The following is a 230,686-nucleotide window of genomic DNA, read 5'->3' on the forward strand; positions in this document are numbered from 1 at the left end:
GCTGCTCGACCCGCCCGGTGTCCGTGATCAGCACGAGCATCAGGCGTGCGGGTGCGAGCGCGAGCAGTTCGACATGGCGCACGGTGGAGCGGGTGAGCGAGGGGTACTGCACCACCGCGACCTGCCGTGTGAGCTGCGCGAGCAGCCGTACGGTCCGCGCCACCACGTCGTCGAGATCGACGGCGCCGTCGAGGAAGTTCTGGATGGCGCGCCGCTCGGGCGCGGTCATCGGCTTGACGCCCGCGAGCTTGTCGACGAACAGCCGGTAGCCCTTGTCCGTGGGGATCCGCCCGGCACTGGTGTGCGGCTGGGCGATGAACCCCTCGTCCTCCAGGGCCGCCATGTCGTTGCGGATCGTCGCAGGAGAGACGCCGAGACTGTGCCGCTCGGTGAGGGCCTTGGAACCGACCGGCTCCTCGGTGCCCACGTAGTCCTGGACGATGGCGCGCAGCACCTGAAGCCTGCGTTCACTCAGCATCGCGCACACCTCCAGAAGTCGTTCCCGCTGTGCTTGCCTGGCACTCTGTCCGTCCGAGTGCCAGCATCCCCCGGCCCAGTGTACGGCGGTGGGGTACCGCCCGGGCAAGGTCGGTCCTGCCGCGACCGCTCGTACGGCTAGCGTCGCCGTATGACGGTGACTTGGGAAGAGCTGGGGTGGGAGCGGGTTGCGACCGGGGTCGGGCGGTGCCGACTGCCGGGCTGGGACTGCACAGCGGGGCTGGTCGTCGGTTCGGGGACCGCTCTGCTGATCGACGCCGGATCGAGCCTCGGCGAGGGCGCGCGGCTGCGGGCGCAGGCCGAATCGCTCGCCGGGCAGCGTGTGACTCATCTCGCGCTGACCCACCCCCACTTCGACCATGTCTTCGGGGCGGCGGCGTTCGCGGGGGCCGAGGTGTACGGGCCCGTGGGCATGGACGCCCTGTTCGACCAGCACCAGGCCCGCGAGGCGCTGCGCGCGGACGCGATCCACAACGGCCTGGACCCGGCACTGGCCGACGAGGCCGTCGACGCCCTGCCCCGCCCCCGCCACCATGTCTCCGGCGAGTGGACCCTCGACCTCGGCGGCGGCCGTCAGGTCCTGCTGGCGAACGTCGGCCCCGGCCACACCGGCCACGACCTCGTGGTCCTGGTCCCGGGCTCCCCCGAGGTGGTCTTCTGCGGCGACCTGGTCGAGGAGTCCGGCGAACCGCAGGCGGGCCCCGACGCCGTACCGTCGCACTGGCCGGCGGCGCTGGACCGGCTGCTGGACCTGGGCGGCGAGGACGCGCTGTACGTGCCCGGTCACGGAGCGGTGGTGGACGCGGCGTTCGTACGGCGGCAGCGCGACGCCCTGGCGACCCGCTTCGGCGTGTCGCGTTAGGTGGCGGCGGGCTTCTCCTATCGTCATCCGAATGCGCCAGTACTCCGCCGACCTGACTCCTCCCTGGAAGAAGCCGAAGCCCGTCCCCGAGGTCGCGGCGGAGCCCGGCCTGGTGGTCGAGGAACCCGGCACCGGTTTCTGCGGTGCGGTGATCCGCTGCGAGGCGGGCACGGTGACCCTGGAGGACCGCTTCGGCAAGCACCGGGTGTTCCCGATGGAGCCGAGGGGCTTCCTGCTGGAGGGCCGGGTGGTGACGCTCGTACGTCCCACCGGTCAGGCGCCGCTACGTCCCACCCGTACGGCATCCGGCTCGGTGGCCGTCCCCGGCGCCCGCGCCCGCGTGGCCCGCGCCGGCCGGATCTACGTCGAGGGCCGGCACGACGCGGAACTGGTGGAGAAGGTCTGGGGCGACGACCTGCGCATCGAGGGCGTGGTCGTGGAGTACCTGGAGGGCGTCGACGACCTCCCGTCGATCGTCGAGGAGTTCGCGCCGGGCCCGGACGCCCGGCTGGGCGTCCTGGTGGACCACTTGGTACCGGGCACGAAGGAGTGGCGCATCGCACAGTCGGTGACCAGCGACCACGCCCTCGTCGTCGGCCACCCGTACATCGACATCTGGGAGGCGGTGAAGCCGTCGTCCCTGGGCATCGATTCCTGGCCACGCGTCCCCCACGGCCAGGACTGGAAGACGGGCGTATGCCGAGCCCTGGGCTGGCCCTCGGAGAACACGGGCGCGGTGTGGCAGGCGATCCTGAAGCGAGTGAACTCGTACAAGGACCTGGAGCCGGAGCTCTTGGGCCGAGTAGAGGAACTGATCGACTTCGTCACGGCGTAACAGACCGAACTGCACCCACCCAAGGGGCGCGAGGAACTGCGCGACCAGCCACCACGAACCCGCAGCCGCCAGACGACACTGCCCCGCACCCCACTAGGCGCCTAGTCCACCAGGTCCCGAACCACCGCATCCGCCAGCAACCGCCCCCGCAGGGTGAGCACCGCACGCCCCGCGCCATACGGCTCCTTCTGGAGGAGCCCGTCCGACAGCGCCCGGCGGGAGGCCCGGAGCCCCTCCTCCCGCAGCAGCGACAACGGCACCCCCTCCAGAAGCCGCAGCTCCAGCAGGATCCGCTCGACCCGCCGGTCCTCCTCGGACAGGAGCTCACGGCCCGCCCCCGGTGACCGACCCGCCGCCAGCGCCCCGGCGTACGCCCCCGGATGCTTCACGTTCCACCAGCGCACCCCGCCCACGTGGGAGTGCGCGCCGGGGCCCGCGCCCCACCAGTCGGCGCCGCGCCAGTACAGCTCGTTGTGGAGGCAGCGGCCCGCCTCCGAGGTGGCCCAGTTGGAGACCTCGTACCAGTCGTAGCCCGCCTCGGACAGCACCGACTCCGCGATGAGATAGCGGTCCGCGTGGACGTCGTCGTCGGTCATCGGGACCTCGCCGCGGCGGATACGACGGGCCAGCTGGGTGCCCTCCTCGACGATCAGGGCGTACGCGCTGACGTGGTCCGGGCCCGCGCCGATGGCCGCCTCCAGGGAGGCCCGCCAGTCGTCGTCCGACTCACCGGGGGTGCCGTAGATCAGGTCCAGGTTGACGTGCGAGAACCCGGCCGCCCGGGCCTCCGCCACGCACGCCTCGGGGCGGCCCGGGGTGTGAGTGCGGTCGAGCACCTTCAGCACGTGCTGACGGGCGCTCTGCATGCCCAAGGAGATCCGGTTGAAGCCGCCCTGGCGCAGGGTGGCCAGATATGCCGGGTCCACGGACTCCGGGTTCGCCTCCGTCGTGATCTCCGCGTCCGGCGCCAGCCCGAACTCGTCACGGATCGCCGCCAGCATCCGTACGAGGTCGTCCGCGGCCAGCAGGGTCGGCGTACCGCCGCCGACGAACACCGTGCGGACCTGGCGGGGGTCGTCGCCGAGGACCTTGCGGGCCAGCCGGATCTCGTCGATCAGGGTGTCGGCGTAGTTGTCGCGGGAGGCCAGCACACCGCCCGTGCCCCGCAGCTCGGTCGCCGTGTAGGTGTTGAAGTCGCAGTAGCCGCAGCGGGTCGCGCAGTACGGAACGTGCAGGTAGAACCCGAGGGGGCGGGCGTCGGCCCCGGCGAGTGCGGACGCGGGGAGCGCGCCGTCGTCGGGGACGGGCTCGCCGTCGGGGAGTGCGGAAGGCATGTCCTCCATTGTCCAGGACCGTGGCGACTGCTCCGCCTACTCCGCCTGAAGCACCAGCAGCGCGAGATCGTCCTCCGGCGGTCCTACGCCGAACTCGTGCACCAGCCGTCTGACGCGCTCCGCGATCAGCGGGGCGGTGAGCCCGGCACAGTCGGCGAGCGCCGTCGCGAGGCCGTCGCCGTCGTCGAACTGGCGGGGGCCGCAGCGCCGCTCCGTCACCCCGTCGGTGACGGCGAGCAGGGTGTCGCCGGGTCGCAGCTCGAAGGTCTCGCTGGTGTAGGTCTCGTCCTCGACGACCCCGAGCAGGGTCTGCGGCCGGGCCACGGTGCGGACCTCGCCGCCCGCGCCGAGGAGCAGCGGCAGGGGATGCCCGGCGGAGGCGAGGGTGCAGCGCACACCGCCGTCGAAGGGTGCCAGCTCGCCGTAGAGGAGGGAGAGGAAGCGGGTCTGGGGGCCGTCGCCGGTCAGGGACCGGCCGCCCGCGGCGATCAGCGCGCGGGCGGCGGCGTCGGCGGCCTCCGTGGCGTCGTCGAGGAGCAGCTGGTTGAGGCGGTCCAGGACGTCGGCGACGCGGTAGCCCTCGCGGGCGAGGAGCCGCAGCCAGGGGCGGGCCAGGCCGATCACCACGGCGGCTTCGGGGCCCTTGCCCTGGACGTCGCCGACGGCGAAGCACCAGCGGCCGTCGCCGGCCGGGAAGAGGTCGTAGAAGTCGCCGCTGGGGCCGCCCTTGTCGCACGGCTCGTACACCAGCGCGCTGCGCATTCCGGGGATCTCCGCGACGGCGCCGGGCAGCAGCCCGCGCTGGAGGATGGCGCTGATGGTGGCCTGGCGGGCGTACTGGCGGGCCGCGCCGATGGCGAGGGCGACCCGGCGGCCGAGGTCCTCGACCAGGCCGGTGATCTCGTCGGGGAAGCGGAGCAGCCCGGACCGTCCGATGACGAGCGTGCCGAGCGGCCGTCCGCCCGCGATCAGCCGGTACGCCAGTGCCGTGCCGCGCGCCCCGCGCCCGCCCAGCGCGTCGCCGGGCCAGGGGAACGGCACGGGCCCGGAACGCGGCGGCTCCACCGGTCTGGGCGGGTCCTTCTCCAGGGCCTGGCGCAGTTCCTCGATACGGCTCTCGTGGCCGTGCCAGACGCGGGCGAGCCGCGGCCCCGCCCCGCCGGTCCCCTCGCTGCCCCAGACGCCACCGCGCCCCATGTGCTCGTCCTCCAGCCACACCGCGCACCAGTCGGCGAGCCGCGGCACGATCAGCTGTCCGGCGAGGGCGGCGACCAGGTCCTCGTCGAGCTGTCCGGCGAGCAGGTCGGAGGCCTCGGCGAGGAAGGACAGGGCGCCGCGGTTGAGCCAGTCCCGGTCGCGTTCGGTGCGCCGGGGCTCGGGGGCGAGGACTCCGGCGCTCTCCAGGCCGTTCACCCCCACGTACGCCTCGTCCTGCCCGGCGTACGGTCCGCTCTGCCCGACGGCCGCGCTGTCCTCCTCGGTCAGTCGCGCCCACACGGTCTTGGTGCCCTTGCGGTAGGTGATGCCCCAGGACTCGGCGAGGGTGGCGACGAGGCGCAGTCCGCGGCCGTACTCCGGTGTCCCGTACGACGGTTCGCCGGTGCCGTCGCGCGGGGCGCGCGAGGGGTGCTGGTCGGCGACCTCGACGACGAGGGCACCGGTCTCCGTCTCCAGACGGCACTCCAGATCGACGTCGGTGCCGGCGTGCACGACCGCGTTCGTGACGAGTTCGCTGACGACCACGACGGCGTCGTCGGCGAGGCGGTCGGTGAGCGGTGCCGTGCCGGGCAGGCCCAGTTCGGCCCACTCGGAGAGGGCGGCGCGCAGCAGGGCGCGGGCGGCGCCCGGTGCGAGGGAGCTGCCCGCGAGGGTGGCGTGCGCCCGGGCGTACGGAAGCACACTCCTGCGCACGGGGGCGTCACAAGCACCGGGATCGGTCTCCCGTTGTGCCGGAATGGCCCCCATGTCCCGCTCCCCGAGCAGTTCGGACGAATACGCCTCGGTCAGTGCGGACAGAGTGACAGACTGGCCCCGCCCATAAGCGCCGAGTTACTGAAGTGGGCCGCCATGAGTGAGAACAGTGCTACGCGTGTGCTCGAAGACGGACAGAAAGATGACCAGATTCGAGCATCGGATCTGCGTCCGCTGCTCGCCGCGATGACGGCCGCCCGGGACGGGCACTTCGCGAAGGTGACGGAGACCGGCGACCATGGCGTCACGGCCGAACTGGCCGCGATCTTCAATCAACTGGTCGACCGCAACGTCCACTTCACCACCGAGGTCCAGCGGGTGAAAAGGGAGCTGGTGCGGTACGGCCGGCTCGACGAGCGGCTCTCGCCGAGCCCCGGCGCGGGCGCCTGGGCGTCCCGGGTCACCGATGTGAACCAGCTGCTCGACGCCCTGGTGGCCCCGGCGGCGAACGCGACCCGGGTCCTGGACGCGGTGGCGGGCGGCGATCTGACCCAGCGGGTCGACCTGCACGACGGCAACCGCCAGTTGCGCGGTGATCTGCGGCGGCTGGGGCGGGCCGTGAACAAGATGGTCGACCAGTTGTCGTTGTTCACCGGCGAGGTGACCCGGGTGGCGCGCGAGGTCGGCACCGAGGGGCGGCTGGGCGGCCGGGCCAAGGTGCAGGGGCTGTCGGGAAGTTGGCGGGATGTGACCGAGGCGGTCAACACCATGGCGTCCCGGCTGACGGCCCAGGTGCGGGACATCGCCCTGGTGACCACGTCGGTGGCGCGCGGCGACCTGACCCGCTCGGTCACCGTCGAGGCGACCGGTGAGCTGCTCGAGCTGAAGCTGACCGTGAACACGATGGTCGACCAGCTCTCCGCCTTCGCCGACGAGGTCACCCGCGTGGCCCGCGAGGTCGGCACCGAGGGCCAGTTGGGCGGCCGGGCGCAGGTGCGGGGCGTGTCGGGGGTGTGGAAGGACCTCACCGACAACGTCAACTTCATGGCGTCGAACCTGACCTCGCAGGTGCGCAACATCGCCCAGGTGACGACGGCCGTCGCCAACGGCGACCTGAGTCAGAAGATCACCGTCGACGCGCAGGGCGAGATCCTGGAGCTGAAGTCCACCATCAACACCATGGTCGACCAGCTCTCCGCCTTCGCCGACGAGGTCACCCGCGTGGCCCGCGAGGTCGGCACCGAGGGCAACCTCGGCGGGCGCGCTCAGGTGCGGGGGGTGAGCGGTGTCTGGAAGGACCTCACCGACAACGTCAACTTCATGGCGGACAACCTGACTTCGCAGGTGCGGAACATCGCCCTGGTCTCCACCGCGGTGGCCCAGGGCGACCTCGGCAAGAAGATCACGGTGGAGGCGAAGGGCGAGATCCTGGAGCTGAAGTCCACCATCAACACGATGGTCGACCAGCTCTCCGCCTTCGCCGATGAGGTCACCCGCGTGGCCCGCGAGGTCGGCACCGAAGGCAACCTCGGCGGCCAGGCACAGGTGCGAGGGGTGTCGGGCGTCTGGAAGGACCTCACCGACAACGTCAACTTCATGGCCCTGAACCTGACGTCACAGGTCCGCAACATCGCCCAGGTGACGACCGCCGTCGCCAACGGCGACCTCTCCAAGAAGATCACCGTGGACGCGCGCGGCGAGATCCTCGAACTCAAGGACACCGTCAACACGATGGTGGAGCAGCTGCGCGCCTTCGCCGACGAGGTGACCCGGGTGGCGCGCGAGGTCGGCACCGACGGCCGGCTCGGCGGCCGCGCCCAGGTGCTGGGTGTGTCCGGGGTGTGGCGGGACCTGACGGACAACGTCAACTACATGGCGGACAACCTCACTTCACAGGTCCGCAACATCGCCCAGGTGACCACGGCCGTCGCCAACGGCGACCTCTCCAAGAAGATCGACGTGGACGCCCGGGGCGAGATCCTGGAGCTGAAGACCGCCATCAACACCATGGTCGACACGCTGTCCTCCTTCTCCTCCGAGGTCACCCGCGTGGCCCGCGAGGTCGGCTCCGAGGGCCGGCTCGGCGGCCAGGCCCGGGTCGAGGGCGTCTACGGCACCTGGAAACGTCTGACGACGAACGTGAACGAGCTCGCCCTGAACCTGACCACCCAGGTCCGCGCGATCGCCGAGGTCGCCTCCGCGGTGGCCCAGGGCGACATGTCCCGCTCGATCACGGTGGAGACCCAGGGCGAGGTCACCGAGCTCAAGGACAACATCAACCTGATGGTGGCCAACCTCCGCGAGACCACCCGCGCCAAGGACTGGCTGGAGTCCAACCTGGCCCGCCTGGCCGCGCTGATGCAGGGCCACCGGGACCTGATGGAGGTCGCCGACCTGCTGCTGCGCGAGCTGACCCCGCTGGTGAACGCCCAGTACGGCGCGTTCTTCCTGGCCGACCCCGACGAGGACAGTGCGGCTCTGCGGACCGCCGTTCCCGCGAAGGGGCTCGCGTTCATCGCCGGTTACGGCTCGGCACAGGGCGCGACCGTGGAGACCGGGGGCCTCCCGGTGCACGGCCTGGTCCGGCAGGCCGCCCGCGAGAAGAAGCGGATCCTGGTCGAGGAGGCCCCGCCGGACTACATCAAGATCAACAGCGGGCTCGGGGAGGCGGCGCCGACCAGCGTGGTCATCATCCCGATCCTCTTCGAGGACAAGCTCCTCGGTGTGATCGAGCTGGCGTCGTTCTCCCGCTTCTCCGACGTCCATCTCGCCTTCTTCGACCAGTTCGTGAACACCATCGCCGTCGCGATCAACACGATCATCGCCAACTCCCGTACGGAGTCCCTGCTCGGCGAGTCCCAGCGCCTGGCCCGCCAGCTCCAGGAGCGCTCCGACGAACTGCAGAAACAGCAGGCGGAGTTGCAGCGCTCGAACGCCGAACTGGAGGAGAAGGCGGCCCTGTTGGCGACCAGCTCCCAGTACAAGTCGGAGTTCCTGGCGAACATGTCGCACGAGCTGCGCACCCCGCTCAACTCCCTGCTGATCCTGGCCCGGCTGCTCTCCGACAACCCCGACGGCCATCTCTCCGACCAGGAGGTGCAGTTCGCGACGACGATCCACCGCTCGGGCTCGGACCTCCTTCAGCTGATCAACGACATCCTCGACCTGTCGAAGATCGAGGCGGGCCGGATGGACGTACGCCCGAAGAAGCTGCCGCTGATCAAGCTGCTCGACTACGTCCACGCCACCTTCCGCCCGCTCACCATCGACCGGGGGCTCGCCTTCGAGGTGGCGGTCGGCGAGGACGTGCCGCGCGAGATGTACTCGGACGAGCAGCGGCTCCAGCAGATCCTGCGCAACCTGCTCTCCAACGCGATCAAGTTCACCGCGTCGGGCCGGGTCGAGCTGCGCGTCAACCGGGTCACCGACACCGAGCTCCATCACGTCCGCGACAGCGGCCAGGTGATCGCGTTCACCGTCAGCGACACCGGTATCGGCATCGCGCAGGAGAAGCTGCCGGTGATCTTCGAGGCGTTCCAGCAGGCCGACGGCACCACCAACCGCAAGTACGGCGGCACCGGCCTCGGTCTGTCGATCAGCCGCGAGATCGCCGGTCTGCTCGGTGGCCGGATCGTCGCCGAGAGCGAGCCCGGCAAGGGCTCCACGTTCACGCTGTACGTCCCCGTGGTCAGCCCCGGCCACTCGGCGACCGGCCCCACCCCCGAGGAACACACCCTGCCGGTGCCGGAACAGCTGTCGACCGAGCCCTTCACCTCCGCCGAGGTGGACGACTCCTGGCCGACACCCACCAAGCTGGAGGCGTGGAAGAGGGGCCGGGCGGGACAGGTGCTGCCCGGGCGGCGGGTGCTGATCGTCGACGACGACATCCGCAACGTCTTCGCACTGACCCATGTCCTGGGCCGGGTCGGCATGCCCGTCCTCTACGCCGAGAACGGCCGGGAGGGCATCGAGACGCTGGAGCGCAACCCGGACGTCGAGCTCGTCCTGATGGACATCATGATGCCGGAGATGGACGGTTACGAGACGATCGCCGCCATCCGCCGCACCCCGCGCTGGACGGGCCTGCCGATCGTCGCGCTGACCGCGAAGGCGATGCCGGGCGACCGGGAGAAGTCGATCGCGCGGGGCGCCAACGACTACGTACCCAAGCCGGTCGACGTGGACCAGCTGCTGACTGTCGTGTGCGCGCTCCTCGACCCGGAGGGCCCGCAGGGCGACGATGGCACCCAGGGGCCCGCGGCCGACGCGGTGACCGACGCAGCGGAACCGGGCATGACAGGGGAAGTGCCGGTCCCGCCGACGACCGAATGAGGCACAGTCACCATGAGCGCTGAGGCAACGACCGAAGAGCGCGCCAGCATCCTCCTCGTCGACGACATGGAGGACAACCTGGTCGCCCTGGAGGCCGTCCTGGGGTCCCTCAACGAGCCGCTCGTCCGCGCACGTTCGGGCGAGGAGGCCATGAAGGCACTGCTGCGGCAGCAGTTCGCCCTCGTCCTGCTCGACGTCCGGATGCCGGGCATGGACGGCTTCGAGACCGCCGCGAACATCAAACGGCTCGATCAGACCAAGGACGTCCCGATCATCTTCCTGACCGGCGCGGAGGACGACTCCGGCTATGCCTTCCGCGGCTACGCCACCGGCGCCGCGGACTATCTGACCAAGCCCTTCGACCCCTGGGTGCTCCGGGCGAAGGTCACCGTCTTCCTGGACCTGCACCGCAAGAACCAGCAACTGGAGCGACTGCTGGCCCAGGACCAGGGCGAGGTGAACACCCGGCTGGCCGAACTGGAGAAGCAACTCTCCGGGGAGAACCCCCCGGACCTGGCGGCACTGCGCACTCAGGTCCGGGAGATACGTCTGCTGGTCAGCAGAGGGCGCCTGTAACGCCCCCGCCCCTACGCCTCGCGGGCCCCGGCGTACATCTCGTCGATGAGGTGCTTGTACTCCCGCTCCACCACCGGCCGCTTCAGCTTGAGGCTCGGTGTGATCTCGCCGTGCTCGACGTCCAGGTCACGCGGCAGCAGCCGGAACTTCTTGATGGTCTGCCAGCGCTGGAGACCCTCGTTGAGCTCCTTGATGTGGCCCTCGATCATCTCGACGGTGGCCGGCGCGGCCACGACCTCGGCGTACGACTTGCCCTCCAGGCCGTTCTCCTTCGCCCAGCCGAGGATCGACACCTCGTCGAGGGCGATGAGGGCGGTGCAGAAGTTCCGGTCGGCGCCGTGCACCAGGATGTTGGAGACGTACGGGCACACCGACTTGAACTGTCCCTCGACCTCGGTGGGCGCGATGTACTTGCCGCCGGAGGTCTTGAAGAGGTCCTTCTTGCGGTCGGTGATGCGGAGGTAGCCGTCGGGCGACAGCTCGCCGATGTCACCGGTGTGGAACCAGCCGTCGGCCTCCAGCACCTCGGCGGTCTTCTCCGGCAGCCCGTGGTAGCCCTCCATGATGCCGGGCCCGCGCAGCAGGATCTCCCCGTCCTCGGCGATCCGCACCTCGGTGCCGGGCAGCGGCTTGCCGACCGTGCCGGTGCGGTACGCCTCGCCCGGGTTCACGAAGGAGGCGGCCGAGGACTCGGTCAGGCCGTAGCCCTCGAGGATGTGGATGCCGGCGCCGGAGAAGAAGAACCCGATCTCGGGGGCGAGGGCCACGGAGCCGGAGACACAGGCGCGCAGATTGCCGCCGAAGGCCTCGCGGATCTTGGCGTACACCAGCTTGTCGGCGACCGCGTGCTTGGCGGCGAGGCCGAAGGGGGCGCTCGCCGTGCCGGTGCGGCGGAAGTTGTCCTGGGTGACCTTGGCGTACTCACGGGCGACCTCGGCGGCCCAGCGGAAGATCTTGTACTTGGCGCCGCCGCCCGCGCGGGCCTTGTTGGCGATGCCGTTGTAGACCTTCTCGAAGATGCGCGGGACGGCCGCCATGTACGTCGGCTGCACGATCGGCAGATTCTCGATGATCTTGTCGACGCGGCCGTCGACGGCGGTGACGTGACCGACCTCGATCTGCCCCGAGGTGAGCACCTTGCCGAAGACGTGGGCGAGCGGCAGCCACAGGTACTGCACGTCCTCGACGCTCACCAGGCCGGTCGCGGCGATCGCCTTCGCCATGTACGCCCAGTTGTCGTGCGGCAGGCGGACACCCTTGGGGCGGCCGGTGGTACCGGAGGTGTAGATGAGGGTGGCGAGCTGGTCCTTGGTGATCGCGCCGACCCGCTCCTTGATCAGGTCGGGGTCCTTCTCCAGGCGGGCCGTGCCACGGGCCTCCAGCTCGGCGAGGGTCAGCACCCAGTCGCCGGTCTCCACGCCCTCGGCGTCGATGACCACGACATGGGTCAGGTCGGGCAGCTCGGCGCGCTTGTCCTGCGCCTTGGCCAGCTGCTCGGCGTTCTCCGCGAACAGCACGCGGCTGTCGGAGTCGGCGACGATGAACGCGGACTCGTCGGCGTTGGTCTGCGGATACACCGTGGTCGTGGCGGCGCCGGCGCACAGGATGCCGAGGTCCGCGAGGATCCACTCGATCCGGGTCGCGGAGGACAGGGCGACCCGCTGCTCGGGCTGCACCCCGAGCTCGATCAGGCCGGCGGCGATGGCGTAGACCCGCTCGGCGGTCTGCCCCCAGCTCAGCGACTTCCAGTCGTCGGGACCCTCGCCGGAGGCCGAGGGCACGGGGTAGCGGTACGCCTCGGCGTCCGGAGTGGCCGAAACGCGCTCCAGGAAGAGGGTCGCCACGCTCGGCGGACGGTTCTCGATCAGGGTCTGTGTGTCGCTCACGACATCCTCCGGGGCCCGCGACGATGCGGCGGCTGGCTCAGTGCGGCTGGTGACTCGAGGGGGTGTTGTTTAACTCACGAGTAACTATCGAGTGGAGATCAGAGTAGAACGCGACCGACGCCGATGTAAGGGGCGGCGGCCTGTCACTTTCTACAGAGCGCGACGCTACGCACGCGTAGGGGCCCGTCGCTCTCATCCGCGACAGGCCCCTGTTTTCACGGGAAAACGGCGCTACTTCTTGCCCTTGCCGGAGCCCGCGTTCTCGTCGCTGCTCAGCACGGCGATGAAGGCCTCCTGCGGAACCTCCACAGAGCCCACCATCTTCATCCGCTTCTTGCCCTCCTTCTGCTTCTCCAGCAGCTTCCGCTTACGGGAGATGTCACCGCCGTAGCACTTGGCGAGGACGTCCTTGCGGATGGCGCGGATGGTCTCGCGGGCGATGACCCGGGAGCCGATGGCGGCCTGGATGGGGATCTCGAAGGCCTGCCGCGGGATCAGCTCGCGCAGCTTGGCGACGAGCCGTACGCCGTACGCGTAGGCGGCGTCCCGGTGGGTGACGGCGGAGAAGGCGTCGACCCGGTCGCCGTGGAGCAGGATGTCGACCTTCACCAGCTGGGCGTCCTGCTCGCCGGTGGGCTCGTAGTCCAGGGAGGCGTAGCCACGGGTCTTGGACTTCAGGTTGTCGAAGAAGTCGAAGACGATCTCGGCGAGCGGGAGCGTGTAGCGGATCTCGACGCGGTCCTCGGAGAGGTAGTCCATGCCGAGGAGGGTGCCGCGACGGGTCTGGCAGAGCTCCATGATCGAGCCGATGAACTCGCTGGGAGCGAGGATCGTGGCCCGGACGACCGGCTCGAAGACCTTGTCGATCTTGCCCTCGGGGAACTCGCTCGGGTTGGTGACCGTGTGCTCCTTCCCGTCCTCCATGATCACGCGGTAGACCACGTTGGGCGCGGTGGCGATGAGTTCGAGGTTGAACTCGCGCTCCAGGCGCTCACGGATGACGTCGAGGTGCAGCAGCCCGAGGAAGCCGACGCGGAAGCCGAAGCCGAGGGCCGCGGAGGTCTCCGGCTCGTAGACCAGCGCGGCGTCGTTGAGCTGGAGCTTGTCGAGGGCGTCGCGCAGCTCGGGGTAGTCGGAGCCGTCCAGCGGATACAGGCCCGAGAAGACCATCGGCTTGGGGTCCTTGTACCCGCCGAGGGCCTCGGTGGCGCCCTTGTCCTTGCTGGTGATCGTGTCACCGACCTTGGACTGACGGACGTCCTTCACGCCGGTGATGATGTAGCCCACCTCGCCGACGCCGATGCCGTCGGCCGGTGTCATCTCGGGGGCCGAGACGCCGATCTCGAGGAGCTCGTGGGTGGCGCCGGTCGACATCATCCTGATGCGCTCGCGCTTGTTGAGCTGGCCGTCGATGACACGGACGTAGGTGACGACGCCCCGGTAGGAGTCGTAGACCGAGTCGAAGATCATCGCGCGGGCGGGGGCGTCCTTGACGCCGACCGGCGCCGGCACGTCCCGGACCACACGGTCGAGCAGCGCGTCCACGCCGACACCGGTCTTCGCCGAGACCTTGAGCACGTCCTCGGGCTGGCAGCCGATGAGGTTGGCGAGCTCCTCGGAGAACTTCTCCGGCTGGGCGGCCGGCAGGTCGATCTTGTTCAGTACGGGGATGATCTTGAGGTCGTTCTCCATCGCCAGGTACAGGTTGGCGAGAGTCTGGGCCTCGATGCCCTGCGCGGCGTCGACCAGGAGGACGGTGCCCTCACAGGCGGCCAGCGACCGGGACACCTCGTACGTGAAGTCCACGTGCCCCGGGGTGTCGATCATGTTGAGGATGTGGGTGTTGCCCGGCTCCTCGGTCGGGGCCCAGGGCAGTCGGACCGCCTGGGACTTGATCGTGATGCCACGCTCACGCTCGATGTCCATGCGGTCGAGGTACTGAGCACGCATCTGGCGCTGATCGACCACTCCGGTCAGCTGGAGCATGCGGTCGGCGAGCGTGGACTTGCCGTGGTCGATGTGCGCGATGATGCAGAAATTACGGATCAGAGCCGGGTCGGTACGGCTCGGCTCAGGCACATTGTTAGGGGTCGCGGGCACGCAGGGTCCTGTCTCTTGAGGCGCCTTGTGCCTCGGGTCGGATCGATACGTAGGCTCCATGGTCCCATGGGCGGCGACCGGAGGCCGTTTTGGGCCGTCGGTCGGCCCACTGGTACTGTGGGTGGCTGTGCCTCCTGCCCTCTCAGCACGAGGCGCACCCCAAGAAATCACCTGGCCCGGGTCCCTTGTGGTCCCGTGCCTGAACCTGAAAAGGCTCAATCAGTGGCGAACATCAAGTCCCAGATCAAGCGGATCAAGACCAACGAGAAGGCTCGGCTGCGCAACAAGGCCGTCAAGTCCTCCCTGAAGACCGCCATCCGCAAGGCCCGTGAGGCCGCTGCCGCGGGTGACACCGAGAAGGCCACCGAGTACCAGCGCGCTGCTGCGCGTCAGCTCGACAAGGCCGTCGCCAAGGGCGTCATCCACAAGAACCAGGCCGCCAACAAGAAGTCGGCGCTTGCTTCGAAGGTCGCTTCCCTCAAGGGCTGACACCTCTATCTGATCTGATCTTTTTGATCTGACTGCCGGAAGGACCCAGAGCGGGCCCTCTCTCATCCGCTCCCACCCGGCACCCAGAGCTCGTACGCGGCCTGCGTTCGCCACGCGGGTATGAGCTCGAAAGCTTGGTCCGAAGGCCCCGGAGCCCGCCCTTCCCCAGGGCGGAAGCCGGGGCCTTCGGCATGCGCTGTGAGGCTGCGCGGCTCGGCGCTCATCGTGCCGTCGGTCTCCTCGAACAGCCGGCCGTGACCACCACCTACAGCCCGTCCGGCGTCTGAGGACAAGGCCCTTTCGGGGCCGACGGGGGTCTGGGGGCGTAGCCCCCCAGGGACCGGGGTCGAAGGGGCAGCGCCCCTGGAGGACGGGACGGGTAGGGGCGGCGGGGGCGAGAACAGCCCCCGCCGGCCACGGACGTACCTCAGCGAGGCCCGCTACACCCGCCCTCGCGACCGCGCTGCCCGAGCGATCACCACGACCGCCTTCTCCAGGGCGTATCCGGGATCGTCCCCCCCGCCCTTCACCCCCGCATCCGCCTCGGCAACGGCCCGCAACGCATCAGCGACCCCATCCGGCGTCCACCCCCGCATCTGCTGCCGCACCCGATCGATCTTCCACGGCGGCATCCCCAGCTCCCGCGCGAGATCCGCCGGCCGCCCGCCCCGAGCCGACGACAGCTTCCCGATCGCCCGCACCCCCTGAGCCAGCGCACTCGTGATCATCACCGGCGCCACCCCCGTGGCCAACGACCACCGCAACGCCTCCAGCGCCTCCGCCGCCCGCCCCTCGACCGCCCGGTCGGCGACGGTGAAGCTCGACGCCTCGGCCCGCCCGGTGTAGTACCGCCCCACGATCGCCTCGTCGATCGTCCCCTCGACATCGGCGACCAGCTGCGACACGGCCGACGCCAGCTCCCGCAGATCACTCCCGATCGCATCGACGAGCACCTGACAGGCCTCGGGTGTGGCCGACCGCCCGGTCGCCCGGAACTCCTGCCGCACGAAGGCCAGCCGGTCCGCCGGCTTGGTCATCTTCGGACAGGCGATCTCCCGCGCTCCCGCCTTCCGCGCGGCGTCGAGCACCCCCTTGCCCTTCACCCCGCCGGCATGCAGCAGCACGAGCGTGATCTCCTCGGCGGGGGCCGAGAGATACGCCTTCACGTCCTTCACGGTGTCGGCCGACAGATCCTGCGCGTTGCGTACGACCACGACCTTGCGCTCCGCGAAGAGCGAGGGACTGGTCAACTCGGCGAGCGTGCCGGGCTGTACCTGTTCCGGGTTCAGATCCCGTACGTCCGTGTCGGCGTCAGCGGCCTTCGCGGCGGCCACCACCTCCCGCACGGCACGGTCGAGCAGCAGGTCCTCCTGCCCCACGGCCAGCGTCAGCGGGGCAAGGGGGTCGTCGTTCGCACTCTTCTTTGCCATCGCCGACAAGCATGGCACGGGCCACTGACAGCGAGCCCCGCCCCTACGGCTCCTCCCGCCACCCTTCCCACTCCCCCGCGAACTCGTCCAGCGCCCCGGGATCCAACCGCCCGTCCTCGTCCCGCAGCACTACGAGCCACTGCGCGTCCTCGGCATCGTCCTCCCCCGCCAGCGCGTCGCGGACGATGCGCGGCTCCTCAGCCACCCCGAACCGCTCCCTGAGCGCCTCCGCCACCTCCTCCGCGGCATCCCGATCAGGCAGCACCAGCACATGTCTCACATCGCTCACCCGGCCATTGTCCGGCACCCGGAAAGCGCCCGAACCCCAGTTCGGCCCACGACCACCAGGACCTCACCCAGCGTCCCGGCCCATCCGCGTCACCCCGTCTTCCGCGCCACCGGCACCCGATCGAGCTCCACCCCGAACCGCTCCCGGTACACCCCCAGCACCTCCTCGTCCGTCCCCAGCTCCCGCACCTCGCGGGTCCCGTCCGCCCCCGTCACCGTGAAGCTGCGCCCGCTGAGCGTGATCCTGCCGCCGTCCTCCGTGACCCGCGAACACACCGGCGACCGTGTGAAGTGCGAGGCCGGCGAGGTGCTGTGCCACCAGGCGCCCGCCACGAAGTCACCGAGCACCCGGGGCCGCACCTCCAGGCGGTACTGGGGCTTGCCGCCCATGACGACGTCCAGGTCGGCCGTCTCCGCCCCCACGTGCCCGCCCCGCACCCCGGCCGCGTCCGCCCCGGCCTCGACGATCCGGAACGTGCCCCCGGGATCCACCTGTTCCCCCCGCGCCCCCATCGCCAGGGGATGGTGGCTGTGCGCCCCGAAGCCGACGTCGGCCAGCCAGTCGCCCCCGTCCACCGTCCGCACCCGCAGGGCGAGATGGTCGTAGGGGATGCCGAGCCGCCCCTCCTCCCCGTACACCCGGGCCGCGAGCAGCGTGACCTCGAAGCCCAGCGCGGCGAGCAACGCCCCGAAGCAGCCGTTGAGTTCGTAGCAGAACCCGCCCCTGCGCGCCCCCACCACCTTGTCCAGCAGCCGCTTCTCCTCCAGCACGATCTCCTCGCCGAGGTGGATCGACAGGTTCTCGAAGGGCACGGTCTGCAGATGGCGCAGTTGCAGTTCGCGCAGGACGTCCACGGTGGGCCACGCCGGGTGCTCGGCACCGAGGCGGCGGAGATAGGCATCAACCTGTGCGGAATTCATGCCCTCAGTCTCCCGCCACCCGCAGTGACTCACCCGTTCCCAGGACCGCCAGCGCCCCGTCCTCGTCCGTCCGCAGCACCATCGCCCCCTGGGCCCGCAGCGCCGCGACCGTGCCGGGGGCCGGATGTCCGTACGTGTTGTCCCTCCCCACCGAGATGAGCGCCAGCCGCGGAGCCGCTCTGCGTATCAGTTCCGGATCCTGGTAGGCCGAGCCGTGGTGGGCGACCTTGAGGACGTCCACGCCGCCCAGCAGCGTGCCCGCCGGGGATCTCAACAGGGCCCGCTGGGCCAGGGGTTCGAGATCGCCGAGCAGCAGGAACCGCAGTCCGCCCGACCGCACGAGCAGGGCGACGCTGGCATCGTTGGGTCCTTCCGGTTCCATCGCGGGGGCCGGAGCTCCCGGAGCTCCCCCGGCCGGCGGCGGCCACACCACCTCCCAGTCCAGCCCTCCGGTGCGCCGTCGCTCCCCCGCCACGGCACGGGTGAGCGGAATCCGCTGCCGCGCCGCCTGCCGCCGTACGAACTCCACCTGGTCCACCGGTTCCTCGAACCCGGTCGTCTCGATCGCCCCCACGCTCCGCCCGCGCAGCACGCCGGGCAGCCCCGCCACGTGGTCGGCATGGAAGTGGGTCAGCACGACCAGCGGGATCCTGGTGATGCCGAGGGTGCGCAGACACCGGTCGACGCGCGTCGGATCGGGCCCCGCGTCCACCACCACACCGGTACCGTCGCCCGCGGCGAGCACGGTCGCGTCCCCCTGCCCCACATCGCACATCACCAGCCTCCAGCCGGGCGGCGGCCACCCGGTGATCACGCGGGCCAGCGGCGGCGGCTGCACCACCACCAGCAGGAGCAGTACTCCGCAGACCCCGCACCACGCGGGATGCCGCGACAACCGCCGCCCGGCCGTCACCACGGCCACCGTGACCAGGGCGAGCAGGACCGCGCCGGTCCAGCTGCCCGGCCAGTCGATCCCGGCACCGGGCAGGGACGCCCCGGTACGGGCGACGTCCGCGATCCATCCCGCGGGCCAACTCGCGCACCAGGCCAGCGCCTTGGCGACCGGCATCACCAGGGGTGCCGTCGCCAGCGCGGCGAAGCCCAGCACGGTGGCCGGCGCCACGGCGAACTCCACGAGCAGATTGCACGGCACCGCCACCAGGCTGACCCGCGCCGACAGCACCGCGACGACCGGCGCGCACAGTGCTTGCGCGGCACCCGCGGCGGCCAGCGCCTCGGCCAGCCGCGGTGGCACCCGCCGCGCCCGCAGGGCCGCGCTCCAGCGGGGCGCGAGCGTGAGCAGGGCCCCGGTGGCCAGCACGGACAGCAGGAATCCGTAACTCCGGGCCAGCCAGGGGTCGTACAGCACCAGCAGCAGGACGGCCGTCGCCAACGCCGGGATCAGCGACCTGCGGCGCCCGGTCGCCAGGGCGAGCAGGACCACGGTTCCGCAGGCCGCGGCCCGCAGCACGCTCGGGTCCGGCCGGCACACGACGACGAAGGCGAGCGTGAGCGCCCCGCCGAGCAGCGCCGTCGTCCGCAGGGGGATGCCGAGCCGGGGTGCGAGCCCCCGGCGCTCGACGCGCTGGGCCAGTCCGGGCGGCCCGATGAGCAGGGCCAGGATGATCGTGAGGTTGCTCCCGGAGACGGCGAGCGTATGTGCGAGGTCGGTCTCCTTGAACGCGTCGTCCAGGTCCGGGGTGATCCGCGAGGTGTCCCCGACGACGAGCCCCGGCAGCAGCGCCCGCGCATCTCCGGGCAGCCCGTCGGTGGCCTCCCGCAGCCCGCCCCGCAACCGCCCGGCGAACCGCTGCACCCCCGACGGCCCCGCCACGACCTCCGGCGCCCGCTGCCCCCGCACCCGCACCACGGCCGCGACCCTGTCCCCGCCCACCATCACCGGCGCCAGCCGCGCGGAGACACGGAACCGTGTGGAAGGCAGCAACCGCAGCCAGGGCGAGGAACCGGGCCCGCCGACCAAGGAGCCGCCACCACCCGCCGCCCGGTCGGCGAAAGGACTCCCCTTTGCCGACCCGTCGCCGAAGCCGCCCCCATCTGCCGCCCCGAGGCCAGCTCCGCCCCCGTTCACCACCCCGCCGGAAGAGCCCACGCCTCCCTCTCCGCCCCCGGCAGCGGCACTCGGACTCCCCAGCGCCCCGGCCCCTCGGTCCGCACTCCCTCCGGTCCCGGTCACGTCGACCATCACCAGCACCGGTGTCCGCGTGTCCACCACCTCCCCGCCCGCCTTCTCCACCCGCCGCACCTCCCCCTTGATCAGCACGGAGGTCGGCGCCGGACGGTCTCCCTGGACCCTCGGCCGGGTGAGCCGGGGATCGGAGGTGACCTCGATCTCGGCGGTCGCGGTCGCGTAGTTCCGCGCCAGCCCGGGTACCGGCCCACGGCGCAGATCGGCTCCGTGCAGTCCGGCCGAGACGGCGGCCGCGGCGACGCAGAGCAGCGCGGCGGCGACCGGGACCCGTGGCCCCGCGCGTCCCCGGGTCAGCAGCAGCACGCCCGCTGCCACCAGGCACAGGACGGCGATCCCGGTGACCCACTCGGGAGCGGCGTCCAGCGTCAGCGCCGCCGTCGCCCAGGCGGCTAGCGCGGGTGGGACGAGTCGTAGGTCCGCCGGCCCTTCCTGGCGGGGGTTGGCGTCCCCGAGCCGTGTGCCGGAGGCGGCGTGCACGGCTCGGCGGGGCCGGGGCATCGGGGGTGGAGACGGGGAGGAGGGCGGACCCTCGGGTACGTGACTCATGGCCGTACGAGATTCCGCAGGTCGGCGAAGCGGCGTTCTCCGATGCCGTTGACCTCGCGCAGTTCGTCCACCGAGCGGAAGCCGCCGTGCTGGGTGCGGTAGTCGACGATGTGCTGGGCCAGGACCGGGCCGACCCCCGGCAGGGTGTCCAGCTGGTCCACGGTGGCCGTGTTGAGGGAGACCGGTGTCGCGGGTCCCGCTCCCGGCACGGATCCGGCGGAACCGACCGGACCGCCGCCCGCCGTACCGCCCTGGCCGGCCCCGGGCGCGGCAGGGCCGCCGACCACGACCTGCTCGCCGTCCACGAGGAAGCGAGCGCGGTTGAGCCCCTCGGTGTCCGTACCGGACCGCACCCCACCGGCCGCACGCAGCGCGTCGGCGACACGCGAACCCGCGGGGAGCCGGTGAACGCCGGGCTCGCGGACCTTGCCGCTGACGTCCACCACGATCTCGGCCGCTGGCGAGCCCACCGCGTTCGGCGCACCGGCCGACGCCCCCGGACCGGCCTGCTCACTCCGCTCCGCGAAGGGGGCGGCCACGACTTCGGGTGGCCGCACGGCCTGCGTCCGCCCCGCCCAGAAGTGCTGCACGGCAAAGCCCGCGGCGACGACGAGCACCACCGCCAGCGCGACCACGCTCCGCCGCTCCAGGCCGCACCTGGTCTGCAACCACACCGGCATCCGCTCCCGCAGAGCCAGCCCGGCCCGCACCCGCCGGTCCCCCGTCGCAGGGGGAACGTCGGCCCAGTCCCCCTGCGCCGGCCCGTCGTCAGGGCCGAAGTCCGTGTCCGCGCCGATTCCGTCGGCTTCCGCACCGGGCACGCCACCCCCGTCGAGGCCCGGCGGCCCTGTCCCCGCCTCGCGTCGCTCCCCGACGCGATCGGCGAACATGACCTCCGCTCGCCGCCGGAGTTCCTCGGCCGAGGCGTACCGGTGCCGGCCCCGTGGCGTCCGGTGCTGGCGTGGGTGGTGGCGGGTACGGACGTCGGAGGCAGGCCCACGGCCCGGCCCACTGGTCGGAGTCGCTGTGCGTGAACGTGATCGAAGTGCCATGCGACGAGGATCGGGCACCCGGCGCTCTGGCGATAATCTTGCTCAATTCCCGGGGACGACACCCCGGTTGTGGACAACTCCGCCACCCACACGAGTGGCGGCCGACCACCCGCGGCCCTCGACGACGGCGTCACCGCACCTTCGCGTCACCGCCTCACCGCGGCGAGACCACGGTCCCCAACAGCCCGGGCCCCGTGTGCGCCCCGATCACCGCACCGACCTCACTGACATGCAGATCCGCCAGCCCCGGCACCCGCGCCCGCAACCGGTCCGCCAGTGCCGACGCCCGGTCGGGAGCGGCGAGGTGGTGGACAGCGATGTCGACCTGCGCGCTGCCCGCCCGGTCGGCCACGATCTCCTCGAGGCGGGCGATCGCCTTCGACGCGGTGCGCACCTTCTCCAGCGGTTCGATCCGCCCGCCCTGCAACTGGAGCAGCGGCTTGACGGCGAGCGCGGAGCCGAGGAGTGCCTGTGCGGCGCCGATCCGGCCGCCCCGGCGCAGATAGTCGAGAGTGTCGACGTAGAAGAAGGCGGACGTCCCGGCGGCCCGCTTCTCCGCGGCGGTGACAGCCTCGTCCACCGTGCCGCCCGCCTCGGCCACCTCCGCCGCCGCGAGGGCGCAGAAGCCGAGCGCCATGGCGATCATTCCGGTGTCCACGACCCGTACCGGCACCGGTGCCTCGCGCGCCGCGAGGACCGCGGCGTCGTAGGTGCCGGAGAGCTCGGCGGACAGGTGCAGGGAGACGATGCCGGTCGCGCCGGACTCCGCGACCCGCCGGTAGGTCTCCGCGAAGAGCTGGGGGCTGGGGCGCGAGGTGGTGACCGGGCGCCGCTTCTGCAGTGCCTGGGCCAGGGACCGGGTCGAGATCTCGGTGCCCTCTTCGAGGGCCTGGTCGCCGAGGACGACGGTCAGGGGCACCGCGGTGATGCCGTGACGCTCCATCGTCCGCTGCGGCAGGTAGGCCGTTGAATCGGTGACGATCGCGACATGGCGGGACATGAGCTGGAGGTTACCTGCCGTAGCGCCAGGGCGGCAGCCCGACCCCTGGCACCTGGGACAGCCTTGACCGGATCAAGTCGTGCTCTCGGGACGGGGCTTCTTCTGCCACGGGTACGCGGGGCGCTGTGCCGGCGGGGTGATGGCGGGCCGGGTCGGTTCGTCGGTGGTGCGTGACTTCGGGGTCTCCGGCCAGGTCTGCTGGGCCGTGGTGGCGTCGGCGACGGGTGCCTCGGGCCACGGGGGCGGGGACTGCGCGGGCTCGGTCGGCTCCGCTGTCGTCCAGTGCCGCAGCGCGCCGGCCTCCATGTCGATCTGGGAGCTCAGCGAGTCCAGGTCGTCGTCCGCGAAGCGGCGGGCGCGGTCCCGGGCCGCCCAGCGCAGTGAGTCCGCGGAGTGCGTGATCTGTTCGGTCCGCTCGCGCAGCCCCGGCAGTCGCTCGGCGAGCGTCGCCCGGTCCGGTTCGGACTCGAGGCGCCTGAGTTCGCCGTCCAGTTCGTGTCCGTGGGCGCTGAGGCGCTGGAAGAGGGCGAGGGACTCCTTGAGGGACTCGTCCTCGGCCACGCCCGCGTGCAGGGCGTCCTGGGTGGCGCGCATGGAGGTGCGCAGCTTCAGCCGCAGTTGCGCCAGTTCGCCCGCCGCGCCGGGCTGGGCGAAGGACTTGGCCCGCAGTGTGTGGTCCTCGACCGTGCGGCGGGCCTGGGTGATGGTGCGGTCCACGCCGCGCTTGGCCGCGCCGACCACCTTCACCGTGGCGTAGACGCCGAGCACCAGGAAGAGCACGAAAAGCAGAGCGACTATCGCCATCAGTGCCTCCACGATGCTCCTCCTCGGACCGGGCGCGATGTTCCGCGCCGCTCTTCAACGGTAAACGCAACGGGCAGGCGCGGAGTTCCGGAAGAACCCCGAACCTGCCCGTACGGGACCCCTAGGGGGTGCCGCGTCTCACGACGGGACGATGTTCACCAGCTTCGGCGCGCGCACGATCACCTTGCGGATCCCGGCCCCGTCCAGCGCCGCCACGACCTTGTCGTCGGCCAGCGCCACCTTCTCCAGCTCCTCGTCGGAGATGGCCGGGGACACCTCCAGACGGGCCTTGACCTTGCCCTTGATCTGCACGACGCAGGTCACGGTCTCGTCCACGACGTACGCCGGGTCGGCGACCGGGAAGTCCTGGTGGACGACCGAGTCCGTGTGGCCCAGCTTGCGCCACAGTTCCTCGGCGATGTGCGGGGCCAGCGGCGCGACCAGCAGCACCAGCGACTCGGCGACCGAGCGGGGCACCGGGCCGCCCGCCTTGGTCAGGTGGTTGTTCAGCTCGGTGACCTTGGCGATGGCGGTGTTGAACCGCATGCCCTCCAGGTCCTGACGTACGCCGTCGATGGCCTTGTGCAGGGCACGCAGGGTGTCCTCGTCGGGCTCGGCGTCGGTCACCACCAGCGAGCCGGTCGCCTCGTCGACGACGTTGCGCCACAGCCGCTGCAGCAGCCGGAACTGGCCGACCACCGCGCGGGTGTCCCACGGCCGGGAGACGTCCAGCGGGCCCATGGCCATCTCGTACAGGCGCAGGGTGTCGGCGCCGTACTCCTCGCAGATCTCGTCCGGAGTGACGGCGTTCTTCAAAGACTTGCCCATCTTGCCCAGCAGCCGGGAGACCTTCTCGCCCTGGTAGTAGTACGCGCCGTCGCGCTCCTCCACCTCGGCGGCCGGCACCGCGATGCCACGGCTGTCGCGGTACACGAAGGCCTGGATCATGCCCTGGTTGAAAAGCTTGTGGAACGGCTCCACGGAGGAGACGTGCCCCAGGTCGAACAGCACCTTGGACCAGAAGCGCGCGTACAGCAGGTGCAGCACCGCGTGCTCGGCGCCGCCGACGTACAGGTCGACACCGCCGTGCGGCTGGCCCTCGCGCGGGCCCATCCAGTACTGCTCGATCTCCGGGTCGACCAGCTGCTCGCTGTTGTGCGGGTCCAGGTAGCGCAGCTCGTACCAGCAGGAACCGGCCCAGTTGGGCATGGTGTTGGTCTCACGGCGGTACTTGCGCGGACCGCGCCCGTCGCCCAGGTCCAGGGTGACGTTCACCCAGTCCGCGTTGCGCGACAGCGGCGTCTCGGGGGAGGTGTCGGCGTCGTCCGGGTCGAAGGTGCGCGGCGAGTAGTCCTCGACCTCGGGCAGCTCCAGCGGCAGCATCGACTCGGGCAGCGAGTGGGCGATGCCGTCCTCGTCGTAGACGATCGGGAAGGGCTCGCCCCAGTAGCGCTGCCGGCTGAACAGCCAGTCGCGCAGCCGGAAGTTGACGGTGCCCTCACCGACGCCGGAGCGCTCCAGCCACTCGGTGATGCGCGCCTTGGCCTCGACGACGCCCAGGCCGTCCAGGGAGACGCCCTCACCGCTGGAGTTGATGATCTTCGCGTCGTAGGACGCGAAGGCGTTCTCCCACGTGGAGGTGTCGGTGCCCCGGCCGTCCGTCGGCTCGACGATGCAGCGGATCGGCAGCTCGAAGGCGCGCGCGAACTCGAAGTCGCGCTGGTCGCCCGCCGGGACGGCCATGATCGCGCCGGTGCCGTAGCCCATCAGGACGTAGTCGGCGATGAAGACCGGGATCCGGTCGCCGTTGACCGGGTTGGTGGCGTACGAGCCGATGAAGACGCCGGTCTTGTCCTTGGCCTCGGCCTGACGCTCCACGTCGGACTTGGAGGCGGCCTGCGCGCGGTAGGCGGCGACGGCCTCGGCCGGGGTCGCGTGACCGCCGGTCCACACGTCGTGGGTGCCTTCGGGCCACTCCTGCGGCGTGAACTTCTCGACCAGCGGGTGTTCCGGCGCCAGCACCATGTAGGTGGCGCCGAACAGGGTGTCCGGGCGCGTGGTGAAGACGGTGATGTTCTCGCCGTCGATGGGGAAGTCGACGCGGGCGCCCTCGGAGCGGCCGATCCAGTTGCGCTGCTGCAGCTTGATGGCCTCGGGCCAGTCCAGCGCGTCCAGGTCGTCCAGCAGCCGGTCGGCGTAGGCGGTGATGCGCATGTTCCACTGGCGCAGCTTGGCCTTGAAGACGGGGAAGTTGCCGCGCTCGGAGCGGCCGTCGGCGGTGACTTCCTCGTTGGCCAGCACGGTGCCCAGCCCGGGGCACCAGTTGACCGGCGCGTCGGAGGCGTAGGCCAGGCGGAACTCGCCCAGGACGTCGGCCCGCTCGGCGGCGCTCAGCTCGTTCCACACGCGCGTGTGTCCCGGTACGGCGCGCTCACCGGACTCGAACCGGTCGATCAGCGTGGAGATCGGGCGGGCCTTCTTCGCCTCGTCGTCGTACCAGGAGTTGAAGATCTGCAGGAAGATCCACTGGGTCCACTTGTAGTACTCGGGGTCGATCGTGGCGAACGACCGGCGATTGTCGTGGCCCAGACCCAGCCGGCGCAGCTGGACCTTCATGTTCTCGATGTTGGCCTCGGTGGAGACACGCGGGTGCGTGCCGGTCTGCACGGCGTACTGCTCGGCGGGCAGGCCGAAGGCGTCGAAGCCCAGGGTGTGCAGGACGTTGTGGCCGGTCATCCGCTGGAACCGAGCGTAGACGTCGGTCGCGATGTAGCCCAGGGGGTGGCCGACGTGCAGACCCGCACCGGAGGGGTACGGGAACATGTCCATGATGAACTTCTTGGGCTTGGCGACCAGCTCCGGGTCACCGGCCAGGTCACCCTTGGGGTTCGGCGCGGCGTACGTGCCCTCGACGTCCCAGAAGTCCTGCCAGCGTGCCTCGATCTCGGCCGCCACGGCGGCCGTGTAGCGGTGCGGCGCGGCCACCTCGGCAGCGGGGTTCGTCTCGCTCATGATCCTTAAGCTCCATCGATCGTCTCTGCCAGCGGCTGTGTCGTTCAGGAAACGAAAAATCCCCTCGCACAGGAGGGGACGCCGCGCCGATTCCGACCCAGCCGGTTCACCCGGCGGTCGGGACTGATCAGCGCGGCCCGCTAAGCAGAAGGCGTACGGCACGCATGGCGTCAGAGTACCGCAGCCGTTGAGCAAGCCGCGACGCGCTTACGTATGCCTCTTCGGCACCGGGTGCCGTTCGCTCCAACCCCGCAGAGCACTCCAACATCACCCGCCTAGAACTGAACAAGAGTCAAAAGTTACTTCGCGTAACGACTAGTAAAGGACATCACAACAACCGCATAGTCCTTTGGTAACAACGCAATAACTCAAACCTCGTACCGATCGGTATGGCTCCACTTAGAGTGCGGCAGCGGGACCGCTTTCCCGAACTGCTCGGAGTTGCCCCCATGAACGCTCGTCGTAGTAACAGCTCGCTCCCCAGGACAGGCCGCTCGGCCTATGGCGTGGTGTCGGCTGTCGTCCTGCTTTTCATACCCGTGTTCGTGCTGGTCGGAGGTGAAAGGGTCCGCGACTTCCTGAACTTCGGCGCGGGCGTGCTCTCCCTCGTCTGCCTCACCTGCTCGGTGATCTGGGGCCTGGTCGCCCAGGACCGGATCTTCCTCAATCCGCAGCAGCGGATCATCGGCCAAGCGGTGCACCGGACGACGGCGGTCGGCTCGATCGCGTTCCTGCTGCTGCACATCACCACGAAGGTCGCCCTCGACCACACCTCGCTGATCTCGGCGATCATCCCGTTCTCACTCGGCGTCACCGGCAGCGCCGGTCTGATCGGCCTGGGATCACTGGCCGGCCTGCTGATGATCTTCGTGGGCATCACCGGCGCCCTGCGCAGCCAGTTCGCCTCCCCGGCCCCGGTCGCCGCCCGCTGGCGCGCCATGCACATGCTGGCCTACCCGGCCTGGTGCTTCGCCCTGGTCCACGGCCTGTACTCGGGCCGCGAGGCCAAGCCGATCTTCGTGATCCTCTACAGCCTCTCGCTGGCCGGCGTCATCGGCGCACTCGCCCTGCGCTCGGCACCCCGCCCGATCAAGCGCAAGGTCGCCGACCGGATCCAGACCGTCCTGGGCACCGGGGAGCGCCCGGGCCGCGAGGAGCTGGACGCGAGCCGCGCCAGGAACGCGGAGGCCTCGTCCGCCCTGCCGGGCTACGAGAACAAGCGCGCGGGACAGTCGCGTACGGCCCAGTCCTACGAAGCCCCCGCGCCGCCCGCCCCCGAACCCGCCAACGGCTTCGCGGCCGCCTACCGCGCCGTCACACCGACCCCGCGCATCCCGCAGCAGCCGTCCTACGGCGCCGACCAGACCGCCCGCATGGACCTGCCGATGGACATGCAGGCCACGGAGGCGATCCCGCGCTACGACACCGGCGGCAGCACCTCGGGCAGCTGGCCGATCCCGTCGCCCCCGCCGGTCGGCGAGGCACCTCCGTCGGCCTACGACCCGCTCCAGGACACCGGATACAACATCCCGACCTACCGCAATACGGACACATCCGGATACGGCACGAGTGATGTGTACGACACCGGTGAGTCGAACAACTCGTCCGGCGCGTACTACCCGAATGACACGTACAACAGCGGTCCCGCCACTGATCCATCGCCCGGTGATTCGTATGACTTCGGCACACCGGGCTCGGGCGAACCTTGGAACATGCCTTCCGGAGGCTATAGGTGAACGAGGCCCTGCCCGACGTCCCAGAAGTCCGCGTGGTCGGTCTTCCTCAGCTCACGTCGGGTTTCGACCTTGTCGAAAGACTGGACCTGCCCATGCACCTGAAGGTGCATGGGCCGCTCGAACCCCTGGGCGGCGAACAACTCGCGAAGCTGGCCGAGAACATCAACCTGAAGGGCCGCGGCGGCGCGGGCTTCCCCTTCCACAAGAAGCTGCGCTCGGTCGCCGAGGCGGCCATCAAGCGCGGTGTGCGCCCGGTCGTCGTCGTCAACGGCAGCGAGGACGAACCGGCCTGCCGCAAGGACACGGTGCTCATCAACCGTGCCCCGCACCTCATCCTCGACGGCGCCCTGCTGGTCGCCGAGGCCCTGGGTGCGCGCACGCTCGTGGTGGGCGTCACCCGTGAGTCCACCCAGCGGTCCATGGAGGCCGCGCTCGCCGAACGCGGCCTCAGCAACGGCCGCCGGTCGGCGCTCCGCGCGCGCGTGCAGCGCAATCCCGTCCGTATGGTCACCGGAGCGGCGGCCTCACTGATCCGCTCCATCGACGGCGGCCCGGCGATCCCGCCCGGCCGCAAGGTCAGCGCCTCGCAGAACGGCGTCGGCGGCGCGCCCACCCTGCTGTCGAACGCGGAGACGTTCGCGCAGCTGGCGATCGCCGCCCGCATCGGCCCGGAGCGCTACGGCAACACCGGCCTGTACGACGAGCCGGGCACCGTCATGCTCACGGTCTCCGGCGCGGTCGCCCGCCCCATGGTGATCGAGGCCCCCACCGGCGTGCCGCTGCGCTACATCCTGCAGCTCGCCGGCGCCCCGCCGGTCCCGCAGGGCGTGCTGACCGGCGGCTACCACGGCAAGTGGATCGACGCCGCGACGGTCAACGAGGCGGTCGTCTCGCGCAACTCCCTGGACGCGGTGGGCGGTGCGCTCGGCGCGGGCGCGATCCTGCCGATCAGTCAGGAGACCTGCCCGCTGGGCGAGTCGCTGATGGTGGCGAAGTGGCTGGCCGAGGAGAGCGCGGGGCAGTGCGGTCCCTGCTACCTCGGTCTGCCGGCCGCCGCGCGCGGCCTGGAGGACATCCTCAACGGCGGCGGCCCGGCCGCCCTGGAGGCCCTCAAGCAGGTCGCCAAGAACGTGAAGCGGCGCGGCGCGTGCTCGCACCCGGACGGCTCCGCGATGTTCCTGGAGTCGACCATCAAGGCGTTCACCGACGACCTCGCCGCGCATGTCCTCGGCAACGGCTGCGGACGGCCCGTGGAGGGCGTTCTGCCGCTCTTCGAGGGCGGCATCACACCCGCGGGCCTCCCGAGTGGCGCCAGCGCCGAGGAGAACGGCCCCAGCCGCCAGAAGATCTACGTCGACTGGACGCTGTGCCGCGGCCACGGCCTGTGTGCCGACATCCTCCCGGAGGTCTTCGAACTCGGCGCCGACGGCTTCCCCACCGTCGCCCAGGCCCAGGTGCCGCGTTACGCCGAGGCGAAGGCACTCCGCGCGGTCCGCCGCTGCCCCGCCCTCGCCCTGCGCCTCGAGGAGGCGGCACCGCGCGACAACAGCGCGTCCCGCAACCTCCCGGTCCTCTCCCAGGGCCGCGGCCGCCGCGCACTGGGGCGCTGAGCCGGCATCACGAAGGGGGCCGCCCGGATCGGGCGGCCCCCTTCGTCGTCAGCGGGGACGCGGGACAACTGCCCCTGGAAACGCAAGAATCCCGCCGGATCGGATGATCGGGCGGGATCTTTCTGTGGAGCTAAGGAGAATTGAACTCCTGACCTCCTGCATGCCATGCAGGCGCTCTACCAACTGAGCTATAGCCCCTTGCGCTGGCCCCGTGGGTTTCCCCCCGGCGGCGACGCCAACATTACACGCTCCCCCGGGTGGAACACCAAATCGTTTCCCTGAGGCCCGCCACCGACGGGCCTCACGCAGTGACGAACGAGTAGAACCGTTTGAGCGTGCAGTGTTCCTCGAGGAGCCGGCCGTAGATCGGCTCGCCCTCGAGTTCACGGTACGTCTCGATCGGGTCGCCTTTTATGATCAGCGCCCGCGCGCACTCCTCGCACCAGTACTGGTAGTCGGGATTGACCGGCTCCATGTCCCGCACGATCGGCGTCCCGCTGCCGCACCAGTCGCACTTTCGCCTGTGTGCACCCATCGATCAGCTCCAGCTGTGGCCGCAGGCCGTGCACACGTAGGAAATCCCGCCGTTGTCACCGAGGACTTGGGCGACATGGAGGGAACCGCAGGAAGGGCAGGTGAGCCGGGTGACCGTATCCCGTGTCGACGCTGCTTCAAGGAGGTGGCCCACCTCCTTGAGGATGCTCGCAGGCATCACTGCTCCCTCCCGTCGGGCCGCGCCCCCTTCCGGCCGTTTGATTCTGCCACGGCCGGACCAATACGGTCAGCGACGCCTCAGTACCAGTCCGGACACGGCACCCACCGCCGCCGTCCCGGCCAGCGCGAACATGCACGCCGAGAGCGCCTCCGCAGAGGTATACGCCTCGAAAGCCCCGAGTGACTCAAGCCGGTTCAAGAACAGTGTGCCGAACGCGGCGACTCCGGTCAGCTGACCGAGCTGGGTGACCGTGGCGAGCAGCCCGCTGGCGTCCGCCGCGTCCTCGGGCCGCACCGTGGCCAGCGCCCTGGTCAACGTGGGGCTGAAGGCCAGCGCGAGCCCGACACCCACGCACGCGTACGCGACATGTGCCCACACCCCGCCGTCACCGCCGCCCTCCAGCGCGAGACCGACCCCGGCCACGGACAGCGCGGTGATCAGGAACCCGGCCGGCGTCAGCGCGCGCTGCCAGGCCGCGGGCCACCTCCGCCAGGTCAGGCCGACCAGGCCGAAGACGACCGCGGTCGGCGCGAAGGTCAGGCCGGCGCGCAGGGCGCTGTAGCCGAGACCGCCCTGGACGTGCAGCGTGAGCACGAACAGGAAGCCGCCGTTGACCGCCATGACGGCCATGATGCGCAGGACGGCCAGGCCCATGCCCGGATGCCGCAGCACCCTCGGCGCGATCAGCGGATCGCCGCCGCGCCGGGCGAGCCGGGCCTCGTACGCGCAGAACACCGTGAACAGCACCGCGGCGGCGGCCAGCGAGAGCCAGGACCACAGCGGCCAGTCCTCCTCCTGCCCCAGCACCAGCGGCACGGTGAACAGCGACACGGCCGCACCGAGCAGGACCAGGCCCGGCAGGTCCAGGCCGCGCCGGCGCTCGCCGCCGTGGTCGCGCGGCAGCACACGGCGTCCGACGATCAGGAGGACGACGCCCACGGGCACGTTCACCAGGAACACCGGCCGCCAGCCGGTGCCGAACAGGTCGGCGCTGACCAGGACTCCGCCGAGTATCTGTCCGGCGACGGCACCGACCGCGAGGACCGCCGAGTACGCGCCCAGCGCCTTCACCCGGGCCTCGCCGACGAAGTTCCGCTGGATGAGGCTGAGCACCTGCGGGATCATCACGGCCGAGCCGATGCCCTGGACCAGCCGGAAGGCGATCAGTTCGGGGGCGCCCTGCGCCAGGCCGCAGGCGAGCGAGGCGGCGGTGAACAGGCCCATCCCGACGAGGTGGACCCGGCCGTGGCCGTACCGGTCGCCGAGGCGGGCACCGGTGATCAGCAACACGGAGTAGGTGATGGTGTATCCGGCGACCACCAGCTGCAACTCGGCACCCGAGGCGCGGAGTTCGGAACCGATGGTGGGAGCCGCGACGTTCACGATGAAGACGTCGAGCAGGGCCATGAACGTGGCGGCGAGCACGACCGCGAGCAGCGGCCGGGGCCCGTTGTCAGTGCCGGGTGTTTGACTGGTCGCAGGACTTGGAACGGGTGCGATACCCGCTCCGGAACGGGGCGTTGTCGTCATGCCGTCGAGCGTGACGCCAGCGCGGTACGGGTGCCGAGAGCCCACCGATGCTGGTACTGACAGCACCTGGCAGGGCACGGGCCGGGCGGCGAGGATGGGGGATGTGACGATGGGGACGACACAGCGCCGCCGACCCGAGCTGGCCGCGTTTCTGCGCACCAGGCGCGCCCGGGTGACGCCGGCGGACGTGGGGATGCCGCCGGGCTTACGCCGCCGTACGCCGGGACTGCGCCGCGAGGAGGTCGCCCAGCTCTCGGGGGTCGGGATCACCTGGTACACCTGGCTGGAGCAGGGCCGCCCGATCAACGCCTCCGCGCAGGTCCTGGACGCCGTGGCGCGCACCCTGCGCCTGGATCCGCCCGAGCGTGAGCATCTGTACCACCTGGCCGAAGTGCCGTACTCCTCCGCGCCGGAGGCCGTCGCGCAGTCCGTGGGCCCGGAGGTCCAGGGCATCATCGACGCCCTGGAACCGCGCCCGGCGGTGGTCTACAACTCCCGGTTCGACATCGTGGCCGCCAACGAGGTCTACCGGACCCTGTTCGGCGTACCGCTGAGACAGCCCAGCGGCCGCCTGCCGAACGCCCTGTGGGCCATATTCACCGCGTCGGACGAGGACTGCCCGCTGATGTTCCGGGAGACGGAGCTGCCGGTGATGGTCGCGACCCTGCGCGCCGCCTACGGACTGCATGCCGGCGAGCGGGTCTGGGAGGACTTCATACGCAAGCTGTCCGGGGTGAGCCCGCTGTTCGCCCGGCTGTGGGAGAGCGGCGACGTGGCGGAGCCGGGACGGCGGGTGAAGGGTTTCCGGCATCCGGCGGTGGGCGAACTGCGGATGACCTCGTTGTCGCTGTCGATCCATGGGATGCCGGAGTGCCGGATCGTCGTCTACACACCGGACGACGAGCAGACGGCACAGCGCACGGCCCTGTTGACGGCAATGAAAAATCCCGCCCTGTGAGGACGGGATCTTCGTCTGTGGAGCTAAGGAGAATTGAACTCCTGACCTCCTGCATGCCATGCAGGCGCTCTACCAACTGAGCTATAGCCCCTTGCTGAGTTCTTCCCGCTCGGCGGGGCGAACAAGAAGAACTTTAGCCTGCGACCTGCCAGAAAGTGAAATCCGCTCAGTCGTCGTCGCCGAGCACCGGTTCCGGCAGCGTGCCGGCGTTGTGCTCGAGGAGACGCCAGCCGCGGGCACCTTCGCCGAGGACGGACCAGCAGCAGTTGGAGAGGCCGCCGAGGCTCTCCCAGTGCCGGGTCTCCAGACCGAGGAGCCGGCCGATGGTGGTGCGGATCGTGCCGCCGTGGCTGACCACGACGAGCGTGCCGTTGTCGGGGAGCTTGTCGGCGTGCCGGGTCACCACGGGGGCGGCGCGGTCGGCCACCTCGCTCTCCAGTTCGCCGCCGCCGCGGCGGACCGGCTCACCGCGCTTCCACGCGGCGTACTCCTCACCGTGCGCGGCGATGATCTCGTCGTGCGTCAGCCCCTGCCAGACGCCCGCGTAGGTCTCGCGCAGGCCCTCGTCGTGGCTGACGTCGAGACCGGTGAGCGCGGCGAGCTCGGCGGCCGTGTTCGCGGCCCGCTTGAGGTCCGAGGCGACGATCGCGTCGGGCTCCAGGGAGGCGAGCAGCCGGGCGGCCCGGCGGGCCTGGGCCACGCCGGTCTCGGTGAGCTCCACGTCCGTGGTGCCCTGGAAGCGGCGCTCCACGTTCCAGGCGGTCTGGCCGTGCCGCCACAGGATGACGCGGCGGCCCCGGCCGGGCCGCCCTGCCGTCACCTCACCGGTGGCGCTCATCGCCAGTCACCACCGAGGTCCTCGGCGTCCTCGGCGGCCTTCAGCTTGGCGTGCTCCTCGGCCTTGCCGCGGGTGGCCTTGGCGTCCTCGGGCAGGTCGAGCTCGGGGCAGTCCTTCCACAGCCGCTCCAGGGCGTAGAAGACGCGCTCCTCGCTGTGCTGGACGTGGACGACGATGTCGACGTAGTCGAGCAGGACCCAGCGGGCCTCGCGGTCGCCCTCGCGGCGCACCGGCTTGACGCCGAGCTCCTTCTGGAGCCGCTCCTCGATCTCGTCGACGATCGACTTGACCTGGCGGTCGTTGGGCGCGGAGGCCAGCAGGAAGGCGTCCGTGATCGACAGTACGTCGCTGACGTCGTAGGCGATGATGTCGTGCGCGAGCTTGTCGGCGGCCGCCTGTGCGGCGGTGTGGATGAGCTCGATGGAGCGGTCAGTGGCGGTCACTACACGGCTTTCGGTCGGCGGTCACTTGACATCAAGGGTCTCACGGACCGCCGACGGCTCCCCATTCCTTTGACGATCACGCCGTGGGGCCGGGTCGCGGACGTCCGCGACCCGGCCCTGTGACCCGGTTCCCGCCGGTCTTCCGGCCGGTTACGACGCCGAGGGCTCGTAGTCCTGGCCGAGGACCACGGAGACGTTCGCGTTGGAGGAGGTCTTGCCCTTGGTGACGGCGCTGGTGGGCAGGCCCAGGGTCTTGGCGACCTCGGTGGCGTTCTCCTTGTCGGCGGCGTCGGTGTAGACGACCTCGGAGGCGCTCCGGGCGGCGGACGCGGTGCCGCCCTCCAGGAAGGTGAAGCCGCCGTTGAGGAGCACGATGCGGGCCTTCTCGGAGTTGCCCTTGACGCCGCTGGCGTTCTGGACGGAGACGCGGACGGCGGCATCCTTGTCGGGGCTCTTCGCGGTGCCGCCGAGGACGTCCTTGACGACGCTGTCGCTGGCCTGGGCGCTCAGCGTGCCGTCGGTCTGGACGGGCAGCAGGGCGGTCTTGTAGTCGCCGCCCTTGGCGAGGTCAGCGAGCTTGGCGAGGAAGGTGCCGAGGTCCTTGTCGGTGAGCGAGGGGTCGAGGATCTGTGCCAGCGTCTGGACGGTGACCGTGGCGCCCTGCGCGTCGGAGGACACCTTGCGCAGCACGCCCTGCATGACCTGCCCGAACCGCTCCAGCTGGGCGTTCTGGGCCTCGCCGGAGGCGCGGTAGGTGGCGTAGGCGACGGCCGCCTTGCCGCCGAGGGTCCGGTCCTTGCCCTTGCTCACCAGGGGCGCGGTGCCCTTCTTGCCGTCCGGGTCGGGCACGTCGGCGTTGGTGTCGACCTCGATGTTGCCGATGATGTCGACGAGGTTCTGCAGGTAGGGGGTGTCCAGGCGCCAGGTGCCCTGGATCTCGGTCCCGAGGACCGTGTCGATGGCCTCGCGGGTGCCGGAGGAGCCGTCGTCCTCGACCGACTTGGCGAGCGTGGTCGTGGAGCCGTCGTCGTCGGCCACGGCGAGGGAGTTGGGGAGCAGGACCGTGGTGCCCTGCTCGGTGGTGGTGTTGTCGACGAGCAGCGCCGTGGAGGTGCCGCCCTTCTTGGTGTTGTGCAGGTGGACGACGATCACGTCGCGCTTCTGGGCGGCCGCGGAGGTGGCCGTGCCCGTCTTGGAGTCGGAGGAGGACAGGCCGGGCAGCTTCCCGGCGTACCAGAGGTAGCCGACGCCGCCGACCGCGGTCAGCGCCAGGACGACGACGAGGGCGACGAGGCGGCTGCGGGCGCGGCGCTTGGCCTCCTCGCGCCGCTCGGTGCGGTTCTCGGTGAAGTTCAGCCAGTCGATGACGTCCTCGGAGTCGGTGTCCGGCTCCTCGACGAAGGCGAACTGCCCGGTCGCGTAGTCGCGTTCGGACCGGCCGTCACCGGCGGCAACGTCGGTCTCCTCGGCCGGGCCGGCCTGCTGCGGGATGTAGGCGGTCTGCTCGGCGACCCGGGGCTGCTGCCCGCTCGCGGCGGCGTGGCCGTAGGGGTCGTACGACGTCCCGGGCGCCCCGGGCGCTCCTTGCGCCGCTCCGTTCCCGTACGGGTCGTAGGACGGCACGGGAGCCTGCTGACCGGTGCCGTACGGGTCGTACGACTGCCCGGGGTACTGCCCTGTCTGCTGTCCGCCCGCCGCGTACGGGTCGTAGCCGTAGCCCTGTTGCTGTGCGTACGGGTCGTACGGCTGCTGTTGCGGCTGCTGCTGGGCGGCCGGCTGGTAGATGGGCCGGCCGTACTCGTCGTAGCCGACGAGCTCGTACCGGTCGTCGTGGTCGCCGCCGTGTCCCGCGTCGTATCGGTCGTTCACCGGTGCCCCTCTCGGCTCACTCGCCGCGGTACAGCTCGCGCTTGTCGATGTAGCGCACGACTCCGTCCGGCACCATGTACCAGATGGGGTCCCCCTTGGCGACTCTCGCACGGCAGTCCGTCGAGGAGATGGCGAGCGCGGGCACCTCCACGAGGGAGACACCACCCTCGGGGAGCCCCGCGTCCGTGAGGTGGTGGCCGGGGCGGGTGACCCCGATGAAGTGCGCCAGGGAGAACAGTTCCACGGTGTCGCGCCAGGTCAGCAGCTGGGCGAGAGCGTCGGCGCCGGTGATGAAGAAGAGGTCCGTGTCGGGGTTGAGCGCACGCAGGTCGCGCAGGGTGTCCACGGTGTAGGTGGGACCGCCCCGGTCGAGGTCGATCCGGCTCACCGAGAACTGCGGGTTCTCGGCGGTCGCGATGACCGTCATCAGATAGCGGTCCTCGGCCGGCGAGACGCTGCGGTGGCTCTTCTGCCACGGCTGCCCGGTCGGCACGAACACCACCTCGTCCAGGTGGAACTGCGCGGCGACCTCACTGGCCGCCACGAGGTGCCCGTGGTGGATCGGGTCGAACGTTCCGCCCATGACGCCGAGGCGGCGCTTGCCGGGGTTCGACGGGGCGTTGCCCGGGCCGGTAGGCATGTCCTGCTCTCCCATGCGTGCAGACCCTACCGGCCCGTCCTGAGGACACCGGTCGGAGGAGGCCCGGAGTGCCCTGTTATGGGCACCGGGTGCCTCAGCGGTCGCGGTTGAAGCGGGTGGTGATCCACAGCAGGAGCAGCAGGACGACGAAAGCGCCGCCACCGGTGAGAAGGGGGTTGAGGCTCTCGTGGTTGCCGCCGTGCTCCTCGCCCTCGGCGGCAAGGGTGACCAACTGGGCTGCGGCGCTGTGGAAGCTCATCTTCGGCAGGACCTATCCGGTGGGCGGGATAAAGATGTCGGCCCATCGTAAGCGGGCGGCTCCGCGCCGATCACGCCGACTCCGCCGCGAGGGAACTTCCGCGCTCTTTCAGTCGTCTTTCTGCCTGTAGCCACGCAGCAGGAACCACGCGGTCAGGGCACAGCCCACCAGCATCACGACCAGTACGACCCGGAGCAGGTTTCCGGCCCCTTGCTGCTCGGCTGCGCCCGCGGCTCCGGCGAGCCAGGCGGACGCGGGGTTGTGCTCCATGACGGGACTCCTTCGCTGTACTGCCCGTCCACCGTATCTCCGCCTAGGCTGGGCTCTGCTTCGGGGGCGCAAAGGACCGCACAAGGGTCCGCAAAGGGTCACTCTCACGCACATGGGGGAAGACATGTCCGACGACGGACACGAGCAGAACGGGCACGAGCAGAACGGGCACGAGAACGTGCCGAGCAGGCAGCGCAGGCGCTTCCCCGGAATCTCCTCGCGTGCGTACGAGCACCCTGCCGACCGCTCCGCCCTGGTGGCGCTGCGGAAGCTGAGCGGGTTCGACACGGTCTTCAAGGCGCTCAGCGGGCTGCTGCCCGAGCGGAGCCTGAGGCTGCTGTTCCTGTCCGACTCCGTACGGGTGTCGGACCAGCAGTTCGCGTACCTCAACGACATGCTGCGGGACGCCTGTTACATCCTGGACCTGGAGAAGGTCCCGCCGATGTACGTGAGCCAGGACCCGAAGCCGAACGCGATGTGCATCGGCCTGGACGAGCCGATCATCGTCGTCACCACGGGCCTCGTCGATCTGCTGGACGAGGAGGAGATGCGGGCGGTCGTCGGGCACGAGGTGGGGCACGCCCTGTCCGGCCACGCGGTCTACCGGACCATCCTGCTGTTCCTGACCAGCCTCGCCATCCGGGTGGCGTGGATCCCGCTGGGCAACCTCGCGATCATGGCGATCGTGACCGCGCTGCGCGAGTGGTTCCGCAAGTCGGAGCTGTCGGCGGACCGGGCGGGGCTGCTGGTGGGGCAGGACCTGAGGGCCTCGATGCGGGGTCTGATGAAGCTGGCGGGCGGCCACCATCTGCACGAGATGAACGTGGACGCGTTCCTGAAGCAGGCCGAGGAGTACGAGGCCGGGGGCGATCTGCGCGACTCCGTGCTGAAGATCCTCAATGTGCTGCCGCGTTCCCACCCCTTCACCACCGTGCGGGCGGCCGAGCTGAAGAAGTGGGCCGAGTCCCGCGACTACCAGCGGATCATGGACGGCCACTACCCGCGCCGCACCGAGGACAAGGACACCTCGGTCACGGACTCCTTCCGTGAGTCGGCGGCCAGCTACGCGAGCAATGTGAAGAGCTCCAAGGACCCCCTGATGAAGCTGGTCAGCGACATCGCCGGCGGCGCGGGCGACCTGGGCGGCCGCGTCCGCCGAGGCTTCGGCGGCTTCACGACCACGACCACAAGGGACGACCAGCCTCCGACGGACACGGACACACCGCCCCGCAATGACAACTGACGGCCGCTGAAGACGCCCAAAGGGGCGCGGGGAACTGCGCGAGCAACCACTGACGGCCCGCAGCCGCCGCACAACCGCACCCCTAATGCGAAATGGCGTCAAACCTTCGGCTGAGCCCCAGTGGCCAACGTCCCGCACACCGCCGTCGCCCGATCCGTGGCGAACGGATCCGTGCCGGCCGGCCCGCCCGTCTTCGCGGTCTGGCCGGCCAGCAGCGGACTCAGCACCTCCGCCACGTCGCCCCCGCAGGACATCGGCCCGGCCTGGACGTACGACACGGTGAGCTGGGCCTGGTGCAGGCGCACGTCGTTGTGGTCGAAGCGGAACCGCATCTCGCGCCGCACGGTGAACAGCGACGCCTCGGCCTTGGCACCCGCCCCGACGGGCCGCAGCGCGTACACGAAGGTGTGGTCCGCGGTGACCTCGAGGAACGTCGAGTCGGTCTCGGTGGCCCGCAGGGTCCCCTGCACCCGGATCCTCGGGTCGGCCAGCTCGACGCTCTTGGCGTCGAAGCGCACCAGCCATCCGGTGACCGTGTGGCGCCCGTCGGCGGCCGGATGGCTCAGGCTCTCGTCGAACTGGAGGTGCTGGTCCGCCGGCAGCAGCACCCGCACGGGACGGGTCTGCCCGCCGGTGAGCACCTCCGGGTAGAGCGCGGAGCGGACGAGGTACTCCTTGACGGTGTCCAGCGCGCTCGACACCTGGGTCTGGGAGAAGTGCGAGGTGTCACGGGCGGCGGGCATCGTGATCCCCGCGGCGCCGATGCGGAACCGGGCGGCGGGGCTGTGCGCGTACAGCTGCTCGGGGTCGGTCGCGCCGGGCACCTTGCCCTCGGGGGCGAGCGGGACGACGGTCGCCCGGAAGAGGCTCGCTTCGACATCCCTCATCGCGGCGGGGCTCTCGTAGGGGTGCCGTACGCCCATGTAGATCGCCGTGCCGAAGGCCAGGGCGATCAGCAGGACCAGGACGAGCGCCTGCCGGGACAGTCCGCCGCGGCGGACCGGTGGACGGCGGCGGACGGCGGGCGCGTGGTCGGCGATGCGCTCCTGCGCGGAGAATTCCTGGAGCCGGGCAGCACGGACGAACGATTCGTCGAAGACGACGGATCGGTACTCGTCCTCTCCACCAGCGGGGCCGCCCTCGGGTGCCCCCTCGGGTGGTTCTCCAGGCCCTCCCATATCTTCAGAGTAGGTCTCCGGGAGCTCAGGTAAACGCCCCGCTGCGCGACAACTTCTGACAGGTTCTCACCAGGATCGTCAGCCGGTGGGCCGGTAAAGGCTCACGGCATCCGCGGGGTCGCCGAGATGGCCGGCTGGGAGTGGTCGGCGGAGGCCGAGGGTGCCGACCCGGTGCCCTGCTCCAGTCCGGTGGAGGCGGGGGCGGACGGACCTTGGTCCCGGCTGTTGGAGGAGGCGCCCCGGTAGACCGCGGTGAAGGCCAGCGCGACCATGCCGATGCCCATCACGAGGGCCAGCATCCAGGCGACGGGACGGTGCCAGCGGACCTGTTTGCCGTACGTCCCCGGGGCGCCGTAGCGGCCCTCCAGGACATCGGTGTCGTCCAGCTCGTCGAGCTCGGGATCATGGCCGAAACGGTCGTGCCCGTCGGGGCCGTACCCGTCCTCGTAGCGCTCGCCTCTGCCGTGGGTCCGGCGGGCCTCGGCCTCGGAGGCCTCCGCTCTCGCCTGCGCGGCGGCCAGGAGGCGTTCGACGGCGGTCGGCTCGTGCACCACGGCCGCTCGTACGAAGGCCTCGTCGAAGACCACGGAGGCGAACTCTTCGTCCGACACCCCGCGGTCGTGGTCGTCGTCGGGCTCCCAGCCGTCAGGGAACGGCGTGCCCCCCACGTCCTCCGGCACGGATCCAGAGTAGACCTGGGGGGTCAATTTGGGCAGACGGTATGGAAATTCATCCGCCTGGTGAGACACCTCTCGTGCGGCACCGGCGCGCACCGGGAGCGCGTGCCGCACGCATATGCGCGGACGCGCGCCTCAGCGCCGTACGTGCCCGTCGCCCGTGACGATGTACTTCGTGCTCGTCAGCTCCGGCAGCCCCATCGGGCCGCGCGCGTGCAGCTTCTGCGTGGAGATGCCGATCTCGGCGCCGAAGCCGAACTGGCCGCCGTCGGTGAAGCGGGTGGAGGCGTTCACGGCGACGGTCGTGGAGTCGACCAGCTGGGTGAAGCGGCGGGCGGCCTGCTGGGAGGTCGTCACGATGGCCTCGGTGTGACCGGAGGTCCACAGCCGGATGTGCTCGACGGCCTTGTCGAGCGAGTCGACAACCGCGGCGGCGATGTCGTAGGAGAGGTACTCGGTGTCCCAGTCCTCGAGCGTGGCCTCGACGACGGTCGCCTTGCTGTCCTTCGCGTACGCCAGCACCCGCTGGTCGGCGTGGACGGTCACCCCGGCCTCCGCGAGGGCGTCCAGGGCGCGCGGCAGGAACTCGGGGGCGATGTCCTGGTGGACCAGGAGGGTCTCGGCGGCGTTGCAGACGCTGGGGCGCTGGGCCTTGGAGTTGATCAGGATGTCGATCGCCATGTCGAGGTCCGCCTGGGCGTCGACGTAGACGTGGCAGTTGCCGGTGCCGGTCTCGATGACCGGGACGACGGACTCGGTGACGACCGTCTGGATCAGCGAGGCGCCGCCGCGCGGGATCAGGACGTCGACGAGGCCGCGGGCCCGCATCAGCTCGCGCACGCTCTCCCGGCTCTCGCCGGGCACCAGCTGGACGGCGTCGGCGGGCAGCCCGGCCCCGCCCACGGCGTCGCGCAGCACCCGCACGAGAGCGGTGTTGGACTCGTACGCCGAGGCCGAGCCGCGCAGCAGCACCGCGTTGCCGGACTTGAGGCACAGCGCCGCCGCGTCCACCGTCACGTTCGGCCGGGCCTCGTAGATGATGCCGACGACGCCGAGCGGGACCCGGACCTGGCGCAGGTCGATGCCGTTGGGGAGGGTGGAGCCGCGGACGACCTCGCCGACGGGGTCGGGCAGGGCGACGACGTCCCGCACGTCGGAGGCGATGGCGCGGATCCGCTCCGGGGTCAGCGTCAGCCGGTCGATGACGGTCTCGCTGGTGCCGGCCTCGCGGGCCTTGGCGATGTCCTTGGCGTTGGCCTCGACGATTTCGCTCGTACGGACCTCCAGGGCGTCCGCGATGGCGAGCAGCGCGTCGTCCTTCTCGGCCCGCGGGAGCGGGGCGAGGTCGGCGGCGGCGGCCTTGGCACGGTAGGCGGCCTGTGTGACCGGGGACATGGAGTCGTACGGCGAGAGCGTGGTCATGAGGGAAGGGTAGTGCGCCCTACGGAGGCGACTACCGCTCATCCCACACCCCGAGACACCTGTCCACCGGCCGTCAGAACGGGTGAACCCCCACCGGTGTCGCCGGCAGCGGGCCGTACCCCTCGGAGATGCGCTGGTGGTAGGTCTCGCGGTCGATGACCTCCAGGCCGACGATCTCCCAGGGCGGCAGCCCCGCGGTCAGGCGGTGCTCGCCCCACAGCCGCAGCGCGACGGCGGCCGCGTCGTGCAGATCGCGGGCCTCCTCCCAGTAGCGGATCTCCGCGTGGTCGTTGGCATAGCGGCTGGTCAGCAGAAAGGGATGGTCGTGGGCGAGCTGTTCGAGGCCGCGCCGCACTTCCTTCAGCGGGGCCTCCTTCCCGGAGACACTGAGGGTCACGTGCCACAGGCGGGGCAGGTCCCGCGGCTCCTCGTACCGATCACCGGCCGCGACGCTCGTCAGGGCGCGCTCCTCACCGGCCGCACGCGACGGGGCCTCGGCGGCACCGCTGCGGGACCGGTCCCCAGGGCGCACTCGTCTCACGACGGCCTCCTTTACGCAGTGACCGACCCGGTGGTCGTGCGGAATGTGTCCCTGAGACAAAGTTGAGCAGGCCGCAAGGGTTCGCGTGGCGCTTTTGCGGAACGTCCACCTGAGGGCGACGGTCTTGGCAGGGCGTTCACCCCGTTTTCGGCTACGACGTGGCCTCTGCGGCCTGCTGCCGCGCTCAGGGCTGCAGGATCACCAGGTCGTCCCGGTGCACGACCTCGCGCTCGTACGCCGGACCCAGCTCGCGCGCCAGCTCCCGCGTCGAACGTCCAATCAGCTGAGGGATCTCCTTGGCGTCGAAGCTGACGAGCCCCCGGGCCACCGCGCGCCCCTCGCCGTCCCGCAGTTCGACGGGGTCGCCGGCGTTGAACTCGCCCTCGACGGCGGCGATCCCGGCCGGCAGCAGCGACTTGCGGCGCTGGACGACCGCCCGGACCGCGCCGTCGTCCAGGGTCAGGGAGCCCTGCGGGGTGGAGGCGTGCTGAAGCCACAGCAGCCGGTCGGCGGAGCGCTTGCCGGTGGGGTGGAAGTAGGTGCCGGTATCGCCGCCGAAGAGCGCGTCGGCCGCATGGACCGCACTGGTCAGCACCACGGGGATGCCGGCCGCGGCGGCGATCCGGGCGGCCTCGACCTTGGTGACCATGCCGCCGGTGCCGACGCCGGCCTTGCCGGTGCTGCCGATGTCGACGCCGGCCAGGTCCGCGGGCCCGCGCACCTCCGCTATCCGCGAGGTACCCGGCTTGCTGGGGTCGCCGTCGTAGACCCCGTCGACGTCGGACAGGAGCACCAGGAGGTCGGCCCGCACCAGATGGGCCACCAGCGCGGCGAGCCGGTCGTTGTCGCCGAAGCGGATCTCGTCGGTGGCGACGGTGTCGTTCTCGTTGACGACCGGGAACGCGCCCATCGCCAGGAGCTTGTCGAGGGTGGTGGAGGCGTTGCGGTGGTGGGAGCGGCGGCTCATGTCGTCGCTGGTGAGCAGGACTTGGCCGACGCGGACGCCGTAACGGGCGAAGGAGGCGGTGTAGCGGGCCATGAGCAGGCCCTGGCCGACGCTGGCGGCCGCCTGCTGGCGGGCGAGGTCCTTGGGGCGGCGGCGCAGTCCCAGCGGGGCGAGTCCGGCCGCGATGGCGCCGGAGGAGACGAGGACGACCTCCTTCTCCCCGCCGCTGCGGCTCTTGGCGAGAACATCGACGAGCGCGTCGACCCGGTCGGCGTCCAGGCCGCCCGAGGCGGTGGTCAGCGACGAGGAACCCACCTTGACGACGATCCTGCGGGCCTCGCTCACGGCCTGCCTCACGCTTGCCACCTGCACTGTCCCCACTTCCTCGCGCGTGGCAGCAATCTACGCGAAGGAGCCGGTGCGAGACGTATCGGTCCAGCCCCCGGACACATCAGGAGGTAACTGTTTGCTCACCCTTCGCATACGGCAAAAAGGTTGTAGAGGTTGCTCATAGAAATCAAAGACGATCCAAATTTATTCTGAAGTTTGTGTCACCTAAAGTTCACAGCGTGAAGCGCATCCTGATCCGGTCCGGCAAGAGCCCGTTCGACGTGGTCCCCGTGGAAGAGTCCCTCCAGCGGGACATCATCGCCACCAACTCGGGCAACTTGATCTTCAGCGACGCCACCCACAAGCTGCTCGAGGCCCCGGACACCGAGGTGGTTTCGAACGGCATGCGGACCGTGGTGGCCGAGGCTGACCGGATCAACCAGGAGTACGACGCATTCGTCGTGCCTCTGGCCAACGCCTTCCGACCGTCCTTCGAGACGGCGCTCAAGCGGATGACACGACTGATCACCCGGCTGAAGATCCCCGTCGTCGTGGTCGGCGTCGGCGCACAGACCGGGTTGAACTACGACCCGGCGCGGCTGAAGCCCATCGAGCCGTCGGTGCGCGAGTTCGTCTCGGCGGTGCTCGACCGCAGCGCCTCCATCGGGGTGCGCGGCGAGTTCACCGAGCAGTACCTCAAGGACATGGGGTTCCGGGACGTCGAGACCATCGGCTGCCCCTCGCTGTTCATGTACGGCAAGGAACTCGACGTACAGAAGCGGTCCGCGGAGCTGACCGCCGAGTCCCGGATCGCGGTCAACGGGTCGCACAACGCGGTCCAGAAGCAGGGTCTGGGCAAGATCATCGAGCGGGCCCACGCCCGCTATCCGCATCTGCGCTTCATCGGCCAGAACCTCTCCGACGCACGGCAGTTGCACTGGCGGGACCTGTCGGACCCGAACTCCCGGGTGAAGGCGATACCGACGCACCCCGACCACCCGATGTACCAAGAGGACAAGGTCCGCGTCTACGTCGACCCGATCACCTGGATCGACGACCTGCGCGACTTCGACTTCTCCTTCGGATCCCGCATCCACGGCAACATCGCGGCGCTGCTCGCCGGCACGCCCGCCACCGTGCTCGTCGGTGACTCCCGGACCCTGGAGCTGTGCCGCTACTTCGACATCCCGCACGTCAGGATCGACAAGGTGCCAGCGGACCTGGACGCGGCGCGGCTGTACGAGGAGGCCGACTTCGGCAAGCTGGTGAGCGGTCACCACGAGCGCTTCGAGCGGTTCACGGCGTTCCTCGACCGCAACGGCCTGCAGAACACCTTCACGCACGGCGACGGCGGCGCGGCCTTCGAGAAGCGCATGAGCAAGCTGTCCTTCCCGGCGGGCGTCCGCCCCTGGCTGGAGGCCGATCTCGCCTCGCTGGCCACGCGGATGGCGTGGATGCAGCACCACATCACCGAACTGACCCTGGACAACGAGCGTTTGAAGCGGGACCTGGCCCAGGCGAAGGGCGGCTCCAGACCGGGCGTGGGCACTCCGGCGACGGCGGTCTACCGCCGGGCGCGCCGGGTCGTGGGCGCACCCATCCGCCGGGCCCTGGGGTCGGGCCGCCAGTAGGGCGGCAGGCAGAGGTCGGGCACTACCACTCCACGGTCGCCGTAAGGCACCCGGGCACGCGCGTGTCGTCCAGAGGTCGGCGGGCGTTAACCCGGGCGACGTCCTGCGACGACCTTGGAGTGACGCAGTGCCCCCTTCCCTCCCCCGCCGGCGCTCCACCAAGAGGCCGAAGAGACCGAAAAGGCAGAAGAGACTCCGCCTCGGACGCGCCCTGAAACGTCTCTTCAGGCGCCCCCGCAAACCCCTCCCCCTGCGTCGCAGGGCGGCCCAGGTCCTCGTCACGGCCCTCCTCGCCGCCGCCTTCGCGGCACAGGCCGTCGCGGCCCTCCTCCCCGACATCCCGCTGCTGCTCGCCGCGACGGCCGCCTCGGTGGCCGGGGAGGGCGTGCTGTACCGGTGGCAGCGCCCCATGATGTCGGTGTTCGCCAAGTCGCACGCGGACATCACCGTGCGGCACGTGCTGCGGGACCTGCTGCTGGTGGCGGGGCTGCTGCGGGTGGGCGAGCAGGAGCGGGAGTCGGTGTACGCCCCGCTCATCGCCGGTCTGCTGGTCTTCTACGGCCTGCACTTCGCGATCCAGGCGGTCTCCGTCCTGGTCCGCCGCACCCGCACCCTGCCGGTGGTGACCCGGAACATCGACGCCTCCGCACTGCGCCTGTCGACCGCGCCCCCCGCCCTGCTGCTGCGCCGCCCCGGGCACCGTCTGCTGCTGTTCGGGCTGCCGGCCACCGCCGGTCTCGCGGCCACGGCGTTGACGGACCTCCCGGCGGCCGCAGCGGCCGGGGTCGCGCTGTCGCTCCTGCTCGCCCTGCTGGGCCTGGGCGAGCTGCTGCTGCGGCTGCTGCCGAGCCGGCGTCCCGCGGGCGAGCAGGAGGTGCTCGACTGGTTCGACGCGTGGCTGGCCGACTACCGGCCGACGGTGGGCCTGTACTTCTCCGGGGGCGCGTCCTCGGCGTATCAGGCGAACATGTGGCTGGATGCGCTCGCCAAGCTCGACGCCCGGCCGGTGGTCGTGCTGCGCGAGCGCTTCATGGTGCAGAAGATCGCGGCGACCGACATCCCCGTCGTGTGTCTGCCCAAGGTCACCACCCTGATGCGGCTGGAGCAGTCCACGCTCCAGGTCCTGATCCACCCCTCCAACTCCGGCAAGACCTCCCAGGTCCTGCGCATCCCCACGCTCCGGCACACGTTCGTCAACCACGGCGAGAGCGACAAGCTGTCCTCGTGCAACCCGTACGCGAAGGCCTACGACGAGGTGTGGGTGGCCGGCCCCGCGGCGCGCGAACGGTACGCGATGGCCGAGGTCGGCGTGGACGACCGCGACGTGGTGGAGACCGGACGGCCCCAGCTGGACGCCGTACGGCCGTACGCGGGGCCGCCCTCCGGTCCGTACATGACCGTCCTGTACGCGCCGACCTGGGAGGGCTGGGACGGCAACCCGGGCAACACCTCGGTGGTCGAGGCGGGCGAGAACCTCGTACGGGCGCTGCTCGCGGACGACGGCGTACGGCTGCTCTACAAGCCGCACCCGCTGACTGGCTCGGTCGATCCGCGGGCTGGCGCGGCCGATCAGCGCATCCGGGAACTGATCCGGAGCGCCAACCGGCGGCGGACGGGGCCGCGGCCCGCCCCCGACGGCGAACTCGCCCGGTGTACGGCGGAGTTGGAACGGCTCACCACGGCCGCCTTCCGGACCAGCGCCGACCAGGTCGAGCGGATGCTGCTCCAGTCGGCACCGCAGAAGGGGCGGGCGAAGGCGGTGGAGCGGGCCACGGCCGCCTGGGAGGAGGCGTACTGGGCCTCGCTGCCGCAGTGGGAGCACCAGGTCGTCACGGACGCCCGGCCCACGCTGTACGCCTGCTTCAACCGGGCCGACCTGCTCATCAGCGATGTGTCGAGCGTGGTCAGCGACTTCCTGGCGAGCGGCAAGCCCTACGCGGTGGCCAACACCAGCGGGCTGTCCGAGGACGTGTTCCGCGAGAGCTTCCCCACGGTCCGGGCCGCCACCGTGCTGACGCCGGACGCGAGCGGGGTGCCGGAGCTGCTGGAGGCCGTACGCCGGCCCGAGAAGGACGGACTGGTCGAGGCGCGGGCCGAGTTGAAGCGCCATCTGCTGGGCCCGGCGGAACCGGCCTCACAGGTGCGCTTCAACGCCGCCGTACAGGCGCTGTGCGCGGAGGCCCGGGAGCACCGCGCACGGATGCGGGAGCGGCTGGCCGCGGAGATCCCCGGGCAGCGGCAGACCGAGGGCGAGCCCGAGACCGAATCCGAGTCCGAGTCCGAGGAGCAGCAGACCGCGGCTCCCTAGGCCCTCACGCCACCGCCGTCGGCCGGACGTCCCGGGCGGGCAGCATCCGGCGGGCCTTGCGCAGCGCCCGTCGGACGAAGGAGTCGAGCCCGCCCTCCCGGTACCCCGGGAACGCCCTGGCCTCGCGGGGTTCGGCGAGGTAGACGGAGTCGGGGATGCCGGCGGCGGCGTCACGGAAGTGGGGGTAGGCGAGATACACCCGGCGGCCGCGCTTCTCCAGCAGCGCGGCGGCCTGCTTCTTGGCCCGCAGGAACTCCAGGACGTCCGCGAGGAGCTCGGGCCGCTCCTCGGCCACGAGATGGAGGCGCAGGCGCTCGTCGACCCGGAGTCGGCGGGCGACCTCGTCGGTCCAGTAGGCGTCCATCAGGGGCTTGGCCAGCTCCAGCTTGTGCCGTCGGACCTCCTCGCTGTCCCGCAGGTACCTCGGGCCGAACTGCGGGAGCAGGGTGACGAGGAAGGGCCGGACCATGAGCATGTCGCGCCGCGGGCCCGCCGGGACCATCTCCGCGACCAGGTTCATCAGGGCGCGCGCGGAGTCGAAGCGCAGGGTGTAGCTCCCGCTCTTCGTCACGTGCTTGCCGTCGTCGCGGCCCACCAGGTAGTAGCAGGTGTAGTCGTCGATCAGGGAGACGCCGTCGGCCCGCAAGTAGGCCTCCATGGTGAACAGCGCGTCCTCGCCGGTCCACAACGACTCGTCGAACCGCATGCCGTGACGGTCCAGCAGGTCGCGGCGGAACAGCTTCTGCGCGCTCAGCGTGAACTTGATGTTGGACGACCAGACGTCGGTACGCTCCAGCGTCTGCCCCCACATCGACTGCGGCGGCTTGCGGTTGATGCCCTCGACGCGGCCGAGGACCACGTCGGTGCCGTTGCGGTCGGCCATCGCGACCATCCGCTCGAGGGCCTCGGGGCCGAGCCGGTCGTCGGCGTCCAGGAAGAACACGTACCGTCCGGCGGCCTTGCCCAGCCCGACGTTGCGCGGGGCGCTGGGGCCGCCGGAGTTGTCCTGGCGGATCACCGTGACCGGCATGTCGACGCGGTCGGCGAACTCCTCCAGGCAGGCGCCGGTGCCGTCCGTGGAGCCGTCGTCGACCGCGATGACCTCGATGCGCGTGTGGTCGATGGTCTGGGCCTCGACGGACGCGAGGCACTCGACCAGGTACGGCATCGCGTCGTACGCCCCGATGATCACGGTCACATCAGGCTGCGTCACGGTCACACTTCCCCCAGATCATGAGGAACCCTTGGTCATAGGGCATTCCCCCCGTATTGGCTTATTCGCAACTTAGTAGACGGACGAGGACGGGAAGCGGTTGCCTGCTCATAGCTTTTTTGTGGCGCAGGTCACGACCAGTGAGAACGCTTCCCTCATGACGTACGTAAAAGGGCCCTGTTTTCGAGGATCATTCCTCGAAAACAGGGCCCTTCTTGACGACGCGTTGGTCAGGCCTTGGTCGTGGCCTCCGCGGCTCCGGACGCCGCCCGTGACTCCTGCCCGACGTTGCGCGCCTCGGCCTTGAGGGCGAGGTTCGCGACGGCGGTGTTGAACTGCTCGATGGACGTCGGCTCGTCCGGGCCCAGCAGATACTGCTTGAGCTCCTTGCGGTCCTCCGCCAGCGGGTCGCCCGCGGGGTCGCGGACCGCGTCCAGCAGCCCGCCCAGCTCGGCCGCGCTGTTGGACAGGATGGTGGCGGCACGCACCGCGGTGTTCTGCCGCTTGAACTCCTCCACACCCAGCTCGGCGGAGTCCGTCACCGCGTACGGCTTGCCGCTCGCGATGAAGTCGGAGACCACGCTGGAGATGTCGGAGACCATCGCGTCCGAGACGTTGAAGCAGTCGTACAGCCGCGGCTCGGCGCCGGTGATGACCCGGTGCTCCCAAGCGGGGAACGAGCGCCAGTACGCGTCGTTCCACTCGTTGCGCAACCGGGCGATCTCCGCGTGCTTCGCCGGATCGATCACACCGTCACGCGTGGCCTCGGCCTCGTCGCCCTTGTCGCCGCCGCGGCCGGACAGCTCGGCGATCCGGGCCTCGATCCGGACCAGGTCGGCCTTGGCCTGCGCCTGGGCGGTCGCGTCGGCCGTGAAGCGGGCGTCGGCGGCCCGCTCGACGGCGGCCTTCTCCACCAGGGCGGTGATCCGCGCGTGCGCGGCGCCCGCCTCCTTGCTGACGGTGCCGGTGAAGGGGTGCGGCTTGTACAGGACCCGGACCGGCGGGTCGGCCGTCACCAGCCTCTTCACGATGTTCTCGCCGGCCAGCACGATCGAGGTGTTGCCCGGGTCGCCGTCCCAGCCCTCCCAGGTGGGCGCGTACAGCACGGTCGGGCCGTGTCCGTCGGCGGCTGCGCCGCGGGGACCGTCCGGCACGCCCTGCCAGGTCTGGATCGGCGCCAGCTGCGGGCGGCCGACCTCGGCGATGTCCTCGTCACGGACGCCGACGTCCGCGATGGCGTAGCGGTCGCGGCCCGCACGGCCGGCCGTCCACACCTCGTCGTACACCTTGCTGAACGGGTTGACGCTGGCGAGCTTGTCGCTGTCGCCGTGGCCGATGAAGACGTGCTTCATGGTCGGGACGCGCAGCAGGTGGATGTTCTTGCCGACGTTGGCCGCGTACAGGGCGACGCGCACGCTGGACAGGTCCATGTTCATCAGGTGCACCCCTCCGGGCACGCAGACGACGGGGACCGTGGTGGGGGCCAGGTTGTTCAGGATGGCCCGCTCGCGCAGGATGATCAGCGGCTTGGAGTCCAGCTGCTCCATGGTCTCCAGCCACATGTTGACCTGGTACGCCGAGTCCTTGGAGCCGGAGAAGTACAGCACCGTCTCCGGCCGGTAGCCCGCCAGCCAGTCGTCGACGGCGGCCAGCACGGTCTCCGCGTTCGGCGGGGTCTTGCTGCCGCGGACGTACGGCATGAGGGCGACGACGTACAGGGTGCCCAGCACTATCGTCGCGCCGATGCCGACGAACGCCGCGAGGGTGTCCTCCGTGGCCGCGGAGACCAGCACACCGACGACGGCGGCGAGGTCCAGGTGCAGCATCTTCTCGGCGGAGCGGTTGAGCAGCCGGCGCGGCGGGGCGTCGGGGATGCGGATGCGGGACTTCAGGTCGACGTTGCGGGTGGCGACCGGCATCCGGCGGCGGTTGCGGATCAGGGTGACCAGCGCGCCGTGCGGGGCCTGCAGACCGTAGAACGCGATGAAGCACGCGACGGCGCCGTAGAAGACCAGACCGTCCGCGAGGTCGAGCCGGGCCAGCAGCAGGACCAGGAGCAGCTGCCGGATCAGGAAGCGGATCGACAGACCCGCACGCACCTTGCTCAGGCGGTTGATCAGATAACTGCCCTTGCGGTGCAGATAGTGGTCCGCCAGGTACGTCACCGCGGCGGCGGCCGTGAAGGCGGGAACGCTCGGGACGAGCGCGGCCAGCATGAGCGCCGGGAAGCCCAGGATCATGAGGGCCGCTGCGGCCAGCTCGGCCGCACTGCCCACCCGGGCGACGCGAATGGCTCTGGTTATCACAGAGGAACCTGCTCTTGGAGGGGGAGTGCCGGTGTGGTTCTGATATGCAGCGAAAATGTGAGAAATTCGCGAGAGGTACTGATTCAGGCCCCTGCGAATGCTCCGATAACGGGCAGCCACAGAGGCCTGAATAGCAGATGTCTAATTGCCGTTGATTATGCCACGCCGTCCTGACGGTCCAGGACACTGGCAAGTGCCTGCTCGAACCCGGAGGCCCTGCCCGCGGCGGCCGTCGGGTCCTGCTGGCGCACGTCGATCACATGGCCGGTGAGCTCGGACAGCAGCACGTCGAGCGAGGTACGGGCGACGGCCTCGGAGGAGAGCAGGGTGCCCGAGGGCTCCTGGCCGAACGCCTTGGTGCGCATCGGGGTCGCGGTGCGCTCCGGGTTGATGCAGTTGACGCGGACACCGTCGCCGGCCCACTCGTCGGACAGGGCCTGGGTGAGGTTCACCATCGCGGCCTTGGTCGAGGAGTAGAGGCTGTACTCGGCGCGGCCGCGGGTGTAGCTGCTGGAGGTGTAGAGCAGCAGCTGACCCTTGGTCTCCGCCAGGTACTTGTAGCTGGAACGTGCGATCTGCACCGGCGCGAGGTAGTTGACCTTCAGCGCTTCCTCGATGGTCGCGTTGTCGGTCTCGGCCAGCTTGCCGATGCGCAGCACTCCGGCGGTGTTGACGACGTAGTCGATGCGCCCGGTCTCGGCGTACGCCTTGGACAGCGCGTCGTCGACCTCCTCGGGGTTCTCGACGTGCGTGCCGGTGGTGGAGCGGCCCAGCGCGTACACCTTCGAGCCGTAGGCCTCGGCGAGTTCGGCGATGTCCTTGCCGATGCCGTAGGAGCCGCCGAAGACGACGACGGTCTTGCCGGTCAGCAGCTCGCGGTAGGCCTCCTCGGAGACCTGCTCGGGCGCGGCGGTGGAGGCCAGCTGGAAGAGCTTGTCGGCGATGAAGACGTCGACGGGCTGCGTGACCTTCATGTTGTACTCGTCGCCCGCGACGACGTGGATCGGCACGTCCGGCAGGTACTTGAGCACGACCGAGCAGTCGTCCGTGGCCTGGAAGTTGGGGTCACCGGCGGCGACCTCGTAGGCCCGCTTGATCGTGGACAGCTTGAAGGCCTGCGGGGTCTGGCCGCGGCGCAGCCGGGAGCGGTCCGGGATCTCGGTGATGAACTCGCCGTCCTCACCGTGGGTGCGGGTCACGATGATGGTGTCCGCGGACGGGATGGCGACGTCGACGGCCTGGTAGCGCTCCAGCGCGACCACGCAGTCGTCGATGACGCGCTGCGCCAGCAGCGGGCGAACGGCGTCGTGGAACAGGACGTTGAGGTCCTCGCCCTCGGCCAGGCCCTCGCCGAGCGCCGCGATGGCGCGCTCGGTGGTCTCGTTCCGGGTCGAACCGCCCTCGATGACCTTCTTGACCTTCGTGAACCCGGCCTTGGCCACGATCTTCTCTATGTCCGGCACGTAGCCCGGCGCCATCAGGACGATGATGTCGTCGATCGAGTCGGCGTTCTCGAAGGTGGTCAGGGTGTGCTCGATGACTGCCTTGCCGGCGATCTTCAGCAGCTGCTTGGGGATCGAAAGACCCACTCGCTGACCGGTACCGCCGGCCAGGATCACTGCGGTGGTACGGGGCTTGGCGATGTGCTGGGACACAGATGACCTACCTCGGGGCGACAGGGAACTCGGAAATGGTCCCACTTGGGGTTACCGCAGTGCAAGGTGAGCGCCGTCCGTCGCATATGTGCGCGCCATCTGTCATTCACCTTGTACTCCTGGTGATTGAGGAGACCGTTGTGACGAGTGCCTGGAATTGCTGTGAGTAACTCCACAGGGAGTTCTGTATTGCTGTGCGTGACGACCGTACCCCTCAGCGCCGCCGCAACCGCTTCAGGCAGCGGTGCCCCAGCACCTTCACGAGTTCTTTGGACGAGGTCTGGTGCACGGTGCGCGAGGTGACCGGCGCCGTGTTCCGGATCGGCGTGGCGGCGGCTGCGGCGAGCGCTCCGTACAGTGCCTGCGCGGCCACCTCGGGGGCGATCCGCGGTTCCGCCGGGGCCTGCGCGGCGGGCTTCGGTACGGCGGACAGCAGGGCCGGGTCGCCGAGGACGCGCACGCCCATGGTGCCGATGCGCCGCGCCATCCCGGCGCCGATCTCCGCCGCGGCCTCGACGGCCCACTGCGGGGTGCCGATCTTCACGTCCTGCGCGGTCGGACTGCACGTGTTCTTCATATGCATCACCGCGCCGTGCCGTACGAGCTTGGAATACAGCTCCTCCGGAAGGTCATTGCCGCGGAATTCCTTATTAAGATTCCGCAGCATTTCGGTCTCGGCGAGCGTCAGGGAACGGTTCGCGGCGTCCGGGACCTCCTGGAGCAGCTCCGCCGGCAGCCCGAGCAGCGACTCGAAGGTGCGCATCAGCCCGCCCCGGTCGCGGTCGTCCACGACGACGACGGTGACCCGCTCCGGGCCGGCCGCCCGGACCCAGCGCTCGACTAGCCGGTCGTGCCGGTGGCGGTGCCAGAAGCTCGGGTTGGGCTTGTCGTAGGGGGCCTTCCTGAGCATGTGCTCGAGCCAGTCCTCGTAGCCCATGCGCAGACCGTTCTGGACGTACTGCTGCCACTGCGAGGGCATGATCTTCGCGAGCGGGCGCAGGGTGACGAGGATGTGCACGGACTCCCGCCCGAGCTGCTCGACGATCCGTGCGACGGTCGCGTCGTCGGGGGCGTCGGCGAAGAACTCGCTGCTGATGACCGAGGTGCGCCGGCCCGCGCCCCGCGCCCTGTCGACGAGTCGCAGCCACTGTTTCTCGCTGGGCCCGGCGTCGCCCATCATCCCCGGACGGGCACAGGCCGCCAGCACGGCCTCCATGGGGTGCCGGGTGGCGGCCGGCCAGTCGACCCCGTACCCGCCGAGCCGGTCCTTGGCGGCGAACAGCGCGCCCTGGATCGAGGTCGTCCCGGTCTTGTGGGGGCCGATGTGCAGCAGGCGGGTGCCGGCGGGCAGCGGGGTGATGACGCCGCCGTTCGCCGCGGGCTCATGTCTCGTACAGTCCGTCTCCATGGTCAGAGGACGGTAAGAGGGGTTCCTGGGACGGTGCTGAGAGAGACCTGGGACACAGCTGAGTCCCAGGCCCCCGTCACACGGAATTCATCGTCGACCGGTCACGCGAGTTCGACGCCGGGGCGGTCCGCCTCGACCCGCAGCGTGGCCAGCGTGCTCGCCGTGGCCGTCGGCTGCCGGACCGTGTCGACGGTCCTGACCCGGGCGTCGATGCCGTGGCGGTCGACGTCGAAGAGGTGGTAGCCGCGGTGGGCGTCGAGCAGCTTCCAGTGCGGGTTGTCCGCCATCAGCGGGTCCCACTGCTGGTGGAAGGCGTCCTGGTCCTGGTCGCCGTTGCTGGAGATGGACGTCCCCACGAACTCGGCGCCGACGACGTCGGATTCCGGGTCGCCGAAGTCCTTCTTGAGGTCGCTGATCATCGTCAGATGGCGGTCGCCGGTGAACACGACGGGGTTGCGGACGTCCTCGAACTCCCGCATGAGCTGGTTGCGTTCGGCCTGGTAGCCGTCCCAGGCGTCGTAGTACCAGAGCTTGCCCTCGCCGACCTTCAGATCGGTCTCGGCCATCATGATCTGCGAGGCGATGAGGTTCCAGCGGGCCGGTGAGTCGTGCAGCCCGTCCAGGAGCCACTCCTTCTGCCCGGCGCCGAGCATGGTGAGCGCGGGGTCCTGGGCGCCCTCCTGGCTGGTCGCCTGGTCGCTGCGGAACTGCCGGGTGTCGAGCACGTTGAGCCGGGCGAGCCGGCCGAACTCCAGGCGGCGGTACATCTGGATGTGCGGTCCGTTCGGGACCGAGCTCGCACGGACCGGCATGTGCTCGTAGTACGCCTGGTAGGCCGCGGTGAGCCGGGCCACGAAGGCGTCGTGCGGCTGCTTGGCGGGGTCCTGCGGGATCTCGCCGGCGAAGTCGTTGTCGACCTCGTGGTCGTCGAAGGTGACGATCCAGGGGGCGCCGGCGTGCATCGCGGCGAGGTCCGGGTCGCTGCGGTACTGGGCGTACCGGTTGCGGTACTGGACCAGGGTGTACGGCTCCCCCGTGCCCTCGTGCCGGCGCACCCCCGTCGACGCGGGCGACGACTCGTAGATGTAGTCGCCGACGAAGAGCACGAAGTCGGGGTCCTGGGCGAGCATGTCGGCGTACGGCGTGAAGTAGCCGTGCTGGTAGTTCTGGCAGGACGCGAGCGCGAAGCGCAGGCTGCCGCCCTTGCTGTGCGGGTGGGGGGCGGTGCGGGTGCGGCCGGTGGGCGAGATCTGTCCGCTCGTGCGGAAGCGGTACCAGTAGGTACGGCCCGGGCGCAGCCGCCGTACATCCACGTGAACGCTGTGCCCGTACTCGGGCCGCGCCTGGGTCACGCCCCGGCGTACGGGCTTTCTGAACCGTTCGTCCTCCGCGATCTCCCACTCCACCGGCACGACCTCGTCGGGCATGCCGCCGCCGTTCAGCGGGTCGGGGGCGAGCCGGGTCCACAGCACGATGCCGTCGGGCAGCGGGTCGCCGGAGGTGACACCGAGGCTGAACACGCCGTCGGGCAACGTCGTGCCGGCCGCTCGGGCGGTGGTCGGCAGCCACAGCTGGGTGGAGGCGGCGGCGCCGATCACGGCGGCCCCGGCGGTCAGAAAGCGGCGTCGGTCGGGCGATGTTGCTCCGGTCATCAGTGAACTCCCCTGCCTCACTGGCCTCTTGGACACTGGGAAGCTCACGCCCATGGACGGTCCGCCCGCTGAACCGTGAGCTTCGGGTGCATGACAACTAGACAGACAACAGAAGACCCGCCGCGGCACACGAACACCTCGATGCCGCAACAGGCCTGACGGGTGGTCAGCGGCTCAGTGCGGGAAGTCCGCGCCCAGCCGGGCGGAGTCCGGGTTCGTGCCGAAGGCCTTGGCGCCGAAGGCGAGGGACCCCTTGGTGGTGACTCCGGCGGCGGTGGAGCGGAAGGCCCACACCGAGCCGGCGTCGGCGTTCTCCCCGGGTGCGCCGACGATCAGGTCCGCGCGGCCGTCGCCGTCGGTGTCGAGCAGGGTGACGGCCTCGCCGAAGCGGTCCCGGCGCTCGGCGGCGCCCGGGACACCGGCCGTGTTCTGGCTGAACACCTTCGAACCGGCACCGGTGGGCCCGGACGCCCCGCCCGGGATCACGGCGACCGTGCCCGCGTCCTGCACACCGGCGAAGTCCTCGAGCGGGACGCCGGCCACGATGTCGGCACAGCCGTCGCCGTCGACGTCCCCGACCGCGACGGACGCGCCGAACAAGTCGCCCGGCTCACCGGCGCCCGGCACCCCGGGGGTGTCCTGGTGCAGCATGCGCGGGTCCCCGGTCTTCGGGCCCTGCGCGGTGCCGAGGACGACGCCGACCCGGTCGCCGTACTGGCTGGGGTCGTTCGGCTCCTCGTTGCCGTTGGCCGGGAAGGGCCTGCCGAAGACGATGTCGTCACGGCCGTCGCCGTTCACGTCACCGAGCTCGATGTCGCTGCCGCCCTCGATCTTCGCGCCCCGCGCGTTCCGCAGCGCGGAGAGCGGGGCGAGGCCCTGCTCGGTGCCGTGCAGGTAGTTGAGGTGGTGGCTGGAGCCCTGGTCGCCGGGTTCCCAGTCGGCGGGCATGGTCAGCGAGACGAGGTCGGTGATGCCGTCGCCGTCGACGTCCCCGGCGGCCGTGTCGAGCACCGAGTCGTCGCTGTCGTAGGCGGGGATCTCCTGGGTGCGGGCGGGCGCGCCGTCCCGGGTGAAGGGGCCGAAGCGCACACCGCCGGACATGGCCAGGTCGGTGTGGCCGTCGCCGTCGAAGTCGCCGGGGAGGCTGGAGTAGGCGTCGAGGAGCCGCCCCGGCTGCAGGAGCGTTCCGCCGGACAGGCCCGTGGCGGAACCCCACAACACGGTCTGGCTCTGGACCTGTGCCTCGCCGCCCGACGTCCAGTGCTCCCCGGTCGCGGGCACCACCAGGTCGGTGTAGCCGTCGCCGTCCAGGTCGACGGAGCTGACGTGGTCACCGAAGCGGTCGTCCGCCTCGGGCGAGCCGGGGACACCGGGCGAGGCCTGCGAGTGGACCTTCCTGGTCGCGAGGTCCAGGCCCTTCGCCGATCCCAGGACGACGGCGACGTAGCCGGCCGCCTTCTTCCCGCCGACCGTGGCGTACGGCACCCCGACGGCGAGGTCCTCGTAGCCGTCCCCGTTGAAGTCCTGCAGCGCCCCGGCCTTCGGCTGTGCCTGTGCCTGTGCGACGGGAAGCGCGCCGCACGTGGCGGCGATCAGGGCGATCGCCGCGACGACGGCGCGCCGGGTTCTGTGCGAGGCGGACAAAGCAGGCAGGGGCACGTGAACTCCGGTGGCCGTAAGGACAGTTGACCGTGGAGAGGATCAAGATCCTCGTCCACGCTGCCCCGTACGACTCACCGGAACGACGCTTGGTTGCCCTGCCGTACGCCGGAGGTTCTCCCGGCGTACGGCACCTCAGCCTGCGACCGGGGTCACCGGCCGGCTCACTGCTCGAACGGCTCGAAGTCGTCGAACTCCCGCGACGCCTCGTCCCGCTCGGCCTCCTTGTCGCGGCGCCGCTGAGCCGCGGGGCGCGGAGCCTCGAAGCGGTGGTCCTCACCACGGCGGCCGAGCATCTCGGCACCGGCCATCACGGTCGGCTCCCAGTCGAAGACCACGGCGTTGTCCTCGGGGCCGATCGCGACACCGTCGCCCGAGCGGGCGCCCGCCTTCATCAGCTTCTCCTCGACACCGAGGCGGTTGAGCCGGTCGGCGAGATAGCCGACGGCCTCGTCGTTGCTGAAGTCGGTCTGGCGCACCCAGCGCTCCGGCTTCTCGCCGCGCACCCGGAACAGCCCGTCCTCCTCGCGCACCACGGTGAAGCCCGCGTCGTCCACGGCCTTGGGCCGGATGACGATCCGCGTCGCCTCCTCCTTCGGCTTCGCGGCGCGTGCCTTGGCGACCACGTCGGCCAGCGCGAACGACAGTTCCTTCAGCCCCATGTGCGCCACCGCGGACACCTCGAAGACGCGGTAGCCACGCGCCTCCAGCTCCGGGCGCACCATCTCGGCGAGGTCCTTGCCGTCCGGGACGTCGATCTTGTTCAGCACGACCATGCGGGGCCGCTTGTCGAGCCCGGCGCCGTACTGCCGCAGCTCCTCCTCGATGATGTCGAGGTCGGAGACGGGGTCACGGTCGGACTCCAGGGTCGCCGTGTCCAGCACGTGCACCAGCACGCTGCACCGCTCCACGTGCCGCAGGAACTCCAGGCCCAGGCCCTTGCCCTGGCTGGCGCCCGGGATCAGACCCGGCACGTCGGCGATGGTGTAGACGGTCGAGCCGGCGGTCACCACACCGAGGTTCGGGACCAGGGTGGTGAAGGGGTAGTCGGCGATCTTCGGCTTGGCCGCGCTGAGCACCGAGATCAGCGAGGACTTGCCCGCGCTCGGGTAGCCGACCAGCGCGACGTCGGCGACGGTCTTCAGCTCCAGGACGATGTCCTGGAGGTCACCGGGCACACCGAGCAGCGCGAAGCCGGGCGCCTTGCGCCGCGCGGACGCCAGCGCCGCGTTGCCGAGGCCGCCGCGGCCGCCCTGGGCGGCGACGAAGGAGGTGCCGTGGCCGACCAGGTCGGCGAGGACGTTGCCCGCCTTGTCCTGGACGACGGTGCCGTCGGGCACGAGCAGGACCAGGTCCTGGCCGTCCTTGCCGGAGCGGTTGCCGCCCTCACCGGGCTTGCCGTTGGTGGCCTTGCGGTGCGGGGAGTGGTGGTAGTCCAGGAGCGTGGTCACCGACTGGTCGACGGTCAGGATGACGTCGCCGCCCCGTCCGCCGTTGCCGCCGTCGGGGCCGCCGAGCGGCTTGAACTTCTCCCGGTGGACGGAGGCACAGCCGTGACCTCCGTTACCCGCGGCGACATGCAGTTCGACGCGGTCCACGAAGGTGGTCATGTGAGGTGCCTCCAGCACTTGAAATGTTCGTACGGTTCTCTACTGCTGTAACACGCGAAAGGCGGACCCGCCTTCCCACAGGGGAAGTGAGGTCCGCCTCGCGAAACGTTCGGTCTGAAGCCCTAAGCCTGAGCTCAGGCGACCGGGACGATGTTCACGACCTTGCGGCCACGGTGGGTGCCGAACTGCACCGAACCGGCCGCGAGGGCGAACAGCGTGTCGTCGCCGCCACGGCCGACGCCCGCGCCGGGGTGGAAGTGGGTGCCGCGCTGGCGGACCAGGATCTCACCCGCGTTGACGACCTGACCGCCGAAACGCTTCACGCCGAGGCGCTGAGCGTTGGAGTCACGACCGTTACGGGTGGACGATGCGCCCTTCTTGTGTGCCATCTCTCCTCAGTCCCTTACTTCGCAGCCGCGGGGATCTCAGTGACCTTGATCGCCGTGTACTGCTGGCGGTGGCCCTGACGACGGCGGTAGCCGGTCTTGTTCTTGTAGCGAAGGATGTCGATCTTGACGCCCTTGTGGTGGTCCACGACCTCGGCCTGGACCTTGATACCGGCCAGCACCCACGGGTCGCTGGTCACGGACTCGCCGTCGACAACGAGCAGGGTCGAGAGCTCGACCGTGTCGCCAACCTTGGCAGTGGAAATCTTGTCAACCTCAACGATGTCGCCGACAGCAACCTTGTGCTGGCGACCACCGCTGCGCACGATGGCGTACACGCGGATCTCACTCTCTCGCTCGGGACGGCACCCCCGCAGTCCAGCCACCCGGCACGCGGACGGCCTCTCCACAACACCCAGGTGTTCCGGAGGAAAGGGTTTACGGGGATGTGACGTGTCAGTCGACACGCCGACAGTGAAGGTTACGGGGCCACGGCCGAACGGGTCAAACCGGGCCGGGGCTCCCGGGTGTGCGGCTGATCACTCGGGACCAGCCGCACACCCGCGGTGAGCCGGAACTCAGCTCTCGTCGGCGGAAGCCGAGACCGAGGACACCGTCTGCTCGGCCGCCGCGGTCTTCTTCGCCGTCGTCTTCTTGGCGGCGGCCTTCTTGGTCGTCGCCTTCTTTGCGGCCGTCTTCTTGGCCGCGGTCTTCTTGGTGGCGGCCTTCTTCGCCGTCGCCTTCTTGGCCGTCTTGCGGGCGGCCGTCTTCTTGGCCGGAGCCGTCTCCTCGGCGGACTCCTCGGCGGCCGGGGCCTCCGTGGCGGTCTCCGCCGCCGGGACGACCACGACGGCCGTCTCCTCGGACGCGGTCGGCGCGGTGGCCTTGCGCACCGCACGGCGGCGCGGACGGGCCGGGGCGGCGCTCTCGGCGGGCGCCTCGGACGGCTCGGCCTTGGCCGGAGCCTCCTCGGCGACCGGCGCGGGCGCCGCCGGGGCCTCGGTGACCGTCACGACGGCCGCCTCGGCACCCGCGGGCGATCCGGCCGGCGCGGACACCTTGCGGGTCGCACGACGACGCGTACGCCCCCTGGGCGCGGCGTCCTCGACGACCGGGTCCTCGACGGCGGCCGGCTCGGCCTGCGCCTGCACGGCCGGCTCGACCTGCACCGGACGCTCGACCTCTTCCTCGGCCGTCACGTCCTGAGCCGTCGGAACCTCGGCCCGCTCGCCCCGCTCCCGCCTCGGCGCACCGGCCGGAGCCGACGACCGCCGGCTCGCCCGACGCCGTGAACGGCCCCGGCCCACCGCGGCCTCCGCCTCGGCGACGCTGCTGTACAGCTCCTCGTCGGGCTCGTAGACGGGCTCGGCCAGCGCGACCGGCTCGGCGACCTCGGCGGCCACCTCCGCCTCGGTCTCCACGTCCAGCTCGTCGGCCTCGGCGCTGTCGACGGACTCCGCCGCCACCGCGGCCTCGTGCACGTGCTCGATGCCGCCACGCCCGCGCTTCTTGCGCTTGCCGCCGCCTCCGACGGAGGTCGGCTGCTCCATGTGGACGATGACACCGCGGCCGTTGCAGTGGACGCAGGTCTCCGAGAACGACTCCAGCAGGCCCTGGCCGACCCGCTTACGGGTCATCTGGACCAGGCCCAGCGAGGTGACCTCGGCCACCTGGTGCTTGGTCCGGTCCCGGCCCAGGCACTCCAGCAGGCGCCGCAGCACCAGGTCCCGGTTCTGCTCCAGGACCATGTCGATGAAGTCGATGACGATGATGCCGCCGAGGTCGCGCAGCCGCAGCTGGCGCACGATCTCCTCGGCCGCCTCCAGGTTGTTCCTGGTGACCGTCTCCTCGAGGTTGCCGCCCTGGCCGGTGAACTTGCCGGTGTTGACGTCGACGACGACCATCGCCTCGGTCCGGTCGATCACCAGCGAACCGCCGCTGGGCAGCCAGACCTTGCGGTCCAGCGCCTTGGCGAGCTGCTCGTCGATCCGGTAGGTGGCGAAGACGTCGACCTCTGAGGTCCACTTCGACAGCCGCTCGGCCAGGTCGGGCGCGACGTGCGAGACGTATCCGTGGATGGTCTCCCACGCCTCGTCACCGCTGACGACGACCTTGGTGAAGTCCTCGTTGAAGATGTCGCGGACGACCCGGACGGTCATGTCCGGCTCGCCGTACAGCAGCGTCGGCGCGTTGCCGTTCTTGGCCTTCTTCTGGATGTCCTCCCACTGCGCCTGCAGTCGCTCGACATCGCGGCGCAGCTCGTCCTCGCTCGCGCCCTCGGCGGCGGTGCGCACGATGACGCCCGCGTCCTCGGGGACGATCTTCTTGAGGATGGTCTTCAGCCGCGCTCGCTCGGTGTCGGGCAGCTTGCGGCTGATGCCGGTCATGGAGCCCTCGGGCACGTACACGAGGTAGCGCCCGGGCAGGGAGACCTGGCTGGTGAGCCGCGCGCCCTTGTGCCCGATCGGGTCCTTCGTCACCTGGACGAGCACCGGCTGACCCGACTTCAGCGCGCTCTCGATGCGCCGCGGCCCGTTGGCCATGCCGAGCGCCTCGAAGTTGACCTCACCGGCGTAGAGCACCGCGTTGCGGCCCTTGCCGATGTCGATGAAGGCGGCCTCCATCGACGGCAGCACGTTCTGGACCTTGCCCAGGTAGACGTTGCCGACGTACGAGGTGGCCTGCTCCTTGTTGACGTAGTGCTCGACGAGCACACCGTCCTCGAGCACGCCGATCTGCGTGCGCTCACCGCTCTGGCGGACGACCATCACCCGCTCGACGGCCTCGCGGCGGGCCAGGAACTCGGCCTCGGTGATGATCGGGACCCGGCGGCGGCCCTGCTCACGGCCCTCACGGCGGCGCTGCTTCTTGGCCTCCAGACGGGTCGAGCCCTTGATGGACTGCACCTCGTCGGACGGCTCGGAACCCTTTTCCCGCAGGGGACGGGGCTCGCGGACCTTGACGACCGTGCGCTCGGGGTCGTCACCGGGCTCGATGTCTGCGGAGCTGTCACCGGTACGACGGCGACGGCGACGACGGCGACGGCTGCTGGAGGATGAGGAACCACCCTCGTCGGAGTCCTCCTCCGCGTCGTCCTCGGCCTGCTCGGCGGTGTCCTCGGCGTCCTGGTCCGCCTCGGCGGCCAGCTCGTCGCCCTCCTCGCCGTCCGCCTCGGCGGACTCACCGCGACGACGGCGACGGCCACCACGACGACGACGGCGGCGCGAACCGCTCTCCTCGGCGTCCTCCGCCTCGGCACCGTCCTCGGCGTCGGCGATCTCCTCGGCCTCGTCCGTCTCCTCCTCGGCGACGGGCTCGACGACCGGGGCGGCCTCGGCCTCGGCGGGCTCACCGCGGCGACGGCGCCGGCGACGCGGGGTCTGCTCCTCCTGGACCTCCGCCTCGGGCTCCTCGTCGACCTCCACCTCGGCGGCGGCTGCCTCGGCGGCGGCCCGCTGGGGCGTCTGGAACTGCGGCTCGGCGAAGACCGGCGCCTGGAACACGGCCACGGCGGGCCGCGCCGGCCGACGCGAACCCTCGTCCTCGGCGGTCTCCTCGGCGCCGGACCGCGCGGCGGGCTCGGAGAACCCGGTGGCGGCACGACGTACGGAACGGCGGCGCGCACGGCGCGGGCCGGCCTCGTCGGCGGGGGCTTCGGCGGCGGGGGCCTCGCTCGCCGGCGCCTCTTCGGCCGCCTGCGGCTCGACGGCCTCGACCGGCTCGTTCTCCTCGACAGCGCTCACGGGCGCCTCCACGCTCTCGGGCGCCGCGGTGGGCGCGGTCACGCGACGCGTGGCGCGACGGCGGCCCCGGCGCGGGGCCTCTTCCTCGGCGGCAGCCTCTTCGGCGACGATCGGCTCCGGCTCGGCCTTCGCCGGAGCCTCGGCGTCCTGGGCGGCGGGCTCGGCGGCCTGCGGCGCCTCGACGGGCGCGGCCGTCCGGCGGGTGGCACGACGGCGGGTGCGTGCGGCGGGCGCGGCCTCCTCGGCGGGCGCTTCAGCCGCTACGGCCTCTTCGGCGGGCGCGGCGGCCTCGTCGGCGGCCGGGGCACCGGCGGGCGCGGACGCCCGGCGGGTGGCACGACGACGCGTACGAGCGGCGGGTGCGGCCTCCTCGGCGGGCGCCTCTGCCACCACGGTCTCCGCGGCGGGCTCCTCGGCCTTCACCTCGGCCGCGGCGGGCACGACGGTCTCGGCGGCCTCGGCCGCGGCCGGAGCACCGGCGGGCGCGGACGCCCGGCGGGTGGCACGACGACGCGTACGAGCGGCGGGCGCGGCTTCCTCGGCAGGTGCCTCGGTCTCCGCAGCGGCCTCTTCGGCCACCGCCGGCTCTTCGGTCTCCTCGGCGGGCGTGTCCTCGGCGGCCGGTATGGCCGGCGTCGCCTCGTCCGGCGTCTCCGCTGCGGCGCCGACCGGCGGGCCCGCCGGTCGGGATGCGGCCCTGCGCCGACGACGCGGCGGCAGGGTGTCGCTGGGGGTGTTGAGTTCGGAACCCTCAGTGGGTTCGGTCGGCTCGAGCATGCGGGCGTTTCTCCCGTCAGGCTCCCGGGCGCCGCACCTGGTCCGGCGATGCCGGTGACGTCCGCGGCTCGCGCGATGCGCGGTGCCGCCGTCCGGGGCGCGGGCGCCGCACGGGAGCTCTCTGTGTCCTGTCTCGCCGGTTCCGTACACCCTGTTGGGTACGGCCTGGCGAAAGTCTTCTGGTCGGTGTGCTGCCCGACCCAGGTGGCTCCCGAGTACGAGGGCGGCGCTACGACGTCCGTCCTTCGCGGGACCTTCCCTACGCCGGCGCCTTCGCGGCGGCAGCGGCCGTTGTGGGGGCCTCAGCTGCCTCGCGGTCGGGCGCGAGCGGGTCGGTCACCGTGCCGGTCTCTTCATCGAACAGCCCCTGCGCCAGCCTGGTCACCGCAGCGGGGACCGGCGGCGCCAGGTCGGCCACGGCGCGGAGACCGGACAGGGCGTCGTCGGGTCGAACGGCAGGCGTCACGTGCCGAACAACCAGCCGCAGTATCGCACAAGGCTGGTCGGTCGGCCTATCAGCCTGTGGACCGTGCGTCTCGAGCTGTACGACTGCGGAACGGGCGTCGAAGGTACGGATGCCGTTCTTGGTCTTGCGCTGGACCTCTACGGACTCGGCGGCGGTGAAGGCCGCGACCGCGCGCTCGGCGTCGGCCGGGTCCACTCCGTCGAGCCGCAGCTCCCACACCGAGGCCGTGAGCCGGTCGGCGAGCCCGGAGGTGCGGGCCTCGACCGCGTCGATGATGTCGAGGCCGGTGGGCATCGACTCGTCGAGCAGGATCCTGAGCTTCTCGGGGTCCCGCGCCTGGGTGAGGGCGATCTCCAGATACTCCGCCTCACTGCCCGTGCCGGTGGGTGCGGCATTGGCGTACGACACCTTCGGATGCGGCGTGAACCCCGCCGAGTACGCCATCGGCACCTCGGCACGGCGCAACGCACGCTCGAAGGCGCGCTGGAAGTCACGGTGGCTGGTGAACCGGAGGCGGCCGCGCTTGGTGTAGCGCAGTCGGATGCGCTGCACCGCGGGTGCGGGCGGCGGGCCTTCGGGCTGTCGCTTGCCCAGTGTCGTTCAGTCCTTCGTGAGTGCGGTCGTACTACTACCAAGAGTACGTGTTTCGCCGCCCGACGGTTCCCGTAGGGCCGCCCCGATCCTCTCCCGGGGCTCCCCGAGAAGCATCCGGCGGAAGTCGGCGCGGGCCTGCCGCACGGTCTCCCGGGCGGTGGTGAGCGCCTGCCGCGTGGCCCGCCCCACACTGCGCGCGGCCTCGGCGACGGGCCGCAGCACGAGGTCGCGCACCACATGCCCGACCGGTGTGAGCAGCGTCCGGTACACCCACCGCACCGGCTCCACGAAGATCCACCGGAAGAGGGCCCCGAGGAACCGCCCGACGGCGAGCGAGATGTGCCCGGCGATCCGCCAGGCGTGTCCGAGCGCGTCCCCCACCTCCCGCCCCACGACGGCCAGGAACCGGCCGACCGGAGTGAGCACCCACCGCCACAGCGCGAGCGCCGGCAGCACGAGGAGCACGCGCGCGATCCAGTACAGACAGATACCGATGCCCCGGAGGATCCAGAGCATGCCGTGACCGACGGGCGTGAGGATCCACTCGTACACCCACAGGGCGGGGACGACGACGAGGTAGCGCGCCAGCCAGGCCACGGCGGTGTACACCCCGAGCCCGATCCCCCGCGTCACCCACATGACGCCGTGCCCGATCGGGGTGAGCACGCGCGCGTACACCCACGCGAGACCGGCCCCGATCCCCCGCGCGACCCACCCGAAGCCGTGCCCGACGGGAGTGAGCACATACCGGTACAGCCACGCCAGGGGCACGACGACGAGGTACTTCCCCAGCCACCCCAGCCCCTTGCCGAGCGGCACGACCACATACCGCCACAGCCCCACGAGCGGCCACACGAAGACAGCCCGCCCGACCCACAGCAACGCCCTCCCGAACGGCCGCAGCACGGTGTCGTTCAGGAACCGCCCCGCCACCACGAGCGCGTCCCACACCATCCGTACCGGAACGACCAGCACGAGCACGACGATCCGTACCGGGATGCGGATGGCGACGGTGAGGCAGCCCTCGGGCTGCCGGGGCTGAGGCAGCGGCTTCTGCGGTTCCATACCGGCCAAGACGCGGCGGCCGACGCCGTGGATTCGTCCCGCGGGTTGCGATGCCGTCACGTCTGCTCACCCGGATCCCGCAGTTCGTTAGACCGTCCTACTTACACAACGGCGCGTTCCCCCAGGACAGAGGCACTGCCGTGGGGCGCTCGGGTCACCCTCGCACTGAGGCCGGGACGTCCCCGGCCTGCTGTGCGCAAGAGGAGCATGCCTATGAGTTCCCGACAGACGCCCTCGCTGCTCGGTCCGCTGGCCCGCACGAGATTCCGGAAGGCCGGGATGCTGGCCTCCCTCACGCTGGTCCTCGCGACCGGAGTGGTCTCGCCCACCGCGGCGGCCGCCGCCTCCGTGTCCGACGACAAGCCCACTGCCACGCTGCAGGGCGGCAAGGGCAAGAGCTGCCGCCCCCACAAGTCGCGGTCGGCCGCGGAGTCGTACGTCCCCGAGACGAAGCCGAAGCCGAAGGACAAGTGCAAGGGCGCGACCGGCGCCACCGGTGCGACCGGCCCGAAGGGCGCGACGGGTCCGAAGGGGGCGACGGGAGCCACCGGGGCGGACGGAGCGACGGGGGCCACCGGAGCAACGGGAGCCACTGGAGCGTCGGGAGCCACTGGAGCGTCGGGGGCCACCGGCCCCAACGCGTGCGTCGAAATCGACTCCACCCAGGACAGCAACAACTTCGAGCTGCGGGCCGCGCTGACCCCGCCGGTCATGGGTGGCCCGAACAGGACCTACGCCGGTATTCGTGACCTCACGGGGAACACCCCCGGGCCCTTCCTGTGGACCGACCTCACCGAGCACACCGGCTACCCGCAGGACGCCTGCGGGATCTCCGTCGAAGGGCATGCCCAGGGCAACCAGGACGAAGGGGACATGCGGATCGACGTCATCACCACCGCCGGACAGATCTACGAGACCACATGCGCGGTGGACACCAGTGACCGCACTCTGGACTGTGACGACAACCCCTGGGTCCTCGTGAACATGCAACCGGCCCCGGACCAGGAGAACGGCGGGATCCCCGTCCCGTAAATCCCACCGCCCGGAGCCCGGCTCAAGGGGTGTCCCGCAGGTCGTCACGACTGCCGGACACCCCTTGCCGCGTCTGTCGGCTGCCCGTGCGCTCCAGCAGACTCACCGTCATCCCCGTCACCGGCCTGCTCTCGGACACCGTGTACCGCCGCTGCAAGGCGCTCGCCTGCGCGGGGGCGATGGCGTTGAAGGGGAATCCCGTCCCCTGCGTCAGCAGCCACACGCGCGGCTCGTCCTCGACGCACAGGTCCGGCGCGGAGCACTGGACCGCGTACAGGTCGTCGATCGCGGCCGGTGTCCTCGCCAGGAAGACATCGCGCAGTCTGAGGTCGCGGGGCAGGTAGTACCGCACTCCGCCGTCCAGTTTCCAGGTGTCCGCACGGTCGTAGACGACGGCGTCCCCGGGACGGTGGAACCGCTTGATCACATCGGCCGCCGCCGCGTAGTCGACGGGCACCGGGGCGTCGTGTTCGAACGGCTGCCGCATCTGCCTCTGGTCGGGCAGCGTGAGCACGGCCAGCGTCGCGACCAGGGCCGCGGCGGTCTTCCGGGAACGCGAGGCCGCGGCGACCCCCGCACCGGCCAGGAGAGCCCACGCCGGGAGGGTGAAGAGGACGTAGACACTGCGGAAGTAGGACACCTCGCCGTGAGAGGCGGCCCAGACGAGAAGGGGCGGCAGCAGGGCCCAGACACCGCACATCACCAGCGGCGCCCTGCGCTGCGATCGGGCCAGCACAGCCAGCGCGATCACGGCTCCGCCGCCCAGCGCGGAGGCGAACAGGCCCTGGGCGAGGGAGAGAAGGTCCCAGCCGTCGGGCGCCGGCACCCAGTACAGCTGACGCTGCGCCTGGGACCTGCCGAGCACGGCGAGCGGGGCGACGCACCCGGCGACCGCCGACAGTGCCAGAGCGGCCTTCCACCACAGCGAGCGGTCCTGCCGCGCGTGGGCCACGAGCAGACAGGCGTGGGCGAGTACGACGGACAGCGCGATCAGGTGGAGGAGTCCGGTCAGGACCAGCGCGAGTGCGTAGCCGGCCCAGCGCCAGGGGCCGCGCGGACGGTCCAGGGCCCGCAGCAGCAGAAGCGTGGCGAGGGCGACCGCGAGCATCACCAGGGCGTAGCTGCGGGCCTCCTGGCCATAACGGCTCACCGCCGGTGAGATCGCGAAGAGAAACCCGGCCAGAATTCCGGCGCGATATCCGAAAAGCCGGTCCCCGATCAGAGCAATCACCGCCGCCGCGGCCGCCACAGCCAATACCGACGGCAGCCGCAGCGAAACAACGGAATCCCCGAACGGCTCCACCCATCCGTGCATCAGCAGGTAATACGTGCCGTGTACGGCGTCGACGTTTCCCAGCGTGGCCAGGATCCGTCCGGTGTCCCGGCCCACCATGTCCCAGGTGACCAGTTCATCGCGCCCCAGCAGGGAGTCGGTCATCCCGTAGCCCGCCACGGCGAGCGCGACGGCGAACGGCCACAGCCACAGCATCGACCCCCGCCGCACGGACCGGGCCGATTCGGCGGGCCGGGGTTCTTCGCGAGCCGTGGGGAGCTGCGCGGTGATTACCATAGGAATATCTCCGGTCCGGCGGCGGGAACTCCCCACTTATACATCCCGACCCACCGGCGCCCCCTTGTACGGACCGCCAGGGCTCGATAAATTCACCAGCCGCCCCATTCCGCCGGAGAAAAGAAAAAGCCATGAAAACGGTCTGTCTTAATATGATCGTCAAGAACGAGGCGCATGTGATCCGGCGCTGCCTCGAATCCGTGCTCCCCCTCGTCGACACGTGGGTGATCCTCGACACGGGCTCGACCGACGGAACCCAGGACATCATCCGCGAGACACTCGCCGACCTCCCCGGAACGCTGTACGAGAGCCCGTGGAAAGGCTTCGACCTGAGCCGCACGGAGGCGATCGAACGGGCGCGGGAGAGCGCGCGCTATCTCCTGTTCATCGACGCCGACGACGTGATGGAGACCGACCCCGGCTTCACCATGCCGGAACTCACCCACGACTGCTACGACTTCGCGGTGCACCACGGCCCGGTCATCCACTGGCGCCCGACGATGGTGTCGACCCGGCTCCCCTGGCGGTACGTCGGCGTCCTGCACGAGTACCTGGAGTGCGACGGCCGGTTCGACCGGGCGCCTCTCGACGGCGTACGCATGGTCATCATGGGCGGCGGGGGACGGTTGCAGGGCAGCGAGCGCAAGAAGTACCTGCGGGACGCCGCGATCCTGAAGGACGGTCTCGCCAAGGAACCCGACAACGCCCGGTACGCCTTCTACCTCGCCCAGAGCTGGCGTGACGCCGACGAACCGGCGAAGGCACTCGCCGCCTACGACCGGCGCGCGGCCATGGACGGCTTCGCCGAGGAGGCGTTCTGCGCCCGTCTCTACGCCGCCCGACTGGCCCGGACGCTGAAGCGCAAGACGCCCGAGGTCATGGCCCGCTTCCTGGAGGCCCACGAGTACCGGCCCACCCGGGCCGAACCGCTCGGCGAGCTCGCCCACCTGTGCCGCGTCCAGGGGAATCGCTGGCCGCTCGCCTACCTGTTCGCGCGCCGCGCGACGGAGATCCCGCGGCCCGACGACATCCTCTTCGTCGAACACGGCTGGTACGACTGGCAGGCCCTGGACGAACTGGCGGTGGCGGCCTACTGGATGGGCGCGTACCGCGAGTCACTGGAGTGCTGCGAGCAACTCCTGGACGGCGGAAAACTGCCCGAAGCCCACCGCGAACGCGTCACCGCCAACCGCGGCTTCGCCCGCGACCGCCTGACCGTGGGCGCACCCCGCCCCGAGCCGGTATGAGACAGGGGCCCTCCCCGCCAGGGAAGGGCCCCACACATCCCGCGCCTCAGTGGGTGTGCCCGGCCGGGGCCGGGTCAGCGTTCTTCACCGTCAGCGGCAGCAGCTTCTTGCCCGTGGGGCCGATCTGGATGGACGTGTCCATCTGCGGGCACACCCCGCAGTCGAAGCACGGCGTCCACCGGCAGTCCTCGACCTCCGTCTCGTCGAGCGCGTCCTGCCAGTCCTCCCAGAGCCAGTCCTTGTCGAGGCCGGAGTCCAGGTGGTCCCAGGGCAGGACCTCCTCGTACGAGCGCTCGCGCGTCGTGTACCAGCCGACATCGACGCCGGAGCCGGCCAGCGCCTTGTCGGCGCACCGCATCCACCGGTCGTACGAGAAGTGCTCGCGCCAGCCGTCGAAGCGGCCGCCGTCCTCGTAGACCGCGCGGATGACGGCGCCGATACGGCGGTCGCCGCGGGAGAGCAGGCCCTCCACGATGCCGGGCTTGCCGTCGTGGTAGCGGAAGCCGATGGAGCGGCCGTACTTCTTGTCGCCGCGGATCTTGTCGCGGAGCTTCTCCAGGCGGGCGTCGGTGTCCTCGGCGGAGAGCTGGGGCGCCCACTGGAACGGTGTGTGGGGCTTGGGGACGAAGCCGCCGATGGAGACCGTGCAGCGGATGTCGTTGGCGCCGGAGACCTCGCGGCCCTTCTGGATGACGTTCATCGCCATGTCGGCGATCTGCATGACGTCGTCGTCGGTCTCGGTGGGCAGACCGCACATGAAGTACAGCTTCACCTGGCGCCAGCCGTTGCCGTACGCCGTGGCCACCGTCCGGATGAGGTCCTCCTCGGACACCATCTTGTTGATGACCTTGCGCATCCGCTCCGAGCCGCCCTCGGGAGCGAAGGTCAGACCCGAGCGGCGGCCGTTGCGCGTCAGCTCGTTGGCCAGGTCCACGTTGAACGCGTCGACGCGGGTGGAGGGGAGGGACAGACCGACCTTGTCCTCCTCGTACCGGTCCGCCAGGCCCTTGGCGATGTCGCCGATCTCCGAGTGGTCCGCCGACGACAGGGACAGCAGGCCGACCTCCTCGAAGCCCGTCGCCTTGAGGCCCTTCTCGACCATCTCGCCGATGCCCGTGATCGAGCGCTCGCGCACCGGGCGGGTGATCATGCCCGCCTGGCAGAAGCGGCAGCCGCGGGTGCAGCCGCGGAAGATCTCCACCGACATGCGCTCGTGGACCGTCTCGGCGAGCGGGACCAGCGGCTGCTTGGGGTAGGGCCACTCGTCCAGGTCCATGACGGTGTGCTTGGACACCCGCCACGGGACACCGGACTTGTTCGGTACGACTCGGCCGATCCGGCCGTCGGGGAGGTACTCCACGTCGTAGAACGCCGGAATGTAGACCGAGCCCGTCTTCGCGAGGCGGAAGAGGACCTCCTCGCGGCCGCCCGGCCGGCCCTCCGCCTTCCACTCGCGGATGATCCGCGTCATGTCGAGCACGGCCTGCTCGCCGTCGCCGATGATCGCCGCGTCGATGAAGTCCGCGATCGGCTCGGGGTTGAAGGCGGCGTGGCCGCCGGCCAGCACGATCGGGTCGTCGAGACCGCGGTCCTTCGACTCCAGCGGGATGCCCGCCAGGTCCAGCGCCGTCAGCATGTTGGTGTAGCCGAGCTCGGTGGAGAAGCTGAGCCCGAACACGTCGAAGGCCTTCACCGGCCGGTGGCTGTCCACCGTGAACTGCGGGACGGCGTGCTCCCGCATCAGCGCCTCCAGGTCCGGCCACACGCTGTACGTGCGCTCGGCGAGGACGCCCTCCTGCTCGTTGAGGACCTCGTAGAGGATCATGACGCCCTGGTTGGGCAGGCCCACCTCGTAGGCGTCCGGGTACATGAGCGCCCAGCGGACATCGGTGGACTCCCACGGCTTGACCGTGGAGTTGAGTTCTCCGCCGACGTACTGGATCGGCTTCTGCACATGCGGGAGCAGAGCTTCGAGCTGCGGGAACACAGACTCGGCGGCCGCAGCGTCTTCGGCAGGCATCTCGCGAACCTTCGTGGTGGGCTGGACTGACAGGGGTGACCATCTAGCGTAACGCGATCGTGGACCGCCCCTGTCCTTCCGCTCAGACCCCCATCGCGCTCTTGATCGACGGCCACGTCACGGGAAGGTCCAGCTCGACCAGCTCGGCCCGCCGCTCCTCGCGCCCGTACAGCACCCCGTACGTGAACCCGCTCTCCCCCGCCGCATGGGCCTGACCTGCGATATCACTCAGGGCCTCGCGGGTCATCACGCTGTCCTGGTGATCACCGAGCAGGCCCTGGAGGGACTTCATCGAGCGGGCCAGGTCGACGGCGGGCTCGCCGAGGGCCGCGGCCGCCGCCTCCGCCGAATACCTCGTCCGCTTGCACTTCTTGCGCGCCTCGTGGATCGCGAGGTCCCGGTCGGCGCCCGGCGACAGCTTCACCGCCCGCTCGACCAGCTCCGTCAGCTTCCCGAAGTCCTTCCGTACGGCCGTGGAGATCACCTCCGACGGCTGCCCGCCGGCCGCCTTCAGCAGCGGCGGCCCGTCCACCACGGCGTCCAGCACGGCCAGCAGGTCCAGGTACCGCTTTCCGTCGAGTACGGCGATCAGACGGCTGCGCGAGCCGCCGGGCCGCGCGTGCGACCAGGTGCGCAGCCGGGTGCGCACCTGGTCGGTCAGCAGCGCCCGCGGCAGTCCGTCGAGGGCGGCGGTCAGACGCTCCGTCAGCACCTCGTGGTCCCGGTCCACGCCCAGCTCGCCCGCGAGCCACTTCAGCTCCGCGCCGATCGGGTCGGTGACGGTGCGGTCGAGGACTTTCCCGTACGACGTGAAGGCGCTGCGCAGCCGCCGGGTGGCGACGCGCATGCGGTGCACGGAGTCGTCCACGTCCCGCCGGACGGCGGGGTCGAGCTCGACGATCGCGTCCCGCTGGGCGCGGATGTAGGCCATCACATGGTCCCCGGCGGTCTCCGGCGCCTTCCTGACCCGCTTCCGCCGCTTCGCCCCGCCGGTCTCCGTCAGCGCCCGGGCCAGTTTCGAGGCCGACGCGGAGGGCCGTACGCCGGTCTTCTTCAGCCGTTTCTCGACCTTGTCGAGGAAGGCCGGGTCGCCGCCGTCGGCGAGCTCGACCTCGATCTCGGTCCACTGGGCGACACCGTCGCCCCCGGTGAGCCGCTCGGCGCGGACGGCGTCCACGCTGACCTCGGCGAGCAGCCCGCCGTCGGCGTCGACGAGATGGCGGACGTCCCGGTCGGAGACCAGCCGGACCACGGGCAGCAGCTCGCGGTCGCGGACGCGTGAGCGGACCAGGCCCGTGAGAACGCGCGGGACGGTGTCGGAGAGGGCCGCCCGGATCTCGTCCCGTACCCCGGGCGAGACGGGGAACTTCAGATGCCAGCCGGCGTCGGAGCCGCCGGTACGGCGGCGCAGGGTGATCGAGGCGGCGGCGAGGTGTTCGCCCCGGGTGTCGTAGTAGGTGGCGTCCAGTTGTGCGACACCCTTGTCGAGGACGGCCGCTACCCCGGCGACGCCGGTGAGGTCCGGCAGCCCGCTGTCGTCGGACTCGTACTTCCGCTCGATCTCGCGCTTCGTGTCCGCCATGACCTGAACCTAGACGCAGTCGGGGCGCGACGGCAGAGGGCGCCGGCCATGAATCCCCGGGGTGAATCCGCCAGGGGTCAGGAGGTGACCAGTGCTCGCATCGCCTCGCCCTCCGGGAACGGCGCGTCCTTCGCCGTCCGGGAGACGAGCAGGATGTGGGCGTCCTCGAACTGGTGGTACGACATCGGCTCCGGGCCCTGCCCGACGATCACCACGCTGTGTTCCAGACGCCAGCTGACGTACCGGCTGTGGTACTTGGGCTGGCGGATGTCGTGGTCCGGCAGACCGAGCCGGTCGGTAAAGCGCTGGACGACGGTGTCGTAGTGCGCGTCGAACTCCGGCCGCCAGGCGCCCTCCTGGCTGGTCCAGCCGGGCACCGGACCCCAGCAGTCCTCGTCGAGAACGCCGCCGTCGACCGAGTAGAGGTAGGCGAAGGGCAGATGGAGCGTGCCGTCGCCCTCGGCCGTGACGAAGTGGCCCTCCGGGGTGACATGGGTGGCGTCGGGGACATCGGGTGTGTCCTCGTACGCCGGTCCCTGCACAGCCTCTGACCAGTCGGGCCAGCCGGCCTCGCGTATCCGTGCCTCCACGGCCTCGGCGTCGGCCAGATCCAGCTCCGCCAGCCCCAGGAGCCGGCTCACCAGCTCCTCGCCGACCGGGCACACGGCCACGTACTCGTCCGCCATTCCACTCCCCCTACGGCAGCGCTACGCCGACATCGGCCGCTGCACCCTGATCGACTGCAACAACCCGACCGCCACCCACACCGCGAACATGGACGTGCCACCGTACGACACGAACGGCAGCGGCAGACCGGTGACCGGCATGATCCCCAGGGTCATCCCGATGTTCTCGAAGGACTGGAAGGCGAACCAGGCCACGATCCCGGCGGCGACGATCGTGCCGTACAGCTCGGTCGTCTCACGGGCGATACGGCAGGCCCGCCACAGGACGACGCCGAGCAGCACGATGATCAGGCCCGCGCCGACGAAGCCCAGCTCCTCGCCCGCCACGGTGAACACGAAGTCGGTCTGCTGCTCCGGCACGAACTGGCCCGTCGTCTGCGAGCCGTGGAACAGCCCCGAGCCCGTGAGTCCGCCCGAACCGATCGCGATACGCGCCTGGTTGGTGTTGTAGCCGACACCGGCCGGGTCGAGGCTCGGGTTGGCGAAGGCGGCGAAGCGGGCGATCTGGTAGTCGTCCAGGACGCCGAGCTGCCAGACCGCGAGCGCGCCCATGGTGCCCGCGCCGAGCAGGCCGAAGACCCAGCGGTTGGAGGCGCCCGAGGCCAGCAGCACACCCAGCACGATGATGACCATGACCATGACCGACCCGAGGTCGGGCATCAGCATGACGACGAGCATCGGTACGGCGGCCAGGCCCAGCGCCTGGAGGACCGTGCGGTGGTCGGGATACTGCTTGTCACCCGCGTCGACCCGGGCCGCCAGCAGCATCGCCATGCCGAGGATGATCGTGATCTTCACGAACTCCGAGGGCTGGAGCGAGAAGCCGCCGCCGACGACGATCCACGAGTGGGCGCCGTTGACCGTGGAGCCGAGCGGGGTGAGCACCATCAGGATCAGGAACACCGAGGCGCCGTAGAGGATCGGTACCGCCGTCCGCAGGGCGCGGTGGCCGAGCCAGACGGTGCCGATCATCAGGGCGAACCCGATGCCGGTGTTCATGAGGTGGCGGAACAGGAAGTAGTACTGGTCGCCCTGGTTGATCTCGGTGCGGTTGCGGGTGGCCGAGAAGACCAGCAGCGAGCCGATCATCGACAGGGCGAGGGCCGCGAACAGTATCGGCCAGTCCAGCCGGCGGGCGAGCGAGTCGCGGGCGAACAGCCGCGTCCAGCCCGCCCGTTCGGGCCCGTAGCCGGAGACGGAGAAGCTGTTGCCGGTCATGTGCGCATCCTCCGGCCACCTCGCTTGTGGCGCCGCCTGCGGGTGTTGCGGTTGCCCGTCGCCGGCTTCTCGACGGTCGCCGCCAGCTGCGTCTCGTCGGGCTCGGGGGCGCCCTCCTGGGTCACCCGCTGCTCCTTGCCCGGGTCCTTGGAGACCTTCGGCGACTTGATGGTGCCGTCCGTCTGGACCTTCGGGAGGCTCTTCTGCGGGGTGGGCAGCAGGGCGTTCTTCTTGTTGATCGTGCCGTCGTCGGAGACGCCGTACAGCGCGTCGTAGATGTTGCGGACCGCGGGGCCCGAGGCGCCGGAGCCCGTACCGCCCTGGGAGATCGTCATGACGACCGTGTAGTCCTTGGTGTACGTGGCGAACCAGGACGTCGTCTGCTTGCCGTAGACCTCGGCGGTACCGGTCTTGGCGTGCATCGGGATCTTGTCCTGCGGCCAGCCGACGTCGGCGAACCGCCAGGCGGCGGTACCGCGGGTGGCGACGCCCGCGAGGGCCTCGTCCATCTCGGCCAGCGTCTTGCGGCTTATGGGCAGCTTGCCGTGCGCCTTGGGCTTGATCTCGTCGACGGTCCGGCCGTCCGCGCTGACGATGGCCTTGCCGACGGAGGGCGTGTAGAGGGTGCCGCCGTTGGAGATCGCCGCGTAGATGGTGGCCATCTGGATGGGGGTGACGAGGGTGTCGCCCTGGCCGATGGAGTAGTTGACGGAGTCACCGGCGCGCATCAGGTTGCCTTCGAGGCAGTTCTCGTACGCGATCTGCTCGGCGTACGTGCCGCCCTTCTTGCCGGTCTTGCACCAGACGTCCTTGTTGGCCTTCCAGTAGTTCAGCTTCCACTGGCGGTCCGGGATACGGCCGGTGACCTCGTTGGGCAGGTCGATGCCGGTCTCGGCGCCGAGACCGAACTGGTGGGCCGTCTTGTAGAACCAGTTCTTGGCGTCCTTCTTCGGCTTGGTGCCGCCGTCCTTCTTCCACTCCTCGTGGGAGAGCCGGTAGAAGACGGTGTCGCAGGAGACCTCCAGGGCGCGGCCGAGGCTGATCGGGCCGTATCCCTTGGTCTCGAAGTTCTTGAAGACCTGGCCGCCGATCGAGTACGAACTCGAGCAGTTGTAGGGGCCGTCGAAGGAGTACCCGGCGTTTATCGCGGCGGCGGTCGGGACCACCTTGAAGATGGAGCCGGGCGCCGACTGGCCCTGGATGGCCCGGTTGAGCAGCGGGTAGTTGGAGTCCTTGCCCGTCAGCTTGGTGTAGTCCTTGGCGGAGATGCCGCCGACCCAGGCGTTCGGGTCGTACGACGGGTTGGACGCCATGGCGACGACGCGGCCGGTCTTGGCCTCCATGACGACGACGGCACCGGAGTCGGCCTTGTAGTTCTCGCCGGTGTTGTCGTCGAAGGCCTCGCGGGCCTTCTTCATCGCGTCGTTGAGTTCGTACTCGGCGACCCGCTGGACGCGGGCGTCGATGCTGGTGACGAGGTTGGAGCCGGGCTGCGCCTCGTCACTGGCGGCCTGGCCGATGACGCGGCCGAGGTTGTCGACCTCGTAGCGGGTGACGCCGGCCTTGCCGCGCAGCTCCTTGTCGTACTCGCGCTCCAGGCCGCTGCGGCCGACCTGGTCGGAGCGCAGATAGGGCGAGTCGGTGTCCTGGGCCTTGGTGATCTCCTCGTCGGTGACCGGGGAGAGATAGCCGAGGACCTGGGCGGTGTTGGCCTTGGCGGGGCTCGCGTAGCGGCGCACGGCCTCGGGCTCGGCGGTGATGCCGGGGAAGTCCTCGGCGCGCTCGCGGATCTGCAGGGCCTGCTTGGCGGTGGCCTCGTCGGTGATGGGGATCGGCTGGTACGGCGAGCCGTTCCAGCAGGGCTGGGGGGTCTTGGCGTCGCACAGCCGGACCTTCTGCATGACCTCCCCGGGCTTCATACCGAGGACACCGGCGAGCTTGGTGAGGACGGCCTTGCCGTCGTCCTTCATCTTCAGCAGGTCGGTGCGGGAGGCGGAGACCACCAGCCGGGTCTCGTTGTCGGCGATCGGCACTCCGCGCGCGTCGAGGATCGAGCCGCGGACGGCGGGCTCCACGACCTGCTGGACGTGGTTGCCGGACGCCTCCTTCGCGTACTCGTCGCCCTCGCGGATCTGGAGGTACCACAGGCGCCCGCCGAGGGTGCCGAGGAGGGACAGGACGAGGATCTGGATCACGATGAGCCTGATCTGGACCCGTGGGGTCCGACCGGTCTCGGGGATGTTGGTCACTGCGGCTGCCGCCCCCTCTCAGTGTGTGTACGTGTCATATACGGCGAACCTGTGAACGCGGCCCGCCGACTCGCGCGCACTCACAGCCGCTTGACCCCCTTGATGCGACCGACGCGCGCGGTCCGGGTCCGGGCCCTGGTCCTGAGCGCGCCGAGTCCGCCGCGCTGGCCGCCGATCTTCAGGCCCGTTCCGGAGGAGAGCCACCCGGAGGAGATGTCGGTGGCCTTCTTGGCGGAGGTGTTGGTCTCCGCGAGGGGGTCGTTCTCGGCGCGGCGGGCGAGCGCCATGATGCCGGGGACGACGAAGGGGGCGAGCAGCAGGTCGTACAGCGCGGCCGTGAACAGCAGGCTGCCGAGGCCGACATGGCGGGCGGCGGTGTCGCCGACGAGGGCGCCGACACCGGCGTAGAGCAGGGTCGTGCCGACGGCGGCGGCGACCACGACGAGCATCGGGCCGGTGGCCGACTTGAGTCTGCCGTTCTCCGGTTTGGCGAGCCCGGCCAGATAGCCGATGACGCACAGCACCAGCGCGTAGCGCCCGGCGGCGTGGTCGGCGGGCGGCGCGAGGTCGGCGAGCAGTCCCGCGCCGAAGCCGACGAGGGCGCCGCCGACATGGCCGTAGACCATCGCGAGACCGAGGACGGTCAGCAGCAGCACGTCCGGGACGGCGCCCGGGAGGTGGAGCCGGGACAGGACGCTGACCTGGAGGACCAGGGCGACGACGACCAGGGAGGTGGAGAGCAGGATGCGGTTGACACGCAAGGGGAATCAGCTCCTACTGCTCTTGCTCGAGCCGGCCGTCGACAGGGGCGTTCGCGGACGGGGTGACCGTGACGGTCACCGTCGGCGTGGGGGTCGGTTTCGGCTTGTCGGGGAGCACCGTGTCGCGCGGGTCCTTCTTCGGGGCCTCGACGACGACGCCGACGATGTCGAGCTTGGTGAAGCTGACGTACGGCGTGACGTAGAGGGTGCGGGTGAGGTCGCCGCCGGAGGGGTCGACGCGGGAGACGATGCCGACGGGGACGCCGGGGACGAAGGGCTTGTCGGCCTGCGAGCCGAAGGTGACGAGACGGTCGCCCTTCTTGATCTCGGCCTTGCCGTTGAGGAGTTCGACGCGCAGCGGGCGGTCGCCCTGTCCGGAGGCGAAGCCGAGCTCGTCGCTGGCCTCCATGCGGGTGCCGACGGTGAAGTCGGGGTCGTTGGCGAGGAGCACGGTGGCGGTGTTCGGCCCTACGGTCGTCACGCGCCCCACCAGTCCGTCGCCGTTGAGGACGGTCATGTCGCGTCGGATGCCGTCGTTCCTGCCGACGTCGATGGTGATGGTCCAGGAGAAGCCCTGGGCCGCTCCTATGGCGATGACCTCGGCGCCCTTGATGCCGTACTGGCCCTCGCCCGCGACCTTCAGCACCGAGTTCAGCTGCTTGAGGCGGCTGGTGTTGCGGTCGTCGCTGCCGAGCTTCGCCTTGAGGGCCGCGTTCTCCTTCTCCAGCGCGGCGAGCCGGTCGTGGCGCTCGCCGGAGTCGCGGATCGCGGAGACCGCGTTGCCGACCGGGTTCACGGCGGACGACACACCGTCCTCGATGGGGCCGAAAACCGTGGCCGCGGCCTGGCGGGCACCGTCGACCGGCGAATCCTCCCCGCCACGGATGTCCACCGTGATCAGTGCGAACGCGATGGCGATCAGCAGCACCAGGAGCAGCCGGCTCTCTCGTGTGTCCCTCACGTGCGGCGGCCGTGCCTTCCTCATAGGAATGTGCAGGTGTTCAGGTATGCGGGTGTACAGGGGGCTCGCGGATGCCCATGGGCGAGCTTATGCCTCTATATCAACGATCCGCCGTACGAGAGGAGATCATCCCGTACGGCGGAATCGAAGAGTTACGTCATCTGCGCGGCTGGGCGTCCAGCACCTGCTGGAGCGCCTCGAACTCCTCCACGCACTTGCCGGAGCCGAGCGCCACGCTGTCCAGCGGGTCCTCGGCGATGTGGATCGGCATGCCGGTCTCGCGCCGCAGCCGCTCGTCGAGGCCGCGCAGCAGGGCGCCGCCGCCGGTCAGAACGATTCCGCGGTCCATGATGTCGCCGGACAGCTCGGGCGGGCACTTGTCGAGGGTCGTCTTGACCGCGTCCACGATCGCGTTGACGGGTTCCTCGATCGCCTTGCGGACTTCGGCGGCCGAGATGACGACGGTCTTGGGCAGCCCGGAGACGAGGTCCCGGCCGCGGATTTCGGTGTGCTCGTCAGCGTCGAGGTCGTACGCCGAACCGATCGTGATCTTGATCTGCTCGGCCGTCCGCTCACCGAGGAGGAGGGAGTACTCCTTCTTGATGTGCTGGATGATCGCGTTGTCCAGTTCGTCGCCCGCGACGCGGATCGACTGGGCGGTGACGATCCCGCCGAGCGAGATGACCGCGACCTCCGTCGTGCCGCCGCCGATGTCCACCACCATGTTGCCCGTGGCCTCGTGGACCGGCAGGCCGGAACCGATGGCGGCCGCCATGGGCTCCTCGATGATGTGCACCTGGCGGGCCCCGGCCTGGGACGACGCCTCGATGACGGCACGGCGCTCGACGCCGGTGATGCCGGAGGGCACACACACGACGACGCGCGGCCTCGCGAGATACCGCCGCTTGTGGATCTTCAGGATGAAGTAGCGGAGCATTCGCTCGGTGATCTCGAAGTCGGCGATGACGCCGTCCTTCAGCGGACGTACGGCAACGATGTTGCCGGGCGTGCGCCCGATCATCTTCTTCGCTTCGGCGCCGACCGCCAGGATGCCACCGGTGTTGGTGTTGATCGCGACGACGGACGGCTCGTTGAGTACGATCCCGCGACCCCTGACGTACACCAGCGTGTTGGCGGTCCCGAGGTCGACAGCCATGTCACGGCCGATGAACGACATTGAGTTCCCCATCAGGATTCGTCTGGCCTTCCCGGGAGCTTTGAGGGCTTTTTCAGGTCGGCGAAGTGGGTGCGGTGACGTGAAGACTTCCATCGTAGTGGCGCCTACGCGAACACCGCGCGAGGGTCTTCGCCATTGTCAGCAGATGGAACCCCACCGCGCTTGTGGAGACGGGCCATCGGGGGCACCCGTTCCCCCGATCGGCGCGCATATGCCAAAGGACGGCCGAAAAGTGACGGCCGCCCCAGGTCAGACCGACGGGCGCCATGACACCCCGTCAGAAAAAGCCACGAAACCTACGCACGCCCGGGAAAGAAGATCTTGACCTCGCGCTCGGCGGACTCCTCGGAGTCGGAGGCGTGGATCAGGTTCTCCCGGACGATCACACCGAAGTCCCCGCGGATGGAACCGGGGGCGGCGGCGATCGGGTCGGTGGGGCCGGCCAGCGCGCGCACGCCCTCGATGACCCGCTCGCCCTCGACGATCAGCGCCACCACCGGGCCGGAGGCCATGAACTCCACCAGCGGCTCGTAGAAGGGCTTGCCCTTGTGCTCGCCGTAGTGCTGCTCCAGCGTGTCCTGGTCCAGGGTGCGCAGCTCCAGCGCGGTGATCTGCCAGCCGGCCTTGCGCTCGATACGGCTGATGATCTCGCCGGTCAGGCCACGACGGACGGCGTCGGGCTTGAGGAGGACGAGGGTGCGCTGGCTCACGTGGGACTCCTTGCGATCAAAAGTGTGCGGAGTGATGAGGTTACCCGGCGTGTCCGCCCGTCGGTCACGCAGCGTCAGGTGTAGTGGAGTCGGCCTGCGCGGCGAACCTCGCCTTCGCCTCGTCGACCTTCCGCCCGTAGTGCACCGAGGCCCACCACAGCGCCGCGAAGACCACGCCCAGGAAGAACATCGTCGGCACCGCGAACCCGGAGGCGATGAGGGCGATCTGCAGGACCCAGCCGAGCGCGACGCCACCCGGCCGGGTGATCACACCGCACAGCGCCAGACACAGGAACATGGCGATGCCGCTGACCGTCCACACCGTGGCCGTGGACAGGTCGTCGTCCTTCATCGCGACCAGACCGGCGAAGCCGATGATGAAGAACTCGCCGATCAGGGTCGAGGAACAGAGAGTACGCATTCTTGGGATTCAGCCCTTCCCCAGCAGCAGCCGGGCCTCGCCGACGGTGATGACGGAACCGGTCACGAGCACACCGGCGCCCGCGAACTCGCCCTCCTCCTCGGACAGGGTGATCGCGGCCTCCAGCGCGTCCGGCAGCCGCGGCTCGACCTGTACCCGCTCCTCGCCGAACACCTCGACGGCGATCGCGGCCAACTCGTCGGCGTCCATGGCGCGGTGACTGGAGTTCTGGGTGATCACGACCTCCGCGAAGACCGGCTCGAAGGCCTCCAGGAGACCTCGTACGTTCTTGTCGCCACTGGCCCCGACCACACCGATCAGCCGGCTGAAGTCGAAGGCCTCACCGATCGCCTCGGCGGTGGCCCGGGCGCCCGCCGGGTTGTGCGCGGCGTCCAGCACGACGGTGGGAGAGCGCCGGACGATCTCCAGCCGCCCCGGCGAGGTCACGGCCGCGAACGCCTTGCGGACGGTGTCGATGTCGAGCGGCTCGGGCCGCTGCGAGCCGACACCGAAGAAACCCTCGACGGCGGCGAGCGCCACAGCGGCGTTGTGCGCCTGGTAGGCACCGTGCAGCGGGAGGTAGACCTCCTCGTACTCCCCGCCGAGTCCGCGCAGGGTGATCAGCTGTCCGCCGACGGCCACCTGCCGCGCCACGACCCCGAACTCCAGCCCCTCACGGGCCACGGTGGCGTCGACCTCGACGGCCTTCTTCAGCAGCACCTGCGCGGCGTCGACCGGCTGCTGCGCCAGGATGACGGTCGCGTCCTGCTTGACGACGCCGGCCTTCTCCTTGGCGATCTCGCCGGGAGTCTCGCCGAGCCGGTCGGTGTGGTCCAGGTCGATGGGGGTCACGACGGCGACGTCACCGTCGATGACGTTGGTCGCGTCCCAGGTGCCGCCCATCCCGACCTCGACGACGGCCACGTCCACGGGCGCGTCGGCGAAGGCGGCGTACGCCATGCCGGTCAGCACCTCGAAGAACGACAGCCGGTACTCCTGCTGCGCGTCCACCATCTCGATGTACGGCTTGATGTCCTCGTACGTCTCGATGAAGCGCTCGGCGGAGATCGGCGCCCCGTCGAGGCTGATGCGCTCGGTGACCGACTGCACATGGGGGCTGGTGTACCTGCCGGTGCGCAGTTCGAAGGCGCCGAGGAGGGCCTCGATCATGCGGGCGGTGGAGGTCTTGCCGTTCGTCCCGGTGATGTGGATCGAGGGGTACGACCGCTGCGGCTCGCCCAGGACGTCCATGAGCGCGGCGATACGGCTGACGGAGGGCTCGAGCTTGGTCTCGCCCCAGCGCGTGGCGAGTTCCGCCTCGACCTCGCGAAGCGCCTTGTCGACCTCGGGGTCCTGGGGGCGCGTCGGCACGTCGGCCTCCGGCGGGCCTCCCTGGGTGCGCAGGGTGCGGCTGCCGGCCTCGATGACCGCGAGGTCGGGGTCGCGGTCTGTCTCGGCGTCGATGATCTCGTCGAAGGGGTCGCTGTCACTCACGGGGTCAGTCTACGGAGGGGGCGGTAGAGAGTGCCTATGGAGTGGGGTGGCTGGTCTTGTGCGGCGGGTGCGGGTGCGTCGTGGCTGGTCGCGCACACGCGGCGGAGCCGCACATCGATACAGCCCCGCGCCCCTAAGCGAGTGAAGGCCCCCGGAACCAAACAGTTCCGGAGGCCTTCAGCACCGTGGAATCCCTACGCCTGCGGCAGGCGGTCGAGCTGGGACTGGATGCGGGTGATGTCCTCGTCCGCCTTTGCCAGGCGGCCGCGGATCTTGTCCACCACGTTGTCCGGGGCCTTGGCCAGGAACGCCTCGTTGCCGAGCTTGGCGGTGGCCTGGGCCTTTTCCTTCTCGGCGGCCGCGAGGTCCTTGGCGAGGCGCTTGCGCTCCGCCGCGACGTCGATGGTGCCGGAGAGGTCGAGGGCGACCTCGGCGCCGGGGACCGGGAGGGTCGCCGTGGCGGTGAAGGCGTCGCCCTCCGGCTGGAGGCGGAGGAGCTGGCGGATGGCGGCCTCGTGGGGCGCCAGAGCCGTGCCGTCGAGGGTCAGGCGGGCCGGAACGCGCTGGCCGGGCTGGAGACCCTGGTCGGCGCGGAAGCGGCGGACCTCGGTGATGACGGACTGGAGGGTCTCGATCTCCTTCTCGGCGGCCGTGTCACGGAAGCCGCTGTCCGTGGGCCAGTCCGCGATGACGACCGACTCGCCGCCCGTGAGGGTGGTCCAGAGGGTCTCCGTGACGAACGGGACCACCGGGTGCAGCAGCCTGAGGGTGACGTCGAGAACCTCGCCCAGGACCCGCTTGCTGACCTCGGCCGGCTCGCCGCCCGCCTGGAACGTCGTCTTGGAGAGCTCGACGTACCAGTCGAAGACCTCGTCCCACGCGAAGTGGAAGAGGGCGTCGGAGAGCTTCGCGAACTGGTAGTCCTCGTAGAGCGCGTCGACTTCGGCGACGACGGAGTTGAGGCGGGACAGGATCCAGCGGTCCGTCGCCGACATCGCCGACTCGTCCGGCAGGGGTCCGTCCACCGTCGCGCCGTTCATCAGCGCGAAGCGCGTGGCGTTCCAGATCTTGTTGGCGAAGTTGCGCGATCCCTGGACCCAGTCCTCGCCGATCGGGACGTCGACGCCGGGGTTGGCGCCGCGGGCGAGGGTGAAGCGCAGGGCGTCGCTGCCGTACTTGTCCATCCAGTCCAGCGGGTTGACCGCGTTGCCGAAGGACTTCGACATCTTCTTGCCGAACTGGTCGCGGACCATGCCGTGCAGGGCGATGGTGTGGAACGGCGGGGTGCCGTCCATCGCGTACAGGCCGAACATCATCATCCGGGCGACCCAGAAGAAGAGGATGTCGTAGCCGGTGACCAGGACGGAGTTCGGGTAGAACTTCGCGAGCGACTCGGTCTGTTCGGGCCAGCCGAGGGTCGAGAAGGGCCACAGGCCGGAGGAGAACCAGGTGTCGAGGACATCGGTGTCCTGACGCCAGCCCTCACCGGTGGGCGGCTCCTCGTCGGGTCCGACACAGACGACCTCGCCGTCCGGGCCGTACCAGACGGGGATGCGGTGGCCCCACCACAACTGCCGCGAGATGCACCAGTCGTGGAGGTTGTCGACCCAGTCGAAGTACCGCTTCTCCATCTCCTGCGGGTGGATCTTGACGCGGCCGTCACGGACCGCGTCACCGGCGGCCTTCGCGAGCGGGCCGACCTTGACCCACCACTGCATGGACAGCCGCGGCTCGATGGTGGTCTTGCAGCGCGAGCAGTGGCCGACGGAGTGGACGTAGGGCCGCTTCTCGGCGACGATCCGGCCCTCGGCGCGCAGGGCGGCGACGATGGCGGAACGGGCCTCCAGGCGGTCCTGGCCCTGGAAGGGGCCGTGGGCCGTGATCACGGCGTGCTCGTCCATGATCGTGATGGCCGGCAGGTCGTGGCGCTGGCCGATCTCGAAGTCGTTCGGGTCGTGGGCCGGGGTGACCTTGACCGCGCCGGTGCCGAACTCGGGGTCGACGTGGGTGTCGGCGACGACGGGGATGGAGCGCTCGGTGAGCGGCAGCTTGATGAGCTTGCCGACGAGGTGCTTGTAGCGCTCGTCGTCCGGGTGAACGGCGACGGCCGTGTCACCGAGCATGGTCTCGGCGCGGGTGGTGGCGACGACGAGTGTCTCGTCGCCCTCGCCGTACTTGATGGAGACGAGTTCGCCGTCGTCGTCCTGGTACTCGACCTCGATGTCGGAGATCGCGGTCAGACAGCGGGGGCACCAGTTGATGATGCGCTCGGCGCGGTAGATCAGCTCGTCGTCGTAGAGCCGCTTGAAGATGGTCTGGACGGCCTGCGACAGCCCCTCGTCCATCGTGAAGCGCTCACGCGACCAGGCGACGGCGTCGCCGAGGCGACGCATCTGCCCGGAGATCTGCCCGCCGGACTCGCCCTTCCACTGCCAGACCCGCTCGACGAAGGCCTCACGGCCGAGGTCGTGCCGGGACTTGCCTTCCTTGCCCAGCTCGCGCTCGACGACGTTCTGGGTGGCGATGCCGGCGTGGTCCATGCCGGGCTGCCACAGCGTCTCGAAGCCCTGCATGCGCTTGCGGCGCGTGAGGGCGTCGATGAGGGTGTGCTCGAAGGCGTGCCCGAGGTGCAGGCTGCCGGTGACGTTCGGCGGCGGGATGACGATGGTGTACGGCGGCTTGTCGCTCTTCTCGTCCGCCTCGAAGTAACCCCGCTCCACCCAGCGCTCGTACAGCGGGCCCTCTACGTCGGCCGGCGCGTACTGGGTCGGCAGTTCGGTGTCGGGCGCTGATGGCTGCTGCTGAGCGTTCTCGGTCACGGGGTCAGTTTAGGGGTGTCGCGGGCGTGGCGAGTAACTCGTTTCGCACAGGCGGGCCCAAGCCCCGAGGAGTGCAGCGTGTCCTGAGTACGACAGCGACTCGGCAGCGAATATAGGCATGAACACGCCATAAACCCATTACGCTGAGCACACTCACGAGAAGCCTGAACCTTCACGACATCGCATGAGGAGCAACATGAAGCGGCACTGGATCGTAGTAGCGAGCCTTGCGGCAGCCACCCTCTTGGCGACAACCACACCGGCCCAGGCCGGGCCCAACAGAGAGTGCAATGCGATCTATCTCGACGGCCTGTCAGGACCCGTCGTCGGCGCTCGCGGAGCAGGTGAAGAGACACCCACGAGTCGGACCCACCTGGAGGACGTGCATTTGGCCGTCCGCGACACCCGAGCCGACGGTCACCACGTCAGAGTGAGATTGGTGACGAGACGAAGTGACGGCTCGGACCACGCTTGGCCCTGGCATGCCGTTTACTCAGGTGCGGGAACGTCTGACACATGGTCGACAACGGCGACGGATTCAGGCGGTATCCGGCTGATATGGCATGAGGCAGCCGTTTTTGAGGGCGACACAAAGCTTGGTTCCTGCGTCACCACTGGATATCAGGGACTCTGACAGGCGCGATCTCTCCTGCTGACAGGGCGTCTCGGACAGCTGACCCAGCATCAGCGCTAGGACAACGGCATGTCGGTCCCAGCCGAGAAGCGGCACCTGAGCCGTCGCAACCCTGTCCCGAACGGCTTTGTTCTGTAACGGTGAGGCCCCCCGATGCAATGCATCGCCGGTGCCTGCGCCAGGATGTTCGGAACGCATAAGCATCTGGAGGGGAACCCAGTAATGAGTCACAACCAGCCGGGCCCGTACGGCGGGCAGCCCCAGCAGCCCGGTCCGTACGGTCAGCCGGGCCCGTACGGCCAGCAGCCGCCGCAGGCCCCCCAGCCCGGCTACGGCTACCCCCAGCAGCCCGCTCAGCCCCAGCAGCCGGGGTACAGCTACCCGCAGCAGCAGGGCGGCGTCCCGCCGCAGACCCCGCCCTACGGCCAGCAGCCGTACGGTCAGCAGCCCTACACCACCCCGATGCCGCCGGTTCCGGGCGGCGGCGGCAAGAAGAAGCTGGCCATCATCCTCGGCTCGGTGGCAGTCGTAGCCGTAATCGCCGTGGGCGCGGCCTTCGCCCTCGGCGGCGGGGGTGGCGGCGGAGACGGGTCGGACATCGCGGACGACGGGGCGCACAAGCTGACGACTCCGGGCACCGTACTCACCGAGTACAAGAAGTCCGACGGCGACAGCGACAGCATGACCAAGGAAGACCTCAAGGACGCCGAGTCGTGGGGTGTCAAGGGTGCCAAGGACGTCAGCGCCAACTACGAGGTCGCGGACGAGAGCAACCCATTGGGCGGCAAGATGCTGACGTTCGGCGGCGTCTACGGCACCATCGACGACCCCGAGAAGGCCGTCGACGGCTTCTTCGCCTTCATGAAGAAGGACGCCGGCGAGGAGAACGTCACCTTCGAGGGCAACGCGAAGGAGTACAAGCCCAGTTCGCTGGAGGGCGCGATCCTGAAGTGCCAGGGCGCCAAGATCGACAACTCCGACGAGACGACGGCCGGCATGGCCAAGGAGATGAAGGTCACGTACTGCGTCTGGGGTGACCACAGCACGCTCGGCTTCGTGATGCCCATGGAGTACTCGGACATCGCCGCCGGCAAGGCCACGGCCCCCGCGGAGGCCGCCGAGATGACGGCGAAGCTCCGCAAGGAAGTCCGCGTCAAGGCCTGACGTCGCTGAACTGCGAAGGGGCCCCGGTCGGTTGACCGGGGCCCCTTCGTTCGTCCGTGTGTACCGCGGCTGTTACGCCGTCTTCGCCTCTCCCGGGCCCCGGCCGTTGCGGGCGTCGCGGGGGATGAGGGTGGGGTTGACGTTGGAGTGGACGACGTCTGCCGTGATGACGACGCGGGCCACGTCCTTGCGGGACGGGATCTCGTACATGACGCCCTGGAGGACTTCCTCCATGATGGCGCGCAGGCCTCGCGCGCCGGTCTGGCGGAGGATGGCCTGGTCGGCGATGGCTTCCAGCGCCTCGCGCTCGAAGTCCAGCTCCACACCGTCGAGTTCGAAGAGGCGCTGGTACTGCTTCACCAGCGCGTTGCGCGGCTCGACCAGGATCTGGAGCAGGGCCTCGCGGTCCAGGTTGTGGACCGAGGTGATCACCGGGAGGCGGCCGATGAACTCGGGGATCATGCCGAACTTGACCAGGTCCTCGGGCATGACGTCCTCGAACTGGTCCTTGGCCTCCAGCTCGCGCTTCGAGCGGATCGTCGCGCCGAAGCCGATGCCCTTGGCGCCGGCGCGGGACTCGATGAGCTTCTCCAAGCCCGCGAAGGCACCGCCCACGATGAACAGGACGTTCGTCGTGTCGATCTGGATGAACTCCTGGTGCGGGTGCTTGCGTCCGCCCTGGGGCGGGACCGAGGCCGTCGTGCCCTCGAGGATCTTGAGCAGCGCCTGCTGGACGCCCTCGCCGCTCACATCCCGGGTGATCGAGGGGTTTTCACTCTTCCTCGCGACCTTGTCGATCTCATCGATGTAGATGATCCCGGTCTCGGCCTTCTTGACGTCGTAGTCCGCCGCCTGAATGAGCTTCAGAAGGATGTTCTCGACATCCTCGCCGACGTACCCCGCCTCCGTGAGCGCCGTTGCGTCGGCGATCGCGAACGGGACGTTCAGCATGCGGGCGAGGGTCTGGGCCAGCAGCGTCTTGCCGGAGCCCGTCGGGCCCAGCAGGAGGATGTTGGACTTCGCCAACTCGATCGCGTCGTCACGGCCGCTTCCGCCGCCGTTCTCGCCGGCCTGGACGCGCTTGTAGTGGTTGTAGACCGCCACGGAGAGCGCCTTCTTGGCCTGCTCCTGGCCCACCACATAGCCCTCGAGGAACTCGTAGATCTCACGAGGCTTGGGGAGTTCCTCCCAGCGCACCTCGCTCGTCTCCGCGAGCTCTTCCTCGATGATCTCGTTGCAGAGATCGATGCACTCGTCGCAGATGTACACACCAGGCCCTGCGATGAGCTTCTTGACCTGCTTCTGGCTCTTGCCGCAGAACGAGCACTTGAGCAGATCGCCGCCGTCACCGATGCGTGCCACGGTGTGCTTCCCCTTCGCCTGGGAGACGCCTAGGTCCAGCGGCTCCTGGTGCTGCCTTATTCCGACGGTACCTTGCCGGGCCCCCCGTTCGGGCCCCCCTTGGCGCGGTTCACTTTGACGTGCAGCGTGTCAAAGCACACGAACCGGACCAAGGGGCGGCAGACAATACAGCCTCCGACTAGCGGACGGCTGCGTTGTTCATCTTCCGAGTGGAGATGATCTGGTCGATCAGACCGTAGGAGAGCGCCTCCTCGGCCGTGAGGATCTTGTCGCGCTCGATGTCCTCGCGGATCTTCTCGATCGGCGTGGTCGAGTGCTTGGCCAGCATCTCCTCCAGCTGCGCGCGCATCCGGAGGATTTCGTTGGCGGCGATCTCCAGGTCGGAGACCTGACCGCGACCGGTCTCGCTGTAGGGCTGGTGGATCAGCACACGCGCGTTCGGCAGCGCCATGCGCTTGCCCGGCGTACCGGCGGCCAGCAGGATGGCCGCGGCGGAGGCCGCCTGCCCCATGCAGACCGTCTGGACGTCCGGCTTCACGAACTGCATCGTGTCGTAGATCGCCGTCAGCGCGGTGAAGGAGCCGCCGGGGCTGTTGATGTAGACCGAGATGTCACGGTCCGGGTCCATCGACTCCAGGCACAGCAGCTGCGCCATGACGTCGTTGGCGGAGGCGTCGTCGATCTGGACGCCGAGGAAGATCACGCGCTCTTCGAACAGCTTCGCGTACGGGTCGTACTCACGAACGCCCTGCGAGGTGCGCTCGACGAAGCGCGGGATGACGTAGCGGGACTCCGCGGAGGGGCCCGTGTACTCGGCGCGCGTGCGGTCGTACAGGCCGCTGCCGGGGTGGTCGTTCACTTTCTGTCTCCTAGAGGCTGAGGCGGTCGGCTAAGGGGCTTGCAGGGGGGTCTCAGGCCCCGGTGCCGCCGCCGCCCGGCATGTTGGCGGCCGTGGTGATGACCTCGTCGATGAGGCCGTACTCCTTGGCCTCCTCGGCGTCGAACCAGCGGTCGCGGTCGGAGGCGCGGGTGATCTCCTCGAACGACTGACCGGTGTGCTGGGAGGTCAGCTCCGCCATGCGCTTCTTGGTGTGCAGCAGCCGCTCGGCGTGGATCTTGATGTCCGAGGCCGAACCGGCGAGGCCGGCGGACGGCTGGTGGATCAGGATCTCGGCGTTCGGCAGCGCGAAGCGCTTGCCGGGGGTGCCGGCGCTGAGCAGGAACTGGCCCATGGAGGCGGCGAGGCCCATGGCGATCGTCACCACGTCGTTCTTGATGTACTGCATGGTGTCGTAGATCGCCATACCGGCCGTGATCGAACCGCCCGGGCTGTTGATGTAGAGGTAGATGTCCTTGTCCGGGTCCGCGGCAAGGAGCAGCAGCTGTGCGGTGATCTTGTTCGCGATGTCGTCGTCGACCGGCTGGCCGAGGAAGATGATCCGCTCGCCAAGCAGCCGGTTGTAGACCTGGTCGCCGAGGCCACCACCGATGGAAGGCTCGCCGGCGGCGGAGGGCATCAGATTCGTCACGTATCCACCTGCTCGTCTTACGACGGCGCCGGGCCGTCTTCACGTGTTCCCTGCGTGTTCCCTGCGGGGCTGGAGCCGCTCGGGACTCCACTCCCCTCGTATTCATGGACCCTAACGCGCTGGTCCCTTCGGGGAATCCCGCAAAGGGGGCTGTTCGCCGGGGGCGTAGCGCGGGATGCCTTCGGCGGGTGGGCCATTGCCTACTCGCCGTGGCTGTGCTGCGCGTGACCGGCTGAGGGTCGTACGGGGCTTGTCGCGCAGCTCCCCGCGCCCCCGGGTAGGAAAACGGGCCCCGGGTCATGAGTGACCCGGAGCCCGCCCTACAGCCTGCTAGGCGCCGTGGGCTCAGCCCTCGGTCTTCTCCGCGTCGGCGTCCGTGGCGTCCGCCTCCGTGGCCTCGGCGGCGACGTCGGCGGCCGGCTCGACCTCGTCCTCGTCGTCCAGGTCGATGACCTCGCCGTTGGTGTCCTTCACCGTGGCGGCCTCGACCACGACGGCCAGGGCCTTGCCGCGGGCGACCTCGCCGACCAGGAGCGGAACCTGGCCGCCCTCGACGACCGCCTGGGCGAACTGGTCGGGGGACATGCCCGAGGAAGCGGCGCGCCGCATGAGGTGCTCGGTGAGCTCCTCCTGGTTGACGTTCAGCTTCTCGCGCTTGACCAGCTCGTCGAGGACGAACTGGGTCTTGATGCCCTTGACCGCGGCGTCCTTGGTCTCGGCCTCGAACTCCTCGACCGTCTTGCCCTGGATCTCGAGGTACTTCTCGAGGTCGAGGCCCATCTGGCCGAGCTGGTGGTGCTCGAGGTTGTGCTTACGGGTGTTGACCTCGTCCTCGAGCAGCTTCTCGGGGACCGGGACCTCGACCAGCTCGAGCAGCTTCTCCAGGACGCGCTCCTGGGCCTGCGTGGCCTGGTCGTACTGCTTCATGTTCTCGAGGCGCTTGCGGCTGTCGGCCCTGAGCTCCTCGAGGGTGTCGAACTCGGAGGCGAGCTGCGCGAACTCGTCGTCCAGCTCGGGCAGTTCGCGGGCGGCGACCTGGGTGACCTTGACGGTGACCTCGGACTCCTTGCCGGCCGCGGAGCCGCCCTTGAGCTCGGAGGTGAAGGTGGCCTCGCCACCGGCCTCCAGGCCCTTCACGGCGTCGTCGATGCCCTCGAGGAGCTCGCCGGAGCCGATGGTGTACGAGACACCGCTGGCGATGCCGTCCTCGAGCACCTCTCCGTCGACCTTGGCCTCCAGGTCGATCGTGACGACGTCGCCGTCCTCGGCGGCGCGCTCGACCGGGGAGGTGGAGGCGAAGCGCTCACGGAGCTGCTCCACCGACTTCTCGATGTCCTCTTCGCTCACCTCGACGGCGTCGACCTCGACCTCGATGGAGGAGAAGTCCTCGGGGAGCTCCAGGGACGGGCGGATGTCGACCTCGGCGGTGAAGTTCAGCGTGTCGCCGTCCTTCAGCTCGGTGATGTCGACCTCGGGCTGGCCCAGGACGTCAAGCTCGGCCTCGTTGACCGCTTCGGTGTAGAACTTCGGAAGCGCGTCGTTGACGGCCTCCTCCAGCACTGCACCACGACCGAACCGCTGGTCGATGACACGGGCCGGGATCTTGCCCTTACGGAAGCCCTTCACCGTGACCTGCTGGTTGATCTTCTTGTACGCCGCGTCGAGGCTGTCCTTGAGCTCCTCGAAGGGCACCTCGACAGTGAGCCGAACCCGAGTCGGGTTCAGGGTCTCCACGGCGCTCTTCACGGTTCGGTCTCCTTGTGGCTGACTTCTTGGATTCTGCCGGGGCCAGAACGGCTCCGGCGGATTAGCCGCCCTGAGGACCATCAGACGAGAGACACACGGGCGCGCAGCTTGCATAGTAACCGCAGCGGCTACACGCCCCAAAAGGCGATCAAGCCAGGTGATCGCGAAGGTGGCCGCCAATGGCCGGTCACATGGTCGGGGTGGCGGGATTTGAACCCACGGCCTTCCGCTCCCAAAGCGGACGCGCTACCAAGCTGCGCCACACCCCGTCTGGTGCGACACGTAGGGTACATGCCCGCAGGCAGTGGGGCCGCCGCATTTACGGGGTGTGCGGCGAGGGGCCCCGACCCGCTACGATGCCTTCTGTGCCGCGGTCATCTGACCTGCGGCGCGTCCTGTGCGGGCGTAGCTCAATGGTAGAGCCCTAGTCTTCCAAACTAGCTACGCGGGTTCGATTCCCGTCGCCCGCTCTGTACGGCAAAGGGCCCGGTTCCTCGGAACCGGGCCCTTTGCGTGTCGTGCGGTCAGAGGGTGCGTACGTCCACGGTGTAAGCCGACCGGATGCCGTACGCCACATAGAGGGCGTCGCCTACGAGGACCGGTGGGGCGACCATGTCGGGGAAGTCGACGGTGCCGCTGTCGTCGCGGCCTCCGAGGGTGGCTTCGACGGCGCCGGTGGCCAGGTCGAGGACGGCCAGGCGGCCGCTGATGGAGGAGAGGTAGAGGCGGGTGGCCGAGGCGGTGGGCGGGCCCGCCTGTTCCACTCCGGAGTCGCTCTCCCAGAGCTGTCTGCCGCTCTGCGGGTCGACCGCGCGGACACCGCCGCTGGCGAGCGTGAAGTAGAGCCGGCCGCGCAGCACGGTGGGGGTCGAGCCCTCCGGCTGGGTCGCGGACAGCCGTACGGTCGTCAGGACGTGGGACGCGGCGTTGATCAGGGTCATCGTCCGGTGCGCGCCGGTCGTGCCGAGCACGATCAGGCGTCCGTCGGCCTGCCCGACGATGTCCTTGTCGCCCGCGACGTCGATGGTCCAGCGGGCCCGGCCGGTGGCCGGGTCGAGCTGCGCGATGTGCGTGTCGCCGGCGGTGTCGTCGTTCCACTTCTGGCAGACCAGGTACGCCTGCCGGGCCGCGCTGCGCAGCAGGCAGATCTGTTCGTTGGGCTTGGGGATCTTCTGCTTCCAGCGGACCGTGCCGTCGTCGGCGTCGAGCAGGGCGAACTGGTCCCCCCGCTTGCCGTAGAGGGTGATCACGCCTTCGGGTACGGCGACGGAGGCGCCCTGGTCGCTGGAGGGCTCCGCGGCCTCCTCGCCGTCGCCGGTGACCGTCTTCCAGATCACCTTGCCGGTCCCGGCGTCCAGGGACTGGACCGTGTAGCGGGTCGCGGTGGACCCGTCGTCGCCGCCGACGGCCCGGTCGTCGGCGCCGTAGGCGTACACACGGCCGTCGCGGGTGCCGATGATCGTGCCCCCGCCGGAGCTGCTGCTGCTGCCGACGTCGTCCGCCGTCCCGTCGATGGGCAGGCTCCAGGTGTTGCGGCCGTCCGCCAGGGCGAAGCGGGTGGCGAGGATCTCGTCGCCCGCGCAGACCAGGGATGTGCCGCCGGCGGCGACGCAGCGGTTGAAGGGGGCGCCTGCGCCTATCGGATCCTTGTCGAGGCTCGGCTCCTTCGCCTGCTTGCGCCATTCCTCCCAGCCGGCCGGCAGGTTGCCCGGGGAGGCCGGGTCGTCACCGGTGAGGGCGACGGTCGTGGTGGCCGCCGCCGCGAGGGCCAGGGCGCCTGCCGCGGCGGCCAGCCAGAGGCGTCTGCGGCGGGGGCGGCGGAGCTTGCCCGCGTCGACCGCGGTCGGGGTGTCGTCCGTGGGTCCGGGGGCCGGCCAGTCGCCGTTCCTCAGCAGCCGCAGCAACTCGTCCGCCGTGGGGCGGGACTTGGGCTCCTTCTCCAGACAGAGGCGGACGAAGGGGAGCAACTCGGCCGGGACGTCGTCGAGTTCGGGGTCGCCCTCGACCACGCGGATCGCCGTCTCGTAGGGGCTCGGGCTGTCGAAGGGGCCCCGGCCCGAGGCGGCGAACGCGACCACCGCGCCCAGCGAGAAGATGTCGGCCGCCGGGCCCACGTCCTGGGGAGCGGAGAACTGTTCCGGGGACATGAAGGGCGGGGTGCCCATCACGCGGCCGGTCTGGGTGAGGACGTCGGAGGCGGCGAACTCGGTGGCGCGGGAGATACCGAAGTCGATGACGCGGGGGCCGTCGTCGGCGAGCATCACATTGGCCGGCTTCAGGTCGCGGTGGACCACGCCCGCGCGGTGGATGTCGCGGATGGCCTCCGCCAGGCCCGCGGCGAGTTCACGGAGCCGGGGAAGCGGCAGCGGGCCGTGGTCGCGTATGTGGCGGCCGAGGTCCGCACCCGGTATGTAGAGCGTGGCCATCCAGGGGCGCGGCGCGTCGGCGTCCGCGTCCACGACAGGGGCCGTGAAGGCGCCGCTGACCTGACGGGCGGCGGCCACCTCACGGCGGAACCGGGCACGGAACTCGTCGTCGTCCGCGTACTGACCGTGCACCACCTTGACCGCGAGACGCCGGCCGGAGGCGGAGCGGGCGAGGTAGACCACGCCCATGCCGCCGCTGCCCAGACGGTCCTCGATGCGGTAACCGCCCGCCTCCGCCGGGTCCGAGTCGCGCAGCACCATCCCCGTAGGCCCCCCTGTAGCCCTCTCCGGCCCCCGTGACCGGACGGATCAGCCTAGCTTCACGGGTCAACGGGGTCAGAACTGGATCGAGTTGATGGTCTCCGCTATCGAGTTGAGGAAGCGCTGGATGTCGTCGGCCATGCCCGTCGAGGCGAGAAAGAAGCCGAACAGCACGGCCACGACGGCAGGTCCGGCCTTGAGGGATCCGCCACGGATCAACACCACCAAGATGATCGCCAACAGCAGTACCACTGACAGCGAAATGGCCACAACAGATCACACCCTCGGTCGGTCCGCTCTCCCGGCCCGGGGATGCCAGCCCCGCGCACCCCCGCCAGAACCATCGTGCCACCAACCAAGCCGCTGTATGCGGCAGGTGATGCATCGTTGACCACACCTGTGCCCGGACTGTGGGACGCCGTCCGGCCGCGCGACCGATCTCCCGTACCCCGCACATCAATTCGAGAGTGCATCCGCCCAGAGAATTCGACTCGATCGTTTCGCTCTCCACACATCCTGTTCGCAGGTAATTCGAATAATCACCGGGCCTACAGGAAGCGGACATTCCGCCGGAGTCGCCTGCTGGTCTTATGCCCTATTTAGTCGGGATGAATCACACCAAGTTGGCGCTTGCTGTGACCATATTCCCTCCCCGCCAAGTGTGTTGGCCGTCACGTTCACCGAACGTCAACGGCTCGATTTTCTGGGCACCCGAACCGAATAACCAGGAATGACCTGGCGGGTTTTACCAAATCCCACAGACAACGCTAGGGTGCCTCAGATGTTCCACGCTGCCTCGTCCCCCGCACGCGGCAGAGCGCCGCTCCCCCCTGCCCAGCCGTCGGCATCAGGAGTGCCGAGTCCGCGCTCGCCCCTCAAACAGCAGAACGAACAGCCGGCCAAGCCCGCCGGCAAGCAGCGCGACGCGTTCTTCGACAACGCCAAGTACCTGGCGATCGTGCTGGTGGCCGTCGGTCACGCCTGGGAACCGCTCAAGGGCGACAGCCGCATCCTGGAAGCCGCGTACACCGTCGTGTACTCCTTCCACATGCCGGCGTTCATCATCATCTCCGGCTTCTTCTCGCGCAGCTTCGACATGCGCCCCGACCGGCTGCGGCGGCTGATCACCGGCGTGGCCGTGCCCTACATCGTCTTCGAGACCGCCTACGTGCTGTTCGAGCGCATGGCGGGCGACGACCCCGGCAAGGACATCAGCCTGCTCGACCCCTGGTATCTGACCTGGTTCCTGTGCGCCCTGTTCGTCTGGCGGATGATCACCCCCCTCCTGAAGGCGGTCCGCTGGCCGCTCCCCTTCGCGCTCGGCCTCGCGATGCTGGCGTCCGTCGCGCCGTCGATCGGTGACGACCTGGACCTGCAGCGGATCCTGCAGTTCCTGCCGTACTTCGTGCTGGGCCTGTGCATGAAGCCCGAGCACTTCCACCGGGTGCGCACCCGCACGATGCGGATCGTGGCGGTGCCCGTCTTCGCGGCCGCGCTCGCCGTCGGCTGGTGGGCGGTGCCGCGCATGAACACCGCGTGGTTCTACCACCGGGACTCCGCGCAGGAGTTGGGCGCCCCGTGGTGGGCCGGACCGGTCATGGTGCTCGCGATGTTCGGCTGCTCGCTGCTGCTGACCGCCTGCTTCTTCGCCTGGGTGCCGCGCCGGAACATGTGGTTCACGGCCCTCGGCGCGGGCACGCTGTACGGCTACCTCCTGCACGGCTTCCTGGTGAAGGCCGGCGACTACCAGGGCTGGTTCGACCACCCCTGGCTGCACCACCCGCTCGGCGAGATCGCCGTGAGCGTCCTCGCGGCCGCCGTCGTCACCGTGCTGTGCACCAAGCCCGTGCAGCGGGTCTTCCGGTTCGCGATGGAGCCGAAGATGGCGTGGGCCTTCAAGCAGGACCCCGCCGAACTGGCCCGGGAACGCCAGAAGCAGGAGCGCCGCGAGAAGGTTCTCGTCTAGCCGCTACGACCCCTGCCTCACCCCAGACCGAGGAGTGCGCGCATCCGCGCGTACTTCTCGGTCAGTCGTTTCCGGGTCTCCTCGTCGAGGACCGCCAGGCGCGCCGGGTCGGCGTTGTGCGCCAGGTCCGACTCCTTCACCAGCAGCGCGCCGGGAGTGGCGAGGATGCGCCCCGCGTACGGCTCGGGCGGCTCCCCCGCCCGCTTGGTGACCGCGAGCACGATGTCCTTCGTACGACGGCTCAGCGCGGCCTCCTCCAGCCAGTGCGCGGAGAGCGCGTCGTCCTCGACGGCGTCGTGCAGCCAGGCGGCCGCGATCTGCTCGGCGTCGCCGCCCCGCGCACGCACCCCCTCGGCCACCGCCCGGAGATGTTCGGCGTAGGGCCGGCCCGCCTTGTCGGTCTGGCCCTCGTGGGCGGCGCGGGCGAGGGCTTCGACCTCGGTCGGGGTCAGGGTGCGCGGTGCGTCGGTCACGGCTCCAGTGTCTCCCCGCGCAGCGCAGCGCGGGCCGGAAGGCCGGCCGCGGTCAGGCCCAGGGCGAGGATCGCCGCGACGAGTGAGCCGTACACCAGCGGTGGGATGTACGGGCCCTGTCCGGTCAGTCCGTTCATCATCGGGACGAGTGTGGCGAGCGCGATGGCCGTGCCGAGGACGATGCCCGCGAGGGCGACCAGGAGTGCCTCCCAGCGGATCATGTTGAGCACCTGGCGGCGGGTGGAGCCGATGAGGCGCAGGGTGCCGAGTTCGCGGCGGCGGTCGAGGACCGTCATCACCAGGGTGTTGCCGGCGGCGACGGCCGCGAAGCCGCCGAGGACGGCCGCCATGACGTTGTTCGCCCAGGCGTTGAGCTTGCGGTCCACGGACTGGGCGGTGGTGTAGTCGGCGCGGGCCAGGACCGTGCCGAGCTCCTTCAGACCGGCTCCCGTACCGCCCCTGGTCCACAGTTCCGCGTCGAAGGCGGAGGTGACGTGACCGGCGAGGTCGGTGCGGGCCATCGTCACCTGCGACAGGCCCATGCCCCGTCCGTACGTCGCCACGATCCGCGGTGCGGCCTTCGTGCCGTCGGGCAGCCGGATCGGGAGGCGGTCGCCGACCTCGGCGTCCGCGTTGTCGGCCAGGGAGGCGTCCACGGCGATCTCACCGGGTCCCAGGGAAAGCCGGCCGTCCCTGACGTCCAGATTCTGTACGGCCGCCAGACCGCGTGCGGAGCCCGTGACGCCCTGTGCGGTGGCCTCCTCCAGCGCGCCGCCGGAGGCGGGGACGAGCACCGAGGTCTTCAACAGGCCCACGGCGGAGGTGACTTCGGGAGCGCGTTCGGCCCGTCGTACGGCGTCGGGGGCCAGGCCCGCACCCTCGGCGGTGACGATGTGGTCGGCGGTGATCCCGTCGCGCTGCTGCTCGGCGGTGACATGGTCCTCGCTGGTGTGCAGGAAGAGCAGCACCGAGGAGAACGCCATCGCGAGCACGATCGGGGTGATCGCGGAGGCCAGCCGACGGGCGTTGGTACGGGAGTTGGCGGCGGCGAGCACGGCGGAGGCGGAGGCGCCGCGCAGCGGGAGGCCGAACAGGGCCGCGCAGGCGCGGGCGATCAGCGGCCCGAGCAGGGCCACGGCCAGCATGAACAGCATGACGATGCCGAGCGCGGCGTTGGCCGCGTCCTCGCCCGTCGTCGAGGCCGCCAGGCCCGCGCAGACACAGCCGCCGGCCGCCGCGGCGACACCGAGCGGGGTGCGGATCCAGCCGAAGCGCAGACGCTCCACGGACGCCTCGCTGAGCGCCTGGCCCGGCTTGATGCGGGAACTGCGGTGGGCCGCCATGTATCCGGCGAGCAGGGCGGCGATGAGCACGGCGCCGACCGCGGAGACCAACGGGATCCAGGAGACGGACAGTTCGACGGCCCGGGGCACCCCTCCCCTGTCCCGCAGCTGCCCGAACCACCAGGCGGCCAGGGCGACTCCGGGCACACAGCCGGTCACGCCCGCGAGCGGGGCGACCAGGAGGGCCTCCGTGGCGATGGTGCGGCGGATCTGGCGCGGGCTGGTGCCGATGGCACGCAACAGGGCGAACTCACGGGCGCGTTGGCCGACGGCGAGGGCGACGGTGCCGGCCGCGGTGAACATGGCGACCATCGTGGCGGTGCCGCCGAAGGAGGCGCCGAGGGCGATGAGGATCTCCTCGCCCTCGGCGAGGCTGGGGTCCTGCACAGCGCCCCGGCCGGCGCCGGTGTGGATCTTGGCCTTGCCGCCGAGGACGTGGGCCACCTGGGCGGCAAGGGTGTCGGTGGGGACACCGGGCTTCGGGAGCACGGCGATGGCGTCTATCCGGCCCGGGTGCCCGGAGAGTCGTAGGGCTTCCGTGTCCGCGAACCAGGCCTGCGCGGAGTCCGTGGTGCCGGAGACGCGGTAGGTGCGGGTGCCGGCGGGGGTGGTCAGGGTGACCCGGTCGCCTATGCCGGCCCGGTTCAGGACGACTTCGCCGACGCCCGGGGCACGGCCCGCCGTCAGGTGTTCGCCGGTGAAGGCGGTGGAGGACCAGTTGTGGGCGGTGAGGGCGGTGTTCCGGGGTCCGGTCACCGGGAAGGTGACGTCCGCCACGGCTGTGCGGGCGCCGGGCGCCTCGGCCGCCTTCGTGACGAGGGCGGCGTCGAGGCGGGCGCGGTCCGGGAGCGGTTCGCTGTCGGCGCTGTCGCCCTTGCCGTAGTGGGCCCGCTGGTCGGCGGCGGCCACCACCGGGGCGTTCGCGTAGCGGCCGGGCGGGACCTCGGCGCGGATGCCCGTCTCCAGCAGGATGCCGCAGGCCGACACGATCAGCGCGGCCATCGCGAGGGCGACGAAGGTGCCGACGAACGCGGAGGGCCGGAAGCGGACGGCGGCGCGGGCGAGGCCGTTGGGGGCGAACATCAGGCTGCCGCTCCCTCGTAGGGCCTGGTGAGGGACGTCATACGGGCGGCGATCCGGTCGGCGGTGCCGCGGTCCAGGTGGTCGACGAGCTCGCCGTCGGCCAGGAACAGGACGCGGTCCGCCCAGGCGGCCGCCGCGGGGTCGTGGGTGACCATCACGACGGTCGCGCCCTGGTCGTCCACCGCGCGGCGCAGCAGGCCGAGGATCTCGGCGGCCGTGGTGGTGTCCAGGGCTCCGGTCGGTTCGTCCGCGAAGACGACGTCGGGGCGGGTGACCAGGGCCCGGGCGATGGCGACGCGCTGCTGCTGGCCGCCGGAGAGGTGACCGGGGCGGCGGCGGGCCTTGTCGGTGAGACCGACCTGGGCGAGGACGTCCGCGGTGCGGCGGCGGTCGGGGCGGTGGCCGGCGAGACGCGTCGGGAGGGCCACGTTCTGCTCGACCGTGAGGGACGGGAGCAGGTTGAACGCCTGGAAGACGAAGCCGAGGCGGGTGCGGCGCAGCGCGGTGAGCTTGTTCTCCTTCATGCCGGTGATCTCCGTGCCGCCGAGGCGGACGGTGCCGGAGGTGGGGCGGTCGAGGCCGGCCGCGCACTGGAGGAAGGTGGACTTGCCGGAGCCGGAGGGGCCCATGACCGCGGTGAACGTGCGGGGCGCAAGGGTCAGGTCGATGCCGCGCAGGGCGTGGACGGCGGTCCGGCCCCGGCCGTAGCGGCGGTGCACTCCGTGGAGCTCTACGGCCCAGTCGGCTGACATGGCTGTCCTTCCGTTCGTTCGAGGGGTGGTGTCTCGAACGTACGGATTCGGCGGGTACGGCGACCATGCGGACGGCTGGCGGATCGAGGCGGGGGTAAACCCCACCGCGGGAGGGTCACGCCCTCAGAGGTTCGCCGCCTGGGCCGTCGGGCCCTCTCGGCAGATCAACAGGAGCGCCCTGTCGTCGTTGACGTCCTTCGCCACCGCTTCGATCAGATGCCAGGCCGCGCCGTGGAACCCGCCGGCCACATAGCGGTCGGCCTCGCCGGTGAGGCGGTCGATGCCCTCGACGATGTCGCGTTCGGAGGTTTCGACGAGGCCGTCGGTGAAGAGCATCAGGACGTCGCCGGGGCGCAGCGAGCCCTTGACCGGATCGAACTGGGCGCCGTCGTAGACACCGAGGAGGGGGCCTTCGGCCGCCTTCTCCTCCCAGCGGCCGCTGCCCGCGCTCAGTTGGAGGCCCGGGGGATGGCCGGCGGAGTAGAGCTCGTAGTCACCGGAGTCCAGGTCCAGGACCAGGTGGATCGAGGTCGCGAAGCCCTCGTCCCAGTCCTGGCGCAGAAGGTAGCCGTTCGCCGCGGGGAGGAACGCGTGCGGCGGCAGACTGCCCAGCAGGCCGCCGAAGGCGCCGGAGAGGAGCAGGGCGCGGCTGCCCGCGTCCATGCCCTTGCCCGACACGTCCGTCAGGACGACCTCCATCGTGCGGCCGCCGTTGGTGCGGGCCGCGACCACGAAGTCGCCCGAGAAGGACTGGCCGCCCGCCGGGCGCAGGGCCATCTCGCGGTGCCAGCCCTGCGGCAGCGTCGGCAGCTTGCTCTGGACCCGGATGCGTTCGCGGAGGTCGAAGAGCATGGTGCCGCCGCGCCGCCAGGGCACTCCGACCCGGCTGCGGAACTGGGCGATCAGCAGACCGAAGAAACCGCACGCGGCCACCACGAGCACGATGCCCGGGGTCACCCGGGACGGGCCCTCCGTGTACGGGCCCAGCTGCACGGACTCCACGATCAGTGCCGTCGCCGCCGCCGCGTACAGGCCGAGCAGGCTCGCCGGGCGCAGCAGCAGGCCGCCCGCGACGATCGGGAGGACCAGCGCGGCCGGGGAGACCCAGACCGAGTTGGCGAGTGTCGTGGCCGCGATCAGCGGGATCGTGATGAGCAGCCCGGCCAGCGCGACCCAGTCCGAACCGTCCCCGCGGAAGTAGTCCACAGCGCTTCTGCGCAGGCCGACGCGGGCCCGGTGCCACTGCATCTTCCACCGGGCCGTGAACGTCTCGGCTTCCGCGCGCCGCTCTCGTCCTGCTGCCATTAGTTCGGGACCCTATCCATCGGACCAGCTGCTTGGCACGGGAGGTCCCACTTGTCCCCCGTCCGAGGTTCAACTTCACAGTGAACTTCACAGAAAGCCGTCGTGGCGCCGCCAAGGAGAAATTCCCTGGCTCGTCCCGCAATGCCCTGGTAGGCATGGTCCATGGCTTCTGACTTGGCGACCGAACCGCGGGTGCTGCGACGGCAGGACTGGGACAAGTGGTACGACACCCTGATCCGCGCCTTCGGCGGGGTCCCGGAGTCGGCCCAGGAGCGCGAGCTGTGGGACACCCTCACCGAGACCGACCGTTCCCTCGGCGTCTGGGACGGCGACGCGTGTGTCGGTACGGCGGGTGCGTTCAGCTTCCGCCTGACCGTACCCGGCGGCGCCTCGGTACGGGCCGCCGGCGTCACCATGGTCAGTGTGGCCGCGACCCATCGCCGCCGTGGTGTCCTCACGGCGATGATGCGGCGGCAGCTGGACGACGTACGGGAGTGGGGGTGGCCGCTGGCCGTGCTGACCGCCTCCGAGCCCGCCATCTACGGGCGGTTCGGGTACGGCGTCGGTACGTATGCCGTCACCGGCGAGATCGACACCAAGCAGGTGCGGCTGTCCGTCCCGCCGGGGACGGACGACGTACGCCTGCGGTACGCCGAGCCCGCCGAATCGCTGGGCGCGTGCGAGGCGGTGTACGCGCGCGTGGTGCCGTCGCGGCCGGGGATGGTGGCGCGCACTCCCGGCTGGGAGCGGCTGATGCTGCTGGACCCGGAGAGCGAGCGGGAGGGGGCCTCGCCGCTGCAGTGCGTGGTCGCGGAGCGGGACGGGGAGGTCGTGGGGTACGCGCGCTTCCAGGTCAAGCCGGACTGGGAGCCGACCGGGCCGCAGGGCAAGGTGCTGCTCCGTGATGTCGAGGCGCCCGACCCCGCGGTGTACGCGGCGCTGTGGCGGTTCCTGTTCGACATCGACCTGACCTCGAAGCTGTTGACCCGGGGGCGGCCGGTGGACGACGCGTGGCAGTACCTGGTGTCCGACATCCGGCGGTGTTCGCTGCGGGTGCGGGACTCGTTGCATGTGCGGCTGGTGGAGGTGGGGGCCGCGCTGGAGGCGCGGACCTATCAGGCGCCGGTGGACGTGGTGTTCGAGGTCGCGGACGACTTCTGTCCGTGGAACGCGGGGCGTTGGCGGCTGAGCGGGGACGCGAAGGGGGCGTCCTGCGAGCGGACCACCGACCCGGCGGATCTGGCTCTGTCCGTACGGGAGTTGGGGGCGGCGTATCTCGGTGGGGTGAGCCTGGCCTCGCTGGGGGCCGCCGGGCGGGTGCGGGAGCTTCGGCGCGGGGCGTTGGCGGAGGCCTCGGTGGGGTTCGGCTCCGCCGTGGCGCCGTGGCTGCCGCACGGGTTCTAGGCCGGGGTCAGGGTTTCTGGCAGGTCGGGCACCAGAAGAGGTTGCGGGCGGCGAGATCGGCGGTGCGGATCTCGCCGCCACAGATGTGGCAGGGCAGGTTGGCCCTGCGGTAGACGTACACCTCGCCGCCGTGGTCGTCGACGCGGGGCGGGCGGCCCATCGCCTCGGGGGTGTGTTCGGGGCGGACGGTGTCGATGCGGTTGTGCTTCACGCCCTCGCGCATGAGGTCCACGAGGTCGTGCCAGATCGCGTCCCACTCCCGTGGGGTGAGGGTGTTTCCGGTGCGGTACGGGTCGATGCGGTGCCGGAAGAGGACCTCGGCGCGGTAGACGTTTCCTACGCCGGCGATGACCTTCTGGTCCATCAGCAGGGCGGCGATCGTCGTACGGCTGCGGGAGATCCGTCGGTACGCGGTGTCGGGGGTGGCGTCGGCGCGGAGCGGGTCGGGGCCGAGGCGGTCGTGTATCGACTGCTTCTCGGTGGGGGTGATCAGGGCGCAGGTCGTGGGGCCGCGGAGGTCCACGTACGACGTGGGGTTCGCGAGGCGGAGGCGGACCGTGTCGGTGGGTGGGGGTGCGGGGGTCGGGCCGAAGGTGACCTTGCCGAAGAGGCCGAGGTGGATGTGGATCCAGTCGGTGTCGCGGAAGCCGAGGAAGAGGTGTTTGCCGTGGGCCTCGGTGTGGGTGAGTTCCGCGCCGTCGAGGAGGTCTGCGGCGTCGGTGAACTTGCCCTGGGGGCTGGTGACCTGGGTTTTTCTGCCGCGGAATGCTGCGGCGTAGTCCTTGGCCAGGCGGTGGATCGTGTGCCCCTCAGGCACGGTGGCTCCTCTTCGTCCGGGGGGCGGGTTTCGCCCCCGCCGCCCCTACCCGTCCCATCCTCCAGGGGCGCCGCCCCTTCGACCCCGGTCCCTGGGGGCTCCGCCCCCGGACCCCCATCGGCCCTTAAGGGGCCTCGTCCTCAAACGCCGGACGGGCTGAAATGCCGCAGGGAGCCCTCGTCCTCGGGCGCCGGACGGGCTGAAAGACCCGGACCGGCGTCCAGGGGCGCAGCCACCTGCGGGTGGACGCCGGGCGGGCTGAAAGGTACCCGCAGGAGGTGCGTCGTCGGTTACTGCTGGGGGTGGTGGGGCGGGATCGGGGGGAGGTCGCCTGTGGTCTCGTAGGTCGCCAGCATGTCGATGCGGCGGATGTGGCGGGCGTCCTCGGAGAACGGGGTGGCGAGGAAGGTCTCGACGAACTTCGTGGCCTCGTCCTGGGTGTGCATGCGTGCGCCCACCGCCACGACGTTGGCGTTGTTGTGCTGGCGGCCCAGCGACGCGGTCTCCTCGCTCCAGGCCAGCGCCGCGCGGACGCCCTTGACCTTGTTCGCGGCGATCTGCTCACCGTTGCCGGAGCCGCCGATCACGATGCCGAGGGAGTCCGGGTCCGCCGCCGTGCGCTCCGCGGCGCGGAGGCAGAACGGGGGGTAGTCGTCCTGGGCGTCGTAGATGTGGGGGCCGCAGTCCACCGGGTCGTGACCGGCCGCCTTGAGCCAGTCGACGAGGTGGTTCTTGAGTTCGAAGCCCGCATGGTCGGAGCCGAGATACACGCGCATGGGATGAGTGTGACACGACTGTTTCGGGGCAGCAGCCCTGGGTGTCGTCCAGGAAAATTATCGCTCTGGCCATTGAAGCTCAAGAAAACCTCAAGTAACAATCCGGAATCAAAGGTTCACGAATTCCTTTGCCTCCGATTCACTGGACCGATCCGTACGCCGCTCGTACGGGACACTGCTCGCCCGGCGCAAAGGAATTCCCCGCATGACTTCGCAGCCGACCCAGGCCAAGGCCACCGGAGACCCCGGTAACGGTCTTCAGGCCGGGCTCAAGAACCGTCACCTGTCGATGATCGCCATCGGGGGTGTGATCGGTGCCGGCCTCTTCGTCGGATCCAGCTCCGGTATCGCCACCGCAGGACCCGGCATCCTCCTGTCGTACGCACTCGTCGGCACGCTCGTGGTGCTGGTGATGCGGATGCTCGGTGAGATGTCCGCCGCCAACCCGACCTCCGGGTCGTTCTCGGCGCACGCCGACCGCGCGCTCGGGCGCTGGGCCGGGTTCTCCATCGGCTGGCTGTACTGGTTCTTCTGGGTCGTGGTGCTGGCCGTCGAGGCCACCGCCGGTGCCGTGATCCTGGAGGGCTGGATACCGGCCGTGCCCCAGTGGGCCTGGGCCCTCATCGTGATGATCGTGCTGACCGCGACCAACCTGGTCTCCGTCGGGTCCTACGGCGAGTTCGAGTTCTGGTTCGCCGGTATCAAGGTCGTCGCGATCGCCGCGTTCATCGTCATCGGCGGGCTCGCCGTCTTCGGGGTGCTGCCCGGCGTCGACAGCGACAAGGCCGGTCTCGGCAACCTCACCGACCACGGCGGCTTCCTTCCCCACGGAGCCGGCGCGATCCTCACCGGTGTACTGCTCGTCGTCTTCTCCTTCATGGGCAGCGAGATCGCCACCCTGGCCGCCGGTGAGTCCGAGAACCCCCAGCAGGCCGTCACCAAGGCCACCAACAGCATCATCTGGCGGGTCGGCGTCTTCTACCTCGGCTCGATCTTCGTCGTGGTCTCGCTCCTGCCCTGGAACGACCCGTCCATCAAGAAGGACGGCTCCTACGTCGCCGCCCTGGACTCGCTCGGCATCGCACACGCCGGTCAGATCATGAACTTCATCGTGCTGACCTCGGTGCTGTCCTGTCTCAACTCCGGCCTCTACACCGCCTCCCGCATGGCGTTCTCGCTCGGTCAGCGGGGCGACGCGCCGAAGGGGTTCGCGCGGACCAACAGCCGGGGTGTGCCGATGACGGCGATCCTCGCGTCGGTCGTGTTCGGCTTCGTCGCCGTCTTCTTCAACTACCTGTCCCCGAAGACGGTCTTCCTCTTCCTCGTCAACTCCTCCGGCGCGGTCGCCCTGTTCGTCTGGCTGGTGATCTGCTTCTCGCAGCTGCGGATGCGGAAGATCATCCAGGCCGAGGCGCCGGAGAAGCTGGTCGTGAAGATGTGGCTGTACCCGTATCTCACCTGGGCGACGGCCGGCCTGATCGTGTTCGTGCTCGTCTACATGCTGACCGACACCGAGGGTGCGAGCAGCGGTCGTACGACCGTGCTGCTCTCGCTGCTCGTCGCGGCGTTCGTGCTCGGCATCGCCTTCCTGAAGGAGAAGGTCGGGGCCGGACGGGCCGAAGCCGTCTCCCCCGAGGTGCACGACGAGGTCGACGAGGTCAAGGTCGGCTGACGCGTCAGGCTTGAGGATCATGAGAAAAGGGGCCCCTTGCGAGGGGCCCCTTTTCTCATGCCGTCAAAGGATCGTGAAGCTGTCCGTGACCTTGTCGTACGTCTTCACCGCCTGGTTCTCGATGTCGGGCTGGTACCAGGTGTTGATCTGGTACGACTTGCCGTCCGCGTTGAAACCGAGCAACTGGGCGTGCCACTTGGTGCCCTTGAGCGTGAAGGTGTACTCCCAGACGACCGCCGGGTAGTCGCGGAACGTCGTCTCCTCCAGCCGGATCTTCTGGTAGTCCTCGCCCTGGTGGGCGTTCTGCTCCGAGGTCTGCCAGGTCTCCATCAGATCGCCGCGGGCCAGCGAGGACTTGGCGACGAGTTCCTGTCTGCCGTCCGGCGATGTGTAGTGGACCTCCGCGCCCGTCTTCAGGTCCCTGCGCCAGCCCTCCGGGGTCGCCCAGGCGAACCCGCCCGCCTCCCGGTGCGCGCCCGGCGGCAGGCTCTGCGGGCGGGACGTGCCCTCGACGGTGGGCGACGGTGTCCCGGAGACGGTCGAGGAGGGGGTCCGTGAGCTGTCCGCCTGATTCCCGCCGGGTGAGCCGGAGTTCATCAGGAGCACGACGGCGACGACCGCACCGGCGGTGACCATGGCCGCGGCGGCGAGGAGTCCGGTACGGCGGTGCGGGTGCGGGTGCCGCCGGCCGCTCGGGCGGGCGGGTCCGGGCAGCTCGCCGGGCTCCATCCCGAGAGGCGGCTCGTGCACCGGCCGCCTCTCGGTGGCCGCCTCGGACCGGTTGAGTGATACGGGGGTTTCGGAACGGACCTCGGAACTCCTGGACGCGGCCGCTTCCGTGGAGGCGTTGCCGGCGTTGAGGGCGGGGCGCTGAGTCCGCGCGGGTGCGGTGCGCCGCTGCGGGATCGCGTCGTGCACGGAATCGGGTTCCGGCTCGGAGCGCCGGGGGTCGGGAGCCATGGGGACGCGAGAGGCGTCCAGGTAGGCGGGCGTGGGTGATTCGTGCGGGGCCCAGGGGAGTTGGGAGGTCACACGGTCAGGGACCGACGTCCGCGGGGTGCCCGCGGAGGGCAACGACGACTCGGCTCCGGCCCCACCGTCCGGTTCACCCCCGAAGCCGGACTCACGCCCCGACCCGGACTCCGGCCCAGCGGACCGACGCGCCGACTCCGGCGCGTGAGAACCACCCGTCACTTCCGGCCCGACCTCACCGAGGCCATCCCACCCAGACTCGGGCAAGTCCCCCGGCTCGACCGCGTACTCCGGCCCACCGGGCCAACCCACTGCTTCCGACCCGACCCCACCCAGGCGCCCTCGCCCGGGCCGGGGGACTCGGCCGGGGCCGGGCGCGTATTCCGGACCGGCGGGCCAATCCGCCCGCTCCGGCGCGTGCGAACCACCCGTCGCTTCTGGACCGACCTCGCCCAGGCCATCCCACCCAGACTCAGGCGAATCCCCCGGCCCGGCCACGCGCTCCGGCCCACCGGGCCAACCCACTGCTTCCGACCCGACCCCACCCGGGCGCCCTCGCCCGGACCCCGCCAAGTCCCCGGGACCGGGCGCGTATTCCGGACCAGCGGGCCAATCCGCCGGCTCCGGCGCGTGAGCACCCGTCGCTTCCGGCCCGACCTCACCGAGGCCATCCCACCCAGACTCAGGCGAATCCCCCGGCCCGACCGCGTACTCCGGCCCACCGGGCCAACCCACTGCTTCCGACCCGACCCCACCCGGGCGCCCGGACCCCGCCAAGTCCCCGGGGCCGGGCGCGTATTCCGGGCCAGCAGGCCAATTCGCCGACTCCGGCGCGTGAGAACCACCCGTCACTTCGGAGCCGACCCCGCCCAGGCGGTCCTGGCCGGGCTCGGACGGGTCCACCGGCTCCGGCGCGTGAGGGCTACCCGTCGCTTCCGGCCCCACCCCGCCCAGGCGATCCCGCCCAGACTCAGGCAGGTCCCCCGGCCCGGCCGAGCGTTCCGGCCCAGCGGGCCGATCCGCTGACTCCGTCCCGACCCCGCCCAGGCGCTCTCGCCCGGACCCGGCCGAGTCCCCCGGCCCGGGCGCGTATTCCGGACCGGCGGGCCAATCCGCCCGCTCCGGCGCGTGCGAACCACCCGTCGCTTCCGGCCCCACCCCGCCCAGGCCGTCCCGCCCAGATTCGGCCGCCATGTGCCCCGGACCAGCGGGCCAGTCCGCCTGCTCTGGCGCGTGCGAACCATCCGTCACTTCCGGGCCGACCCCGCCCAGGTGGTTCCGGTCGGGGTCGGGCAAGTCCTTCGGGTCGGCCGTGTGCTCTGGGTCGGCGGGCCGGCCCGTCGATTTCGGTGCGTGGGGGCCGGGTGGGGCTCCCGGCCAGGTCTCTGCCAGGTGGTCTCGGGCGTCGGGGTGCGGTTGGGGGGTGGGAGGCGGTGGGGGGTGGGGCGTCTCCTGGGGTTGTGGTGTTCTCGTTACCCGCACTGTCGGGGTGGGCGGGGGGAAGGCCACCGGTCGGAGGGCGGTTTCCAGGTCGTCCAGGCCGGGGCGGACGTCGGGGTCCTTTTCCAGGAGGGCGGCGAGGATGTCGCGCAACGGGCCCGCCGCGGTGGGGAGTTCGGGCTCCTCGTAGAGGACCGCGTGGAGCGTGGCGAGTGTGGTGTCGCGGGAGAACGGGGAGTGGCCGCCCATCGCCGCGCAGAGTGTCGCGCCGAGGGACCAGATGTCGGACGGCGGGCCCTGGGGGCGGCCGGAGATGCGCTCGGGGGCCATGTAGTCGGGTGAGCCGACCAGCATGCCGACCATCGTCAGCGCCTTCGCGTCCTGGATCGCCGCGATGCCGAAGTCCGTGAGGACCACGCGCTGTCCGTTCCGCTCCACCAGGACGTTGCCCGGCTTGATGTCCCGGTGCAGGACGCCACGGGCGTGCACCTGACGCAGTGCCGTCACCAGGCCGACGCCGATACGGGCCGCCGCCAGGGGGCCGAGCGGGCCGTCCTCCGCGATCATGCGTTCCAGGGAGCGGCCGGCGACCAACTCCATGACGATCCACAGCCGTTCGCCCTCGTCGACGACGTCATAGATCCGTACGACATTGGGGTGGTCGATCCGCGCCGTGGCCCGGGCCTCGCGCAGCGTGCGTTCCCGGCGGGTGCGCGCGTCCTCGGCGTCGAGGCCGTCTATGCGCATCTCCTTGACCGCGACCTCCCGGTCGAGCATCTCGTCGGCGGCTCGCCACACCCGCCCCATTCCCCCCTGCCCGATGCTCTCGACCAGGCGATAACGTCCCGTCACCAATATCCCGGGAGCCCCACCGCTCCTCGTGTTTCCCGTATTCCCCGGCAATCCGTCACACCCCCCTCAACCACGCACCGGCCAACGCCTACTTCAACACAATGGTCACACTTCACGCCGTACCAGCATAGTGCGGAGAAATCTTGTGGTAGCTCTTCAAGTACTGCGAATTCAGGCGCAGCCAAGGGGGACGAACATGAGTTCTCGTCGCATGACGACCATCGCGGGATCGCTGGTCACGGCATCTTTTTCGGCCGTGCTGATCCTTTCCACCGCCGCCGGCGCGGACGAGGGACCCGGAAGCAGCAAGGGGGGAAAGGCCGTCGACGAGGCACCGGCGGGCGTGAAGCTGACCACGCTGCTGCCCGAACAGATCTCGGTCGACAACAGTTCCGAAAAGACCGACCTCACCGCCACGGTGAAGAACGAAGGGACCAAGGACAGCGGAAAGATCCGGCTTTTGGTCGTCGGCTTCGACGGCCTGACGGTCAATAACGTTCAAGGGTGCTCCTCGATTGCCGAAAGCGATCTGCCGGAGGGCTCGAACAGCGGTTTCTCCTGCCCGATCGACAATCTCGCGGCCGGTAAGTCGAAGTCGTACGCCGTGGACGCGACTTTCGATCTCGGAAAGACCGGCAAGATCTGTCTGCCGGTGCAGACCGGCGACGGGAAGAAGACGTTCTGGCAGCAGGGCCCGGTTCCGTTCGGTACGACGAACCCGTCGCCGAACGCCCCGGCCACCCCGCTGCTGCTCGGCACCGACAACCAGCCCGTGGGGCCGGGCGGCGACAAGGAGCTGCCCCAGACCGGTCCCGCCCGTGACCTGCTCCCGCTGGGGGCGGGGGGCGCGGCACTGCTGACGGCCGGTGCGGCCGGGTTGTGGTGGTCGACGCGGCGCCGGGAGGCCTGACCGACGACGGAGGCATAACCTGACGGAAGCTGTCAGGTTATGCCTCCAGCATGGGGTGCATGAACAGCCACACAGCAGAGGAACTCAGCGGGTTCCAGACCGGGTTCACCGTGCGCCCCGCCCATGTCGTCGCCGCCGCCTCGGCCGACGACGTCATCGCCGCGGTGCGCCACGCCGCCGCCGAGCGGCTGCCGGTGACCGTCCAGGCCACGGGGCACGGACTGCGGGGCCCGGTGGAGGGCGGCGTACTCGTCTCGACACGGGCCATGGACCGGGTGAGCGTCGACCCCGTCGAACGCACCGCCCGCGTCCAGGCCGGGGTCCGCTGGAGCCAGGTCGTCGAAGCCGCCGCACCTCACGGGCTCGCCCCGCTCAACGGCTCCGCGCCGGGCGTCGGTGCCGTGTCGTACACGCTGGGCGGCGGACTCGGCATCCTGGCGCGGGAGTTCGGGTACGCGGCCGACCACGTCCGCTCTCTCGACGTCGTCACCGCGGACGGCCGGCTGCGGCAGGTGACCCGGCAGTCCGCGCCCGACCTGTACTGGGCGCTGCTCGGCGCCGGGCACGGTTTCGGTGTCGTCACCGAGCTGGAGATCGGTCTCGTCCCCGTGCGGACGCTGTACGGCGGCTCGCTCGCCTTCGACGGGCGCCAGGTCGACCCGGAGGCCGCGCTGCGGGCGTACGAGGCGTGGACGCGGACCGTACCGGAGGGGCTGACCTCGTCCTTCGCGGCCGTACCGTATCCGGACCTGCCGACGCTGCCGCCGCATCTGCGCGGACGGTACGTCCTGTCCGTACGGGTCGCGTACACGGGCGCCGACGGGGAGCGGCTCGTCGCCCCGCTGCGGGAGATCGGGCCGGTACTCGCCGACTCACTGCGGGAGATGCCGTACACCGAGAGCCACACCATCCACAGCGACCCGGACTTCCCGCACACGTACTACGGGGACAGTGCGGTGCTGAGCGAGCTGGATGTCTCGCGGGCCGCCGAGGTGCTCAGGCGTACCGGGCCGGGCGCCGGTGCCATGGTCGTCGTACAGATCAACCATCTCGGCGGGGCGCTCGGCCGGCCCGCCCCGAACTCCGTGCCGTGGCGCGAAGGGCGGTTCCTGGTACGGCTGTTGGCCATGAGCGACCGGGAAAAGGCGCGGGCGATCCTGGACCCGGCTTTCGCGCTGCTCGACGGCCCTGGTGAACTCCGGGACGGTACGGGGCACCGTAAGGGGCGCGGAGAACGAGCCCCGTACCCAGCGGAGCGCTCGGCACCGGTCACGCTCGGGCGGGCGGTCAACTTCGCGTTCGGGGCCGGGGACCGGAGCGAGGGCTTCTACGACGCCGTGACGCGCGAGAGGCTCGCCGGGCTGAAGTCGCGGTACGACCCAGCGAGCCTCTTCCCTGACCACGTCAGCGGTTTCAGCGGTTGACGAACTTCCAGGTCGTGGGCAGCAGGCCCATCGCCAGGGCCGCCTTGAGGGCGTCGCCGATCAGGAACGGGGTGAGGCCGGCCGCGATGGCGGCGGAGGCGGACATGCCGGTGGCGAGGGCCAGGTACGGGACGCCGACGGCGTAGATGATCGCCTCACCGAGGAGCATCGCGCCCGCCGTGCGCCACACGGAGCGGTCGGCGCCGCGACGGGCCAGGGCGCCGACGACGGTGGAGGCGAGGATCATGCCGAGGATGTAGCCGAAGGAGGGAGCCGAGCCGCCGGAGGTGGCGCCCGCGAACCACGGCACGCCCGCGATGCCCGCGAGCGCGTACAGCGCGAGGGAGAGGAAGCCGCGGCCCGCGCCCAGCGTCGTGCCGACGAGCAGCGCGGCGAAGGTCTGGCCGGTCACCGGCACCGGGGAGCCCGGCACGGGCACCGAGAGCTGGGCGGCGAGGCCGGTGAGCGCGGCGCCGCCGAGCACGAGCGCGACGTCCCGGACACGGGAGGCCGGAAGCAGGTCGGCGAGGACTTGGCCGGGGCGGGAAAGGGCGACGGCGGTGCTCATGGGGACTCCGCGAGGGTATGAACGGCGAGGGACATCGCGACGCTATCCCGGCACCCTCGCGCCGATCACCGTCAGCGCTCGACAAAGGCGGGAGCCACGACTTGGTGGGCTCCAGACAAAGGGTGGTGGTTACACCGGGTAGGACGTGACACCGGTCACTGAGGCCGGGACGTTTCACTCACGTGACGAGTGTGAACGGCGTCTGTAGGGTCCCACCAAACAGGGCATCGCACTCTGGCCGGATCCGCCCGAACACCCCTACCCTTCGAGCCATGGTTGCCCAGGCCCTCACCCTCACGTCGCGTCGCCATGTCGACCTGCGGCGAGTGAGCGCGGCCGCCTGTCGCCGCCCCGGGTGAGGCGGCTCCGGCGCGCCTCCCCTCCGAGACGGCGCAGTGTCGGAACCGCTCCCGAGGATGATCGCCATGCCCACCGCCCTTGCCTCCCCCATCTCGCGCGCCGCCGACGCCAACCGGCGGCGCACCAGCGCCAGTGTCGTGCTGCGGTCCGTGCTGGAGCACGGGCCGGTGGCGCGCTCCACCATCGCCCGGCTCACCGGGCTCTCCCCCGCCTCGGTCACCGACTACTGCGCCCGGTTCGCCGGGCTCGGTCTGATCCGGGACGCGGCCGTGCCCCGGCGGTCGAACGGTGTGGGGCGGCCCCATGTGCCGGTCGACCTGGACTCCTCGCGTTTCGTCATGGGCGGCGTCCATGTGGCGGTGCCCCACACCACCGTCGCGCTGCTCGATCTGCGGGGACGCGTGGTGGCCTCGCGGGAGCTCAAGCACGAGGGCGTCACCGAGCCGGGGCGGGTGCTGGCGCGGGCCGCCGACGGGCTGGGCGCACTGCTGGCCGCGGCGCCGGGGCGCCGGCCGCTCGGCATCGGCTTCGCGGCCGGCGGCTGGGTGGACCAGGAGGCCGGGACCGTCGTCGAGCACCAGCTGCTGGGCTGGCGGGACGTGCCGGTGCGGGAGCTGATCGAGGCGCGCACCGGGCTGCCGGTCCATGTGGACGGGCACGCGCGGGCGTTGGTCAACGCGGAGCGGCTGTTCGGGCGGGCGCGCGGCAGCCGGAGCGTGCTGCACCTGTTCGTCGGCAACGTCGTCGACGCCGCGTTCGCCACCAACGACGAGGTGCATCACGGGCCGCGTTCGCAGGCCGGCGCGATCGCCCATCTGCCGCTCGACGGCGGCACCCAGCGGTGCGAGTGCGGGCGGGTCGGCTGCCTCCAGGTCGAGCTCAGCGAGCGGACGCTGTGCGAGCGGGCACGGGCGGCGGGCGTCATGGCCGGGGTGAACCCGATGCGTCTCGTGAAGGAGGCGGCGGGCGGGGATCCGGTGGCCGCGCGGCTGCTGGTGGAGCGCTCGCGGATGACGGGGCGGGCGGCCGGGCTGCTTCTCGACATCCTCAACCCGGAGACCGTCGTCGTCACCGAGGTCGGCGCGATCCACCGGGAGGACTGCCTGTCCGCGCTGCGCGAGGAGGTGGGACCCGAGCGGGCGGCGGCCGTGATCCCGACGAGTTTCCCGGATTCCGTGCTGGCGGTGGCCGGCGGTTCGGTGGCCCTCGACATGCTCTACCGGGATCCACTGGCCGTGTCACCTCAGCGGAATTAATTCAGAAACTCCGAATATTGACACGGGTTCCGCACAACCGGGAGCATCTTGTTCATGAGCCCTCACCTGCACTGTCGCGCCTTCTGTTGCTGACACGTTGCCCCGTGTGACGCGCTCATTTCTGCCGCGTGAATTTATTTCCCCGCGCTTTTCTCATGCACCAGTTCAGGGAGTCCTCCCATGCCTTTTTCCCGTACGTCCGGCATAGACCGGCGACTGTTCCTGACCTCACTCGTGGGCGCCGCGGCCGGTGTCGCCGGGCTCAGCGGCTGCGCCGAGTCCAGCGCCGCCACCGGCGACAAGGGCGCCTCGACCGCCCCGCTCGCCGACAAGGTCCCGGCCGGCACCGGCCTGAAGGTGTCCTCCTTCTCGAACACCCAACAACTCCAGTTCAAGCTCGCCAAGTTGGGCGAGTTGCCTTTCAAGGTGTCGAGCTGGGTGAATGTCGCCGCCGGCCCCGATGTCATCAACGCCTTCCGCGCCAAGTCCCTGGACCTCGCCAACAATGCGGGAATTCCGCCGATCCAGGCGCACTACCAGGGCTTCGACGCGAAGATCGTCGCGATCAACATCACCCGGAAGCCGAATTACGTCTTCGCCACCAAGCCCGGGAGCGACATCCGTTCCGTCGAGGACTTCCGGGGGAGGAAACTCGCCTTCTCGCAGGGCCAGGCCCAAGGTGTCGTACTGCTGCGGGCGTTGAAGAAGGCCGGGCTGAAGTACGACGAGGTGAAGCTGGTCCCGCTGACCAGCAACCAGTTCCTCACCGCCCTGCAGTCGGGCCAGGTGGACATCGCCCCGCTGGGCAACACCCAGTCGCCCGCCTACATCTCGCAGTACGGGTCCAAGGGCGCCCGGCTCGTCACGACGGACGTCGTCGACCTGCTCAACCTGCTGTGGGCACCGGCCGCCGTGCTGAACGACAAGGCGAAGGCGGCCGCGGTCGCCGCCTACATCCCCTTCTGGGCCAAGGGCCAGGTCTGGGCGTACGAGAACCCCGACATCTGGAACGAGGAGTTCTACGTCAAGACGCAGAACCTGACCCTCGCACAGGCGCAGAGCATCACCGAACTCGCCAACAAGCCGCTGTTCTCTCCGAGTTGGGACGAGGCGATCCGCTGGGAGCAGGAGACCGCCGATCTGCTGGCGGAAGGCGGGTTCGTGAAGAAGTTCGACGTGTCCTCGCTCTTCGACCACCGCTTCGAGGGCATCGCCGCGAAGTCCGTATCAGAGGAGTACCGGAAATGAGTGCTGTGACCACGACGGCGACGGCGACGGCACCGGTCGTCGCGGAACCCTCGAAAGCGGTACGACGGAAGCGGCGGGGCCTCTCCCCCGGCCGCCGCCTGCCGGCCAGCCGGCTCATCGGCCCCGCCCTCCTGCTCGCCCTGTGGGCCGCCGCCTCCGCCGCGGGACGGCTGGACCCGGCCGCGATCCCGGCGCCCTGGACGGTGGTGGAGACCGGCGCCCATCTGTGGACGGACGGCACCCTGCCGGGCGACATCCTCACCTCGCTCCAGCGCGCGGCCTCCGGGTTCGCGATCGGTCTCGTCGCCGGGGTCGCCCTCGCGCTGGCGGCCGGGCTGAGCCGGGTCGGGGAGGCGCTCATCGACGGGTCGGTGAACCTCAACCGGGCGATCCCGACCCTCGGGCTGATCCCGCTGTTCATCCTCTGGCTGGGCATCGGCGAGACCTTCAAGATCGCCATCATCGCGATCGTCGTCTACATCCCGATCTATCTGAACACCCACGCCGCGCTGTCCGGCATCGACAGCCGGTTCGTCGAACTCGCCGAGGTGCAGGGGCTCAACCGCTACCAGTTCATACGGCAGATCGTCATCCCCGGCGCACTGCCCGGATTCTTCGTGGGACTCCGGCTCGGTGTCACCGGCTCCTGGCTCGGCCTCGTCGTCCTCGAGCAGATCAACGCCACCAGCGGACTCGGCTACATGATGTTCCAGGCCCAGAACTACGGCCAGTCGGACGTCATCCTCGTCGGACTCGTCGTCTACGGCATCTTCGGACTCGCCTCCGACAGCACGGTCCGCTTCATCGAACGGAGGGTGCTGTCATGGCGACGCACACTGAGCAACTGACCCGGCCGGCCGTCCGACTCCGGGGGCTGACCCGGTCGTTCGACGGGCGGGTCGTCCTCGACGGGATCGACCTCGACATTCCCGCCGGGCAGTTCGTCGCCCTGCTCGGGCACAGCGGGTCCGGCAAGAGCACGCTGCTGCGGGCGATCGCGGGGCTCGACCACGAGGTCGTCGGGAGCGGTCAGCTTGCGGCGCCCGAGCGGGTGTCGGTCGTCTTCCAGGACTCGCGGCTGCTGCCGTGGCGCCGGGTCCTGGACAACGTACTGCTGGGGACGGACGGCGAGGACAAGGGGCGGGCGGCTCTCGAGGAAGTCGGGCTGAAGGGGCGGGAGCGGGCCTGGCCCAATGAGTTGTCCGGGGGTGAGGCTCAGCGGGCGGCGCTGGCGCGGTCGTTGGTGCGGGAGCCGGAGTTGTTGCTGGCCGATGAGCCGTTCGGGGCGTTGGACGCGCTGACGCGGATCAGGATGCATGCGCTGCTGCGGGAGTTGTGGGAGCGGCATCGGCCGTCGGTGCTGCTGGTCACGCATGACGTGGATGAGGCGATCGTGCTGGCGGATCGGGTGCTGGTGCTGGAGGAGGGCCGGGTCGGGGTCGATCTGGCGATCGAGCGGCCTCATCCGCGGTCGTATCGGGATCCGTTGCTCGGGGAGTACCGGGAGCGGTTGCTTGCGGCGTTGGGGGTGACCGAGGACGTGGGGTGAGCGTGGGGCCTTCTTCGCCCCCGCCGCCCCTACCCATCCCATCCCCAGGGGCTCCGCCCCTTCGACCCCGCTGGGGCTCCGCCCCAGACCCCGATCGGCCCGAAGGGCCTCGTCCTCAAACGCCGGACGGGCTGAAAAACAAAGCAAAGGACCCCCGCATGACCCGCCAGCTCCACCTCAACGCCTTTCTCATGAACACCGGGCATCACGAAGCCTCGTGGAGGTTGCCCGAGAGTGATCCGTATGCCCATGTCGAGTTGGATCACTACGTCAGGCTCGCGAAGAGTGCCGAGCGTGGCACGTTCGACTCGCTGTTTCTCGCCGATGGTCCGCAGTTGTGGGGGAACATCGCGCAGCGACCCGCGGGGGCGCTGGAGCCGCTCACGTTGCTCACCGCGCTGGCGACGGCCACCGAGCACATCGGGCTGATCGCCACGGCGTCGACGTCGTACAACTCGCCCTACAACCTGGCCCGTAAGTTCGCCTCGCTGGACATCATCAGCGGTGGCCGGGCGGGCTGGAACATCGTCACCACCGCCGGGGCGGAAGCGGCCCGGAACTTCGGGCTCGACGCCGAGCCCGCCCACGCCGAGCGGTACGCCCGTGCCGCGGAGTTCCTGGATGTCGCCCTGAAGCTCTGGGACAGCTGGGAGGACGACGCGATCGTCGGCGACAAGTCGGCCGGGGTGTGGGGGGACGACGGCAAGATCCATCCGCCCCGGCACCAGGGGACGTACTTCAGTGTCGAGGGCGCCCTCAACGTGCCGCGCTCGCCCCAGGGTTATCCGCTGCTCGTGCAGGCGGGGTCGAGCGAGGACGGGAAGCGGTTCGCGGCCCGGTACGCGGAGGCGGTGTTCACCGCGCAGCAGACCCTCAAGGACGCCCAGGACTTCTACTCCGACCTCAAGGCCCGTACCGCGGCGGCCGGCCGGGACCCCGGGCACATCAAGGTGCTGCCCGGGATCGTGCCCGTCATCGGGTCCACGGAGGCCGAGGCGCGGGCGGCCGAGCAGGTCCTCGAGGACCACATCGTGTACACGCACGGCCTCGACCGGCTGGAGCGGCTGCTGCAACTGGAGCCCGGCCGACTGGAGTTGGACGCGCGGCTGCCTGCCGATCTGCCCTCCGAGGATGCCGTCGAAGGGGCCAAGAGCCGGTACACGCTCATCGTCGAGCTCGCCCGGCGGGAATCCCTCACCGTGCGGCAGCTCATCGGGCGGCTCGGCGGCGGGCGCGGGCACCTCACCTTCGCGGGGACGCCCGAGCAGGTCGCCGACGCGATCGAGCGGTGGTTCACGCTCGGTGCCGCCGACGGCTTCAACATCATGCCGGCCGTACTGCCGTCCGGCCTCGACCTCTTCGTCGACCACGTCGTCCCGATCCTGCGCGCCCGCGGTCTGCTCCGCGAGGAGTACGGACCGCGCCGGACCCTGCGGGAGCGCTACGGCCTCCCCCGCCCCGCCAACCAGTACACCGCCACCCTGGTCTGAGAGGACATCCCATGAGCATCGAGATCACCAAGGTCACCGCCCACATCGGCGCCCGGGTCTCCGGCGTCGACATCGCCAAGCCCCTCGACGAGGAGACGGTCACCGCCCTGCGCGAGGCGCTCAACGCCCACAAGGCGCTCGTCTTCGACGAGGTGGACCTGGACGACGAGGGCCAGCAGGCCTTCGCCCGCCACTTCGGCGACCTCACCACCGCCCACCCGACCGTGCCCGCCGTCGACGGCGTCCCGAACGTGCTGCCCGTGGACAGCGAGCAGGGCAGCGCCAACCACTGGCACACGGACGTCACCTTCGTCCTCAACCCGCCGCAGGCCAGCACCCTGCGCAGCATCACGCTCCCGCCGTACGGCGGCGAGACCCTGATCGCCAGCTCGGCGGCCGCCTACCGCAGCCTGCCGGAGCCGCTGCGGCAGCTGGCCGACACCCTGTGGGCCGAGCACACCAACGACTACGACTACGCGGTGCCCGCGGAGGACATCGACGAGGAGAGGGCGGCCCAGCGCGCCCGGTTCACCTCGATCAAGTACCGCACCGCCCACCCCGTGGTCCGCGTCCACCCGCTGACCGGCGAACGCGGGCTGTTCATCGGCGGGTTCGCCCAGCGGATCGTGGGCCTGTCGGTGGGTGAGTCCCGCACGCTGCTCGACCTGCTCCAGTCGTACGTGATCAGGCCGGAGCACATCCTGCGCCACCGCTGGTCCCCGAACCAGCTGGTGCTGTTCGACAACCGCATCACCCAGCACTACGCCGTCGACAACTACGACCGGCAGGCGCGCCGGCTGCACCGGGTGACCGTCGCCGGTGACATCCCCGTGGGCATCGAGGGCAAGGAGAGTTACTCGGTGGAGGGCGACGCGTCGCACTACACGAGCGTGGCGGCGTAGTCACGATCCGTGCCGGACGCGTCCGGATACTGGGCGGCCTCTCCCTCCGACCGGGGAGGCCGCCCAGACTGTGGGCGTTTTTGCCGTCTCACGCACTGGACGAATCGCGCCCATGCCCAGCACCACCTCCGTCGGGGCTTCACAAGAGCCGGACGTCTCCCTCTCCCACGGCCTCAAGCAGCGCCATCTGTCGATGATCGCCCTCGGCGGTGTCATCGGCGCGGGCTTGTTCGTGGGCTCCGGCGCGGGTATCGCCGCCGCCGGTCCCTCGATCGTCGTCGCCTATGTCCTGTCCGGCCTCCTCGTGATGCTGGTGATGCGGATGCTCGGCGAGATGTCGGCCGCGTACCCCTCCTCGGGCTCGTTCTCCGCGCACGCCGAGCGGGCGATCGGGCCCTGGGCCGGCTTCACCGCCGGATGGTCCTTCTGGATCCTGCTCTGCACGGCCGTGGGTCTGGAGGGCATCGGCGCGGCGAAGATCGTGACGGGGTGGCTGCCGGGGACGCCGGAGTGGGCCTGGGTGGCCCTGTTCATGGTGGTCTTCTGCGCGGCCAACCTCGCCGCGGTGAAGAACTTCGGTGAGTTCGAGTTCTGGTTCGCGGCGCTGAAGGTGGGTGCGATCGGTCTGTTCCTGGTGCTGGGCGTCCTGGCGATCGCGGGTGTGCTTCCGGGTACGGACTCGCCGGGTGGGTCGAACCTCTCCGACTTCCTGCCGAACGGCGGCGAGGGGCTGGTCATCGGCATCCTCGCCTCCGTCTTCGCGTACGGCGGTCTGGAGACGGTCACCATCGCGGCGGCGGAGTCGGAGGACCCGGTCAAGGGGGTGGCGAGCGCGGTCCGTACGGCGATGTGGCGCATCGCGCTCTTCTACATCGGCTCGATGGCGGTCATCGTCACGCTGGTCCCCTGGGACTCGGCCGCGGTCGTCGAGAAGGGCCCGTACGTCGCCGCCCTCGACTCGCTCGGCATCCCCGGTGCCGGCGAGCTGATGAACGTGGTCGTCCTCGTGGCGCTGCTCTCCGCGATGAACGCCAACATCTACGGCTCCTCGCGCATCGCCTACTCCCTGGTCGCGCGCGGCCAGGGCCCGAAGGCACTGGGCAGGGTGTCGTCGGGGGTCCCCCGTGTCGCGGTCCTGGTCTCCTGCGTCTTCGGCTTCGTCTGTGTGCTGCTCAGCTACTGGCGTCCGGACGACGTCTTCTCCTGGCTCCTCAACATGATCGGCGGGGTGATCCTGGTCGTCTGGGGCTTCATCGCGGTCTCCCAGCTGCGGCTGCGGGGGCGGCTGGAGCGCAAGGCACCGGAGCGGCTGACCGTGCGGATGTGGGCGTTCCCGGTGCTGACGTGGGTCGCCATGGCGGGGATGGCGGGGATCTTCGTGCTGATGGCCCGGGAGGCGGACACGCGGGTGCAGCTGTACTTCACGGGCGGGATGACGGTGGTGCTGGCGGCGGTCGGCTACGCCTGGCAGCGCAGGCGCGCCACGGCGACCTGACCGGCCCGACCGACCGGCCGAAAGCCCCCGAGTGGATCACACCGGGGGCTTTTTGCTGTTAGCTTGTTATTGCAAGCTAGTTGCAACAATCTTTTGAGGGGACCCCTTCATGCCCGTCTACACGCTTCCTGAACTGCCCTACGACTACGCCGCGCTCGCCCCCGTGATCAGCCCCGAGATCATCGAGCTGCACCACGACAAGCACCACGCGGCGTATGTGAAGGGCGCGAACGACACGCTGGAGCAGCTGGCGGAGGCGCGGGACAAGGAGACGTGGGGGGCGATCAACGGGCTGGAGAAGAACCTGGCCTTCCATCTGTCCGGGCACATCCTGCACTCGATCTACTGGCACAACATGACCGGCGACGGCGGCGGTGAGCCGCTGGCCGTGGACGGGGTGGGCCAGCTCGCGGACGCCATCACCGAGTCGTTCGGGTCGTTCGCGAACCTCAAGGCCCAGCTGACCAAGGCGTCGGCCACGACCCAGGGTTCGGGCTGGGGCGTCCTCGCCCACGAGCCGCTCAGCGGCCGTCTCATCGTCGAGCAGGTCTACGACCACCAGGGCAACGTCGGGCAGGGCTCGGTGCCGATCCTCGTCTTCGACGCCTGGGAGCACGCCTTCTACCTGCAGTACAAGAACCAGAAGGTCGACTTCATCGAGGCGATGTGGGCCGTCGTCAACTGGCAGGACGTGGCCCGGCGTTACGAGGCCGCGAAGTCCCGGCCGGATGTGCTGCTGCTGGCGCCCTGAGGCGCGTACGAGTCGTCCTGCCTCGTGATCGTCTTCTCAACCTTCACCGACGGCAGGCGGAATGACGGAAGCCCCCGCGAGGACGTGACTCGCGGGGGCTTCCTGGTGCGCCTCGGGATCAGGGCTTGCGGCCCACGCCGCCGTGCTGGCCGATCGGCGTGGGAGTCGTGTCCGTGTCCGGGCGCCACAGAGGCACGGACACGACGCCCGGGTCCACCAGCTCCAGCCCCTCGAAGTACCCGGTGATCTGCTCGATCGGGCGCAGGAAGTACGGGACGGCGCCGGTCTCGTTGTAGGAGTCCTGGGCGTGTTCGTAGTCCGGGTCGGTGCCCCGGGACCCCTCGTTGAGCGAGAGGTAGCTGCCCGAGGGGAGGCCGGCCAGGAGGCGGCTGACGAGCTCGCGGGCCTGGTCGTAGTCGGTGACGTGGCCGAGGATGCCACTCATGATCAGGGCCGTCGGCCGGGTGAGGTCGAGGGTCTTGGCCGCCGCCTGGAGGATGCGCTCCGGGTCGTACAGGCTCAGGTCCTCGTACGCCGTCACGCCCTCCGGTGTCGAGGTGAGCAGGGCGCGGGCGTGGGCCAGGACGAGCGGGTCGTTGTCGACGTAGACGATCTTCGACTCGGGGGCGCTGCGCTGCGCTACCTCATGGGTGTTGTCGACGGTGGGGAGCCCGGTGCCGACGTCCAGGAACTGGCGTACGCCCGCCTCCTCCACCAGGTACCGGATGGTGCGGCCGAGGAAGGCGCGGCTGCTGCGGGCGATGGTGACGATGCCGGGGAAGACGGCGGTGTAGGCATCGCCGGCCGCCTCGTCCACGGGGTAGTTGTCCTTGCCGCCCAGCCAGTAGTTCCAGATGCGGGCCGAGTGAGGCACCGAGGTGTCGATCTCCGTCATGGGCCCATGGTGCTACGACTCACCCTGCTCACAGGGCACATTCAGGGAGAGAAGTGCGGAGGAATCGTCGCTGGTCACACGCAGTTCGGTGACCGCCGCGTTACGTAGCCGAGGGAACACCCGCCGGTAGTCGCGCAGGGGGATGTGCAGCAGTTCGCACAGCACCAGACGGAACAGGGTGTTGTGGGCGACCACCAGGACGCGCCCCGAGGGGTGGGCGGCCGCGATGCGGCGCAGGGCGGCCGCTCCCCGTGCCGCGGCCTCGACCGGGTTCTCGGCGCCGGGGAACGGGTGCGCCACCGGATCGGCACGGAACGCCTCCGCCGCCCCGGGGGCCTCGGCCGCGAACTCGGCGAGGGTACGGCCCTCCACCACCCCGAAGTCGCATTCGCGCAGGTCGGGTTCGCGGTACGGGGTGAGGCCGAGGGCGTCGCAGGCGGGCTGTGCCGTGATGACGGCCCGGGAGAGCGGGGACGTCCAGATCGCGTCGACCGGGTGCGCGGCGGCCCACCGTCCCAGCGCCGCGGCCTGCGCCCGGCCCTCGTCGGTGAGGGCCACGTCGCTCACACCCGCGTAGCGGTTCTCGGCGTGCCAGACGGTCTGGCCGTGGCGGGCCAGCAGCAGGGTCGTGCTCATGAGTCCGCAGTATCCAGGGTGAGGCGGCTGTACGCGTGTGCCGCCGCGGGTTCCGGCAGCCAGCCGCGGGTGGTCAGCTCGGCCACGAGCCGGGCGTACGGCTCCGCGAACAGGGCCGTGCGGCCGGGGCGCGGTGCCACGACCGTACGGATGCGGACCATGCTCTCGGCGAGGTCCGCCAGCGCCTCGCCGGTGACGCCGTGGGCCGCCAGCACCGCCATGCCCAGGGCCGGTTCGGTCTGTTCCGGGATGCGGGCCGGGCGGCCCAGGATGTCGGCGCGGAGCTGGTTCCAGTACGGGCTGCGGGCGCCGCCGCCGGTGAAGGCGAGGGGGCCGTCGAGGGGGGCGCCGAGGTGGTGGAGGTAGTCCAGGCAGAGGCGTTCCGCGAAGGCGACGCCCTGGAGGAGGGCGGCCCAGAGGTCGGCGTCGCCCGCGGGTTCGCCGAGGACCAGGGCGGTGGCCTGCGGGGCGAGGAAGGGGAAGCGTTCGCCCGGGGAGACCAGGGGGTAGGCGATGGCGCCGGCCGGCTCGTGCGCCGCGGCCCGCTCGTCCATCACCGCCGGATCCGCCCCCGCGAACGCCGCCGTGAGCACCCCGGCGCCCACGCTGGAGGCGCCGCCGGGCAGCCAACTCCCGTCCGGCGCACGGTGGTTGTAGACGACGCCGGTGGGATCGTGGACGGGGACGGAGGACGCGCCCTTGAGGACGAGGGTGGTGCCGAGCACGGAGTTCCAGGAGCCCTCGCGCAGGGCGCCGGACGCGATCTGGGCCGCGCAGCCGTCGGTCATGCCGGCGATCACGGGGGTGCCGGCGGGGATGCCGGTGGCCTCCGCGGCGGCCGGACAGACCTCGCCGAGCAGGGTGCCGGGACGCACGACGTCCGGCAGTCCGGGGGCGCCGGGGATGTCGGGCCAGGCGTCGGCCGCCACGTCGTAGGCCGTCTTGAGGGCGTGGCTGGAGTCGGTGGGGACGGGGCGGCCGATCAGCCGGGCGGTGATGAGGTCGGGCTGGTGGGTGACGGTTCCCCGGCCATGGGTGCGGGCCAGCCACAGCGCCTTCGGCAGTCCCCAGGTGTGCTGCACCGCCAGGCCCGCCGACCGCAGCCGCTCCGCCTCGGCCCAGGCCCGGCCGTCGTCGTACATCAGCGCGGGGGTCACGGGCCGTCCGGCGGGGTCCGTCAGCAGGACGGTCCCGGAGGTGCCGCACACCGCGAGACCCGCGATGCGCCGGGAGCCGTTCCCGAGCGCCGCACCGGACGCCGTGCACACCGCCGTCCACCACTCCCCCGGGTCCTGCTCGTGCCGCGGCCCGTCGCGCCGCCCGGCCAGCGGGGCCGTACCACTGCCCAGGACCGTGCCGTCGGCGCCGACGACCAGGACCCGCACGCTCTGCGTACCGAGGTCGATCCCGAGCCATGCCTCCTGCGACATCCCGGCCTCCCGCACATCGCACACCGTGAACTTCTCACTCTGCACTGAGATTTACCCGTGCGCGAGGGATTGACGGCCATCTTCCGCCGTTACACCCTCTGTTATCGAGTCGACTCGACGTGTTAGCCCCATGCACCGGACCCAGCCCCACCTGGAGGTCACGGATGGACACGCACGCGCACGACCGCCGACGTTTCCTCGCGCTCGGCGCCGCTCTGGCCGCCGCCCCCGTCCTGTCCGCCTGCGGTGCCGGTTTCGGCGGGGACGACGACAAGGGGGACGGCTCCGCCGCGGACGACGTCACCGGCTCCTTCGACTGGAAGCGCGAGCAGGGCACGACCGTCAAGGCGCTGCTCAACAAGCACCCGTACACGGACGCGCTCATCGCCGACCTCAAGGCCTTCACCGAGCGGACCGGCATCAAGGTCGAGTACGACGTCTTCCCCGAGGACAACTACTTCGACAAGCTCACCGTGGACCTGTCCAGCGGACGCGCCTCCTACGACGTCTTCATGCTCGGCGCGTACATGGTGTGGCAGTACGGGCCACCGGGCTGGCTGGAGGATCTCGGGCCCTGGATGCGCAACTCCGCGGCCACCGGCGCCGAATGGGACCAGGCCGACTTCTTCCCCAACCTGCTCCAGGCCGACCAGTGGTCGCTGAAGGCCGGTGCCCCGCTCGGGCAGGGCGGGCAGTACGCGCTGCCGTGGGGGTGGGAGACGAACGTCGTCGCCTACAACACCGAGGTGTTCAGGAAGCTCGGCCTCCGACCGGCCGAGACCTTCGACGAGTTGCGCGAGATCGCCGGGGTCATCAAGGACAAGGCGCCCGGCGCCGGGTTCGACGGCATGTACGGGATCGCCGTCCGCGGCTCCCGCAGCTGGGCCACCATCCACCCCGGCTTCATGACCATGTACGCCCGCAACGGCCTGCACGACTTCACGGTCAGCGGTGAGAAGCTCACGCCCGCCATGAACACCCCGGAGGCCGTCGCGTTCACCGAGGACTGGGCCGGCATGGTCAAGCAGGGCGGTCCGCCGTCCTGGACGTCGTACACCTGGTACCAGTGCTCCAGCGACCTCGGCGCGAAGAAGGCCGGGATGCTCTTCGACGCGGACACGGCCGCGTACTTCCAGGCCGTGAAGGGCGCCAGCCCTGCCTCCGGGAAGATCGCCTTCCATCCGGGGCCGAAGGGGCCGGACGGCTCGCTCGCCACCAACATGTGGATCTGGTCGCTCGGCATGAACGCCAGGAGCAAGAAGAAGAGCGCCAGCTGGCTGTTCCTCCAGTGGGCCACCGGCAAGGACCATCTGCGCAGGAGCGCGATCACGCACAGCCACATCGACCCGGTACGGAAGTCGGTCGCCGACGACGCCGCGTACAAGGACAAGATGAAGAGCCTGCCCGGCTTCATCGAGACCTTCGAGACGGTGGTCGACCAGACGAAGATCCAGTTCACTCCGCAGGCGCAGTTCTTCGACGCCACCACCAGCTGGGCCGCGGCCCTCCAGGAGATCTACGGCGGCAAGAACGCCGAGTCGGTGCTCAACGGTCTGGCGGGCGACCTCGCCGACAAGGTGGACTAGCCATGCGGCTCGCCCTGCGTCCGTACGTTCTGATCGTCCCCGCCCTGCTGCTGACCTGCGGGATCCTCTATCCCTTCGGACTCGGTCTGTACTACACGCTCTTCGACTTCTCGGCGAGCAAACCGCAGCCCGACATGGTGCGGTTCGAGAACTACCAGACCGTCTTCACACAGGACGCCTTCTGGAACTCGGCCTGGGTGACGGTCCTGTACGCGGTCGGCGCGGCCGCCGCCGAGACGTTCCTCGGGGTCGCCGTCGCCCTGCTGCTGCACCGCTCGTCGATCGTCGGCCGGGTGCTGGAGAAGATCCTGATCCTGCCGTTGATGATCGCCCCCGTGATCGCGGCGATCATCTGGAAGTTGATGCTGCAACCGTCGGTGGGAGTCATCAACTACCTGCTGAAACCGGTGGGGTTGGGCGACGTGCAGTGGACGGACACCCCGACCGGGGCGCTGCTGTCGTCGATCGCCGTGGACGTGTGGGTCTACACCCCGTTCGTGGCGATCCTCGCCCTCGCCGGACTGCGGTCGCTGCCGACATCGCCCTTCGAGGCGGCGGCGGTCGACGGGGCGAGCTGGTGGTACACCTTCCGGCGACTGACGTTGCCGATGCTGTGGCCGTACGTCCTGGTCGCGGTGATCTTCCGGTTCATGGACTCGCTGAAGGTGTTCGACATCATCTACGCCCTCACCGAGGGCGGGCCCGGCGACTCGACCGTGGTCCTCCAGATCCGGGCGTACCTGGAGGCGATCCGCTTCCAGCGGTACTCCTTCGGGATCAGCTACACGATCGTGCTGTGGGCCGTGGTGTACCTGGCCGCGATGGTGCTGGTCCGCCACTTGGGGAAGATCCAGCGGAAGGCGGCGGAGGTGGCCCCCAAATGACCTTGCGCAAGCGCCTGTCGGGCTGGCTGGCGGATGCCGCCCTCATCGTCTACTTCGTCTTCGCGCTCTTCCCGATCGCCTGGATGCTGATCCTGTCCCTGAAGCCCACGAACGAGCTCTTCAGCACCTACTTCTCCTTCTCCCCCACCCTCGACGGCTACCGCACGGTCCTCGGCGACAGCGAGGGCATCCCCTTCGTGCGGTTCTTCGTCAACAGCCTGGTGGTGTCCCTGGGGGCGGTGCTGCTGTCGCTGCTGGTCGGCCTGCCGGCGGCGTACGCCTCGGCGCGGTGGCGGTTCAGGGGCTCCGAGAACCTGATGTTCACGCTGCTGTCGTTCCGGTTCGCACCCGAACTGACCGTGATCATCCCGCTCTTCGTGCTCTACCAGAAGCTCGGTCTGTTCGACACGTACGTCGGCATGATCTGGGTGCTCCAGCTGGTCACCCTCCCGCTGATCGTGTGGATCATGCGGTCCTACTTCGCCGATCTGACCCCGGAGCTGGAGCAGGCGGCCCTGCTGGACGGCTACACCCGCAAACAGGCCTTCTTCAGGGTGGCCCTTCCTCTGGTCAAGCCGGGGGTGGCGGCCGTGTCGCTGCTCGCCTTCATCTTCGCGTGGAACAACTTCGTCTTCCCCCTCATCCTCACCTCCAACGAGGCCCAGACGGTGACCGTCGGCGCGCTGTCCTTCCTCGGCGGCGACCGCCCCAAGTACAACCTCACGGCAGCGGCGGCCCTGGTCTCCGTCGTACCGCCGCTGCTGCTCGCCCTGACCATCCAGCGGTATCTGGTGCGGGGGCTGTCGTTCGGGGCGGTGAAGTCGTGATCGGGCTGCGGGGGGTCAGAAAGACGTACGGCAAGGTCACGGCCCTCGACGGGCTCGAACTGGAGGTCAGGGAGGGCGAGTTCTTCTGTCTGCTCGGTCCGTCGGGGGCCGGGAAGACGACGACGCTGAAGACGGTGGCGGGGCTGGAGCTCCCCGACGCCGGGACGGTCGAGATCGACGGCAAGGACATGCGGGACGTCGAGCCGTACGACCGTGGCGTCGCGATGTGCTTCGAGAGCTACGCCCTCTATCCGCACAAGTCGGCGTACGACAACCTCGCCTCCCCGCTCCGCTCGCCCCGGCACCGCCTCCCGGCCGCCGAGGCCCGCGAACGGATCGGCGCGATCGCGGAACTCCTCGGCATCAGTGGCCTGTTGGATCGACCGGTCGGCCAGTTGTCCAATGGTCAGCGGCAGCGCGTCGCCCTCGGCCGCGTGCTGGTCCGGCCCGCACGCGCCTTCCTGCTGGACGAGCCACTCAGCCACCTCGACGCCAAACTGCGCCAGCAGATGCGGGCCGAGCTGAAGGCGATCGGAGCGGTACAGCGCACGACGACCCTCTACGTCACCCACGACTCCGTCGAAGCCCTGGCGCTCGGCGACCGGATCGGGGTCATCCGGGAGGGGCGGATCGTGCAGACGGGCACGCGGGAGGAGATCTGGTACCGGCCCCACGACACCGAGGTGGCGCGGGCGTTCGGGCGGCCGCGGATCAATCTGCTGCCGGGGACCGTGACCGGGGGCGGGGGTTTCCGGTCGGCGGACGGGAAGGTCGAGCTGCCGCTGTCGGCGAAGGCCGCACCGGGGACGGCCGTCCTCGTCGGGGTCCGCCCCAGGGACATCGCCCTGAACGGCCAGGGCCTCGAACTCACCGGCACCGTCTACGTCACCGAGGTCCTCGGCCGAGCCGTCGAGGTCACCGTCCGCCTCGGCGAGCAGCACGTCTCTCTCGTGGCACCCCGGGCCGACACCACCGGCCTGCGTCCCGACGATCCGGTACGGCTGACGGTCCGGCCTGAGAACCTGCTGCTGTTCGAGGCCGACCGGCCGGAGCGCCCAGGACGACGGATCGGGAAACGATGAGCAACAGCGCACAACAGGGTCCCGCGGCCCGCCAGTCCGCCATGGCGGAGCAGGTCCTCGCCGACGGCACGGCGACCGCCGCCGAGCTCGCCGAGCGGTTCGGGGTGAGCCTGATGACGATCCACCGGGACCTCGACGAGCTCGAACGGCAGGGGATCGTCCGGAAGTTCAGAGGCGGGGTGACCGCCCAGCCGTCCGGGGTCTTCGAGTCCAACGTGCAGTACCGCCTGAAGACCATGCGGGCCGAGAAGGCCGCCGTCGCCGACCACGCCCTCAAGCTCATCGAGCCCGGCATGGCGATCATGCTGGACGACTCCACCTCCACCCTGGAGATAGCCCGCGGGCTCCGCCTGGGCGACATCACCCCGCTGACGGTCGTCACCAACTTCCTGGAGGCGCTCAACCTCCTGTCCGACCGGCGCGGCATCCACCTGATGGCCCTCGGCGGCGACTACGACCCCCTGCACTCCTCCTTCCTCGGCGTCTCCTGCGTCGAGGCCGTCCAGTCCCTGCGCGTGGACGTCTGCTTCGCGTCCACGTCGGCCGTGCACGGCGGATACGCCTACCACCAGGAGCAGCACATCGTGTCGGTGAAGCGGGCGATGCTCGACTCGGCCGCCCGCAACGTCCTGCTGATCGACCACACCAAGCTCGCCCGGACCGCCCTGCACCGCGTCGCCCCCCTCTCCCGCTTCGACCTGGTGCTGGTCGACGACGGGGCGCCGGCGGACGCGTTGCGGGACCTGGACGAGCACAAGGTCCGGTACGAGGTCTGTGCGACGAACGCGACGAGGGGCGGCGATGACCCAGCTGGAGTTACGTGAGCTGCGCAAGACCTACCGGTCACGGGGACGCCCGGCCGTGGACGCCGTACGGGGCATCGACCTCGCCCTGCGGTCCGGGGAGTTGCTCGGGCTGCTGGGTCCGTCCGGGTGCGGCAAGTCCACCACGCTGCGGATGATCGCCGGTCTGGAGACGGTCACCGGCGGGGACATCCTGGTGGACGGACGATCGGTGATCCAGAGCCCCGCGCAGGCCCGCAACATGGGCGTCGCCTTCGAGAACTACGCGCTGTATCCGCCGCTGACGGTGGCGGAGAACCTGGCGTTCGGGCTGAAGGCGCGGCGCCGCGCCGCCCGCGGGGACGTCACCCGGACGGTGGCGGACATCGCCGAACGGGTCGGTCTGGGCGACCTTCTCGACGCCCGCCCGGCGGGCCTGTCCAGCGGCCAGAAACAGCGCGTCTCCCTCGCCCGCGCCCTGATCCGCGAACCGGACGTCCTGCTCCTGGACGAGCCGCTCTCCCATCTGGACGCGGCCCAGCGCGACACCACGCGCCGGGAACTGAAGCGCATCCAGCGGGACCTGGGCCATACGACCATCCTCGTCACCCACGACCAGGAGGAGGCCCTCTCCCTCGCCGACCGGATCGCCGTGATGAGGGACGGGGTGATCCAGCAGCTGGGCACGCCGTACGAGATCTACGACAACCCCGCCCATGTCTTCGTGGCCGACTTCGTCGGCGAACCCGCGATCAACCTGCTGAACGGCGTCGCGACCGACGACGGTCACGCCCGTCTCTCGGAGTCGGTGCGGATCGCGCTCCCGGTGCCGGTGGCGGCGGGCCGGGAGGTGGTGGTCGGGATCCGCCCGGAGGATCTGCGGCTGTCCGGGGACGAGGGCCTGGCCGCGCGGGTCGTGGCCCACGAACCCCTGCTGGAGTCGGGCATCGCCACGCTGGCCCTGGAGGGCGTGGAACTGGTCGTCCTCACCGGCCCGGAAGTCCGGCTCACCCACGGCGACGACGTCCGTGTCACCGCCGACCCGGACCTCACCCATGTCTTCGACGCCGAGACGGGAGAGTCCCTGCGATGAGCGAGATCCTGCGGATCACGGCAGCCGGCGACCACTTCGTCCTGCCGGGCCTGATCGCCCGCGCGGTCGCCGACGAGGTCGGCGAACAGGCCGCGGAGGTACGTGAGTTGACGCTCGGCTGGCCCCTGGAGCCGTTCGGGCCGGTCGCGGAGGTCATGGAGGCGAGCGATGCCGAGGAGGAGCTGATCGGGGCGCTGTCCGGTGCGCAGGTGCTGGTCACACAGATGGGCCCGGTCACCGAACGGGTCCTGGCCGCCTCGCCCTCGCTGCGTCTGGTGGTCGTCTGCCGGGGCGGTCCGGTCAACGTCAACCTGGAGGCGGCCAAGGCGCACGACGTCCGCGTCTGCTTCACGCCCGGGCGCAACGCCGCCGCCACCGCGGAGTTCACCGTGGGCCTGCTGCTGGCCGCTCTCCGCCGTATCCCCCAGGCCCATCACCTCCTCGCCGGACAGGGGAGCTGGGAGGGGGCGGCGTACTACACCTACGAGAACAGCGGACTGGAACTGGAGGACCTCCCGGTCGGGCTCGTCGGCTACGGCGCGGTGGGCAGCCGGGTCGCCCGGGTGCTCTGTGCCTTCGGCGCGCAGGTCATGGTCCACGACCCCTACGTCCGCGGCGAGATCCACGGTCTGCGGGTGCCGTCCCTCGACGCACTCCTGCGCAGATCCCGCGTGATCACCCTGCACGCCCGGTTGACCGAGGAGACCCGGGGCCTGATCGGCGCCCGTGAACTGGCCCTGCTCCCGCCGGGCGCGGTCGTGGTCAACGCGGCCCGCGGCCCCCTCCTGGACGAGGAGGCGCTGTGCGACGCGCTGGAGAGCGGGCGGTTGTCGGAGGCGGCGCTGGACACGTACGCGAGGGAGCCGGTGCCGGCGGACTCACGGCTGCTGGGGCTGGCGGAACGGGTGGTGATGACCCCGCATCTGGGCGGGGCCTCGCGCGCGGTGGCGGAGAAGGCGGCACGGATCGCGGCGGAGGAAGTGGGCCGCTGGCTGCGCGGGGAACCGCCGGCGCACTGTCTGACCTGAGACTCGAGGAGGCGCTCATGTACGTGGGGATCGATGTGGGCACGTCCATGGTGAAGGCCGCCGCCTTCGACGGCTCGGGACGTGAACTGGCCGTCGCCGCCCGCCCGGTGGGCCTCGCCCTGCACGGCGGTTTCGTCGAGCAGGACATGGACGAGGTGTACGGGGCTGTCGTCGCCGTCCTGGAGGAGGTGACCTCGCGGGTGCCCGGGCCCGTGGAGCTGGCCGGGCTCACCGGGCAGGGCGACGGGGTGTGGCTGGTGGACGCGCGGGGCCGTCCGGTGCGTTCGGCGGCGTCCTGGATGGACGGCCGGGCGCACGAGCTGGTCGACCGGTGGCTGGCGGACGGCACGTTCGAGACGGTGTTCCGGCGGACGGGCAGCGCCATGTTCCCGGGCTGTCCGGGGCCGCTGCTGGCCTGGCTGGACAGCCACGACCCGAAGTCGCTGGACGCGGCGTCGGCGGCCGTCTACTGCAAGGACATGGTGTTCCAGCGGCTGACGGGGGCGGCCCGGGCGACGACGGACGTCTCGGACGCGTCGATGCCGTTCCTGGACCCGCGCTCACGCACCTACGACAACCGGGTCGTCGAGCTGCTGGGCCTGACCCACCGGCGCGGTCTGCTGGCCCCGGTCAGCGACCCCCTCGCCACGGGCGAGGCGCGCGGCGAGGGCCTGCCGGCCGGTACCCGGGTCGCCGACGGCCCCTACGACCTGCCCGCCTGCGCGCTGGGCGCCGGGGTGACCGCGCCCGGCGACGGGCTGCTGATCGTCGGCACCTGTCTGGCCAGCCTGGTCGCCACCGGTGACGTGGACCTGACCGGTGAGCCGGCCGGACTGTACATCTGCACCGACCGCCCGGGCCACTGGCTGCGCGCCATGCCGGCGATGGTCGGCACGGCGGCCCTGGACTGGGTGCTGTCGACGACGGGCGTCCGGCACGAGGAGGTCGACGGCCTGCTCGCGAAGACCCCGCCGGGCGCCAACGGGGTCCGTGTCCTGCCGTACTTCGCTCCCTCGGGCGAGCGCGCGCCCTTCGTCGAACCCCGGCTGCGCGCCGAACTCAGCGGTGTCTCCCTGGAGTCGACGCGAGCCGACCTGGTCCGGGCCACCTGTGAGGGCATCGGGTACGCGGCCCGGCACTGCCTGGAGGCGGCGGGTCTGACCGGTTCCCTCGCCGTGTGCGGCGGCGGCACCCGCAGTCCCGCCTGGATGCGGCTGCTGTCCGACGTGCTCGGGCGCCCGCTGCGGGTCGTCGAGGGCGAGGTGGGGGCGCGGGGCGCGGTGCTCGCGGCGGCCGAGCGGTTCGGGGTGGAGCTGGACGCGCAGGCGTGGACGCGGCCGACGTCGGTGGTGGAGCCGGACGCCGAGCGGGTGGCGTTCTACGCGCAGGGGCACGAGGAGCATCTGGCGCGGCTGGCGGCGGCCCGCGACCGGGCACGCGACTGAATCGCCGTACGGGAATGGGGAGTCGCATGACCGAGATGAGACGTCGTTCCGTCCTGCTCGCGGCCGCCGCCGCCCCGGTGGCCGCGGCCGTGCCCGCCCACGCGGCGGTTCCCGAAAGGGGGCGGCCCCTGGTGATCGGACACCGGGGAGCCGCCGGGTGGCGCCCGGAACACACCGCCGCCTCCTACACGTACGCCGTCCAGGTGGGCGCCGACTGGATCGAACCGGACCTGGTGCCGACCAAGGACCACGTGCTGGTGGTCCGGCACGAGAACGAGATCTCGCAGACGACGGACGTGGCGTCGCACCCGGAGTTCGGGGACCGCCGTACGACGAAGACGGTGGACGGGCGGTCGGTGACCGGCTGGTTCACCGAGGACTTCACGCTGGCGGAGCTGAAGACGCTGTGGGCGGTGGAGCGGCTGCCGCTGGTCCGCAACCGCAACACGGTCTTCGACGGCCGGGAGCGGATCCTCACCTTCCAGGAGGTGGTGGAGCTGGCGCGGAAACTGTCGCGGTCGTCCGGCCGCACGATCGCCGTCTTCCCCGAGACCAAGCACCCGACGTACTTCCGCTCGATCGGCCTGGAGCTGGAGCCGCGGTTGACGGCCCTGATCCGCCGCAACCGCCTCGGGCCGCGCGAGTGCGTCGTCCAGTCCTTCGAGCCGACGAGCCTGCGGCGGATGACAGGGCTCGGCGTGCCGCTGTGGCAGGCGCTGGGGACGACGGGAGGACCGTACGACCTGGTCTCGGCCGGTGATCCGACGACGTACGCGGACATGATGACCCCGGCGGGGCTGGCGCGGATCGCGCGGTACGCGGCGTGGATCGGGCCGGACAAGTCGTCGGTCGCCGCGTCGACCCTGCTCGCGGACGCGCACGCGGCGGGGCTGAGGGTGGGGCCGTACACCTTCCGCGCGGAGAACCAGTTCCTGCCCGCGGCCTTCCGGCGCGGAAGCGGAGCAAACGATTTCGGGGACGCGTTCGCCGAATACGCGCTGTACTACCGGCTGGGAGTCGACGCGGTGGTGACGGACTTCCCTGATCTGGCGGTGATCGCGAGGAGGGGTTGATGGGGACACGCAAGCTGGCCTGCCCGACCTGCGGATCCATGGAGGACTTCCGGCTTCTCACCGAGGCGGAGAAGACGGCGGTGCGCGAGGACAAGGGCTCGGGGTACCGGGTGGACAACCTGTGGCGCTGCACCGCCGGGGGCTGTCTCTCGTACTACCGCCACCTCAACAAGAACGACGGCGGCCGCCTCCCCGAGAAGTTCCGCGAGGAGAAGGCCGCCGAGAACTGACGGATTCCGGGCTCACGCCCACCGGGGCCGCGGGCCTACGCTCCCCTTCCGACCAGGGGGAGGTCCGTATGTCCGACTACATCCACTGCCCCACATGCCCCAAGGGCAAGGCGTATTCGTTCCGCAAGGTCAACAAGGCGGAGGAGAAGTACATCGAGTCGCTGCGCGGGAAGAAGGAGGCCCCCGGCTACTTCCGGTGCGAGGGCGGCACCGCGGCAGGGCAGTGCCGGTGGGTCCAGCCGCGCTGGAACCAGTCGAAGGGCTTCAGTCTTCCCGCGAGTTTCGGCTGACCGCGCCGGTCACAGGTTGCTGAAGTCCGGGCCCTTGGTGCGGGTGCGCTTGATCTCGTAGAAGCCCGGGACCGAGGCGACCGCGAGGGTGCCGTCCCAGAGCCTTGCCGCGTCGTCGCCCTTGGGGGCCGGGGTGACGACCGGGCCGAAGAAGGCGATCTGCTCGCCGTCGGGGCCGGGGACGGCGATGACCGGGGTGCCGACCTCCTGGCCGACCTTCTCGATGCCCTCCTTGTGGGAGGCGCGCAGTTCGGCGTCGAACTCGAAGTCCTCCTGGTCGGCGTAGTCGATCAGGTCGGCGGGGAGACCGGCGTCGGCCAGCGCGGCGGCTATGGCCTCGAGCGTCGGGCCCTCGCCGTTGTTGTGGAAGCGGGTGCCGAGCGCGGTGTAGAGCGGGCCGAGAACGTCCGCGCCGTGCTTCTGCCAGGCGGCCGTCGCCACCCGTACCGGCTTCCACGCCTTGGTCGCCAGCATCTCCCGGTACTCCTCGGGCAGCTGGTCGATCTTGTCCTCGTTCAGCACGGCCAGGCTCATGATGTGCCAGCGCACCTCGATGTCCCGGACCTTCTCCACTTCCAGGACCCAGCGGGAGGTCATCCAGGCCCACGGGCACAGGGGGTCGAACCAGAAGTCGACGGGCGTCTTCGCGGTGCTGGTCTCGGACATGCGTCTCCTCAGGAAAGTGTTCGAACGAAGAGGGAACGCCGTCCGCGTCCCGCCCCATTCCCGTTGCCGCCCCTCATTCCCTGCTGCCGCGCGTCAGGGGCACATGGCAGGATCGGTGCTGTCCACATACCGAACACCCCCCGAGGGAGTGCCGCCCGTGCCCGGTGAGAATCTGTCCCGCGACGAGGCCCGGGAGCGGGCCGCCCTGCTGTCCGTCGACGGGTACGACGTGTCCCTCGACGTCCGCTCCGCCGTGGGCGGCGGGGACGAGGCGCCGCGCACCTTCCGGTCCGTGACCACGATCCGCTTCCGGTGCAGCGAGCCCGGCGCGTCCAGCTTCGCGGATCTGATCGCGCCGAGTGTGACGGCCGTCTCACTCAACGGCAAGGACCTGGACCCGAGCGAGGTCTTCGACGGCTCCCGGATCACCCTGGAGGACCTGGCCGCCGACAACGAGCTGGTCGTCGACGCCCAGTGCGCCTACTCCCGCACCGGCGAGGGCCTGCACCGCTTCGTCGACCCCGAGGACGGAGAGGTCTACCTCTACACCCAGTACGAGCCGGCCGATTCCCGCCGCGTCTTCGCCAACTTCGAGCAGCCGGACCTCAAGGCCCCGTTCCGCTTCGAGGTGCGGGCGCCGGAGGCCTGGACGGTGTGGAGCAACGGCGTCGGGGAACGGTCCGAGGGCGTGTGGCGCTTCGCGGAGACGAAGCCGATCTCGACGTACATCACCTGTGTCGTGGCGGGCCCGTACCACTACGTGACGGACTCCTACTCCCGCGATCTGGGCGACGGCACGACGCTGGAGATCCCCCTCGGCGCCCTGTGCCGCAAGGGACTGGCGAAGCACTTCGACGCCGACGACGTCTTCCTGATCACCAAGCAGGGCCTGGACTTCTTCCACGAGCACTTCGACTACCCGTACCCCTTCGGGAAGTACGACCAGGCCTTCGTGCCCGAGTACAACCTGGGCGCGATGGAGAACCCGGGCCTGGTGACCTTCCGCGAGGAGTACATCTTCCGCGGCAAGGTGACGCAGGCGTCCTACGAGGCGCGGGCCAACGTCATCCTGCACGAGATGGCCCACATGTGGTTCGGCGACCTCGTCACCATGGTGTGGTGGGACGACCTGTGGCTGAAGGAGTCCTTCGCGGACTTCATGGGCACGTTCGCCAACGTCGGCGCGACCCGCTTCGAGAACGCCTGGATCACCTTCGCCAACCGCCGCAAGGCCTGGGCGTACCGCGCCGACCAGCTGCCGTCGACGCACCCGATCACGGCCGACATCCGCGACCTCCAGGACGCCAAGCTCAACTTCGACGGCATCACGTACGCGAAGGGCGCCTCCGTGCTGAAGCAGCTCGTGGCGTACGTCGGCCAGGACGCGTTCCTCGAGGGCGCGCGGCGCTACTTCAAGCGCAACGCGTACGGCAACACCCGCCTCGGTGACCTGCTGTCGGTGCTGGAGGAGACCAGCGGCCGGGACATGGCGGCCTGGTCGCGGTCGTGGCTCCAGACGGCCGGGGTGAACTCCCTGACCCCGCAGGTGCTGTTGAACCCCGAGGGCCTGGTGGACGAGCTCGCCGTGGTCCAGGAGGCCGCCGAGTCCCACCCCGAACTGCGCCCGCACCGGGTGGCGGTGGGCCTGTACCGCAAGGGCGCGGACGGGGCGGTCGAGCGGTACGCGCGCGTGGAGGTGGACGTCGACGGGCCGAGGACGGTCGTGCCGGAGCTGGCGGGCGCGCAGGCGCCGGAGCTCGTCCTGGTCAACGACGACGACCTGACGTACTGCAAGACGCGGTTCGACACGGGCTCCCTGGAGACCCTCAAGGGTCATCTGGGGGACCTCACCGACCCGCTGGCCCGCGCCCTGTGCTGGTCGGCGCTGTGGAACATGACGAGGGACGCTCTGCTGCCCGCCCGGGACTTCGTGGACCTGGTGCTGCGGTTCGCGGGCCGGGAGTCGGACATCGGTGTGCTGCAGATGCTGCACGCGTGGGCGAACTCCTCGCTGGTCAACTACGTGACCCCCGAGTGGGCTGCGACGGGCGAGCGGCTGGTGGCCGAGGGCGCGCTGAAGGAGCTGCGGCTGGCGGAGCCGGGCAGCGAGCACCAGCTGGCGTGGGCGCGGTTCTTCGCGACGGTGGCGTCGGGTGCGGCGGATCTCCAGCTGCTCCAGGGTCTGCTGGAGGGAACGGCGAAGATCGAGGGCCTGGAGGTGGACCAGGAGCTGCGCTGGGCGTTCCTGGAGCCGCTGGCCGCGCACGGGGTGGCGGACGAGTCGGCGCTCGCGGCGGAACTGGCCCGCGACGACACCGCGTCGGGCAAGCGCCATCAGATCCGCTGTCTGGCGGCCCGCCCGTCGGCGGCGGTCAAGGCGCAGGCGTGGGCACAGGTGGTGGAGTCCGACGCCCTCTCGAACGCGCTGGTCGGGGCGACGATCTCGGGCTGGAACCAGTCCTCGCAGCGGGAGTTGCTGGCGCCGTACGCGGCGAAGTACTTCGAGGTGATCGAGCGGGTGTGGACGGACCGCTCGATCCAGATCGGCATGGACGTGGTCGGCGGCCTGTTCCCCTCGCTCCAGCAGTCGCGGGCGACGGTGGAGGCGACGGACGCGTGGCTGGCGGCGCACGAGGAGGCCGCACCGGCCCTTCGCCGGCTGGTGCTGGAGGCGCGGGACGACCTGGCACGGGCGTTGCGCGGACAGGAGTGCGACGCGACGGCGGGCTGAACCGCCGGTCGCCGCCGACCGCCGCCGATCTCCACCGATCTCTGCCCTGAGCTTGGGCTCTTGGTAGCCGTTACGAAATTCAGGCAATAGCGGCCGTAACCCCTGGTCCAACCCATTCGGACCAGGGGTTTTCGCCGCCTACTCGGCACCCGAACACCCGTCCTTTAGTACCGCCTTGTCCGCATTCGTCGACAGGCATGTAACAGGGGTTAGGAATCAGATCAACGGCGGGAATCTCCGCTGCATGAACCACAACACCCCGGTCCCCCCGCTCTCCCCCCGCCCGGTCCGCCACCTCTCGGAGGTGCACCGCCGGGTGATGACGGCCGCGCAGTTGAGGTCGCACGGCGTCTCCTCCTCGGAGACGAACGAGCAGTGCCGCCCCGGCGGCCCCTGGCAGCAGCTCCTGCCGGGCGTGATCCTGCTCCACCCGGGCCCGCCGACCAGCGAGGAGCGCCTGCACGCGGTCCTGATGTACACGGCGAAGGAGCGCCCGGCGGGGGTCCCGGCCCAGCCCGGAGCCGAGCAGCCGCACGCCCCGACGTACGCGGAGGCGATGCTCACCGGTCTGGCGGCCCTGACGCTGCACGGCTTCACGTCGGCGCCCCCGCTGATGTCGCAGGACAAGCTGGACGTCCTGGTCCCGCGCCTGCGCCGGCTGCGCTCGACGGGCTGCGCCCGCATCGTCCGTACGACGTCCCTGCCGGCCCCACAGCAGGTCACGGGCCTTCCGGTGGCCCCGGTGCCCCGCGCCCTGGCCGACGCGGTGGCGGAACTGTCGGACGCGGGAGTGGTACGCCGGCTGCTCACCGAGGCGGTCCGGGGCGGCCACTGCGAACCGGCGGCGGTGGTCCGCGAGTTGAACAACGCGAAGCTGCTGAGCCGCCCGCACGTGGTGGACGCGGTGGACTCCCTGCTCGCGGAAGGCCGGTCGATCGCGGAGGACCGCCTGTACCGCATGGTCCGCGAGCACGGTCTGCCGGACCCGGTGTGGAACGTCGACCTCCGCCTCCCCGGCGGCCCCCACCTGGGCGGCCTGGACGCGTACTGGCCGGAGCAGGCGGTGGCCGTGGAGCTGGACACCCGGGCCCCCCGCCAGGACGAGGACGCCCTGTGGTCCGAGTACGCCCGCAAGCGCGAACACCTGGAGCGCCTCGGCATCACGGTCGTCCACATCACCCCGAAGAAGCTCCGCGAGGCGGCGGAACAACAGGCGACGGTGGTCCGCACGGCGCTCATGGCGTCCGGCGACCGCGACCCGGCGGCGTATGTCGTGGTGCTGCCCCGGTAGTGACGGACCGGGTCAGCACCAAGGGGGGAGAGGAGGGGCCGCCGATCGGAGGGGGATCGGCGGCCCCTCCTCACGCATGCGGCCGCCTACCACCCACCGACGTGCGGCGCCCTCGGCACAGCGGCGTCCCGGTGCCATCTCCGGTGGACCCAGAGCCGCTCACCGGCCAGCTCGGTCCGCGCCCACAGCCCGGACAGCGGGCCCAGTCCCGTCCCCGCCGGCAACCGCGCGAGGACGCGCGTCGGCCGCACGCTCCCGAACCGCCCGTACTCCAGCACGACGACACCCCGGTCGGTCATCAGCACCACACGGCGGCTGATGAACACGGTGCCGAGAACAACTCCGGCCAGCGCCCCCAGAAGGGTCCAGAGCAGATCGAAAACACCCGGCCCGCCCCACGAGGCGGCGGCGAAGCGCGCCCCGATGAGCCCGCTCAGGAAGAAGGCGTTCTGCAACCAGGGATTGAACCCGCCCTGCGCCAGCACCACACGCCCGACCTGCTCACCGGGCTCCAAGGCCCGGAGCCTCAGCTCCGCTTGCCGCAGAACTCCGCCTCGATCACGGCGTCGGTGTCGCCCGACCAGTCCCCGTTGAAGTTGAGGGCGAGCGAGTGGCGGCCGTCCGTCGTGGTCACCGCCTCCGAGGTCGAGCCGTGGATGCCGCCGCCGTGGCCCCAGACGTGGACGCCGCAGGACAGCTTGCGGTCGATGAGGCCGAGGCCGTAGCCGGCGTTCGGGATGACCTCGACCGGCACGGTCGTCTTCATCTCCTTCAGCTGCTTCGGCGGGAGCAGCTTGCCCCGCAGCAGCGCGGAGTAGAAGCGGTTCAGGTCGGAGGAGTCCGAGATCATCTCACCCGCCGAGGAGGCGAGCGAGGGGTTCAGCTTCGTGACGTCGTACGTCGGTCCCGTCGCCGTCTCGGCGAGCTTGGAGTAGGCGCGGCTGCTGGGTCCCGGGACGGTGACCCGGGTGCCGGGGACGGAGGTGGCGTCCAGGGACAGGGGCTTGACGATCCGCCGGCGGACCTCGTCCCCGTACGGCCTGCCCGTGACCTTCTCGATCACCATGCCCGCCAGGACGTAGTTGGTGTTGGAGTAGTTCCAGGACGTGCCCGGCGCGAAGTCCGGCTTGTGGGTCATCGCGAGGGCCACCAGGTCCGCCGGCGCCTTCGTGTCGTAGCGATGCTCGAAGAAGCCGTCCTTGAGGAAGTACGTCCTGACGAAACCGTCGTCGGCGGTGTAGTCGAAGATGCCGCTGGTGTGGTTGAGGAGCCGGCGCAGGGTGATGCGGCGGCCGTCGTGGCCGTTGCCCCGGACCGTACCCGGCAGCCATTTCTCCACCTTGTCGTCCAGCGACAGCCGGCCCTCCGCCTCCAGTTGCAGCAGGACCGTCGAGACGAAGGTCTTGGTGATGCTGCCGACGCGGTAGCGGTCGTGGACCGAACGCGGCTGGTCCGTTTTGAGGTTGCCCACCCCGGCGGTCGTGGCCCAGACATCGTGTCCGGTCCTCGCCGTCGCCGTCACCCCGGGTACGCCGTCCTTCACGGCGGCCTCGATCGCCTCGCGGGTCCTCTCGTGGTCACCTCCGGCGGGCGCGGCCGCGAACGCGGGGCCCGCCAGGGCCAGTGACAGCGCCACGGCCGTCGCCGCCACGAGAGTCGTCCGTACGGTCATGTCTCTCCCCTTTGTGCTCTTCGTCGAGCGTGGTCGGGGGGTGAGACCCGGCGGAGATCGCCGAGGTTGAGCCGGGTGTGCCGGTTGAGCGGGTTTCAGCCCTTCTTCAGCACCAGCTCGGTGTTGCGGTCGCCCGTCGTGCCCGCCAGGTCCGTGCGGCCGCCGGGGGCGTTGTAGGAGAGCTCGCGGTACAGGGCCGACAGGCCGGTCTGGGAGAGGTCGGCGAAGTCCGTGCGGTGCGGGGCCGAGGACTCGACGCAGGTGGTGAAGAGGGAGATCGTGCCGTCCTTGTTGTCCACCAGCTCGACGACGCGGGCGAGTTGGGGGTAGTCGACGTGGGAGGCGGTGGAGATCTCCCAGAAGGAACGGCCGTTGCCGACGGCGTGCGGGGTGATCTCGTTGCGGTGGATGTGGCCGTTCACCCAGGCCAGGACGTTGCGGTGGCGGCCGAGCAGGGTGACGACCTCCGCACCGGTGTGGCGGCGCTCGCCGGGTCGGGCCGGGTCGGGGCGGGTGTTGTCCATGGACTTGCTGGTGTGGTGGCTGAAGACGACGGCGTACGAGTCCTTGTTGTCCTTGAGCGTCTTGTCCAGCCACTTCATCTGGGCCGTCCCGACGGACCCCTCGTAGTGGCCGCCCGCGTCGGTGGTGTCGAGGCTGATGCCGATGACGTCCTCGGCGATGCGGAAGGAGTAGTACTGGGTGCCCGCGTCGAGGTTGGCGGTGGAGTAGCCGTGGCCGACCGGGCCGAGACCGCGGTAGGCCGGGTCCAGGTGGGCCCGCACGTACTCGCGGGGGGTGAACGGTGCCCGCCGCTCGTCCGGGGTCACCGAACGCATGTCACGGGCGTGCGCCTTGAGGAGGTCGCGGAAGCCGACGCCTCTCGGGTCCTTGGCCTTCTTGATGGCGTCCTGGAGCTTCTTGGCCTCGCCGGCGGACAGGCTCATCAGCTTCTTGCCGCCGACGGCGTACTCGGTGAGCCAGGAGTCGCCGTGGGAGGCGTAGCAGCCCAGGGGCATGGAGTCGTGGTTGCCGACCGTGGAGTACCAGGGGAGGTTCAGGCCGGGGCTGTTCAGCTCGCGGATCGCGGCGGCGAGGAAGCCGTCGAGGTGCGGGAAGCCGCGCTGCTTGTCGGCGTCGCGGGCGGTGGTGTCGGGCTGCCAGTACTGCTTGATCCCGCTGTTCTGGACACCCTCGTACTGCCGCGGGTCCCCCGTGTTGGCGGTGATGCGGCCACCGCTCATGACCTTCAGGAACCACTCCAGCTCGGACTTGGCGTTGTTGTCCGTGTTGTCACCGGTGGTCATGGCGAAGTGCAGCGGCGTGCCGGTGACGGGGGCGCCGCGCAGTGCGTTGATCCGCTCCACGAGCGCAATCGCCCCGTGCACGGTCAGCGCCTCCTGGGGCCGCCAGGCGTGCACGTCGGCCGAGCGGAGGTACTCCAGGCGCAGCGGGTGCTGGGCGTCGATCAGGTGCAGATCGGTGAGCTGGACGAACGCGGCGAGCGCGGTACGCCGGCCCGCGCGGCCCGCCTTCGGTGCGGCGAGCTCACTGCGCACCACTCGCGCCCAGCCGGGACCGTCACCGAGGCGGCGAAAGCCGGAGGCGGTACGGGCGGCGGCGACGGTGGCGACGGTCGTGCCCCGGGTGTACGGGGCGAGCGGGACGGCGGGGGCCTGCCGGGACTGGGCGACGGGCGCCCCCTGTGCGGCGGTGCCGGTGGTGGTGGCGGCCTGGCTGTCGGTGGGCCGCAGGGCGTAACCGACCCCTGCGGAGACGGCCGCGGCGCCGGTGGCTGCGAGGACGGTACGGCGGTTGACCGCCAGGGCGGAGGTGACGACAGAGCGTGTGCGCGACATGGCGCGGTCTCCCCGAGTGCGAACGCGTCGGCAGTGGTCGCGGGGGACTCGCTGTCGCGAACAACCCGCTCACTGTGGATCGTTGGCACCGGGAATGACCTGTGCGTGAACGAGACCGCAACGCGCAACGCCGATCACCGTACGTGGATCTTGGGCCACCCTCCGCGTCCACGGCCGCACCTCGAACGGCCGGGAGGCGGTCACTCCGTGTTCATTTTCGGGGGTACGACCGCTAGACCGCCCGCCCCGCCGCCGGCCGCTCGCGCCACAGCCGCAGCCCGATGTCGACCAGGGGCACCCGGTTCAGGTCGGTCACCGCGTCCAGGTCGTGCCAGGCGGCCATGTCGGTGGAGCCGCCGATCTCGTTGCGTAGCTCACCGCCGGTGACCCGGCCCTCGTAGACGAGCCGGAGCGCCTGGTGGTCGACGACCCGGCCGAAGCGGCGGGTGTGGGTGTGGCGGCGGGTGTCCACGCCCAGGAGTCCGGTGATCTCGATGGTGTAGCCCGTCTCCTCGTCCACCTCCCGCAGGACGGTGTCGTACGGATCCTCCCCGTGTTCCATCCCGCCGCCCGGCAGGATCCACTCCGGCCTGCCGGCGCCGTCGATCCAGCGGGCGAGCAGGAGCTTGCCGTCCCGGACACATATGGCGTAGGCCGCCACCCTCAGCTTCTTCCGCATGTACGGAAGTTAGCCCGCCGGCTCCGGATTCGCGGGCGAGTATGCGGGCGCCGACCAGCGCAGCGGCACCGCCGAGGGCGTCTGCACCACCTCGGTCACCGTGAACCGCACCCGGCGTTCCGTCCCGAACTCCGTGTGCGCCTCGCCCGTCAGCTGCAGTGTCGTCCCGCTCGTCCAGTCCAGGAACAGCAGCCCGGCCCTCGGGTCGGCCGCGAGGTTCCCCAGGGTGAGGAACATGGAGTTGCCCGGGTAGTCCCGCCAGCTCAGCTCACGGGGTGAATCGACGTGCACGAAGCCGGGGTTGCCGCCCCGATGGCTGACCTCGGCAGCGGTGCCGGAGTGCACGGTCGCCATGAAGAACGTGTCGGCCGCCGAAATGAACTCTGCCTGCTCCGGCCCCAGTTCACCGCCCCTTACCGCAACTCCCGGTCGCCGGTCGCCCACCACCTCGTACGACTCTCTCCTCTGCAGGTATTTCGGGCAGTTGGCGAACACCTTCTCCGCCTCCACCGCGAACCCCCGTGCCGTCGGCCGGAGTCGGCCGTTCAGGCGCATACGGCGGCGGGTGCGGGGGTCGAGGGCGATCGTGCCGACGGGCGTGCCGGGGGTGGCGAGGGCGGTGGCGAGCGGGTCGGTCTCCGGGACCCCGCCGGCCACCGACATCCGGTGCGGTCCGGTGGCCCGGACGAACCCCGGTGTCCCGGAGAGCGGCGACGCCCAGACCCGGCCCGCCGACGGGTCGGCGGCGCCCAGGACCAGGAGCGGCTGGAGTTCGAGGAAGGCCGCCGCGACCGGCTTGATGCCCTCGCCGATCGCCCGCCCCACGTGGTCCGCCTGCTCCCGCACCCCGACCCGGTCCTGCACGGTCCGCGAGCCCGCGTGATAGACGTCCATGTCTAGAAGAAACCGCAGGTGGGAGCCGACTCAACCGGTGCAGGGGCGCCCTGTGCGCCGCTCGGCACGGAGATCTCCAGGCGGGTGCCGTCCGGGTCGTGGAAGAAGATGCCGCCCGAGGCCGCGCCCTCGCGATGGGCGACGACCCCTTCGTAGGCGAAGTCCACTCCGTAGGCCCGCAGTGCCTGCTCGTACTCCCTGACCCGTTCGATCGAGTCCGCCTCGAAGGCGAGGTGGTGCAGTCCGGCGCGGTCGCCCTCGAAGCCCGTTCCGGCCTGCTGCCAGAGCGTGAGGACGAGGCTCTCGCCGTCGCCCAGGAAGGCGTACCGCCGGCCCTCCTCCTTTCCCTCGCCGATCAGGGCGAAGCCCAGGACGTCGCGGTAGAAGGCGAGGGAGCGGTCGAGCTCGGTGACGTTCAGACCGATGTGGCCGGTGCGCAAGGTCATGGCTGTCCCCTTCAGCTGATCTAACCTGTCAAAACAACATTAAGGGTTATAGGCAGTCGGCGCAACCAGTCACGTACTCTTGAGCGGTTAGCACGGAAGGGAGCCCCCACATGTCCGCCGACCCCCGTCCCCTCACCGGCGAGCCCCTCGCGCTCGACCTGCTCAACACGCGGTGGATGCGGGAGGGGGCCGTACAGGACCTGCTGACCGACACCGACGGGCTGACCGTCTGGCTCGGCGCCAACGCGCTCGACGGGCGGTTCGAGGCGGACGCGCCCACCCTGCGGCATGTGCTGCAGGCGCGGGACGCGCTGTACAAGGCCGTCCACGAAGGCGCCGCGGCACCCCTGGACGCCGTCCTCGAGCACGGCCGGATCCGGGTCACCCTCACCGCGGAAGGACCCGGCGAGGTTCCGGAGTTCCGCGACCCCACCTGGGGGCCCGCCTGGCTCGCCGCGCGCGACTACCTGGAGCTCGTCGGCACCGCGCCCGACCGGATCCGCGGCTGCGCCCACGAGGCGTGCATCCTGCACTTCTTCGACACCTCGCGGAACGGCACCCGCCGCTGGTGCTCGATGGCGGCCTGCGGAAACCGGGCGAAGGCGTCGCGGCACTACGCGCGTACCAAGGAAAGTTGAGGGCTGTACCAGAGAAACCTGAGAGACGACAGGGTGACTTGTCCCTTTGGTCGCTCATCTCCCTAAAGGGGATCGCGGGTTTTCCCCATACGCCCATATCGATTCGGTCAACTCTCCCTAAACATCCTTCCCATGCGTAAAGCTGTGCGATCGTCCGGGGTCGCATTTCCGGACCTTCGCGGTCAGGACCGATCGGCCCCGGCCGCTACCGCACGTTCCTTTACCTACAAGGGATGCCGATGACCCTCACCCCCCAGCGCGAACCGATATCGGGCGGCGCGAGACGCGTGGTGCGTATAGCCGTGGCCGCCGGCCTTGTGGCCGCGCTCTCCGCGGCCGGGCCTGTCCCCCTGGCCATCGCCGCTGCCGACGCGCCCGCCGCGGCCGACCCGGCCGCCAAGTCCGCCCACGACAAGCTCGGTTCGGACGACGCGGACCTGCTCGCCGAGGCGAAGGCCGACGGCGACAAGAACGTCTCGATGATGATCGCGACCGCTCCGGGGCAGACCGAGCAGGTCGCCAAGCAGCTGGACGCCGTGGCCGGCGGCCTCGTGGGCCGCACGTTCGACAAGGTCGGCTACGTCCGCGCCACCGTCCCCACCGCGAAGGCGGACTCGGCCATCGCCGCCGCCGTCAAGCTCTCCTCCGTGCACGGCATCGACCTGCGCCAGGAGATCCCGCTGGACGACCCGACGCCGAGCGCGGACACCGCCAAGGGCGCGGCCGGCAAGGCGGCCACCCCCGCGGCGCCCGGCAAGAAGACCCCTGCCGAGAACCCGTACAACCCGTCCTTCGAGACGGGCGCCGTCGACTTCGTGGAGGACCACCCGAAGGCGGACGGCCGCGGCGTCACCATCGGCGTCCTCGACTCCGGCGTGGACCTCGGCCACCCGGCGCTGCAGAAGACCACCACCGGTGAGCGCAAGATCGTCGACTGGGTCACGGCCACCGACCCGGTCAGCGACGCCGACGCCACCTGGCGCCGGATGAACAACCCGGTCAGCGGCCCGACCTTCACCATCGCGGGCGCCACCTGGAAGGCCCCGGCGGGCGCCTACCAGTTCAACCTGTTCCGCGAGTCGGCCACCACCGGCGGCGACGCCAACGGCGACGCCAACCGCGACGGCGACACCACCGATGTCTGGGGCGTCCTCTACGACGCGGCCGCCGGTACCGTCCGGGTCGACCTGAACAACAACAACGACTTCAGCGACGACGCGGCGATGAAGCCGTACAAGGCCGGGTTCCAGATCGGTTACTTCGGTACCGACAACCCGTCCACCGATGTCGTCGAGCGCCAGCCGTTCGTCGTCGAGATCCGCAAGGACGTCGTCTTCAACGCGGCCGGCGACAAGTCCGACTACGTCAACATCGGCGTCATCGAGTCCGAGCACGGCACGCACGTCGCCGGCATCACCTCCGCCAACGGCCTGTTCGGCGGCAGGATGAACGGCGCGGCGCCGGGCGCGAAGGTCGTCTCCTCCCGTGCCTGCACCTGGACCGGTGGCTGCACCAACGTCGCGCTCACCGAGGGCATGATCGACCTCGTCACCAACCGCGGTGTCGACATCGTCAACATGTCCATCGGCGGCCTGCCCGCGCTGAACGACGGCAACAACGCGCGCGCCGAGCTCTACACCCGCCTGATCGACACCTACGGCGTCCAGCTGGTCATCTCGGCCGGCAACTCCGGCCCCGGTGCCAACACCATCGGCGACCCCGGTCTGGCCGACAAGGTGATCTCCGTCGGCGCCTCGATCTCCAAGGCGACGTGGTACTCCAACTACGGCTCGGTCGTGTCCAAGTCGTACGCGATGATGCCGTTCTCCTCGCGCGGCCCGCGTGAGGACGGCGGCTTCACCCCGACGCTGGTCGCCCCGGGTGCCTCGGTCAACACCATCCAGACCTGGCTGCCGGGCGCCCCGGTCGCCGAGTCCGGCTACTCCCTGCCCGCCGGCTACGGCATGCTCCAGGGCACCTCGATGGCCTCCCCGCAGGCCGCGGGCGCCTCGGCGCTGCTGCTGTCCGCCGCCAAGGCGAAGGGCATCGCGCTCACCCCGAAGACCCTGCGCACGGCGCTGACCTCGACCGCCGACCACATCAAGGGTGTGCAGGCGTACGAGGAGGGCGCGGGCCTCATCAACATCGAGGACGCCTGGGACTCCATCAAGGACGGCGCGACCGCCCACGACTACACCGTCAAGGCGCCGGTCGACACCGCGGTCGACCAGTTCCTGAAGACGCCGGGCTTCGGCACCGGCATCTACGACCGTGAGGGCGGCCTGAAGGCCGGCGTCAAGAAGTCGTACGAGGTCACCGTCACCCGTACGTCCGGCGCCGACAAGGCGATCCGTCACGAGCTGCACCTCGAGAACAACGCCGCCGGTACCTTCTCGATCGTCGGCCCGGACGAGGTCAAGCTGGAGCTCAACAAGCCGGTCACCGTCAAGATCGCCGCGAAGGCGCCGACCGCCGGTCTCAAGAGCGCCATCCTCGAGGTCGACGACCCGCGCACCGAGGGCGTCGACAAGCAGATCCTGAACACGGTCGTGGTCTCGGCACCGCTGAAGTACACCTACGCGGCGGCGGGTACGGTCCAGCGCAACAGCACGCAGTCGTACTTCGTGACCGTCCCCGAGGGCGCCAAGTCCCTCGAGGTCGCCATCGGCGGGCTGAAGGACAAGAGCCAGACCCGGTTCATCGCGATCCACCCGTACGGTGTCCCGGTCGACTCGACCAGCACGCCGAACTGCTACAACAACTACCTCGACGGCAACGGCTGCCGCCCCGACGTGCGGTCGTACGCCGACCCGGTCGCCGGTGTCTGGGAGATCGAGGTCGAGTCGCGCCGTACGTCACCGCTGCTCGACAACCCGTACAAGCTGGACGTCACCGTCCTCGGCGCCACCTTCGCCCCGGAGGTCGTGACCGTGCCCGAGGCCAAGGTCGGCACCCCGACCGCCGCCTCCTGGAAGGTGACGAACAACCTCGCCGCGCTCGACGGCAAGCTCGTCGGCGGCCCGCTCGGCTCGGCCAAGTCGGCCCGCCCGACCATCGCCGAGGGCGACACCCAGGTCACCACGGTCGAGGTCCCCGAGGGCGCCAAGTCGCTGGACGTCGCCATCGGCAACGTCTCCGACACGGCCGCCGACCTCGACCTGGTGGTCCTGGACGGCAGCGGCGCGGAGGCCGGTTCCTCCGCTGACGGCGACTCGGAGGAGTCGGTCTCGGTGGCGAACCCCGCCGCCGGTACCTACACCATCCAGGTCATCGGCTACGCGATCCCGGCCGGTTCGACGGCCTACGACTACCAGGACGTGTTCTTCTCCGCCGCCCTGGGCTCCGTCACGGTCGGCGACTCGGCCGCGGTGAAGCTGGGCACGGGTGGCACCGCGGACGTCTCCGCGAACGTCACCGCCCTGGCGGCCGCTCCCGAGGGCCGTGAGTTCTTCGGTCAGGTCCAGCTGGTGAACGCCCGCGGCACGGTCGCGGGCATCGGCAGCGTCAAGATCGAGAAGGTCACGCCGTAGGTTGCCGGTACGACAAGGGAGGGGCGGGCGTCCATCGGGCGCCCGCCCCTTCGTCGTGCCCGCCCCGTCAGCAGGTCAGCTTGCGCGACTCCGGCAACGAGGCCTCGATCCACGCCCGTTCACGGGCGACCGCATCCTCGCCGACCACCCAGTGGTCGGGCACCGAGTCCCCCTTCGGGACCCCGAACAGCACCCGGTCGCCCTTGACGAGACCACGGCCGAACGTGTCCTCGACGACGTAGGTGAGGTGGTCGGGGCGCTCCTCGTCCTGCTTGAAGTAGCGGATCACGTCCACGGAGATCCTCAACTGCACTCCGTCCGCGAGCCGTTCGACCGAGGTGACGGTGCCCTCGGCGACCAGGCGCGTGCAGACGAGGTAGTGCGGGCTGCCGAAGCGGGTGCCGGCCTCCGCGTCGGCGTCGGACTTCTGGGCGCCGGCCCCGCTGTCTTCCGACGAGGACATGGCGTCGGACCCGCCCGTGGCGATCAGCCAGCCCAGTCCTGCGACCACGGAGGCGGCCGCGGCCACCGCGAGGCTGCCGAGGGCGAGTTTGGGGGCCCATCGGCGGGCGCGTGAGGGACCCACCGGGACCGGCTTCCGGACCGGAGCCGGGGTCGGAGCCGGGGCCGGGGCGGGCTCGGTGAGCGCGTGGCCGATGACGCCCAGTTGCTCGCGCAGCAGTGTCAGGTCGGCGCTCGCCGAGCGGTGTTCGGCCATGAAGGCGGCGTCCCCGCGGGCTTCGTCGGACAGTGGTTCGTCGGTGATCGCGGCCATCAGCGCGTCGATGCCGTCGTGTTCGGCGGTCACGTCACACCACCTCACCCTCGTGCAGGCGGGCGCGCAGCGCGCGGACCGCCGTGTGCAGTCTGCTCTTGACCGTGCCCTCGGGGACGCCGAGCTCGTGCGCGATGTCGCGCACCGGCAGGTCGGCGAAGAAACGCAGGACGAGGACCTGGCGCTGGGCGTCGGGCAGTTCGTCGAGGCCCTGGGCCACGGAGAGGGAGAGCACGCTGGTGTCCTCACCGGAGGGGTGCTCCAACTGGCGCAGGGAGGCGAGGCGTTCGCCGATCCGTTCCTGGCGGCGCTTGGCGCGGTGCCAGTCCATGGCGAGGTTGGAGGCCACGACGGCCGCCCAAGCGGAGACGTCGCGCGGCGCCTCGTACCCCTTCGCCGCCCGCTCCAGCAACCGCAGGCGGACCTGCTGCACCCCGTCCGGCAGGTCCGCCTGCGGTACGCCGCCGAGTGCGAGCACGGCCCGCACCCGGCGTTCCTGAGCCGCGTCGAGGGGGTCGTCCGGCCCGTCATGGACCTCGTCCCCCAGGCCGCGACGGGCCTTTCTGCGCAGCACAGCCCCCCCCTCTCCTCGCCGCGTTTCCTCTATGACGCCGATGCGGGCGGAAACGTTCGGTCCGATTCCCGGAATTCTTTCTTCACATGATCATCACTGTCACCATGGGCCCCATGACGCACATCGCGAAGGGGGCCAACACCCCTGTCCCCGCCGGTCTTCTGAGGGTTGCCGTCTGCCGCCGCAAGGTGCCGGGGACGCCCGCCGTGGATGTCTCGGCACTGCTCCTCGACGCGGCGGGCAAGGTGCGCGGCGACGCCGACCTCGTCTTCCACAACCAGCCCGCGCATCCGTCGGGGGCGGTACGGCATCTCGGCACCGGTGACGGCGTGGACCAGCTCGCCGAGTGGCTGGAGCTGGATCTGCCCCGGGTGGAGCCGGCCGTCCAGCGGGTGCTGATCGCCGCGTCGTGCGACGACGGCACGTTCGGGGCGGTGCCCGGGCTCGCGGTGCAGACCGTGGCGGCGGACGGTGCGATCCTCGTGCACTACGACGTGACGGACGCCGGTGGCGAGACGGCCTTCGTGCTCGGGGAGTTCTACCGGCGCAACGGGGAGTGGAAGTTCCGGGCGGTGGGCCAGGGATGGGACTCGGGGCTCGCGGGGCTGGCGACGGACTTCGGGATCGTGGTGGAGGCGCCGGTGCCGATGCCGGTGGCGCCTCCGGTGGCTCCCGTGCCGAACCCGGTCGTCACGAAGGCGAGCGTGCCACCGGCCGCCACCCTCATATCGGCTGCTGTCCCGGCCCGGTCCCCCGCCCTCCTGGGACCCGACTTCACCCCGCACACCCAGAGCGGCCGCGGCAACGGCGTGGTCTCCGTGGACATGCCGCTGCCGCCCGGCCCGGTGATCGTGGAGGCACGGGTCCGGGGTGACGAATGGCTCTGCGTCGAGACGCTGGACCGGCGCAACAAGGACGAGGACACGGTCTTCAACACCACGCTGCGCGACTTCCACGGCCGCGCCCTGGTGCAGCCCCCGCGCGACCGTCCGCTGCGGATGAAGGTCAACTACGACGGCGACTGGACGATCACGGTCCTGCCGCTGTCGGCGGCCCGTCCGCTGGGCACGCAGACACTCAAGGGGCGCGGGCCGGACGTCGTCTCCTACCTGGGCACCATGGCCGATGTGAAGGTCCGCTTCGACGGCGGCGCCGACCGCGGCGAGTGGTTCGTGCTGAACTGCCACGAGGCCGAGCACTTCGACGACCTCGACGACCACGAGCTGCTGTGCAACGAGACCGGAAAGCTCAAGCAGACCGTCCCGGTCCCCGACGGCCCGCTGCTGCTGGTGATCGAGCACGGCGACGGCGACTGGGAGCTCACCGCCAAGCCCCTGCCGGTCCGCGACCCGTCCGCCGGCCGGAAGACCGGCACCTACCAGGGCCGCGGCGAGCACACGGTCACGCTGGCCAACCCCCGCCCCGGGCGCCCCGCGCTGGTCGAGTACGACTTCCCGGGCGCCAAGGCCGACTACTCGCTCGAGGTGAAGACCGTCGACGAGTACGGCGACGAGGACGACTGGCTGAGCGGCCACGACCGCGGCACCCGTGGCACGGCGGTGCTCTTCGCCGACGGCAGGGCCGAGCAGACCGTACGGGTCCGCTGTGCCGGCGAGTGGACGCTCAGGCTGCTGCCCGAGGAGGAGGCTCCCCTGCTCACGGGTCCCACCGAGGGCAAGGGCAGCGCGGTCCTGCGGTACCAGGGACCCCCCATGCTGATGACGGTGCAGCGGACCTCGCGCGGCGACAACGAGCACCTGAGCGCATGGTCCCTGAACCACCCGTACGGAAAATCGGCGATGATCGCCGACACCCTCGCCCGCCGCCGTCCCACCCTCGGCCCGGTGTGGGTCGACCCGGGCGGCACCTGCTTCCTCACGGTCCGTGCCACCGAGGGCACGAAGTGGCGCCTGGAGCCGGCCCCGCTCGACGCGGCCCCCGTGCTGGGCGCCCGCACCCCGGGCGACCGGTATGGAGTCGTACGTCACATCGGGCCCGAGGCCGAGCTGGTGGTCGTCGGAACCGCCTTGATCCACGTCTTCGAACTCGACGAAAATCTGTTCCCGCACCGGAAACTCACCGCATCTTCCGGCCCGCACCGCGTTTCGGCCACGTTCCTCCATGTCAGGTCGCTCGGCGGGTGGACGCTGGAACTGCGCCCCTGACACGAGTGCCGTCCCATTACCCGGGCAAAGGATTGGACACGACCGGCCGGAAGAGACGCATGATGGAAACGTCCAGGCCACGTAAACGCCACGCAAAGGAGTCGCTGTGAGGGTCGGAATCGTCGGAGCCACCGGTCAGGTCGGCACGGTCATGCGCAGGATCCTCAAGGAGCGCGCCTTCCCGGTCACCGAGCTGCGCCTGTTCGCCTCGGCCCGCTCCGCGGGGTCGGTCCTGGACGGCGTGACGATCGAGGACGCCTCGACGGCGGACTACACGGGCCTGGACATCGTGCTGTTCTCGGCGGGCGGCTCGACCTCGAAGGCGCTGGCCGAGAAGGTCGCCTCGCAGGGCGCCGTGGTGATCGACAACTCCTCGGCCTGGCGCAAGGACCCCGAGGTCCCCCTGGTCGTCTCCGAGGTGAACCCGCACGCCATCGCGGACCGCCCCAAGGGCATCATCGCCAACCCGAACTGCACCACCATGGCCGCGATGCCGGTCCTGAAGGTGCTGGACACGGAGGCGGGCCTCGAGACGCTGATCGCCACCACCTACCAGGCGGTGTCCGGCTCGGGCCTCGCGGGCGTGGCGGAGCTGCACGGCCAGGTGCAGAAGGTCGCCGCCGACGCGGACAAGCTCACCCACGACGGCGGGGCGGTCGACTTCCCCGAGCCGCAGGTCTACAAGCGGCCCATCGCCTTCAACGTCCTGCCCTTCGCCGGCAACCTCGTCGAGGACGGCCTGAACGAGACGGACGAGGAGCAGAAGCTCCGCAACGAGTCCCGCAAGATCCTGGAGCTCCCCGAGCTGAAGGTCTCCGGCACCTGCGTGCGCGTCCCGGTCTTCTCCGGCCACTCCCTCCAGGTCAACGCCCGCTTCGCCCGCCCGATCTCCCCGGAGCGCGCGACGGAGCTCCTGGCGGGCGCCCCGGGCGTGACCCTGTCCGACATCCCGACCCCCCTCCAGGCCGCCGGCCAGGACGCCTCCTTCGTCGGCCGCATCCGCCGCGACGAGACGGTCGAGCACGGTCTCGCTCTCTTCATCTCCAACGACAACCTCCGCAAGGGCGCCGCGCTGAACGCGGTCCAGATCGCGGAGCTGGTGGCGGCCGAGCTCAAGGGCTAGGCGCCGGGCCTGCGCACCTCGTAGAGGAAACAGCCGTACTCGACGGCCCGGACGTGGACCAGCGCCACGGCCGGGTCGTCGAACGCGTTCCGGAAGGCCTCGTCGTCGGGGGCCGCGACCAGCTCCCCGCCCAGGATGTGCCCCTCGGCGGAGTACCGGCGGACCGTGCGGCGGGCGTTGGCGAAGGGGTGGCCGCCGGGCTGCGGCCCCGCGCACTCCTCGGCGTGGATGAAGACGGGGCCCTGCTCGTCGTAGGCCCCGGGCTCGGCTCCCGTCTGCGCGGCCCAGCGGCGCAGCGGGGCGTAGGAGACGAGGGCGATCCGCTCGCCGGGCGCGCCGTGCCGCAGACAGCAGCGGAGCGGTGCCCCGCCCTCCTCGTCGGTCACGGGAACCATCCGGCGTCCCGCGTCGTCAGCAGAACGCAGTTCCTTCAGGACGGACGGGGGGATGGGCAGTGCGGTGTACGTGGTCATGGATCCCAGGCTGGCCCGTGTCCGTCCCGGTCACCGGCGGGTTCTGGACATCGCGTTCGGTGCGGGAGCCGTGGAAGGATGGCCGAACCGCCGAACCCACACATATCGAGGAGATGACCGCGTGCCTGGCACAAACCTGACTCGCGAAGAGGCGCAACAGCGGGCGAAGCTGCTGAGCGTCGACTCGTACGAGATCGATCTCGACCTCTCCGGCGCGCAAGAGGGCGGTACCTACCGGTCCGTGACCACGGTGCGCTTCGACGTCGCCGAGAACGGCGCCGAGACCTTCATCGACCTGGTGGCTCCGGCCGTCCACGAGGTGACGCTCAACGGGGACGCGCTCGACCCGGCCGAGGTCTTCAAGGACTCCCGGATCGCCCTGCCGGGGCTGCTGGAGGGCCGCAATGTGCTCCGCGTGGTCGCGGACGCCGCGTACACCAACACCGGCGAGGGTCTGCACCGCTTCGTCGATCCGGTCGACCAGCAGGCCTACCTGTACACCCAGTTCGAGGTGCCGGACGCCCGCCGCGTCTTCGCCTCCTTCGAGCAGCCCGACCTGAAGGCCACCTTCCAGTTCACCGTGAAGGCCCCCTCCGGCTGGACCGTCATCTCCAACTCCCCGACGCCGGAGCCGAAGGACGACATCTGGGTCTTCGAGCCGACCCCGCGGATCTCGTCGTACATCACGGCGCTCGTCGTCGGCCCGTACCACTCGGTCCACAGCGTGTACGAGAAGGACGGCCAGTCCGTCCCGCTCGGCATCTACTGCCGCCCCTCCCTCGCCGAGTTCCTCGACTCGGACGCGATCTTCGAGGTGACACGGCAGGGCTTCGACTGGTTCCAGGAGAAGTTCGACTACGCGTACCCGTTCAAGAAGTACGACCAGCTGTTCGTGCCGGAGTTCAACGCGGGCGCGATGGAGAACGCGGGCGCGGTCACCATCCGCGACCAGTACGTCTTCCGGTCCAAGGTCACCGACGCGGCGTACGAGATCCGTGCCGAGACGATCCTGCACGAGCTGGCCCACATGTGGTTCGGCGACCTGGTCACCATGGAGTGGTGGAACGACCTGTGGCTGAACGAGTCGTTCGCCACGTACACGTCGATCGCCTGCCAGGCGTACGCCCCGGACAGCCGCTGGCCGCACTCGTGGACGACGTTCGCCAACTCCATGAAGACCTGGGCCTACCGCCAGGACCAGCTCCCCTCGACGCACCCGATCATGGCCGAGATCCGCGACCTGGACGACGTGCTGGTCAACTTCGACGGCATCACCTACGCCAAGGGCGCCTCCGTCCTCAAGCAGCTCGTCGCCTACGTCGGCATGGACGAGTTCTTCGGCGGTGTGCAGGCGTACTTCAAGCGCCACGCGTTCGGCAACACCCGGCTGTCCGACCTGCTGGGCGCGCTGGAGGAGACCTCCGGACGTGACCTGAAGCACTGGTCGGAGAAGTGGCTCCAGACGGCCGGCATCAACATCCTGCGCCCCGAGATCGAGACGGACGAGCACGGCGTCATCACCTCCTTCGCGATCCGCCAGGAGGCCCCCGCGCTCCCGGCCGGCGCGCAGGGCGAGCCGACGCTGCGTCCGCACCGCATCGCGGTGGGCCTGTACGAACTGGACGACGCCAGCGGCAAGCTGGTCCGCGACGAGCGGGTCGAGCTCGACGTGGACGGCGAACTGACCGCCGTACCGCAGCTGGTGGGCAAGCGCCGCCCCGCGGTGGTCCTGCTCAACGACGACGACCTGTCGTACGCGAAGGTCCGCCTGGACGAGCAGTCCCTGGCCTTCGTGACGGAGCACCTGGGCGACTTCGAGTCCTCGCTGCCGCGCGCGCTGTGCTGGGCCTCGGCCTGGGACATGACCCGCGACGCCGAACTGGCCACCCGCGACTACCTCTCCCTCGTCCTGTCCGGCATCGGCAAGGAGTCGGACATCGGTGTCGTGCAGTCCCTGCACCGGCAGGTGAAGCTGGCGATCGAGCTGTACGCCGACCCGGCCGCCCGCGAGACCCTGCTGACCCGCTGGACGGACGCCACGCTGGCCCATCTGCGCTCGGCGGCCGCAGGCAGCGACCACCAGCTGGCGTGGGCGCGCGCGTTCGCGGCCACGGCCCGGACGCCGGAGCAGCTGGACCTCCTGGACGCCCTGCTGGAGGGCTCGCAGACGATCGAGGGCCTGGCCGTCGACACCGAGCTGCGCTGGGCGTTCGTGGAGCGTCTGGCGTCGGTCGGCCGCTTCGACGAGTCGGAGATCGCGGCCGAGTACGAGCGGGACAGGACCGCCGCCGGCGAGCGCCACGCGGCCACCGCCCGTGCCGCCCGCCCGACCGAGGAGGCCAAGGCCGAGGCCTGGGCCCAGGTCATCGAGTCCGACAAGCTCCCGAACGCGGTGCAGGAGGCTGTCATCGGAGGCTTCGTCCAGACCGGGCAGCGCGAGCTGCTCGCGCCGTACGCGGACCAGTACTTCGAGGTGGTCAAGGGCATCTGGGACACCCGCTCGCACGAGATCGCCCAGCAGATCGCGGTCGGCCTCTACCCGACGATCCAGGTCTCCCAGGAGACCCTGGACAGGACGGACGCCTGGCTGGCCTCCGCCGAGCCCAACGCGGCCCTGCGCCGCCTGGTCTCGGAGTCCCGCGCGGGCGTGGAGCGCGCGCTGAAGGCCCAGGCGGCGGACGCGGCGGCCCAGTAGCGGCTTCCGGTACGACGACGAGGGGCGCCCGGTGCCATTCCGGGCGTCCCTCGTGTGTGCTCAGGGGCGGGCGCCCGTCACGCTCCGCGCGCGTCCCCCCGGGGCACCTCGGCGGAACGACCTACCGGCGGTGCGCGCCTGCGGCTGTCCCAGCTGCCCCGCCACCGTCGCCCCGAACGCCACCGCCATCCCCGCCAGCTGGACCGGCGTCAGGGCCTGGCCGAGCGCCGCCCAGCCGACGATCGCGGCGGTCAGCGGGGAGAGCGGACCGAGGAGGGTGACCTGTGTGGCGCTGAGCCGGCCGATGCCGCGGAACCAGAGCCAGTACGAGACCGCCGTGTTCGCCAGCGCCAGATAGAGGTAGCCGCCCACCGCCCGTCCGTCGAGCGCGGGCGGGGCACCTTCGACCAGCAGCGCGAGCGGCGCGATGAGCAGCCCGCCCGCGGTCAGCTGCCACCCGGTGAGCGCGAGCGGACCCACTCCGTCGGGCCGTCCCCACCGCTTGGTCAGCACGGTCCCGGCGGACATCGAGGCGGCCGAGGCGAAGGCCGCCAGCACCCCCACGAGGTCGAGCGCCCCGGCCGCCCTCAGGACGACGAGACTGACCCCGAACGCCGCGACGACGCCGGTGACCACACTCCGCGCGGTCGGCCGCTCCCCCAGCAGCAGCGCCGACAGCCCCACCACGAGCAACGGCCCCACCGACCCGACGACCGCGGCCATACCGCCGGGCAGCCGGTACGCGGAGAGGAACAACAGCGGGAAGAACGCGCCGATGTTCAGCGCCCCGAGCACCGTCGCCTTCCACCACCAGGCCCCCTTCGGCAGCACCCGCGCCACCGCGAGCAGCGTCAGCCCGGCGGGCAGGGCGCGCGCCAGTCCGGTGAACAGGGGACGGTCGGGCGGGAGGAACTCGGTGGTGACGGCGTAGGTGGTGCCCCAGGAGATGGGAGCGAGGGCGGTGAGGAGGATGGTCGCGGACCGGGTCATGACCGGTTCCCTTCGGGATGGCGGGGTGGGGCCGGTGACGTGGTGGAGAGTGACGTGCGGTGGCACGCCAGGAAGTAACTTGCTCGAAAGCAGCTTAGCGCTAAGCAACTTTCCTGCAATCCACTTTCCCGCAAGCTACTTTCTTGCGGCCGACCGGTTCGCGGCGGATACTCGACGCATGAACGCCACGCCGCAGCAGCCCCCCGCAGATCTCGTCGACGCGATCATCGAGCAGTGGGGAACCGTGCGGCCCGACCTCGACACCCGGGCGATGGAGGTCTTCGGGCGGATCTTCCGGCTGTCACGGGCCATGGGCGACCGGATGGAGAAGGCGTACGCCCCCTACGGGATCTCCCGGGGCGAGTTCGACGTCCTGGCCACCCTGCGCCGCGCCGGCGAGCCCTACGCCCTCTCGCCCCGTCAGCTCTCCGCGACGCTGATGCTCACGACGGGCGGCATGACCGGCCGCCTCGACAAGCTGGAACGCGCGGGCCTGCTCCGCCGCTCCCCCGACCCGCACGACCGCCGTGGCCTCCAAGTCACCCTCACCGAGAAGGGGTTGACCGTCCTCGACGACGCGGTCGGCGCCGGCCTCGCCACCGAGACACAGGCGCTGTCCGTCCTGAACGACGAACAGGCCGGCCAACTGGCCGACCTGCTCCGCCAGTTGCTGGCAGGAACCCAGGCGCCTCCGCACTGAGCACTCCGCCGGCGACGGCGATGAACCCGCGGACAGGCGGCCACCGGGCCGCCCCGTCCCCGTTCACCCGACGGCGGCGGTGACCGCCTCCTCGATCGCCGTGGCGTCCGGCGCGTCCGCCGCCCAGGCCACGTATCCGTCGGGGCGTACCAGGACGGTCGTACGACGGCCGCTCGCCCAGCGCTCCACGGTCAGCCGGTCCTTGCGGGTGCCCGGGTCCTCGTACGCCCGGGGGTCCGGGGTGATCAGGACGAACCGGCCGCCGCGCAGGGCCTCGTGCAGACGGCCGCCCGCCAGAGCGACGTCGGGGACGCGGGTGCCGGTGAGGCGGTGGGCGCCGCGGGGGGCGGGGTACCGGTAGCCGATGCCGGAGATCTGGCCCAGGGCCTTGCGCCGGGCGGGACCGACCGTGTTGCCGACGGCGGAGACGAGGGCGCGGACGGCGCGCAGTGCCGGGCTCTGCGCGCGGGCCAGCCGGACGAGTCCGCCGCTGCTGCGCAGCACCGCCTTGCCGACCGGGTGCCGCTCGGTCTCGTAGGTGTCGAGGAGCCCGTCCGGCGCCCACCCCTGCACGGCCGCGGCGAGCTTCCAGCTCAGGTTGGCCGCGTCCTGGAGGCCGGTGTTCATCCCCTGGCCGCCGGCCGGGGAGTGGATGTGCGCGGCGTCGCCGGCGAGGAAGACCCTGCCGACCCGGTAGCGCGGCGCCTGGCGTTCGTCGCTGTGGAAGCGGGAGAGCCAGCGGGCGTCGTGCATGCCGTAGTCGGAGCCCAGGGCGCGGCGGGCGACGTCCTTGACCTCGTCGAGGTCGATCGGGACGTCGTCGGCGACCTCGTGCCGGCGGTCCCAGCCCATGACCCGGTACCAGCCGTCGCCGAAGGAGGCGATCATCGCGAAGCAGTCGCCCGCGCCGTTGACGGTGAGCACGTCCTCGGGCCGCTCGGCGAGCCGGACGTCGGCGAGGAACAGCGACGTGATGACGGAGACCCCGGGGAAGTCCAGGCCGATCTCCCGGCGTACGGCGCTGTGGTGTCCGTCGGCGCCGACGACATAGGCCGCGCGGCGGACGGCGACCGCGCCGTCCGCGCCCCGCACCTCCAGCTCCACCCCGTCGGCGTCCTGGCGCAGCCCCACGACCTCGCTCTCGTACGCGAAGTCGACCCCGGCCTCCCTCGCCCGCCGCTCCAGCAGCCGCTCGACCTCGTACTGCGGGGTGATGAGCATGAACGGGAAGCGGGACTCCAGCGTGGTCAGGTCGAGCGTGAGGCGGTCGAAGGCGCGCAGGCCGGTGATGGTGTCGCCGGTGGCGAGCAGCTGGTCGGCGAGTCCCCGGGCGTCGAGCTGCTCCAGGGTGCGGGCGTGCACACCGAAGGCGCGGGAGAGGTTGCTGATGTCGTGGGAGCGCTTTTCGAGGAGGGTGACGGGGACACCCGCGGTGGCGAGGTCACCGGCGAGGAGCAGGCCGGTCGGGCCGGAGCCGACGACGATCACGGTGCGGTGGGTGGCGGTGCCGTTCATGGTGGCCTCCTGTTGCCAACGACTGTTTGCCTACGCTTGTTGGCCTTCGCTTGTGGACGAAGCTAGCGAGAAGCCCGAAGCCCGTCAACAGTTGTGGGCAAACACTTGTTGGCAAACGTACGTTGGCCTACGCTCGCAGGCATGAACGGCAGCAACAGCGACACCACGACCACACCTCCCGGCCCAGGCGCCGGGCCGGGTTCAGGCGCCCCCCGCCGCTCCGACGCCACCCGCGGCGCGATCCTCACCGCGGCCCGCGAACGCTTCGCCGCCGACGGCTACGAGCGGGCCACCATCCGCGCGATCGCCAAGGACGCGGGCATCGATCCGTCCATGGTGATGCGCTACTACGGCAACAAGGAGGGCCTCTTCGCGGCGGCGGTCGCCATCGACCTGCGGCTGCCGGACGTGGGCGCACTGCCCCGCGAGGACGTCGGCCGGGCTCTCCTCACGCATTTCCTGGCCACCTGGGAGGAGAACGAGGTGCTCACGGCCCTGCTGCGGGTCGGCGCGACGAACGCGGCCGGGGCCGAGCGGATGCAGGGCGTCTTCCGGGACCAGTTGCTGCCGATCGCCGAGCGGGCGTGCCCGGACCCCCAGCAGGTCCCGGCGCGGGCCGCGCTCGTGTCGTCGCAGCTGCTGGGCCTGGCGCTGACCCGTTATGTGCTGCGGATCCCGTCCGCGGTGGCGCTGGCGCCCGAGGAGATCGTGGCGTGGCTGGCGCCGACGGTGCAGCGGTATCTGACCGCGCCGAGCCCCTGAGCGCGCCGCGCGGGAGAACACACCGAGGGCGCCGGCCTCGCCCAGGTACGGCTTGCTGCGCGTACGTGCGGCGGGGTCGGCGCCCTCGGGGAACGTGCGGTGAGCGGTCTGGCCGTGGTGCCGGCCGCCGGCTCGGTCAGGCTCCGGCCTTCGCCTTCACGGGAACCTTGGTCTTCGCCTTCGGCTCACGGTCCGTGGACTTGTCCAGGACCATCACCAGACCGGTGATGACCGCGAAGATCGCGAGCGGGGCCACGACGTAGAGACCCAGCGTCTCCATGACGCTCAGGCCCGGACCGGGGTCGTCGCCGTCGTCGCGGGTGACTGCGAGCGCGGGAGACGTCATGAGCAGCATCATCAGCGTCGTACCGGCAGCCAGGGCACCGGCGCGCAGGGCGTTCTTCTTGTCCACGATCCCAAAAGTATCGAATGCCTTGTGGCCCCGCGCGCCCGGGGTGCCATACGGGAGCGACGAGAGGGGGACGGAACGGATCCGCCCGTCCCCGTCTCAGCCCGGCCCGACCGTGCGAGGCCCGCGCAGCACCTCCACCAGAGCGTGCAGGCGCGGCGAGCCCGCCAACCCCTCCAGCGTCACCGGCCTTCCCTCCGCGTCCGCGATCGGCAGGCGCCAGTTCGGGTACTGGTCCCAGGTGCCCGGCAGGTTCTGGGGCCGCCGGTCGCCGACCGCGTCGGGCAGCCACACGCCCACCAGCCTCGCCGGCGTACGCAGCAGGAACCGGTGCACGGCCTGGATCTCGGCCTCCTCCGTCGACGTGCTGTGGCCGCCGCCGGTGCCGTGCAGCAGGCCCAGCCGCGCCAGTACCTCCAGCCACTCCCCGGTGTCCGCCGCCGCCTCCGTCCGTTCCTCCGCCAGCTCCCGGGTCAGCAGGCCCAGCCGGTAGCGGAGTTCGACGTGCTCGCCCGTCAGACGGGCCGCGGTGGAGGGCAGGTCGTGGGTGGTCGCGGTGGCGAGGCAGTCGGCGCGCCAGCGTTCCGGCGGCAGGGGCCGGCCGTCGCCCTCCCAATCCCGCTCGAACCAGAGCACCGAGGTACCGAGCACCCCGCGCTCGCGCAGCGTCTCGCGCACCCCGGGCTCCACCGTGCCCAGGTCCTCGCCGATCACCATCGCCCCGGCGCGCGAGGCCTCCAGGACCAGGACCGCGAGCATGGCCTCGGCGTCGTAGCGGATGTAGGTGCCCTCGGTCGGCGGGTGGCCCTGCGGGACCCACCAGAGGCGGAACAGGCCCATCACATGGTCGATGCGCAGGGCGCCGGCGTAGCGGAAGAGGGCTCTGAGCAGGCGTCGGAAGGGGGCGTAGCCCGATGCGGCCAGGCGGTCCGGGCGCCACGGCGGCAGTCCCCAGTCCTGCCCGCGCGCGTTGAAGGCGTCCGGCGGTGCGCCGACCGACATCCCGGCCGCGAAGTAGTCCTGCTGCGCCCAGGCGTCGGCGCCCCCGGGGTGTACGCCGACCGCCAGATCGTGGATGATCCCGACCGGCATCCCGGCCTCCCGTGCCGCCCGCTGCGAGGCGACGAGCTGGGCGTCGGTGAGCCAGGCGAGCCGGCAGTGGAAGTCGACGCGGTCCATCAACTCGGCGCGGGCGCGGGCCGTTTCGGGCGAGCGGGGGTCCCGCAGTCCGGCCGGCCACCGGCTCCAGTCCGAGCCGTGCACCTCCGCCAGCGCACACCAGGTCGCGTGGTCCTCCAGGGCCTGGCCCTCCTCGGCGAGGAAGTCGACGTACGCGGCCCGCCGGCCGGGGCCGAGCGGCACCTCGCGCACCAGCTCCAGCGCCTCCCGCTTGAGCTCCCACACGGCGTCCCGGTCGATCAACGCGCCCTTGTCCAGCACCGCTTCACGCAGCCGCCCGGCCCGTTCGGCGAGCGAGCGCACCGCCTCGCGGTCGGTGACCTGGGCGTACTCGGGCACGTCCTCGACCCGCAGATGCACCGGGTCCGGGAAGCGCCGCGAGGAGGGGCGGTACGGCGAGGGGTCGGTCGGGGCGCCGGGCACCGCCGCGTGCAACGGGTTGGCCTGCACGAACCCGGCGCCGAGGGCCCGCCCGGCCCAGGCGGTCAGTTCGGTGAGGTCGCCGAGGTCGCCCATGCCCCAGGAGCGCCGGGAGAGCAGGGAGTAGAGCTGGACGAGGAGTCCGTACGAGCGTCCGGTGGTCGTGGGGAGCCGGGCGGGGGCGACGACCAGGTGGGACTCGGCCACCCGGCCGTCGGGCGCCGTGGCGGTCAACCGGTGGATGCCGGGCGGGAGTTGGTCGGCGGCGGCGCGGGTCTCGCCCTGCTCGGTCTCGATCCGCAGACGGGTGCCCCTGGGCAGGTTCCCGAGGGAGGCGGGCGGGCTGCCGCTCCAGCAGACCACCGTCGGCGGCAGCAGCCGGTCGCGCAGCTCACGCTCGCGGGCGGCCAGCGCGGCCGCGGGGCGGTCGGTGTCGACGCCGAGGGCGGCCAGCGCGAGGGTGACGGCGGTGGCCGAGGCGGCGACCGTACGGCCCGGCGACGGACTGTAGGACGTGGCGACGCCGTGCAGCTCGGCGAGGCGGGACAGGTCCTCGGAAGGCGGCTCGGCCGACCCCTGCTCCACCATCTACGGCCTCGCGGGGTCCGGCTCGAAGACCGCGGACTCGCTGGTCAGGTGTGCGGCTTCGGCGAGCGGCGGCTCGCTGGTGAGGGGCTCCGCGTCGGGCAGCGGTGCCTCACTGGTCAGCGGGATCTCGGCGCAGGCGCCCTCCGCGCTGAACACGCAGAAGTGCGGCTCGGTCTCGAGGAACGGCGGCTGCGCCACGGGTTTGGAGCGGGGGTGTGCGGGAGCGACCACGAGGGGCCTCCTTGTCGAGTACGGCGACCTTGCGGGTTATCGCAGCCCTACCCCGTGGGCGCCGCGGCAGACGTACGAACGGCTACAACGTGCATCTCCTCACATTCTGTTGCGTCCGTCCCGATCCCGCCGCGACAGCTGCCGCACGCTTCCGGGCGCCTCGTGAACTCCGCTCGATTCACCGGTTCGGCAATCGGCCGGGAATCTCTTTTTCGCCGCCCACCGGCCGATGAGATCTTGCTAGTCTGGCGGCCATGCAGATAGGCGTGAATGTTCCCAACTTCGGACCCGGAACAAATCCGGATAACCTCGCCCGTTGGGCCAAAACCGTGGAGGGCCTCGGTTTCGACCTGCTGATGGTTTCCGACCACGTGGCGATCACCCCGGATGTCGCGCGGCAATATCCGGCACCATTTTACGAACCTGTCACCACACTCGCCTGGCTGGCCGGAATCACCACCCGGGTGAAACTGGGCACCACCGTGCTCATCGCCCCGTACCGGCACCCCCTGCTGGTCGCCCGCATGGCCGCCAACCTGCAACAACTCAGCGGTGGGCGGCTGATCCTGGGGGTCGGCGTGGGCTGGGCCAAGGAGGAGTTCGAGGCGCTCGGCGTCCCCTTCGAACGGCGTGGCGCGCTCACCGACGAACTCCTGCGGACCCTTCGTACGGCATGGGAAAACGACGCCGACTACGGCTGCGGGCAGATTCCGATCTGGGTCGGCGGAAACAGCGACGCCGCAATTCGCCGGGCCGTGCGCCTGGGCACGCCGTGGCATCCCCTGCGGTTCACGATGCCCTGGTTCGAGGAGGCGCTGGAGCGACTGAAAGGCATTTCCGCCGAGCTCGGTCGGCCCGTCCCGGATTTGGCACCGCGTATCTATCTCCGGATCACGGAAAAACCGATCGACCACCCCGATCGTCGTGCCGGAGAAGGCACCCTCGAGCAGATTCTCCAGGACATCGAGCGGCTGCGCCTCGCCGGTGCCCAGACGCTGCTGCTCGACCCGTACCACGGTGATCCGGACGAGACGCTGCGCCCCGAGGTGGCGTGGCAGGCGCTGGCCACCGTGGCCGCGCACCGTGTCTAGCCGACCCATCCCCACGACAGACGGAGTGACAGTGACCCTCGACACCCACGGCCTGCCCGAGAACGACACCGACCGCGTCACCGTCGTCGGCGAGGCCGAACTGCCCTATCTGCGCCGCTGTGTGGAACTGGCGGCCGAGGCGGTGGACGCCGGTGACTGGCCGTTCGGATCCGTGCTGGTCGGCGCGGACGGCACGATCCTCGCCGAGGAGCGCAACCGCGAGACCACCACCGGCGACCCGACCGCGCACCCGGAGTTCGAGCTGGCCCGCTGGGCGGCGACCCGGCTGAGCCCCGAGGAGCGGGCCGCGGCGACCGTGTACACCTCGGGCGAGCACTGCCCGATGTGCGCGGCCGCGCACGGCTGGGCAGGGTTGGGCCGCATCGTGTACGCGAGCTCTTCCCAGCAGGCCCGGGACTGGAAGGCGGAGTGGGGCGTGGCCGTCACCTCGCCGCTTGCTCCGCTGACCGTCCAGGACGTGGTGCCCGGCCTCGAGGTGGTCGGCCCGGTTCCCGAATTCGCCGCGCAGGTGAAGGAGTTGCAGTGGCGCTTCCGTAACCCGGACAGCCCGGCGAGCTGACGAGGGCATGGCCTACGGCCGGGGCCCGGTGGCGGATTCCGCCGCCGGGCCCCGGCCGTTCCCACAGATCCGCGAGACCGCGGGGCCGCGGGTCCCCGGGTCAGCACATGAACTGGTCGTACTTCGCCATGTGCTCCTGGAGCTCCTCGAGGCTGGGGTTGCGGCCGTTGGCCGTCAGGCGCCCGAGACCCCGGAAGTAGTCCTCGCGGTCGTAGATCGGGTAGAACATGATCAGCAGGGTGGCGTCCTCGCTGCCCCGGTTGGTGAAGCCGTGCGGCTCCCCCTTGGGGACGTAGGCGAACGCGCCCGGCTCACCCACGACCTTCTCGTCCCCGATGGTGAACTCGATCTCGCCCTTCACCACGTAGAACATCTCGGTGGACTCTTTGTGGATGTGCGGGGCGGCGCCCTTCGCCTCGGGGGCCATGTGGTGCTCGAAGAAGCCGAACTCCCCGTTGGACATGGGAGTGGTGAGCTTGAGGTACGTCCTCTTCGTGTCCCGGATGTCGACGTACTCGCCGCCGCCTGCGGGGACATAGAGCGGAACAGACATGATTCTCCTTGGTTGCGCCTGATCAGGTCGTGATCAGCGGGTGGTGATCAGAGGAACGCCCGGATGACGGGCTGGACTTGGTGGTCAGGTGGCCGCTGCCGGCTCCGGCTCGGGCCGCGGCCTGCTGTCCGCCTGTGCCTGCGCCCACCGGCCGATGACCGGGGCCGCGAATCCGCAGACGGCGAACAGTGCGGCCAGCACGACCCAGCCCGTGGTGCCGGTCGTGACGACCACGCTGACCAGGACCGGCGCCGCGATCTGCTGGATGGCCACGCCGAGCCAGAAGACCGACAGATAGACGCCTTCCTGGCCGGGCTTGGCGAGCAGATAGGAACCGCCCCAGCCGCCGGCGGACTGGAACAGCTCGCCGCCGGTCAGCGCGATCATGGCCAGCAGCAGCACCCCGACGGCCAGGACGACCGGCAGCTTCGGTGCCGCGACGAGCAGCAGACAGCACAGCGCGAGGGAGAGACCGGCCCGCACCAGGGCGCGGGAGGCGCCGGCGATGGTCTCCGTGTTCCGGCTGGCCCGCACCTGGAGGGCGACCGCGAGCACGGTGTTGACCGCCACCAGAGGGGCGATCATCGCGGACGAGACCTCGGTGTGTCCGACGATCCACAGCGGGATGCCGATGCTCAACAGGGTCATGTGCATGGTGAGCACGGCGTTGATCCCGGTGAACGACAGGAACGATCCGTCGCGCAGCACGCTCATCGAGAACCGGCGGCGCAGGCTCTTCGCCGGCGCGCTGAGCACCGGCAGCCGGGAGGCCAGGGTCGCGAGCACGGCGAACGAGACGGCGTTGAGCAGCAGGATCCCGGCGTATCCCGCCCGGTTGTCGATGAGCAGCCCGATCCCGCCGAGCAGGGCGCCGACGGTGAAGCCGACGTTGCGCAGGGCCCGCAGGACCGCGACCACCCTGACCCGGTCGTCGGCCTCCGTCGCCTGGCCGACCAGGGCCTGTTCCATCGGTGCCGCCGCCTTGTCGACCAGGCCGAGCAGACACACCACGGTGAGGAACTGCCACAGGTTCTGGACGAAGGGGTACACCACGAAGCAGGCGCACCGCCACAGGCTCACCCCGACCAGGACCTTCTTCGGACCGATCCGGTCGGCGAGGATGCCGATCGGGATGGCCGTGGCCAGGGCGATGGCGGCGGACAGGGTCAGGCCCAGACCGAGCTTGCCCTCCGACAGGCCGACGGACCGGGTGATGAAGGGCACCGAGACGGCCAGGAAGGCGCCGGTGCCGACGGCGTCGATCATCGCCATCACGGCCAGCCGCAGGCCGACCGCGCCGCCGGGGACGGACCCCCGCCAGCCTCGGACGCGCTGCCACAGATCAGACATGTGCCGTCCTCATTCGGTCGTGATGCGGACGGCGGCGTCCGCGTCGAGTACGCGCCGGAGCGTGGTGTCGGCGTCCGGCCCGGTGGCGATGACATGCCCGGCGCGGTCCCAGGAGGACGCCCACGGCCGGACCTCGTCGCCCGCCGCGACGTCCACCTCCACGACCCGGACCCCGGGCAGTTCCTGTGCCTCGGCCACGCCGGAGACCTCCGTCACGGTGCCGGGCCCGGCGGCCAGGAACCGGATGGCCGAGGTCTGCTCGGCCGACCGGGGCAGCGTGACCGGGCGGCCGGCGAGCAGGTCGATCAGGGTCAGCCTGATCCGGGTGCCGTAGGCCAGGTCGTTGAGGTCGATCAGATAGTCGCCGGGGCAGCGGCCGGCGCATTCGACCAGCGTCGGACCGGAGTCGGTGAGAATCCACTCGGCGTGCAGGATGCCCGTCCGGTAGCCGGTGGCGTCGACCAGGGCCCGCATGGCCGCCCCGAACGCGTGCTGGGTGTCCTCGTCCAGCGGGGCGGGCAGCAGATGACCGAGTTCCACCGGGTACGGCCCGGGGATCACGGTCTTGGCCGTGACGTTCTGGAAGATGATCTCGCCCTGCCGCACCAGCGCCTCGACGCTGAACTCGGGCCCCTGAAGGCGTTCCTCGGCGAGGAACCGCCACGCCAGCTCCCGGTCGGGCACCTGCTCGTACTCGGCCGCGGACGAGGTCCGCTCCCATGCGCGCGCCGCCGAGGCCGCGTCGACCGAGTCCAGCAGCTGCACGCCGACGCTCGCCTGCCGGTTCGCCGGCTTGACCACCACGGGACCGTCACCGGCGAAGTCGAGGATGTCCTCGGGCCCGAACACCTCGCGCCAGCGCGGATTGCGCACGCCGGCGGCACCGGTGACCTCGCGCAGCCGGACCTTGTCCCGCAGCGCCTGCGCGGCCGCTTCGGTCGCGCCCGGCAGCCCGAGCTTCTCGGCCAGCGCGGCCGTCGCCGGCACCGCGTACTCCAGGCCCGGGACGACCGCGGCCACGGGGCGCACGGCCGTCAGTTCGGCCGCCAGGTCGAGGGCTCCGGTCGACTGCTGGTAGCTGGCCGGCACGATGCGGTCCAGGCAGTCGAAGCGGGCCGCCGCGTCCGACAGTTCCCGCTTGCGGATGATGTCGGGTTCCTCGATCACCACGACGGACCCGCTGGGCACGCTCGCGTCGATCGCGCGCAGGTAGGCCGCGTTGTAGCCGACAAACACCACCTGCGCGTCGGGGGCGGGGGTGGTCATGGGGACCTCCGGGTTGCTGGTTCGGACCACTGCATGGCCGCTGCCTTTCTGGGGTGGGGGGAGTCGTGAGCGACGGCGCTCATACGGCCGCCCCGAGCGCTCCGGCGTGGTCCGCTCGTACGGGTGTGCCGTCGATGACGACCTCGAGAGCGGCGAGCACCTCGGCGCACCGTCGGCGGGCCTCGTCGGGCGAGGCGCCGGAGACGATGACGTGTCCGTGCCGGCTCTTGGAGTCGCGGACCTCGGTCACGGTGTCGCCGGGGTGCAGCTTGAGGCTCAGCTCGTCGACGTGGTCGAGCCCGGCGGCCTTCTCCAGACCGCGGATCTCGTCGACGTGGCCCGGCGGGAAGGCGAAGAACCGGACGATGGCCGTCGCGGTCGCCTCGGCGGGCCTGGCCGGGGTGCCCGCCAGGCTCGCGAAGATCGCCTGTTCGATGTCGAGGCCGGTGGCCAGCTGGACGAGGCGGGGGATGCGGTCCCCGCCGAGCCGGGCCTGCGACTCGACGATGCGGGGGCCGGCCGCGGTCCAGATCACCTCGGTGTGCGCGGGCCCGAACCGGTACCCGCACGCGGTGAGCAGTTCGGTCGTCAGGTCCTCGACGGCCTGCCGGCGCTCCGGGGGCAGGGGCGCCGGATGGACGTGCCCCGCCTCCACGAACAGCGGCGGCGCGCCGAGCAGTTTCTCGGTGATCCCGACGATCCGGTGCTCGCCGTCCCGGCTCAGTGTCTCCACGCTGTACTCGGGACCGCGCAGATACTCCTCGACCAGGAACGGACCGTCGTAGTCGTACTGCTCGACGAGTGCCGTCCAGACCGCGAGGTCCGCCTCCTCCTGCCACAGGAACACGCCCCGGCTGCCGGCCAGTGCGGTCGGCTTGACCACGGCCGGGCGGCCGATGCGGCGGACCGCGTCCGGCACCTCGCGCCGGGTCGCCACCGCCTCGAAGGTCACGGGGGACAGTCCGCGTGCGGCGAGCAGGTCCCGCATGGCGTGCTTGTCGGTGAGGAACCGGACGGCCTCGGCCGGGTTGACCTCGACGTGGAGTTCCTCGGCCACCTCGTAGGCGGCGGCCATCGTCTCCTCGCGGCCGATGTGGTAGATCACCGAGGCGCGGTGCTCCTTCGCCACCTCGCGGATGGTGCGGCGCAGCAGTTCCTCGTCCCGGAAGTCGGCCGTGACGAACACGTCCGCCAGGGCGCGTACGTCGTCCAGGTACTCGGGCGTCTGCAGCCGCGGGTCCCAGATCGCGCCGACCCAGAACCCCTCGTCCTGTGCCTTGCGGACGAACTGGCGGTACGGCATCACCATCAGCAGGCGGGGCCGGTCGTCCACGGGCGCCGTCACCGGGTGCCCCCGGCCGCCTGCTCCTCGGCGACGCGGCCGAGCAGGCTCAGATAGCGCTCGCCGGTGTCGGGGAGCAGGGTCACGATGCGCTTGCCCCGGTTCTCGGGACGGGCGGCCACGACACCGCAGGCGTGGACGACCGCGCCGGAGGAGACGCCGACGGTGAGGCCGGCCTGCACGGCGAGCCGCCGGGTGGTGTCGAGGGCGTCGGCGTCGGCGACCGCGATCACCTCGTCGATGAGTTCGCGTTCCGTGGTGGGTGCGATGAAGCCGCCGTTGAAGCCGGGGATGGTGTGCGTGCCGGGCTCCCCGCCGGACAGCAGCGGCGAGCCGGCCGGCTCGACGGCGACGATCCGGACGTCGGGGTTGCGCTCCAGCAGGTAGCGTCCCGCGCCGCTGAGGGTGCCGCCGGTGCCCACTCCGCAGACGAAGACGTCGATCCGGCCCTCGGCGTCGGCCCAGATCTCCGGGCCGGTCGACTCGTAGTGCGCCCGGGTGTTGTCGGGGTTGTCGTGCTGGCAGCAGAACCAGGAGCCGGGGGTCTGGTCGTGGAGTTCCCCGGCCTTGTCGACGGCCGCCTGGTAGCCGCCGGTGTGCGGGGTGCGCACCACCTCGGCGCCGAGCGACCGGAGCATGGCGACGCGCTCCTGGGTCGCGTTGTCGGGCAGCACGATGACGCAGCGGTAGCCGCGGGCGGCGGCGAGGGCGGCCAGCGAGATGCCGGTGTTGCCGGACGTCGCCTCGATCACGGTGCCGTTGCCGGGGGTGAGCAGTCCGCGCTCCTCGGCGCCGCGCAGCATCGACAGCGCGGCCCGGTCCTTGCTGCTGGACCAGGGGTTGAACAGCTCCAGCTTCGCCAGGACCTCGGTCCCGGCCGGGACCCCGGCCAGGACGCGGTCCACGGGGAGCCGGAGCAGCGGGGTGCGGCCGATCAGGTCGACGAGGGAGTCGGCGACCGGGCGGGCGGTGACCGGCTCGGTCCTGATGTCGATCTCCTTGACGGCGGCCTCGGCGGTCCGCGCCGCGAGCTGGGCGGTCTCGGCGATCACGAGGACATGGCCGGCGCGGTCGCCGTTGCGGCGCGGCTCGCGCAGCACGGCGCCGGGCTTCGGCTTGACGACGACCTCCTCCACGCCGGGCAGCGCGGCGGCGCGCTCCTGGCCGGAGACCGACACCACCCGGCCCGGCCGGGCGATCAGGTAGCGGATGGCGGCGCCGGCGACGGGGTGCTCGGGCACGACCCGGGCCGGCAGCGGCTGACCGAGGTACTGCCGGGCCACCAGCTCCAGGGACTTGATGCCGAGGGCGCGGTCGGCCAGGTAGGTGATCTTGCCGCCGGCGGGCCGGGGGTTGATCTCGATGAGCTTGGGCCCCGCCTCCGTGACCTTGATCTCGACGTGGGCCATGCCCAGGTCGAACCCGCAGGCGCGCAGCGACTCCACGGCCAGGTCGCCGATGGCGGCCACCAGCTTGTCGGGCAGGCTGGAGGGGAAGCTGTGGGCCAGTTCGACGAAGTAGCCCTGGCCGATGACCGACTTGTCGGTGACGCCGAGGACCTCGTACCGGTCGCCGTCGGCGAGCACCTCGACGCTGACCTCGGGGCCGGTCAGGTACTCCTCGACCATCAGCTCGTGATAGCGGCTCTGGCCGCGGGTGTTCTCCACGCGGGAGCGGATCAGCTCGACGTGTTCGGCGGCCTGCTCGGCGGTCTCCACCAGCCGGACGTCGGCGCTGGAGGTTTCGTCGGCCGGCTTGACCACGCAGGGCAGGCCGATCTCGGCCGCGGCGGCCGCCGCCTCGGCGGGGGTCTGCACGGTGCGGAACGCCGGTATCGCGACGCCGAGTTCGGCGCAGCGCCGGCGCATCAGCGCCTTGTTGCGGGCCGTGGCGACGCCGTCGACGCTGACGGTGGGGAGCCCGAGGTGGACGGCGACCTCGGCGGCCACGACCACGTCGTACTCGGCCAGGGTCAGGAACGCGTCGAAGGGGTGCTCGGCACCGGCCCGGTGCACGTGCGGCAGGAGTTCCTCGAGGATGTTCGTCTCGCAGTGGACGATCTCGTCGACGTACTTCTCGAAGTAGGCCGGGCCGCCCGGTACTTCGAGGTAGCGGTCCAGGTCTCGGGTGAAGAACGTCACCCGGCAGTCGAGTTCCTTGATGATCTGCAGGCCCTCGAAGCCGGAACCGGAGAGGTTGCTCTCCAGTACACCGACGTGAGTCATCTGTGCCTCCGATGGCGTACCGACACGTGGTCGGGTTGAGATGCGGCGAACGTTGCGGGGTACTGCGACGAACGGGGTGGGGCCGGTGATCCGGGCGTCACCAGCACCCGGAGGTGGCCAGGGCGCGCAGCAGCTGGTCGGCGTCCTCGCGGTCCGCGGCCGAGGGCCGGGACACGATCTCGGCGGCGGGGGCCATCACGCGGGCCTTCGGGGGCACGTCGCCCAGGACGAGCGCCCCGGCGCCGATCAGCGCGTCGTGGCCGACGGTGACCGGGCCGAGCACGATGGCGTTGGTGCCGAGGACCACGCGGTCGCCGACGACGGGGTGGCGGCGGGCGCCGGGTTCGCGCCGTCCGTCCTTCCACCAGCCGACGGCGCCGAGGGTGACCTGGTGGAAGATCGTGACGTCGTCGCCGACCTCGGCGGTCTCCCCGATGACCACGGCGGCCCCGTGGTCGATGAAGACGCGCCGGCCGAGCCGGGCGCCCGGGTGGATCTCGATGCCACCGGTGAAGGCGCGTGCCAGGTAGGCGAGAAGCCGGGCGGTCTGCCGGTGCCCACGGGTGAACAGGACGTGGGCCACGCGGTGGGTCCACACCGCGGGCAGCGCGGGGTGCAGCAGGGCCTCCGCGCGGGTGCGGATCGACGGGTCTCGCGCGACGATCACGGAGAGGTCCTCCCTCATCCTGGTGATCACTGTGCGCATCGCGGTCCTCCGTGGTTCATGTCCTGAGGTGGTTCATGTCCTGGTGGGGGTGGGCAGTGTCGGATCCGGGCGCCCGGCTCAGTAGTTGGGGGCCTTGACCAGGTTTCCGGCGCCGTTCTTGATCTCCGGGACGTACACCCGCTCGTTCCAGACGTCCTGGGCCACCGGTTCGAGGGCGATCGAGACCGCGCCCTCGTCGACCGCGAAGGCCGTCCGGACGGCACTGGTGATCGCGTCGACCAGAGCGGTGACCTGTTCGGCCTCGAGGTTGTTGGGGAAATGCTTGATGCTGACGTGCGGCACTCCGGTGACCTTTCTGGTGAGTCGTGCGGCCTTTATGGCGCCGACGAGTTCGTCTATTCCGTTCGCGCGCAGCAACTCGTAATGATCGGCTTCGAGTCGGTGGAGCGCGGGAGGTGTGGTGGTGAGCGCTTCACCGGAGTCGATGAACGATTCCTGGTCGCCGGTCGCCCTGAATACCGTGACCGGCGCGGCGATGGTGCGCTCGGCGAGTTCGTGGGGGTCGTACTCGAAGAGGAATGTCCGCCGCACCACGCCGACGATCCTGCGTACCCATTCACGGTCCAGGTGCTCGAACCGGTCGCTGACGAAGGCGACGAAGGATTCCTCGTCGTGTGTCGCGGCAAGGCATTCCTCGACCGCCGACTTCTCCAGGTTTCCGGCGAACACCGAATACAGGATGGAGACGAAGGTGGAGTCGTCGAAGCCGGTCGAGGTCCGGCCGGCCACGTCACCGAGGAATTCCACGGGCGGTTTTCCGGGCGCGATGAGGATTACCTCGTCGACCTGCTCGCCGGCCTGCTCCAGCTGGTGGGCGGCCTCGAAGGCGAGCCGGGCCCCGAAGGAGTAGCCCCACAGGGTGTACGGGCCGGCTGGCTGGACCTGCCGGACGAGTTCGAGGTCCTGGGCGACCATCTCGGCGAACGTCTCGTATGGGGTCTCGTCCGCGTTGATGCCGTAGGACTGGACGCCGAGGAACGGCCGGTCAAGGTCGAGGCGGCCTGCCAGCAGCCGCAGGCTCATCGGGTAGCCGCCGAGACCGGGCCAGCAGAAGATGGGCCGACGGCCGTCCGCGGCGCGCAACCGCACCAGCCGGGAGGCCGCGGTGGCGGGCTCGCGGTCGACCCGCCGGGCCAGTTCGGCGATGGTCGGCGCGTCGAACAGCACCTGGAGCGGCAGGGCGGCGCCCAGCTCCTGGTTGATGCGGTTGACCAGGGAGACCGCGGTCAGCGAATGGCCGCCGGAGGCGAAGAAGTTGTCGCGGATGGAGACGCGCTCCTGCTTCAGCACCTTCGCCCATAGGGCGGCGATGGCCTCCTCGGTGGGGGTGCGCGGCGGGACGACGGGCGCCTCGGTGTCGTCGACGGCGGCCTTGTCGAGCTCGCGCAGGGCCTGGTGGTCGACCTTGCCGTTGGGGGTGAGCGGGAAGGCGTCGAGGACGGTGACCCGGTTGGGCACCATGTACGGCGGCAGGGCCGCTGCGAGGTTGTCCTTGATGATCTCGGCGGGACCCCGCATGTGCACGGAGTCCTCCTTCATGCCCTCGCTGAGCCGCTGCTGGGCGCTGATGCGGCCGCCGACGGCGAAGTAGGACGCGGTGTCCGGGCCGAGGCCGACGAGGTCCGCGATGCGCCGGGCCGAGGGCAGCGGGTTGCCGGTCTCGGAGCTGTACCCGGAGGACATCAGCCCGAGGTCCAGACCGTTCATCTGGAGGCGCTGGAGCTCCCGGCCGAGGTCGACGTAGCGCTGCCATGCCTCGGGCGCACTGCCGATCAGGCTGACCCCGAAGCTCGAACGCGCGTAGACCTCCTGGTTGATGGCGATGACATCCTGTTTGCGGACCAACTCGTCGCACACCCGCACCAGTTCGCCGGCGTGGTAGCGGTACTGGCCGTCGGCCAGGTCGGCGATGCGGCCCGGGTGGGCCTGCACATACAGGTCGACCGCGGCCGGCTCGGCCTCGGTGGCGGCCGTGCCGATGTCGTACGAGGCCAGGTAGTAGTCCTCGTCCGGGCAGCGCAGGACGTCCTTGACCGCCGGCTCCGCCGGGCGCGCGGCGATGCGCAGCCCGTAGGCGGGCAGGACGTGGTCGAAGAGGCCGACCATGTGACCGGCTTCGAACTGGAGGACTTCCTGGATGTTGTTGCGGTAGACGGGCTCGATGGCCGAGCGGCGCCCGATGAAGTGGGCCCGCAGCCGCGGCTCCCCGGCGGGGGCCGGGCCGATCAGTGTGAGCCGGTGTTCGACCGGGTGGTAGTAGTAGTGGCCCGCCTCCAGGCCCGCGATGCCGGACAGCTCCAGGTAGAGCTGGGTGGCGTACAGGGATCCGGGTGAGGCGTAGCCGTACTTGGCCAGCAGCCGCTCGCCGCTGGTGAACCGGCCGAACCAGCGCAGCAGCGTGCCGAGTTCGGTCAGGGTCAGGGTGTCGGGGTCCCGGGGCGCGGCTACTTGGTCTGTCGCGGGGGCGAGCAGGCGCAGGAGGTCCTGCCGGGTGACGTCGCCGCCCTCGTAGAAGCGGTACGTCTTGCGGGCGAAGACCGTCCGCCGCTGATCCGGCGTCGCGGCGCGTCCGGGCAGCTCGACGAACGGCAGGCCGTGCTCCTGGCGGACGCCCAGACCGGCGAGCTGGGCCTTGAGCTGGAGCTTGCTCTGCTTGGACTGGTGGTGGGCGCCGTGGTTGCCCTGGTCCATGACCGCGGCCCGGTGCGGGTCGAGTTCGACGAAGGCGATGAGGTTGGCGCCGACCCGCGTGTCGTCGCGGACCACGACCGCGGCCCGCTTGACCCAGTCGTGCTTCTCGATGGACACCTTGATCTCGTCCAGCTCGACCCGGAAGCCGCGCAGTTTGACCTGGCTGTCGGTGCGGCCGAGGAACTGCACGGTCCCGTCGTCGTTCCAGCGGGTCAGATCGCCGGTGCGGTAGAGGCGGGCGGAGTCCGGGTCGGTGGCGAACGGGTTGGGGAGGAACCGTTCGGCGGTCATGTCGGGGTTGTTGAGATAGCCCCGTGCCAACTGCCGCCCGGCTATGTGGAGTTCACCGGACTCGCCCGGCGCGACCGGTCGCCCGGCGGGGTCGAGGATGTGGAAGCTCATGCCGTGCACGGGCCGGCCGATGGCGATGTGGTCCGGGCCGTGCTGGACGGTTGCGCGGTCCACGGTGAGGGACGAGGCGTTGATCGTGGTCTCGCTGGGGCCGTAGAGGTTGACCAGTTCGGCGTCCGGCAGCGCGTCGAGCAGCTCGATCGCCAGGCTCTTGGTGAGTGCCTCGCCGCCGCTGAAGAGCTGGGTGAGCGAGACGCAGTCGGACAGCCGTCCGGAGTCGACGAGCGCCTGGAGCAGGGTCGGCACGCCCTGGAGCGTGGTCACCCGGTGCGTCTGGATCAGGTCGAGGAGACCGCCTGGGTCGGCGTAGACGCCTCGTTCGCTCATCACCACACCGCTGCCGCAGGCCGGGGCGAGGATCTCCCACTGGGCGGCGTCGAAGCTCAGCGGCGTCTTCTGGAGCACCGTCCGGCGTTCGTCCAGGCCCTGTTCACCGGCCAGCCAGCGCATCTGGCTGACGATGCTGCGGTGTTCGATGCCGATGCCCTTCGGGTTGCCCGTGCTCCCGGAGGTGTAGATGACGTAGGCCAGGGTGTCGCCGCGCGGGGGCCGCGGCGGACCGGCGACGGCGTCCCGGGAGGCCCTCGCCCCGGCCGCGGTGACGATCTGCGTGTGCGCGGGAGTGAGTGCGGACAGCCGGGAGACCAGGGACTCGTCCGTCAGGATGAGCTTGGTCCGGGAGTCCGCGATCATGTAGCGGACGCGCTCGTCCGGGTACTCCGGCGACAGCGGCAGATAGGGAGCGCCCGAGTGCAGGACGCCCCAGACGCTCGCCATGAGGTCGACGGACGGATCCATGAAGATCCCGACGGGTTCGTCCGTCGTCGCACCGAGGCCGCGCAGATGACCGGCCAGGGTCTCGGCGCGTTCACTGAGCTGCCGGAAGGTCAGTCGCTGGGTGCCGCACGAGACGGCGGTCCGATCGGGTCGGGCGAGCGCGGCCGCGCGCAGCATGTCTGGCAGGGACAATTCCTCGGACCCCATCGTTGTCGCCATCATCCTCGAACCTGGAATCAGTCACTTTGTGAGTGCATTTGGGCAAGGCAAAGGAATGGCATGGTCATGCCAAAGGTTGGGCAAGACCAGACCATGTCAGCGTCAGCAGCCGGAGTCGACCTCGATCAGCGCACGGGAAATTCCCCTGTCTCAGAATCGAGAAGGGCGCGACAAAGGACGGTTCTCTGGCTTTACGTCAGACAGAAAGCGCTTGGATGTGAATGAACGGTCGCCGACGGTCGGGGAAACTCCCTGCGACCACGGGGCGCGATAGAGGCGCTCAGACCGACTCGTACGCGGCGGGACATCGCGAACAGAAGCTCAGTGATCTACCACTGGGTTTCGCGAACATACCTTTCAATACCCCCCGATTGATGGGCCGGCTGGTGAAGCCGACCGTGATCATCATGCGATCAGCCTTCACTTTAAATCCAGTCGACCCTCGTTGTAAAACCCCGATTACGTCACATGGCACGGGTGTTGGCCGAATCACGATGCATGACGAGGTGTCATATGGGGGCGCTTCAGGGACAGTTCGGACAGACCTCGGCCGGGGGCGGTGGCCGGATCCAGCCACCGGTGAACGGTCACCCGCGACCGATAACCGACCACTATTCACTCAGTACATGTAGCGAGTGCATAATGATCGCCATGAGCACCCGCCACATCCTGCTGGGGCTGCTCGCCACGGGGCCGAGCCATGGCTACGACCTCAAGCGACGGCACGACGAACGCTTCCCGCAGGCCCGCCCGCTGGCCTACGGGCAGGTCTACACAACCCTTCAACGACTGGTCCGCGACGGACTCGCCGAGGTCGAGGGCACCGACTCGGACGGCGGACCGGAGCGCACCATGTACCGCTCCACCGTCGACGGACAGCGAGAACTCGCCACGTGGGCAGGGGAGATCACGCCGCCCGCGCCCTTCGTGACCAACGAGATCTTCGCCAAGGTCGTCGTCGCGATCCTCGCCGGCGGCGACCCGGAGGCGTATCTCAGCGCCCAACGCGCCGCCCACATGGTGCGGATGCGTGAACTCACCCAGGTCAAGACGGCCAAGGGCGCGGATCTCGCGACCGTGCTCTCGGCGGACTACGCCCTCAACCACCTCGACGCCGACCTCCGTTGGATGACCACCACGGCCGGCCGGCTGACCACCCTGACCGCGGAGGTCGACACAGCATGAGCAACGAAGTGCCGCTTCTGGCGGCCCGCGACCTCGTCAAGACGCACGGCAGGACCGAGGCCCTGCGCGGCGCCTCGGTCGAGCTGCGGGCCGGCGAGATCCTGGCCGTCACCGGCGCCAGCGGCAGCGGGAAGTCGACGCTGCTGCACTGCCTGGCGGGCATTGTCCGTCCGGACGGCGGCTCGGTCTCCTACGCCGGTGAGCGGCTCGACACCCTGCCCGAGAAGCGGCTGAGCGAGCTGCGCCGGACCGAGTTCGGGGTGGTCTTCCAGTTCGGCCAGCTGATCCCCGAGCTGACCGCACTCGACAATGTCGCCCTGCCGCTGATGCTGGCGGGCGCCGCGCGCGGGGCGGCCCACGAGAGGGCCGGTGAGTGGCTGGAGCGTTTCGGGGTGCGCGGGCAGGAAGGGCTGCGGCCCGGCGAGATGAGCGGCGGGCAGGCCCAGCGGACCTCGCTGGCCCGGGCCCTGGTCACCGAACCGAAGGTGGTCTTCGCCGACGAGCCCACCGGCGCGCTGGACTCGCTGGCGGGCGAGCAGGTGATGACGGCCCTGGTGCACACGGCCCGCGAGCAGGGCACCGCGGTCCTCCTCATCACCCACGACGCCCAGGTGGCGGCGTACGCGGACCGCGAGGCACGCCTGAGCGACGGCCTCGTGACGCCGACCGGGGTGACGGTGTGACGCCCGGCTCGCACCCCGCCAACGACGCCACAAGCGACACCGACCCGAACACCGGACCCGGCAGTCCCACCGACACCCAACCCCCACGCACCACGCAGCCCACCCCGGACACCACCGACACCCGAACGGCACGGACCGAACCGACCACACAGCCCACCCGGACCGCACCGGACACGCGACCCGGCGGACCACCCGAGAACACCAAGACCCAACCCCCACGCACCACGCGGCCCACCCCGGACACCCGGCCCGGCGGACCCGCCGAGAACACCAAGACCCACCCCCCGCAGGCCACCCCCACCACACACCCCACCCGCACCACCCCAGGCACCCGGCCCGACAGCCCCACCGACAACACCGACACCCGGACGCCACGGACCGAGCCGACCACACAGCCCACCCGCACCGCACCGGACACCGGACCCGGCAACTCCCACATCCGGCCCCCGCGGACCGAGACGGGCGGCCGGTCCGGTGGCACGCGGCCCGGTCTGCACGGCGACCCGACCAGAGACGGCACTATGCGATCACCACACACCACTCCCCCCACCCGGCCCGGCGGCATGAGCACCCAGGGCCCCCGGTCGGGCCGGCTGCCCGGCGGCAGCGGCTCCCTGGGCTCCGACCTCCGCCTCGCCTGGCTGCTCACCCGCGGTTCCGACCGGCGGGAGTGGTGGCGGGTCGGGCTCACGGCGGTGGGCGCGGGGCTCGCGACCGGGTTCGCGCTGGCCGCGGTGAGCCTCGCCGCGCTCCAGGGCCGCTACCACGTGTCCGTGGGCGCGGGTCTCCTCGACGACCCCGGCACCCGCTCCGGCGTCATCGTCGTCCTGCTGCTCCTGCTGATCCCCGTCCTCGGCTTCCTCGGCCAGTGCGCCCGTATCGGCGCCGTGCACCGCGACCGGCGACTGGCCGGGCTGCGGCTGGCGGGGGCCTCGGCCGGGCAGGTGCGGCGGATCGCGGCACTGGAGACCGGGCTGGCCTGTCTGCTCGGCTCGCTGCTCGCCACGGTCGCCTCGGTCGTGGCACTGCTGGGCCAGTGGCAGCACCCGACCTGGCTCGCCTGGGCCGGGATCACGCTGGTCGCCCTCGGTGTGCCGGTGCTCGGCGCCGCGGCGGGTGTGCTGGCGCTGCGCCGGGTGGTGGCCTCGCCGCTCGGCTGGGTCCGCCGGGTGCGGACGGGGTCGGGGCGCGGGTTCTGGGCGCTGTTCGCCGGCGGGGTGCTGGTCGTGGCGGCGGTGGCGCTGGCCGCGACCCGCAGCACGTCCTCGGGTATGCCCGGCGACGGCGGCTCGTACGCGAACGGGCCGCTGCTCGTGGCCGGGGCGCTTGTCCTGGTCGGCGCGGCCGCGGTGGGGATCACCGGAGCGGTGGCCACGCTGACGGGCCGGTGGCTGGCCCGCCGGGCCCGGACCGCGGCGACCCTGATCGCGGCGGAGAGGCTGCACGACGACCCCTGGGCCGCGGCCCGCACCCATGCGGCGGTGCTGCTGGTGACGGTCGTCGGGACGGGTTTCGTGGGCGTGCGACAGGTGCTGCTCGCCGAGCTGGACTCCAGGCAGCCCGGCGGGCTTTCCGCGAGCATGTCGTACTACACCACCGGCGTGAACCTGGTCGCCGCCGCGATCGCCGCCACCCTCGTGATCACCCTCTCCGGCCTCGCCGTCGGCACCGCCGAGTCGCTGGCCACCCGCCGCCGCGGCCTGGCCGCGCAGACCGCCGCCGGGGTGCCGCAACGGGTGCTCGGCCGGGCGCTGCTCCTGGAGACCGCGCTGCCGCTCGCACCCGCCCTGCTGCTGGGCGGCGCAGGCGGCATGGCGATCGGCGTCTGGTACTCCCGGATCCCCGAGGACGGGCCCGCCGTCACGCCGTACGCCGCGCTCCTGGTCCCCTTCGCGGTGTACGCCTGCTGTCTGCTCGCCGCCGCCACTTCACTCCCGCTGCTGCGCCGCTCCCTGAATCCCGCGGAGCTGCGCTACGCGTGAGCGGTGAAACGACCGGTCCCGGGGGCACGGGGGACCCCCGGGACCGGTGCGCAACCGTCCGCGGCAACACGAAGGCCCGGATCGTCGTCAGGCAGAGATGCCGTCGATCCGGGCCATGGCGTCTTCCGCGCCGTACGGTTGCAAGTACGGCAGCCAGCGCGGGTCCCTGTGTCCGGTCCCGATGATGCGCCAGGCCAGACCGGTGGGCGGGGCGGGTTTGTGGCGCAGCCGCCAGCCGATTTCGAACAGGTGTCGGTCGGCCTTCACGTGGTTGCAGCGGCGGCAGGACGCCACCACGTTGTCCCAGACGTGCTTGCCCCCGCGGCTGCGCGGGATGACGTGGTCGACGCTGGTTGCGACGCCACCGCAGTACATGCACCGGCCCCCGTCGCGCGCGAAGAGCGCCCTGCGGGTCAGAGGAACGGGCCCCCGATAGGGAACCCGGACGAATCGCTTGAGCCGGACCACGCTTGGTGCGGGGACTGTGACGGTTGCGCTGTGCATGAAGGCGCCGGATTCCTCGAGGGAGACCGCTTTGTTCTCCAGAACGAGGACGAGCGCGCGTCGGAGCGGTACGACGCCCAGTGGCTCGTACGACGCGTTGAGGACCAGGACATGCGGCACGGATGCCTCCTTGGGCGTCGGCGGCGCGTGGCTCGCGCCGGGACGATCTGTAGTCAGTGTCCCCTCATGCCTGGTGGAAACGCCACCATCTCCTGGTAACGGGCTGAGAGTGTTTTCGACCACACCTTTCTTCATCCCCAGGTGAGGACGGTCTCTCCCCCGAACATTGCAACGATCCACACACGATGCACCGTTAGTGTGGTGGGTCTGCCGCCCGGTGACCTTTCCGTGACCTTCACGATCTTTGACCGCCGTACCGGGAGGCAGGCGCTGCACCTGGAGGTACCTGCCGTGTCGTTGTCCGCCGCCCTGTCGGCCGCGGTGTCGCCGTCCCCGTCCCCCTCGGACTCGTCGACGCCCGCCGTCCCCTCTCTTCAGGATGCCCAGGAGAGCGCGACGAACGCCGCCAGCTGGGTCGAGCAGAACTGGTCGACCTGGCTGGCGATCGGTCTGCGCGTCCTGCTGATCCTGGTGATAGCGGCGGTGCTGAGATTCGTGGTGCGGCGGTCCATCACCAAGCTGATAGACCGCATGAACCGCACGGTCCAGGCGGTCGACGGCACGGCCCTCGGCGGCCTCCTGGTCAACGTCGAGCGGCGCCGTCAGCGCTCCCAGGCGATCGGCTCGGTGCTCCGCTCGGTGGCGAGCTTCATCATCATGGGCACCGCGGCCCTGATGATCCTCGGCACCTTCGAGATCAACCTGGCCCCGCTCCTCGCCTCCGCGGGTGTGGCGGGCGTCGCGATCGGTTTCGGCGCCCGCAACCTGGTCACCGACTTCCTCTCCGGTGTCTTCATGATCCTGGAGGACCAGTACGGCGTCGGGGACACCGTCGACGCGGGCGTGGCCTCCGGCGAGGTCATCGAGGTCGGCCTGCGCGTGACGAAGCTCCGCGGTGACAACGGCGAGATCTGGTACGTCCGCAACGGCGAGGTCAAGCGGATCGGCAACCTCTCGCAGGGCTGGGCGACGGCGGCCGTGGACGTCACGGTCCGGGCCGACGAGGACCTGGACAAGGTGAAGGCGACCCTCGACGACGTCGCCGAGCGGATGAGCAAGGACGAGCCCTGGAACGAGCTGCTCTGGGGCCCGATCGAGGTCCTGGGCCTCGACAACGTCCTGCTGGACTCGATGGTCGTCCGCGTCTCGGCGAAGACCATGCCGGGCAAGGCCCTGACGGTCGAGCGCGAACTCCGCTGGCGCGTCAAGCGGGCGTTCGACGCGGCCGAGATCCCCATCGTGGGCGGCCCGGCCGTCCTCACGGACGCCACCCCGGCCGTCGACCCGACGGCGGGCGTGGCGGCCCCGTCGGTCCACGCGAACACCTCCGCCCCGCCGGCCTAGGGCGGCCACTGCGGGCCTGGTGAAGCCCGGCCGCGGAACCGCGCCCCGTAAGGGGCGCGAGGAACTGCGCGACCAGCCCCCACCGCCCCGCGGGTTTGTCACCGCCTCGCCGACAGGACGCTCAGCGCCGCCCGCGCGCAGCCCAGCGGGCCCTGCGGCCCGGAGCCGACCGGCACGCCTTCACCTGCGGAAAGCCTGAGCCCGACGACGGCGTGACGGCTCCCGAAATAATCTTGTTCACACCTTCTCCTCATTCCCAACACCACCCCGCGCCGCTTAGGTTCAGGCCATCAGCGGGTCCTTGTTCTGAGCGCAACGCCCAGGGGCCCGCCCTGAATGTGGGGAAAAGCATGAGAAAGCTCGCCATAGGCGCCGTCGTCTCCGGTGCCCTGGCTCTGTCCGCGCTGGCCGTGCCCGCCGCCCAGGCCGCCACGCCGGACCTCGTCTTCGCGGACGTCGTCGTGAACAACGGCAAGGCGATCGTCGTGGGGACCAGCAACGAGGTGACGGTCCCGGTGACGTACACCATGACCCGTCCCGCCGGCCTGACGATCGACTACAAGAACAACGCGGCGGGCGTCCTGCTCTACCGCGGCTCGCTCGCGTCCTACGAGAACGAGATCGAGAGCGACGCCTCGCCCGCCTGCACCACCACGGCGACGACGGACACCACGGTGACGGAGTCCTGCTCCGACACCCTCACCGTCGACCCGTCCTTCGACCTCTTCGAGGCCGCGGACGCCACCACCTGGAAGGTCGGCGGCTTCTACGGTCAGGTCACCGCCGACGAGGACGACTCGGACGACAAGGTCAGCTTCGAGTACGGCTTCGCGGCCTGGGGCAACAAGGGCACCGCGAAGATCCAGCGCGCCGCCAAGGTCACCGCCAACGCCTCGCCGGAGCCGGTGAAGAAGGGGAAGACCATCACGGTCACCGGCAAGCTGACCCGCGCCAACTGGGAGACCGGCACCTACAGCGGCTACGTCTCGCAGCAGGCCACCCTGCAGTTCCGCGCCAAGGGCACGGAGACCTACAGCACCGTCAAGACGGCGACCTCCTCGAGCGGCGGCTACCTCAAGTCGACCGTGACGGCGTCGAAGGACGGCTACTACCGCTACGTCTTCGCGGGCACCGCCACGACCGCCGCCGCGAAGGCCACCGGCGACTACATCGACGTCCAGTAGTCACCCCCGCACCACCCCTGACCGCCCCCGCAGGTAACGACTCCGTTTCCTGCGGGGGCGGTTTGTTCTGCCCCCCTTGACTCCCCCACGACCCGGACCTATGTTCCCTGCATCCGATAGGAAACCTTCCTAACAGTTGCCTTCCGTAAAGTCTGCTGCGGAACCGTCCCGGGAGAGGGGGTACACATGGCCGGCACCCCGAGCACCCTGCGCGCCATGAACGACCGCGCCGCACTGGACCTCCTCCTGGAGCACGGCCCGCTGTCCCGCACCCGGATCGGCAAGCTCACCGGCCTCTCCAAGCCCACCGCCTCCCAGCTCCTGGCCCGCCTGGAAGCCGCGGGACTGGTCCTCGCCACCGGCACCACCGAGGGGCGACCCGGACCCAACGCCCAGCTGTACGAGGTCAATCCGGCCGCCGGACACGCCGCCGGACTCGACGTCACCCCCGAACGCATCCTCGCCGCCGTCGCCGACATCACCGGCCGCACGGTGGGGTCGTACGAACTGCCCACCCCCGGCAGACGCCCCGCACAGCCCGTCGTCCAGCAGGTCACCGACGCCCTCGACGGTGCCGTGAAGGCGGCCGGGCTGGCCCGCGCCGACGTCCACCGCCTCGTCATCGGCACCCCCGGCGCCTTCGACCCCAACACCGGCCGGCTGCGCTACGCCTCCCACCTCCCGGGCTGGCACACCCCGGCCCTGCTCGACGAACTGGCCGCCGCGCTGCCGATGCCGGTGGAGTACGAGAACGACGTCAACCTCGTCGCCGTGGCCGAGCAGCGGCTCGGTGCCGCGCGCGGTCACGAGGACTTCGTCCTGCTGTGGAACGAGGGCGGCCTCGGCGCGGCCCTCGTCCTCGGCGGCCGGCTGCACCGCGGCTGGACCGGCGGCGCCGGCGAGGTCGGCTTCCTGCCCGTGCCGGGTGCCCCCCTGGTCCGGCAGGTCACCAAGGCCAACAGCGGCGGCTACCAGGAACTCGCCGGCTCGCAGGCCATCCCGAAGCTCGCCCGCGAACTGGGGGTCGACGACATCCCCAGCGGCCCCTACGCCGAGGTCGCCGCCGCCCTCGTACAGCGGGCCGCGGAGTCCGAAGACCCCCGCCACCAGCGTCTGCTGGAGACCTACGCGACCCACCTCGCCACCGGTCTCGCCTCCCTCGTCTCCGTTCTCGACCCCGAACTCGTGGTCCTGAGCGGCGCCTCGCTCGCCTCCGGCGGCGAGGTGCTGCGTTCCCTCGTCCAGTCCGAGCTGGCGGAGCTGGCCGCGGCCAGGCCCAAGCTCGTCCTCGGCGACGTACCCGAACACCCTGTGCTGCGCGGCGCGCTGGAGAGCGCGCTGGCGGCCACCCGCGACGAGGTCTTCGACACCTCGCGCTGAGCCCTCACCCCCGGTAAGCCCCCCTCTCGTCCCGGCCCTCTCATCCGTTCCCCGCCCCAGGGAGACCTCGCCATGCCCAAGCGCGCCCGAATAACGGCTTTTGCCCTGATCGCCTCCGCGGCCCTTCTCACCACCTCCGCCTGTACCGGCCAGTCGAGCACCGGCGCCGACGACGACGCCTCGAAGGAGACGACCCTCAACTTCTGGCACGCCTGGAGCGCGCCCGCCGAGGTGAAGGCGGTCAAGTCCCTGATCGCCGGCTTCGAGAAGGCGCACCCCAACATCCACGTCAACGTCGTCGGCAACATGACGGACGACAAGATCAACCAGGCGCTGCGCGCGGGCGGTTCCAAGGCGCCCGACGTGATCTCCTCCTTCACCACCAACGCCGTCGGGAAGTTCTGCTCCTCCGGCGCCCTGGTCGACCTCGACCCGTTCTTCGAGAAGTCCGGCATCGACCCGGCCAAGACGTTCCCGACGGCGATGAGCGAGTACACCCAGTTCGAGGGCAACCGCTGCACGGCGCCCCTGCTCGGTGACGCGTACGGCCTCTACTACAACAAGACCGCGTTCGAGAAGGCGGGCATCAGCGGTCCGCCCAGGACGTGGTCCGAGTTCGAGGCCGACGCCAAGAAGCTGACGATCAACCAGGGCGACAGCTACAAGCAGCTCGGTTTCATGCCGAACTACCACGGCTGGGAGACCACGACCGAGCACTACATGGGCCAGTTCTCCCCGACGTACTTCGACAAGAGCGGCAAGTCGACGCTCGCCACGGACCCGGCGGTGTCCTCCGCCTTCACCCTCCAGAAGAAGCTGGTCGACGAGCTCGGCGGCTACCAGAAGCTGGAGAAGTACCGCACCAAGCTCGGTGACGAATGGGGCCCCAAGCACCCCTTCCACACCGGCCAGGTGGCCATGCAGCTCGACGGCGAGTGGCGTCTCGGCATGGCCCTGGAAGCAAAGCCCGACTTCGAGATCGGCGTCGCCCCGCTGCCCGTCCCCGACGACCAGGCGGACCAGTACGGCAAGGGCTACATCACCGGCACGATCACCGGCATCGCCGCCACCAGCAAGAAGCAGAACGCGGCCTGGGAGCTGGTCAAGTACATCACCACGGACACGGACGCGGTGGTGGACTTCTCCAACGCCATCCACAACGTGCCCTCGACCCTCGCGGCCCTGAAGTCCCCGAAGCTGAAGTACGACCCGCGCTTCAAGACGTTCCTGGACATCGCGGCGAACCCGCACTCCACGACAAGCCCCGCCTCCCTCAACGGCGGCGTCTACCTCACCACGATCCAGAACTTCGGCTACCAGTACGAGAGCGGCAAGACCAAGGACCTCAAGACAGGCCTCGCCGCCGCGGCCCAGCAGATCGACACGGACATCGCGCAGGCGAAGTAGCGATGAGCAGCAACACACTGAGGTCGAAGCGCCGCCGCTCGGCGCTGCGCACCGCCGCCTTCATGTCGCCCTGGCTGATCGGCTTCGTGGTCTTCTTCGCGTACCCGATGATCTCGACGCTCTACTTCTCCTTCATGCACTACGACGGCTTCAAGCCGCCGACATGGAGCGGGACGAAGAACTGGACCTACGTCTTCGAGAGCTACCCCTACTTCTGGCCCGCCCTGCGCAACACCCTGTGGCTGGTGGTGATCACGGTGACCCTGCGGGTCCTCTTCGGACTCGGCATCGGTCTCCTCATCACGAGGATCAGGACCGGCACGGGTGTCTTCCGCACCCTCTTCTACCTGCCCTACCTGGCCCCGCCGGTCGCGGCCACGATGGCCTTCGCCTTCCTCCTCAACCCCGGTACGGGCCCGGTCAACTCGATCCTGGAGAAGACCGGCATCCCGGCCCCCGGCTGGTTCAACGACCCGAGCTGGTCCAAGCCCGCCCTCACCCTGCTGTTCCTGTGGGGGGTGGGCGACCTGATGGTCATCTTCATGGCCGCGCTGCTCGACGTGCCCAAGGAGCAGTACGAGGCGGCGGAGCTGGACGGGGCCTCGGCGTGGCAGCGGTTCCGGTTCGTCACCCTCCCCAACATCTCGCCGATCATCATGTTCGCGGTGGTCACCGGGGTGATCGCGGCGATGCAGTGCTACACCCAGCCGCTGGTCGCCGGAAAGGTCGCCTCGGGTGTGATCCAGGGCGCGGGCACCATGTTCGAGCCCGGCTACCCGGACAAGTCGACCCTGACCCTCCCCCAACTCGTCTACAACCTGGGCTTCCAGCGCTTCGACTACGGCTCGGCCTGTGTCGTGGCCCTCGTCCTCTTCGCCCTCTCCATGGCCTTCACCGCGATCCTGATGCGGCGCCGCGGCGGTCTCATCCAGGCAGGTGACTGACGCATGACCCAAGTACTGGACCGGCCGGCGGAGTTGAAGACCCCGGCCTCCCCCGCCGAACGCACGGCCCGCCGCAAGGCCCTCCTGGAATGGATCGCGATCCACTCCCTCGGCATCGCCGCGGCCCTGTTCTTCACGCTCCCCTTCGTGTTCGTCTTCCTCACCTCGCTCATGAGCGACGACCAGGCCCTGAGCCGGGACCTGATCCCGCACACCTGGGAGTGGGCCAACTACCGGAAGGTCTTCGACACCCCGGGCTTTCTGACCTGGTGGAAGAACACGCTTCTCTACGCCGGGCTCGGCACCGTCCTCGTCGTCGTGTCGTCGGTCCCGGTGGCGTACGCGCTCGCCAAGTTCCGCTTCCGGGGCCGCAGTCTCTCCCTGATGCTGGTGATCTCGATGATGATGCTGCCGCCGCAGGTGGTCGTCATCCCGATGTACCTGTTCTGGGCGAAGCAGCTGGACCTCTCCGGCACCCTGTGGCCGATGATCATCCCGCTGGCCTTCGGGGACGCCTTCTCGATCTTCCTGCTGCGCCAGTTCCTGATGACGATCCCCAACGAGTACCTGGACGCGGCGAAGGTGGACGGCTGCGGGGACCTGCGCACCCTGCTGAAGGTCGTCCTGCCCATGGCGAAGCCGGGTATCGCCGCGGTGGCCCTCTTCCAGTTCTTCAACGCCTGGAACGACTACTTCGGCCCCCAGATCTACGCCTCGGAGAACCCGGGCGCCTGGACGCTGAGTTACGGCCTGGAGTCCTTCAAGGGCGCCCACCACACCGACTGGAACCTGACCATGGCCGCGACCGTGCTGGTCATGGCCCCCGTGATCCTCGTGTTCTTCTTCGCCCAGAAGGCGTTCGTGGAGGGTGTCACGCTCACCGGAGTAAAGGGGTGACCCACATGCTGCGTCTCCCCGGGGGACAACCCCCGGACCCCCGGCCGATCAAGACCATCCCCGGCGCCCGAAAGCGAGGGTCCCTCCAGTGAAACTCACCGTGGTCGGCGGAGGCTCGACCTACACACCCGAACTCATCGACGGCTTCGCGCGGTTGCGGGACACCCTCCCCATCGGGGAACTGGTCCTGGTCGACCCGTCGGCGGACCGTCTGGAGCTGGTGGGCGCCCTGGCCCGCCGTATCTTCGCCCGGCAGGGCCACCCGGGCCGGATCGTGACGACCTCCGACCTCGACGCGGGCGTGGACGGCGCCGACGCGGTGCTCCTCCAGCTCCGCGTCGGCGGCCAGGCGGCCCGCCAGCAGGACGAGACCTGGCCGCTGGAGTGCGGCTGCGTGGGCCAGGAGACCACCGGCGCGGGCGGCCTCGCCAAGGCGCTGCGCACGGTCCCGGTGGTCCTGGACATCGCGGAGCGGGTCCGCCGTACGAACCCGAACGCCTGGATCATCGACTTCACCAACCCGGTCGGCATCGTCACCCGGGCCCTGCTCCGGGCCGGCCACAAGGCGGTGGGCCTGTGCAACGTGGCGATCGGCTTCCAGCGCAAGTTCGCGGCCCTGCTCGACGTGGCACCGCCGGAGATCTTCCTCGACCACGTGGGCCTCAACCACCTCACCTGGGAGACCGGCGTACGCCTGGGCGGCCCCGAGGGCAAGGACGTACTGCCCGACCTGCTGACCGGGCACGGCGAGGCGATCGCGGCCGATCTGCGGCTGCCCCGCGCGCTCCTCGACCGCCTGGGCGTGGTCCCGTCGTACTACCTGCGCTACTTCTACGCACACGACGAGGTCGTACGCGAACTGCGGACCAAACCCTCCCGGGCGGCCGAAGTGGCCGCGATGGAACAGGAGTTGCTCCGGCTGTACGCCGACCCGGCGCTGGACGAGAAGCCGGAGCTGCTCTCCCGGCGGGGCGGCGCCTTCTACTCGGAGGCGGCGGTGGACCTGGCGGCAGGCCTGCTCACCGGCACCGGAAGCCCGTACCAGGTGGTGAACACCTACAACCACGGCACGCTGCCCTTCCTCCCCGACGACGCGGTGATCGAGGTGCAGGCGGCGGTGGGCCGGAGCGGCCCGACCCCGCTGCCGGTCCAGACCGTGGACCCCCTCTTCGCGGGCCTGACGGCGGCGGTGACGGCCTACGAGGACCTGGCCCTGGATGCGGCCCTGCGCGGCGGCCGCGACCGTGTCTTCCGCGCCCTGCTCTCCCACCCCCTGATCGGCCAGTACGCGTACGCCGAAGAACTCACCGACCGACTGATCGCACACAACCGGGAGCATCTCGCGTGGGCATGACCGCACGTGTCCTCGCCATAGACGCGGGCAACAGCAAGACCGACGTCGCGGTCGTGACGGCCGACGGAACCGTCCTGGCCACCGCGCGCGGCGGGGGATTCAGGCCACCGGCGGTGGGGGTGCGGGCCGCGGTGGACGCGCTCGCCGGACCGGTGGACGAGGCCTTCACGGCGGCCGGGATCACCTCGGTGGACCATGTCTCGGCCTGTCTGGCCAACGCCGACTTCCCGGTCGAGGAGGAGCAGTTGGCCGCGGCCCTGCACGCGCGCGCGTGGGGAAGGTCGGTGGAGGTCCGCAACGACACCTTCGCCATCCTGCGGGCGGGTGTCACCGAACCCCGCGGTGTGGCGGTCGTCTGCGGCGCCGGCATCAACTGCGTGGGCATGCGCCCCGACGGCCGCACCGCCCGTTTCCCGGCGCTGGGCCGCATCTCCGGCGACTGGGGCGGCGGCTGGGGTCTGGCCGAGGAGGCCCTGTGGCACGCGGCGCGGGCGGAGGACGGCCGAGGGGAGCCGACGGCCCTCTCCCGCACCCTTCCGTCCCACTTCGGCCACGCCACCATGCTCGCCCTCATCGAGGCCCTGCACCTGGAGCACATCGAACCGGCCCGCCGCCACGAACTGGCCCCGGTCCTGTTCAGCACGGCGGCGGACGGGGACCCGGTGGCCCGCGCCCTGGTGGAGCGTCTCGCGCAGGAGGTGGCGACGATGGCCACGGTGGCCCTGACCCGCCTGGACCTGCTGGCGGAGGAGACACCGGTCCTGCTGGGCGGCGGCATCCTGGCGGCACGCCATCCCCAACTGGACGACGGCATACGGGACCTGCTGGCGGCCCGCGCCCCCAAGGCCGTACCGCGGGTGGTGACGGCGAGCCCGGTGCTGGGAGCGGCCCTGCTCGGCCTGGACGGACTGGGGGCGAACGCGGCGGCACAGACCCGGGTCCGGAGGTACTACGACGCCTGACGCGCCCTGACACCACCCCCGAAACCCGAACCTGGAACCGAACAGATTCCCCCCGCGTGTGAATGGGCAGGGGGTGGTGCGGGGTGCCGAGCAATGCCGGAAACCCGCGCACCGCACTGCAATCCGATCAAGATCCAGTGAAGGCCGGTGCGGATGTCGGTCCCGGCAGCGATACTTGCCGCGACGGATGACCATGGGGGAGGTCAACAGTGACACACCCGCCGAAAAGCAGCGCGGCACCACCACCGGTACCAGGCATGCCCACCATGCCCGCGGTGCCACCACAACCGACGTATTCCAACGGCTCACCGGGCGGCTCCCCCACACCCGCCCCACCGCCGGAGCCCCGGCGCACCGCGTTCGCCGAGGGCGTCGACCGGCTGCGCGCCGCGGCCACCACCGAACCCGGCCGGCTGCGGATCATCGGCGCCTTCCTCGCCGCCCTTGTGGTGGCCTTCGGCGCGGTCACCGCCTGGCAGATGACGGACCGCGCGGCGGCCGCCGACGACGTCCTGAACAAGAGCCAGCCGCTCAGCAGCGCCGCCGCCGACATCTACCGCAGCCTCGCCGACGCCAACACCACCGCCTCCGGCAACTTCCTGGCGGGCGGCCAGGAGTCGGCCGCGTCCCGCGAACGCTACGAGAAGGACATCGACCGGGCCGCGGCCGGCCTCGTCAAGGCCGCCGCGAACTCCGACCCCGGCTCCGCAGCCGCCGCGACCGTCTCCGAGCTCAACCGTCTGCTGCCGCAGTACAAGGGCTATGTGGAGCGCGCGCGGACCAACAACCGCCAGGGCTTCCCCGTCGGCGGCGCCTGGCTGCGCTTCGCCAACGAGACGATGCAGAACGACATGCTCCCGGCGGCCGAGGACCTGTACAAGAAGGAGAACCAGCGGCTGCGCGCCGACTACGCCGACGCGACGCCCTACCCCTGGGCCGCGATCGGCCTCGGCGTCCTCGCCCTGGCCGCGCTCGCCTGGGCCCAGCACCGCAACTACCAGCGCACCAACCGCCTCATGAACCACGGTCTGGTGGCCGCGACGGCCACCGCGACGGTCGTCATGCTGTGGCTCGTCGTGGGCCACAGCGTCGCGCGCGCGGGCCTGAACGACTCCTACGACCACGGTGTCCGCTCGCTCAACGTGCTGCACGACGCCCGCATCGCCTCTCTCAAGGCGCGCGGCAACGAGAACCTGACCCTGGTGGCCCGCGGCGCCGAGACGAAGACGGTCAAGGACGCCAACGGTGAAGACGTGAGCGTGGACGCCTACGACTACGACTTCGACACCGACATGAAGACCCTCGGCAAGGGCCTGACGGAGGCCGCGAAGCTCGCCGACGACGGCTCCGGCAAGAAGCCGGTCACGGCCGCCGAGGGCAACATGAAGGTGTGGAAGGAGCGGCACGGCGCGGCCCGTGAACAGGACGAGTTCGGCAACTACGACGCGGCCCTGAACCTGGTCATCGGCGCCAAGGGCGCGACGGGCGAGTGTTTCGACAGCGTCGACGACAACCTCGCCAAGGCGCTCGATCACGAGGAGGCCGAGTTCGAGCAGGCGGCCGGCGACGGCCGGGGCGCGATGACGGGGCTCCCGGTGGGCGCCGCCGTGCTCGCCGTCCTGGGCGCGGCCGGCGCACTTCTCGGCATCGGCCGCAGGCTGTCGGAGTACCGGTGAGAGGGGGCAAGCCGATGCGAGCACCGCACGCACCGAAGGCACGGCGTACACGACGTGGGCGAGCACTGCGGACCGGTCTGAAGGGCTGGGGCGGGGTCGCCGCGATGGCGGTCGTCTGCGCACTCGCGGTCACCTTCGTCCTGCTGCTGCCGCTGACCCAGTCGTCCGGCGGGGGCGGGAGCACCGGCGGCCCGGGCGTGGCCCACGGCATCCAGGCGAGGGCCGAGAACGATCCCTGCCTGGTCCCGCAGATCAAGAAGGCCCCGGAGAAGCAGACGCTGTCCCCGTCGGGCGCGGACGGCGACACCATCAAGAAGATCAAGGCCCGCGAGGGCGAGAAGCGCAAGCTGATCGTCGGCGTCGACCAGAACAGCTACCGCTGGGGCTACCGCGACCCCAACAACGACGAGGACGGCAACACGCTGGAGGGCTTCGACATCGACCTGGTGCACCGGATCGCCCAGGAGATCCTCGGCGACCCGAACGCCGTCCAGTTCAAGGCGATCCCCACCAACCAGCGCATCCCGGCGATCCAGTCGGGCCGGGTCGACATGGTGGTCCGCACGATGACCATCAACTGCAGCCGGATGGCCGACGTGGCCTTCTCCGCCCCGTACTTCAAGACGGGACAGCAGGTCCTCGCGCCCAAGTCCTCGCCGATCACCGGCCCCGATGGCTCCCTCGCCGACAAGAAGGTCTGCACGGCGGCGAGTTCGACGGCCAACTCCGAGCTGAAGGCGCGCCAGAAGGCCGGCGAGCTCCCCAGGACCACCGACATCACCTCCACCGTCGTCCCCAACCAACTCGACTGCCTGGTGCGGATCCAGCTCGGTGAGGTCGACGCCGTGGTCACCGACGGCGCGCTCGCCGCGAGCCAGGCCGCGCAGGACCCGACGGTCGAGCTCAAGGGCGACGCCCCCTTCACCACCGAGTACTACGGCGTGGCGATGAAGCTCGACGCCGACGATCTGGTACGCCGGGTCAACCAGATCCTGGTGGACTACCGCAAGGACACCGCGAACGGCTGGCAGGCGTCGTACGAGAAGTGGCTGTCGGCGACACTGGGAACGGACTCGGCGAAGTCCGAACCCCCGGCTCCGGAGTACCTGCGCAAGAGCTGACACGGAGCGACCCCACCCCCACATACAACGCGAACCCAACCCCGACAACGCAGCAGCGAGAGGTGATCGATGGGCGTCACGGGACCCCCCGGGCCGGTGATGGACCGGGACGAGGTGGACCGTGCGCTGGCGCGGCTCGGCGCGGAGTACGAGGCGATCGAGACCTCACTCCTCGCCCTGCAGGACCACTCGGGCCGCAGACTGCTCGAGGGCGCCGCGCTCACGGGTGTCACCAAGGAGCGCTGGACGTCCGCGGAGGCGTCGATCACGCTGCTGTGGGCGTACTTCGACGCGTACACGGACGCGTTGCGCAGCGCCCGGGAGATCAGATCCCGCCGCCGCTGGTCCAGCCAGGGCGATCTGGCGGAGCTGACGGAGCTGCTGCGCGGCGAGTCGGTCACGGTGGCCGGCAGCGCCACGGCGACGGCCAACGCGCCGACCCTGCACGGCAATTCGGGCAAGCTGAGCGAGCAGTTCAGCCTGGTCACCCTCGTCGACCGGATGAACGAGCTGTACGCGACGAGCCTCGACATGGTCGTCGCCGCCGACGCGGTGTGGTCGGCGCTGCCCGCGCGCATAGATTTACTGGCCGCGGAACTCCAGCGCACCCGCAAGCTCGCGCACTCCGTCGGCGTCCGCCCGGGCGAGCACCCGGCCGGCGACGACCTGGAGCGCATCACGCGCACGCTGACGCGGCTGCGGGAGGAGGTGGTGTCGGACCCGCTGGCGTACTGGCTGCCGGCACAGGGGAGTTCGGCGCCGGGCGGCGGCCGGCCCGACACCACGGTGTACGACCGGGAGGCACGCGCCCTGGAGGACGTGCGCCGGGAGATCGACGCGGTGCTGACGGTCCGCCAGGACGCCGAGCAGCGCCTGGTCAGGCTGCGTGACGTGCTGTCCCGCGCGGACCGTACGCTCGCCGAGGCCCGCATCGCGCGCGGCGAGGTGCTGGCGAAGATCGCCGCCACGGAGGTGCCCGTCGTCAGCGGACCGCCGACCGCGCTGCAGGAGCAGCTGGCGACGGCCGCCGAGTACCGCAGGCAGGCCCAGTGGCACCGCCTCTCGCCGCTCCTGGAGTCCCTGGAGCAGAAGGCGGAGGACGAACTGCTGCGTGCCCGCGAGTCGTTGGGCGCGGTCACCCAGCCTTTGGCGGTCCGCGCGGAGCTGCGCGGCCGCCTCGACGCGTACAAGGCGAAGGTCGCCCGGCACGGCCTCGCCGAGGATCCGTTCCTCATCGAGCGGTACGACGCGGCGCGCCGCATGCTGTGGAGCGCGCCCTGCGATCTGCGCGTCGCCGAACAGGCCGTCCTGCGCTACCAGCAGGCGGCGGCCGACCTGTTCCGCACCCCGAGGGTGCCGGAGCAGAGCGGGCCCGAGGACCGTAGGGGGGAGGCCCCGTCATGAGTGAGGCACAGCAGACCTGTCAGCGGCCCGGCTGCGGCGGATCGTACGAGGACGTGGGCGGCGGCGAACTGTACTGCGACACCTGCGGTCTGGCGCCGGTGGTGTCGTCGAAGGGCATGGTGGGTTCCCCGCCGACCGGCATCACCGGCGGCGGCAAGAGCTCCCGTGGTTCGGCCGGCAGCAGTTCGCGCGCCAGCAGCCGTACCAGTTCCCGTACGTCGTCGCAGTCGTCGAAGTCCCGGCGCTCGGTGTCGGGTCGCCTCTCGCGCGCCCTGTCGGGCCGTACGACGGGCCGCTCGGTGTCGGTGCGCAGCTCCGGGTCCAGCACCAACACCAGCGCCCGCGGCCGGCTCGGCGTGGGCCTGGTCCAGGTCCCGGACGTGCCGCGGCCCGACCCGCGCGCGATGGTCCTGGAGAACCCGGAGGTCCCCGAGCGCAAGCGGTTCTGCTCCCGCTCGGACTGCGGGGCGCAGGTGGGCCGCTCCCGCGGGGACCGCCCCGGCCGCACCGAGGGCTTCTGCACGAAGTGCGGGAACCCGTACTCCTTCGTCCCGAAGCTCAACTCCGGTGACATCGTGCACGGCCAGTACGAGGTCGTGGGCTGTCTGGCGCACGGCGGTCTGGGCTGGGTCTATCTCGCGGTGGACCGCGCGGTGTCCGACCGCTGGGTGGTGCTGAAGGGCCTGCTGGACACCGGCGACCAGGACGCGATGGCCGCCGCCATCTCCGAGCGGCGCTTCCTCGCGGAGATCGAGCACTCCAACATCGTGCGGATCTACAACTTCGTCGAGCACCTCGACCAGCGCACCGGCTCGCTCGACGGCTACATCGTCATGGAGTACGTCGGCGGCAAGTCGCTCAAGGAGATCGCCAACGACCGCCGCACCCCGACCGGCAAGCGCGACCCGCTGCCGGTGGAGCAGGCCTGCGCGTACGGCATCGAGGCCCTGGAGGCACTCGGTCATCTGCACAGCCGCAATCTGCTGTACTGCGACTTCAAGGTCGACAACGCCATCCAGACCGAGGACCAGCTCAAGCTCATCGACATGGGCGCGGTGCGCAGGATGGACGACGACGAGTCGGCCATCTACGGCACGGTGGGCTACCAGGCGCCGGAGGTGGCGGAGGTCGGCCCGTCGGTCGCCTCCGACCTGTACACGGTGGCGCGGACGCTGGCGGTCCTGGCCTTCGACTTCCAGGGCTACACCAACGTCTTCGTGGACTCGCTGCCGGACCCCGACAACATCGAGGTCTTCCGTCAGTACGAGTCGTTCTACCGGCTGCTGGTCCGCGCGACCGACCCGGACCCGGCCCGCCGGTTCGCCTCCGCGCAGGAGATGGCCGAGCAGCTGACGGGCGTGCTGCGGGAGGTCGTGTCCCTCCAGACGGGGCGCGCCCGGCCCGCGCTGTCGACGCTGTTCGGTCCCGAACTGCGGGTGACGGACACGGAGTTGTTCCCGAAGCTGGACGGCGAGGTGTCCCGGCTGGGGGCGCGGGTGATCGTCACCCGCCGCCGTTCGTCCTCTCCCCTTCCGCAGCTGCCGGCCGTCGGCGCGGTCGCCGTCCCGGCGCCCGGCGGCACCGAGTCCCTCGTCAAGACGGTGGGGACACCGGCCGCGGCCCTGGCCCTGCCCGTTCCCCGGGTCGACCCCGACGATCCCAACGCCGGGTTCCTCGCCGGGCTCATGACCACCGCGCCCGCCGAGCTGCTGGGGGCACTGGCCGCCGCGCCCGCGCCGTCCGTCGAGACCCGGCTGCGGCAGATCCGGGCGTGGCTGGAGAACGGGGACGCCCACACCGCGCTGGAGGCCCTGCGGCGGCTGGAGGAGGAGCGGCCCGACGACTGGCGGGTGGTCTGGTACCGCGGAGTCGCCTCGCTCGTCACCGGCGACCACGAGGCCGCCGCGCTCGCCTTCGACGCGATCTACGACGCCTTCCCGGGCGAGCCCGCGCCGAAGCTGGCGCTCGGCCTGTGCGCGGAGGTGCTGGGACAGCTCGACAACGCGGCCGAGTACTACCGTCTCGTGTGGTCGACCGACCCCAGCTATGTCAGCGCCGCCTTCGGTCTGGCCCGCGTCCAGCTCGCGAGCGGGGACCGCACCGGCGCCGTACGGACACTGGAGTCGGTCCCGGAGTCGTCCATCCACTACACGGCCGCCCGCGTGGCCGCCGTACGGGCGCGACTGCGCGGACGCACGGCGGCCGCCGGTGACGTACCGTTCCTGGACGACCTGACCGCGGCCGCGGGGCAGGTCGAGGCGCTGGACGCGTACGGGCTGGATCCGGCGCGCCGGGAGCAGTTGTCCGCGGAAGTCCTCGGCTCCGCGCTGGACTGGATACTCTCCGGTGGCCAGGGCGCCGCACCGTCCGCACGCCGGGTACTGCTCGGCAGCGAACTGGACGAGCGGGGACTCCGCTTCGGACTGGAGCGTTCGTACCGCACGCTGGCCCGGCTGGCCCGAGGCGGCGAGGAGAGGATCGACCTGGTGGAACGTGCCAATCGTTACCGCCCCCGGACGTGGGTGTAGTTGATGTCGCAGATGCCCCAGCCGATCGCCCTGTCGAGGTGCCCGAGCTGCGAGGAACCCCTCGAGTCGGGTGACCGCTTCTGTGGTGCGTGCGGATACGACCTGTCCGCCGTGCCGGCCCCGCCGGACGACGAGCCGACGCTCGTCGTCAACGGCTCGGGTCCGGTCGAGGGTGCCCCCTGGCCGGTCGCCCCCGAGCCGGCCGGTTCCGACACCCCGCCGGCCACCCATCTGCCGACGGACCTGGCGGGCACCGACTCCGGCGGCCGTGAGCTGCCGGCCGCGCCCGCGACGGGCGCCCCTGAGCCCCCGCCCACCGGTTCGCCGGTCTCCCCCGTCACCGGCGTGCGCTTCGACCGCCCGCCGGAGCCGGACGAGTACCCGCTCCAGGCACCCGACCCACGCGTCGCCCAGGAGACGCCGACCCCCGCGGAGGGCGTCAAGGTGTGTGTCGCCTGCCGTGCGGGGCGCGTCGACCACGACGGCTACTGCGAGAACTGCGGCCACGCCCAGCCACGCGAACGCGACCACATGGAGCAGGAGTGCGGCCCGATCGCGGCCGTCAGCGACCGGGGCCTGCGCCACCACCGCAACGAGGACGCGTTCGCCATCGGCAACGCGATCCTGCCCGACGGCCGGCCCGCCGCCATGGCGATCGTCTGCGACGGCGTCTCCTCGGCGACCCGCCCCGACGACGCCTCCCTGGCCGCGTCCCGCGCGGCGAGCGAGTCGCTGCTCGCCGCCCTGCCGCGCGGCACACACCCGCAGCAGGCCATGCACGACGCGATCGTCGCCGCCTCGCGCGCGGTCAACTCGCTGGCCGCGGAACCGGCCACGGCCCGGGAGCACGCCCCGCACCAGAACGCCCCGGCCTGCACGATCGTCGGCGCGATCGTGACGTCCGGGCTGCTGGTCGTCGGCTGGGTCGGCGACAGCCGCGCCTACTGGGTCCCGGTCGACCGCGGCTCGCTGCCGGCCCGGCTCACCGAGGACGACTCGTGGGCCGCGCAGATGGTCGCCGCGGGTCTGATGAACGAGGCGGAGGCCTACGCCGACGAGCGCGCCCACGCGATCACCGGCTGGCTCGGCGCGGACGCGTACGAACTGGAGCCGCACACCGCTTCCTTCAAGCCGGACCGTGCGGGTGTAGTGGTGGTGTGCACCGACGGACTGTGGAACTACGCCGAGGCGGCGCAGGAGATGGCCGAGGCCGTACCGCTCGACGCGGCGGTGCGTCCGCTGCACAGCGCACAGGTGCTCGTCGGTCACGCTCTGGACGGCGGGGGCCACGACAACGTAACAGTGGCCCTCGTGCCGTTCCCCGCCCCGCCGCAGGGGGCAGGATCGGCCTGAGGCCGATTTCGGGGACGTCTCAGCGGACCGGAGGGGACCGGTCCGCACACAGTCATCACCTCACGACAACCGTGGGGTCTGCGAGGGGGATTCAGCAGGCATGGCCAATTTCTCGAAGTCCAACGTGCCGCAGTTCTCGATGGACGTGTACCAGAACGAGTACCTGCCGGAAGGCGCCCGCGAGGTCAACGGCATCGTCACGGTGACCGCGACCGGTGGCGGCACGATCGGCAGCGCCGTCGCGGCACCGCATCTGTTCACACCGGGGCAGGGACCGGACGCGGCCGTGGCGATCATGGTCGACTGCTCGGGGTCGATGGACTATCCGCCGACCAAGATGCGCAACGCCCGGGACGCCACCGCCGCCGCCATCGACACCCTGCGCGACGGGGTGCACTTCGCGGTGATCGACGGCACCCACGTGGCCAGGGAGGTGTACCCGGGCGGGGGCCGGCTCGCGGTCGCCGACGCCACCACCCGTGAACAGGCCAAGCAGGCCCTGCGCAAGCTCAGCGCGGGCGGCGGCACCGCCATCGGCACCTGGCTGCGCCTCGCCGACCGGCTGCTGTCCTCGGCGGACGTCACCATCCGTCACGGCATCCTGCTCACCGACGGCCGCAACGAACACGAGTCGGCGCAGGACCTCAAGGCCTCCCTCGACGCCTGCGCCGGACGCTTCACCTGTGACGCCCGCGGCGTGGGCACCGACTGGGAAGTGAGTGAAGTCACAGGGATCGCCTCGGCCCTGCTCGGCACCGCGGACATCGTTGCCGACCCGGCCGGTCTCGCCGCCGACTTCACACAGATGATGGAGACGGCCATGGGCAAGGAGGTCGCGGACGTCTCCCTGCGGGTGTGGACACCGGTCGGCACCACCATCAAGTTCGTCAAGCAGGTCGCTCCCACGGTCGTGGAGCTGACCGACCGGCGCACCGAGGCCGGCCCGCGCGCCGGGGACTACCCCACCGGTTCCTGGGGAGACGAGTCCCGTGACTACCACCTCTGCGTGGAGGTCCCGGCCGCCGCCCTCGGCCAGGAGATGCTGGCCGCCCGGGTCTCCCTGGTGGTCCCCCAACCCGACGGCTCCGCCCAGAACTTGGGCGCGCAGGGTCTGGTACGGGCCGTGTGGACCGACGACATGGTCGCCTCGACGTCGATCAATCCCCAGGTCGCCCACTACACCGGCCAGGCCGAACTGGCACAAGTCATCCAACAAGGCCTCGATCTTCGCAAAGCGGGCGATATGGATGGAGCAACGGCCAAACTGGGCCGGGCCGTTCAGCTCGCGAGCGCCTCGGGGAACGCCGATACTGCGAAACTGCTTGCGAAGGTGGTGGACGTGGTCGATGCCGCGACAGGTACTGTGCGGTTGAAGGCGAAGGTCGCGGAAGCGGACGAGATGACTCTCGAGACCCGGTCCACAAAGACTGTTCGTGTAAAGAAGTAACCAGAAGTGACCAGAAGTGACCTAGCAGGACCCTGGTAGGACAGAGAAGGAGAGGGGGACGCGCCGACATGCCGACCTGCCCGAACGGACACCAGTCGGGTTCCGACGACTGGTGCGAGGTCTGCGGTCACCGCATGGCTGGTGCCGTACCTCCGCCCCCTCCCCCGCCGCCGCCCGGTGGTGGTTACGGCTTCCCGCCGCCGGGTCAGCCCGGTGGGCGCCCGCCGCATCTGTCCGCCGTCCCGGACCACGAGCCGGAGCTCTGCCCGCAGTGCCGTACGCCCCGTGAGGGCGGTGCGCCGTTCTGCGAGGAGTGCCGGTGGAACTTCCTGACGAACACGGCCACCTCGTACACCCCGGCCGCCCCGCGCCCGCCGGCCCCCGGCCCGGGCGTCCGCTTCCAGGGACCGCCGCAGGGTTCGTCGTACGGCGCCGGTGACTCGTACGAGTACCAGGGCTCCCGCCCGTCCCAGATGAACCGCCCAGCGGAACCGATCCCGCCCTTCGGCAACGACCCCTCCGGCCCGCCCCCGCCTCCCGGCCCGAACGGCCCCGGAGGCTTCGGCGGCCCGGGCGGCCCGGGCGGCCCGGGCAACCAGGGCAACCAGGGTGGCTTCGGCGGCCCGGGTGGACCCGGCGGTCCGGGCGGCTTCGGCGGCCCCAACGGACCTGGCGGCCCCGGCAACCAGGGTGGCTTCGACGGCCCCGGTGGCCCCGGCAGCACCAACGCTCCCGGCGCACCCGGCGGTTACAACGGCCCCGGCGGCCCCGGTCGGCCCGGCGGCTACGACGGCCCTGGCGGACCCGGTGGCCCCGGCGGCCAGGGCGGCTTCGACGGCCCCAACTCTCCCGGCGGCTTCGGTGGACCTGGTGGTCCCGGTGGGCCCGGCGCTCCTGGCGGCCCCGGCCGTCCGGGCGGTTACGACGGTCCCGGGCGCCCCGGCGGACCCGGTGGTCCCGGCGGCTACGACGGCCAAGGTGGACCCGGCGGACCCGGTCGGCCCGGAGGCCCCGGCGGCCAAGGTGCCCCCTCCGCCTTCGGCGGCGACCCCTCGCGCCCGGTGCCTCCGCCTCCCGGACCGACGCCGCCCGCCGGCCCCGGTGCGACCGGCGGCGCCCCCTCGGCCTTCCAGCAGCCGTCCGGTCCCGGCGGTCCCGGTGGCTTCGGCAGCGGTGACGACGACTGGGTGATCTCCCCGCCGTCCTCCACGGCGCCAGGCGGTCCCGGCGGCGGCTACGGCTACCCGCAGCCCGGCTCCACCCAGCCCCCGCCCGGACCCGGTCCCGGCTACCCGCAGCAGCCCGCGACCTGGTCGGCGACGATCGGTCCGGACCGCGAGTACTTCATGGCGATGATGCAGCGCTCCGGCCCCGAGGCCGCGGGGCTCAACCTGCCCGCGTACTCGCCCGAGCAGCAGCGCACCCTCACCGGCAACCAGATCACCATCGGCCGCCGCCGGCACTCCACCGGCGACACCCCCGACATCGATCTGTCGGTGCCGCCGGAGGACCCGGGCGTCTCGCACCAGCACGCCGTGCTGGTCCAGCAGCCCGACGGCACCTGGGCGGTCGTCGACCAGAACTCGACGAACGGCACCACGGTCAACGGCGCGGAGGAGCCCATCCAGCCCTTCGTCCCGGTCCCCCTCCAGGACGGCGACCGCGTACACGTGGGCGCCTGGACGACCATCACGGTCCGCCGCGGATAGTCACGACGACCAGGGGGCCCGGCGCACCACGCGCCGGGCCCCTTGTCCATGTCGACTACGAGCGCCCCCGCCCGCCAAGCCTCCGCTCCCACCCACCGAGCACCGAACCGCCGCCTCCGCCCTCACCGCATCGGCTCGCCTCGCCACGGCAACCCCAGCGGCCACGCGCACAGCCCCTCCGGATCATCCAGCCCCGCCCGGCTCACGCCCACAGCCGCACCGAACCGCCGCCTCCGCCCCGCCGGCGACCCCACCACATCGGCTCGCCGCATCAGCCCCCAGGCGGCCACGCGCACAGCCCCTCCCAACCCCCAGCCACCTCACCGCATCGGCTCGCCTCACCACGTCAGCCCCCAAGCGACCACGCGTACGGTCCCTCCGGGTCGTCCAGCCACGCCCACTCGTGTCCGTCGCTCACCGTGATCCCGTAGCGCTCCCGCTGCGGACACCCCTCGCGCTCCCACAACTGGTAGGCCTCCTGCGGTTCGAGGCTGCCCCGGCTCAGTTCCAGCAGGAAGCGGAACAGCTCGTTCTCCCGGGCCCGGGACGGCACCCCGCCGAGCCGGGCGGGCTCGGGCTCCGGGCGCCCCTCGCCCCGCAGCGGCACGAAGTAGGCGGGCGTGTGCAGGAAGCGGCCCTCGGCGTGCCCCGCGTCCCGGACGGTCAGCGCGATCAGGCCGGTGGCGAGGGGGGCGAGGATCCGGGCACCGGGGGCGCACTGGGCGAGCCAGGCCCGCGGGACCGAGGCCAGGGTGCAGGTCGCGATGATCCGGTCGAAGGGGGCCCGCTCGGGCACCCCGCGCGCACCGTCGCCGGTGACGACGAGCGGGCGGTACCCGGCGGCGGCCAGGTGCTGCCGCGCCGCCTCGGTGATCTCCGGTTCCAGGTCGATGGTCGTGACGAGGCCGTCGTCGCCGAGCCGGTGCGCGAGCAGGGCCGCGTTGTACCCCGTACCCGCGCCGATCTCCAGGACCCTGGCGCCGTCCTCGACCTCCAGTGCCGCCAGCATCATCGCCATCAGCGAGGGCTGGCTGCTGGAGGAGACCAGCTCGCCGTCCCGCATCCGGGTGGCCAGCGGGGCGTCGGCGTAGGCGCCGCGCACCCAGTGCTCGCGCGCACGCGGGTCGGGGCTCTCGCCCCACCGGCGCTCGTAGCCGCCCTTGACGCCGACGTAGTAGTACGGCACGAACAGATGCCGCGGCACCGCCGCGAAGGCGTCCCGCCACACCGGGTCGTCCGCCCAGGCGCCGCTCGCCTCGATGCGGTGCACCAGCGCGGCCCGCGCCTCGGCGGCGACGACGTCCAGGTCCCTGTGGAGAGCATGCGCACCCATATGTCCACTGTCCTGCGGGACCGCGGCCGAAGCGAGCACCACGGCTCGCCGATCCGGAATCGCCCCCTCCCGGCCAGAGGTCCTAAGCCCCAAGTCCTGGTTCCCCCCGTCTGAGACCATGGACCGGTGAAAGAGATTCCGCGCGGCACGCTTCAGGAGCAGACCTTCTACGAGCAGGTCGGCGGTGAGGAGACCTTCCGCCACCTCGTCCACCGTTTCTACGAGGGTGTGGCCGAGGACCCGATACTGAAGCCCATGTACCCCGAGGAGGACCTGGGCCCGGCCGAGGAGCGCCTGGCCCTGTTCCTCATGCAGTACTGGGGCGGTCCGACGACGTACAGCGAGAACCGCGGCCACCCCCGGCTGCGGATGCGGCACGCCCCGTTCCAGGTGAACCGCGCCGCGCACGACGCCTGGCTGAAGCACATGCGGGTCGCCGTCGACGAGCTCGGTCTGTCCGAGGAGCACGAGCACACGCTGTGGAACTACCTGACGTATGCCGCGGCCTCGATGGTGAACACCGAGGGTTGACCGGCTGAGTCCCGGATTCCGGTCGTTCGACGCCGGATTCCGATCACGATCCGGTCAAGCCCGGTCCACAACCGCTTACCCGCCCCCACTCTCCTCTGACAACATCGCCGGGAGGTCTGGACAACACGGCGGGGGGCCGGGTCGGGGTGACGGGGTTCGGGGGATTCGCGCGGTTCGTCCTCCTGCGGGCGCGAGCACACCGTCCGCTGCTCGCCGCCGCACTGCTGGCCGTCCTGCTGACCACGGCGGTCCTGGCGACCCTCACCGCCTACTCGGGCGCGATCGGCGACGCGGCCCTGCGCCACTCCCTGACCGACACCCGCAACGCCGCCGACACCGCGCTCGTCGTCAAGGCCGACGTCCCCGCAGAGGAACGTACGGCCGCCGACACCGCCGTACGCGAAGGGGCGCGGAAGACCTTCGACGGGCTGCCGGTGACCGTGCACAAGCTCATGCGGTCGGGCCCTTACGCACTGCCCCGCTCGCTCCGGCCCGCCGCCGAGCGGTCCGAGGACCCGGATCTCACGCACTTCGCGGCACTGGACAGGTCACAGGTACGGATCACCGAGGGCCGGGCGCCCTCCGCCGTGGACGAGGTGGCCTTCCCTCAGAGCGCCGCCCGGCTGCTGAAGCTGAAGCCCGGCACCCGCCTCACCCTCGTCGACCGCCTGGACGGCCCGGACGTGCGGATCACCGTCGTCGGCCTGTACCGGCCGGCCCGCACGGACGCCCCGTACTGGCAGCTCCTCGACGACCTGCACGGCCGCGGGGTCAACAAGCTCGACTTCACGACGTACGGCCCCCTGCTCGCCGCCCCCGAAGCGCTGGCCGACGGCCGGGTGAGCGCCGGGGCGTCGGCGTGGCTGGCGACGGCCGACTTCTCGACGCTGACGACCGGGCGGATCGACGCGCTGCGCGAGGCGGCGCTCGGCGGCAGCGCGGCGATGCGCGGGAAGTCCGCGCTGAGCGGCACGACGGCCGCGAACACCCAACTGCCCGCCGTCCTCGACCGCGTCGACCGCGCCCTGCTCGTCTCGCGCTCCACCCTGCTGATCGTCGCGCTCCAGCTGGGACTCCTCGCGGGCTGCGCGCTGCTCCTGGTGGCCCGGCTGCTCAGCTCCCAGCGCACGGGCGAGACCCGGCTGCTCAGGGCCCGCGGCGCCTCCCGGCCCCGGGTCGCGGGCCTGGCCGCCACCGAGGCGCTGCTGCTCGCGGTGCCCGCGGTGACGCTCGCGCCCCTGCTGGCCGGACCGCTGACCCGGCTGCTCGCCGGGCAGGGCGCGCTGGCCCGGATCGGGCTGCGTCTAGACGTGCCGGCCGGCGGACGGATCGGGGTGTGGCTGGTCGCGGCCGGTGTGGCGCTGGGCTGCGCCCTGGCGGTGACCCTGCCCGCGCTGACGTCCTCCTTCGCGACCGGCCGGGCCCGCGCGCTGCCGGGCGCGCTGCGCTCGGGCGCGGACATCGGGCTGCTGGTGATCGCCGGGGTCGCGTACTGGCAGCTCAGCGGACAGACCACCGGTGCCGTCACCGGCGACAGCTCCGGCGCCCTCGGCGTGGACCCGCTGCTGGTCGCCGCCCCCGCCCTGGCGCTCCTCGCCGGTACGGTCCTCACCCTGCGTCTGCTGCCGCCACTGGCCCGTCTCGCCGAACGCCGGGCGGCCGCCGGGCGGGGTCTGGCCACGGCCCTCGCGGGCTGGCAGATCGGCCGCCGCCCGGGACGCGGCGCGGGTCCGGTGCTGCTGCTGGTCCTCGCCGTCGCGCTCGGCATGCTGGCGATCGCCCAGGGCGCCTCCTGGGACCGCTCGCAGGACGACCAGGCCGACTTCCGGGCGGGGGTGCCGGTGCGGGTCCTGGCCAACGGGCAGGACGACCTCGGCCGCACCGACGAGTACGCGGCCGTCGACCACGTACGACAGGCGGCGCCCGCCGTCCGCACGGACCTGCCACTGTCCGGCAACCGCACGGCGGCGGTGCTGGCCCTGGACACCGCGCACGCCGCGGACACCGTGCTGATGCGCCGGGACCTGGCCTCCGAGCCGGTACGCCCGCTGCTCACCGGACTCGGCCCGAAGAGCGCGACGGCGGGCGCGAGGATACCGGCGGGCACGTCCCGGCTGCGCCTGACGGCGACCCTGCGCGGCGCCACCGCGGACACGACCGCCGATGTGACGGTGACCCTGGAGGACCGCTACGGCACCCCCTACCGGGTTCCGGCGGGCACCCTCGCCGGGGACGGCCGCCCGCACACCCTCGAACTCCCGGTCCCCTCAGGCCCGTTGACGCTGACGGACGTACAGCTGGTCCAGCCCCTGCCGATCGGCCGGGCGCAACAACAGCGCCTGATTCTCGGCGAGTTGTCGGCCGTACGATCCGATACGTCCGTACGCCGGCTGCAGTTGCCCACCGACTGGACGGTGCGCTCCCTCGCCGACGGGATCGTCGAGAACGCGGACGGCAGCAATCTCCCCACCAAAGCGCGCGTAACCGGGTCGAAGCCGCCGACGGCCGCGTACGGCACCGGTTACATTCCGGCCGACAACCCTTATGTCATCGCCTCGTTGACCGTCCGCCTCCAGGTCGCGCAACCCGCGCAGCCGCAGATCACGGCCGTCGCCACCGATCGCTACCTGGCCTCGGCGGGCGCCGCGACGGGGCAGCGTGTCGATGTGACGTTCGGCGGGCGGACCCTGTCCGTGCGGATCGTGGCGTCCGTGGCGGCGCTGCCGACGGCGGTGAACGACGGCGGGGCCCTGCTGGTCGATCTGCGGTCCGTGAACCGGGTGCTGGAGGCGCGGTACGGCGAGAGCGTCACCCCGACGGAGTGGTGGCTGCGGACGGACCGGCCCGCGGAGGTGGCGTCCGCGTTGCGGGACCGTACGGACATGGACCCCGCGCAGGTCGTCGTACGGGACGAGATCGCCGAGGAGTTGCGCGACGACCCGTTCGGGGCGGGACCCGAGGCGGCGTTCACCGCGGCGGCCGGGGTGGCGGCGGCGCTGGCCGCGCTCGGGTTCGCGGTGAGCGCGGCGGGCTCCCTGCGGGAGCGGGACCCGGAGTTCGCGGTGCTGCGCGCGCTGGGCGCCCCGCGGCGCAGGCTGGGCCGCACGATCGCCCTGGAGCAGGGCGTCCTGGTGACGCTGGCCCTGTCGGTGGGGGCGGTGCTCGGGACGGTACTGGCGCGGGCGGTGATCCCTCTGGTCGTCCTGACCACCGAGGCGACGCGGCCGGTGCCGGAGGTGCTGGTCGAGCTGCCGGTCCCGCGGGTCGTGGTGCTGCTGGGGGCGGTGGCGGTGCTGCCGCTGGTGGTGACGGGGGTGTTGGCGTTGCGGCGGGCGAATCCGGTGGCGGCACTGAGGGAACAGGGTGGTGAGTGAGGTGAGGTCCAGGTCGGTCGTGGCCCCGTGGATCCGCACCCGGCTGCGCGCCGCCCCCGGTGCGGCACTCGCCCTCGCCGTGATGGTGGCGCTCACCGCGTGTCTCGCCGCGGCCTTCCCGCGCGCGGTCGACCGGTACGAGGACGCGGGCCTGCACCGCGCCGTCGAGCGGGCGGGCCCGGACCGGACGGCCGTGCAGCTGTACGCGCAGCCCGAGTACGGCATCATCTCGGAGCACGACGTCCTCCCGGCGACGCTGGCCGACCAGTACGCGAAGATCCTCGCCGCGGTCCAGCGGCCCGTCGTCGCCGACCGCGGCCAGTCGACGTACGGCGTGCGCACCGCCAACAGCATGGAGGTGCCGGAGCCCTGGATCCCGCAGCCCACCGGCACGCCCGCGCAGGTCACCCTGGTCGCCCAGCACGGCCTCGCCGACCACGTCCGCTCGGTCACCGGCCGGCTGCCGCGCGCGTCAAAGGCGGTGACCGCGTCGACGCCCGAGGTGGAGGGGGCGGTCAGCGCGGCGACGGCCAGGAGCCTGCACATCGAGGTGGGTTCGAGGATCCACGTGCCCGGCGAGGGCCGCGACCCGCTGGTCGTCCGCATCACCGGCATCGTCACCCCGAGCGACCCGGCGGGCGCCTACTGGTCGACCCACCCCGTCCTGCACCGCCCCTCCCTGGTCCCCGTCCCCGGGGCGAACGCCGAGAAGTACTGGCTCGGCGCCCTGCTGCTCGCCCCGGAGGCGGCTCCCGCTCTGCTGGGCACGCCCGGAACGCCTTGGCGGTACTGGCAGTTGGCGCCCGCCACGGACGCCCTGCACGCCCGCGACACCGAGCGCCTGAAGTCCGCGGTGGCGTCCCTGGAGGCCGGCCCGGCACTCCAGAAGATCCGTGAGGCGACCGGCCCGCTCACGGACGCGGACACCGACCTCGACGAGATCCTGACCGCCTACGACCGGCTGCGGGAGGGCGTCACCCCGCTGGTCGCCGTCGCCGCGGTCGGCGCGGGCACGGTGGCCGCCGTCGTCCTGCTGATGGCGGGCGGCCTGGCGGCCGACCGCCGCCGCACCGAACTGGCCCTGCTGCGGGCCCGCGGCGCGTCCCTGCGCGGCCTTGCGGGCCGGCTGTTCGCGGAGACGGCGACGGTGGCCGTCCCGGCGGGTGCCGTGGGCCTGACCGCGGCCCTGCTGCTGCTCCCCGGGGGCCGCCGGACGTACGCGTTCGCGGCGGCCGCCGCGGTCACCGCCGCCGCCTGCGCCGCGCTGCCGCTGCGCGCGGTGGTCGCCCATCGGGTCGTACGGATCCACACCGGCCGCGAGGACGTGGCGACGGCCCGGCCGTCCCGCCGCCGCACGGTCGCCGAACTGACCCTGCTCGTGCTGGCCCTGGCCGCGGTGGAGACCCTGCGCCGACGCGGCTCCGAGGGCGCTGAACTGTCGTACGTCGCGCCGGTGTTGACGGGCGTGATCGCGGCCCTGGCCCTGGTCCGCCTCTATCCGCTCCCCCTGCGCCGTCTGGTCCGCCCCGCCGGCCGTCTGCGCGGGGTGGTCGCCCACCTCTCCCTGGCCCGCGCGGGCCGTACCTCCGCCTCCGCGGTCCTGCCCCTCCTCGCCCTGCTCACCGCCCTGACGACCGCGGCCTTCGGCGGCTCGGTCCTGAGCGGCGTGAACGAGGCCCGCGACCACGCGGCGCTCCTCACCATCGGCGCGGACGCCCGCGTGGACGCCAACGAGCCCCTGCCCGCCGCCCTGCCCGACCGGGTCCGCCGCACACCGGGCGTGCGGGACATGACGGCGGTGAGCATCGCCTACGACGCCCAGCTCGCGGGCGGCCGCCAGTCGGCGCCACTGGTGGGCGTGGACCCGGCCGGATACGCGGCACTGACCGCCCGGACGGGCCTGGGACCCTTCGAGAAGGGCGAGTTGACGCAGGCGCGGGAGGCGGGGAAGGCACGGGAGTCGCTGACCGCGGTGGCCTCCCCGACAGTGGCCGCCACGTACGGCACCCGTCCCCTCCCCGTACGGCTCCAGGACGGCACCACCTTCACCGTCCGCATCACGACGGTCCGGGACCGCACTCCGGCGGTGTCCGGCACGGAGTTCCTGGTCGTGAACCGGGCGGAACTGCCCGCGTCGGCGGCCCGCCCGACGGCACTGCTGCTGACCGGCGCGCAGGTGGACGCGACGGCCCTGCGCAAGGCGGCGGGCACGGCGGGCCACGTGCAGCTGAGGTCGGAGGAACGTGCCCGGTACGCCGGCTCCCCCCTCCAGTCGGGCGCCGAGGACATCTACACGGCCGCGGTCGCGGCGGGCGCGGGCTACGCGGTCCTGGCCCTGCTGCTCTCCCTCCTGCGCGCGGCCCCCGAACGCACCGCGCTGCTGGCCCGCCTGCGCACGATGGGCCTCACCCGCGCCCAGGGCCGCCGCCTCCTGATCCTGGAGTCCCTGCCCCAGGCGGTACTGGCCGCGGTGGGCGGCGCGTTGACGGGCTGGGCGACGGTGGCCCTGCTCTCCCCGGGCATCGACCTGACGACGATCGCCCTGGCTTCCGCACCGTCGTCGGCGGGCCGGGCCGAGTTGAGCACGTCCGCCCTGTCCCTGGCGGTCCCGGCGGCCTCGGTGGTCCTGGTGACGGTCGGGGTGGCGGGGATACAGGCGTGGTGGTCGGGGCGCCGGGGATCGGTGGGGGAGCTGAGGGCGGGGGACGCGAGATGAACCGCCGGAGACACCCGCCCCGCCTCACCCCGGCCCACGACCCGAGGAGCCCCCAGTGACCACCAACCCCACCCTCGCGGACCTGACCACCCGCGCCACCACGGCCCGCAACGCCCCCACCTACGGCCACGACGCCCTCATCACCTGCGACCGTCTGGTCCGCATCTTCACCACGGACGGCATAGAGGTGCAGGCCCTCCAGGGCCTCGACCTCCTCGTCCGCGACGGCGAACTCATGGCCCTGGTGGGCGCGTCCGGCAGCGGCAAGTCCACCCTCATGAACATCCTCGCCGGCCTCGACACCCCCACCGCCGGCGCCGCCCGCGTGGCCGACCACGACCTCCTGGCGATGACCCCGAAGGACCGTCTCGCCTACCGCCGCAGGACCGTCGGCTTCGTCTGGCAGCAGACGGCCCGCAACCTTCTCCCCTACCTGACCGCCGCCCAGAACATCACCCTCCCGATGCAACTGGCCACCAGGACCACCCGCAAAGCCCGCAAGGCAGAGACCGAACGTGCCCTGGAACTCCTGGAGTTGCTGGACATCGCCGACTGCCGGGACCGCCACCCGAACCAGATGTCCGGCGGTCAGCAGCAACGCGTGGCGATAGCCGTGGCCCTCGCCAACTCCCCCGCCGTCCTGCTCGCCGACGAACCCACCGGCGAACTCGACTCGCACACCGCGGAACAGATCTTCGCCGCGTTCCGCACCGCCAACGAACACCTCGGCACCACGATCGTCATCGTCACGCACGACCAGGCCGTGGCGAGCGAGGTCCGCCGCACGGTGGCCATCCGCGACGGCCGCACCTCCACGGAGGTCCTGCGCCGCAGCGAGGTGGACGCGACCACGGGCCACGAGACGGTCGTGGCACGCGAGTACGCCATGCTGGACCGGGCCGGCCGCCTCCAGCTCCCCGCCGAGTACACGGAGACCCTGGGCATGCGCGACCGAGTGGCCCTGGAACTGGAACCGGACCACATCGGCGTATGGCCGGACGACAGCGACCACGCCTGAGCGTGGGTTCTACGACGCTCAGCGCACGCTGACGTCCAGCGCCCCGAGTCCCGCCCGCCGTACGGCGATGGACCCGTAGGGCGTACGCAGCCGCAGCCACGCACCGGAGGAGAGCAGCGCCAACTCCCCGGCGGCGCGCAGGAACCCGAGGGACTGCGCCGCGTGCACGGCCCGCACCGGAAGATGCGTGTCCCCGACGGTCCGGGACCAGATCTCCCGCCCGATCCGGTCGAGTTCGGCGCGCGTACGCCGCTCCTCCGCCAACTCCCCCGTACGGGACCGGAATTCGGCGACGCCCGCGCCGACCATCGCCCGCAGCGCCTCGGACGCGGGCAGCCCCGGCACCGGCCGCCACCCGCCCCGGGGCGGCAGCACCCCGGCCCACGGCGGCCCGGTGACCGCCCCCGGCACGAGGGCCGTCGCGCCCGTCTCATCGACGGACTCGAGCAGCTCCCCGGCGGACACGGTCACATCGAGCGTGACGTCCAGCCCGTTCTCGTACGGCTTCGCCAGCCGCACCGCGCGGATCGCCAGTACGTCGAAAGACGGCGGCCGCCCGAAGACGGCGAGCGCGGTGCCGGCCGCCTGCAGACGCACCGCGGCTCCACGGTCGTAGTGGAGCAGCCTGGAGAGGAAGGCCGCGAGATCCGCCGCCTCCCCCTCGTCGGCGAGGTGGAGCACCGTCATGCGGCGACGGCCTCTTCCTCGTCGTCGTCCCGGTACTCCTCCAGGAACTCCCGCTCCTCGGAGGTGATCCGACGCGGCCGCTGCGTCTCGAAGTCGAACGGCACGATGACCGTCGAGGCGCGTACGTAGATCTCGGCGCCGTCCTTCACCTCGTAGGAGATGGTGAAGGACGCCGCCCTGATCTCCGTGACCCACAGCTCGATGTCCACGGGCGTGTGCCGGTGGACGAGCTGCCGCTTGTAGTCGATCTCATGGCGCGCCACCACGGACCCCTGCTTGAAGTCCTTCTCCGGGCGGAACAGGAAGTCGATACGGGCTTCCTCCAGGTAGCGGAGGAAGACCACGTTGTTGACGTGGCCGTACGCGTCCATGTCCGCCCAGCGCAGCGGGCAGTGGTAGATGTGCCGCAAGATCGATCAGCCCCGGGTCAGCTTCTTGTAGGTGGCGCGGTGCGGACGCGCGGCTTCGGCGCCCAGCCGCTCGATCTTGTTCTTCTCGTACGACTCGAAGTTGCCCTCGAACCAGTACCACTTGGACTCACCCTCGTACGCGAGGATGTGGGTCGCGACCCGGTCCAGGAACCAGCGGTCGTGGGAGATGACCACGGCCGCGCCCGGGAACTCCAGCAGAGCGTTCTCGAGCGAGGACAGGGTCTCGACGTCGAGGTCGTTGGTGGGCTCGTCGAGGAGCAGCAGGTTGCCGCCCTCCTTGAGCGTGAGCGCCAGGTTCAGACGGTTGCGCTCACCACCGGACAGGACGCCGGCCGGCTTCTGCTGGTCCGGACCCTTGAAGCCGAAGGCGGAGACGTAGGCCCGCGACGGCATCTCGACCTGGCCCACGTTGATGTAGTCCAGCTCGTCCGACACCACGGCCCACAGGGTCTTCTTGGGGTCGATGTTGGCGCGGCTCTGGTCGACATAGCTGATCTTGACCGTGTCACCGATCTTGACCGTGCCCGAGTCCGCGGGCTCGAGGCCCTGGATCATCTTGAACAGCGTGGTCTTGCCCGCGCCGTTCGGGCCGATGATGCCGACGATGCCGTTGCGCGGCAGCGTGAACGAGAGGTCGTCGACCAGGACCTTGTCACCGAACGCCTTCGAGAGGTTGTTGACCTCGACGACGATGGAGCCCAGCCGCGGGCCCGGCGGGATCTGGATCTCCTCGAAGTCCAGCTTCCGCATCTTCTCGGCCTCGGCCGCCATCTCCTCGTAACGGGCGAGGCGGGCCTTGGACTTGGTCTGGCGGCCCTTGGCGTTGGAGCGGACCCACTCCAGCTCTTCCTTGAGGCGCTTGGCGCGCTTCTCGTCCTTGCGGCCCTCGACCTTGAGGCGCGTGGCCTTCTTCTCCAGGTACGTGGAGTAGTTGCCCTCGTAGGGGATCGCGCGGCCGCGGTCGAGCTCGAGGATCCACTCGGCGACGTTGTTCAGGAAGTACCGGTCGTGAGTGACGGCGACGACAGCGCCCGAGTACTTCGAGAGGTGCTGCTCCAGCCAGTTCACCGACTCGGCGTCGAGGTGGTTGGTGGGCTCGTCGAGCAGGAGCAGGTCCGGGGCCTCGATCAGCAGCTTGCAGAGCGCGACACGGCGCTTCTCGCCACCGGAGAGGTTGGTGACGGGCCAGTCGCCGGGCGGGCAGCCCAGCGCTTCCATGGCCTGCTCCAGCTGTGCGTCCAGGTCCCAGGCGTTGGCGTGGTCCAGGTCCTCCTGGAGCTTGCCCATCTCGTCCATGAGCGCGTCCGAGTAGTCGGTCGCCATGAGCTCGGCGACTTCGTTGAAGCGCGTGAGCTTGCCCATGATCTCGGCGGCGCCGTCCTGGACGTTCTCCAGGACCGTCTTGGACTCGTCGAGCTTCGGCTCCTGCATGAGGATGCCGACGCTGAAGCCGGGCGACAGGAACGCGTCACCGTTGGAAGGCTGCTCCAGCCCCGCCATGATCTTCAGAACGGTGGACTTACCGGCACCGTTCGGCCCGACCACACCGATCTTCGCGCCGGGCAGGAAGCTCAGCGTCACGTCGTCAAGGATGACCTTGTCGCCGTGCGCTTTGCGCGTCTTGCGCATGGTGTAGATGTACTCAGCCAAGAGAAACCGTCCGGCAGCTTGAAATCTGGCAGTGGGCAGATACACCCCATCTTGCCTGACGTCCACCCTCGGGTGGTAACCCGTTTGGCCGGGGGCCTGTGACCTGGGCGTTCGTAGTCGACGGCGGTAGCTCGACCGTCACTGTCGGTTGCCGTCGAGTGACCTCGGGGAGCGCCGGACGACCCGGGGACGACCCCGTCGCGATCGCCACGACTCTGCCGTCGCCCATCGGGCCACCCCAGCACCCCGGCTCAGTCCCCCGTCGGCGTCTTCCTCTGGCGGACCAGCACCAGCGCCGCCCCGCCGATCACCACCAGAGCGATGGCCACCCCCGCGATCACCGGCGTCGCGCTGGAGCTGCCCGTCTCGGCCAGGTTCGTGCCGGCCGCACCGCCCACCGTCGCCGGGCTCGGCTCGCTGAGGGTCTGGACCGCGTCCCCGGTCTCGGCGCCCTGCGTCTGGCAGTCGAGGACGCCGGTGAAGCGCTTGTCGAGGCCGCCGGAACCGGTGATGGTGAAGTCGTACGCCTGGTCCTCCTGGAGCGGGATCGTCACCGTCTGCGACTCGCCCGCCGGGATGCTGTGCTCGACGCCCAGCAGCGCGAAGGTGAAGGCCGCGTCGCCCTCGTTGGTCGCGGTGATGTCCACGCCGCCCGCCACGCAGTTCTTCACCGCCGACAGCGCGGTTATCGCGCCCTGCTCCGCCCACGTCGCGCTCGCCGTCGCCGAGACCGTCGACTCGCTGGAGCCGGCCAGGATCTGCGTCTGGCTCCGGCTCTCGGAGGCGAAGGCACGTCCCACCGGCACGGTGGTGGAGGCCTGCACGGTCAGCTCGGCCGAGCCGGCCGGAGCGTCCTCGGGCACGTCGAAGAACAGCTCGGCGCCCCTCTTCGCCGACGTCAGCGGCTTGCCGTCCTTGCCCACGATCCGCACGCCGCTCGTCTGGGCGTCCGCCGGCGGCGTCACCGTCACGCTGTCCGCGTCGGTACGAACCGTCACCGGACCGAGCAGCCCGCCGGGGCGGCCGGAGACCGCGGCGGGGTCGAGCGTCAGCGACGCCTTGGGCTCCGCCAGATCGCGGGCGCTCTTGTGGAGGTAGTCCGCGAGCTTCTCTGCCTGCGGGTCGACGGCGTCGACGTCCGCGTCGTCCGAGTAACGCCAGATGGCGACCTGGGTACCGGCCGCCGCGTCCTGCTCGGTGAGGCCGCCGCCGACACCCGCCTTGGCGGCGAGCGCCGCGAGGTCGTTCACCTGCGGGTAGGAGTTCTGCAGGATCCAGCGGATCCGGCCCGCCTCCTTGTTGACCCCGAGCGAGGTCCCGCTCCAGGGCGTCTCGTGGTACTTGGCGTCCTGCTGCGTGGGGTTGTGGAGGTCGACGCAGTACGTCTGCAGGGTGCCGCCGCCGTCGACGGACATCTCGAACAGGCCCGCCGACACCTCCAGGTCCCCGGAGTCGTCGTGTATGACGGCCGCGCCGTACGTCTTCAGGCCGCCCATGGTGGCGGTCGCCCCACCCTGGCTCTGCGCCGTCGCGTCAGCGGCGGCGGCCGTGCCGGCACCGGCCGTCAGCACGCCGGCCGCGACAAGCCCGGACACCAGCGTCGCGGCGGCGCCGCGGACCGCCCTTCGCCTGCACGCGGACAACAACGCAGAAAACACAGAATTCCCCTTCAAGCAGGACCCGTTGACGTGGGGGGAACGGTCCCACCAGCAGAATCAGCAGCCCCGAGAGCTATGCCCGGCATCCTAGGTACGTGCTCGCACCACGGTTCCCGGTGATGCACTCGGGCGGCCGATCCGACTCGGAATCGTTATCGCCAAGATCGCCTGCGAGCAGGGCTTATCGACAAATCCACCGGATGGTTCGGTGCGCATTCGCCGATAAGCCGCAGTTCGGTCACTGACGTCAGGTCACCGCGGCGACGTCCGGCTCGCGTTGGGCCTCGCTGTCCTCGACGGGCGTCTCCCAGTTCGGCTCGGGCCGGGACGGCACCCCGGCCGTCTCCGGTTTCGGCTCGCGCCGGAACATGGACGTGCCCCGCGCCATGTCGTGCCCGATCGCCACGGCGTCGATGTCCGCCGAGGTCCAGTTCTTCCCGTCGTGCACATCCGTACGGATCTTCAGCCGGCCGTGCACGATGACGGGCTCCCCCACCGACAGACAGGCCGCCACGTTCGCGGCGAGCTGCCGATTGGCCCACACCGTGAAGAAGTTGGTGTGCCCGTCCTTCCACTCGTTCTTCTCACGGTCCAGATAGCGTGCGGTCACCGCCATCCGGAACCGTGCCGACGAACCGTTCTCCGTCTCCCGGAACACCGGCTGCGTCGCCACGTTCCCCACCACACCGACGATCGTCTCGTTCATCTCGAACCCCTCCCGGATACGCCGAACGGGCCCGTCCCGTACGGCTGCGTCTGCTGCGCCGACCGCGTCCGTCGCGATCGCCGTGCAGCCAGACTGCCTCCGCCGGCACGAGCCCGCCGAGCGCTGTGGACCACCGGCCCACCTGTGGAGAACTCCGCCACCCGAACGAGCGACGCCCCCTCGAAAAGGCCCTCGAAAGGGCCCTCCCGAAGGCCCCCGAGGGGCACGTCACCGCACCCCGGCCTCCACCCCCAACACCCTCCCGTACTGCTCCCGAACCTCCCGGTACCGCAACAGCTCCGCCGCCACCGGATCCAGCACCCGGGCCCGCCCGCACCCGGCCGCCGCCTCCCTGAGCCGCCGCTCCGCCTCCATCCCGTACCGCCGTGCGGGCCCCCGCGCCGCCATCCGGCAGCTCCACTCCACGAGCGGCCCACCGATGATCCCGACCACCATCAGCAGCACCGGCACACCCAGGTTCGGCGCCATGAACCCGGCGATCTGACCCGCCAGCCACAGCCCGCCGACGACTTGAAGAAGTGTCATGCACGCCTGCGCGAACACGGCCGCCGGCCACCAGCCCGGCCGCGGCGGCCGCCCCGGCGGCAGCCCCGCGCGCGCGGCCAGCTCGTCCAGCGCCTCGGGCAGCCCCTGCGAGCCCCGTGCGGCTGCCTCCCGCACCGCCTGCGCCCACGGCGGCGCGAGCCCGGCCGAGGCCCGGTCGGCCACCGTCCGCACCGCCTGCTCGACACGCTGCCGGGCGGTGACCTCCTCGTCGGCCGGAGCACGCGACGGGAGCCGCCCGGTGGGCGGTTCGAGCCGGTCCTGGTGCCACCGCCACAGCCGTAGCCACGGCGTCCCGCACGCGCGGTTGGCGTTGCGCAGCCACGCCCGCTCGGCCGCCTCGCCGGCCGCCGTCGCACCGACCGCGTCAGCGAGCTGCAGGGCGAACTCGTCCCGCGCCTCCTCGCTCAGCCCGGTCCGCCGCCCGGTGGCGTACACGGACCGCAGCCGCCACGCGGCGGCGTCCACGTCGGCCGAGATCCGGCGCCCCGGAGCCCCTCGCTCGGTCACGAACTGGCCGAGCGTCTCGCGCAGTTCGCCCACGCCGTCGCCGGTGAGCGCGGACAGCGCGAGCACGGTCGCGCCCGGTTCGCCGTACTCGCCGAGCGCGATCCCGTCCTCGTCGAGCAGCCGCCGCAGGTCGTCGAGGACCTGCTCGGTGGCCTCCCCGGGCAGCCGGTCGATCTGGTTGAGGACGACGAACATGACCTCCGCGTGTCCCGCCATGGGCCGCAGATACCGCTCGTGCAGCACGGCGTCGGCGTACTTCTCGGGGTCGACGACCCAGATGACCGCGTCGACGAGGTCGAGGACGCGGTCCACGTGCTCGCGGTGCTGTACGGCCGCGGAGTCGTGGTCGGGCAGGTCCACCAGGACGAGCCCGCGCAACTGCGCCTCCATCTCGGCGTTCTGCACCGGGCGGCGCCTGAGCCGGGGCGGGATGCCGAGCCGCTCGATGAGGCTCGCCGCGCCATCGCTCCAACTGCAGGCGATGGGCGCTGCGGTGGTCGGACGCCGTACGCCCGTCTCCGAGATGGTCACCCCGGCCAGCGCGTTGAACAGCTGCGACTTGCCGCTGCCCGTGGCGCCCGCGATGGCGACGACGGTGTGCTGCCCGGACAGCCTGCGCCGCGCCGCGGCCTCGTCGAGCACCCGGCCCGCCTCGGCGAGCGTCCGGCTGTCGAGCCGGGTCCGGGAGAGCCCCACCAGTTCGCGCAGCGCGTCGAGCCGCGACCTGAGCGGTCCGTCGTACGCGAGCGGCGCGGCGATCTGCGCGCCGGCCCCCCGGGTCTCGACCACGGCGACGGGCTCCGCCGCGGCGGCCTCGTTGACCCGCCGCGCGATCAGCCCGTCGTCCCACGCCTCCGAAGAATCCGAGGAGTCCGTACGGTCCTCCTCGCGCGCGTGCTCCTCGTCCGGCTCCTTGGGCCCGTCCTCCGCAGGCTCCACGGCGTCCCCGGTCTTCACGGCCTCGTCCTGCGTCGGTGTGCCGTCCTGGTCCTCGGAGACGGCGTCCTGCGTGTGATCGGTCTGGTCCTCGTCAGTGACGGCGGTCACCGGTCACCTCTCCTTCTGCAGTACGGACAGCGCGGCGATGAGTTCGGCCTGGGGCTCGGGGTGTACGTCGAGGGCGTCGAGCGGCGCGAGCCGGCGCTCGCGTTCCGTCTGGACCACCCGGTCCACGTGCTCGGTGAGCAGCCGTCCGCCCCGGTCGCGGAGCCTGAGCGCGCCGTGCGCCCCGATCCGCTCGGCGAGCCCCTCGCCCGCGGAGCGCGCCCGGCGGCCTCCCAGCAGCGCGGTGGCGACGAGCGCGGCGATCACCTCGGGGTCGGGCGCGATGCTGCGGTCGAGGTCGCGCACCTCCTCCTCGGCGAACTCCTCGAGCTCGCGCCGCCACCGTCGTACGGCCATCCCGATCCGGTGTTCGGCGCTCTCCGGCGCCGGGTCCCGGCCGGCCAGCTCAGGGGCGCCCGCCGCCGGTTCGCGTCGCCAGGCCTCGTCGACGCGCTCGTCGGCGGCGCCGACGGCACACAGCAGGAGCGCGGCGAGGCTCTCCGTGAGCGCGTCGAGAAGCTCCGCCGCGGAGCAGTCGAGCGGGAACGCGCGCCACCGCTTGAGCGCGTCCCCGGCGAGTACGGCGCCCGCCTGCAGCCGTCCCCGCACGCGCGTGTGCTCGCTGTCGTACGCCCCGTCGACGGCGGCGGTGAGCCGCAGCGCGGCCGCGTACTGGGCGGCGGCGGCGCTGGCCAGCTCGGGCATCCGGGCCTTGAGCGAGTCGAGGACGCCGTGGGCGGTGCGGCCCAGGGTGTGCTGCCGGGCGGCCGGGTCCTGGGCCTGGTGGACGAGCCAGGCCCTGAGCGGTGCGACGGCGGTGGCCGGCAGCAGTCCGCCGCCCCATGCCGACTCGGGGAGCTCGGGCACGGTGAAGCGCGGTACCTCGCCGAGTCCGGCCTTGGTGAGCAGCGCCCCGTACTGGCGGGAGACCTCGGAGACGACCTGGTGCGGCACCCGGTCGAGGACGGTCACGAGGGCGGCGTTGTACTCCTTGGCGGTACGCAGGAGATGCCAGGGGACGGCGTCGGCGTACCGGGCCGCCGTGGTGACCATGACCCAGATGTCGGCCGCGCAGATGAGTTCTGCGGCCAGGGTGCGGTTGTCGGCGACGAGGGAGTCGACGTCGGGTGCGTCGAGGAGGGCGAGGCCGGGCGGGAGGCTGTCGGCGGTCTCGATGCGCAGCACGCGCGCGGGATCCTCGCCGGGCAGCAGGAGTTCGTCGCTCCTGTCCCGGTGCGGCACCCACACGCGCGTGAGGTCGGGCAGCACGCGCATTCCGCTGAACCAGTGATGGTCCTCCGGATGGCACACCAGCACGGGTGTCCGCGTGGTCGGCCGCAGTACGCCCGCCTCGCTGACCCGTCTGCCCACAAGGGAGTTGACGAGGGTCGACTTGCCGGCGCCCGTCGAGCCCCCCACGACGGCCAGCAAGGGCGCTTCGGGTTCCCTCAACCGGGGCACCAGATAGTCGTCGAGCTGGGCGAGCAGTTCGTCGCGGTTGGCACGCGCGCGTGGAGCCCCCGCAAGGGGCAGCGGGAAGCGTGCGGCGGCGACACGGTCGCGCAGGGCGGAGAGTGCGTCGAGCAGCTGAGGCCGTACGTCCAAGGTCACCACATGTGAAGAATGCCCAATTTTAGGTGATTTCTGAAGCATATGACCATGTCTGCGCGCCGATAGAACACAAGGGGACGGAAGGGACGACTGGGACAACGGCACAGTCCAGGCATAACGAGTGCACAACACCCGGGGCGCGAGACGCCAAAAGCGATGCACGATTCGTACCTGCCTGCGATTATCAGGACCGCTTCACCGAACCTCCACATTGAGCCACGGAGGCGAAGCAGCAGGGACATGGATCCGGGAGCCCTATCCTTGTCCCCGGCAACGTCACGGATCAGCCCACACCCGGGCACCAGGTACGAGGCCACCACACCGGCCCCCGTAGCTCAGTGGATAGAGCAGGCGCCTTCTAAGCGCTTGGCCGCAGGTTCGAGTCCTGCCGGGGGCGCCCTTTTCCCAGCTCTCCTCCGGGAGGGCTTTTTTGCTGCCCGGAGCCCGGAAGTTGCCCGAAAATCACCGCGCCCGGGCCCCCGGGCCGCGGAACCCGCGGCCCGCTCGGGTCGAATCCCCGTGCCGCGTGCGGCGTACAGTCGATCTTCTGAGCCATGAGGGACGGAGAGGGGACCGACGTGCGGCTGCGTTGCGCTGTGCTCGACGACTTCCAGCGGGTGGCGACCGGGATCGCCGACTGGTCACCGGTCGCGGACGACATCGAGGTCGTCGGCTTCGACACCCACATCGCGGACGAGGACGCGCTCGCGGAGGCGCTCGCCGGGTTCGACATCGTGGTCACGCTGCGCGAACGGGTGCCCTTCCCCGGGTCCCTGATCACCCGTCTGCCCCGGCTGAAGCTGCTCGTCGCCTCCGGGATGCGCAACAGCGTCATCGACTACGCCGCCGCCGAGGCGCACGGCGTCACCGTGTGCGGTACGGCCAGCTCCTCCACCCCGCCCGTCGAACTCACCTGGGCGCTGCTGCTCGGCCTGGCCCGCGGGATCGTCGAGGAGAGCAACGCCCTGCGCGCGGGCGGCCCCTGGCAGTCCACGGTCGGCGCCGACCTGCACGGCCGCCGGCTCGGCCTCCTCGGACTCGGCAAGATCGGCAGCCGGGTGGCCCGGGTCGGCCTCGCGTTCGGCATGCACGTCAGCGCGTGGAGCCAGAACCTCACCAAGGAGTACGCCGACGAGGTGGGCGTCGAACTCGCTCCCTCCAAGGAGGACCTCCTGCGCGACGGCGACTTCGTCTCCGTCCACCTGGCCCTGAGCGACCGCACCCGCGGACTGCTCGGCCCCGCCGAACTCGCCCTCCTCAAGCCGACGGCGTACCTCGTCAACACCTCCCGCGCGGCGATCGTCGACCAGGACGCCCTCCTCGCCGCGCTCCACGCGGGCCGTGTCGCCGGAGCCGGCGTCGACGTCTTCGACCTCGAGCCGCTGCCCGCCGACCACCCGATGCGCACGGCCCCGCGGCTGCTCGCCACACCCCATCTGGGCTATGTGTCGCAAGCCAACTACCGGACGTACTACGGCCAGGCCGTCGAGAACATCCAGGCGTACCTCGCGGGTTCACCCGTACGGCTGCTGCCCTGAGGGCTCAGGCCGCCCGCCGGTAGATCCCCTCGCTCCGGTCCAGGTGGTGCAGGTCCACCAGATGGCGCCGGAGCGTCACATGGTCGACGTCGCCGTCCTCGCACCAGCCCTGGAGCTTCTCGTTGACGGCCCGTTCGGGGTACTCGACACCCGGCTCGAAGGTCTGTTCGGCGATGTACCGCAGCACCAGCTTCTTACGGGTCCACTGCGCGGGCAGCCGGACCAGCCGCCCGTCGCGGACGAAGGTCTGCAGGGTGCGCTCGTCCCGGGAGCCGGGGTTCTCGGGTGCCGTCTCCGTGCGCTCCGCACGCGCCGCCTCCTGGAAGACCTCGTAGGCGACGCGCAGTTCAGCGCGGTCCCCGGCCGTCACCACGCCCTGCTCCCGCAGCTTCAGCAGCGCCAGGGCCGCGTCCTTGGCGGACAGTCCGGCCGCCCGCGCGACCTCCTGCGAGGTCTCCGCTCCCAGGGCCACCGCCGCGAAGACGCGTACCCGGGTCTCGTCGGTGAACAGACGCATGAGTCGGTCGGTAGCCATGCCGGGAGGCTAGTGGAGGACCCTCGCGGGGGCTAAGGATTTTCCCGGCCCCCCGATGCCGGGCGGCGCGCCCGCTCTTCAAAAAGGGTGATCCCCACATGATCGCCGTTACCAGCCGTCAGCGGCGGCGTTGAACGGGAAGTGCGGCGGCGAGTCCAGCTGCCGCGCTCATCGATTCACTAAGGAGAACGTGATGTCTCGCATCGCGAAGGCTGCCGGTGTCGCCCTCGGCGCCGGGGCCGTGGCGCTCGGCAGCGCCGGTATGGCCATGGCGGACGCGGGCGCCCAGGGTGAGGCCGTCCACTCGCCCGGCGTCGGGTCCGGCAATGTCGTCCAGGTTCCGGTCCACATCCCGGTCAACGTGTGCGGCAACACCGTCAACGTCATCGCCCTGCTGAACCCGGCCTTCGGCAACACGTGCGCCAACGTCAGCGACGGCCACGACGACCGTGGTGGCTACGGCGGCTGACGCCTCGTCAACCCGGAAGGGCCCCGGCACTCCGAGCGCCGGGGCCCTTCCGCGTGTCCACCTCGTCGGCCGCGCCGCGTCAGGCGTACCGATAGATCGCGCTGACGTCCTCCAGCGAATCCGGCGTCACGTCCCACGGCGGCATCTTCTCGTGCCGCGCGACGATCCGCCGGTACTGGGCGCTCCCGGCGGCCGGCGGCTTCGCCGGCAGGTAGCGGGCGCCCCGGTGCCGCAGCTGCCAGCGGTACCACTGCAGGTCGACGAAGGCATGGTGCATCCAGAAGACCGGGTCGTTGACGGACGCGCCGCCGACCATGGCGCCCCCGACCCAGCGGTGCACCCGGTTGTGGTTGCGCCAGGCGGTCTGGCCGCGCCCGCTCCCCCAGCCCTCCAGCCGGTTGCGGAACCCCTTCGTGGTCGTCGAGTCCCAGGGCGAGACGTCGTAGACCGGGTCGTCCAGGGCCGACTCCAGATCGCTCTTGGTGGGCAGCGCGATCGGGTCGCGGACGCGTCCGAGGTCCCGGGTGAGGTACTCCTCGTCGGTCACGCCCTCCCTGATGGTCCAGTTGCCACCCGCGTAGGCGAACGGCCCGGTCATCACCTGCCGGTCCGACGACCGCCCGGTGCCGCCCAGCAGGTCCTTGGTCCAGGGCGCCGCCCCCGCCCGGCGGTCCTTGGTCCAGTCCCAGTACGGCACGGTCACCGACGGGTCCACCCGGCGCAGTGCCCGCTCCAGGTCCAGCAGGAAGCGCCGGTGCCAGGGCAGGAAGGACGGCGTCATGTGGGCCGTGCGCAGTCCGCCCTCGCCGTCGCTGACATAGAAGTCGATGTGCATCCGTACGAACTCGTCGTACTCGCCCCGCCGTTTGACTTCCAGCATCGCCTTCACGAACCGCCGCTTCTCGGCGCTGGTGAGCGTGCTCGCGTCCTTACGGATGTACGCCATGGTGGCCCCCCATGTGTGTCTCGCTCTCGCGCAGTCGCTGCCCCGGCCCCAGCTCGTCGACGGCGGCACGGGTCGCGTCGAGGGGGGTGGCGTACGACCGGTAGTGGTCGACCATGCTCAGCCAGGTGCCGTCGGCCCGGCGCATCAGATGCAGGGACCGGCCGTCGACGGTGACATGCCACTGGGCGGCGCCGGGGGTACGGCCCCCGGAGGTCCTGATGCCGCGGATACGGCGGCCTCGATACGTCTCCTCGAAGCCGAGCTCGCCGGGGTCGTCCCCCTTCTGTGGCGGCCGGGAGGCCGCGACGACCGGGGCGAGCGCGAGGGCGCCGACCGCGGCGAACAGGCCTCGCAGCACGTCCCGCCGCCCGCCCCGGGCCGAGCCCGGTCTGGCCTGGCTCTTCGCCCCGGGTTCCGCTCCTACCGCCACTCCGTCGACGCTGACGCTGACGACCATCGTGTGCTCCTCGTCCGGTTCGGTTGATCCGTACCGGTAACCGCGAAGGAGCCCGCTCGGTCACCGTCCGATGGTCCGAGCGGGCTCCTGGGAGCGAGCGGCCCTACAGTCCGGGGCCCATCACCAGGTTCGCGGCCGGCACGGTCTGCAGGACCGGCGTGAGGACGCCCACCTGCGGCAGCTTCGGCTCCGGCAGGCCGAAGTTGTCGGCGTTCGGCGCGGTCAGCGGGGCGTCCAGGGCCAGGCCCGGGGCCAGCGTGCGCAGGTCGGAGGCCTGGGTGCCGACGCCGACGTGGTCGAAGTCGTCGCCGAGGAGGTGCGGCAGGGGCGCGCGCAGACCCACGCCGGGCAGTCCGCCGCTGACCGGCAGCTGCGGGATCACCCGCTCGGGAAGGAGCCGCCCCTCGACGTACTGCGGGCCCTCGGGCGCGCCCGGCATCGGCAGCGGGATCTCGCCGCCGACCTTGGGCAGCTCCACGTTGAGGGACTTCTCGATCCCGTCCAGCGGCACCGGCACGGGGACCGTGTCCACCGCCGCGGCGGGGGTGGCGGCGGCACCCATCGCGGCCGCGACGCCCGTGAGGACGGCGGCAATGGTTCCTCGGGTGGTCGACTTCATCTCAGCTACGGTCCCTTTCCGGATTCTGTGGCTCAACGTCCTTACCGCGTAACGATCCTGGAACAGGCACCAGCGCAAGATTCGCCCGACTGCCGCAGTAGTACGACCGCTGAATTGTCAGCTCGTCCAGAAGTCCCACCAACGGGTCAGGATCAGCATTCCGACGATCCCGAGGTGCAACACCGCGACGACCCAGGTGAATTCGCCGAAGAAGGACCTCAACCAGCCGGGCGCGGGCAGGAATCGGTTCCGTACGGCGAACGACGTCACGTACCAGAACAGGAGAATCGTCGCGGCCCACGCCAGACAGCACCACAGGCACAGCGCGTTGATCCGGTAGAGCGACTCGAACTGCAGCCATGACACGAATCCGACGCCGAACAGGCACCCCGCGTCGAAGGTGAGCCAGTACCAGCCGGGGAAGCGCGCGCCGGCCAGCAGGCTCATGCCGGCACCGATGACGACGCCGTAGGCGACCAGGCCCAGCATCGGGTTGGGGAACCCGAAGGCCGAGGCCTGGTCACTCTGCATGACACTGCCGCAGGACACCACGGGGTTCAGGCTGCAGCCCGGGGTGAAGTCCGGGTCCTCGAGCAGCTTGAACTTGTCGAGGGTGATGACCCAGGAGGCCAGCAGTCCCGCGGCCCCCGTGATCACCAGCAGTACGGCGAACGCGCGACTGCCGCCCGCGGTCCGCGTCATCAGCCGCGCAGGCTGCGGGCCGGGAGGACGATGTGCGCGGCCGCGTTCAGGGTGTCGTCGGCGCCCACGAAGTCGGCCAGCGCCTCGGGCTGGATGGGCTGTCCGGGCTTGGCCTCGGGCCACGGGCGGGTGGTGAACACGAAGTAGGCGAAGCCGCGCTCGGCCACCGCCTCCAGCCACTCCGCCGGCGGGGTGCACTGGGCGTTGAAGCCGGGCATGTTGACGACGGCCGTACCGGACTCGACGAGCAGGCTGACCGGCAGGTTCGACCGGGCGTTGCCGTCGACGAGGTCGCCGCCGACGGGCAGGCCGTTGTTCTCCAGAAGTGCTTCGACGGCGGCCGTGGAGGCCTCCGGTCCACCCGCGGCGTCCCCGAGGGTGTAGGCGAGGAGGTAGGGCATGTGGCCGTCGGGGGCATCGCCGCTCCAGGCCATGACGACGAGCGTGCCCAGGTCGGCGGCGTTGAAGGGGCGGATTTCGCTTTGGGTTGAGGTCACCGCGCGACCATATCGACGGGCCGGAACCCCGCCGGGCCCGTTCTCACCCGACCGGGCGATGCCCCCCACACGGTCCACACGAACGAGGGACGCGCCCTCGAACAGCGCGAAGGGCCGGTTCCGTACGCCACGGAATCGGCCCTTTCGGCAAGAGTGATGCGTCAGCCACCCAGCGGAAGTCCGCCGAGCAGACCGCTGTTGTTCAGCGTGGCGGTCGCGCCCTTCACGGTGTTGAGCACGGAGTCCTTGTTCTCGGTGTCGAGCGCGTTCGACTGGTGCTGCAGCGGCATCACGTCGGCGGGGGCCAGCTGACCACTGGTGAGCGAGTTCACGGCGCCGGTGAGGCTGGTGGGCGTGACGTCGGCGGGGCTGTAGGCGAACGCGGGCGCGGCAGCACCGGCGAGGGCCACGGTACCGGCAACAACAGCGGCAGCCTTCAGGGACTTCATCATGTTCCTTTCTTCGGCAACTCATGTCACCAGAGAGAATTCTGACGCCGTGCCTAACGATCCCCGACCGGCCCGGAAACCCCGTACGCAGAAAACTTCTGCAACCACCCGTTGGGATTCCCGGGGGCTATTAAAAAGCAATAGGAAAACAGAACAGCCGTTGTGCCGGTCGGGCGACCGGCACAACGGCTGGGGTGGCGACTGCTTCGCCTCAGGCGCCGCCCTGGTTCCAGGAGGGCACCGGCGGGGTCAGGAGGCGGGCAGCGGCAGCGGGACCGGCAGGGGCGGCGCCGGTACCGGCAGGTCCCCCGGGAGCGGCAGCGGGAGTCCGCCGCCCAGCAGCAGGGCGACGACGGCGTTGAGGAGGCTGCTCACCACCTTCGTTGCGGCCGGGGCCACCTTGGTGGGGTCGCCGGAGGTGGCCGCGGCGAGCAGGTCGCCGACCGCCGTCTGCAAGGTGGCGAGCGCGTCGCCGACCGCGTCGGCGGAGGGCGCCTTGGCGTCGTCGGCGCTCTTGTCCGCGGGCAGCGGGAGCGCCGGTACGGGCAGGGGCAGGGGCAGTGCGTCGGTCGGCGTGGTCGTGGCCGGTGGTGTCGCCGGCGTGGTGGTGGCCGGCACGTCGGTCGGCGGCGGTACCGGCGCGGGGGCCGCGGCGGTGGCCTTGGCGATGGCGGCCTTGACCGCGTCCAGGAGCTGCGTGGCCTGTTCGGGGGAGACCTGTCCGTCGTCGGCCTTGAGGACGGCGTTGAGCACGTCGGTGACCGGGGCGAGGACGCTTCCGAGGCTGCCCAGGGTCTGGACCTGCGCGAGGAGCCCGTCGACGCCGGGGAGAGGTGCCTTCGCCGCCTCCTCGATGCGCTCGCTCTGCGACTCGTTGTCGACGGCAACCGCGGCTGGTGCGGTGATCCCGATCAGGAGGGTGGCGGTGACGGCGGCTGACGCGAGACGTCGTGCGGACAGAGCACGCATGGAGGATCCCTTTCGCTACGGGGAGGATCTTGTGCCCACCGTGAAAGCGCTCACCGCGCTCTGCAACCGAACGGACCCGCTCCGTGATCGCCCAGCTCGGGCGTCCTCCCTGGTGAGACGGCCTGTCAAGCCCCGCTCACCGTGTCGCCGCCGCCACCCCCCATTCGGGGCAACGCAAACCGGCCGCCCTTCCGCGATGGAACCACGGGAGGGCGGCCGGCAAGGGTGATGCGCGCGGACGTCAGTCGTTGACGCAGGTGTTGCCGAAGGCGGGGTTCAGCAGACCGATGACGTTCACGGTGTTGCCGCAGACGTTGACCGGGATGTGGACCGGAACCTGGACGACGTTGCCCGACAGCACGCCCGGGGAGTGGGCGGCCACGCCGTTCGCGCCACTGTCGGCGGCGGCGATGCCGGCACCGCCGGCGACGGCCGCGACGGCGGCGGAGGTAAGGACCAGGCCCTTCGCGATACGCGACATGGAGAGGTGCTCCTTGGGGGTTGACACAAAACACCCGGGCGGGGATGCCCGGCGCTGTGTCAACGCACGGGGCGCGCGGGGGTTGCGCCGCCAATGGGGTGATGTCGCTGGGGCCCGACTTCACCAATCCGACACACTTGCCCGGTTTCGCCGGATTAATACGGATAGCAGCTAGAGTTGCGGACCTCTTGACGCACCCCTATGGCCAGCAAATCGCACTCATGACGCCCTGGCACCACGACCCGGGCGTGCCACCTCCCGACCCCGCACCTTTTCCCGGAAGGTCCACCCGGTCATGCGCCATTCCCTGCGCACGTTGCTGCGCCCGGCGGCGGTAGGAGTCCTCGCCCTCGCCACGATCTGGGCCCCCGGTGGCGCCCTCGCGGCCGCCCCGCCCTCTCCCGAGGCCGGGCGGCTGCCGTTCGCCGAGCGGTTCCGCGCCCTGCAGCACGGCGGGATGGTCCGCGCGGCCAACGCCTCCATCAGCTGCCGGGCGGGCACGGCCCAGCCCTCCTGCCCCGCCGTCCGGGACGGCGGGACGGCGGTCAACGGCGGCTTCGACATGTTCTACGTCGACGTCGACACCGACCCGAACACCTACAACTCCTCGCGCGCGGAGGTCCGGCTGCCCGAGGGCGCCCGGGCCACGTACGCGCGGCTGTACTGGGGCGGCAATCTCCGCGTCGGCGAGCAGAAGCCGCCCGAGGACAACGGCCGGGTGCTGATCGCCGAACCCGGCGGCCAGTACAAGGAGGTCCTCGCGGACACCCTGGTCGGCCACCGGGTGGCCCAGGGCGCGGACGCCTTCCAGGCCTCGGCGGACGTCACCGAACTGGTCCGTCAGAGCGGTTCGGGCCTCTACACCGTCGCCCAGGTCAATGTGGCGATGGGGAGGTCGGCGGCCGGTTCGTGGGGCGGCTGGACGCTGGTGGTGGCGTACGAGAAGGCGGCGGAGCCGCTGCGCCATCTGGCCCTGTGGGACGGCTTCGAGACGCTCGCGTCGGCCCAGGAGGTTCGGCTCCGGAAGCTGGGCTTCCCGAAGGGCGCCTCCGGACGGGCGGGACTGGTCGCCTACGACGGCGACCGCGGCCGTACGGGTGACTCGCTCACCCTTTCGACCGGCCCGACGGACCGCAGGGCGCCCGTGACACTGACCGACGCAGCCAACCCCCGTACAGATGTGCTGAATTCAACGATTTCCGAGCCCGGAACGACGCCGTCGCAGCGCGTCCCCTCGTATGCGAACACCCTCGGCTACGACTCCGATGTGTTCGATCTCGGCACGGCTCTGCGCCCCGGCGGTGACCAGCTGGCCTTCCGGCTCGTTTCCCAGCGGGACGCGGCGTGGACCGGCGCACTTTTCGTCGCCGTCGACGCGCAGTGAGGCGCGTTCCCGCCCGTCCCGAGTGCCATCCGTGAGCGAGGAAACCGCGCAATGCACCAGTCAGCAACCGACCCTCGGCCACGGGTCCTTCACCTCACACAACCCGTGGAGGGCGGGGTCGCCCGAGTCGTGACGGACCTGGTGCGAGCCCAGCTCGCGGCCGGGTTGCAGGTAGCGGTGGCCTGTCCGGACGGCGCCTTCGCCGACGGTCTGCGGGAACTGGGGGCGGACGTACGGCGATGGCGGGCGACCCGGTCGCCAGGGCCGTCGCTCGTCGGGGAGGTACGGCGTCTCGCTCAGGTGATCGAAGAGGTGCGGCCCGAACTGGTGCACGCACACAGTGCGAAGGCCGGTCTGGCCGGGCGGCTCGCGGTGCGGGGACGGGTGCCGACGGTGTTCCAGCCGCACGCCTGGTCGTTCGAGGCGGTCGGCGGGGTCACCGCGGCACTCGCACTGAAGTGGGAACGGTGGGGGGCGCGTTGGGCCTCCCGGGTGGTGTGCGTGAGCGGCGCGGAGCGCACGACCGGTGTACGCGCCGGGATCGCCGGGCGGTGGAGCGTCATCCCCAACGGCATCGACCCCGCCCGCTTCCACCCCGCCGCCGTGGGCACCGTACGCGCGTCACTGCTGCCGGACGTCGATCCGCAGGCCCCGCTCGTCGTGTGCGTGGGACGGCTGTGCCGGCAGAAGGGGCAGGACGTCCTGCTCGACGCGTGGGAGGCGGTGCACCGGCGGGCGCCGCGGGCACGGCTCGTGTTCGTCGGCGACGGACCCGACCGCGCCCGGCTCGCCGCGCGCGCACCGCAGTCGGTGCTGTTCGCCGGGGCCGCCACCGACACCGCCCCCTGGTACCAGGCCGCCGACCTGGTCGTCCTGCCCTCGCGCTGGGAGGGCATGGCGCTCGCCCCGCTGGAGGCGATGGCGTGCGGGCGGCCGGTCGTGATGTCCGACGTGGACGGCGCCCGGGAGAGCCTGCCGCCGCATCTCGCGCCCCGCTGCCTCGTACCGCCGGGTGATCCGGCATCGCTCTCCGCCGCCGTCGCCGAGCTGCTCCTCGATCCGCTGCTGTGCGAGTCGCTCGGCCATCAGGGGCGCCACCACGTCCTGTCCACGCACGACGTGCGGCACACGACCGAGGCGGTGGCGGGTCTGTACCGCGAACTGCTCGGCGCCGTGGGACCCGTCGTGCCCACCGAGTACAGGGAGTCCATCCACTCGTGACCGCCGAAAGTACCGTCCCCTCGCCCGGCGGGCAGCCACGGGATCACGGATTCTCGCCCGTCTCGGTCATCCCGTCGCGCGGTGCCGCCGGCGGCTTCCGCTTCCCGCACCGCCGTCCGCAGCCCCGGCCCGCCTCGCCGGTGCCGCTGCTCGCCGCGGATCTGGCCGCCGCGCTGCTCGGCGCCCTCGCGCTCACCGGGACCGCACACCATCCGCTGCTCGCGGCCGTGCTGGTGTCCGCGTC

At 70.9% G+C, this 230,686-nt stretch carries 186 protein-coding genes, 5 tRNA genes and 2 pseudogenes (2 of these 193 running past the window's edge); 79 read left to right on the plus strand and 114 right to left on the minus strand.

Annotated elements, in window-relative coordinates:
• Positions 1 to 478, minus strand: partial view of a heat-inducible transcriptional repressor HrcA gene (hrcA, locus tag OG381_RS17505; RefSeq protein ID WP_266892532.1) — the 5' portion only. The gene continues 539 nt to the left of window position 1, outside the view; only the first 478 of its 1,017 coding nucleotides appear in the window; it begins with the start codon at positions 476 to 478; its stop codon lies off the left edge, out of view.
• Between the two features lie 150 nt (positions 479 to 628).
• Between hrcA and OG381_RS17510 the strand changes: the two genes are divergently transcribed.
• Together OG381_RS17510 and OG381_RS17515 are read left to right on the plus strand one after the other, a co-directional pair.
• Complete coding sequence (locus OG381_RS17510) at positions 629 to 1,360, plus strand: MBL fold metallo-hydrolase (RefSeq protein ID WP_327717034.1); 732 nt, start codon at positions 629 to 631, stop codon at positions 1,358 to 1,360.
• Positions 1,361 to 1,391: 31 nt separating this feature from the next.
• Positions 1,392 to 2,195, plus strand: coding sequence for a DUF3097 domain-containing protein (locus tag OG381_RS17515; protein WP_327717035.1), 804 nt, complete (start codon positions 1,392 to 1,394; stop codon positions 2,193 to 2,195).
• A 101-nt stretch (positions 2,196 to 2,296) separates the two neighbouring features.
• Here OG381_RS17515 and hemW read toward each other — a convergent pair whose 3' ends face one another.
• Both hemW and OG381_RS17525 read right to left on the minus strand, forming a co-directional pair.
• On the minus strand, positions 2,297 to 3,529 hold the full coding sequence (gene hemW, locus OG381_RS17520) for a radical SAM family heme chaperone HemW (RefSeq protein WP_327717036.1): 1,233 nt from the start codon (positions 3,527 to 3,529) through the stop codon (positions 2,297 to 2,299).
• Between the two features lie 36 nt (positions 3,530 to 3,565).
• Entirely contained in the window at positions 3,566 to 5,494 is a 1,929-nt protein-coding gene (locus OG381_RS17525; protein ID WP_327717037.1) for a SpoIIE family protein phosphatase, read from the minus strand.
• 102 nt (positions 5,495 to 5,596) lie between these two features.
• Here OG381_RS17525 and OG381_RS17530 point away from each other — a divergent pair, with 102 nt between their 5' ends.
• Both OG381_RS17530 and OG381_RS17535 read left to right on the plus strand, forming a co-directional pair.
• Entirely contained in the window at positions 5,597 to 9,772 is a 4,176-nt protein-coding gene (locus OG381_RS17530; RefSeq protein ID WP_327717038.1) for a HAMP domain-containing protein, read from the plus strand.
• Between the two features lie 12 nt (positions 9,773 to 9,784).
• A complete protein-coding gene (locus OG381_RS17535) occupies positions 9,785 to 10,348 on the plus strand; it encodes a response regulator (RefSeq protein ID WP_327717039.1) in 564 nt (187 codons plus the stop codon).
• Between the two features lie 11 nt (positions 10,349 to 10,359).
• On the opposite strand, the gene OG381_RS17540 is transcribed toward OG381_RS17535, so the two are convergent.
• Both OG381_RS17540 and lepA read right to left on the minus strand, forming a co-directional pair.
• Positions 10,360 to 12,234, minus strand: coding sequence for an AMP-dependent synthetase/ligase (locus OG381_RS17540; protein WP_327717040.1), 1,875 nt, complete (start codon positions 12,232 to 12,234; stop codon positions 10,360 to 10,362).
• A 231-nt stretch (positions 12,235 to 12,465) separates the two neighbouring features.
• Complete coding sequence (gene lepA / locus OG381_RS17545; RefSeq protein WP_327717041.1) at positions 12,466 to 14,334, minus strand: translation elongation factor 4; 1,869 nt, start codon at positions 14,332 to 14,334, stop codon at positions 12,466 to 12,468.
• A 222-nt stretch (positions 14,335 to 14,556) separates the two neighbouring features.
• Here lepA and rpsT point away from each other — a divergent pair, with 222 nt between their 5' ends.
• Complete coding sequence (gene rpsT / locus OG381_RS17550; protein WP_093909403.1) at positions 14,557 to 14,823, plus strand: 30S ribosomal protein S20; 267 nt, start codon at positions 14,557 to 14,559, stop codon at positions 14,821 to 14,823.
• 440 nt (positions 14,824 to 15,263) lie between these two features.
• On the opposite strand, the gene holA is transcribed toward rpsT, so the two are convergent.
• From holA to leuS, 8 genes are all read right to left on the minus strand, one after another.
• Entirely contained in the window at positions 15,264 to 16,253 is a 990-nt protein-coding gene (gene holA / locus OG381_RS17555; protein WP_327717042.1) for a DNA polymerase III subunit delta, read from the minus strand.
• A gap of 43 nt (positions 16,254 to 16,296) precedes the next feature.
• The gene (locus OG381_RS17560) at positions 16,297 to 16,542 is read right to left on the minus strand and encodes a hypothetical protein (protein WP_327717043.1); all 246 of its coding nucleotides are present in this window, start codon (positions 16,540 to 16,542) and stop codon (positions 16,297 to 16,299) included.
• An 89-nt stretch (positions 16,543 to 16,631) separates the two neighbouring features.
• Positions 16,632 to 17,462 carry an arylamine N-acetyltransferase family protein gene (locus tag OG381_RS17565; protein ID WP_327717044.1) on the minus strand — a complete coding sequence of 277 codons (831 nt, stop codon included), beginning with the start codon at positions 17,460 to 17,462 and terminating at the stop codon, positions 16,632 to 16,634.
• Positions 17,463 to 17,466: 4 nt separating this feature from the next.
• On the minus strand, positions 17,467 to 20,169 hold the full coding sequence (locus OG381_RS17570; RefSeq protein WP_443062033.1) for a ComEC/Rec2 family competence protein: 2,703 nt from the start codon (positions 20,167 to 20,169) through the stop codon (positions 17,467 to 17,469).
• A 44-nt stretch (positions 20,170 to 20,213) separates the two neighbouring features.
• Positions 20,214 to 21,269 carry a ComEA family DNA-binding protein gene (locus tag OG381_RS17575; protein WP_327717046.1) on the minus strand — a complete coding sequence of 352 codons (1,056 nt, stop codon included), beginning with the start codon at positions 21,267 to 21,269 and terminating at the stop codon, positions 20,214 to 20,216.
• A 154-nt stretch (positions 21,270 to 21,423) separates the two neighbouring features.
• Positions 21,424 to 22,269, minus strand: coding sequence for a DegV family protein (locus OG381_RS17580; RefSeq protein ID WP_307030749.1), 846 nt, complete (start codon positions 22,267 to 22,269; stop codon positions 21,424 to 21,426).
• Positions 22,270 to 22,341: 72 nt separating this feature from the next.
• The gene (locus OG381_RS17585) at positions 22,342 to 23,073 is read right to left on the minus strand and encodes a hypothetical protein (protein ID WP_443061905.1); all 732 of its coding nucleotides are present in this window, start codon (positions 23,071 to 23,073) and stop codon (positions 22,342 to 22,344) included.
• A gap of 138 nt (positions 23,074 to 23,211) precedes the next feature.
• Positions 23,212 to 26,085, minus strand: coding sequence for a leucine--tRNA ligase (gene leuS / locus OG381_RS17590; protein WP_327717049.1), 2,874 nt, complete (start codon positions 26,083 to 26,085; stop codon positions 23,212 to 23,214).
• Positions 26,086 to 26,534: 449 nt separating this feature from the next.
• On the opposite strand from leuS, the gene OG381_RS17595 reads away from it, so the two are divergent.
• A complete protein-coding gene (locus OG381_RS17595) occupies positions 26,535 to 27,821 on the plus strand; it encodes a cytochrome b/b6 domain-containing protein (RefSeq protein ID WP_327717050.1) in 1,287 nt (428 codons plus the stop codon).
• Positions 27,818 to 29,431 carry an NADH-ubiquinone oxidoreductase-F iron-sulfur binding region domain-containing protein gene (locus tag OG381_RS17600; protein WP_327717051.1) on the plus strand — a complete coding sequence of 538 codons (1,614 nt, stop codon included), beginning with the start codon at positions 27,818 to 27,820 and terminating at the stop codon, positions 29,429 to 29,431. Before OG381_RS17595 ends, OG381_RS17600 begins: the two co-directional genes overlap by 4 nt.
• A gap of 125 nt (positions 29,432 to 29,556) precedes the next feature.
• Here the strand turns inward: OG381_RS17600 and OG381_RS17605 are convergent.
• From OG381_RS17605 to OG381_RS17620, 4 genes are all read right to left on the minus strand, one after another.
• A tRNA-Ala gene (locus OG381_RS17605) sits at positions 29,557 to 29,629 on the minus strand.
• Positions 29,630 to 29,732: 103 nt separating this feature from the next.
• Entirely contained in the window at positions 29,733 to 29,966 is a 234-nt protein-coding gene (locus OG381_RS17610) for a hypothetical protein (protein ID WP_003976229.1), read from the minus strand.
• Between the two features lie 3 nt (positions 29,967 to 29,969).
• Positions 29,970 to 30,143 (minus strand): hypothetical protein, encoded by a 174-nt coding sequence (locus tag OG381_RS17615; protein ID WP_107080567.1) that lies wholly within the window; start codon positions 30,141 to 30,143, stop codon positions 29,970 to 29,972.
• A 69-nt stretch (positions 30,144 to 30,212) separates the two neighbouring features.
• Positions 30,213 to 31,676 carry an MFS transporter gene (locus OG381_RS17620; protein ID WP_443061906.1) on the minus strand — a complete coding sequence of 488 codons (1,464 nt, stop codon included), beginning with the start codon at positions 31,674 to 31,676 and terminating at the stop codon, positions 30,213 to 30,215.
• A gap of 109 nt (positions 31,677 to 31,785) precedes the next feature.
• Between OG381_RS17620 and OG381_RS17625 the strand changes: the two genes are divergently transcribed.
• Positions 31,786 to 32,634: a helix-turn-helix transcriptional regulator gene (locus OG381_RS17625; protein ID WP_327717052.1), complete on the plus strand. Its 849-nt coding sequence runs from the start codon at positions 31,786 to 31,788 to the stop codon at positions 32,632 to 32,634.
• Positions 32,635 to 32,652: 18 nt separating this feature from the next.
• Here OG381_RS17625 and OG381_RS17630 read toward each other — a convergent pair.
• The 7 genes from OG381_RS17630 to OG381_RS17660 all read right to left on the minus strand — a co-directional run bounded on the left by OG381_RS17630 (position 32,653) and on the right by OG381_RS17660 (position 36,953).
• Positions 32,653 to 32,725: transfer RNA gene (locus tag OG381_RS17630), tRNA-Ala, on the minus strand.
• Positions 32,726 to 32,800: 75 nt separating this feature from the next.
• Positions 32,801 to 33,472: a histidine phosphatase family protein gene (locus tag OG381_RS17635; protein ID WP_327717053.1), complete on the minus strand. Its 672-nt coding sequence runs from the start codon at positions 33,470 to 33,472 to the stop codon at positions 32,801 to 32,803.
• Positions 33,469 to 33,915 carry a ribosome silencing factor gene (gene rsfS / locus OG381_RS17640; protein ID WP_046259938.1) on the minus strand — a complete coding sequence of 149 codons (447 nt, stop codon included), beginning with the start codon at positions 33,913 to 33,915 and terminating at the stop codon, positions 33,469 to 33,471. Before rsfS ends, OG381_RS17635 begins: the two co-directional genes overlap by 4 nt.
• A 150-nt stretch (positions 33,916 to 34,065) precedes the next feature.
• Positions 34,066 to 35,784 (minus strand): LCP family protein, encoded by a 1,719-nt coding sequence (locus tag OG381_RS17645; protein ID WP_327717054.1) that lies wholly within the window; start codon positions 35,782 to 35,784, stop codon positions 34,066 to 34,068.
• A gap of 16 nt (positions 35,785 to 35,800) precedes the next feature.
• Complete coding sequence (nadD, locus tag OG381_RS17650) at positions 35,801 to 36,439, minus strand: nicotinate-nucleotide adenylyltransferase (protein ID WP_327717055.1); 639 nt, start codon at positions 36,437 to 36,439, stop codon at positions 35,801 to 35,803.
• 79 nt (positions 36,440 to 36,518) lie between these two features.
• A complete protein-coding gene (locus tag OG381_RS17655; protein WP_327717056.1) occupies positions 36,519 to 36,683 on the minus strand; it encodes a hypothetical protein in 165 nt (54 codons plus the stop codon).
• A 108-nt stretch (positions 36,684 to 36,791) separates the two neighbouring features.
• The gene (locus tag OG381_RS17660; RefSeq protein WP_266827165.1) at positions 36,792 to 36,953 is read right to left on the minus strand and encodes a hypothetical protein; all 162 of its coding nucleotides are present in this window, start codon (positions 36,951 to 36,953) and stop codon (positions 36,792 to 36,794) included.
• A gap of 124 nt (positions 36,954 to 37,077) precedes the next feature.
• On the opposite strand from OG381_RS17660, the gene OG381_RS17665 reads away from it, so the two are divergent.
• Positions 37,078 to 38,196 (plus strand): M48 family metallopeptidase, encoded by a 1,119-nt coding sequence (locus OG381_RS17665; protein WP_327717057.1) that lies wholly within the window; start codon positions 37,078 to 37,080, stop codon positions 38,194 to 38,196.
• 98 nt (positions 38,197 to 38,294) lie between these two features.
• Here OG381_RS17665 and OG381_RS17670 read toward each other — a convergent pair whose 3' ends face one another.
• From OG381_RS17670 to proB, 5 genes are all read right to left on the minus strand, one after another.
• Positions 38,295 to 39,374, minus strand: a complete 1,080-nt coding sequence (locus OG381_RS17670; RefSeq protein ID WP_327717058.1) for an SCO2583 family membrane protein — start codon at positions 39,372 to 39,374, stop codon at positions 38,295 to 38,297.
• Positions 39,375 to 39,475: 101 nt separating this feature from the next.
• Positions 39,476 to 40,054 carry an SCO2584 family spore wall biosynthesis protein gene (locus tag OG381_RS17675; protein ID WP_443061907.1) on the minus strand — a complete coding sequence of 193 codons (579 nt, stop codon included), beginning with the start codon at positions 40,052 to 40,054 and terminating at the stop codon, positions 39,476 to 39,478.
• A gap of 132 nt (positions 40,055 to 40,186) precedes the next feature.
• Positions 40,187 to 41,473, minus strand: a complete 1,287-nt coding sequence (locus OG381_RS17680; RefSeq protein ID WP_327717059.1) for a glutamate-5-semialdehyde dehydrogenase — start codon at positions 41,471 to 41,473, stop codon at positions 40,187 to 40,189.
• A 73-nt stretch (positions 41,474 to 41,546) separates the two neighbouring features.
• On the minus strand, positions 41,547 to 42,014 hold the full coding sequence (locus OG381_RS17685; protein WP_327717060.1) for a hypothetical protein: 468 nt from the start codon (positions 42,012 to 42,014) through the stop codon (positions 41,547 to 41,549).
• A 184-nt stretch (positions 42,015 to 42,198) separates the two neighbouring features.
• A complete protein-coding gene (gene proB, locus OG381_RS17690; RefSeq protein WP_389961678.1) occupies positions 42,199 to 43,305 on the minus strand; it encodes a glutamate 5-kinase in 1,107 nt (368 codons plus the stop codon).
• Positions 43,306 to 43,529: 224 nt separating this feature from the next.
• On the opposite strand from proB, the gene OG381_RS17695 reads away from it, so the two are divergent.
• Together OG381_RS17695 and OG381_RS17700 are read left to right on the plus strand one after the other, a co-directional pair.
• On the plus strand, positions 43,530 to 44,921 hold the full coding sequence (locus tag OG381_RS17695; protein WP_327717062.1) for a polysaccharide pyruvyl transferase family protein: 1,392 nt from the start codon (positions 43,530 to 43,532) through the stop codon (positions 44,919 to 44,921).
• A gap of 250 nt (positions 44,922 to 45,171) precedes the next feature.
• Positions 45,172 to 47,229 carry a hypothetical protein gene (locus OG381_RS17700; protein ID WP_327722486.1) on the plus strand — a complete coding sequence of 686 codons (2,058 nt, stop codon included), beginning with the start codon at positions 45,172 to 45,174 and terminating at the stop codon, positions 47,227 to 47,229.
• Positions 47,230 to 47,233: 4 nt separating this feature from the next.
• Here OG381_RS17700 and OG381_RS17705 read toward each other — a convergent pair whose 3' ends face one another.
• The 12 genes from OG381_RS17705 to OG381_RS17760 all read right to left on the minus strand — a co-directional run bounded on the left by OG381_RS17705 (position 47,234) and on the right by OG381_RS17760 (position 65,763).
• Positions 47,234 to 48,448: a glycosyltransferase family 2 protein gene (locus OG381_RS17705; protein ID WP_327717063.1), complete on the minus strand. Its 1,215-nt coding sequence runs from the start codon at positions 48,446 to 48,448 to the stop codon at positions 47,234 to 47,236.
• Positions 48,449 to 48,672: 224 nt separating this feature from the next.
• Entirely contained in the window at positions 48,673 to 50,718 is a 2,046-nt protein-coding gene (locus tag OG381_RS17710) for a hypothetical protein (protein WP_327722487.1), read from the minus strand.
• A 185-nt stretch (positions 50,719 to 50,903) separates the two neighbouring features.
• The gene (locus tag OG381_RS17715; protein ID WP_307030713.1) at positions 50,904 to 52,403 is read right to left on the minus strand and encodes a bifunctional cytidylyltransferase/SDR family oxidoreductase; all 1,500 of its coding nucleotides are present in this window, start codon (positions 52,401 to 52,403) and stop codon (positions 50,904 to 50,906) included.
• A 214-nt stretch (positions 52,404 to 52,617) separates the two neighbouring features.
• A complete protein-coding gene (locus tag OG381_RS17720; protein ID WP_327717064.1) occupies positions 52,618 to 53,811 on the minus strand; it encodes a hypothetical protein in 1,194 nt (397 codons plus the stop codon).
• 101 nt (positions 53,812 to 53,912) lie between these two features.
• A complete protein-coding gene (locus OG381_RS17725) occupies positions 53,913 to 55,463 on the minus strand; it encodes an alkaline phosphatase D family protein (protein WP_327717065.1) in 1,551 nt (516 codons plus the stop codon).
• Positions 55,464 to 55,637: 174 nt separating this feature from the next.
• The gene (locus OG381_RS17730; protein WP_327717066.1) at positions 55,638 to 57,122 is read right to left on the minus strand and encodes a VCBS repeat-containing protein; all 1,485 of its coding nucleotides are present in this window, start codon (positions 57,120 to 57,122) and stop codon (positions 55,638 to 55,640) included.
• Between the two features lie 164 nt (positions 57,123 to 57,286).
• On the minus strand, positions 57,287 to 58,732 hold the full coding sequence (obgE, locus tag OG381_RS17735) for a GTPase ObgE (protein WP_266827137.1): 1,446 nt from the start codon (positions 58,730 to 58,732) through the stop codon (positions 57,287 to 57,289).
• Positions 58,733 to 58,866: 134 nt separating this feature from the next.
• Positions 58,867 to 59,121, minus strand: a complete 255-nt coding sequence (gene rpmA, locus OG381_RS17740; protein ID WP_042172004.1) for a 50S ribosomal protein L27 — start codon at positions 59,119 to 59,121, stop codon at positions 58,867 to 58,869.
• Between the two features lie 14 nt (positions 59,122 to 59,135).
• Positions 59,136 to 59,456, minus strand: coding sequence for a 50S ribosomal protein L21 (rplU, locus tag OG381_RS17745; RefSeq protein WP_046259920.1), 321 nt, complete (start codon positions 59,454 to 59,456; stop codon positions 59,136 to 59,138).
• A 240-nt stretch (positions 59,457 to 59,696) separates the two neighbouring features.
• Positions 59,697 to 63,638: an Rne/Rng family ribonuclease gene (locus tag OG381_RS17750; RefSeq protein WP_327717067.1), complete on the minus strand. Its 3,942-nt coding sequence runs from the start codon at positions 63,636 to 63,638 to the stop codon at positions 59,697 to 59,699.
• Positions 63,639 to 63,897: 259 nt separating this feature from the next.
• The gene (locus OG381_RS17755) at positions 63,898 to 64,656 is read right to left on the minus strand and encodes a TIGR03936 family radical SAM-associated protein (RefSeq protein ID WP_327717068.1); all 759 of its coding nucleotides are present in this window, start codon (positions 64,654 to 64,656) and stop codon (positions 63,898 to 63,900) included.
• Positions 64,657 to 64,704: 48 nt separating this feature from the next.
• On the minus strand, positions 64,705 to 65,763 hold the full coding sequence (locus tag OG381_RS17760; RefSeq protein ID WP_327717069.1) for a hypothetical protein: 1,059 nt from the start codon (positions 65,761 to 65,763) through the stop codon (positions 64,705 to 64,707).
• 213 nt (positions 65,764 to 65,976) lie between these two features.
• On the opposite strand from OG381_RS17760, the gene OG381_RS17765 reads away from it, so the two are divergent.
• Entirely contained in the window at positions 65,977 to 66,795 is an 819-nt protein-coding gene (locus tag OG381_RS17765; protein WP_327717070.1) for a hypothetical protein, read from the plus strand.
• 22 nt (positions 66,796 to 66,817) lie between these two features.
• Here the strand turns inward: OG381_RS17765 and OG381_RS17770 are convergent, their stop codons facing one another.
• Positions 66,818 to 68,365, minus strand: a complete 1,548-nt coding sequence (locus tag OG381_RS17770) for a glycosyltransferase family 39 protein (RefSeq protein WP_327717071.1) — start codon at positions 68,363 to 68,365, stop codon at positions 66,818 to 66,820.
• Between the two features lie 152 nt (positions 68,366 to 68,517).
• On the opposite strand from OG381_RS17770, the gene OG381_RS17775 reads away from it, so the two are divergent.
• Positions 68,518 to 69,612 (plus strand): glycosyltransferase, encoded by a 1,095-nt coding sequence (locus OG381_RS17775; RefSeq protein ID WP_327717072.1) that lies wholly within the window; start codon positions 68,518 to 68,520, stop codon positions 69,610 to 69,612.
• Positions 69,613 to 69,658: 46 nt separating this feature from the next.
• On the opposite strand, the gene OG381_RS17780 is transcribed toward OG381_RS17775, so the two are convergent.
• The 12 genes from OG381_RS17780 to OG381_RS17835 form a co-directional block, all read right to left on the minus strand.
• The gene (locus OG381_RS17780) at positions 69,659 to 71,632 is read right to left on the minus strand and encodes a TIGR03960 family B12-binding radical SAM protein (protein WP_327717073.1); all 1,974 of its coding nucleotides are present in this window, start codon (positions 71,630 to 71,632) and stop codon (positions 69,659 to 69,661) included.
• Positions 71,633 to 71,714: 82 nt separating this feature from the next.
• On the minus strand, positions 71,715 to 73,214 hold the full coding sequence (locus OG381_RS17785) for a CYTH and CHAD domain-containing protein (protein WP_327717074.1): 1,500 nt from the start codon (positions 73,212 to 73,214) through the stop codon (positions 71,715 to 71,717).
• Positions 73,215 to 73,291: 77 nt separating this feature from the next.
• Positions 73,292 to 73,900 carry a hypothetical protein gene (locus tag OG381_RS17790; RefSeq protein WP_327717075.1) on the minus strand — a complete coding sequence of 203 codons (609 nt, stop codon included), beginning with the start codon at positions 73,898 to 73,900 and terminating at the stop codon, positions 73,292 to 73,294.
• Between the two features lie 21 nt (positions 73,901 to 73,921).
• Positions 73,922 to 75,118, minus strand: a complete 1,197-nt coding sequence (gene rodA, locus OG381_RS17795; protein ID WP_327717076.1) for a rod shape-determining protein RodA — start codon at positions 75,116 to 75,118, stop codon at positions 73,922 to 73,924.
• Positions 75,115 to 77,367 (minus strand): penicillin-binding protein 2, encoded by a 2,253-nt coding sequence (gene mrdA, locus OG381_RS17800; protein WP_327717077.1) that lies wholly within the window; start codon positions 77,365 to 77,367, stop codon positions 75,115 to 75,117. The genes rodA and mrdA overlap by 4 nt, the downstream gene beginning before the upstream one ends.
• An 80-nt stretch (positions 77,368 to 77,447) precedes the next feature.
• Positions 77,448 to 78,128, minus strand: a complete 681-nt coding sequence (gene mreD / locus OG381_RS17805; RefSeq protein ID WP_327717078.1) for a rod shape-determining protein MreD — start codon at positions 78,126 to 78,128, stop codon at positions 77,448 to 77,450.
• A gap of 13 nt (positions 78,129 to 78,141) precedes the next feature.
• Positions 78,142 to 79,089 carry a rod shape-determining protein MreC gene (mreC, locus tag OG381_RS17810; RefSeq protein ID WP_327717079.1) on the minus strand — a complete coding sequence of 316 codons (948 nt, stop codon included), beginning with the start codon at positions 79,087 to 79,089 and terminating at the stop codon, positions 78,142 to 78,144.
• Between the two features lie 157 nt (positions 79,090 to 79,246).
• On the minus strand, positions 79,247 to 80,266 hold the full coding sequence (locus OG381_RS17815; RefSeq protein WP_004931372.1) for a rod shape-determining protein: 1,020 nt from the start codon (positions 80,264 to 80,266) through the stop codon (positions 79,247 to 79,249).
• A 296-nt stretch (positions 80,267 to 80,562) separates the two neighbouring features.
• Positions 80,563 to 80,976 carry a nucleoside-diphosphate kinase gene (gene ndk / locus OG381_RS17820; protein ID WP_059205347.1) on the minus strand — a complete coding sequence of 138 codons (414 nt, stop codon included), beginning with the start codon at positions 80,974 to 80,976 and terminating at the stop codon, positions 80,563 to 80,565.
• A gap of 64 nt (positions 80,977 to 81,040) precedes the next feature.
• On the minus strand, positions 81,041 to 81,397 hold the full coding sequence (locus OG381_RS17825) for a DUF4233 domain-containing protein (RefSeq protein ID WP_327717080.1): 357 nt from the start codon (positions 81,395 to 81,397) through the stop codon (positions 81,041 to 81,043).
• 9 nt (positions 81,398 to 81,406) lie between these two features.
• Positions 81,407 to 82,891 carry a bifunctional tetrahydrofolate synthase/dihydrofolate synthase gene (gene folC, locus OG381_RS17830; RefSeq protein WP_327717081.1) on the minus strand — a complete coding sequence of 495 codons (1,485 nt, stop codon included), beginning with the start codon at positions 82,889 to 82,891 and terminating at the stop codon, positions 81,407 to 81,409.
• A 194-nt stretch (positions 82,892 to 83,085) separates the two neighbouring features.
• Entirely contained in the window at positions 83,086 to 85,710 is a 2,625-nt protein-coding gene (locus OG381_RS17835; protein ID WP_327717082.1) for a valine--tRNA ligase, read from the minus strand.
• Between the two features lie 856 nt (positions 85,711 to 86,566).
• On the opposite strand from OG381_RS17835, the gene OG381_RS17840 reads away from it, so the two are divergent.
• Positions 86,567 to 87,508 (plus strand): hypothetical protein, encoded by a 942-nt coding sequence (locus OG381_RS17840; protein WP_327717083.1) that lies wholly within the window; start codon positions 86,567 to 86,569, stop codon positions 87,506 to 87,508.
• A 72-nt stretch (positions 87,509 to 87,580) separates the two neighbouring features.
• Here OG381_RS17840 and clpX read toward each other — a convergent pair whose 3' ends face one another.
• The 5 genes from clpX to OG381_RS17865 form a co-directional block, all read right to left on the minus strand.
• Positions 87,581 to 88,870 carry an ATP-dependent Clp protease ATP-binding subunit ClpX gene (gene clpX, locus OG381_RS17845; protein ID WP_307030666.1) on the minus strand — a complete coding sequence of 430 codons (1,290 nt, stop codon included), beginning with the start codon at positions 88,868 to 88,870 and terminating at the stop codon, positions 87,581 to 87,583.
• Between the two features lie 178 nt (positions 88,871 to 89,048).
• Entirely contained in the window at positions 89,049 to 89,729 is a 681-nt protein-coding gene (locus OG381_RS17850; RefSeq protein ID WP_327717084.1) for an ATP-dependent Clp protease proteolytic subunit, read from the minus strand.
• 52 nt (positions 89,730 to 89,781) lie between these two features.
• Complete coding sequence (locus OG381_RS17855; protein ID WP_327722488.1) at positions 89,782 to 90,387, minus strand: ATP-dependent Clp protease proteolytic subunit; 606 nt, start codon at positions 90,385 to 90,387, stop codon at positions 89,782 to 89,784.
• 357 nt (positions 90,388 to 90,744) lie between these two features.
• On the minus strand, positions 90,745 to 92,145 hold the full coding sequence (gene tig / locus OG381_RS17860; RefSeq protein ID WP_327717085.1) for a trigger factor: 1,401 nt from the start codon (positions 92,143 to 92,145) through the stop codon (positions 90,745 to 90,747).
• Positions 92,146 to 92,337: 192 nt separating this feature from the next.
• Positions 92,338 to 92,414: transfer RNA gene (locus OG381_RS17865), tRNA-Pro, on the minus strand.
• A gap of 130 nt (positions 92,415 to 92,544) precedes the next feature.
• Between OG381_RS17865 and OG381_RS17870 the strand changes: the two genes are divergently transcribed.
• Positions 92,545 to 92,615, plus strand: a tRNA-Gly gene (locus OG381_RS17870).
• A gap of 54 nt (positions 92,616 to 92,669) precedes the next feature.
• Here OG381_RS17870 and OG381_RS17875 read toward each other — a convergent pair.
• A complete protein-coding gene (locus OG381_RS17875) occupies positions 92,670 to 94,832 on the minus strand; it encodes a serine/threonine-protein kinase (protein WP_327717086.1) in 2,163 nt (720 codons plus the stop codon).
• 75 nt (positions 94,833 to 94,907) lie between these two features.
• Positions 94,908 to 95,102 carry a hypothetical protein gene (locus OG381_RS17880; protein ID WP_030044846.1) on the minus strand — a complete coding sequence of 65 codons (195 nt, stop codon included), beginning with the start codon at positions 95,100 to 95,102 and terminating at the stop codon, positions 94,908 to 94,910.
• 583 nt (positions 95,103 to 95,685) lie between these two features.
• Here OG381_RS17880 and OG381_RS17885 point away from each other — a divergent pair.
• Complete coding sequence (locus OG381_RS17885) at positions 95,686 to 96,798, plus strand: acyltransferase family protein (RefSeq protein ID WP_327717087.1); 1,113 nt, start codon at positions 95,686 to 95,688, stop codon at positions 96,796 to 96,798.
• Between the two features lie 17 nt (positions 96,799 to 96,815).
• On the opposite strand, the gene OG381_RS17890 is transcribed toward OG381_RS17885, so the two are convergent.
• From OG381_RS17890 to OG381_RS17905, 4 genes are all read right to left on the minus strand, one after another.
• Positions 96,816 to 97,271, minus strand: a complete 456-nt coding sequence (locus tag OG381_RS17890; protein WP_327717088.1) for an HD domain-containing protein — start codon at positions 97,269 to 97,271, stop codon at positions 96,816 to 96,818.
• Positions 97,268 to 99,697: an ABC transporter permease gene (locus OG381_RS17895; RefSeq protein WP_327717089.1), complete on the minus strand. Its 2,430-nt coding sequence runs from the start codon at positions 99,695 to 99,697 to the stop codon at positions 97,268 to 97,270. Before OG381_RS17895 ends, OG381_RS17890 begins: the two co-directional genes overlap by 4 nt.
• Positions 99,697 to 100,449, minus strand: a complete 753-nt coding sequence (locus tag OG381_RS17900; protein WP_327717090.1) for an ABC transporter ATP-binding protein — start codon at positions 100,447 to 100,449, stop codon at positions 99,697 to 99,699. Before OG381_RS17900 ends, OG381_RS17895 begins: the two co-directional genes overlap by 1 nt.
• 123 nt (positions 100,450 to 100,572) lie before the next feature.
• A complete protein-coding gene (locus OG381_RS17905) occupies positions 100,573 to 101,754 on the minus strand; it encodes a PP2C family protein-serine/threonine phosphatase (RefSeq protein WP_307030652.1) in 1,182 nt (393 codons plus the stop codon).
• 162 nt (positions 101,755 to 101,916) lie between these two features.
• On the opposite strand from OG381_RS17905, the gene OG381_RS17910 reads away from it, so the two are divergent.
• A complete protein-coding gene (locus tag OG381_RS17910; protein ID WP_327717091.1) occupies positions 101,917 to 103,158 on the plus strand; it encodes a GNAT family N-acetyltransferase in 1,242 nt (413 codons plus the stop codon).
• 7 nt (positions 103,159 to 103,165) lie between these two features.
• On the opposite strand, the gene OG381_RS17915 is transcribed toward OG381_RS17910, so the two are convergent.
• The gene (locus OG381_RS17915) at positions 103,166 to 103,975 is read right to left on the minus strand and encodes an Fpg/Nei family DNA glycosylase (protein WP_327717092.1); all 810 of its coding nucleotides are present in this window, start codon (positions 103,973 to 103,975) and stop codon (positions 103,166 to 103,168) included.
• Positions 103,976 to 104,265: 290 nt separating this feature from the next.
• Positions 104,266 to 104,751 carry a ribose-5-phosphate isomerase gene (locus tag OG381_RS17920; RefSeq protein ID WP_307030645.1) on the minus strand — a complete coding sequence of 162 codons (486 nt, stop codon included), beginning with the start codon at positions 104,749 to 104,751 and terminating at the stop codon, positions 104,266 to 104,268.
• A gap of 205 nt (positions 104,752 to 104,956) precedes the next feature.
• On the opposite strand from OG381_RS17920, the gene OG381_RS17925 reads away from it, so the two are divergent.
• Positions 104,957 to 106,423 (plus strand): amino acid permease, encoded by a 1,467-nt coding sequence (locus tag OG381_RS17925; protein WP_327717093.1) that lies wholly within the window; start codon positions 104,957 to 104,959, stop codon positions 106,421 to 106,423.
• Positions 106,424 to 106,486: 63 nt separating this feature from the next.
• On the opposite strand, the gene OG381_RS17930 is transcribed toward OG381_RS17925, so the two are convergent.
• Both OG381_RS17930 and OG381_RS17935 read right to left on the minus strand, forming a co-directional pair.
• Entirely contained in the window at positions 106,487 to 107,455 is a 969-nt protein-coding gene (locus OG381_RS17930; protein WP_327722774.1) for a hypothetical protein, read from the minus strand.
• Between the two features lie 1,518 nt (positions 107,456 to 108,973).
• Positions 108,974 to 109,642 (minus strand): annotated as a pseudogene (locus tag OG381_RS17935) (serine/threonine-protein kinase); the annotation flags it as partial.
• A gap of 241 nt (positions 109,643 to 109,883) precedes the next feature.
• Between OG381_RS17935 and OG381_RS17940 the strand changes: the two are divergent.
• Together OG381_RS17940 and OG381_RS17945 are read left to right on the plus strand one after the other, a co-directional pair.
• On the plus strand, positions 109,884 to 110,597 hold the full coding sequence (locus tag OG381_RS17940; RefSeq protein ID WP_327717094.1) for an LPXTG cell wall anchor domain-containing protein: 714 nt from the start codon (positions 109,884 to 109,886) through the stop codon (positions 110,595 to 110,597).
• A 59-nt stretch (positions 110,598 to 110,656) separates the two neighbouring features.
• Positions 110,657 to 112,021: an FAD-binding oxidoreductase gene (locus OG381_RS17945; protein ID WP_327717095.1), complete on the plus strand. Its 1,365-nt coding sequence runs from the start codon at positions 110,657 to 110,659 to the stop codon at positions 112,019 to 112,021.
• On the opposite strand, the gene OG381_RS17950 is transcribed toward OG381_RS17945, so the two are convergent.
• A complete protein-coding gene (locus tag OG381_RS17950; RefSeq protein ID WP_327717096.1) occupies positions 112,011 to 112,589 on the minus strand; it encodes a biotin transporter BioY in 579 nt (192 codons plus the stop codon). The genes OG381_RS17945 and OG381_RS17950 overlap by 11 nt on opposite strands.
• 272 nt (positions 112,590 to 112,861) lie before the next feature.
• Here OG381_RS17950 and OG381_RS49655 point away from each other — a divergent pair, with 272 nt between their 5' ends.
• The 9 genes from OG381_RS49655 (at position 112,862) to OG381_RS17990 (ending at position 121,640) form a co-directional block, all read left to right on the plus strand.
• Positions 112,862 to 112,948 (plus strand): putative leader peptide, encoded by an 87-nt coding sequence (locus tag OG381_RS49655; RefSeq protein WP_353694792.1) that lies wholly within the window; start codon positions 112,862 to 112,864, stop codon positions 112,946 to 112,948.
• A 66-nt stretch (positions 112,949 to 113,014) separates the two neighbouring features.
• Positions 113,015 to 114,205, plus strand: a complete 1,191-nt coding sequence (locus OG381_RS17955) for an ROK family protein (protein ID WP_327717097.1) — start codon at positions 113,015 to 113,017, stop codon at positions 114,203 to 114,205.
• Between the two features lie 180 nt (positions 114,206 to 114,385).
• Positions 114,386 to 115,453: an ABC transporter substrate-binding protein gene (locus OG381_RS17960; RefSeq protein ID WP_327717098.1), complete on the plus strand. Its 1,068-nt coding sequence runs from the start codon at positions 114,386 to 114,388 to the stop codon at positions 115,451 to 115,453.
• On the plus strand, positions 115,450 to 116,301 hold the full coding sequence (locus tag OG381_RS17965) for an ABC transporter permease (RefSeq protein ID WP_327717099.1): 852 nt from the start codon (positions 115,450 to 115,452) through the stop codon (positions 116,299 to 116,301). The genes OG381_RS17960 and OG381_RS17965 overlap by 4 nt, the downstream gene beginning before the upstream one ends.
• Complete coding sequence (locus OG381_RS17970) at positions 116,277 to 117,002, plus strand: ABC transporter ATP-binding protein (protein ID WP_327717100.1); 726 nt, start codon at positions 116,277 to 116,279, stop codon at positions 117,000 to 117,002. Before OG381_RS17965 ends, OG381_RS17970 begins: the two co-directional genes overlap by 25 nt.
• A gap of 158 nt (positions 117,003 to 117,160) precedes the next feature.
• Positions 117,161 to 118,492: an LLM class flavin-dependent oxidoreductase gene (locus OG381_RS17975; protein WP_327717101.1), complete on the plus strand. Its 1,332-nt coding sequence runs from the start codon at positions 117,161 to 117,163 to the stop codon at positions 118,490 to 118,492.
• A gap of 11 nt (positions 118,493 to 118,503) precedes the next feature.
• Complete coding sequence (locus OG381_RS17980) at positions 118,504 to 119,394, plus strand: TauD/TfdA dioxygenase family protein (RefSeq protein ID WP_327717102.1); 891 nt, start codon at positions 118,504 to 118,506, stop codon at positions 119,392 to 119,394.
• A 112-nt stretch (positions 119,395 to 119,506) separates the two neighbouring features.
• A complete protein-coding gene (locus OG381_RS17985; RefSeq protein WP_327717103.1) occupies positions 119,507 to 120,889 on the plus strand; it encodes an amino acid permease in 1,383 nt (460 codons plus the stop codon).
• Positions 120,890 to 120,998: 109 nt separating this feature from the next.
• Entirely contained in the window at positions 120,999 to 121,640 is a 642-nt protein-coding gene (locus tag OG381_RS17990; RefSeq protein WP_327717104.1) for a superoxide dismutase, read from the plus strand.
• Between the two features lie 118 nt (positions 121,641 to 121,758).
• On the opposite strand, the gene OG381_RS17995 is transcribed toward OG381_RS17990, so the two are convergent.
• The 3 genes from OG381_RS17995 to OG381_RS18005 are packed head-to-tail and all read right to left on the minus strand — an operon-like array spanning position 121,759 to position 124,601.
• The gene (locus OG381_RS17995) at positions 121,759 to 122,535 is read right to left on the minus strand and encodes an SAM-dependent methyltransferase (protein WP_327717105.1); all 777 of its coding nucleotides are present in this window, start codon (positions 122,533 to 122,535) and stop codon (positions 121,759 to 121,761) included.
• 12 nt (positions 122,536 to 122,547) lie between these two features.
• Positions 122,548 to 123,171, minus strand: a complete 624-nt coding sequence (locus OG381_RS18000) for a histidine phosphatase family protein (protein WP_327717106.1) — start codon at positions 123,169 to 123,171, stop codon at positions 122,548 to 122,550.
• The gene (locus OG381_RS18005; protein ID WP_327722489.1) at positions 123,168 to 124,601 is read right to left on the minus strand and encodes an FGGY-family carbohydrate kinase; all 1,434 of its coding nucleotides are present in this window, start codon (positions 124,599 to 124,601) and stop codon (positions 123,168 to 123,170) included. The genes OG381_RS18000 and OG381_RS18005 overlap by 4 nt, the downstream gene beginning before the upstream one ends.
• A 164-nt stretch (positions 124,602 to 124,765) precedes the next feature.
• On the opposite strand from OG381_RS18005, the gene OG381_RS18010 reads away from it, so the two are divergent.
• From OG381_RS18010 to OG381_RS18060, 11 genes are all read left to right on the plus strand, one after another.
• Complete coding sequence (locus OG381_RS18010) at positions 124,766 to 126,187, plus strand: ABC transporter substrate-binding protein (RefSeq protein WP_327717107.1); 1,422 nt, start codon at positions 124,766 to 124,768, stop codon at positions 126,185 to 126,187.
• A 2-nt stretch (positions 126,188 to 126,189) separates the two neighbouring features.
• Positions 126,190 to 127,071: a carbohydrate ABC transporter permease gene (locus OG381_RS18015; protein ID WP_327717108.1), complete on the plus strand. Its 882-nt coding sequence runs from the start codon at positions 126,190 to 126,192 to the stop codon at positions 127,069 to 127,071.
• The gene (locus OG381_RS18020) at positions 127,068 to 127,898 is read left to right on the plus strand and encodes a carbohydrate ABC transporter permease (protein WP_327717109.1); all 831 of its coding nucleotides are present in this window, start codon (positions 127,068 to 127,070) and stop codon (positions 127,896 to 127,898) included. Before OG381_RS18015 ends, OG381_RS18020 begins: the two co-directional genes overlap by 4 nt.
• A complete protein-coding gene (locus tag OG381_RS18025; protein WP_327717110.1) occupies positions 127,895 to 128,980 on the plus strand; it encodes an ABC transporter ATP-binding protein in 1,086 nt (361 codons plus the stop codon). The genes OG381_RS18020 and OG381_RS18025 overlap by 4 nt, the downstream gene beginning before the upstream one ends.
• Entirely contained in the window at positions 128,977 to 129,804 is an 828-nt protein-coding gene (locus OG381_RS18030) for a DeoR/GlpR family DNA-binding transcription regulator (protein WP_327717111.1), read from the plus strand. Before OG381_RS18025 ends, OG381_RS18030 begins: the two co-directional genes overlap by 4 nt.
• On the plus strand, positions 129,782 to 130,855 hold the full coding sequence (locus tag OG381_RS18035) for an ABC transporter ATP-binding protein (RefSeq protein WP_327717112.1): 1,074 nt from the start codon (positions 129,782 to 129,784) through the stop codon (positions 130,853 to 130,855). The genes OG381_RS18030 and OG381_RS18035 overlap by 23 nt, the downstream gene beginning before the upstream one ends.
• Positions 130,852 to 131,883 carry a 2-hydroxyacid dehydrogenase gene (locus OG381_RS18040; RefSeq protein WP_327717113.1) on the plus strand — a complete coding sequence of 344 codons (1,032 nt, stop codon included), beginning with the start codon at positions 130,852 to 130,854 and terminating at the stop codon, positions 131,881 to 131,883. The genes OG381_RS18035 and OG381_RS18040 overlap by 4 nt, the downstream gene beginning before the upstream one ends.
• Before the next feature lie 17 nt (positions 131,884 to 131,900).
• Positions 131,901 to 133,328 carry an FGGY-family carbohydrate kinase gene (locus tag OG381_RS18045; RefSeq protein ID WP_327717114.1) on the plus strand — a complete coding sequence of 476 codons (1,428 nt, stop codon included), beginning with the start codon at positions 131,901 to 131,903 and terminating at the stop codon, positions 133,326 to 133,328.
• Positions 133,329 to 133,354: 26 nt separating this feature from the next.
• The gene (locus OG381_RS18050; RefSeq protein WP_327717115.1) at positions 133,355 to 134,401 is read left to right on the plus strand and encodes a glycerophosphodiester phosphodiesterase family protein; all 1,047 of its coding nucleotides are present in this window, start codon (positions 133,355 to 133,357) and stop codon (positions 134,399 to 134,401) included.
• Entirely contained in the window at positions 134,401 to 134,631 is a 231-nt protein-coding gene (locus OG381_RS18055; protein WP_327717116.1) for a hypothetical protein, read from the plus strand. Before OG381_RS18050 ends, OG381_RS18055 begins: the two co-directional genes overlap by 1 nt.
• 68 nt (positions 134,632 to 134,699) lie before the next feature.
• On the plus strand, positions 134,700 to 134,921 hold the full coding sequence (locus OG381_RS18060) for a hypothetical protein (protein ID WP_327717117.1): 222 nt from the start codon (positions 134,700 to 134,702) through the stop codon (positions 134,919 to 134,921).
• A gap of 9 nt (positions 134,922 to 134,930) precedes the next feature.
• Here OG381_RS18060 and OG381_RS18065 read toward each other — a convergent pair whose 3' ends face one another.
• Positions 134,931 to 135,587 carry a DsbA family protein gene (locus OG381_RS18065; protein WP_327717118.1) on the minus strand — a complete coding sequence of 219 codons (657 nt, stop codon included), beginning with the start codon at positions 135,585 to 135,587 and terminating at the stop codon, positions 134,931 to 134,933.
• 157 nt (positions 135,588 to 135,744) lie between these two features.
• Between OG381_RS18065 and pepN (OG381_RS18070) the strand changes: the two genes are divergently transcribed.
• Complete coding sequence (pepN, locus tag OG381_RS18070) at positions 135,745 to 138,318, plus strand: aminopeptidase N (RefSeq protein ID WP_327717119.1); 2,574 nt, start codon at positions 135,745 to 135,747, stop codon at positions 138,316 to 138,318.
• Between the two features lie 244 nt (positions 138,319 to 138,562).
• A complete protein-coding gene (locus tag OG381_RS18075; protein WP_327717120.1) occupies positions 138,563 to 139,609 on the plus strand; it encodes a hypothetical protein in 1,047 nt (348 codons plus the stop codon).
• 86 nt (positions 139,610 to 139,695) lie between these two features.
• On the opposite strand, the gene OG381_RS18080 is transcribed toward OG381_RS18075, so the two are convergent.
• The 6 genes from OG381_RS18080 to OG381_RS18105 form a co-directional block, all read right to left on the minus strand.
• On the minus strand, positions 139,696 to 140,124 hold the full coding sequence (locus OG381_RS18080; protein ID WP_327717121.1) for a hypothetical protein: 429 nt from the start codon (positions 140,122 to 140,124) through the stop codon (positions 139,696 to 139,698).
• 11 nt (positions 140,125 to 140,135) lie between these two features.
• On the minus strand, positions 140,136 to 141,281 hold the full coding sequence (locus tag OG381_RS18085) for a serine hydrolase domain-containing protein (protein WP_327717122.1): 1,146 nt from the start codon (positions 141,279 to 141,281) through the stop codon (positions 140,136 to 140,138).
• Between the two features lie 95 nt (positions 141,282 to 141,376).
• Positions 141,377 to 143,140, minus strand: a complete 1,764-nt coding sequence (locus OG381_RS18090; RefSeq protein ID WP_327717123.1) for a TIGR03767 family metallophosphoesterase — start codon at positions 143,138 to 143,140, stop codon at positions 141,377 to 141,379.
• A gap of 232 nt (positions 143,141 to 143,372) precedes the next feature.
• A complete protein-coding gene (locus tag OG381_RS18095) occupies positions 143,373 to 143,819 on the minus strand; it encodes an NUDIX hydrolase (protein ID WP_327717124.1) in 447 nt (148 codons plus the stop codon).
• Positions 143,820 to 143,828: 9 nt separating this feature from the next.
• Positions 143,829 to 144,713: a pyridoxamine 5'-phosphate oxidase family protein gene (locus OG381_RS18100; protein ID WP_327717125.1), complete on the minus strand. Its 885-nt coding sequence runs from the start codon at positions 144,711 to 144,713 to the stop codon at positions 143,829 to 143,831.
• A gap of 2 nt (positions 144,714 to 144,715) precedes the next feature.
• Positions 144,716 to 145,159 carry a VOC family protein gene (locus OG381_RS18105; protein WP_327717126.1) on the minus strand — a complete coding sequence of 148 codons (444 nt, stop codon included), beginning with the start codon at positions 145,157 to 145,159 and terminating at the stop codon, positions 144,716 to 144,718.
• A 110-nt stretch (positions 145,160 to 145,269) separates the two neighbouring features.
• Here OG381_RS18105 and OG381_RS18110 point away from each other — a divergent pair, with 110 nt between their 5' ends.
• Both OG381_RS18110 and OG381_RS18115 read left to right on the plus strand, forming a co-directional pair.
• Positions 145,270 to 145,797, plus strand: coding sequence for a CGNR zinc finger domain-containing protein (locus tag OG381_RS18110; RefSeq protein WP_327717127.1), 528 nt, complete (start codon positions 145,270 to 145,272; stop codon positions 145,795 to 145,797).
• Between the two features lie 239 nt (positions 145,798 to 146,036).
• Complete coding sequence (locus OG381_RS18115) at positions 146,037 to 149,327, plus strand: S8 family serine peptidase (RefSeq protein ID WP_327717128.1); 3,291 nt, start codon at positions 146,037 to 146,039, stop codon at positions 149,325 to 149,327.
• A gap of 67 nt (positions 149,328 to 149,394) precedes the next feature.
• Here the strand turns inward: OG381_RS18115 and OG381_RS18120 are convergent, their stop codons facing one another.
• Positions 149,395 to 150,135, minus strand: coding sequence for a hypothetical protein (locus OG381_RS18120; RefSeq protein WP_327717129.1), 741 nt, complete (start codon positions 150,133 to 150,135; stop codon positions 149,395 to 149,397).
• A 1-nt stretch (position 150,136) separates the two neighbouring features.
• Complete coding sequence (locus OG381_RS18125; RefSeq protein ID WP_327717130.1) at positions 150,137 to 150,676, minus strand: sigma-70 family RNA polymerase sigma factor; 540 nt, start codon at positions 150,674 to 150,676, stop codon at positions 150,137 to 150,139.
• 113 nt (positions 150,677 to 150,789) lie between these two features.
• Between OG381_RS18125 and OG381_RS18130 the strand changes: the two genes are divergently transcribed.
• Both OG381_RS18130 and OG381_RS18135 read left to right on the plus strand, forming a co-directional pair.
• Positions 150,790 to 152,841 carry a TerD family protein gene (locus tag OG381_RS18130; RefSeq protein WP_327717131.1) on the plus strand — a complete coding sequence of 684 codons (2,052 nt, stop codon included), beginning with the start codon at positions 150,790 to 150,792 and terminating at the stop codon, positions 152,839 to 152,841.
• 106 nt (positions 152,842 to 152,947) lie between these two features.
• Positions 152,948 to 153,964 carry an aspartate-semialdehyde dehydrogenase gene (locus OG381_RS18135; protein ID WP_327717132.1) on the plus strand — a complete coding sequence of 339 codons (1,017 nt, stop codon included), beginning with the start codon at positions 152,948 to 152,950 and terminating at the stop codon, positions 153,962 to 153,964.
• On the opposite strand, the gene OG381_RS18140 is transcribed toward OG381_RS18135, so the two are convergent.
• Entirely contained in the window at positions 153,961 to 154,437 is a 477-nt protein-coding gene (locus tag OG381_RS18140) for a DUF1203 domain-containing protein (RefSeq protein ID WP_327717133.1), read from the minus strand. The two genes, OG381_RS18135 and OG381_RS18140, sit on opposite strands and share 4 nt — an antisense overlap.
• A gap of 121 nt (positions 154,438 to 154,558) precedes the next feature.
• On the opposite strand from OG381_RS18140, the gene pepN (OG381_RS18145) reads away from it, so the two are divergent.
• On the plus strand, positions 154,559 to 157,132 hold the full coding sequence (gene pepN / locus OG381_RS18145; protein WP_327717134.1) for an aminopeptidase N: 2,574 nt from the start codon (positions 154,559 to 154,561) through the stop codon (positions 157,130 to 157,132).
• 60 nt (positions 157,133 to 157,192) lie between these two features.
• Here pepN (OG381_RS18145) and OG381_RS18150 read toward each other — a convergent pair whose 3' ends face one another.
• The gene (locus tag OG381_RS18150) at positions 157,193 to 158,122 is read right to left on the minus strand and encodes an EamA family transporter (RefSeq protein ID WP_327717135.1); all 930 of its coding nucleotides are present in this window, start codon (positions 158,120 to 158,122) and stop codon (positions 157,193 to 157,195) included.
• A 178-nt stretch (positions 158,123 to 158,300) separates the two neighbouring features.
• Between OG381_RS18150 and OG381_RS18155 the strand changes: the two genes are divergently transcribed.
• A complete protein-coding gene (locus tag OG381_RS18155; protein WP_327717136.1) occupies positions 158,301 to 158,822 on the plus strand; it encodes a MarR family winged helix-turn-helix transcriptional regulator in 522 nt (173 codons plus the stop codon).
• A gap of 63 nt (positions 158,823 to 158,885) precedes the next feature.
• Here OG381_RS18155 and OG381_RS18160 read toward each other — a convergent pair whose 3' ends face one another.
• Complete coding sequence (locus tag OG381_RS18160) at positions 158,886 to 160,337, minus strand: FAD-dependent monooxygenase (protein ID WP_327717137.1); 1,452 nt, start codon at positions 160,335 to 160,337, stop codon at positions 158,886 to 158,888.
• A gap of 141 nt (positions 160,338 to 160,478) precedes the next feature.
• On the opposite strand from OG381_RS18160, the gene OG381_RS18165 reads away from it, so the two are divergent.
• Positions 160,479 to 161,099 carry a TetR/AcrR family transcriptional regulator gene (locus tag OG381_RS18165; RefSeq protein WP_327717138.1) on the plus strand — a complete coding sequence of 207 codons (621 nt, stop codon included), beginning with the start codon at positions 160,479 to 160,481 and terminating at the stop codon, positions 161,097 to 161,099.
• A 136-nt stretch (positions 161,100 to 161,235) separates the two neighbouring features.
• On the opposite strand, the gene OG381_RS18170 is transcribed toward OG381_RS18165, so the two are convergent.
• The 3 genes from OG381_RS18170 to OG381_RS18180 form a co-directional block, all read right to left on the minus strand.
• On the minus strand, positions 161,236 to 161,511 hold the full coding sequence (locus OG381_RS18170) for a hypothetical protein (RefSeq protein WP_327717139.1): 276 nt from the start codon (positions 161,509 to 161,511) through the stop codon (positions 161,236 to 161,238).
• A gap of 96 nt (positions 161,512 to 161,607) precedes the next feature.
• Entirely contained in the window at positions 161,608 to 163,695 is a 2,088-nt protein-coding gene (gene malQ, locus OG381_RS18175; protein WP_327717140.1) for a 4-alpha-glucanotransferase, read from the minus strand.
• Positions 163,696 to 163,893 (minus strand): hypothetical protein, encoded by a 198-nt coding sequence (locus OG381_RS18180; RefSeq protein WP_307037450.1) that lies wholly within the window; start codon positions 163,891 to 163,893, stop codon positions 163,696 to 163,698.
• Between the two features lie 287 nt (positions 163,894 to 164,180).
• Between OG381_RS18180 and OG381_RS18185 the strand changes: the two genes are divergently transcribed.
• Complete coding sequence (locus tag OG381_RS18185) at positions 164,181 to 165,017, plus strand: LLM class flavin-dependent oxidoreductase (RefSeq protein WP_327717141.1); 837 nt, start codon at positions 164,181 to 164,183, stop codon at positions 165,015 to 165,017.
• 31 nt (positions 165,018 to 165,048) lie between these two features.
• The gene (locus tag OG381_RS18190; protein ID WP_327717142.1) at positions 165,049 to 165,597 is read left to right on the plus strand and encodes a nucleoside deaminase; all 549 of its coding nucleotides are present in this window, start codon (positions 165,049 to 165,051) and stop codon (positions 165,595 to 165,597) included.
• Positions 165,598 to 165,697: 100 nt separating this feature from the next.
• Here the strand turns inward: OG381_RS18190 and OG381_RS18195 are convergent, their stop codons facing one another.
• The 8 genes and pseudogenes from OG381_RS18195 to OG381_RS18230 all read right to left on the minus strand — a co-directional run bounded on the left by OG381_RS18195 (position 165,698) and on the right by OG381_RS18230 (position 177,131).
• Complete coding sequence (locus tag OG381_RS18195; RefSeq protein ID WP_266826971.1) at positions 165,698 to 166,150, minus strand: cupin domain-containing protein; 453 nt, start codon at positions 166,148 to 166,150, stop codon at positions 165,698 to 165,700.
• Positions 166,151 to 166,234: 84 nt separating this feature from the next.
• Positions 166,235 to 167,500, minus strand: a complete 1,266-nt coding sequence (locus tag OG381_RS18200) for an MFS transporter (RefSeq protein WP_327717143.1) — start codon at positions 167,498 to 167,500, stop codon at positions 166,235 to 166,237.
• 9 nt (positions 167,501 to 167,509) lie between these two features.
• A complete protein-coding gene (locus OG381_RS18205; protein ID WP_327717144.1) occupies positions 167,510 to 168,766 on the minus strand; it encodes an ATP-grasp domain-containing protein in 1,257 nt (418 codons plus the stop codon).
• Between the two features lie 79 nt (positions 168,767 to 168,845).
• Positions 168,846 to 170,111, minus strand: a complete 1,266-nt coding sequence (locus OG381_RS18210; RefSeq protein ID WP_327717145.1) for an ATP-grasp domain-containing protein — start codon at positions 170,109 to 170,111, stop codon at positions 168,846 to 168,848.
• Positions 170,108 to 171,349 (minus strand): cysteine synthase, encoded by a 1,242-nt coding sequence (locus OG381_RS18215; protein ID WP_443062034.1) that lies wholly within the window; start codon positions 171,347 to 171,349, stop codon positions 170,108 to 170,110. Before OG381_RS18215 ends, OG381_RS18210 begins: the two co-directional genes overlap by 4 nt.
• Before the next feature lie 3 nt (positions 171,350 to 171,352).
• Positions 171,353 to 172,333: pseudogene (locus OG381_RS18220) on the minus strand (ATP-grasp domain-containing protein); the annotation flags it as partial.
• Between the two features lie 97 nt (positions 172,334 to 172,430).
• Positions 172,431 to 173,039: a serine O-acetyltransferase EpsC gene (gene epsC, locus OG381_RS18225; RefSeq protein ID WP_266826963.1), complete on the minus strand. Its 609-nt coding sequence runs from the start codon at positions 173,037 to 173,039 to the stop codon at positions 172,431 to 172,433.
• Positions 173,040 to 173,117: 78 nt separating this feature from the next.
• Positions 173,118 to 177,131, minus strand: coding sequence for an amino acid adenylation domain-containing protein (locus OG381_RS18230; protein ID WP_327717146.1), 4,014 nt, complete (start codon positions 177,129 to 177,131; stop codon positions 173,118 to 173,120).
• Between the two features lie 678 nt (positions 177,132 to 177,809).
• On the opposite strand from OG381_RS18230, the gene OG381_RS18235 reads away from it, so the two are divergent.
• The 3 genes from OG381_RS18235 (at position 177,810) to OG381_RS18245 (ending at position 181,008) form a co-directional block, all read left to right on the plus strand.
• Entirely contained in the window at positions 177,810 to 178,343 is a 534-nt protein-coding gene (locus tag OG381_RS18235) for a PadR family transcriptional regulator (RefSeq protein ID WP_327717147.1), read from the plus strand.
• On the plus strand, positions 178,340 to 179,026 hold the full coding sequence (locus tag OG381_RS18240; protein ID WP_327717148.1) for an ABC transporter ATP-binding protein: 687 nt from the start codon (positions 178,340 to 178,342) through the stop codon (positions 179,024 to 179,026). The genes OG381_RS18235 and OG381_RS18240 overlap by 4 nt, the downstream gene beginning before the upstream one ends.
• Positions 179,027 to 179,589: 563 nt before the next feature.
• Positions 179,590 to 181,008 (plus strand): FtsX-like permease family protein, encoded by a 1,419-nt coding sequence (locus OG381_RS18245; RefSeq protein ID WP_327722491.1) that lies wholly within the window; start codon positions 179,590 to 179,592, stop codon positions 181,006 to 181,008.
• A gap of 87 nt (positions 181,009 to 181,095) precedes the next feature.
• Here the strand turns inward: OG381_RS18245 and OG381_RS18250 are convergent, their stop codons facing one another.
• Positions 181,096 to 181,632, minus strand: a complete 537-nt coding sequence (locus OG381_RS18250) for an HNH endonuclease (protein WP_020116449.1) — start codon at positions 181,630 to 181,632, stop codon at positions 181,096 to 181,098.
• 291 nt (positions 181,633 to 181,923) lie between these two features.
• On the opposite strand from OG381_RS18250, the gene OG381_RS18255 reads away from it, so the two are divergent.
• The 15 genes from OG381_RS18255 (at position 181,924) to OG381_RS18325 (ending at position 202,342) form a co-directional block, all read left to right on the plus strand.
• Positions 181,924 to 182,976: a mechanosensitive ion channel family protein gene (locus tag OG381_RS18255; protein WP_327717149.1), complete on the plus strand. Its 1,053-nt coding sequence runs from the start codon at positions 181,924 to 181,926 to the stop codon at positions 182,974 to 182,976.
• 350 nt (positions 182,977 to 183,326) lie between these two features.
• A complete protein-coding gene (locus tag OG381_RS18260; RefSeq protein ID WP_327717150.1) occupies positions 183,327 to 184,160 on the plus strand; it encodes a hypothetical protein in 834 nt (277 codons plus the stop codon).
• A 186-nt stretch (positions 184,161 to 184,346) separates the two neighbouring features.
• Positions 184,347 to 185,540, plus strand: a complete 1,194-nt coding sequence (locus OG381_RS18265) for an ROK family transcriptional regulator (RefSeq protein WP_307030532.1) — start codon at positions 184,347 to 184,349, stop codon at positions 185,538 to 185,540.
• A 72-nt stretch (positions 185,541 to 185,612) separates the two neighbouring features.
• Positions 185,613 to 186,947: an ABC transporter substrate-binding protein gene (locus OG381_RS18270; RefSeq protein WP_327717151.1), complete on the plus strand. Its 1,335-nt coding sequence runs from the start codon at positions 185,613 to 185,615 to the stop codon at positions 186,945 to 186,947.
• Positions 186,948 to 186,949: 2 nt separating this feature from the next.
• A complete protein-coding gene (locus OG381_RS18275) occupies positions 186,950 to 187,891 on the plus strand; it encodes a carbohydrate ABC transporter permease (RefSeq protein WP_327717152.1) in 942 nt (313 codons plus the stop codon).
• A 3-nt stretch (positions 187,892 to 187,894) separates the two neighbouring features.
• On the plus strand, positions 187,895 to 188,788 hold the full coding sequence (locus tag OG381_RS18280; RefSeq protein ID WP_327717153.1) for a carbohydrate ABC transporter permease: 894 nt from the start codon (positions 187,895 to 187,897) through the stop codon (positions 188,786 to 188,788).
• Between the two features lie 88 nt (positions 188,789 to 188,876).
• Positions 188,877 to 190,142, plus strand: a complete 1,266-nt coding sequence (locus OG381_RS18285) for a 6-phospho-beta-glucosidase (RefSeq protein WP_327717154.1) — start codon at positions 188,877 to 188,879, stop codon at positions 190,140 to 190,142.
• Positions 190,133 to 191,104: an N-acetylglucosamine kinase gene (locus tag OG381_RS18290; protein WP_327717155.1), complete on the plus strand. Its 972-nt coding sequence runs from the start codon at positions 190,133 to 190,135 to the stop codon at positions 191,102 to 191,104. Before OG381_RS18285 ends, OG381_RS18290 begins: the two co-directional genes overlap by 10 nt.
• 266 nt (positions 191,105 to 191,370) lie before the next feature.
• Positions 191,371 to 192,780: a hypothetical protein gene (locus OG381_RS18295; RefSeq protein ID WP_327722492.1), complete on the plus strand. Its 1,410-nt coding sequence runs from the start codon at positions 191,371 to 191,373 to the stop codon at positions 192,778 to 192,780.
• A gap of 14 nt (positions 192,781 to 192,794) precedes the next feature.
• Positions 192,795 to 193,901, plus strand: coding sequence for a glutamate ABC transporter substrate-binding protein (locus OG381_RS18300; RefSeq protein ID WP_327717156.1), 1,107 nt, complete (start codon positions 192,795 to 192,797; stop codon positions 193,899 to 193,901).
• Between the two features lie 69 nt (positions 193,902 to 193,970).
• Entirely contained in the window at positions 193,971 to 195,305 is a 1,335-nt protein-coding gene (locus OG381_RS18305) for a hypothetical protein (RefSeq protein WP_327717157.1), read from the plus strand.
• Positions 195,302 to 197,833 (plus strand): serine/threonine-protein kinase, encoded by a 2,532-nt coding sequence (locus tag OG381_RS18310; protein ID WP_327717158.1) that lies wholly within the window; start codon positions 195,302 to 195,304, stop codon positions 197,831 to 197,833. The genes OG381_RS18305 and OG381_RS18310 overlap by 4 nt, the downstream gene beginning before the upstream one ends.
• Positions 197,834 to 199,186 carry a PP2C family serine/threonine-protein phosphatase gene (locus OG381_RS18315; protein WP_327717159.1) on the plus strand — a complete coding sequence of 451 codons (1,353 nt, stop codon included), beginning with the start codon at positions 197,834 to 197,836 and terminating at the stop codon, positions 199,184 to 199,186.
• A gap of 100 nt (positions 199,187 to 199,286) precedes the next feature.
• Positions 199,287 to 200,633, plus strand: a complete 1,347-nt coding sequence (locus OG381_RS18320; RefSeq protein ID WP_327717160.1) for a vWA domain-containing protein — start codon at positions 199,287 to 199,289, stop codon at positions 200,631 to 200,633.
• A 68-nt stretch (positions 200,634 to 200,701) separates the two neighbouring features.
• Positions 200,702 to 202,342 (plus strand): FHA domain-containing protein, encoded by a 1,641-nt coding sequence (locus tag OG381_RS18325; protein WP_327717161.1) that lies wholly within the window; start codon positions 200,702 to 200,704, stop codon positions 202,340 to 202,342.
• A gap of 346 nt (positions 202,343 to 202,688) precedes the next feature.
• On the opposite strand, the gene OG381_RS18330 is transcribed toward OG381_RS18325, so the two are convergent.
• Positions 202,689 to 203,675, minus strand: a complete 987-nt coding sequence (locus tag OG381_RS18330) for a methyltransferase domain-containing protein (protein ID WP_327717162.1) — start codon at positions 203,673 to 203,675, stop codon at positions 202,689 to 202,691.
• Positions 203,676 to 203,801: 126 nt separating this feature from the next.
• Here OG381_RS18330 and OG381_RS18335 point away from each other — a divergent pair, with 126 nt between their 5' ends.
• From OG381_RS18335 to OG381_RS18350, 4 genes are all read left to right on the plus strand, one after another.
• Positions 203,802 to 204,206, plus strand: a complete 405-nt coding sequence (locus tag OG381_RS18335; protein WP_327717163.1) for a globin — start codon at positions 203,802 to 203,804, stop codon at positions 204,204 to 204,206.
• A 146-nt stretch (positions 204,207 to 204,352) separates the two neighbouring features.
• On the plus strand, positions 204,353 to 207,580 hold the full coding sequence (locus tag OG381_RS18340) for an ABC transporter permease (RefSeq protein ID WP_327717164.1): 3,228 nt from the start codon (positions 204,353 to 204,355) through the stop codon (positions 207,578 to 207,580).
• The gene (locus OG381_RS18345) at positions 207,573 to 210,296 is read left to right on the plus strand and encodes an ABC transporter permease (RefSeq protein ID WP_443061908.1); all 2,724 of its coding nucleotides are present in this window, start codon (positions 207,573 to 207,575) and stop codon (positions 210,294 to 210,296) included. Before OG381_RS18340 ends, OG381_RS18345 begins: the two co-directional genes overlap by 8 nt.
• A 55-nt stretch (positions 210,297 to 210,351) precedes the next feature.
• Positions 210,352 to 211,314, plus strand: a complete 963-nt coding sequence (locus OG381_RS18350) for an ABC transporter ATP-binding protein (RefSeq protein WP_327717165.1) — start codon at positions 210,352 to 210,354, stop codon at positions 211,312 to 211,314.
• Between the two features lie 18 nt (positions 211,315 to 211,332).
• Here OG381_RS18350 and OG381_RS18355 read toward each other — a convergent pair whose 3' ends face one another.
• The 7 genes from OG381_RS18355 to OG381_RS18385 all read right to left on the minus strand — a co-directional run bounded on the left by OG381_RS18355 (position 211,333) and on the right by OG381_RS18385 (position 220,178).
• Positions 211,333 to 212,001, minus strand: a complete 669-nt coding sequence (locus OG381_RS18355; RefSeq protein ID WP_327717166.1) for a hypothetical protein — start codon at positions 211,999 to 212,001, stop codon at positions 211,333 to 211,335.
• Positions 211,998 to 212,411 carry an acyl-CoA thioesterase gene (locus OG381_RS18360; RefSeq protein WP_046263043.1) on the minus strand — a complete coding sequence of 138 codons (414 nt, stop codon included), beginning with the start codon at positions 212,409 to 212,411 and terminating at the stop codon, positions 211,998 to 212,000. Before OG381_RS18360 ends, OG381_RS18355 begins: the two co-directional genes overlap by 4 nt.
• 6 nt (positions 212,412 to 212,417) lie before the next feature.
• Positions 212,418 to 214,082 carry an energy-dependent translational throttle protein EttA gene (gene ettA, locus OG381_RS18365; protein ID WP_327717167.1) on the minus strand — a complete coding sequence of 555 codons (1,665 nt, stop codon included), beginning with the start codon at positions 214,080 to 214,082 and terminating at the stop codon, positions 212,418 to 212,420.
• Positions 214,083 to 214,333: 251 nt separating this feature from the next.
• Complete coding sequence (locus OG381_RS18370; RefSeq protein WP_327717168.1) at positions 214,334 to 215,740, minus strand: Cys-Gln thioester bond-forming surface protein; 1,407 nt, start codon at positions 215,738 to 215,740, stop codon at positions 214,334 to 214,336.
• Positions 215,741 to 215,987: 247 nt separating this feature from the next.
• A complete protein-coding gene (locus OG381_RS18375) occupies positions 215,988 to 216,446 on the minus strand; it encodes a single-stranded DNA-binding protein (RefSeq protein ID WP_327717169.1) in 459 nt (152 codons plus the stop codon).
• A gap of 228 nt (positions 216,447 to 216,674) precedes the next feature.
• On the minus strand, positions 216,675 to 218,567 hold the full coding sequence (locus OG381_RS18380) for a YfjP family GTPase (RefSeq protein WP_327717170.1): 1,893 nt from the start codon (positions 218,565 to 218,567) through the stop codon (positions 216,675 to 216,677).
• A gap of 3 nt (positions 218,568 to 218,570) precedes the next feature.
• Complete coding sequence (locus OG381_RS18385; protein ID WP_327717171.1) at positions 218,571 to 220,178, minus strand: dynamin family protein; 1,608 nt, start codon at positions 220,176 to 220,178, stop codon at positions 218,571 to 218,573.
• Between the two features lie 321 nt (positions 220,179 to 220,499).
• Between OG381_RS18385 and OG381_RS18390 the strand changes: the two genes are divergently transcribed.
• Both OG381_RS18390 and OG381_RS18395 read left to right on the plus strand, forming a co-directional pair.
• Positions 220,500 to 220,572 (plus strand) — tRNA-Arg (locus OG381_RS18390).
• Positions 220,573 to 220,753: 181 nt separating this feature from the next.
• Positions 220,754 to 221,713 (plus strand): D-2-hydroxyacid dehydrogenase family protein, encoded by a 960-nt coding sequence (locus OG381_RS18395; protein ID WP_327722494.1) that lies wholly within the window; start codon positions 220,754 to 220,756, stop codon positions 221,711 to 221,713.
• Positions 221,714 to 221,717: 4 nt separating this feature from the next.
• Here OG381_RS18395 and OG381_RS18400 read toward each other — a convergent pair whose 3' ends face one another.
• Entirely contained in the window at positions 221,718 to 222,248 is a 531-nt protein-coding gene (locus OG381_RS18400) for a DUF2087 domain-containing protein (protein ID WP_327717172.1), read from the minus strand.
• Positions 222,249 to 222,441: 193 nt separating this feature from the next.
• On the opposite strand from OG381_RS18400, the gene OG381_RS18405 reads away from it, so the two are divergent.
• Positions 222,442 to 222,717 (plus strand): chaplin, encoded by a 276-nt coding sequence (locus OG381_RS18405; RefSeq protein ID WP_327717173.1) that lies wholly within the window; start codon positions 222,442 to 222,444, stop codon positions 222,715 to 222,717.
• Positions 222,718 to 222,796: 79 nt separating this feature from the next.
• Here the strand turns inward: OG381_RS18405 and OG381_RS18410 are convergent, their stop codons facing one another.
• From OG381_RS18410 to OG381_RS18445, 8 genes are all read right to left on the minus strand, one after another.
• A complete protein-coding gene (locus OG381_RS18410; RefSeq protein WP_327717174.1) occupies positions 222,797 to 223,663 on the minus strand; it encodes a tyrosinase family protein in 867 nt (288 codons plus the stop codon).
• A complete protein-coding gene (locus OG381_RS18415) occupies positions 223,647 to 224,120 on the minus strand; it encodes a tyrosinase family oxidase copper chaperone (protein ID WP_327717175.1) in 474 nt (157 codons plus the stop codon). Before OG381_RS18415 ends, OG381_RS18410 begins: the two co-directional genes overlap by 17 nt.
• A 103-nt stretch (positions 224,121 to 224,223) precedes the next feature.
• Positions 224,224 to 224,739 carry a hypothetical protein gene (locus OG381_RS18420; RefSeq protein WP_327717176.1) on the minus strand — a complete coding sequence of 172 codons (516 nt, stop codon included), beginning with the start codon at positions 224,737 to 224,739 and terminating at the stop codon, positions 224,224 to 224,226.
• Positions 224,740 to 224,856: 117 nt separating this feature from the next.
• Positions 224,857 to 225,441: a vitamin K epoxide reductase family protein gene (locus OG381_RS18425; RefSeq protein ID WP_327717177.1), complete on the minus strand. Its 585-nt coding sequence runs from the start codon at positions 225,439 to 225,441 to the stop codon at positions 224,857 to 224,859.
• A complete protein-coding gene (locus tag OG381_RS18430; protein ID WP_327717178.1) occupies positions 225,441 to 225,938 on the minus strand; it encodes a DUF5949 family protein in 498 nt (165 codons plus the stop codon). The genes OG381_RS18425 and OG381_RS18430 overlap by 1 nt, the downstream gene beginning before the upstream one ends.
• Before the next feature lie 161 nt (positions 225,939 to 226,099).
• The gene (locus OG381_RS18435) at positions 226,100 to 226,387 is read right to left on the minus strand and encodes a hypothetical protein (protein WP_327722495.1); all 288 of its coding nucleotides are present in this window, start codon (positions 226,385 to 226,387) and stop codon (positions 226,100 to 226,102) included.
• 249 nt (positions 226,388 to 226,636) lie between these two features.
• Positions 226,637 to 227,356, minus strand: a complete 720-nt coding sequence (locus OG381_RS18440) for a hypothetical protein (protein WP_327717179.1) — start codon at positions 227,354 to 227,356, stop codon at positions 226,637 to 226,639.
• 241 nt (positions 227,357 to 227,597) lie between these two features.
• Entirely contained in the window at positions 227,598 to 227,837 is a 240-nt protein-coding gene (locus OG381_RS18445) for a chaplin (protein WP_046263027.1), read from the minus strand.
• A 295-nt stretch (positions 227,838 to 228,132) separates the two neighbouring features.
• Here OG381_RS18445 and OG381_RS18450 point away from each other — a divergent pair, with 295 nt between their 5' ends.
• The 3 genes in view from OG381_RS18450 to OG381_RS18460 are tightly spaced (at most 51 nt apart) and all read left to right on the plus strand, a layout consistent with a single transcriptional unit that may run on beyond the window.
• A complete protein-coding gene (locus tag OG381_RS18450; RefSeq protein ID WP_327717180.1) occupies positions 228,133 to 229,221 on the plus strand; it encodes a DUF3344 domain-containing protein in 1,089 nt (362 codons plus the stop codon).
• 51 nt (positions 229,222 to 229,272) lie between these two features.
• On the plus strand, positions 229,273 to 230,442 hold the full coding sequence (locus OG381_RS18455) for a glycosyltransferase (protein WP_327717181.1): 1,170 nt from the start codon (positions 229,273 to 229,275) through the stop codon (positions 230,440 to 230,442).
• On the plus strand, positions 230,439 to 230,686 hold the start of the coding sequence (locus tag OG381_RS18460; protein ID WP_327717182.1) for a sugar transferase. 1,177 nt of this gene lie beyond the right edge of the window; 248 of the gene's 1,425 nt are visible here — the first part of the coding sequence; the start codon lies at positions 230,439 to 230,441; the stop codon falls past the right edge of the window. Before OG381_RS18455 ends, OG381_RS18460 begins: the two co-directional genes overlap by 4 nt.

Origin of the sequence: Streptomyces sp. NBC_00490, assembly GCF_036013645.1 — a bacterium.
Lineage (GTDB): Bacteria > Actinomycetota > Actinomycetes > Streptomycetales > Streptomycetaceae > Streptomyces > Streptomyces canus_F.

What these genes read in the sequence shown, in the direction of transcription:
- OG381_RS17960 (WP_327717098.1), top strand. Translation starts at nt 114,386, where the DNA reads ATGCCTTTTTCCCGTACGTCCGGCATAGACCGGCGACTGTTCCTGACC.
- OG381_RS18110 (WP_327717127.1), top strand. Translation starts at nt 145,270, where the DNA reads ATGTCCGCCGACCCCCGTCCCCTCACCGGCGAGCCCCTCGCGCTCGAC.
- OG381_RS18105 (WP_327717126.1), bottom strand. Translation starts at nt 145,159, where the DNA reads ATGACCTTGCGCACCGGCCACATCGGTCTGAACGTCACCGAGCTCGAC.
- OG381_RS17980 (WP_327717102.1), top strand. Translation starts at nt 118,504, where the DNA reads ATGAGCATCGAGATCACCAAGGTCACCGCCCACATCGGCGCCCGGGTC.
- OG381_RS18455 (WP_327717181.1), top strand. Translation starts at nt 229,273, where the DNA reads ATGCACCAGTCAGCAACCGACCCTCGGCCACGGGTCCTTCACCTCACA.
- OG381_RS18445 (WP_046263027.1), bottom strand. Translation starts at nt 227,837, where the DNA reads ATGTCGCGTATCGCGAAGGGCCTGGTCCTTACCTCCGCCGCCGTCGCG.
- OG381_RS18400 (WP_327717172.1), bottom strand. Translation starts at nt 222,248, where the DNA reads ATGGCTACCGACCGACTCATGCGTCTGTTCACCGACGAGACCCGGGTA.
- OG381_RS18050 (WP_327717115.1), top strand. Translation starts at nt 133,355, where the DNA reads ATGACCGAGATGAGACGTCGTTCCGTCCTGCTCGCGGCCGCCGCCGCC.
- OG381_RS18150 (WP_327717135.1), bottom strand. Translation starts at nt 158,122, where the DNA reads ATGACCCGGTCCGCGACCATCCTCCTCACCGCCCTCGCTCCCATCTCC.
- OG381_RS18275 (WP_327717152.1), top strand. Translation starts at nt 186,950, where the DNA reads ATGAGCAGCAACACACTGAGGTCGAAGCGCCGCCGCTCGGCGCTGCGC.
- OG381_RS18015 (WP_327717108.1), top strand. Translation starts at nt 126,190, where the DNA reads ATGCGGCTCGCCCTGCGTCCGTACGTTCTGATCGTCCCCGCCCTGCTG.
- OG381_RS18450 (WP_327717180.1), top strand. Translation starts at nt 228,133, where the DNA reads ATGCGCCATTCCCTGCGCACGTTGCTGCGCCCGGCGGCGGTAGGAGTC.
- OG381_RS17995 (WP_327717105.1), bottom strand. Translation starts at nt 122,535, where the DNA reads ATGACGGAGATCGACACCTCGGTGCCTCACTCGGCCCGCATCTGGAAC.
- OG381_RS17670 (WP_327717058.1), bottom strand. Translation starts at nt 39,374, where the DNA reads ATGGGAGGGCCTGGAGAACCACCCGAGGGGGCACCCGAGGGCGGCCCC.
- OG381_RS18000 (WP_327717106.1), bottom strand. Translation starts at nt 123,171, where the DNA reads ATGAGCACGACCCTGCTGCTGGCCCGCCACGGCCAGACCGTCTGGCAC.
- OG381_RS17770 (WP_327717071.1), bottom strand. Translation starts at nt 68,365, where the DNA reads ATGGTAATCACCGCGCAGCTCCCCACGGCTCGCGAAGAACCCCGGCCC.
- OG381_RS17760 (WP_327717069.1), bottom strand. Translation starts at nt 65,763, where the DNA reads ATGGAACCGCAGAAGCCGCTGCCTCAGCCCCGGCAGCCCGAGGGCTGC.
- OG381_RS18265 (WP_307030532.1), top strand. Translation starts at nt 184,347, where the DNA reads ATGGCCGGCACCCCGAGCACCCTGCGCGCCATGAACGACCGCGCCGCA.
- OG381_RS18200 (WP_327717143.1), bottom strand. Translation starts at nt 167,500, where the DNA reads ATGTCTGATCTGTGGCAGCGCGTCCGAGGCTGGCGGGGGTCCGTCCCC.
- OG381_RS18090 (WP_327717123.1), bottom strand. Translation starts at nt 143,140, where the DNA reads ATGTCGCGCACACGCTCTGTCGTCACCTCCGCCCTGGCGGTCAACCGC.
- OG381_RS18100 (WP_327717125.1), bottom strand. Translation starts at nt 144,713, where the DNA reads ATGGACGTCTATCACGCGGGCTCGCGGACCGTGCAGGACCGGGTCGGG.
- OG381_RS17585 (WP_443061905.1), bottom strand. Translation starts at nt 23,073, where the DNA reads ATGGCGATAGTCGCTCTGCTTTTCGTGCTCTTCCTGGTGCTCGGCGTC.
- obgE (WP_266827137.1), bottom strand. Translation starts at nt 58,732, where the DNA reads ATGACCACCTTCGTGGACCGCGTCGAACTGCATGTCGCCGCGGGTAAC.
- OG381_RS18095 (WP_327717124.1), bottom strand. Translation starts at nt 143,819, where the DNA reads ATGCGGAAGAAGCTGAGGGTGGCGGCCTACGCCATATGTGTCCGGGAC.
- OG381_RS17515 (WP_327717035.1), top strand. Translation starts at nt 1,392, where the DNA reads ATGCGCCAGTACTCCGCCGACCTGACTCCTCCCTGGAAGAAGCCGAAG.
- OG381_RS17625 (WP_327717052.1), top strand. Translation starts at nt 31,786, where the DNA reads ATGGGGACGACACAGCGCCGCCGACCCGAGCTGGCCGCGTTTCTGCGC.
- OG381_RS17970 (WP_327717100.1), top strand. Translation starts at nt 116,277, where the DNA reads ATGGCGACGCACACTGAGCAACTGACCCGGCCGGCCGTCCGACTCCGG.
- OG381_RS18055 (WP_327717116.1), top strand. Translation starts at nt 134,401, where the DNA reads ATGGGGACACGCAAGCTGGCCTGCCCGACCTGCGGATCCATGGAGGAC.
- OG381_RS17815 (WP_004931372.1), bottom strand. Translation starts at nt 80,266, where the DNA reads ATGTCGTTCATCGGCCGTGACATGGCTGTCGACCTCGGGACCGCCAAC.
- OG381_RS17580 (WP_307030749.1), bottom strand. Translation starts at nt 22,269, where the DNA reads ATGTCCCGCCATGTCGCGATCGTCACCGATTCAACGGCCTACCTGCCG.
- epsC (WP_266826963.1), bottom strand. Translation starts at nt 173,039, where the DNA reads ATGCGCACAGTGATCACCAGGATGAGGGAGGACCTCTCCGTGATCGTC.
- OG381_RS18130 (WP_327717131.1), top strand. Translation starts at nt 150,790, where the DNA reads ATGACGCACATCGCGAAGGGGGCCAACACCCCTGTCCCCGCCGGTCTT.
- OG381_RS18260 (WP_327717150.1), top strand. Translation starts at nt 183,327, where the DNA reads ATGAGAAAGCTCGCCATAGGCGCCGTCGTCTCCGGTGCCCTGGCTCTG.
- OG381_RS17900 (WP_327717090.1), bottom strand. Translation starts at nt 100,449, where the DNA reads ATGTCAGCCGACTGGGCCGTAGAGCTCCACGGAGTGCACCGCCGCTAC.
- OG381_RS18155 (WP_327717136.1), top strand. Translation starts at nt 158,301, where the DNA reads ATGAACGCCACGCCGCAGCAGCCCCCCGCAGATCTCGTCGACGCGATC.
- OG381_RS18320 (WP_327717160.1), top strand. Translation starts at nt 199,287, where the DNA reads ATGGCCAATTTCTCGAAGTCCAACGTGCCGCAGTTCTCGATGGACGTG.
- OG381_RS49655 (WP_353694792.1), top strand. Translation starts at nt 112,862, where the DNA reads ATGGTTGCCCAGGCCCTCACCCTCACGTCGCGTCGCCATGTCGACCTG.
- OG381_RS18325 (WP_327717161.1), top strand. Translation starts at nt 200,702, where the DNA reads ATGCCGACCTGCCCGAACGGACACCAGTCGGGTTCCGACGACTGGTGC.
- OG381_RS17510 (WP_327717034.1), top strand. Translation starts at nt 629, where the DNA reads ATGACGGTGACTTGGGAAGAGCTGGGGTGGGAGCGGGTTGCGACCGGG.
- OG381_RS18440 (WP_327717179.1), bottom strand. Translation starts at nt 227,356, where the DNA reads ATGCGTGCTCTGTCCGCACGACGTCTCGCGTCAGCCGCCGTCACCGCC.
- OG381_RS18140 (WP_327717133.1), bottom strand. Translation starts at nt 154,437, where the DNA reads ATGACCACGTACACCGCACTGCCCATCCCCCCGTCCGTCCTGAAGGAA.
- OG381_RS18185 (WP_327717141.1), top strand. Translation starts at nt 164,181, where the DNA reads ATGCAGATAGGCGTGAATGTTCCCAACTTCGGACCCGGAACAAATCCG.
- OG381_RS17990 (WP_327717104.1), top strand. Translation starts at nt 120,999, where the DNA reads ATGCCCGTCTACACGCTTCCTGAACTGCCCTACGACTACGCCGCGCTC.
- OG381_RS18035 (WP_327717112.1), top strand. Translation starts at nt 129,782, where the DNA reads ATGACCCAGCTGGAGTTACGTGAGCTGCGCAAGACCTACCGGTCACGG.
- OG381_RS18405 (WP_327717173.1), top strand. Translation starts at nt 222,442, where the DNA reads ATGTCTCGCATCGCGAAGGCTGCCGGTGTCGCCCTCGGCGCCGGGGCC.
- OG381_RS18310 (WP_327717158.1), top strand. Translation starts at nt 195,302, where the DNA reads ATGAGTGAGGCACAGCAGACCTGTCAGCGGCCCGGCTGCGGCGGATCG.
- malQ (WP_327717140.1), bottom strand. Translation starts at nt 163,695, where the DNA reads ATGGTGGAGCAGGGGTCGGCCGAGCCGCCTTCCGAGGACCTGTCCCGC.
- OG381_RS17610 (WP_003976229.1), bottom strand. Translation starts at nt 29,966, where the DNA reads ATGGGTGCACACAGGCGAAAGTGCGACTGGTGCGGCAGCGGGACGCCG.
- OG381_RS17720 (WP_327717064.1), bottom strand. Translation starts at nt 53,811, where the DNA reads ATGGAGACGGACTGTACGAGACATGAGCCCGCGGCGAACGGCGGCGTC.
- OG381_RS17665 (WP_327717057.1), top strand. Translation starts at nt 37,078, where the DNA reads ATGTCCGACGACGGACACGAGCAGAACGGGCACGAGCAGAACGGGCAC.
- hemW (WP_327717036.1), bottom strand. Translation starts at nt 3,529, where the DNA reads ATGCCTTCCGCACTCCCCGACGGCGAGCCCGTCCCCGACGACGGCGCG.
- OG381_RS17570 (WP_443062033.1), bottom strand. Translation starts at nt 20,169, where the DNA reads ATGCCCCGGCCCCGCCGAGCCGTGCACGCCGCCTCCGGCACACGGCTC.
- OG381_RS18375 (WP_327717169.1), bottom strand. Translation starts at nt 216,446, where the DNA reads ATGAACGAGACGATCGTCGGTGTGGTGGGGAACGTGGCGACGCAGCCG.
- OG381_RS18060 (WP_327717117.1), top strand. Translation starts at nt 134,700, where the DNA reads ATGTCCGACTACATCCACTGCCCCACATGCCCCAAGGGCAAGGCGTAT.
- OG381_RS17725 (WP_327717065.1), bottom strand. Translation starts at nt 55,463, where the DNA reads ATGACCGGAGCAACATCGCCCGACCGACGCCGCTTTCTGACCGCCGGG.
- OG381_RS17615 (WP_107080567.1), bottom strand. Translation starts at nt 30,143, where the DNA reads ATGCCTGCGAGCATCCTCAAGGAGGTGGGCCACCTCCTTGAAGCAGCG.
- OG381_RS18240 (WP_327717148.1), top strand. Translation starts at nt 178,340, where the DNA reads ATGAGCAACGAAGTGCCGCTTCTGGCGGCCCGCGACCTCGTCAAGACG.
- leuS (WP_327717049.1), bottom strand. Translation starts at nt 26,085, where the DNA reads ATGAGCGAGACGAACCCCGCTGCCGAGGTGGCCGCGCCGCACCGCTAC.
- OG381_RS17680 (WP_327717059.1), bottom strand. Translation starts at nt 41,473, where the DNA reads ATGACCACGCTCTCGCCGTACGACTCCATGTCCCCGGTCACACAGGCC.
- OG381_RS17660 (WP_266827165.1), bottom strand. Translation starts at nt 36,953, where the DNA reads ATGGAGCACAACCCCGCGTCCGCCTGGCTCGCCGGAGCCGCGGGCGCA.
- OG381_RS17535 (WP_327717039.1), top strand. Translation starts at nt 9,785, where the DNA reads ATGAGCGCTGAGGCAACGACCGAAGAGCGCGCCAGCATCCTCCTCGTC.
- OG381_RS18030 (WP_327717111.1), top strand. Translation starts at nt 128,977, where the DNA reads ATGAGCAACAGCGCACAACAGGGTCCCGCGGCCCGCCAGTCCGCCATG.
- holA (WP_327717042.1), bottom strand. Translation starts at nt 16,253, where the DNA reads ATGGCAAAGAAGAGTGCGAACGACGACCCCCTTGCCCCGCTGACGCTG.
- OG381_RS18330 (WP_327717162.1), bottom strand. Translation starts at nt 203,675, where the DNA reads ATGGGTGCGCATGCTCTCCACAGGGACCTGGACGTCGTCGCCGCCGAG.
- OG381_RS18300 (WP_327717156.1), top strand. Translation starts at nt 192,795, where the DNA reads ATGCGAGCACCGCACGCACCGAAGGCACGGCGTACACGACGTGGGCGA.
- OG381_RS17575 (WP_327717046.1), bottom strand. Translation starts at nt 21,269, where the DNA reads ATGGCACTTCGATCACGTTCACGCACAGCGACTCCGACCAGTGGGCCG.
- OG381_RS18415 (WP_327717175.1), bottom strand. Translation starts at nt 224,120, where the DNA reads ATGGTCGTCAGCGTCAGCGTCGACGGAGTGGCGGTAGGAGCGGAACCC.
- OG381_RS17655 (WP_327717056.1), bottom strand. Translation starts at nt 36,683, where the DNA reads ATGAGCTTCCACAGCGCCGCAGCCCAGTTGGTCACCCTTGCCGCCGAG.
- OG381_RS17620 (WP_443061906.1), bottom strand. Translation starts at nt 31,676, where the DNA reads ATGACGACAACGCCCCGTTCCGGAGCGGGTATCGCACCCGTTCCAAGT.
- OG381_RS17530 (WP_327717038.1), top strand. Translation starts at nt 5,597, where the DNA reads ATGAGTGAGAACAGTGCTACGCGTGTGCTCGAAGACGGACAGAAAGAT.
- OG381_RS17940 (WP_327717094.1), top strand. Translation starts at nt 109,884, where the DNA reads ATGAGTTCTCGTCGCATGACGACCATCGCGGGATCGCTGGTCACGGCA.
- OG381_RS17905 (WP_307030652.1), bottom strand. Translation starts at nt 101,754, where the DNA reads ATGGCAGCAGGACGAGAGCGGCGCGCGGAAGCCGAGACGTTCACGGCC.
- OG381_RS17910 (WP_327717091.1), top strand. Translation starts at nt 101,917, where the DNA reads ATGGCTTCTGACTTGGCGACCGAACCGCGGGTGCTGCGACGGCAGGAC.
- OG381_RS17840 (WP_327717083.1), top strand. Translation starts at nt 86,567, where the DNA reads ATGAGTCACAACCAGCCGGGCCCGTACGGCGGGCAGCCCCAGCAGCCC.
- OG381_RS18160 (WP_327717137.1), bottom strand. Translation starts at nt 160,337, where the DNA reads ATGAACGGCACCGCCACCCACCGCACCGTGATCGTCGTCGGCTCCGGC.
- OG381_RS17595 (WP_327717050.1), top strand. Translation starts at nt 26,535, where the DNA reads ATGAACGCTCGTCGTAGTAACAGCTCGCTCCCCAGGACAGGCCGCTCG.
- rodA (WP_327717076.1), bottom strand. Translation starts at nt 75,118, where the DNA reads ATGACCGGCAACAGCTTCTCCGTCTCCGGCTACGGGCCCGAACGGGCG.
- OG381_RS17785 (WP_327717074.1), bottom strand. Translation starts at nt 73,214, where the DNA reads ATGGCGGACACGAAGCGCGAGATCGAGCGGAAGTACGAGTCCGACGAC.
- OG381_RS18205 (WP_327717144.1), bottom strand. Translation starts at nt 168,766, where the DNA reads ATGACCACCCCCGCCCCCGACGCGCAGGTGGTGTTTGTCGGCTACAAC.
- OG381_RS17955 (WP_327717097.1), top strand. Translation starts at nt 113,015, where the DNA reads ATGCCCACCGCCCTTGCCTCCCCCATCTCGCGCGCCGCCGACGCCAAC.
- OG381_RS18115 (WP_327717128.1), top strand. Translation starts at nt 146,037, where the DNA reads ATGACCCTCACCCCCCAGCGCGAACCGATATCGGGCGGCGCGAGACGC.
- OG381_RS17780 (WP_327717073.1), bottom strand. Translation starts at nt 71,632, where the DNA reads ATGCCTGCCGAAGACGCTGCGGCCGCCGAGTCTGTGTTCCCGCAGCTC.
- OG381_RS17565 (WP_327717044.1), bottom strand. Translation starts at nt 17,462, where the DNA reads ATGAATTCCGCACAGGTTGATGCCTATCTCCGCCGCCTCGGTGCCGAG.
- OG381_RS17855 (WP_327722488.1), bottom strand. Translation starts at nt 90,387, where the DNA reads ATGCCCTCCGCCGCCGGCGAGCCTTCCATCGGTGGTGGCCTCGGCGAC.
- OG381_RS17525 (WP_327717037.1), bottom strand. Translation starts at nt 5,494, where the DNA reads ATGGGGGCCATTCCGGCACAACGGGAGACCGATCCCGGTGCTTGTGAC.
- OG381_RS17925 (WP_327717093.1), top strand. Translation starts at nt 104,957, where the DNA reads ATGACTTCGCAGCCGACCCAGGCCAAGGCCACCGGAGACCCCGGTAAC.
- OG381_RS17750 (WP_327717067.1), bottom strand. Translation starts at nt 63,638, where the DNA reads ATGCTCGAGCCGACCGAACCCACTGAGGGTTCCGAACTCAACACCCCC.
- OG381_RS17945 (WP_327717095.1), top strand. Translation starts at nt 110,657, where the DNA reads ATGAACAGCCACACAGCAGAGGAACTCAGCGGGTTCCAGACCGGGTTC.
- OG381_RS18280 (WP_327717153.1), top strand. Translation starts at nt 187,895, where the DNA reads ATGACCCAAGTACTGGACCGGCCGGCGGAGTTGAAGACCCCGGCCTCC.
- OG381_RS18065 (WP_327717118.1), bottom strand. Translation starts at nt 135,587, where the DNA reads ATGTCCGAGACCAGCACCGCGAAGACGCCCGTCGACTTCTGGTTCGAC.
- OG381_RS18305 (WP_327717157.1), top strand. Translation starts at nt 193,971, where the DNA reads ATGGGCGTCACGGGACCCCCCGGGCCGGTGATGGACCGGGACGAGGTG.
- OG381_RS18295 (WP_327722492.1), top strand. Translation starts at nt 191,371, where the DNA reads ATGCCCGCGGTGCCACCACAACCGACGTATTCCAACGGCTCACCGGGC.
- OG381_RS18435 (WP_327722495.1), bottom strand. Translation starts at nt 226,387, where the DNA reads ATGAAGTCCCTGAAGGCTGCCGCTGTTGTTGCCGGTACCGTGGCCCTC.
- OG381_RS18245 (WP_327722491.1), top strand. Translation starts at nt 179,590, where the DNA reads ATGAGCACCCAGGGCCCCCGGTCGGGCCGGCTGCCCGGCGGCAGCGGC.
- OG381_RS17875 (WP_327717086.1), bottom strand. Translation starts at nt 94,832, where the DNA reads ATGGTGCTGCGCGACTCGGACCCGGCGGAGGCGGGCGGTTACCGCATC.
- OG381_RS17635 (WP_327717053.1), bottom strand. Translation starts at nt 33,472, where the DNA reads ATGAGCGCCACCGGTGAGGTGACGGCAGGGCGGCCCGGCCGGGGCCGC.
- OG381_RS18410 (WP_327717174.1), bottom strand. Translation starts at nt 223,663, where the DNA reads ATGGCGTACATCCGTAAGGACGCGAGCACGCTCACCAGCGCCGAGAAG.
- OG381_RS18425 (WP_327717177.1), bottom strand. Translation starts at nt 225,441, where the DNA reads ATGACGCGGACCGCGGGCGGCAGTCGCGCGTTCGCCGTACTGCTGGTG.
- OG381_RS18010 (WP_327717107.1), top strand. Translation starts at nt 124,766, where the DNA reads ATGGACACGCACGCGCACGACCGCCGACGTTTCCTCGCGCTCGGCGCC.
- OG381_RS17950 (WP_327717096.1), bottom strand. Translation starts at nt 112,589, where the DNA reads ATGAGCACCGCCGTCGCCCTTTCCCGCCCCGGCCAAGTCCTCGCCGAC.
- OG381_RS18165 (WP_327717138.1), top strand. Translation starts at nt 160,479, where the DNA reads ATGAACGGCAGCAACAGCGACACCACGACCACACCTCCCGGCCCAGGC.
- OG381_RS17775 (WP_327717072.1), top strand. Translation starts at nt 68,518, where the DNA reads ATGATCGTCAAGAACGAGGCGCATGTGATCCGGCGCTGCCTCGAATCC.
- OG381_RS18020 (WP_327717109.1), top strand. Translation starts at nt 127,068, where the DNA reads ATGACCTTGCGCAAGCGCCTGTCGGGCTGGCTGGCGGATGCCGCCCTC.
- OG381_RS17895 (WP_327717089.1), bottom strand. Translation starts at nt 99,697, where the DNA reads ATGTTCGCCCCCAACGGCCTCGCCCGCGCCGCCGTCCGCTTCCGGCCC.
- OG381_RS17790 (WP_327717075.1), bottom strand. Translation starts at nt 73,900, where the DNA reads ATGGCGGACGAGTACGTGGCCGTGTGCCCGGTCGGCGAGGAGCTGGTG.
- OG381_RS17825 (WP_327717080.1), bottom strand. Translation starts at nt 81,397, where the DNA reads ATGCGTACTCTCTGTTCCTCGACCCTGATCGGCGAGTTCTTCATCATC.
- OG381_RS18045 (WP_327717114.1), top strand. Translation starts at nt 131,901, where the DNA reads ATGTACGTGGGGATCGATGTGGGCACGTCCATGGTGAAGGCCGCCGCC.
- OG381_RS18355 (WP_327717166.1), bottom strand. Translation starts at nt 212,001, where the DNA reads ATGACGGTGCTCCACCTCGCCGACGAGGGGGAGGCGGCGGATCTCGCG.
- OG381_RS18085 (WP_327717122.1), bottom strand. Translation starts at nt 141,281, where the DNA reads ATGACCGTACGGACGACTCTCGTGGCGGCGACGGCCGTGGCGCTGTCA.
- OG381_RS18270 (WP_327717151.1), top strand. Translation starts at nt 185,613, where the DNA reads ATGCCCAAGCGCGCCCGAATAACGGCTTTTGCCCTGATCGCCTCCGCG.
- rpmA (WP_042172004.1), bottom strand. Translation starts at nt 59,121, where the DNA reads ATGGCACACAAGAAGGGCGCATCGTCCACCCGTAACGGTCGTGACTCC.
- OG381_RS18235 (WP_327717147.1), top strand. Translation starts at nt 177,810, where the DNA reads ATGAGCACCCGCCACATCCTGCTGGGGCTGCTCGCCACGGGGCCGAGC.
- nadD (WP_327717055.1), bottom strand. Translation starts at nt 36,439, where the DNA reads ATGGGAGAGCAGGACATGCCTACCGGCCCGGGCAACGCCCCGTCGAAC.
- OG381_RS17965 (WP_327717099.1), top strand. Translation starts at nt 115,450, where the DNA reads ATGAGTGCTGTGACCACGACGGCGACGGCGACGGCACCGGTCGTCGCG.
- OG381_RS17920 (WP_307030645.1), bottom strand. Translation starts at nt 104,751, where the DNA reads ATGCGCGTGTATCTCGGCTCCGACCATGCGGGCTTCGAACTCAAGAAC.
- OG381_RS17985 (WP_327717103.1), top strand. Translation starts at nt 119,507, where the DNA reads ATGCCCAGCACCACCTCCGTCGGGGCTTCACAAGAGCCGGACGTCTCC.
- OG381_RS17975 (WP_327717101.1), top strand. Translation starts at nt 117,161, where the DNA reads ATGACCCGCCAGCTCCACCTCAACGCCTTTCTCATGAACACCGGGCAT.
- OG381_RS18195 (WP_266826971.1), bottom strand. Translation starts at nt 166,150, where the DNA reads ATGTCTGTTCCGCTCTATGTCCCCGCAGGCGGCGGCGAGTACGTCGAC.
- OG381_RS18420 (WP_327717176.1), bottom strand. Translation starts at nt 224,739, where the DNA reads ATGAAGTCGACCACCCGAGGAACCATTGCCGCCGTCCTCACGGGCGTC.
- OG381_RS18040 (WP_327717113.1), top strand. Translation starts at nt 130,852, where the DNA reads ATGAGCGAGATCCTGCGGATCACGGCAGCCGGCGACCACTTCGTCCTG.
- OG381_RS17765 (WP_327717070.1), top strand. Translation starts at nt 65,977, where the DNA reads ATGAGTTCCCGACAGACGCCCTCGCTGCTCGGTCCGCTGGCCCGCACG.
- OG381_RS18005 (WP_327722489.1), bottom strand. Translation starts at nt 124,601, where the DNA reads ATGTCGCAGGAGGCATGGCTCGGGATCGACCTCGGTACGCAGAGCGTG.
- OG381_RS18075 (WP_327717120.1), top strand. Translation starts at nt 138,563, where the DNA reads ATGAACCACAACACCCCGGTCCCCCCGCTCTCCCCCCGCCCGGTCCGC.